The organism is Acetobacter lovaniensis, from assembly GCF_014207635.1.
GTDB lineage: Bacteria > Pseudomonadota > Alphaproteobacteria > Acetobacterales > Acetobacteraceae > Acetobacter > Acetobacter lovaniensis.
This window is the reverse complement of sequence record NZ_JACHIE010000006.1, coordinates 1-191,756: the sequence shown is the minus strand read 5'-3', so window position 1 is coordinate 191,756 and position 191,756 is coordinate 1. Positions and strand designations below refer to the sequence as shown.

191 protein-coding genes, 2 tRNA genes, 1 other RNA gene and 1 pseudogene are annotated in these 191,756 nt (G+C 60.1%); 81 read left to right on the top strand and 114 right to left on the bottom strand.

Translation table 11 applies throughout. The features are described from left to right. Nucleotides 1-172: 172 nt before the first annotated feature. From HNR55_RS08875 to HNR55_RS08865, 3 genes are read right to left on the bottom strand one after another with little or no spacing between them, the layout of a single operon-like run. Nucleotides 173-811 carry a hypothetical protein gene (locus tag HNR55_RS08875; RefSeq protein ID WP_166113336.1) on the bottom strand — a complete coding sequence of 213 codons (639 nt, stop codon included), beginning with the start codon at nt 809-811 and terminating at the stop codon, nt 173-175. A gap of 7 nt (nt 812-818) precedes the next feature. Next, nucleotides 819-995 carry a hypothetical protein gene (locus HNR55_RS08870; RefSeq protein ID WP_166113339.1) on the bottom strand — a complete coding sequence of 59 codons (177 nt, stop codon included), beginning with the start codon at nt 993-995 and terminating at the stop codon, nt 819-821. After that, a complete protein-coding gene (locus HNR55_RS08865; protein WP_166113342.1) occupies nt 992-1,243 on the bottom strand; it encodes a hypothetical protein in 252 nt (83 codons plus the stop codon). Before HNR55_RS08865 ends, HNR55_RS08870 begins: the two co-directional genes overlap by 4 nt. 88 nt (nt 1,244-1,331) lie before the next feature. On the opposite strand from HNR55_RS08865, the gene HNR55_RS08860 reads away from it, so the two are divergent. Next, on the top strand, nt 1,332-1,604 hold the full coding sequence (locus HNR55_RS08860) for a hypothetical protein (protein ID WP_166113345.1): 273 nt from the start codon (nt 1,332-1,334) through the stop codon (nt 1,602-1,604). Between the two features lie 96 nt (nt 1,605-1,700). On the opposite strand, the gene HNR55_RS08855 is transcribed toward HNR55_RS08860, so the two are convergent. After that, entirely contained in the window at nt 1,701-1,904 is a 204-nt protein-coding gene (locus tag HNR55_RS08855; protein WP_166113347.1) for a transcriptional regulator, read from the bottom strand. Between the two features lie 91 nt (nt 1,905-1,995). Here HNR55_RS08855 and HNR55_RS08850 point away from each other — a divergent pair, with 91 nt between their 5' ends. The 17 genes from HNR55_RS08850 to HNR55_RS16955 all read left to right on the top strand — a co-directional run bounded on the left by HNR55_RS08850 (nt 1,996) and on the right by HNR55_RS16955 (nt 9,906). Next, complete coding sequence (locus HNR55_RS08850) at nt 1,996-2,355, top strand: helix-turn-helix domain-containing protein (protein ID WP_166113350.1); 360 nt, start codon at nt 1,996-1,998, stop codon at nt 2,353-2,355. A gap of 154 nt (nt 2,356-2,509) precedes the next feature. Further along, nucleotides 2,510-2,842 carry a hypothetical protein gene (locus HNR55_RS16725; protein ID WP_206752450.1) on the top strand — a complete coding sequence of 111 codons (333 nt, stop codon included), beginning with the start codon at nt 2,510-2,512 and terminating at the stop codon, nt 2,840-2,842. After that, nucleotides 2,842-3,336, top strand: a complete 495-nt coding sequence (locus HNR55_RS08845) for an ImmA/IrrE family metallo-endopeptidase (protein ID WP_048854815.1) — start codon at nt 2,842-2,844, stop codon at nt 3,334-3,336. Before HNR55_RS16725 ends, HNR55_RS08845 begins: the two co-directional genes overlap by 1 nt. Before the next feature lie 128 nt (nt 3,337-3,464). Next, nucleotides 3,465-3,722, top strand: coding sequence for a hypothetical protein (locus tag HNR55_RS08840; protein ID WP_166113353.1), 258 nt, complete (start codon nt 3,465-3,467; stop codon nt 3,720-3,722). A 78-nt stretch (nt 3,723-3,800) separates the two neighbouring features. Further along, complete coding sequence (locus HNR55_RS08835) at nt 3,801-4,118, top strand: hypothetical protein (protein ID WP_166113356.1); 318 nt, start codon at nt 3,801-3,803, stop codon at nt 4,116-4,118. Continuing rightward, nucleotides 4,115-4,315, top strand: coding sequence for a hypothetical protein (locus HNR55_RS08830; RefSeq protein ID WP_166113361.1), 201 nt, complete (start codon nt 4,115-4,117; stop codon nt 4,313-4,315). Before HNR55_RS08835 ends, HNR55_RS08830 begins: the two co-directional genes overlap by 4 nt. After that, on the top strand, nt 4,312-4,773 hold the full coding sequence (locus HNR55_RS08825) for a siphovirus Gp157 family protein (protein ID WP_166113364.1): 462 nt from the start codon (nt 4,312-4,314) through the stop codon (nt 4,771-4,773). Before HNR55_RS08830 ends, HNR55_RS08825 begins: the two co-directional genes overlap by 4 nt. A gap of 3 nt (nt 4,774-4,776) precedes the next feature. After that, a complete protein-coding gene (locus tag HNR55_RS08820) occupies nt 4,777-5,610 on the top strand; it encodes a recombinase RecT (protein ID WP_166113367.1) in 834 nt (277 codons plus the stop codon). Next, nucleotides 5,607-5,993 carry a hypothetical protein gene (locus tag HNR55_RS08815; RefSeq protein WP_166113370.1) on the top strand — a complete coding sequence of 129 codons (387 nt, stop codon included), beginning with the start codon at nt 5,607-5,609 and terminating at the stop codon, nt 5,991-5,993. Before HNR55_RS08820 ends, HNR55_RS08815 begins: the two co-directional genes overlap by 4 nt. Then, a complete protein-coding gene (locus HNR55_RS08810; RefSeq protein WP_166113373.1) occupies nt 5,990-6,391 on the top strand; it encodes a hypothetical protein in 402 nt (133 codons plus the stop codon). Before HNR55_RS08815 ends, HNR55_RS08810 begins: the two co-directional genes overlap by 4 nt. Further along, entirely contained in the window at nt 6,388-6,876 is a 489-nt protein-coding gene (locus HNR55_RS08805; RefSeq protein ID WP_166113376.1) for a hypothetical protein, read from the top strand. Before HNR55_RS08810 ends, HNR55_RS08805 begins: the two co-directional genes overlap by 4 nt. Then, a complete protein-coding gene (locus HNR55_RS17280; RefSeq protein ID WP_373318144.1) occupies nt 6,855-7,064 on the top strand; it encodes a Lar family restriction alleviation protein in 210 nt (69 codons plus the stop codon). Before HNR55_RS08805 ends, HNR55_RS17280 begins: the two co-directional genes overlap by 22 nt. Continuing rightward, nucleotides 7,061-7,435 (top strand): hypothetical protein, encoded by a 375-nt coding sequence (locus HNR55_RS08795; RefSeq protein ID WP_166113382.1) that lies wholly within the window; start codon nt 7,061-7,063, stop codon nt 7,433-7,435. The genes HNR55_RS17280 and HNR55_RS08795 overlap by 4 nt, the downstream gene beginning before the upstream one ends. Then, nucleotides 7,432-7,992, top strand: coding sequence for a hypothetical protein (locus HNR55_RS08790; RefSeq protein ID WP_166113385.1), 561 nt, complete (start codon nt 7,432-7,434; stop codon nt 7,990-7,992). Before HNR55_RS08795 ends, HNR55_RS08790 begins: the two co-directional genes overlap by 4 nt. A gap of 262 nt (nt 7,993-8,254) precedes the next feature. After that, on the top strand, nt 8,255-8,665 hold the full coding sequence (locus tag HNR55_RS08785) for a DUF551 domain-containing protein (protein ID WP_166113388.1): 411 nt from the start codon (nt 8,255-8,257) through the stop codon (nt 8,663-8,665). Continuing rightward, nucleotides 8,658-8,888, top strand: coding sequence for a helix-turn-helix transcriptional regulator (locus HNR55_RS08780; protein WP_166113391.1), 231 nt, complete (start codon nt 8,658-8,660; stop codon nt 8,886-8,888). Before HNR55_RS08785 ends, HNR55_RS08780 begins: the two co-directional genes overlap by 8 nt. After that, nucleotides 8,869-9,906 (top strand): site-specific integrase, encoded by a 1,038-nt coding sequence (locus HNR55_RS16955; RefSeq protein WP_242005486.1) that lies wholly within the window; start codon nt 8,869-8,871, stop codon nt 9,904-9,906. The genes HNR55_RS08780 and HNR55_RS16955 overlap by 20 nt, the downstream gene beginning before the upstream one ends. 55 nt (nt 9,907-9,961) lie before the next feature. On the opposite strand, the gene HNR55_RS08770 is transcribed toward HNR55_RS16955, so the two are convergent. The 4 genes from HNR55_RS08770 to gyrA all read right to left on the bottom strand — a co-directional run bounded on the left by HNR55_RS08770 (nt 9,962) and on the right by gyrA (nt 14,105). Further along, nucleotides 9,962-10,037: transfer RNA gene (locus tag HNR55_RS08770), tRNA-Lys, on the bottom strand. Nucleotides 10,038-10,241: 204 nt separating this feature from the next. Then, nucleotides 10,242-10,733, bottom strand: a complete 492-nt coding sequence (locus HNR55_RS08765) for a peptidylprolyl isomerase (RefSeq protein WP_166113394.1) — start codon at nt 10,731-10,733, stop codon at nt 10,242-10,244. A 43-nt stretch (nt 10,734-10,776) separates the two neighbouring features. Beyond that, nucleotides 10,777-11,304 (bottom strand): pantetheine-phosphate adenylyltransferase, encoded by a 528-nt coding sequence (coaD, locus tag HNR55_RS08760; RefSeq protein ID WP_086647031.1) that lies wholly within the window; start codon nt 11,302-11,304, stop codon nt 10,777-10,779. Continuing rightward, nucleotides 11,301-14,105 (bottom strand): DNA gyrase subunit A, encoded by a 2,805-nt coding sequence (gene gyrA, locus HNR55_RS08755; protein WP_166113397.1) that lies wholly within the window; start codon nt 14,103-14,105, stop codon nt 11,301-11,303. Before gyrA ends, coaD begins: the two co-directional genes overlap by 4 nt. A 234-nt stretch (nt 14,106-14,339) precedes the next feature. Here gyrA and HNR55_RS08750 point away from each other — a divergent pair, with 234 nt between their 5' ends. Beyond that, complete coding sequence (locus HNR55_RS08750) at nt 14,340-14,537, top strand: YqaE/Pmp3 family membrane protein (protein WP_086647029.1); 198 nt, start codon at nt 14,340-14,342, stop codon at nt 14,535-14,537. Nucleotides 14,538-14,660: 123 nt separating this feature from the next. Here the strand turns inward: HNR55_RS08750 and HNR55_RS08745 are convergent, their stop codons facing one another. The 4 genes from HNR55_RS08745 to truB form a co-directional block, all read right to left on the bottom strand. Next, entirely contained in the window at nt 14,661-16,079 is a 1,419-nt protein-coding gene (locus HNR55_RS08745) for an NAD(P)H-dependent flavin oxidoreductase (RefSeq protein WP_166113400.1), read from the bottom strand. Nucleotides 16,080-16,160: 81 nt separating this feature from the next. After that, the gene (gene pnp, locus HNR55_RS08740) at nt 16,161-18,311 is read right to left on the bottom strand and encodes a polyribonucleotide nucleotidyltransferase (RefSeq protein ID WP_166113403.1); all 2,151 of its coding nucleotides are present in this window, start codon (nt 18,309-18,311) and stop codon (nt 16,161-16,163) included. Nucleotides 18,312-18,613: 302 nt separating this feature from the next. Next, nucleotides 18,614-18,883 carry a 30S ribosomal protein S15 gene (gene rpsO / locus HNR55_RS08735; protein ID WP_166113406.1) on the bottom strand — a complete coding sequence of 90 codons (270 nt, stop codon included), beginning with the start codon at nt 18,881-18,883 and terminating at the stop codon, nt 18,614-18,616. A 23-nt stretch (nt 18,884-18,906) separates the two neighbouring features. After that, nucleotides 18,907-19,821 carry a tRNA pseudouridine(55) synthase TruB gene (gene truB / locus HNR55_RS08730; protein WP_166113409.1) on the bottom strand — a complete coding sequence of 305 codons (915 nt, stop codon included), beginning with the start codon at nt 19,819-19,821 and terminating at the stop codon, nt 18,907-18,909. 289 nt (nt 19,822-20,110) lie between these two features. Between truB and HNR55_RS08725 the strand changes: the two genes are divergently transcribed. From HNR55_RS08725 to HNR55_RS08710, 4 genes are read left to right on the top strand one after another with little or no spacing between them, the layout of a single operon-like run. Further along, nucleotides 20,111-21,283, top strand: a complete 1,173-nt coding sequence (locus HNR55_RS08725) for an MlaE family ABC transporter permease (protein ID WP_166113412.1) — start codon at nt 20,111-20,113, stop codon at nt 21,281-21,283. A 3-nt stretch (nt 21,284-21,286) separates the two neighbouring features. Beyond that, nucleotides 21,287-22,081, top strand: a complete 795-nt coding sequence (locus HNR55_RS08720) for an ABC transporter ATP-binding protein (protein ID WP_166113415.1) — start codon at nt 21,287-21,289, stop codon at nt 22,079-22,081. Further along, on the top strand, nt 22,074-23,030 hold the full coding sequence (locus tag HNR55_RS08715) for an MlaD family protein (protein ID WP_166113417.1): 957 nt from the start codon (nt 22,074-22,076) through the stop codon (nt 23,028-23,030). Before HNR55_RS08720 ends, HNR55_RS08715 begins: the two co-directional genes overlap by 8 nt. Continuing rightward, nucleotides 23,027-23,623 (top strand): PqiC family protein, encoded by a 597-nt coding sequence (locus HNR55_RS08710; RefSeq protein WP_166113420.1) that lies wholly within the window; start codon nt 23,027-23,029, stop codon nt 23,621-23,623. Before HNR55_RS08715 ends, HNR55_RS08710 begins: the two co-directional genes overlap by 4 nt. 6 nt (nt 23,624-23,629) lie before the next feature. Here HNR55_RS08710 and HNR55_RS08705 read toward each other — a convergent pair whose 3' ends face one another. From HNR55_RS08705 to HNR55_RS08675, 7 genes are read right to left on the bottom strand one after another with little or no spacing between them, the layout of a single operon-like run. Then, on the bottom strand, nt 23,630-24,532 hold the full coding sequence (locus HNR55_RS08705; protein ID WP_166113423.1) for a hypothetical protein: 903 nt from the start codon (nt 24,530-24,532) through the stop codon (nt 23,630-23,632). Between the two features lie 59 nt (nt 24,533-24,591). After that, nucleotides 24,592-25,131 (bottom strand): dTDP-4-dehydrorhamnose 3,5-epimerase, encoded by a 540-nt coding sequence (rfbC, locus tag HNR55_RS08700; RefSeq protein WP_166113426.1) that lies wholly within the window; start codon nt 25,129-25,131, stop codon nt 24,592-24,594. After that, nucleotides 25,131-25,997, bottom strand: coding sequence for an NAD-dependent epimerase/dehydratase family protein (locus tag HNR55_RS08695; protein WP_166113429.1), 867 nt, complete (start codon nt 25,995-25,997; stop codon nt 25,131-25,133). The genes rfbC and HNR55_RS08695 overlap by 1 nt, the downstream gene beginning before the upstream one ends. Then, nucleotides 25,994-27,091: a CDP-glucose 4,6-dehydratase gene (gene rfbG / locus HNR55_RS08690; RefSeq protein ID WP_166113432.1), complete on the bottom strand. Its 1,098-nt coding sequence runs from the start codon at nt 27,089-27,091 to the stop codon at nt 25,994-25,996. The genes HNR55_RS08695 and rfbG overlap by 4 nt, the downstream gene beginning before the upstream one ends. Next, nucleotides 27,076-27,843 carry a glucose-1-phosphate cytidylyltransferase gene (gene rfbF / locus HNR55_RS08685; RefSeq protein ID WP_166113435.1) on the bottom strand — a complete coding sequence of 256 codons (768 nt, stop codon included), beginning with the start codon at nt 27,841-27,843 and terminating at the stop codon, nt 27,076-27,078. Before rfbF ends, rfbG begins: the two co-directional genes overlap by 16 nt. Beyond that, the gene (gene rfbH / locus HNR55_RS08680; protein ID WP_166113439.1) at nt 27,840-29,156 is read right to left on the bottom strand and encodes a lipopolysaccharide biosynthesis protein RfbH; all 1,317 of its coding nucleotides are present in this window, start codon (nt 29,154-29,156) and stop codon (nt 27,840-27,842) included. The genes rfbF and rfbH overlap by 4 nt, the downstream gene beginning before the upstream one ends. Nucleotides 29,157-29,203: 47 nt before the next feature. Further along, on the bottom strand, nt 29,204-30,988 hold the full coding sequence (locus HNR55_RS08675; protein WP_337250292.1) for a DUF707 domain-containing protein: 1,785 nt from the start codon (nt 30,986-30,988) through the stop codon (nt 29,204-29,206). A 199-nt stretch (nt 30,989-31,187) separates the two neighbouring features. Here HNR55_RS08675 and HNR55_RS08670 point away from each other — a divergent pair, with 199 nt between their 5' ends. From HNR55_RS08670 to HNR55_RS08655, 4 genes are all read left to right on the top strand, one after another. Next, complete coding sequence (locus tag HNR55_RS08670) at nt 31,188-31,700, top strand: flagellar basal body-associated FliL family protein (RefSeq protein ID WP_166113444.1); 513 nt, start codon at nt 31,188-31,190, stop codon at nt 31,698-31,700. 63 nt (nt 31,701-31,763) lie between these two features. Then, complete coding sequence (fliM, locus tag HNR55_RS08665) at nt 31,764-33,107, top strand: flagellar motor switch protein FliM (RefSeq protein WP_166113447.1); 1,344 nt, start codon at nt 31,764-31,766, stop codon at nt 33,105-33,107. Next, nucleotides 33,107-33,769: a DUF6468 domain-containing protein gene (locus HNR55_RS08660; RefSeq protein WP_166113450.1), complete on the top strand. Its 663-nt coding sequence runs from the start codon at nt 33,107-33,109 to the stop codon at nt 33,767-33,769. The genes fliM and HNR55_RS08660 overlap by 1 nt, the downstream gene beginning before the upstream one ends. A gap of 284 nt (nt 33,770-34,053) precedes the next feature. After that, entirely contained in the window at nt 34,054-35,001 is a 948-nt protein-coding gene (locus HNR55_RS08655) for a flagellin (protein WP_166113453.1), read from the top strand. 347 nt (nt 35,002-35,348) lie between these two features. Here HNR55_RS08655 and HNR55_RS08650 read toward each other — a convergent pair whose 3' ends face one another. From HNR55_RS08650 to HNR55_RS08640, 3 genes are all read right to left on the bottom strand, one after another. Continuing rightward, nucleotides 35,349-36,542, bottom strand: a complete 1,194-nt coding sequence (locus HNR55_RS08650; protein ID WP_166113456.1) for an ATP-grasp domain-containing protein — start codon at nt 36,540-36,542, stop codon at nt 35,349-35,351. Nucleotides 36,543-36,650: 108 nt separating this feature from the next. Then, nucleotides 36,651-37,058, bottom strand: coding sequence for a flagellar basal body rod protein FlgC (gene flgC, locus HNR55_RS08645; RefSeq protein WP_086647008.1), 408 nt, complete (start codon nt 37,056-37,058; stop codon nt 36,651-36,653). Between the two features lie 15 nt (nt 37,059-37,073). Continuing rightward, the gene (locus HNR55_RS08640) at nt 37,074-37,490 is read right to left on the bottom strand and encodes a flagellar basal body rod protein FlgB (protein WP_166113459.1); all 417 of its coding nucleotides are present in this window, start codon (nt 37,488-37,490) and stop codon (nt 37,074-37,076) included. Between the two features lie 223 nt (nt 37,491-37,713). Between HNR55_RS08640 and HNR55_RS08635 the strand changes: the two genes are divergently transcribed. Beyond that, entirely contained in the window at nt 37,714-38,517 is an 804-nt protein-coding gene (locus tag HNR55_RS08635; RefSeq protein ID WP_166113462.1) for an A24 family peptidase, read from the top strand. A 115-nt stretch (nt 38,518-38,632) separates the two neighbouring features. Here the strand turns inward: HNR55_RS08635 and HNR55_RS08630 are convergent, their stop codons facing one another. Both HNR55_RS08630 and HNR55_RS08625 read right to left on the bottom strand, forming a co-directional pair. After that, nucleotides 38,633-41,260: a tetratricopeptide repeat protein gene (locus HNR55_RS08630; RefSeq protein WP_184382652.1), complete on the bottom strand. Its 2,628-nt coding sequence runs from the start codon at nt 41,258-41,260 to the stop codon at nt 38,633-38,635. A 285-nt stretch (nt 41,261-41,545) separates the two neighbouring features. Next, complete coding sequence (locus tag HNR55_RS08625) at nt 41,546-41,794, bottom strand: hypothetical protein (protein WP_166113465.1); 249 nt, start codon at nt 41,792-41,794, stop codon at nt 41,546-41,548. Between the two features lie 278 nt (nt 41,795-42,072). Here HNR55_RS08625 and HNR55_RS08620 point away from each other — a divergent pair, with 278 nt between their 5' ends. From HNR55_RS08620 to HNR55_RS08595, 6 genes are all read left to right on the top strand, one after another. Then, nucleotides 42,073-42,870 (top strand): response regulator transcription factor, encoded by a 798-nt coding sequence (locus HNR55_RS08620; protein WP_166113467.1) that lies wholly within the window; start codon nt 42,073-42,075, stop codon nt 42,868-42,870. Nucleotides 42,871-43,004: 134 nt separating this feature from the next. Then, a complete protein-coding gene (locus HNR55_RS08615; RefSeq protein WP_166113470.1) occupies nt 43,005-43,343 on the top strand; it encodes a flagellar hook-basal body complex protein FliE in 339 nt (112 codons plus the stop codon). A 9-nt stretch (nt 43,344-43,352) separates the two neighbouring features. Next, nucleotides 43,353-43,628, top strand: coding sequence for a flagellar biosynthetic protein FliQ (locus tag HNR55_RS08610; RefSeq protein ID WP_166113473.1), 276 nt, complete (start codon nt 43,353-43,355; stop codon nt 43,626-43,628). Further along, nucleotides 43,615-44,466, top strand: a complete 852-nt coding sequence (locus HNR55_RS08605; protein WP_242005487.1) for a flagellar biosynthetic protein FliR — start codon at nt 43,615-43,617, stop codon at nt 44,464-44,466. Before HNR55_RS08610 ends, HNR55_RS08605 begins: the two co-directional genes overlap by 14 nt. Nucleotides 44,467-44,478: 12 nt before the next feature. Next, nucleotides 44,479-45,588, top strand: coding sequence for an EscU/YscU/HrcU family type III secretion system export apparatus switch protein (locus HNR55_RS08600; RefSeq protein WP_166113476.1), 1,110 nt, complete (start codon nt 44,479-44,481; stop codon nt 45,586-45,588). A 219-nt stretch (nt 45,589-45,807) separates the two neighbouring features. Next, a complete protein-coding gene (locus HNR55_RS08595) occupies nt 45,808-47,127 on the top strand; it encodes a flagellar hook protein FlgE (RefSeq protein ID WP_166113479.1) in 1,320 nt (439 codons plus the stop codon). 69 nt (nt 47,128-47,196) lie between these two features. On the opposite strand, the gene HNR55_RS08590 is transcribed toward HNR55_RS08595, so the two are convergent. From HNR55_RS08590 to HNR55_RS08540, 11 genes are all read right to left on the bottom strand, one after another. Then, the gene (locus HNR55_RS08590; RefSeq protein ID WP_264813658.1) at nt 47,197-48,675 is read right to left on the bottom strand and encodes a protoglobin domain-containing protein; all 1,479 of its coding nucleotides are present in this window, start codon (nt 48,673-48,675) and stop codon (nt 47,197-47,199) included. Nucleotides 48,676-48,752: 77 nt separating this feature from the next. Further along, nucleotides 48,753-49,148, bottom strand: a complete 396-nt coding sequence (locus HNR55_RS08585; RefSeq protein ID WP_166113485.1) for a flagellar biosynthesis regulator FlaF — start codon at nt 49,146-49,148, stop codon at nt 48,753-48,755. 307 nt (nt 49,149-49,455) lie between these two features. Then, the gene (locus tag HNR55_RS08580) at nt 49,456-50,964 is read right to left on the bottom strand and encodes a methyl-accepting chemotaxis protein (protein WP_166113488.1); all 1,509 of its coding nucleotides are present in this window, start codon (nt 50,962-50,964) and stop codon (nt 49,456-49,458) included. A gap of 260 nt (nt 50,965-51,224) precedes the next feature. Next, entirely contained in the window at nt 51,225-52,019 is a 795-nt protein-coding gene (locus HNR55_RS08575) for a flagellar hook assembly protein FlgD (RefSeq protein ID WP_166113491.1), read from the bottom strand. Between the two features lie 39 nt (nt 52,020-52,058). Beyond that, nucleotides 52,059-54,128: a flagellar hook-length control protein FliK gene (locus HNR55_RS08570; protein ID WP_166113494.1), complete on the bottom strand. Its 2,070-nt coding sequence runs from the start codon at nt 54,126-54,128 to the stop codon at nt 52,059-52,061. Nucleotides 54,129-54,176: 48 nt separating this feature from the next. Continuing rightward, the gene (gene motA / locus HNR55_RS08565; RefSeq protein WP_166113497.1) at nt 54,177-55,061 is read right to left on the bottom strand and encodes a flagellar motor stator protein MotA; all 885 of its coding nucleotides are present in this window, start codon (nt 55,059-55,061) and stop codon (nt 54,177-54,179) included. 81 nt (nt 55,062-55,142) lie between these two features. Further along, nucleotides 55,143-56,477: a flagellar motor protein MotB gene (locus HNR55_RS08560; protein ID WP_198911914.1), complete on the bottom strand. Its 1,335-nt coding sequence runs from the start codon at nt 56,475-56,477 to the stop codon at nt 55,143-55,145. A gap of 17 nt (nt 56,478-56,494) precedes the next feature. Continuing rightward, complete coding sequence (locus tag HNR55_RS08555; protein ID WP_166113500.1) at nt 56,495-57,259, bottom strand: hypothetical protein; 765 nt, start codon at nt 57,257-57,259, stop codon at nt 56,495-56,497. A gap of 196 nt (nt 57,260-57,455) precedes the next feature. Further along, nucleotides 57,456-57,881 carry a flagellar FliJ family protein gene (locus tag HNR55_RS08550; RefSeq protein WP_166113503.1) on the bottom strand — a complete coding sequence of 142 codons (426 nt, stop codon included), beginning with the start codon at nt 57,879-57,881 and terminating at the stop codon, nt 57,456-57,458. Nucleotides 57,882-57,891: 10 nt separating this feature from the next. Then, entirely contained in the window at nt 57,892-59,253 is a 1,362-nt protein-coding gene (gene fliI / locus HNR55_RS08545) for a flagellar protein export ATPase FliI (protein WP_166113800.1), read from the bottom strand. A gap of 130 nt (nt 59,254-59,383) precedes the next feature. Then, nucleotides 59,384-61,531, bottom strand: a complete 2,148-nt coding sequence (locus tag HNR55_RS08540; protein ID WP_184382650.1) for a DUF1217 domain-containing protein — start codon at nt 61,529-61,531, stop codon at nt 59,384-59,386. Between the two features lie 293 nt (nt 61,532-61,824). Between HNR55_RS08540 and HNR55_RS08535 the strand changes: the two genes are divergently transcribed. Then, a complete protein-coding gene (locus HNR55_RS08535) occupies nt 61,825-62,538 on the top strand; it encodes a glycosyl transferase (RefSeq protein WP_166113506.1) in 714 nt (237 codons plus the stop codon). 33 nt (nt 62,539-62,571) lie between these two features. Next, entirely contained in the window at nt 62,572-63,078 is a 507-nt protein-coding gene (locus tag HNR55_RS08530; RefSeq protein ID WP_184382648.1) for a hypothetical protein, read from the top strand. Between the two features lie 24 nt (nt 63,079-63,102). Here the strand turns inward: HNR55_RS08530 and HNR55_RS08525 are convergent, their stop codons facing one another. The 4 genes from HNR55_RS08525 to HNR55_RS08510 form a co-directional block, all read right to left on the bottom strand. Next, the gene (locus HNR55_RS08525) at nt 63,103-63,531 is read right to left on the bottom strand and encodes a hypothetical protein (protein ID WP_166113509.1); all 429 of its coding nucleotides are present in this window, start codon (nt 63,529-63,531) and stop codon (nt 63,103-63,105) included. Further along, complete coding sequence (locus HNR55_RS08520; protein ID WP_166113512.1) at nt 63,528-63,872, bottom strand: rod-binding protein; 345 nt, start codon at nt 63,870-63,872, stop codon at nt 63,528-63,530. The genes HNR55_RS08525 and HNR55_RS08520 overlap by 4 nt, the downstream gene beginning before the upstream one ends. Before the next feature lie 7 nt (nt 63,873-63,879). Beyond that, complete coding sequence (locus HNR55_RS08515) at nt 63,880-64,974, bottom strand: flagellar basal body P-ring protein FlgI (protein ID WP_242005500.1); 1,095 nt, start codon at nt 64,972-64,974, stop codon at nt 63,880-63,882. Between the two features lie 148 nt (nt 64,975-65,122). After that, a complete protein-coding gene (locus tag HNR55_RS08510; RefSeq protein ID WP_166113515.1) occupies nt 65,123-65,287 on the bottom strand; it encodes a hypothetical protein in 165 nt (54 codons plus the stop codon). Between the two features lie 295 nt (nt 65,288-65,582). Here HNR55_RS08510 and HNR55_RS08505 point away from each other — a divergent pair, with 295 nt between their 5' ends. Beyond that, a complete protein-coding gene (locus HNR55_RS08505; protein WP_242005488.1) occupies nt 65,583-66,473 on the top strand; it encodes a transglycosylase SLT domain-containing protein in 891 nt (296 codons plus the stop codon). A gap of 101 nt (nt 66,474-66,574) precedes the next feature. On the opposite strand, the gene HNR55_RS08500 is transcribed toward HNR55_RS08505, so the two are convergent. From HNR55_RS08500 to HNR55_RS08485, 4 genes are all read right to left on the bottom strand, one after another. Continuing rightward, nucleotides 66,575-68,023, bottom strand: coding sequence for a hypothetical protein (locus tag HNR55_RS08500; protein WP_166113521.1), 1,449 nt, complete (start codon nt 68,021-68,023; stop codon nt 66,575-66,577). Between the two features lie 16 nt (nt 68,024-68,039). Beyond that, the gene (locus tag HNR55_RS08495; protein WP_166113524.1) at nt 68,040-68,561 is read right to left on the bottom strand and encodes a hypothetical protein; all 522 of its coding nucleotides are present in this window, start codon (nt 68,559-68,561) and stop codon (nt 68,040-68,042) included. A 261-nt stretch (nt 68,562-68,822) separates the two neighbouring features. Further along, nucleotides 68,823-70,490, bottom strand: coding sequence for a tetratricopeptide repeat protein (locus HNR55_RS08490; RefSeq protein WP_253545368.1), 1,668 nt, complete (start codon nt 70,488-70,490; stop codon nt 68,823-68,825). Beyond that, nucleotides 70,463-72,037, bottom strand: coding sequence for a tetratricopeptide repeat protein (locus tag HNR55_RS08485; protein ID WP_242005490.1), 1,575 nt, complete (start codon nt 72,035-72,037; stop codon nt 70,463-70,465). The genes HNR55_RS08490 and HNR55_RS08485 overlap by 28 nt, the downstream gene beginning before the upstream one ends. Nucleotides 72,038-72,431: 394 nt before the next feature. On the opposite strand from HNR55_RS08485, the gene flhA reads away from it, so the two are divergent. The 3 genes from flhA (at nt 72,432) to HNR55_RS08470 (ending at nt 77,058) form a co-directional block, all read left to right on the top strand. Further along, nucleotides 72,432-74,504: a flagellar biosynthesis protein FlhA gene (gene flhA / locus HNR55_RS08480; RefSeq protein ID WP_166113814.1), complete on the top strand. Its 2,073-nt coding sequence runs from the start codon at nt 72,432-72,434 to the stop codon at nt 74,502-74,504. Nucleotides 74,505-74,539: 35 nt separating this feature from the next. After that, a complete protein-coding gene (locus HNR55_RS08475; protein ID WP_166113527.1) occupies nt 74,540-75,400 on the top strand; it encodes a P-loop NTPase family protein in 861 nt (286 codons plus the stop codon). A gap of 371 nt (nt 75,401-75,771) precedes the next feature. Next, nucleotides 75,772-77,058 carry an O-antigen ligase family protein gene (locus HNR55_RS08470; RefSeq protein WP_166113531.1) on the top strand — a complete coding sequence of 429 codons (1,287 nt, stop codon included), beginning with the start codon at nt 75,772-75,774 and terminating at the stop codon, nt 77,056-77,058. Nucleotides 77,059-77,124: 66 nt separating this feature from the next. Here the strand turns inward: HNR55_RS08470 and HNR55_RS08465 are convergent, their stop codons facing one another. The 18 genes from HNR55_RS08465 to HNR55_RS08380 all read right to left on the bottom strand — a co-directional run bounded on the left by HNR55_RS08465 (nt 77,125) and on the right by HNR55_RS08380 (nt 92,412). Then, nucleotides 77,125-77,511, bottom strand: a complete 387-nt coding sequence (locus HNR55_RS08465) for a hypothetical protein (protein WP_166113534.1) — start codon at nt 77,509-77,511, stop codon at nt 77,125-77,127. A 27-nt stretch (nt 77,512-77,538) separates the two neighbouring features. Beyond that, nucleotides 77,539-78,099, bottom strand: a complete 561-nt coding sequence (locus HNR55_RS08460) for a chemotaxis protein CheD (RefSeq protein ID WP_166113537.1) — start codon at nt 78,097-78,099, stop codon at nt 77,539-77,541. After that, nucleotides 78,096-78,485: a response regulator gene (locus HNR55_RS08455; RefSeq protein WP_025828767.1), complete on the bottom strand. Its 390-nt coding sequence runs from the start codon at nt 78,483-78,485 to the stop codon at nt 78,096-78,098. Before HNR55_RS08455 ends, HNR55_RS08460 begins: the two co-directional genes overlap by 4 nt. Nucleotides 78,486-78,576: 91 nt before the next feature. Beyond that, entirely contained in the window at nt 78,577-79,617 is a 1,041-nt protein-coding gene (locus HNR55_RS08450) for a protein-glutamate methylesterase/protein-glutamine glutaminase (protein WP_166113540.1), read from the bottom strand. A 3-nt stretch (nt 79,618-79,620) separates the two neighbouring features. Beyond that, the gene (locus tag HNR55_RS08445) at nt 79,621-80,409 is read right to left on the bottom strand and encodes a CheR family methyltransferase (protein WP_242005491.1); all 789 of its coding nucleotides are present in this window, start codon (nt 80,407-80,409) and stop codon (nt 79,621-79,623) included. A gap of 53 nt (nt 80,410-80,462) precedes the next feature. Next, a complete protein-coding gene (locus HNR55_RS08440; RefSeq protein WP_166113546.1) occupies nt 80,463-80,918 on the bottom strand; it encodes a chemotaxis protein CheW in 456 nt (151 codons plus the stop codon). Nucleotides 80,919-80,966: 48 nt separating this feature from the next. Then, on the bottom strand, nt 80,967-83,234 hold the full coding sequence (locus HNR55_RS08435) for a chemotaxis protein CheA (protein ID WP_242005492.1): 2,268 nt from the start codon (nt 83,232-83,234) through the stop codon (nt 80,967-80,969). Nucleotides 83,235-83,263: 29 nt separating this feature from the next. Further along, nucleotides 83,264-83,647, bottom strand: coding sequence for a response regulator (locus HNR55_RS08430; protein WP_166113552.1), 384 nt, complete (start codon nt 83,645-83,647; stop codon nt 83,264-83,266). An 8-nt stretch (nt 83,648-83,655) separates the two neighbouring features. Continuing rightward, nucleotides 83,656-83,913: an STAS domain-containing protein gene (locus HNR55_RS08425; RefSeq protein WP_253545374.1), complete on the bottom strand. Its 258-nt coding sequence runs from the start codon at nt 83,911-83,913 to the stop codon at nt 83,656-83,658. Nucleotides 83,914-83,990: 77 nt separating this feature from the next. Continuing rightward, nucleotides 83,991-85,541 (bottom strand): methyl-accepting chemotaxis protein, encoded by a 1,551-nt coding sequence (locus HNR55_RS08420; RefSeq protein WP_166113556.1) that lies wholly within the window; start codon nt 85,539-85,541, stop codon nt 83,991-83,993. Between the two features lie 542 nt (nt 85,542-86,083). Beyond that, nucleotides 86,084-86,776 (bottom strand): flagellar type III secretion system pore protein FliP, encoded by a 693-nt coding sequence (gene fliP / locus HNR55_RS08415; protein ID WP_166113817.1) that lies wholly within the window; start codon nt 86,774-86,776, stop codon nt 86,084-86,086. Nucleotides 86,777-86,875: 99 nt separating this feature from the next. After that, nucleotides 86,876-87,301, bottom strand: a complete 426-nt coding sequence (locus tag HNR55_RS16945; RefSeq protein ID WP_242005493.1) for a flagellar biosynthetic protein FliO — start codon at nt 87,299-87,301, stop codon at nt 86,876-86,878. A gap of 5 nt (nt 87,302-87,306) precedes the next feature. Beyond that, nucleotides 87,307-87,681: a flagellar motor switch protein FliN gene (gene fliN / locus HNR55_RS08405; protein WP_166113557.1), complete on the bottom strand. Its 375-nt coding sequence runs from the start codon at nt 87,679-87,681 to the stop codon at nt 87,307-87,309. A 16-nt stretch (nt 87,682-87,697) separates the two neighbouring features. Next, complete coding sequence (locus HNR55_RS08400; protein WP_166113559.1) at nt 87,698-88,456, bottom strand: FliH/SctL family protein; 759 nt, start codon at nt 88,454-88,456, stop codon at nt 87,698-87,700. Beyond that, entirely contained in the window at nt 88,456-89,520 is a 1,065-nt protein-coding gene (fliG, locus tag HNR55_RS08395; protein WP_166113571.1) for a flagellar motor switch protein FliG, read from the bottom strand. The genes HNR55_RS08400 and fliG overlap by 1 nt, the downstream gene beginning before the upstream one ends. A 3-nt stretch (nt 89,521-89,523) precedes the next feature. Next, entirely contained in the window at nt 89,524-91,176 is a 1,653-nt protein-coding gene (gene fliF, locus HNR55_RS08390; protein ID WP_166113573.1) for a flagellar basal-body MS-ring/collar protein FliF, read from the bottom strand. Nucleotides 91,177-91,434: 258 nt separating this feature from the next. Continuing rightward, on the bottom strand, nt 91,435-91,770 hold the full coding sequence (locus HNR55_RS08385) for a hypothetical protein (protein ID WP_166113575.1): 336 nt from the start codon (nt 91,768-91,770) through the stop codon (nt 91,435-91,437). 192 nt (nt 91,771-91,962) lie between these two features. After that, entirely contained in the window at nt 91,963-92,412 is a 450-nt protein-coding gene (locus tag HNR55_RS08380; protein ID WP_166113577.1) for a MotE family protein, read from the bottom strand. Here HNR55_RS08380 and HNR55_RS08375 point away from each other — a divergent pair, their 5' ends adjacent. Further along, a complete protein-coding gene (locus HNR55_RS08375) occupies nt 92,413-92,934 on the top strand; it encodes a hypothetical protein (protein ID WP_166113579.1) in 522 nt (173 codons plus the stop codon). A gap of 103 nt (nt 92,935-93,037) precedes the next feature. Here HNR55_RS08375 and HNR55_RS08370 read toward each other — a convergent pair whose 3' ends face one another. The 4 genes from HNR55_RS08370 to flgG form a co-directional block, all read right to left on the bottom strand. Next, nucleotides 93,038-93,703, bottom strand: coding sequence for a hypothetical protein (locus HNR55_RS08370; RefSeq protein WP_166113581.1), 666 nt, complete (start codon nt 93,701-93,703; stop codon nt 93,038-93,040). 251 nt (nt 93,704-93,954) lie between these two features. After that, nucleotides 93,955-94,659: a flagellar basal body L-ring protein FlgH gene (flgH, locus tag HNR55_RS08365; RefSeq protein ID WP_242005502.1), complete on the bottom strand. Its 705-nt coding sequence runs from the start codon at nt 94,657-94,659 to the stop codon at nt 93,955-93,957. Between the two features lie 75 nt (nt 94,660-94,734). Then, nucleotides 94,735-95,736, bottom strand: coding sequence for a flagellar basal body P-ring formation chaperone FlgA (flgA, locus tag HNR55_RS08360; protein WP_166113585.1), 1,002 nt, complete (start codon nt 95,734-95,736; stop codon nt 94,735-94,737). Between the two features lies 1 nt (nt 95,737). Beyond that, complete coding sequence (gene flgG / locus HNR55_RS08355; RefSeq protein WP_086646096.1) at nt 95,738-96,526, bottom strand: flagellar basal-body rod protein FlgG; 789 nt, start codon at nt 96,524-96,526, stop codon at nt 95,738-95,740. Between the two features lie 358 nt (nt 96,527-96,884). On the opposite strand from flgG, the gene flgF reads away from it, so the two are divergent. The 3 genes from flgF (at nt 96,885) to HNR55_RS08340 (ending at nt 100,507) form a co-directional block, all read left to right on the top strand. Then, on the top strand, nt 96,885-97,628 hold the full coding sequence (flgF, locus tag HNR55_RS08350; RefSeq protein WP_166113587.1) for a flagellar basal-body rod protein FlgF: 744 nt from the start codon (nt 96,885-96,887) through the stop codon (nt 97,626-97,628). Between the two features lie 141 nt (nt 97,629-97,769). Continuing rightward, nucleotides 97,770-99,365 (top strand): flagellar hook-associated protein FlgK, encoded by a 1,596-nt coding sequence (gene flgK, locus HNR55_RS08345; RefSeq protein WP_166113589.1) that lies wholly within the window; start codon nt 97,770-97,772, stop codon nt 99,363-99,365. Nucleotides 99,366-99,391: 26 nt separating this feature from the next. Beyond that, entirely contained in the window at nt 99,392-100,507 is a 1,116-nt protein-coding gene (locus HNR55_RS08340) for a flagellin (RefSeq protein WP_166113591.1), read from the top strand. A 60-nt stretch (nt 100,508-100,567) separates the two neighbouring features. On the opposite strand, the gene HNR55_RS08335 is transcribed toward HNR55_RS08340, so the two are convergent. After that, nucleotides 100,568-101,053 (bottom strand): hypothetical protein, encoded by a 486-nt coding sequence (locus HNR55_RS08335; protein ID WP_166113593.1) that lies wholly within the window; start codon nt 101,051-101,053, stop codon nt 100,568-100,570. Between HNR55_RS08335 and metH the strand changes: the two genes are divergently transcribed. The 4 genes from metH (at nt 101,052) to purF (ending at nt 107,060) form a co-directional block, all read left to right on the top strand. Then, nucleotides 101,052-104,558, top strand: a complete 3,507-nt coding sequence (gene metH / locus HNR55_RS08330; RefSeq protein ID WP_166113595.1) for a methionine synthase — start codon at nt 101,052-101,054, stop codon at nt 104,556-104,558. The genes HNR55_RS08335 and metH overlap by 2 nt on opposite strands. A 47-nt stretch (nt 104,559-104,605) precedes the next feature. Then, the gene (locus HNR55_RS08325; protein ID WP_242005494.1) at nt 104,606-104,935 is read left to right on the top strand and encodes a phosphoribosyl-ATP pyrophosphatase; all 330 of its coding nucleotides are present in this window, start codon (nt 104,606-104,608) and stop codon (nt 104,933-104,935) included. 66 nt (nt 104,936-105,001) lie between these two features. Next, nucleotides 105,002-105,526: a CvpA family protein gene (locus HNR55_RS08320; protein ID WP_166113596.1), complete on the top strand. Its 525-nt coding sequence runs from the start codon at nt 105,002-105,004 to the stop codon at nt 105,524-105,526. Nucleotides 105,527-105,572: 46 nt separating this feature from the next. Continuing rightward, entirely contained in the window at nt 105,573-107,060 is a 1,488-nt protein-coding gene (purF, locus tag HNR55_RS08315; protein WP_166113599.1) for an amidophosphoribosyltransferase, read from the top strand. Nucleotides 107,061-107,148: 88 nt separating this feature from the next. On the opposite strand, the gene HNR55_RS08310 is transcribed toward purF, so the two are convergent. From HNR55_RS08310 to HNR55_RS08290, 6 genes are all read right to left on the bottom strand, one after another. Beyond that, nucleotides 107,149-107,931 (bottom strand): acetoin reductase, encoded by a 783-nt coding sequence (locus HNR55_RS08310; protein WP_166113621.1) that lies wholly within the window; start codon nt 107,929-107,931, stop codon nt 107,149-107,151. A 136-nt stretch (nt 107,932-108,067) separates the two neighbouring features. After that, a complete protein-coding gene (locus tag HNR55_RS16940) occupies nt 108,068-108,196 on the bottom strand; it encodes a hypothetical protein (protein ID WP_260400876.1) in 129 nt (42 codons plus the stop codon). 12 nt (nt 108,197-108,208) lie between these two features. Then, nucleotides 108,209-108,787, bottom strand: a complete 579-nt coding sequence (locus tag HNR55_RS08305; RefSeq protein WP_166113624.1) for a PqiC family protein — start codon at nt 108,785-108,787, stop codon at nt 108,209-108,211. 4 nt (nt 108,788-108,791) lie between these two features. Further along, nucleotides 108,792-110,498 (bottom strand): PqiB family protein, encoded by a 1,707-nt coding sequence (locus HNR55_RS08300; protein ID WP_166113627.1) that lies wholly within the window; start codon nt 110,496-110,498, stop codon nt 108,792-108,794. Further along, complete coding sequence (locus HNR55_RS08295; protein ID WP_166113631.1) at nt 110,495-111,973, bottom strand: paraquat-inducible protein A; 1,479 nt, start codon at nt 111,971-111,973, stop codon at nt 110,495-110,497. Before HNR55_RS08295 ends, HNR55_RS08300 begins: the two co-directional genes overlap by 4 nt. Nucleotides 111,974-111,999: 26 nt before the next feature. Further along, entirely contained in the window at nt 112,000-112,194 is a 195-nt protein-coding gene (locus tag HNR55_RS08290) for a hypothetical protein (protein WP_184382643.1), read from the bottom strand. Between the two features lie 149 nt (nt 112,195-112,343). Here HNR55_RS08290 and HNR55_RS08285 point away from each other — a divergent pair. Then, nucleotides 112,344-112,419: transfer RNA gene (locus HNR55_RS08285), tRNA-Thr, on the top strand. 228 nt (nt 112,420-112,647) lie between these two features. Here HNR55_RS08285 and HNR55_RS08280 read toward each other — a convergent pair. The 11 genes from HNR55_RS08280 to HNR55_RS08230 all read right to left on the bottom strand — a co-directional run bounded on the left by HNR55_RS08280 (nt 112,648) and on the right by HNR55_RS08230 (nt 121,319). Continuing rightward, nucleotides 112,648-114,348, bottom strand: a complete 1,701-nt coding sequence (locus tag HNR55_RS08280; RefSeq protein ID WP_166113634.1) for an ArnT family glycosyltransferase — start codon at nt 114,346-114,348, stop codon at nt 112,648-112,650. Next, entirely contained in the window at nt 114,342-115,109 is a 768-nt protein-coding gene (locus tag HNR55_RS08275) for a glycosyltransferase (RefSeq protein ID WP_166113637.1), read from the bottom strand. Before HNR55_RS08275 ends, HNR55_RS08280 begins: the two co-directional genes overlap by 7 nt. Nucleotides 115,110-115,136: 27 nt before the next feature. After that, on the bottom strand, nt 115,137-115,631 hold the full coding sequence (gene atpF, locus HNR55_RS08270; RefSeq protein ID WP_373318106.1) for a F0F1 ATP synthase subunit B: 495 nt from the start codon (nt 115,629-115,631) through the stop codon (nt 115,137-115,139). A 34-nt stretch (nt 115,632-115,665) separates the two neighbouring features. Beyond that, nucleotides 115,666-116,268, bottom strand: a complete 603-nt coding sequence (locus HNR55_RS08265) for a F0F1 ATP synthase subunit B family protein (protein WP_166113643.1) — start codon at nt 116,266-116,268, stop codon at nt 115,666-115,668. 28 nt (nt 116,269-116,296) lie between these two features. Further along, nucleotides 116,297-116,521, bottom strand: coding sequence for an ATP synthase subunit C family protein (locus tag HNR55_RS08260; protein WP_025828682.1), 225 nt, complete (start codon nt 116,519-116,521; stop codon nt 116,297-116,299). A gap of 52 nt (nt 116,522-116,573) precedes the next feature. Further along, entirely contained in the window at nt 116,574-117,323 is a 750-nt protein-coding gene (locus HNR55_RS08255) for a F0F1 ATP synthase subunit A (protein WP_166113646.1), read from the bottom strand. A 50-nt stretch (nt 117,324-117,373) separates the two neighbouring features. Further along, the gene (locus HNR55_RS08250; RefSeq protein ID WP_166113649.1) at nt 117,374-117,679 is read right to left on the bottom strand and encodes an AtpZ/AtpI family protein; all 306 of its coding nucleotides are present in this window, start codon (nt 117,677-117,679) and stop codon (nt 117,374-117,376) included. Between the two features lie 119 nt (nt 117,680-117,798). Continuing rightward, a complete protein-coding gene (gene ftsY, locus HNR55_RS08245; RefSeq protein WP_166113652.1) occupies nt 117,799-118,728 on the bottom strand; it encodes a signal recognition particle-docking protein FtsY in 930 nt (309 codons plus the stop codon). Nucleotide 118,729: 1 nt separating this feature from the next. After that, nucleotides 118,730-119,977: a tRNA (N(6)-L-threonylcarbamoyladenosine(37)-C(2))-methylthiotransferase MtaB gene (gene mtaB / locus HNR55_RS08240; protein ID WP_166113655.1), complete on the bottom strand. Its 1,248-nt coding sequence runs from the start codon at nt 119,975-119,977 to the stop codon at nt 118,730-118,732. Continuing rightward, on the bottom strand, nt 119,974-120,789 hold the full coding sequence (gene dapF, locus HNR55_RS08235) for a diaminopimelate epimerase (protein ID WP_166113658.1): 816 nt from the start codon (nt 120,787-120,789) through the stop codon (nt 119,974-119,976). Before dapF ends, mtaB begins: the two co-directional genes overlap by 4 nt. A 128-nt stretch (nt 120,790-120,917) precedes the next feature. After that, the gene (locus HNR55_RS08230) at nt 120,918-121,319 is read right to left on the bottom strand and encodes a VOC family protein (RefSeq protein ID WP_166113661.1); all 402 of its coding nucleotides are present in this window, start codon (nt 121,317-121,319) and stop codon (nt 120,918-120,920) included. A gap of 219 nt (nt 121,320-121,538) precedes the next feature. Between HNR55_RS08230 and HNR55_RS08225 the strand changes: the two genes are divergently transcribed. Beyond that, the gene (locus HNR55_RS08225; protein WP_166113823.1) at nt 121,539-123,401 is read left to right on the top strand and encodes a hypothetical protein; all 1,863 of its coding nucleotides are present in this window, start codon (nt 121,539-121,541) and stop codon (nt 123,399-123,401) included. A 126-nt stretch (nt 123,402-123,527) separates the two neighbouring features. Beyond that, entirely contained in the window at nt 123,528-125,294 is a 1,767-nt protein-coding gene (locus tag HNR55_RS08220) for a DEAD/DEAH box helicase (protein ID WP_166113664.1), read from the top strand. 114 nt (nt 125,295-125,408) lie between these two features. Here the strand turns inward: HNR55_RS08220 and HNR55_RS08215 are convergent, their stop codons facing one another. Beyond that, entirely contained in the window at nt 125,409-125,939 is a 531-nt protein-coding gene (locus HNR55_RS08215) for a hypothetical protein (RefSeq protein WP_166113667.1), read from the bottom strand. Nucleotides 125,940-126,146: 207 nt separating this feature from the next. On the opposite strand from HNR55_RS08215, the gene HNR55_RS08210 reads away from it, so the two are divergent. After that, nucleotides 126,147-127,676 (top strand): S10 family peptidase, encoded by a 1,530-nt coding sequence (locus HNR55_RS08210; protein ID WP_260400881.1) that lies wholly within the window; start codon nt 126,147-126,149, stop codon nt 127,674-127,676. A gap of 195 nt (nt 127,677-127,871) precedes the next feature. Here the strand turns inward: HNR55_RS08210 and rpsI are convergent, their stop codons facing one another. Both rpsI and rplM read right to left on the bottom strand, forming a co-directional pair. Beyond that, a complete protein-coding gene (gene rpsI, locus HNR55_RS08205) occupies nt 127,872-128,360 on the bottom strand; it encodes a 30S ribosomal protein S9 (protein WP_086646120.1) in 489 nt (162 codons plus the stop codon). Between the two features lie 4 nt (nt 128,361-128,364). Further along, on the bottom strand, nt 128,365-128,841 hold the full coding sequence (gene rplM, locus HNR55_RS08200; protein WP_166113673.1) for a 50S ribosomal protein L13: 477 nt from the start codon (nt 128,839-128,841) through the stop codon (nt 128,365-128,367). Nucleotides 128,842-129,044: 203 nt separating this feature from the next. Between rplM and HNR55_RS08195 the strand changes: the two genes are divergently transcribed. Both HNR55_RS08195 and HNR55_RS08190 read left to right on the top strand, forming a co-directional pair. Then, on the top strand, nt 129,045-130,385 hold the full coding sequence (locus HNR55_RS08195; RefSeq protein ID WP_166113676.1) for a hypothetical protein: 1,341 nt from the start codon (nt 129,045-129,047) through the stop codon (nt 130,383-130,385). A 35-nt stretch (nt 130,386-130,420) separates the two neighbouring features. Continuing rightward, nucleotides 130,421-131,308, top strand: a complete 888-nt coding sequence (locus HNR55_RS08190) for an SDR family oxidoreductase (protein WP_166113679.1) — start codon at nt 130,421-130,423, stop codon at nt 131,306-131,308. A gap of 111 nt (nt 131,309-131,419) precedes the next feature. Here HNR55_RS08190 and phoU read toward each other — a convergent pair whose 3' ends face one another. From phoU to pstC, 4 genes are read right to left on the bottom strand one after another with little or no spacing between them, the layout of a single operon-like run. Beyond that, a complete protein-coding gene (gene phoU / locus HNR55_RS08185) occupies nt 131,420-132,136 on the bottom strand; it encodes a phosphate signaling complex protein PhoU (protein ID WP_166113682.1) in 717 nt (238 codons plus the stop codon). A gap of 31 nt (nt 132,137-132,167) precedes the next feature. Beyond that, entirely contained in the window at nt 132,168-132,968 is an 801-nt protein-coding gene (pstB, locus tag HNR55_RS08180) for a phosphate ABC transporter ATP-binding protein PstB (protein WP_166113826.1), read from the bottom strand. 29 nt (nt 132,969-132,997) lie between these two features. Next, nucleotides 132,998-133,873, bottom strand: a complete 876-nt coding sequence (gene pstA / locus HNR55_RS08175; RefSeq protein WP_166113685.1) for a phosphate ABC transporter permease PstA — start codon at nt 133,871-133,873, stop codon at nt 132,998-133,000. Nucleotides 133,874-133,875: 2 nt separating this feature from the next. Beyond that, complete coding sequence (gene pstC, locus HNR55_RS08170; protein WP_166113687.1) at nt 133,876-134,859, bottom strand: phosphate ABC transporter permease subunit PstC; 984 nt, start codon at nt 134,857-134,859, stop codon at nt 133,876-133,878. A 327-nt stretch (nt 134,860-135,186) separates the two neighbouring features. Here pstC and ilvD point away from each other — a divergent pair, with 327 nt between their 5' ends. Together ilvD and HNR55_RS08160 are read left to right on the top strand one after the other, a co-directional pair. Beyond that, nucleotides 135,187-137,055: a dihydroxy-acid dehydratase gene (gene ilvD, locus HNR55_RS08165; protein WP_166113690.1), complete on the top strand. Its 1,869-nt coding sequence runs from the start codon at nt 135,187-135,189 to the stop codon at nt 137,053-137,055. Between the two features lie 159 nt (nt 137,056-137,214). Next, the gene (locus HNR55_RS08160) at nt 137,215-138,468 is read left to right on the top strand and encodes a cation:proton antiporter (RefSeq protein WP_086646129.1); all 1,254 of its coding nucleotides are present in this window, start codon (nt 137,215-137,217) and stop codon (nt 138,466-138,468) included. 154 nt (nt 138,469-138,622) lie between these two features. On the opposite strand, the gene HNR55_RS08155 is transcribed toward HNR55_RS08160, so the two are convergent. The 4 genes from HNR55_RS08155 to HNR55_RS08140 all read right to left on the bottom strand — a co-directional run bounded on the left by HNR55_RS08155 (nt 138,623) and on the right by HNR55_RS08140 (nt 143,769). Continuing rightward, nucleotides 138,623-139,216, bottom strand: coding sequence for a hypothetical protein (locus tag HNR55_RS08155; protein WP_242005505.1), 594 nt, complete (start codon nt 139,214-139,216; stop codon nt 138,623-138,625). A gap of 611 nt (nt 139,217-139,827) precedes the next feature. After that, on the bottom strand, nt 139,828-140,865 hold the full coding sequence (locus tag HNR55_RS08150; protein WP_166113832.1) for an FUSC family protein: 1,038 nt from the start codon (nt 140,863-140,865) through the stop codon (nt 139,828-139,830). Nucleotides 140,866-140,903: 38 nt separating this feature from the next. Further along, entirely contained in the window at nt 140,904-142,433 is a 1,530-nt protein-coding gene (locus HNR55_RS08145) for a DegQ family serine endoprotease (RefSeq protein ID WP_166113693.1), read from the bottom strand. A gap of 88 nt (nt 142,434-142,521) precedes the next feature. Continuing rightward, the gene (locus HNR55_RS08140; protein ID WP_166113696.1) at nt 142,522-143,769 is read right to left on the bottom strand and encodes an OpgC family protein; all 1,248 of its coding nucleotides are present in this window, start codon (nt 143,767-143,769) and stop codon (nt 142,522-142,524) included. 189 nt (nt 143,770-143,958) lie between these two features. On the opposite strand from HNR55_RS08140, the gene HNR55_RS08135 reads away from it, so the two are divergent. Beyond that, nucleotides 143,959-145,101: an Mrp/NBP35 family ATP-binding protein gene (locus tag HNR55_RS08135; protein WP_373318102.1), complete on the top strand. Its 1,143-nt coding sequence runs from the start codon at nt 143,959-143,961 to the stop codon at nt 145,099-145,101. A gap of 46 nt (nt 145,102-145,147) precedes the next feature. On the opposite strand, the gene HNR55_RS16935 is transcribed toward HNR55_RS08135, so the two are convergent. From HNR55_RS16935 to thyX, 3 genes are all read right to left on the bottom strand, one after another. Next, a complete protein-coding gene (locus tag HNR55_RS16935; protein ID WP_260400875.1) occupies nt 145,148-145,273 on the bottom strand; it encodes a hypothetical protein in 126 nt (41 codons plus the stop codon). A 99-nt stretch (nt 145,274-145,372) separates the two neighbouring features. Beyond that, nucleotides 145,373-145,597, bottom strand: a complete 225-nt coding sequence (locus HNR55_RS08130) for a hypothetical protein (protein ID WP_166113838.1) — start codon at nt 145,595-145,597, stop codon at nt 145,373-145,375. A gap of 337 nt (nt 145,598-145,934) precedes the next feature. Continuing rightward, nucleotides 145,935-146,852, bottom strand: a complete 918-nt coding sequence (gene thyX / locus HNR55_RS08125; RefSeq protein WP_166113699.1) for an FAD-dependent thymidylate synthase — start codon at nt 146,850-146,852, stop codon at nt 145,935-145,937. 115 nt (nt 146,853-146,967) lie between these two features. On the opposite strand from thyX, the gene ssrA reads away from it, so the two are divergent. The 4 genes from ssrA to HNR55_RS08105 all read left to right on the top strand — a co-directional run bounded on the left by ssrA (nt 146,968) and on the right by HNR55_RS08105 (nt 150,208). Beyond that, nucleotides 146,968-147,294: a transfer-messenger RNA gene (gene ssrA, locus HNR55_RS08120) on the top strand. A 214-nt stretch (nt 147,295-147,508) separates the two neighbouring features. Then, nucleotides 147,509-148,042 carry an SspB family protein gene (locus tag HNR55_RS08115; protein ID WP_166113702.1) on the top strand — a complete coding sequence of 178 codons (534 nt, stop codon included), beginning with the start codon at nt 147,509-147,511 and terminating at the stop codon, nt 148,040-148,042. A gap of 49 nt (nt 148,043-148,091) precedes the next feature. Continuing rightward, the gene (locus HNR55_RS08110; RefSeq protein WP_166113841.1) at nt 148,092-149,747 is read left to right on the top strand and encodes a fumarate hydratase; all 1,656 of its coding nucleotides are present in this window, start codon (nt 148,092-148,094) and stop codon (nt 149,745-149,747) included. A 68-nt stretch (nt 149,748-149,815) separates the two neighbouring features. Next, on the top strand, nt 149,816-150,208 hold the full coding sequence (locus HNR55_RS08105) for a VOC family protein (protein ID WP_166113705.1): 393 nt from the start codon (nt 149,816-149,818) through the stop codon (nt 150,206-150,208). 82 nt (nt 150,209-150,290) lie between these two features. Here the strand turns inward: HNR55_RS08105 and HNR55_RS08100 are convergent, their stop codons facing one another. Then, nucleotides 150,291-151,775 carry a glucoamylase family protein gene (locus tag HNR55_RS08100; RefSeq protein ID WP_166113844.1) on the bottom strand — a complete coding sequence of 495 codons (1,485 nt, stop codon included), beginning with the start codon at nt 151,773-151,775 and terminating at the stop codon, nt 150,291-150,293. A 462-nt stretch (nt 151,776-152,237) separates the two neighbouring features. Between HNR55_RS08100 and HNR55_RS08095 the strand changes: the two genes are divergently transcribed. The 5 genes from HNR55_RS08095 to HNR55_RS08075 all read left to right on the top strand — a co-directional run bounded on the left by HNR55_RS08095 (nt 152,238) and on the right by HNR55_RS08075 (nt 157,942). Further along, complete coding sequence (locus HNR55_RS08095; protein WP_166113708.1) at nt 152,238-152,738, top strand: hypothetical protein; 501 nt, start codon at nt 152,238-152,240, stop codon at nt 152,736-152,738. A gap of 160 nt (nt 152,739-152,898) precedes the next feature. Next, nucleotides 152,899-154,065 carry a nucleotide sugar dehydrogenase gene (locus HNR55_RS08090; protein WP_166113711.1) on the top strand — a complete coding sequence of 389 codons (1,167 nt, stop codon included), beginning with the start codon at nt 152,899-152,901 and terminating at the stop codon, nt 154,063-154,065. Nucleotides 154,066-154,277: 212 nt separating this feature from the next. Continuing rightward, nucleotides 154,278-155,291, top strand: a complete 1,014-nt coding sequence (rfaD, locus tag HNR55_RS08085) for an ADP-glyceromanno-heptose 6-epimerase (protein WP_166113714.1) — start codon at nt 154,278-154,280, stop codon at nt 155,289-155,291. A gap of 37 nt (nt 155,292-155,328) precedes the next feature. Further along, nucleotides 155,329-156,783, top strand: a complete 1,455-nt coding sequence (rfaE1, locus tag HNR55_RS08080) for a D-glycero-beta-D-manno-heptose-7-phosphate kinase (protein ID WP_166113717.1) — start codon at nt 155,329-155,331, stop codon at nt 156,781-156,783. Next, nucleotides 156,776-157,942 (top strand): AGE family epimerase/isomerase, encoded by a 1,167-nt coding sequence (locus tag HNR55_RS08075; RefSeq protein ID WP_166113720.1) that lies wholly within the window; start codon nt 156,776-156,778, stop codon nt 157,940-157,942. Before rfaE1 ends, HNR55_RS08075 begins: the two co-directional genes overlap by 8 nt. A gap of 115 nt (nt 157,943-158,057) precedes the next feature. On the opposite strand, the gene HNR55_RS08070 is transcribed toward HNR55_RS08075, so the two are convergent. Together HNR55_RS08070 and alr are read right to left on the bottom strand one after the other, a co-directional pair. Continuing rightward, a complete protein-coding gene (locus HNR55_RS08070; protein ID WP_166113723.1) occupies nt 158,058-159,314 on the bottom strand; it encodes a D-amino acid dehydrogenase in 1,257 nt (418 codons plus the stop codon). Nucleotides 159,315-159,343: 29 nt separating this feature from the next. Beyond that, nucleotides 159,344-160,489, bottom strand: coding sequence for an alanine racemase (gene alr, locus HNR55_RS08065; protein ID WP_373318107.1), 1,146 nt, complete (start codon nt 160,487-160,489; stop codon nt 159,344-159,346). A 128-nt stretch (nt 160,490-160,617) separates the two neighbouring features. Here alr and HNR55_RS08060 point away from each other — a divergent pair, with 128 nt between their 5' ends. Further along, nucleotides 160,618-161,079, top strand: coding sequence for an Lrp/AsnC family transcriptional regulator (locus HNR55_RS08060; protein ID WP_086646187.1), 462 nt, complete (start codon nt 160,618-160,620; stop codon nt 161,077-161,079). A 108-nt stretch (nt 161,080-161,187) separates the two neighbouring features. On the opposite strand, the gene rbfA is transcribed toward HNR55_RS08060, so the two are convergent. From rbfA to rimP, 5 genes are read right to left on the bottom strand one after another with little or no spacing between them, the layout of a single operon-like run. Further along, nucleotides 161,188-161,655 carry a 30S ribosome-binding factor RbfA gene (gene rbfA / locus HNR55_RS08055; RefSeq protein ID WP_166113729.1) on the bottom strand — a complete coding sequence of 156 codons (468 nt, stop codon included), beginning with the start codon at nt 161,653-161,655 and terminating at the stop codon, nt 161,188-161,190. Further along, complete coding sequence (gene infB / locus HNR55_RS08050; RefSeq protein WP_166113732.1) at nt 161,652-164,339, bottom strand: translation initiation factor IF-2; 2,688 nt, start codon at nt 164,337-164,339, stop codon at nt 161,652-161,654. Before infB ends, rbfA begins: the two co-directional genes overlap by 4 nt. Then, nucleotides 164,336-164,986 carry an RNA-binding protein gene (locus HNR55_RS08045; RefSeq protein ID WP_166113735.1) on the bottom strand — a complete coding sequence of 217 codons (651 nt, stop codon included), beginning with the start codon at nt 164,984-164,986 and terminating at the stop codon, nt 164,336-164,338. The genes infB and HNR55_RS08045 overlap by 4 nt, the downstream gene beginning before the upstream one ends. A gap of 14 nt (nt 164,987-165,000) precedes the next feature. Beyond that, entirely contained in the window at nt 165,001-166,548 is a 1,548-nt protein-coding gene (gene nusA / locus HNR55_RS08040) for a transcription termination factor NusA (protein ID WP_166113738.1), read from the bottom strand. Between the two features lie 30 nt (nt 166,549-166,578). Next, a complete protein-coding gene (gene rimP, locus HNR55_RS08035) occupies nt 166,579-167,157 on the bottom strand; it encodes a ribosome maturation factor RimP (RefSeq protein WP_242005496.1) in 579 nt (192 codons plus the stop codon). A 262-nt stretch (nt 167,158-167,419) separates the two neighbouring features. On the opposite strand from rimP, the gene HNR55_RS08030 reads away from it, so the two are divergent. The 3 genes from HNR55_RS08030 to HNR55_RS08020 are packed head-to-tail and all read left to right on the top strand — an operon-like array spanning nt 167,420 to nt 170,300. Next, entirely contained in the window at nt 167,420-168,007 is a 588-nt protein-coding gene (locus HNR55_RS08030) for a hypothetical protein (RefSeq protein ID WP_166113744.1), read from the top strand. Next, complete coding sequence (locus HNR55_RS08025; RefSeq protein WP_166113747.1) at nt 168,004-169,278, top strand: AAA family ATPase; 1,275 nt, start codon at nt 168,004-168,006, stop codon at nt 169,276-169,278. Before HNR55_RS08030 ends, HNR55_RS08025 begins: the two co-directional genes overlap by 4 nt. Nucleotides 169,279-169,334: 56 nt before the next feature. Next, nucleotides 169,335-170,300 carry a hypothetical protein gene (locus tag HNR55_RS08020; RefSeq protein ID WP_166113750.1) on the top strand — a complete coding sequence of 322 codons (966 nt, stop codon included), beginning with the start codon at nt 169,335-169,337 and terminating at the stop codon, nt 170,298-170,300. 48 nt (nt 170,301-170,348) lie between these two features. Here the strand turns inward: HNR55_RS08020 and HNR55_RS08015 are convergent, their stop codons facing one another. The 4 genes from HNR55_RS08015 to acnA form a co-directional block, all read right to left on the bottom strand. Further along, entirely contained in the window at nt 170,349-171,266 is a 918-nt protein-coding gene (locus HNR55_RS08015) for a LysR family transcriptional regulator (RefSeq protein ID WP_166113753.1), read from the bottom strand. Nucleotides 171,267-171,515: 249 nt separating this feature from the next. Next, nucleotides 171,516-173,075, bottom strand: a complete 1,560-nt coding sequence (locus HNR55_RS08010) for an ABC transporter substrate-binding protein/permease (protein WP_166113847.1) — start codon at nt 173,073-173,075, stop codon at nt 171,516-171,518. Then, nucleotides 173,075-173,836, bottom strand: coding sequence for an amino acid ABC transporter ATP-binding protein (locus tag HNR55_RS08005; RefSeq protein WP_166113756.1), 762 nt, complete (start codon nt 173,834-173,836; stop codon nt 173,075-173,077). Before HNR55_RS08005 ends, HNR55_RS08010 begins: the two co-directional genes overlap by 1 nt. Before the next feature lie 64 nt (nt 173,837-173,900). Beyond that, on the bottom strand, nt 173,901-176,594 hold the full coding sequence (gene acnA, locus HNR55_RS08000; RefSeq protein ID WP_166113759.1) for an aconitate hydratase AcnA: 2,694 nt from the start codon (nt 176,592-176,594) through the stop codon (nt 173,901-173,903). A 169-nt stretch (nt 176,595-176,763) separates the two neighbouring features. Here acnA and ccmA point away from each other — a divergent pair, with 169 nt between their 5' ends. Next, nucleotides 176,764-177,534 (top strand): heme ABC exporter ATP-binding protein CcmA, encoded by a 771-nt coding sequence (gene ccmA, locus HNR55_RS07995; protein WP_456304251.1) that lies wholly within the window; start codon nt 176,764-176,766, stop codon nt 177,532-177,534. Beyond that, the gene (gene ccmB / locus HNR55_RS07990) at nt 177,531-178,199 is read left to right on the top strand and encodes a heme exporter protein CcmB (RefSeq protein ID WP_048854764.1); all 669 of its coding nucleotides are present in this window, start codon (nt 177,531-177,533) and stop codon (nt 178,197-178,199) included. Before ccmA ends, ccmB begins: the two co-directional genes overlap by 4 nt. Before the next feature lie 87 nt (nt 178,200-178,286). Here the strand turns inward: ccmB and HNR55_RS07985 are convergent, their stop codons facing one another. Beyond that, nucleotides 178,287-179,027 (bottom strand): YfdX family protein, encoded by a 741-nt coding sequence (locus tag HNR55_RS07985; protein WP_166113762.1) that lies wholly within the window; start codon nt 179,025-179,027, stop codon nt 178,287-178,289. Between the two features lie 218 nt (nt 179,028-179,245). Continuing rightward, the gene (locus HNR55_RS07980; protein WP_166113765.1) at nt 179,246-180,376 is read right to left on the bottom strand and encodes a type III PLP-dependent enzyme; all 1,131 of its coding nucleotides are present in this window, start codon (nt 180,374-180,376) and stop codon (nt 179,246-179,248) included. Between the two features lie 346 nt (nt 180,377-180,722). Here HNR55_RS07980 and HNR55_RS07975 point away from each other — a divergent pair, with 346 nt between their 5' ends. Then, nucleotides 180,723-181,871: a YihY/virulence factor BrkB family protein gene (locus tag HNR55_RS07975; protein WP_242005497.1), complete on the top strand. Its 1,149-nt coding sequence runs from the start codon at nt 180,723-180,725 to the stop codon at nt 181,869-181,871. Between the two features lie 65 nt (nt 181,872-181,936). Here the strand turns inward: HNR55_RS07975 and HNR55_RS07970 are convergent, their stop codons facing one another. After that, the gene (locus HNR55_RS07970) at nt 181,937-182,539 is read right to left on the bottom strand and encodes a septal ring lytic transglycosylase RlpA family protein (protein WP_166113768.1); all 603 of its coding nucleotides are present in this window, start codon (nt 182,537-182,539) and stop codon (nt 181,937-181,939) included. A gap of 244 nt (nt 182,540-182,783) precedes the next feature. Here HNR55_RS07970 and aroQ point away from each other — a divergent pair, with 244 nt between their 5' ends. Genes aroQ through accC form a run of 3 tightly spaced genes read left to right on the top strand, consistent with a single transcriptional unit; the run spans nt 182,784 to nt 185,040 of the window. Then, nucleotides 182,784-183,239, top strand: coding sequence for a type II 3-dehydroquinate dehydratase (aroQ, locus tag HNR55_RS07965; RefSeq protein WP_086646162.1), 456 nt, complete (start codon nt 182,784-182,786; stop codon nt 183,237-183,239). After that, the gene (locus HNR55_RS07960; RefSeq protein WP_166113771.1) at nt 183,236-183,697 is read left to right on the top strand and encodes an acetyl-CoA carboxylase biotin carboxyl carrier protein; all 462 of its coding nucleotides are present in this window, start codon (nt 183,236-183,238) and stop codon (nt 183,695-183,697) included. The genes aroQ and HNR55_RS07960 overlap by 4 nt, the downstream gene beginning before the upstream one ends. Further along, nucleotides 183,697-185,040 carry an acetyl-CoA carboxylase biotin carboxylase subunit gene (gene accC / locus HNR55_RS07955; RefSeq protein ID WP_166113774.1) on the top strand — a complete coding sequence of 448 codons (1,344 nt, stop codon included), beginning with the start codon at nt 183,697-183,699 and terminating at the stop codon, nt 185,038-185,040. Before HNR55_RS07960 ends, accC begins: the two co-directional genes overlap by 1 nt. Before the next feature lie 111 nt (nt 185,041-185,151). On the opposite strand, the gene HNR55_RS07950 is transcribed toward accC, so the two are convergent. Then, entirely contained in the window at nt 185,152-186,651 is a 1,500-nt protein-coding gene (locus tag HNR55_RS07950; protein ID WP_166113777.1) for a sugar porter family MFS transporter, read from the bottom strand. 435 nt (nt 186,652-187,086) lie between these two features. On the opposite strand from HNR55_RS07950, the gene thiC reads away from it, so the two are divergent. After that, nucleotides 187,087-188,949, top strand: coding sequence for a phosphomethylpyrimidine synthase ThiC (gene thiC / locus HNR55_RS07945; RefSeq protein WP_166113780.1), 1,863 nt, complete (start codon nt 187,087-187,089; stop codon nt 188,947-188,949). Nucleotides 188,950-189,032: 83 nt separating this feature from the next. Here the strand turns inward: thiC and HNR55_RS07940 are convergent, their stop codons facing one another. Beyond that, nucleotides 189,033-189,563: a hypothetical protein gene (locus HNR55_RS07940; protein ID WP_166113783.1), complete on the bottom strand. Its 531-nt coding sequence runs from the start codon at nt 189,561-189,563 to the stop codon at nt 189,033-189,035. A gap of 89 nt (nt 189,564-189,652) precedes the next feature. Between HNR55_RS07940 and HNR55_RS07935 the strand changes: the two genes are divergently transcribed. The 4 genes and pseudogenes from HNR55_RS07935 to HNR55_RS16720 form a co-directional block, all read left to right on the top strand. Continuing rightward, nucleotides 189,653-189,997 (top strand): cupredoxin domain-containing protein, encoded by a 345-nt coding sequence (locus HNR55_RS07935; RefSeq protein WP_166113785.1) that lies wholly within the window; start codon nt 189,653-189,655, stop codon nt 189,995-189,997. Nucleotides 189,998-190,000: 3 nt separating this feature from the next. After that, nucleotides 190,001-190,825, top strand: coding sequence for an FTR1 family iron permease (locus HNR55_RS07930; RefSeq protein ID WP_166113788.1), 825 nt, complete (start codon nt 190,001-190,003; stop codon nt 190,823-190,825). Nucleotides 190,826-190,879: 54 nt separating this feature from the next. Then, nucleotides 190,880-191,401 carry an iron transporter gene (locus HNR55_RS07925; protein WP_166113791.1) on the top strand — a complete coding sequence of 174 codons (522 nt, stop codon included), beginning with the start codon at nt 190,880-190,882 and terminating at the stop codon, nt 191,399-191,401. A gap of 150 nt (nt 191,402-191,551) precedes the next feature. Next, nucleotides 191,552-191,756, top strand: a pseudogene (locus HNR55_RS16720) (hypothetical protein); the annotation flags it as partial.

Sequence of the window (191,756 nt, the reverse complement as noted above, 5' to 3'; positions counted from 1 at the left end):
CCGCCGCCATGCACAATACTCCGTTCCTCTGGCAGTCTACTGTCAGAGCAGCGGAGCTTTGGTCGTTCCTGCACCCATACGCGACCATCCAGCAGAGGCGTGCCCTGCTGGAGGAAGTCGCGCAGAAATTGGGGATTGAGGATGCAGTTACGGGCATGGGTTCGTGCGGGGGTTAAAGCGCCAGAGGCTCGCGGTATTTTTCAAGGCCACGCCACATGGCATCCACGGCAATGGGATGGCCAACAGGAAGAGGATCCCTATTCAGATCGGAACGCTTTGGCTCCTGCTGGGCTACCTTCTGCGCGGCAGGCGCGCCGGAAGCTCCCAGCATCTTGGCGGAGGCATACCATTTCTTCACAACCCCAACCGTCACCCTCATCTCTGCCGCTATCTGCTCGTGGCTCATGCCCTTTTTGATCAGGCGCGCAACGCTTTTGATGCGCTCATTAAAAGATGCACGGCTTTTTGCGGCAGCCCCAAAGATACCTGCATTCTGGTTGGGTATGAGGCCCATTTCCCGAACGTATTGCCCAACAGTTGCAGGACTCAGACCAACAACCTCAGCAATTTTGATATTCGTAAGGCCCTGGGCGTGCTGGCCACGGATTGCCGCGAGCCTTTCCTTCCGCGTGCTGTTCTTGAGGGCGCCATGGCTGGAAAGCCCAGCCTTCTTGAGGATGTTGCAGGTTGTACTTTCAGAGGCACGGACCTCTTTGGCTATGTCTTTCGTCAGCATGCCCGTGGCATGCAGTGCGACAATCTTCTCGTTGCGCTCAGCAGCCCGCTGCTTGCACAGTTCTGATTTGCTCATTTCCATATCACTTCACCTTCATGCAGAGGATGATCACATCACCGTCACGGATTTCGATGCATTGGGGCTTGCCAAGCTGGCGCATGGCGTTGGGGGACAGACTGGGCGAACCAAAGGCGGTCCACTCGCGCGCACTGACCGGGCGGCAATAGGCTGCTTTGTATCCGGGTGGGATGGCGCTCATTTCGTAACGCCCTCCCCATCAAAGACCGGGGCCAGTGCAGCGATCATGCGCTTCACTGTCTCCGGCTTCCCTTTCACACCGGGCATATCGCGGAACATCCACGCGATAAGCTGCAGCATGCACCGGGCAGCCAGACCGCGAATAAGGAAGGCAAATTCCGGCTGGCTGCGGGATATGGACAGCTTGAAAGTGTGAGATGTAGCCGAGCTATCCAGCCACACCCATGCGTTGAAGGGTCCGATCCTCATGCCGCACCGCCATGCTGCGGACGCCGATTGACCAGCGCCCGCAGCAGCATCACCATGGCAATCGCCACAATCACCATGGAGATTCGATATGAATGAGACCGAACGAGCGATGCTTGATGCCGCCTACGCGAACTCAATCGCTGCAAAATACGTCTGGCAAAGTCTTCTGTCCCATCTGTCGAAAACAGACCGAACAGCCGAACTTGCGATCTTTGAGAGTCTGACCGAGGCAAAGGCCGCTCTTGAGAAGGAGTGCACTGCCAACTCGGATGACCTGCGCGCCTCCGCTCTTGCGATTGCCATTGCTCAGATGGACGAGGTTTTGGGCGCGATAGAAGCCAGACGGTCTCGGTATATTTAGGAGTGAATTTTTTTCGCTCTTCCTTTGTAAGGCACGAGTAATCCCATCCAAAACAGTCCCAAATCATTTGCCGGTGCGCCGCGCTCAGTTTTCTCCTCATGCCCGCGCCTCCTCGGTGGGGGTGCGTTTGAAGAAGTCGGGCCGGAGTTCTTCGCGGGGGATGCCAGTTGCGGCCTCAAGCTCAAGGACGCGCTCGTAGGGGACATCCTGCCAGCGCAGGACCGCACTGTGATGAATGCCGAGAAGACGGGCGACCTTTGATGGCCCTCCAGCCTTTTTGATGATTGCTTTTATGCTCATGCCGCAATGTGACATGACATCACAAATTTGGTCAAGGAAAAACGTGCCCTGACCTCACACATGAAACGTAGGAAAGTGCCACTATATCGAAATGGACAAAGCCTTTGCCGCGCGGATCAAACGGCTCCGCATTGATAGTGGCTTGAACCAGGTGGATATTCAGGCCGCCACTGGTATTGACCGCACGTATCTATCTCGGATGGAAAGCAAAGGTATTCCATCCGCATGGAATAAGATGTGCGCCTTGGCCGATCTATACGGTGTCTCTCTTGATTACCTTCGCCACGGCCAAACGGTTCCTTCTCTTGAAGGATCTGGCGAGGTCATCAAAGACGCCGACGAGCGCTCCCTCATCCGCATGTGGAGGGCCATGAACGATGCGGAGCGCGCCGCCTTGAGAGCCGTGGCCGAGCGGCTTGCTGACAGAGCTGACCCCACCAGTGCTGCGTAACCCCTCGCCCTCGACTCTATGAAGCTGTGCCATAGGGTGAGTATGTCAGAACAAAATGAGAACGACAAGTGAGTTGACTTAGCTTGGAAATACGATGAATTCACGTAGAGTTGAGACGAAGCGCGCAATAACTCGGCGCTGGTGCTCTCGCGCCATGTTCGCTGCAAATGTAATTCTATTTGGGGTTATAATTGTCTTCTTTTCTTACCATCGAGCGTCATTCGATGGCGATTGGAACGGACCTACTGTAGCGACAATGGCCTTAACGGCGGCCACTATAGTAATGGCTGCCGTAACGCTGATGGTTGGGATCATTGCCATATGGGGATACGCGACACTCCGCGAGCAGGCTGAAAATATAGCTAGGGAAACCGCACAGGACGCTGTAGACGAAATGAGGCGTCAGATAGCGTTGCTTTCCATAGGGACAGCGCCAAATGATGATAATGGTGAGACGGAAACGTTAGGGTATGGGGAGGATAGTTGATGTTGCCAAAAATCAATGTTGCGCTTGGCCTCACGCCCTTTGATATTGTGGATAAATTCAAGAACTCCGCACCGGTTGATCTTTTTGGAATGGCGCGCGCCCTTAAAATCGGCGTTGATCCTGATGCCACATTCAAAGACCCCAATACCTCCGGGTCAATTCGGCTGCTTCGGGATGGCTCTTACCTAATATCGATCAATAAGGATCACTCGCCAAATAGGAAGCGATTCACACTTGCCCACGAAATATCTCATTTTCTCCTTCATAGAGATATTATTGACCAGCGCGGGCTAGTTGATGATGCCATGTACCGTAGTGGAGCATCTAGGAACGAGGAGTATCAGGCCAACAGATTAGCAGCCGAACTTCTCATGCCAGAAGGGTTGGTGAGATCGTTCTGCAAAGCAGGGGTGACTAATCCATCTATAATTGCCAGAGTCTTTGGAGCCTCAGATGAGGCCGCCAGGATCAGATTGTCTCAATTGGGCTACTAAGCTACCGCGTCCCGGCCCAGCGCCGGGATATTTTTTATGCGGTAATGTGATTTCATCTCACAATTTTTATTGACGCAATATGTGATGTCATGTCACACATAACCCATCAACCACGAAGGTGATGGGCAATGAACCAAACCACTCCACAAAAACCAATAACCCAGCAATGGGACTACATCGCCACAAGCTGGGCGCTGGCTGCTCTGTATAACCCGTTCGTACAGCTCGCCATCGGCGCAGTGTTCTGGACTGCGATGATTGCGTACGTCTGTTTCGCCCAGAGCGCGCCAGCCGTGACGGCGGACCTGCTTAATGTCCTGTTCTGCGTTCTGAACGTGGGAGCGGATCTGATTGGTGTATCCCGGCTTCCTTACCTAACCCCCTGATGCCACCGCACTTCCCGGCTCGCGGGCCGGGTCTTGTGGCCGCATTGGCCGAATGTTTCCCACGAGGGAGTTTGGAAAATGTCTTACAAAAACGAGGCGTACGAGAAGGCACTTAACGAAGGCATGTTCAGCACTGAGGGGCTGACACCTTTTGTTGCCATCGAGGTGCAGAAATATGAAACGGCAATCGTAAACCTGCTGCGCGTAGCAGACGCGATGACTTTTCCGTTCTTCACTGACAACAGGTTTGCCGCTGTTGAGCTGGCTTTTGCTGAGGAAGCCATTGGCGACATGGTTTGCGCGGTGCGTGAGCTTCACGAAAAGAACCGTATGGAGCGTGGGGTTGTCGCACAAACGCGACATGATGCCATGCGTGGGCTGGAGGTGGCGGCGTGATGCTTACCGAACAGCAAAAAGAACATCTGGGGTGCGTTATCACGACAGCAATGATGTGCCTCAAAGAGCAGAACTTGAGCTGGGGCAGCGCAAACTATCTGCTGAGCCTTGGGCAAAAGCTGGACGCCAGCACACGCCCTCCACGCGTTCCGGCGTTTGATGCGGAGCTTATGAAGGCTCAGGAGGTGGTGGCGTGAGTGATCCCCTCCTCGCAGTCGCCAACCGTGTACACGCAGACGTTCTGCGCCCGGCTTTAGCAGCATGGAGCCAGTTCATCACTGCCATACGTGAACAGGGCGCGAATATTGATGCCTGCTATCTGGAACTTATCGGCGCGGCAGAGGAGCTGGAACGGAAGGGCAAGCAGGCCGCGCAACTCCTACGGCCCGAACTGGCCCAACGTATGTCAAGCGATGGCGTGACAGGTTTCCAGTCAGAAAACTGGAAGGCCAGCCTGCGCGATAAACCGCCAGAACCGTTCGTGACGGATGAAGCGGCATTGAAGGCAGCGTACCCGGAACTCTGGCAGCCCCAGCCTGACAAGTTTCAGACCAACGAAATGAAAAAACTCGCCCGGAAGAAGAGTATTCCCGGCGTTTCCCTAACCAATGGTGGCGCACCCGTTCTGGTTGTTAGCGCCCGCAAGGATGCTTGAATTATGAGTAATGCACTGACGGCCGCGGGTGCTTTTGCGATTGACGGCATGCAAGGGGCAATGAACCTGGCGAAAGCCATGGCATCCGCGAAGATGGTTCCGCAACACCTCCAAGGAAGTCCGGGAGATTGCCTTATGGTCATTGAGCAAGCGATGCGCTGGCAGATGTCGCCGTTTGCAGTTGCTCAAGCTACGGCAGTTGTGCGCGGGAAAATGTGCTTTGAAGGGAAGCTAGTAGCAGCGGCTATCCAGACAAGCGGCATCCTTGAAGGCCGCCTGCGATACGATTTTGCGGGTGACGGCAACGAGCGCAAAGTCATCTGTTCTGGACACATTCGGGGTGAGCCTAAAGAGCGCACGGTAGAAGTGACTCTTGAAAGCGCCAAGACCACCAACGAATGGTGGTCAAAAACGCCAGACCAAATGCTGACCTATCATGCTGCCCGGGTATGGGCCCGAAGACATGCGCCGGAAGTAATGCTGGGCGTTTACTCGCCTGACGAGTTTGATACCTCCCATCATGAGCGGGAGGCAATTGACATCACACCTGATGCGCACTCAATCCCGTCACCCCCATCACACCGCGAACTGACGGAAGAGGAGCGTCACGAGCGATATGTCACGCTATATGCAGGCCGTGCCGCCGCATGCATGGACACGGAATGTTGCAACGGTCTGTGGAAGGCATGGGATGAAAAGATAGACCAAGCACGCGAGATGGGAAAACCAATTCCCTCAAAAACCGTCGATGCTGTGCGCAACATCATCTCAGGACGCGCCGAGGTTTTTCGTGAAGCCGCCTATACCAATGCGCCTGTTGATGAGGTGCCAGCATGACCCAGAAAACGAAACTAGAAATCATCGGCCCGTACACGCCGGAGCATCCGGGGCCGTTTTGTAATCGGAAGAAGGCTCCCATTGAGATAGCGGTAAAGGTGGATCGGAATGGGAAAATTCTGGGTTACGAGGGCGATTCAAAAGACCTAACTAAATGGGAATCTAATGGGCAGTTTGACTCAACACGCATGAGTGACACGGAATACGACATCATGAACGCCCGCGAAGTCCCTGTGGCGCGGGAGTTTTGGGTTAATGAGTTTAGGAATGGCGGATGGGGGGGAATGTTTGAGACGGAAGAAGAGGCCGCCGAGTGGAAAGGTTCCTTTAATTTCATCCGCACAATCCACGTCCGCGAAGTCCTGCCGGGAGAGGGTGCATGAGCAACAAACCCACCGGCGTGTTCGTGCGGTTTCCGTTGAGTGAGGCGGCACGAGAACTCCTTGTTGATGCTGCTGCTTTTGGAAAGCCTGACGATAGCCATGATAAAGCTATTCTTGCCATCGGAACGCCTGTGACGGGTGGTGAGTTGGAGGTGGCAGCTTACGACAATTGCCGATCAGGGTATTTATCTCGCGCAAAGCCGTGCACGGAAAGCATAAAACTCGTCCGCCAGTCCGATGCGCAAGCCCAGATCGCGGCGCTTGAGGCTGAGGTTGTGCGGTTGCGTCATCACTTAGAGCGGATTGACCGCCTCATTATGGGGAATAGTGACCCCGTAATGATGTTTTGTGGAATCCATGCATCATGCACAAAAGCCCTGAAAGGCGGTGCGGCATGAGCGCAACCAGAACCCGCAAGGCATGGCGTGTTTCCATACGTGGATATGACGGCGAAAGCATTGAATATGCTGCCACGGCAGGAAAAGCTCGCTATGAAGCCTATCTGAGTGTTTCAGACTGTAATGATGCAGTGACGTTTGCTGACATCCGGGTGCTCCGCGAACATAGCGCAGATATTACTTTCCCACCCATCCCTACAGAGGCCACTAGCGTTTCCAAGATCGCCTTGGAGAAGCTGCTTCACGCATGTGGCGTGACGCGTGAACGGCCAGAAAAATGCGGTTATCGCTCCCACTTTTATTGCTCATCCAATAATCCGCAGATGCTTGAACTTGTCGAAGCTGGCCTGATGGAAAGCACCAAGAAAGGATGGGGAGAAGGCGACTGCTATTTTCATGCTACCCCGGTCGGCCAAACGGCGGCTTTCGCTATGTGTCCGCTTTACCGCGGTGATGACTTTGCATGGCCAGAGGTGGCGGCATGAGCGAGGAACTGAAAAGCTGCCCATTTTGTGGCGGGAAATCGCAAATCATTAAAGGGTATAGGGTAAGCATCAAGAGGCCGTTTTACCGTGCCTTTTGCGTATCGTGCCAATCACGGCAGTTCACGCGGCATAGAACTCGGAAGGCATCTACCGCTGCATGGAACTCCCGCGCAGGAGAGAAGGCGTGACCAATTCCACAAACTGGCCTAACCCTGAGCGGCCCGGTGTTCCGATGTTCCCTGAGCAGGATGGGTGGCATAGCCTGCGCACCTATTCTCTCGGTCTATTCTTTTGGGACTCTGCAAACAAATACTGGTGGGATAGCCAGAAACGGTTTTACAGAACGATTCCTGAAATTCTGAAAGATACTGTTGGAACCAAATACATCGGCCCCTGCCTCACCCCCACGCAAATAGACGAGGTGGTGGCGGGGGAGCGGGAGCGGTGCGTTCAAGAGGCGCTTCATATCGGAGAAAGCTGGGACGGCACTGAACTCTCTCCGAGCAATACGGCACGTCACATTGCTCAAGCTATCCGCAACCTAGGAGCCGCGCCATGAGGACGAGAAAGGAACAGATTGAGAAAATAATTGAAGCGATGAAGGATTACACGCTTTTGCACACATATGGAGATGATGGGTATGAATACCCTCTCATAGACGCATTAACCCCAGATGGGAGAACCGTCGATGTCGGGGAAAGCGAATGTGGTGAGTTAGCTGCTGAATTATATGATTCAGTCATTGCGCCCCACATCCTCGAAGCCGAACTCCGAGCAGAACAGCGCGTGCGGGCGGAGATTGCGCGGGAACTCAAAAATCCTGAGTGCGTGCATGTAAACATGCTGAGGGGAGAGATTGCGGCTCCATCGTGGAGCCAACTTCTGCATTTATTCCCAAAAGAATACAAGAATATCAGGCGGGATAGTGAGCGGTTGGATTGGTTAGAAAGCGGATGTTGTGATGTGCGCTTTCGATCAGAACCAATAGCAGATACCGGGGATGCAGACGTTTACTGCGACATCGTGCAGCATCATATGGCCAAACCCCGAGAGCGTGTCATCGGGAGTTCTGAAACAATCCGGGCCGCCATCGACGCAGCGCGGGAGGTGGGGTGATGGATGGTTGCACACATTGCAAAAACGGCTGGCTCAATCTTGGTGATACCGAGTGCGTTAATGGCGTCCTTATCGACATAGATGAGGCGCACGAAGGATGGCAGGAGGATGTTTGTTATCCTCCAAGCCCATGCCAAGCGTGTCCGTCATGCTCAGGAAACGCCTTTTATGGAGAGATTGAGTGCCCCGCATGCAATTCAACAGGCTGGAAGTCTGGGCGGGACGAAAGCCTTTCGAGGCTTAAGGAATGGAGGGATCAGAGATGACTGACCCAAGGATTGAGGCGGTCGCCCGGGCCATCTGCAAAGAGTTCATGAAAAACGGTAAAGCTTTGGGCGCAGCAAGGCTTTGCACGCAGGATGCCTTTTTTGACTTGGCGCATGTCTCCCTCGCAGCAGCAGACGCGGCAGCTTGGAGGCCGATTGCGAGCGCGCCGAAGGATGGAACGCTGATCCTTGTCACAGTAAAGCACATTGGCTGTGATGTGGTGTCGTTCTGGGGCACGGGCTGGCGAGAGACTACAAACGGCCTGATGCTGAGAGATGAACCTACCCACTGGCAATCCCTCCCCACTCCACCCAACGCAACACCGCAAGCTGCCCCCGACACAATAACCATCCCAGAGGTACGCAACGACCGGCCTATTCCGGGGAAGGATGTGACGGATGGGTGATATTGTTCCGCGCTGCCTGCCGATTTCATCGGCGGCCCAATACGTGGGCTTATCGGAAACGGCTTTTCGCAGCACCGTAGCCCCCTCTGTGCGCCCTGTTTATCTGACGCCTCGTAGGCCAGTATGGCTAAAAGACCAGCTTGATAAATGGATTGATGCCCGCGCCGGTCTTATCAACCAGACATCAGAAGATGATTTAATGGATGCGATCACCAACAATTAGAATCAAACACATCCAAGTCTACAAAGACCGGCATGGGAAGGAGAGGTGTTATTTGAGGGTGCCGGGAAAGAGGGCGATTGCCCTTCCCTCCCCAAGCTCTCATGATTTCGCACACTATTATATGGCAGCGATGCAATCTCTCAAAGATGAAGAACCAGAAAGAAAGTATGCAGAGCAATCTCTGTGCGATCTAATTGAGCGTTGGTATGGGTCAGCTCACTTCAAAAGCATAAAACCATCCACGCAAACAACATATAGGCGCATACTGGAGTATATGCGCGCCCAGCCGTATGCGCAGTTTCATGTGATGAAATTCAGGGCTGTCCATATAAGGCATATACTTGAGGCGCGCGCATCAACCCCAGCGCGTGCAAACCATATCCTGCGTATGTTTAGGATTGTCTTTTCTTACGCAATAGAGATCGGATGGCTTGAGAACGACCCCACGATAGGTGTGAAGCGCCTGAAAACTAAAGAGGAAGGGGTAGCAGCATGGACAGAGGAGCAAATAGAGCAATATGAGCGCAGGTGGCCTATTGGCACGAGGCAGAGGCTTGCCTTCGCACTTCTGCTCTATACCGGGCAGCGAAGAAGCGATGTTGTGGAGATGGGGGAGTTTTCCATCAAAGGTGGCGCAATAAGAATTACGCAGGCCAAAACAGGCGCGTACCTTGAGATACCCATGCATGCCCAACTCGTCGAGGCAATAAAATCTTTCCCCTGCCATGGGGCGACATTCCTGCAAACTGCATCTGGTAAGAAATGTTCGTCGAACGGGTTTTATAACCAGTTTGTCAAATGGTGCGCAGAAGCGGGGCTTCCATCTGGGTGCTCACCGCACGGCCTCCGAAAGGCCGCCGCGCGCCGACTTGCCGAGGCGGGATGCACAACTCACCAGATCGCATCAATAACGGGCCACTCCACACTTGCAGAGGTGGAGAGATATACCAAATCTGCCCAGCGCAAAAAGCTGGCGGAAGATGCTATGGCCACCCTACAGAGGAAGGGTATTGTATAACCTTACTTTCTAACCATTCAAAAAATGGCAGTTTTTAGCACTTTTTGGGAAGAAATGGTGAGCCGGGAGGGACTCGAACCCTCGACCATTCGATTAAAAGTCGAATGCTCTACCGGCTGAGCTACCGGCTCACACATGAAACCACGCGGGCGGTCAGAGACCGTGCGTGATGGGGCTGTTCCTAACCGGATTAACCCCCTGCGTCAAGCACACAAAGGCATTTTTCCGCCTCTTTGTGCCACATCAGACCTATCGCGGGCGCAATAAGCGGCCATGTCTCGCAAGGGTTCATACAAAAACGGCCCGCCGGGTCAGGGCGGGCCGTTTGCGTGGGATCAGGCTTCCGCCTTGTCCGCCGGGACCATTTTGGCAATCCGGTCGGGCTCGTTCACCACGCCGGATGAGCCGGAGCCACGTTTGATCTTGTCCACGTTCTCCATGCCTTCAACCACTTCACCCACAATGGTGTACTGGCCATCCAGATGGGGGGAGGGTTCGAACATGATAAAGAACTGGCTGTTCGCGCTGTTCGGGTCAGACGTGCGCGCCATGCCAATGGTGCCACGTTCAAACTTGGCCTTGTTGGTAAATTCGGCGGGCAGGTCCGGCAGGTCGGAACCGTGCATGCCAGTACCCGTGGGGTCACCACCCTGAGCCATAAAGCCTGGGATAACGCGGTGGAATGCCACGTTGTCATAAAAACCCTGTTCGGCCAGCGTGCGCAGGCGTTCGGCGGCCTTGGGGGCAAGATCGGGGCGCAGGCGGATAACCACGCGGCCTGCGGGCACATCCATGTAAATCAGGTCTTTTTTATCTTCTGTGGACATCAGAAACTCTCCTGTTAAGGTAACACCCGTCCAAATGCGCGGTTCAGCCCGTGCGTTCAGCCAGACGGGCCAGCAGGCGCGCCTGGGTATAGGGTGTTACAAACTCCGAAATATCGCCGTTGTAGCTGGCAATTTCCTTCACCATACGGGAGGAAATAAACTGCGTGCGCTCCGACGCCATAAGGAACACGGTTTCTATCCCGCTATCCAGCCGCCGGTTTACGCCCGTCATCTGCACTTCGTAATCAAAGTCGGACAGAACGCGCAGGCCACGGAAAATAAGCGTAGCCCCATTGGCCCGCACCGCCTCCACCAGAAGCGAATGGAAAGAGACAACCGTCATCTCCCCCCCTGTACGCGCCTTGATGGCGGGCAGGGCCTCGCTCACGCATTCGATCCGCTCTTCAAGCGGCATGAGCGGGCTTTTGCCGGGGTTGCGGGCAACTCCGATAATCAGCCGGTCCACCAGCCTGCTTGCCCGCTCGATCACGTCCAGATGGCCGACTGTTACCGGGTCAAACGTGCCAGCGTACAGCCCGACACGTTTGGGTGCGGCAGCAGGGCTGGTCATACCGTGGGACCGGCACCATCATCCGAGGTCTGCCGGGGAGCGGCATCTTCCGCCTCGCCTGCTTCGTCCTCACCATCATCCATGACAGGGAACACACTGGTAATGCGTTCCGCATCATTCAGGCGCAGCAGGGTCACCCCGCTGGCCTGACGGGCCATGATACGCACCTGATCAACCGGCACGCGGATCAGGCGGCCAGCATCGGTCACGAGCATGACATCCGTACCCGGCAGCACCGGCAGGGTGGCCGAAACCTCCGTCCCGCGCTTGTTGGCAGAGAAGGTCATGTTGGTAATGCCCTGCCCGCCACGCCCGCTTACGCGGTAATCATAGGCGGAGGAGCGGCGGCCAAACCCGCCATCGCTCACAATCAGCAGCACTTCTTCGGCCGCTTCAAGCTGGGCGAAGCGTTCGGGGGTCAGGGCTTCGGTGCCGGTTGCACCTTCATCCTCATCCCCATCCACCACGGATACGTCGGTATCATCCTCGGTGTCGGCTACGTTTTCGGCCCGGCGTTTGGCGTTGGCCATGCGCAGGTAGGCTGCGCGTTCTTCCACCGTGGCCTCAACATGGTTGAGCACGGCAAGGCTGATCACCCGGTCGCCCTCAGCCAGACGGATCCCGCGCACACCCGAGGACCCACGCCCGGCAAACACACGCACCGTGTCATCGGTAATCTGGAAGCGGATGCAGCGCGCCTTGCGGGTGGCAAGGAACACATCCTGCCCATCGCGGCAGGTGGCAACGCCGATCAGGCTATCGCCGTCATCGAGCTTCATGGCGATCATGCCCGAAACACGGATATTGCGGAAGTCGCTCAGCCGGTTACGGCGCACACCCCCGCTGGCGGTGGCAAAGACAAGGTGCAGGCTTTCCCACAGTTCCTCGTCCTGCGGCAGGGGCAGCACGGCGGTAATGGTGTCTGTTCCAAGATCAGGCAGCAGGTTAACCAGCGCGCGGCCCTTGGCGGCGGGGCCAGCCTCTGGCAGACGCCACACCTTCTGGCGGTACACCTTACCACCGGAGGAGAAGAACATGACCCACTGATGCGTGTGCGCGTTAAAGGAGCGCACCACAATATCATCCCCACGGGTCCCTGCCCCGGTGCGGCCACGGCCACCACGGTTTTGCGCGCGGAACACATCCAGCGGTGTGCGTTTGATAAAGCCTTCCCGCGTGATGGTCACAACCATCTGGCCTGGTTCGATCAGGCTTTCATCATCCTGATCCCCGTCATAATCGGTAATGTCGGTTACGCGCGGGGTTACCAGTTCGGCACGGGCGCGGGCCAGTTCCTCGCACAGCACTTCCATACGGCGGGGGCGGCTGCTGATAATTTCGAGCAGTTCGTTAATCCGCACCGCCACTTCGGACAGTTCGTTCTGGATCTTGTCGCGCTCAAGCCCGGTCAGGCGTTGCAGGCGCAGTTCCAGAATCCCGCGTGCCTGTGCTTCGGTCAGGCGGACCTTGCCATCCACCACCACGTTGCCTTCATCGTGGATCAGGGCCAGCAGGGGTTCCACATCCGCGGCATTCCACTGCGCTGCCATAAGCGATTCCCGCGCGGTAGCGGCATCTGGCGCTGCGCGGATAAGGGCAATAACGGCATCAATATTGGCAACCGCAATAACCAGCCCGACCAGAATATGGGCCCGGTCGCGCGCCTTGTTCAGGTCATGGCGCGAGCGGCGCAGAATCACTTCCTCGCGGAAGGCGATAAAGGCCTCCAGCACATCCTTCAGGCCCATCAGGCGGGGTTTGCCGCCATCAAGGGCCAGCATGTTCACGCCAAAGGAGGTCTGAAGCTGGGTAAAGCGGTAAAGCTGGTTCAGCACCACTTCGGGCGTGGCATCACGCTTGATTTCAATCACCACGCGCATACCCGAGCGGTCGGACTCGTCGCGGATATCGGCAATGCCTTCCACCTGCTTGGAGCGGACCAGATCGGCAATACGCTCCTGCAAGGTGGCCTTGTTGACCTGATAGGGGATCTCGCTCACCACAATGGCTTTGCGGTCCTTGCGGATTTCCTCAATATCGGCCTTGGCGCGGATGATGATGGAGCCGCGCCCCGTAGCATAGGCGCTGCGGATGCCAGAACGCCCCAGAATGGTGCCACCGGTGGGAAAATCCGGGCCGGGCACAATGTCCATCAGCTCTTCGAGCGTCATGTCCGGTCTGGCGATCAGGGCCAGTGTGGCATCCACCACTTCCCCCGGATTATGGGTGGGAATATTGGTGGCCATACCCACGGCAATGCCGGTTGCGCCATTGATCAGCAGGTTGGGGAAAGCGGCGGGCAGAACCGTGGGTTCGTTTTCGCTTTCATCGTAGTTGGGCTGAAAATCGACCGTATCGCGGTCAATGTCACCGAGCAGAAAAGTGGAGGAGCGGGCCAGACGCGCCTCGGTATAACGCATGGCGGCGGGGCTGTCCCCATCCACCGAGCCAAAGTTACCCTGCCCGTCGATCAGCTTGACGCGCATGGACCAGGACTGCGCCATACGCACCATGGCTTCGTAAATGGAGCTGTCGCCATGGGGGTGATATTTACCCATGACCTCACCCACTGCACGGGCGGACTTGCGGTAAGGCTTGTCGTGCGTAAAGCCGCTCTCGTGCATGGCGTAAAGAATACGCCGGTGCACGGGCTTGAGACCATCTCGCACATCAGGCAACGCACGGCTGACAATGACCGACATCGCATACGCAAGGTAGGAGGAGCGCATCTCCTCCTCAATGGTCACGGGCACAAGGTCTGAAGGCTGCGGTGATCCGGTCTGGTCAGAAATCTCGGTCAAGGTTCATCCGTTCTGTCATGCTGCGCGGCTGTCTGGGCTAGTGCCCGCACGCCCCGCCAAATCCACCTGAACACCGGTTGCCACGGTGCGGTGTATTTTCTAGCACCAAACCCCGCAAACTCCTAGCGCTGGCAGGGGTTTGGGCAGGCATAAAACCCACAGGGGGTGCTGATTATCTTGCCCCGAACGGCCAGCTATGCCCATCATGACCCATAACTTGGGAGTTTACGACTGATGCGCCTTATCCTTGCCCTGCTTGTGCCGTGGTTACAGTTTTTTACCATTGGCCGCCCCTTTGCGGGGATTACCTGCCTTGTGTTGCAGATTACGCTTATCGGCTGGATTCCGGCCACAATCTGGTCGGTTTACGCCCTGAGCCAGTACACAACGGACCAGAAGATTGCCCGCATGAGCCGCGCCTCCCGCAGCTAGAGCTGGCAGCGGGGCAACACCCCCTGCGCGCAACAAAAAAGGCGACCCCCGCAAGGCAGGGCCGCCTTTTTTGTACCCATGCCCAGTGCGGCCCCGTCTGGGCCTGCACCGGGCTGAGGCATGTTATTTACCGGTCATGATCCGCTCGACCAGTTGTTTGGTCGTGGGCACAAACCCGTTGGCGTAGAACGGGTCCGTGCCAAAGCGCCACGCATTGGTGCCGCCGAACATCAGGTTTTCATCCATCACCCTGTCCGCATCCGGGCCGGAGGCGTGGGCTGCGGCCTGAAGCGTTTTCTGGATGCAGAAGGAGCGCGGGTCCGCCCGGTGGCCGTTGCTGTAGCTGGGGCCACGCTGGCTCCAGTTGGAGAACTTGCACTCCGAAAGGCAGCCCATGCAGTCCGTCTGGTCCGCAACAATCATGCGCGCCCGGTCGGGGGTGACAAAAATGAGCGTGGAATCGGGGGTGCGCAGGGCTTCAACAAAGCCTTCGCTTTCCCACTGCTGCACGCGCGCCACGTCTTCGGGCTTAAGGAACACTTCGCGCTTGCGAGGGCCAACACCGTAAGGTGCTGTCAGTTCATCCGTCGCTTCGGTTGCAAACGGAACCTGATGTTCGGAGCGCTGGCGCAGTTCATGCAGGAAGCCGTTGTTCACAGCGGAGGAGTAGAACCCCGTGGGGGAGAAGCGGTTGAGGTAGACATCACCTTTTTTCAGGGTCAGCAACCGGCGCTTCCACGCCTCGGGGATCGGGCTTTCGGTGGTCAGCAGCGGGCGTGTGCCAAACTGGAAGGCGATCGGCCCCAGTTCTTCACTGTCAATCCAGTCCTGCCATTCTTCCAGCCACCAGACGCCACCGGCCATGATAATGGGGGTATTGTCCAGCCCAAAGCCGCGCATGGCCTGCCGCAGGGCCAGCACACGCGGGTAAGGGTCTTCCGGCGCAAAGGGGTTTTCGGTGTTGGACAGGCCGTTATGCCCGCCCGCACGCCACGGGTCTTCGTACACAACGCCGCCCAGCAGGTCGGATGCCTTGCTGTACGAACGCTTCCACAACGCATTAAAGGCCCGGGCGGAAGAAACGATAGGGTAGTAATACACCCCGAACTGAGCGGCAATGTCGGCCAGACGGTAGGGCATGCCCGCACCGCAGGTCAGGCCGTGGATCATACCCCTGGCCCCTTCGAGCACGCCGGTAATCACCCGTTCGGAGGCAGCCATTTCCCACAGGATATTGGCGTGAATGCGCCCCTTGCCACCAGAAACCTCGTGCGCAATGCGCGCCTGCGCAATGCCGCCACGAATGGCGTAGTCCACAAGCTCCTCATGCCGTTCCCGACGGGTGCGGCCATGGTAAATCTGCGGTACCGGGTGACCCTGCTCGTCATAGCTATCCGCATTGACGATGGAGATCGTACCCGCACCCCCCGCAGCCGCCCATGCCCCGGCCGATGCACCTGTGGAAACGGAAACGCCCTTACCGCCCTCTACCAGCGGCAGAACATCCGTCCCTCCCATGCGAAGCGTGTTAATCGCCTTCATGACTATCCTGTCGTTTCTCTAAGACACCTGTTCTGGTCCGCGACGTGGAGGGGAGCGGAACCCCTCCACAGAGGAAGCGCCTTATTCGGCATCCCGGCGCGGTGCGCGGGCAGGTTTTTCGCCCACGGTTTCCGTAATATCGGCACCCGTAGCCTGATCAACAACGCGCATGGACAGCTTGACCTTGCCGCGATCATCAAAACCAATGACCTTGACCTTAACGGCGTCGCCATCCTTGACCACATCGGAGGTACGGCCCACGCGACCCTGCGCCAGTTCGGAAATATGAACCAGCCCGTCACGCGCGCCAAGGAAGTTGACGAACGCGCCAAAGTCGGCGGTCTTGACGACCTTGCCATCGTAAATGCGGCCCAGTTCGGGCTCGGCCACAATACCGTTAATGCGTTCGAGCGCCTTTTTGGTCTGGTCTTCGGCGGTGGCGGCAATGGTGATTGTGCCATCGTCCCCGATATCGACCTTCGCACCCGAGTATTCCACGATTTCGCGGATAACCTTGCCACCTGAACCAATGACATCACGGATTTTTTCGCGCGGCACCTTCATGGTGGTGATGCGCGGCGCCGTGGTGGCGACAGCCGTGCGGTTTTCGGTCAGCGCCTTGCTCATTTCGCCCAGAATATGCAGGCGGCCATCGCGCGCCTGACCCAGAGCGATCTTCATGATTTCGGGCGTGATGGACGTGATCTTGATGTCCATCTGCAGCGCGGTCACGCCTTCTTCGGTCCCGGCGACCTTGAAGTCCATGTCACCCAGATGATCTTCATCACCCAGAATGTCGGACAGGACGGCAAACTTGTCGCCTTCCTTGATCAGACCCATGGCAATACCGGCCACAGGGCGCTTGAGGGGCACACCGGCATCCATAAGGGCCAGCGAGCTACCGCAAACGGTCGCCATGGAGGAGGAGCCATTGCTTTCCGTAATTTCGGAAACAACACGCACCGTGTAGGGGAATTCCTTGCGGTTGGGCATCAGCGGGTGCAGGGCGCGCCATGCCAGCTTGCCATGCCCGATTTCACGTCGGCCGGGGGAGCCTACGCGGCCGCACTCACCTACGGAGTAGGGAGGGAAGTTGTAATGCAGCAGGAAGTTGGTGCGGTATTCGCCTTCGAGCGCATCAATCACCTGTTCGTCCTGGCCAGTGCCCAGCGTGGTCACAACCAGAGCCTGCGTTTCACCACGGGTGAACAGGGCGGACCCATGCACGCGGGGCAGCACGCCCACTTCGGGCACAATCGGGCGCACGGTTACAAGATCACGCCCGTCAATACGCTTGCTGGTCTTGAGCACCGAGGTGCGGACCACATCGGCTTCAAGGTCCTTGATCATGGGCTTGGCGGCGGACACGTCCAGCTCGGCGGCTGTCAGTTTTTCCACAATGGCGTCACGCGCGGCCTTGAGCTTTTCGTAGCGGGTCTGCTTCTGCTTTTCCTTGTAAGCATCGGCGATCAGCTTGCGGCCCAGCTTGTCCACCTGCTTGCGCAGGGCGGCTTCTTCCTTGCTTTCGCTCGGCAGGTCCCATGGTTCCTTGGCGGCGTGTTCGGCCAGCGCAATAATGGCGTCCAGCACGGGCTGGAAGGCGGTGTGGCCAAAGGTCACGGCATCGAGCATCACGTCTTCGGACAGTTCGGATGCTTCGGATTCCACCATCAGCACGCCTTCGGCGGTCCCGGCCACGACCAGATCAAGGTCGGTTTCCTTGAGCTGTTCCAGCGTGGGGTTGAGGATGAACGCGCCATCGGCAAAGCCAACGCGGGCAGCGCCCACGGGGCCGAAGAAGGGAATGCCAGACAGGGTCAGGGCAGCCGAGCAGCCGATCAGGGCGGGAATGCTCGGGTCGTTTTCCATGTCGTGGGTCAGCACCGTGGCGATGACCTGCACCTCATTGCGGAACCCTTCGGGGAAGAGCGGGCGAATGGGGCGGTCGATCAGGCGGGAGACCAGAGTTTCGTTTTCGGAAGGACGGCCTTCACGCTTGAAGAACCCGCCGGGGATCTTGCCTGCTGCGTAGGCTTTTTCCTGATAGTTGACGGTCAGGGGGAAAAAGTCCTGTCCCGGCTTGACGTCACGCGCGCCAACAGCGGTACACAGGACCACGGTTTCACCATATGTGACCAGCACTGCACCGTCGGCCTGACGGGCAACCTTGCCGGTTTCGAGCACCAGCGGACGACCTGCCCACTCAATTTCTTTGCGGAAGTAGTTAAACATTCTGTCTTCTCATCTTCTGTTGACACAGTTTTTATTCAAAACCACGGCAAACAGCGGGACAGAACCGAATGGCGGACAGCGCCTCGGACGGCATGGAGACTGGCGGCAGCACCGCCCAGGCGCCATGTGGTCGGAAACGCCGTGGCCTTACCCGGAACATCAGAGCCCGCATGCCAAAGCCTGTGGCATACAACGGTATATGGGGGTTTGGCGGCCATATGACCAGCACAAAAACCCCCACAGACCCTCCGGCCTGCCCTCCGGCCCGGCAGGATGCCGGGCTGGCGGACAAAAACCGGAAATTAGCGGCGCAGACCCAGACGCGCGATCAGCGCTTCGTAGCGGCTCTGGCTCTTACCACGCAGGTAGTCCAGCAGACGGCGACGACGGCCAACCATGATCAGCAGACCACGGCGGGAATGGAAGTCCTTCGCGTGGGTCTTGAGGTGGTCGGTCAGGTTGTTGATGCGCTCGGTCAGGATTGCAACCTGCACTTCGGGCGAACCCGTATCGCCCTGGGCGGTCTGGTATTCGGCAATAACCTCGGTACGGCGTTCAGCGGTAATCGACATCACATGTCTCCATCAGAAAAATGTCATAGAATGCGTACTGGCTTAAGCTGCCCATCCTCCAGGCGGCCAAGGCCAAGCACACGCCCTGCGTCCATGACACGCACGGTCCCCGAGGCATCGGTCTGTGGGATACGTCCCATCAGATCCAGAAGGCTCAGAGCCCGCCCGTGGCGCAGAAGAACGGATTCCTCCTCAGTCAGGGCCAGCGCCGGGATGTCGGCCAGCGCGGTCTCGACCGGAAGAAGCAGTTCCGCAGAAGCATGCGCGTTGTCGTCGTTTGGCGCGAGTTTGTCCAGCATAATTGCATCGGCCTCGGTAAAAGGCCCCACGCGCAGGCGGCGCAGCACCGCAATATGGCCAACCGTGCCACATGCCAGCGCCACATCACGCGCCAGTGCGCGCATGTACACGCCCTTGCCGGATTCGACCTCGAACACCGCCGTATCCGCATCGGGGCGGGCGATCAGCTCAAAGCGGTCCACACGGGCGGGGCGGGGGGGCAGTTCTGGCGGGCGGCCATCACGCGCCATGTCATAGGCCCGCTCGCCCGCCACCTTGAGGGCGGAATACACCGGAGGAACCTGCATGATGTCGCCCGTAAGCGCAGGCAGCGCCGCGCGGAGCTGCTCATCCGTGGGGCGCACATCCGATGTGGCGGTCACTGCGCCATCGGCGTCATCACTATCGCGCGCGTCACCCATACGCAGGGTAAACTGGTAAACCTTGGTGCCGTCCATAACATAAGGCACGGTTTTGGTGGCCGTGCCAAAAGCCAGCGGCAGAAGCCCGGTCGCCAGCGGGTCCAGCGTGCCACCGTGGCCCACCTTCTGCGCATCGAACAGCCGTTTGGCCCGCCCCACCACCTGTGTGGAGGTCATGCCCGAGGGCTTGTCCACTATAAGCCAGCCGTTAAGTGGCCGCCCGCGTCTGCGTCGCATATCAACTCCCGTATGCGGGGGAGCGCGCGCCATGCTGGCCTGCGCAGCTCCCGGTTACCGCCCCGGACCCACCCGGCGCATACCAAGGGCTGCATCTAGCCGAGCGTGCGCCCCCCTGCAATGCGCCCATGCAATGCTGGGCTGACGAAAATGCCTAACCATGGAAATTATTAGCAAACTCAAGACCAAGACGGCGCACACCCTCCACACAGCGTACCCTGCGGGCCAGCTCTCACCATGTCGGGACTAGCCAGCACGGTATGGCGTGTCTTAAACGTTGTCACAAACAATGACCCAGCAAACAGATCCCTCCCCCCCCACCGCCCCGGCAGAACCTGCCGCGCGCCCTGCATGGTCCCTGCAGACCGGGCCGCATGGCCCCTGCCTGAGTGTGCGGGGCGCGTGGACTGTGCCCCATGGCGGGGTCATGCCCTTTACGGCGGCGGATATTCCGCCCCCCCCACCGGGCGCGACCAGCCTGAGCATGGATACGACAGGCATTACGGCGTGGGATTCGTCCTTCATTTCCTTTCTGTGGGAAGCCAAGCAGGCTGCGGCCAGTGCCGGGCTGGCGTTTGAGCAGGACGGCCTGCCCGCCCCCGCCCAGCGCCTGCTGGCCCTGCTGCCCCCCAACCCCGCGCCCCCCGCCCGCCACAACAGCCACAAGCAGAACCTGCTGGAAAAAACCGGCGACCTGACCCTTGGCACCCTGAACGAGACGGGGGTTGCCGCCTCCCTCGCGCTGGACACAACGCGTGGGGCCCTGCAGGCCCTGCACGGCAAAAGCCGCATGCGCACCAAGGACCTGATTACGGACCTGTGGAACGCAGGCCCCAATGCGCTGCTGATCGTAGGTGTGGTCAACTTCCTGATCGGGGCCATTCTGGCCTTTGTGGGGCTGGTGGAACTGCGCCGCTTTGCTGCTGAAATTTATGTCACCAACCTTGTGGGCATTGCCTGCGCGCGTGAGATTTCGGCCATCATGACCGCCATTATCATGGCCGGGCGCACGGGTGGGGCGTATGCGGCGCGCATTGCCACCATGCTGGGCAATGAGGAAATCGACGCCCTGCAGGTCTTTGGCATTCCCATTTCGAGCTATATCCTGCTCCCCGCCATTCTCTCCCTCTCGCTCATGATGCCCCTGCTCTACCTGTACGGCACGCTCATTGGCATTCTGGGCGGGTTTGTGGTGAGCATGAGCATGATGGATGTCTCCCCCGTGGGGTACTGGATTTCCACCGTGAACGGGGTCGAACTCAAGGAATTCGTGTTCGGGTTTATCAAGGCCTTTTTCTTTGGCAGCTTTATCGCCCTTGCCGCCTGCCGCGTGGGGCTCAAGGCGGGGCGCAGCGCTGCCGATGTCGGCATTGCCGCCACCCGCGCGGTGGTCATTGGCATTGTCGGCATTATCGCCATGGATGCGGTGTTCGCCGTTATGGCCAACGCGCTGGGAATCTGAGCAATGGCCGAGAGCGATACCCTTATTTCCGTGCGGGACGTGGAACTGTCCTTTGGCCCCAAGATCATCCAGCAGAACGTCTCGTTTGACCTCAGGCGCGGTTCCATTTTTGCAGTCATGGGGGGCTCGGGCTGCGGCAAGAGCACCCTGCTCAAAAGCATGATCGGGCTGCTCCGCCCCACCACCGGAAAGATTCTGGTCGGCGGGGAGGATTACTGGGCCCAGAACGAACACCGCCGGACCCAGATCAACCACCGCTTTGGCGTTCTGTTCCAGTCCGGCGCATTGTGGAGTTCCATGACCGTGGGCGAGAACGTAGCCCTGCCCATAGAAATGTTCAGCAGCCAGCCGCCCGACGTGGTGCGCAAACTGGTGGAACTCAAGCTTGGGCTTGTGGGCATGGAACAGGCGATAGACCTGTTCCCCTCCGAAATTTCGGGCGGGATGCGCAAACGCGCAGGCCTTGCGCGCGCCATAGCGCTGGACCCCGACATTCTGTTTTTTGATGAACCCTCCGCAGGGCTGGACCCCATTACCTCCGCCCGGCTGGATGACCTGATCCTGACCCTGCGCGACGGGCTGGGGGCGACCATTGTGATTGTCAGCCACGAACTGCCAAGCCTGTTCACCATTGCCGATGACGGCATTTTTCTGGACGCGGTCACCCACCAGCCCATAGCCCACGGCTCCCCGCGGGACCTGAGGGACCACAGCACCATTCCCGAAGTCATGGCCTTCATGAACCGCGCCTCCACCATTCCCCCGACAGATGAGACAAAGGCTGACCAGCATGTCTGAGAGCACAAACCGCAAAACCGTTATCGGGGCCTTCGTGCTGTTAGGCGGCTTTCTGGCCCTGTTCATCGTCATGGTCTTTGGGCATGTCAGCTTCTTCGCTCCCTCGCGCGAGGCGGTGGTGGTGTTCCAGAACTCCATTACCGGGCTGTCCGTTGGCGCGCCGGTCAACTTCCGCGGGGTCAAGGTCGGCACGGTCAAAAGCATTACCCTGCGCTTTGACCCGGCCGACCACAAAGCCTACATTCCCGTGGTGCTGACGCTGGAGCCAGACCAGATCCACGTGGTCAAGGACGTCCCCGGCGGGGACAAGGTGAGCATTCAGGAGCTGATCGGCATTGGCCTGCGTGCGGAGCTGAACCTGCTCAGCTTTGTAACCGGGCAATCCAACATCGAACTGGACTTTGACCGTTCGGTGCCCCCTGTGCTGCATCCGCGCGTCACCAGCCTGCCCGAGATTCCGGTCCGTATGTCAGCCGTGGAAAAACTGAAGGATTCGCTGGGCCAGATTCCCATAACGGAAATCAGCCACCATGCGGATGCCGCCCTGCTCTCCGTCACCCAGCTCAGCGACAGCCTGAACCGTGAACTACCGCCTCTTCTGTCCAGCGCCAGACAGGCCATCGAACTCTCGCATGAAATGCTGAAAACCACGACCGGGACCATAAAAGACCTGCAAACCAAGCTGGACGTGACCCTGGGCAAAGTGGACCAGTTGATGGAAACGGGAAACGCGCAGCTTAACACCCGTGGAGCGGACCTGCACGCCACGCTGGCCGCAGCCACCAAAACGCTGGATTCGTTGCAGGATATTCTCTCCCCCCGCTCAATCGACCGCGCCAATCTGGACGCGGCCCTGCGCGATATTGCCGCCTCTGCCGCCTTTTTGCGCGGCTTCTCGTCCGATATAGAACGCAACCCGCAACTCCTGCTGATGGGACGCCGCCCATGACCTCCGCGCCACGCCGCACCCTGCTTGCCGTTATGGCCTGCTGCCCGCTCCTGTCCCTTGCTGGCTGCGCCTCGCCTCCGCTGCGGCTGTACACGCTGGGCGTGCCATCGGACGCCAATATAGGCGAGCCGCACCTTTCCTCCCGCGCGGCCACCATTGCCATCAGCCGCGTGATCCTGCCTGATTATCTGGACTCACAGGACATCATTACCCGTCAGGGCGAGGAAATCCTGCGCAATGCGCGTGCGCGCTGGGCCACACGCCTGTCCCTTGGGGTCACGGACCTGCTGACCAACGTGCTGTCCAACAAACGCCCGTCCGAAATGATTACGGACCAGCCGCTGGCCGATGTCGCCACCATGCGTGTGCAGATTGATATTTCACGCTTTGATGTGGATACAAACGGCGTGGCCACGCTGGACGCCACATGGGTCGTACTGCCGCGCGACCCCAGCCTGCCGCTCATACGTGAGCGCACCCACCTTGTCGCAACAGGGGGTGTTGGCTCCGCAGCCGAAGTGGCCTCCCTTATGCGCGGGTTGGTGATCCAGCTGGCCGAGCGGGTAAACGCCACCATTCCCTTGGCGCGGTAAAGGAGCTTACTGCCCTGATAAGGTAGGCTCCTGTACACCGGGGAACTGACCCCCATTGGGTTCCACCCCGATGATGGATACAAACTCACGCACAAACTCGTCCCCCAGATGCGTGAGTGGAAAAGCGAGGGTGTGGGAGTGCAAAACCACCAGTTCTGGAAAATATTGGTAGTGTGAGTAGCGGTTTGCTGGCAATTTTTTGCCACCAAACGGTGCAAGCAGCAGGGATGCCGCCTGCTGCTCTGGCGTAGTCACACCTGACAGATTGCACGGAGGAGCCGGATCGTATCTGCTGGGCACGACTGGCCAGCTATCGATCATTCTCAAACATCCCTGTACTGCGCTCACATCCAGAGTCACCTCTGGGGCCAGACAATAAAAATCGCCCAGAAGACCAGACAGATGCTCACCAGCCCAGTGCCTTATCCTGTATTCAAAGCCACCGAACGTGTACATGTCACGCATATAAAGGATTTTTTCCTTTTTTTCTGCACTCCCAGACCAGACGAAGCCCAAAACTTCGTCAGGAATCCCCAGAAAATACACATCGGCCCCGATTAAAAGACGGTAAGCATTTTTATCGAGCAAATAAAAATCGGAAAGCATCCGTACGGTGCATATTCTATCAATTTCCGTTAAATTATTTAAAGACTTGGAAAACTCGACAGAATTATTCCAGAATTGCGGATGCATCGCATCCAGAGCCCACACCTCATATGAAAAACTGTATTTTTCAAGAAGCACTTCAAAGGATTTTTTGTAGCTCTGCGTTGTATATATAATCACTTTTAAATCTACATATGGCTGCAAAAACTTGTTCACAGTCATGAGAGAAATAACCAATTCAAAATATTTATTGCCACTAGCAATATCCGCATTGAAAAACGCAGAATATCGAACTACAAGCATATCCCGTATCCCAATTTCATTATGAAAATATCATCTGATCCAAACCAGATGACCGACCATCAAAATTCGCTATCAAAGTCCGCAAAGGCCTGAAACTCCTGATCCCGCTGTGACACCAGAGGAAACTGATCAGGCCAGTCTATGCCAGCACTATGCCATAAAATGCCATCATCATACTCCGGATTATAAAGAGAGCTGACTGCGTACAGCAATTCAGCCTGATCACTCAGAGTATAAAAACCATGCGCGCAACCAGAAGGAACAAAAACCTGCATGCGCTGCTCCCCGCTCAGGCGCAGGCAGCAATGGTGCCCATACGTCGGGGACTGACGCCGCAGGTCTAACACCACATCCAGCACCTCGCCTGACAGGCAGGTGACCAGCTTGTCGTGATCGTGAGGCGGTTTCTGAAAATGCAGGCCGCGCAGGACTCCTTTGTGCGAGGTTGTGACATACTGTTCCACAATCGGCCGGTTCATCCCCATCCGGGCAAAACAGTCCGCATGATACAGCTTTGTAAAGCTCCCCCGCTCATCCTTGCGCACAACGGGTAGAAGCATAAAAACGCCAGACAGGGCTGTTGGAATCTGATCAAACATTATGACAACAAACCTTTTATGCCATCATCAAGGTCTATCATGGGGGTCCAGCCCGGCAAAGGCACTCCCCCCTGCCAGGGCAACATGATTTCCCCTGCACGGTAAGGACGTCCACCCCACTCAATCATGAGTTTGCAGCGGGTTGCCTGCGCAACCTTCTGCGCCAGATTTTTCAGACTTATTAAATGACCAGAGGTAATACTGAACGTACCCGTCACGCCATTTTGCAACAAACGGGCCGCCTGTATGAAACCCTCACTCACATCATCCACATGGACCAGATCCAGACATTGTTCGCCAGGCGACATTTCCAGCTTCTGGCCAGACAAAGCTGCATTTATAAGAAGAGACAGCACTTTTCCACGCAAGTCAGACGGACCATAGGTGTCACACAGCGTCAGTGTTGTCGCCTGAAACTGGTAGGCCGTTTGATAAAAACGCAAAATCTGATCAAATGCCTGTTTTGTCGCCGCGTAAAAGGATGCTGCTTCGTTTGCCAAGGGGCCGACATGAACCCAGGTCGTGCTCGTATTGATGAACCTGCTGCACCCCGCCTCGCGCATGGCCTCCAAAACCAGAGATGGAAACTCAATATTGCTGCGTACCAACGCAGGGATGTCGTCCATAACATGCCGGGCCAGAAAATGTGTGGCCAGATGAAACACAATATCAGGGTTACTCTGTTTGAGCAAGTCACATAACGAACCAGAGTGGCCATTCCATACTCTTGGCGTCACAGCCGGATCAAGCCTACTGCAATCAGATGTTGGCCTAACCAGAGCATCAACCTCCCACCCCAGCGCAACAAGCTTGCGCTGCAGGTGGTGACCAACAAAACCTGTTCCACCTGTCAGGAGAATTTTCATGCCTGTTCTGGACCCGATATGTTGGCCCTGGCAAAAACAATCCGATCCTTACGCATGAACTGCACGGCGTCTTCGGTCGTAGTCGCAGCGCGCCAGGCGACTGTTGCGTTCAGGGCCTGCTCCAGCAAACCGGAGGGACGCCAACCAACGAGACGGGCAATCTGCGCAGAGTCCAGATGCAACAGGCCCGCTTCGTGGAGCATTACGGCTGGTGGCCGCACTTCCCACCGTGCGCCGTGTCCCCAAGCCTGTGCAAGCATTTTTACAATCTGCTCTACAGACACAATATCTTCCACACGGGGACCAACATTCCATGCCCTTGCATATAAAGCCCCCTCCTCCAGCATAGCCCGCACGATCATAAGATAGGCCGCAAGCGGCTCTGCCACATGTTGCCATGGCCGCTCGGCATGAGGCGAGCGTATGACCAGTGTCTCTCCTGCCGAAAAAGCCTTTATGGCATCAGGCAGCAACCGGTCTTCACTCCAGTCCCCCCCTCCGAACACATTACCCGCCCGGGCCGAGGCAACCAGTGGTCCATGAGGATAAGAGCTACGCCATGCATTTGTTACAATTTCCGTGCAGGCTTTACTGGCACTGTATGGGTCATGCCCACCAAGTGCATCATTCTCCCGGTAGCCATATGACCATTCACGATTGTCATAGCATTTGTCGGACGAGATAATGAGCACGGCCTTAACGGTTGTCTGCTGCCTTGCCGCCTCCAATATGTTCGCCGTCCCCATGACATTGGTAGAAAACGTTTCCAGGGGCTGCTGGTAAGAACGACGCACCAGAGGCTGTGCCGCCAGATGGATCACCACCTCTGGAGCAGAGGACGCCAGAGCAGACTGGACATCTCCCAGATTACGGATATCGCCAATGATATGACGACAAACCTTATCCAACTGCGCCAACCCGAACAAATTTGGCTGTGTTTCGGGCGCAAGGGCATAACCGGTTACCTGAGCCCCCAGATCGACCAGCCATTGCGTCAGCCAGCTCCCTTTGAAGCCCGTATGCCCGGTCACAAAAACCTTGCGTCCGGACCAGAACCGTTTGTCTACGGCAAAACGGCTTACCATATTTTCCATGGTGCCACCTGACGGTCCCACAAATCTTCCAGCAGGCGTTTGTCACGCAAGGTATCCATTGGCTGCCAGAAACCAGAGTGATGGAACGCCTCTAACTGACCATCTCTGGCAAGATGTTCCATGGGTCCCTTCTCCCACAGAACGTCATCTCCATCGATATAATCAAGAACAGAAGGATCAAGCACAAAAAAACCGCCGTTTATCAGATTTTTTGTATTGTCAGTTTTTTCAGAAAATCTTTTTACCGCGCTACCCTCAACTTCCATAAGACCAAAACGCCCGGGAGGCACAACGCAGGTAACCGTGGCCTTTTTTTTATTTTCTTTGTGAAAATCAATAGATTTTCGAATATCTACATTCCCCACACCATCACCGTAGGTCATGCAAAAAGGGCCATCCTGTAAAAAACGGCTGACCCGTTTGAGTCGCCCGCCCGTTTGGGTATTCAATCCCGTGTCCACCAGCGTAATGCGCCAAGGCTCGACATCCCCCTTTTGGTACTCGATTGTACCATTGGAGAGGTCAACCACCATATCGCTCAGATGCATGAAGTAATTGGCATAGAATTCCTTGATAAGGTGCCCTTTATATCCAAGACAGACCACAAAATCATTCAGGCCATAAGCACTGTATATCTTCATGATATGCCACAGGATCGGGCGCCCTCCGATCTGCACCATCGGCTTGGGAATACTATCGGTTTCTTCACTCAGGCGCGAACCAAACCCACCGGCAAGTATGACTGTTTTCATCGTAATTCCCTACGCGTCACGTCTAGCAAGGTCTCAACCATGTATGCGCGCTCCTGTGCCCCGATACCTGGCCACACACCAATCCAGAAGCTGTCCTTCATAATTTTATCCGTCCGCTCCAGAGAGCCGGAGACACGATAATCCACTCTTTGAAAAGCCGGTTGTCTGGTCAGATTACCTGCAAATAACAGGCGGGTTCCAACCTTGCGCTCTTCCAGCCCTTTTGTCACCGCACGGCGGTCCAGACTGACGCCATCACGTATGGTCAGCAAAAACCCGAACCAGCTTGGGTCCGAACCGGGTGTTGCCTCTGGCAGAATGTAATAATCCTCCAGACCGGCGGCCTTGATCATCTGTGTTAATGCGGCAAAGTTTTCCCGCCGTTTCTGCACAAAACCGTCAACCTTGCGCAACTGGCTGACACCCAGCGCAGCCTGCATGTCCGTCATTTTCATATTGTAGCCAATATGAGAGTAGATATACTTATGATCATACCCTGCTGGCAGTTCACCCATTTTCCAGTCGAACCGTTTATGGCAGCTATCGGACACACCGGGGGGACACCAGCAGTCACGCCCCCAGTCACGAAAAGATTCCACAAGAGTAGCCAAAGATTTACGACTGGTGAGAACCGCGCCACCTTCGCCCGTGGTAATATGGTGGGCCGGATAAAAAGAAAGCGTCGCCAGATCCCCCCATTGCCCCACACCTTTCCCGTTAAATGTGCTGCCCAGAGCATCACAGCAGTCTTCTACCAGATAAAGGTTATGCATGCGGCAGAAATCAGTCACCGCCTGCAAGTCAAACGGGTTGCCCAAGGTATGGGCCAGCATGATGGCACGGGTTTTGGGTGTGAGCGCCGCCTCCAGTAAAGACACGTCGATATTGGCCGTTGGCAGATCCACATCCACAAAAACCGGCACACAGCCATTTTGGACAATGGGTGTGACCGTAGTGGGGAAACCAGCCGCAACCGTAATCACCTCATCACCGGGCTGAATACGACGCTCCTGCAATTTCCATGACGTTAAAGATGAAAACGCCAGAAGATTTGCTGCCGACCCAGAAACAGTCAGTCTGGCATGTTTAATACCTGTTTTAAGAGCCAGCTCTTTTTCAAATTCATCACCATAACGCCCGGTCGTCAGCCACATATCCAGAGAGGCATCAACCAGAGACCTCAAATCGTCAGAATCCACGACCTTGCCGCTACACGGGATGAATGTTTCCCCCGGAACAAACGCCTTGGCCGGAGTGGAGTCATAATAAGCTGCGGCAGCATCCAGAACATCGTTGCGAGTATAAACAACCATCAAAACCTCACGCCAGAAAAAAGCTGGTTAAATCACGCATTCCCCACTCAACCGAGTGGGACAGCCCCATAATCCCGTAATTCTTTACCTGTACCGAACAGAGCTACGAGTTTTTGTTCATCCTGCGTCGGTGTCAGGCCCGCATAATCGCTCCCTACCGGACGAGTATGGTATGCAACCGCGCTATCAATGATGGCAATCCTGTTTCTGGGGTAACCCAGAATAGACGGCCAGACCCAATCCAGCCCCCAACCACTCCGGGAAAGACCAAAGCTGGGCAGGCACTCCCGCAGGGCTTCACGCGAGAACAGGGGGGTCATGACTTCCACAAACGATGTGTAGCGCAGCACATTCCCCATACGCTGCAAAGTCAGGTCATGGGAATATTGTGAGCGGGGCGTATTGGCTGGCAAGGCCGGTTGCGCCAACTCCAGCTTGTATTCCGCCATGATCGCAAAACACCGATTGATATCGGCACCGGTCATTGCCAAATCATCATCAGGCATCATCACATAATCATAATGCCAAAAAGCGCTATCTTCTCCCAGCAACGCAGCAATGGCAGGCCATTTACGCTCCTTGTTCTGCAAGATGGCATATTCGCAACCATCAAGTCTGGAAAACTCGCTTTCAGTTCCGTAATAACTGACGCATAGATCCCACGTCCTTTCCTCCGGGGCCAGACCCTCCAGCCACTGCGGGTGCAAGGAGGACGGACCAGCCCGCACAATAACCAGATTGCGCCTTTGCGGCATTTTACCGCACACCGATGGAAAAACAGGGAATGGAAGAGGAAAATCCATTATGGGCACAAGGGTTTCCCCTCCACCCTCACTTTTATACCCACCGGATTGAAGATAAAAACGCAACCAAGGTACGCCCTGCGCATCCTTAAAGAGCAGATCCCTGCCCTGCCTGTGCCATGAGCACCCGCTCAGCTTTTCCGGCAAGCCGCCAAGCCGCCCGTCTGGCAACAGACCGATACGGGGCACCATCACCTGCCCATCCCCGTTCATGCACCGCCATAAGGAGTGCGTCACCAGCGCATCTTCATCCAACGTTTTTTCTTCGGGAAAAAGCGGCACAACCTGCGGGTCACATGGCATGTCCCTGGTCTGCACGGTGCTGTTTTCCACATCATGCAACGAAACCACAACAGGTGGAAAGCAGACATAGGCGTTCATCTGCCCATAATAATCCGCCATCATGTCATCAATACCAGTATTGATTTTCTGATGACTTAACCCGGGATAAACAACAGACATAGGCCGGAGCGGCACAACCTGCTCAAGCAGCCGCTTTGCCCCACGGGGCGAAATGGAATAGCACATGGTGCCGTGGCACCGCAGGAGCGTTTCAAGCCGGGGAGCCACTCTGGCACGGCGGAACTCCGGAAGGTGGCTCAACACCAGATCATGGTACATCGTCCCGGTAAACGGGGTCACGCCGGGTATTAACTGGAATGTAACATAAGCGTCCGTATTGAACCCCCAGTGCACCAGTTCCCAGTCATCGGGCAGGTCCGCGAGCAGCTTTTCCTGTATCTCACGGAAATCTTCTCTCAGAATGGCGTCATCTTCTGCGATGGTCGCAGCTTCCTGACGCTGCACGACATCCGTCCACAACGACATGTGTGAAAGCGCGCAGCCAACAGCGCCGTCCGTATACAGCAGATCAGGTTGCATAACCCCCTGATTGATAAGCCATGCCCGGTCAACCTGCCTGCCATCCACGGCAATGCGCTGGGAAAAATACGTACATTCTGGATTATTCTGACGGAATATAGCCAAGCGTTCCGGGTCTCTGGCCAAATTAAGGACATGGTAACGCACGTTCTACCGCTCCAATCAGTTTATCCGATGATAACTATACCCCCCCATGGAGCTTGAATAGCCTAAGAGGCACATGAGGAAACGCCATTAGAACATACGCTATCACGAATATAGCCAACCACACACCATTGAGTAGGTGCGCGCCAGCCGTTAAACTGCTAACAGTGTGACTGATTAACCATTCCGGAGCCCACCAGACATGAGCGAGACTGTAACCGGCGCAAGAGAAGCAGATGCTGCCGCAGCAGTTCCCAGAGCAGACGCCCCCAAATCCAAGCGGAAACTGATGATGGCGGGCGCTGCCGGTCTTGTTCTTCTTATTGGCGGTGGAGTGTACTGGGAAAAGGACAAGATCTTTACCTCCAAGCTCAAGCAGAACGTGGGCAGCAAGGCCGAGGCCGCCATGCATCCGCCGGTTCTGGTGGGTATTCCGCCCATGGTCTCCAACCTCGACACATCCGGTGGTCATCCAGTTTACGTCAAGCTGACCGCCAAGGTGGAAGTCAGCGGTGTGCCCAACGAGGCCGCACTACAGGACCGGATTGCGGAAATTCAGGATGTGTTCCAGACCTACCTGCATGAAACACGCCCGCAGGATATTCGGGGGAACGGCATTTACAGGCTGCGCGAAGCCATTCTGCGCCGCCTGCGCGCGCAACTTGCCCCGGTACAGGTGACAAACCTGTATCTTGTTGAATTCCTTGTCCAGTAAAGCTCTCCGGCTTCTGACACCCGTTCAAACCGACACCTCTCAGGAACCGTAGCGACAAACCACATGCAGGATGTAGACGACACAGCATCAGGGCCCGGGAACCAGCCCGAAGCAGACGCCGCACCGGACGCCCCGCAGACGGAAGAGGCGCAGGACGGCGCACAGGAGCGCACTCCCGATGCCGCAGCCAGTACGGCCGGGCGAACGGACCCCGCGCAGGAGCAGGACACCGCAGACACAGCGGCCCCCCCGCAGGACGATGCTCCCGCCCATGATGCACAGGACGCCCACGCAGAACAGGGTGAACAGGGTGAGCACGAAGCCACCCCCGAGGAAGACCCGTTTGGCAGCCACCTGCTGGACCAGTCTGAAATCGACAACCTGCTCGGCCACACCTTTGGCGGGTTTGAAGAGCCGGAAGAAACCGGCATGGAGCGCGTTATCAAGGCCGGGTTCGTGGCCTATGAACGCCTGCCCATGCTGGAAATCGTTTTTGACCGGCTTGTACGCATCCTCTCGGCCACGTTACGTAACTTCACCAATGATAACGTCGAAATAACCATCGAAGGCATTCGCTCCCTGCGCTTTGGGGACTACATGGGGGCGGTTCCCTCCTCTTCCATGTTTGCCGTGTTCAAGGCCGTGCAGTGGGACAATTACGGTCTGGTCGTTGTGGATTCGGCCATGTCCTATTCCATTATCGACATTCTGATGGGTGGCCCGCGCGGGGTTGGGCATGCAGGGGTGGAAACACGCCCCCATACCGCCATTGAACGCGCGCTGATTGAAAAGCTGATCACCCTTACACTCAACGACCTGTCCATTGCGTTCAACCCGGTCTGCGACGTGGACCTTACGTTTGAGCGGCTGGAAGTCAGCTCCCGCTTTGCCGCCATTGCCCGCGCCTCCAACGCCGTGGTGCTGGCCAAACTCCATATTGATATGGAGGACCGCACCGGCAACATGGACCTGATTATCCCCTACGCGACGCTGGAACCGGTGCGCGACCAGTTGTCGCAGCAGTTCATGGGGGAAAAATTCGGCCGCGACTCCATCTGGGAAGACCATCTGTTTTCCGAAATTCTGGAAACCGATGCTCAGGTTTCCGCTGTGTTTGATGAAAAGATCGTGCCACTCTCCGAGGTGCTCAACCTCAAGATCGGCTCACTCATGACCTTCCCGCACAAGCAGGGCGCGCCCTTCCCCATTCGCCTGCAATGTGGGCAGACCCCGCTGTTTGATGGCCGTCTGGGCAAGCTGGGCAACAAGAACGCGGTCAAAATCGAACGCAGGCTGGTACCGCCTCAGGACCACCACCTGCCTCCTCCCCTTGGCGTGCTCCCACAGCCACCCCATCCACCCGCAGCAAACCCAACGCCGGTTCAGGCTGAAGGATCTCCTGAATAATGTTCACACAGATTCAGATGATCATTGAGATCACGCTCTCTGTCTTTCTGTTCCTTGGTATTATCTACAGTTTTTACCTTGGGCGGGTTCTGGGCAACCTCAAGCGCGACCGGACCAGCCTGCTGGAACTGGTGGACAAGCTCGAAAACAGCGTTAACCAGGCCGAAGAAGGCGTGGACAAGCTGCGCGTGGCGGGAGAGGTCAGTGGTCGCCCCCTGAGCCGCATGATCGAACAGGCCAAGATAACCGGTAACGAACTGGACGACATGGCCACCAAGGCCGATTCGGTCGCCGACCGGCTGGACTCGGTTCTCACTCAGGTGCCCTCGCAGGAGAAGCGGATGGAAAGCCTGATCGAACAGGCCGAAACCGCACGTCTGGCCATAGAAGAAACACTGGAAAAACTGCAACAGGCCAGCCAGACCGCCCAGCGGACCGCGCAGGACCTTGTGCAGTCCGCGCAGGAGAGTGCAACCGCTGCACAGGACGCCATCGCCAAGGCGGTGGCGCAGCAGTCATCCACCCGGCAGGACCGGCCAGCCCCCACCCAGTTTGCCGACACGCTGGACATGCCAATGCCTGCAACCCTGACCAAGGAGCGGCCTTACCTGCGCGCCCTTGGCAAAAATCCCACCACCCCACCCGAGCGCGAAAGTGCGTAACGGTTAAGCCACATCTTAACGGATCAGCCGGACAGACCGCCCGATTCCAGCCAGAGCCTCCTCCTGTCATGGGAGGGGGCTTTTTTAATGCCGCACAGAAAAATGGCGGATAACTGCCATTTTTTACCTTTCCCTGCTTTTTTCGGGCGGTGTTCTGGCCCGCTGGCGGCTTTTTTTACCCCCCTCTCAAAAAAAAATGATCGCGTTAACCTTCTCTTAGCCGTTCGAGGGTTTATTCAAGCTTGAACACGGGCACCATGCCCGCTCGAAATGGAGATCACAACGTGAGCCTTTCTATTAACACCAACACCTCTGCCATGGTTGCTCTGGAAACGCTGAACGCGACCCAGACCCAGCTGAGCGCCACCGAAAACGCAGTTTCCACCGGCAAGAAAGTTGCAAATGCTTCCGACAGCCCGGCTGCTTTCGGTATTGCCTCGCAGATGAACGGCAACATTGCCGGTCAGGGTGCCGTGAATGACGGCCTGTCCTTCGCTTCCACCGTTGTCAGCTCCACCAACAGCGCCGCCAACCAGATCCTTTCCGTTCTGGCAGAAGTTCAGGCTGCTGTGACCACCATGGGCAACAACCAGGGCAGCACCACGTCCCTCGCTCAGATCAACACCGAAATCACGGGTTACCTGAAGCAGATCGACACCATTGCAACCAACGCCACCACCAACGGCGTGAACCTGCTGGTCAGCTCCGCCAGCGCATCCACCTCTGGTTCCTTCAACGGCATCACCGCTGCCAGCGTTGTTTACGTAACCGGTCTGCAGGGCAGCACGGCAACCATCAACAACCTGTTCAACATCATCAGCAGCAGTGGCATCACCTCCACAAGCTCCGGCTCCCTGACCGAAGCTCTGGGCCTGTCCAGCTCGCTTGACGGCGACAGCCTGGCAAGCAACAACGCCTTCCTCACCACCACTGGCAGCTTTGCTAGCGGCGTCACCCTGACCTCGGCCATTGCCGCTGTTCAGAAAGCCATCACGGCGATGACCAACGTGACCTCTGAACTGGGTCAGAACACCAAGAACATCGCCAACATGACCACATTCGGTCAGACGGTTTCCGACAACCTGACGGCTGGTGTTGGCGCACTGACCGATGCTGACATGTCCGCAGAAAGCGCAAAGCTGACCTCCCTGCAGACCAAGCAGTCCCTGGCAATCAAGTCCCTCTCGATCGCCAACGGCCAGTCCCAGAACATCCTGTCCCTGTTCCAGTAGTAAGACGCAGGCTGAACACCTATCAGGTTCAGCCAACCTTACTGAGACAGTTGACGAAAAATGCCCTCGGCGAAAGCCGGGGGTATTTTTTTGCCCATATTGCAACGCTCCGGCCTTTGACCTGACCCGTAAGACACGCAGGCCAGTCTGGCCCTCCGGTATGTGGAAACACCTGCACCGTTGGCGACACAGGCCACTCTTCCCGATAAAAAACGCGCATGACCACCCTTCTGCCAGAGCAGACAGTGCACCACGCATGCAGAGACACTTGCTGGACTCACTGCTCAAGGCAGCAAAGCGGGCCGAAAGGGGACCCGGTTATGGGTCACACCTCTCCAGCCAACGCATCAGGGGGCTGCTTGCGCCGCCACCCTGTTGCGCAACATGGCATAAAATGCCGAAAAGATTTTGTGCATCTGGGGAATTTTGTAGGGAAAAACGGCCTGATCGTCGCAGGCATGAATGATCAGCGCGTTGGAGAGTTCAAACACCAGCAGTTTGCCATCTCTGGTTTCGGCACAGTCAAAGCCAAAATAGTCCAGCTTGACCGCATCATAAATACCGTTCAGGGCCGCAGCATGCCGCTGGCCAAACTCCTGATCAAAATGGAGCATGGCGTGGGCTTCTTCCCCACGGCGGGCGGCAAACTCCTTCATTTCCCTGTAGGGGTAGTGCACCATCCAGTGGGTGGAAATACCCATATGTGCCAGATAGGCTTTGCCCTCCACCATCACCACGCGATATTTGCGGTAAAGCTGGTCGTCCGATGCGTAATTGACGAAATTGGCGACAAAAAACAGCTCTGCCCCAACATCCGTCAGATAGGCGGCAAGGTCCTGCGGCTGGTCTATCCGGCGCAGGCCAATACCGCCATGCAGCCCAAGGGGGCGCACAATAAACGGGTAAGCCAGATTAAGGCCCAGAGAATCCAGCGTATCACGCCCGGTGCTTAACCGCTCCAGTGTGGCGCGTTCGACCCGGTATGTCTGTGCCATGTGCAAGCCCGGCACGGTGTGCAGCAGGTCAAACGCCGCAGAGCGGGAAAGCTGGGGAATATACTGAGGTCTGTTGAGCACCGGCACCGGGCTGTGTGCCAGCACCTGTGCCAGTTGCTCCAATACGGGGGTATGGGTGTCCCCCTCGCCGACCGCGACAAACACAAGGTCATGCGGGGGGAGTGTCTGCGGCCATGCCAGACCGGGGCCAACATACACCACATCCATATGAACGGGCGCATTTTCCAGAATACATTCTATGGGGGTGTTGGCGGTCAGGTCTCCGGGGGTTTTAACCACCAGCAGGCGCAGGGCGTCCCCACCTGCATGGGTGAGGGTGAAGACCTGCTGTACCCTGAGAGCTTCGGTCAAAAACGCCTCGGCCTGCTCTGGCTCAAAGGTTAACTGCATGACCAGCGCCAGATCGAGCAGCGTTTGCGCTGTTGGAGCCTGTGCGGCCTTCTGGAGCAGTTCAGTCCGGTAATGCGTAATATCCTGCCCCTGCAGGGACTGCCGCAGGAGCGGGGACAAACCAGAAGCGTTCATGTTTATACTCGACTACAGCCGGGGACAGAACCAATACAATGTGCCACAGGCCATAGACGTGCAAAGCACTGGAATAGACAAAACACTCAGATATTCTACTGACCGGCTTTATTTCATCAGATTGATGGTACGCGTCAGCATGGAGCGGGTGATCTGCATGGTGTTCAGATTCGCTTCGTACGAATGCTGGGCATCATGCGTATCCATAATCTCGACCATGGTGTTCACGTTCGGCACCTTCACGTACCCTTTGGCGTCTGCCGCGGGGTGAGAGGGGTCGTAGCGTGTTTCAAACGGCGTATGGTCCTGCCCGATGGACTTGACCTTAACGCTGGATGCGCCCGTGGCCTGATCCAGCGTGGTCTGGAAGGTAATGGTCTTGCGGCGGTAAGGGTCCGCACCGGGGGTGGAGCCGGTTGTATCCTTGTTGGCGAGGTTCTCGGCCGATACGCGCAGGCGTTCGGCCTGTGTGCGCATGCCATCGGCGGAAATGCCAATCGTGTTGGTAAAGTCCATCTGCTGCTTCCGTCCTTACGAACTGGTGCCCAGCGCGGTGGAGAACATGCCCATGTAACGGGTGTAAACCGTGGTGGCAAAGCGCTGCTGGTCGTTGGTATCGGCTATTTTGCCCAGCTCATCTTCCAGCCGGACCTCGTTCCCATCAATGGAGGCGGTGCCGCCCGCGGTTTTGCGCGCAAGGGCGGTATTACCCGGCCCGACCATATGCCCCGGCTCGGTCTGCACCATGGCCATGGTCATCTGGTTCTGCAACACGCCTGCAAAAGGCGTCACATCCTTGGAAACGTAACCCGGCGTATTGGCGTTGGCCACATTGCCTGCCAGAACGGACTGGCGCGACTCCAGCCATTGCAAGCGTCGCTCTGCCAATGAAAACAGGTCCGTCCCGCTATGGGTCAGCGCGGTCTGGGATGACAGTGCCTCCAGCATGAAAATGCCAGCTCCCTTGTGTTTGTGCGGTGCCGTAGGGGAGGCCAGACCTCCTCTGCTCACGGCAGTTCGTCTATAAATAGCGTTCCTTCCCCCCGATTGCCACAGATTTATTGGCCCCATCCCCTCCAGCGCCGCCCAATGCCCCATGACAGATGCCCGGCACAGCGTTATGGCATGATGCGGACAGCACAGACCACGCCTTTGCCAGAGCGAGCAGAGCATGCGCACACCCAGAATGACTGATGCAACCCTTCAGGTCGGGGCAACACTGGCCATGCTGGTCTGGAGCCTGCTGGCCCGTACCGTGCCCGCCGCTCTGGCCGGTATGTGCATTGCCCTGCTGTTCCCCCTTTCCGTGCGGGTTTGTGCCCTTGCGCTGCGCTGGCTGCCTGTGGCGGCAGGGGTGCGCCCCCCTATGGAGGCGCCGAACTCCCAACAGCAGCATGAACTGGTGGCAGGCTGCCTGCTGGCGGCGGCCTGCTCGCTCACCCTGCTGATCTACACCCCTCCCTCCATTGTTCTGGCGGACGGGGTAGCCCTCCACCTTGCCAACCTGCTGGTGCAGTTTGACCGGCGCGAAGGCTGGCTCCCCAACGCCATCCTCATGCCCATGCTGTTATGCGGGCTGCTGGCGGGGGCGGCACTTGGCCATGCGGGCAGCGCCATCGGGGGGGCCTGTGTCGGCTGGATGCTGGGGGGCGCGGGCCTGTTCGGCCTGTCCATGACCCGGCGGGGTAATTTTATGTCCGCTGCCGATCTACTCTTGCTAAGCGCATGCGGGGCATGGGTGGGACTGGGCGGGTTCTGGGCGTTTCTGTTCCTTTCGGGGATTGGGTTCTGGGCCATGCGCGGCCTGCGGCGCAACACGCACACCCCCATGGTGCAGGCGGCTGTCTGCTCCACCGCGCACCCTGTCTGGCGCTACCCTACGGCCTTGCCCTGCGCCGTTGGAATGCTGATGGTGTTTTTGCTGCGCAACAGCCCCGCCCTGCCCTACTGGGCGCAGTTCATGCTGGGCGGTTAGCACGCCGGAAGCAGACATCCCCCCTGCGGCAGCAAACCCGTGTTATCCGGTCAGGGGTCATACAGGTCGGGGCAACACTGGCCGGGTCCGCTCCAAGCGAATCCATTCTGGCTGGTCAGGGTTTGGCGGTGGCCGCAGCAGGCTTGGGTGTCGTAGCCTTACCGGGTTTTGGCCCACCGACCTGTGTGAGCAGGCGGAAGACGCGCCCGCTCTCACCATCCATGTTCCGGTCTCCCACCAGTTGACCCAGCCATGCCAGCGTCTGCGCATCCGATGCCTGAGAGGCATCAGAGGCCAGACGCAGGGCAAGTGTCTGCTGGGTAGCGCTCAGCGGACCCTGGGGCGGAATTTCCGCCTCGGCCATTTTGCGCACACTGGCTACGGCGGCGGGCCATTCCCCCCGGCTTTCATGAATACGGGCGGCCATATCCAGCGAATCGGAAAAACTATCGCCGTTCAGCAGGGCCAGAGCAGCAGTCTGGTCGCCTTTGGCCAGTGTAATGCGGGCCTGCAGGCGGCGGCGCGAAGCTTTCATGTCCTCCGGCAGGTCGGGGCTATCCGTGCGCTGGAGCACGTCGGTCGCGCTCGCAAGGTCCTTGAGCGCAATGTAGGACTCCGCCAGCCCCTGCCCCGCCAGTGCCTTGAGTTCGGGCGAATCCAGCATGGGCACGGCATCGGAGAACGCTTCCTGCGCCTCATCCGCCAGCCCAAGGCCCAGCAGCATCTTGCCGTAGGCCATCAGGATTTCGCCTTTTTTGGTGCCCGGTTGCAGGTCGGCCAGATGGGCGCGCAGCATGGCCGCACCGTGCAGGATGGAATCGCGGTCCGTATCCTTGACCACTTCGGAAGCCACGGCGGCAAGGGTCTGGAACAGCATGGGCGACAAAACAGGCTCGGACACCTGCTCGGGCGTGTCCTTGACCATATCCAGCGTGGCCAGTGCTTCGGGCCATTTGCGCGCACGCATGTAGGCATCGGCCTGCAACAGCCGCACGGTGGCCTCGCGCCCGGCAAGGCGGGCATCGGGCATTAGGCCATTAAACATTTCCGCTGCGGCAACCGGGGTCAGCTTGCCGTCGGACATGTCGAGCGAGATTTTCTGCTCCAGCGCCTTTTCCGCCACCACAGGGTCCCGATCGACCGAGAGCGCATTAAACGCATCATACGCCTGAGCGCGCCTGCCCGTACGCAGGTCGCGGAAGGCCGTAGCCAGCTTGTACGCGGAGCCTGCTGGCAGCCTGTCCAGCGCGCTCAGGTCTTCCGCCGTGCCGTAGCGGCCAATCTGCTCGGCTGCAAAGGGCAGCAGCACGCTGCGCACACTGGTCGGGTAATTATCCAGCCGGGTAAAATCCCGCGCCAGCAGGTGGGCGGCCTCGGCCTCGTGCCCGCCCTTGAAGGCAAGGTAGAGACCACGCCAGACCTGTGTTGCGCGCTGCTCGTTATCGGGCCAGGGGCCTTCAAGCAGGAACGCGCCATCCATATTGCCGCTCAGCAGTTCGGAGGCGGCAAGCAGAAAACTGACCTCCGGGCGCGCGGCCTCCTCGGGATCATCTTCCAGAGCGACGGTCAGGATTCCGCGGGCTTCCAGAAAAGCGCCAACGCCAAAGGCCGCACGGGCTTCCTCCAGCCGGGCGGCAAAGCGCTGGGCCGGGTCGGAATCCGCCGCGGCCAGCAGGGCTTTGTGCAGGCGGGCTTCGAGCTGCTCATCAGGCAGTTTTTGCAGACCCAGCCAGTCCAGATCGACCGTATTGGCGTACACGGCCACCTTGCTGTCGGGGATCTGGTTTTCACCCGATGTCAGCAACGCGCCATCGGGGGTTGCGCGCAGCCCCACATCAGGCGAATTCGCGGCCACGACCACGCCTTCGGTCGTGGGCCAGATGTCATACCCCTCCCCATGACGGAAGGAGAGAATCCCCCCGTCATCCGTGGTGGAGGTGCCCACAAACAGCTTCTGCCCGGAAGCGGGGTCCGTAATGCTGAGCACCCGGCCGGGCTTGCGCATGGGGTAGAGAATCCCCCCATCCGCCATAACCGGGTTGATCACGCGCCGGTCGCCATAAACATTGCCCGGCGGGGGCTTGTCCCCCAGCACCCAGCCTTCTGCCTGCTGGGACAAAAAGAACTCGCGCGTATCAGGCAGCTTGACCTGCAACAGGGTAGCACCCGGCAGGGTTGTCACGGTCAGGGTGGAAAAAACACCGTCCCCGCGCAAGGCGCTGGTATCCATGGGTTCGGCATTGTCCACCACAATCACAAAGCTGTCGCCACTGCGGAAGGCGGCCAGCCCCATGCGGGGGGACAGGGGAATGAGAACGCGACTGGTTGATGTGGCAGGCACATGAATGGGACCATTACCAGCTCCCGCGACACCGGAGCCGGAACCACCGGGCAGCCCTGCCTTTTGCCCCGGCTTACGGCCCTTGCCCGCTGTTTGCGGGGCAGAATCAGGCGGGGAGAGCGGCACGTCCAGCACTGTGGCTTTCCACGGTGCGGGCAGGCCCTTGAGCAGATCGGCATCCGCTGCGGTGCCGGGGTCGGCCGGAGCAGCCGTAGCACCTGCCGTGGCCGCCGCACCTGCTGCTGCGGCGGCGGCTGCCGCAGTGGCCGCGTTAAGCCCCTTGCCCTTGGGGGGCACAGCCTGAGGGATATGGGGCGCATGGGTACGCCGCGCCGCATCGGCCACGGTTGTCATGGCGGAGCAGGACAGAAGCAGGGCAAGGGGAAGAAGGCAGCGTCTCATGCAAACGGATCTGCTGAAATACACGTCTGGTTAATCCTGAACGAACAATGGCCCCGCCGCGAGGCGGGGCTCTTCTGTGCATATGACAGCAGGTGCAGGAGAACTGTAGCTGCCGACCTGCCAGCCAGAGCAGTCAACACGAACCTGTCAGTCATGCAGGACCAGAACGGACACTGCCGCTGCTGCGCACTCATCAATCCCCTGAAGCATCATGCGTTAAATCTGGAGAGCCTGTCCCGGCTGGTTGCCTGCTGGGGTCGGGACAGGCCCGAACCCAACGCGCGATCAGGCCAGAAGGTTGATAAAGCTGGCCGAGCCGGAATGTTTGTTATGCGTATTGCCCGAGGGCACAACCTGCCCCGTTGCGTCGAACTGCATGGAGGAGGAAGACCCGTCCTGACTGGTGGACGCAACCTTGAGCGCACTGGAGGCAATATGCTCGGGCTGGACCGAGCGATGGGCCCCCTGAGCCATGTTGGCCGTGGCCGTGCGCATGCTGGAGGCAAGATGGGCGGCAACCGTGGTATCTGCCATGTGTACGGAACCTCATTCAGGGCTTACGGGAAACACGAGAGCCGGTATGCCGCACCGCAGCGCCACATGCAAACCGGAAGAAAAAATCTTGCGCTCAGACTATGGGATGGTCTTGCCTTAGCCAAGGTGTTTTTTGGAGTCTGCCCTTGCACAACCCTCAATGCACCCCAAATACCCGACCAGCACCGTGCCCCGGCCTGCCAGACAGAGTTGATCCACCGCAGTTCCCTGCGGCATCAGGCACATGCATTCGACAGAACCGATAGACGGAAAAAAACATGCGCCTGTTGTGTATCGGAGACACCTCGACCCAGGGGGATATCCGTCCCTACCGAGGTCTGGCGGAAGCGGCGGTGGAGGGGGCGCTGTCCCTGACCATGTCCGGCCCGGAAGGGGTGGTGGAAACCCTGCGCCGCTCGCAGTACGATATTGCGGTTATCCAGCAGGCCCGGCCCGATACGCGCCTGCTGCGCCACATCCGCAACTCCCGCATTCCCACCCCGGTCATCATGATCGTGCGCACGTCCACCCCGCAGGAAGTAGCGGAAACCCTGTCCATTGGCGCGGATGACTGCGTGAGTGCCGCCATAGAACCGGTGGAGCTGCTTGCCCGCCTGCGCGCCATTGTGCGCCGCACCGGCGGGCATGACAGCCTGAGCCTGCATATCGGCCGCATGGTCGTGGACGTGGACTGCAGGCAGGTCCGGATAGATGACCGCCCCCTCCCCTTAACCCCGCGTGAGTATGACGTGGTGGAACTGCTGACCCTGCGCAAGACACAGGTGCTCAGCAAGGAAGCCCTGCTGGACAACCTGTATGCAGGTCAGGAGGAACCACACGCCAAGATCATTGATGTGATGGTCTGCAAGATCCGCAAGAAACTGCGCGATTTTGGTATTATCGACCCGTTTATAACCCAGTGGGGCATTGGCTACAGGCTGAACGAACAGGCGTTCATCCCCCTTGGCGCGCGCATGAACGCGCACAGCGCCACCCCTGCCTCGCGCGAGACAAGTCTGCCAGTGACACGCGGCATCAACGTGATTTCCCCCACCACCAAAATGGACGTGCTCTAATCCGCAAGGACCGGGCGGGCGGGCATAAAAGCCACTGGCCTTGCGGGGGCCAAATGGATTAGACTAGCCTTTATGTTCCAGACCACTCTCATGGCGGCAGGCGGCATGCCCCCTCCGCGCCAGACAGGGCCACTATGACCAGCGATCTCACCACACGCAGCCTCGACGCGCTCAACGCCTACGGACAGACCCAGAAGAGCATGCAGTCCGCAACGGACGGGCAGGGCACGGGTTCCACAGGGGGAGCCGATATTGTTTCCGGCTTTACGTCCGCGCTGGACAACGCACTCCACGGTGCCATCCAGACCGGCAAAACGGCAGAAACCCAGACTGCGGCCGGTCTGTCCGGTCAGGGCAACATGAGCGATATCGCCACCTCGGTCGAAGAAGCCAAACTGACCCTGCAAACCGTAACCACCGTGCGCGACCGTATGGTGCAGGCCTATCAGGACGTCATGAAAATGTCGATCTAAGACCGCCCCATGCATAATACGGTCGATATCCACGACATCCTGCGCCAGACACTGTTTGTGGCGGTCAAGCTGGGAGCCCCCTCCCTGCTGGCCTCGCTGGTGGCGGGTGTTCTGGTATCGCTCTTTCAGGCCATGACGCAGGTAAACGAAGCCACACTTTCCTTCGTGCCCAAGTTCGTGGCCGCCATGGCCGCCCTGCTGCTGACCGGCTCCTACATGGCCTCTACCCTGAACACCTATGCCCGCACCATTTTTGATCAGGTCATTATGGTTGGCGGGTCATGACCGGTTCCCACACCCCGTCGTGGGCATGACCGACTACCTGCTGTTCCCCGGCGGGTCCATTCAGGTGCTGGCCGCCATGTTCCTGCTGGTGCTGTGCCGGGTCAGCGCGCTGGTCATGGCCTCCCCCGGACTGGGGGAGAGCACATCCCCCATGATCGTCCGCGCAGGCATTGCGCTGTGCATTACCTTTGCCATCCTGCCCCTTGAGCAGAACGCGCTCAAGGATGTCTCGGGGCAGGCGCTGCATATGCCAGCCCGCGCCATTGCCATTATTGCGGGCGAACTGCTGTACGGTATTTTCATTGGCTGGCTGGCGCGGCTCGTCTCGCTCGCACTGGGCATTTCCATGCAGTTCGTGGCCATTTTTACCGGCCTTGCCAGCGTGCTCCAGCCCGACCCGGAACTGGGTGCCGGCAGCACCGCCATCAGCCATATGGCCTCTTTTCTGGTCCCGGTTATTTTTCTGTCCACGGGGTTGTATGCGCTGCCACTGACCGCCATTACCGGCTCCTATAGCGTGTTCCCTCCCGGCCATGTTCCCATGGTGGGGGATATGGCGCGCAGTGTTACGCAGGTTACGTCCCAGACCTTTATGCTGGCCTTCCAGCTTTCGGCCCCGTTTGTGCTGATCGGCACGCTGTGGCCTGCCATGCTGGGGGTGCTCAACCGGCTTATGCCGTCCATTCAGGTCTATTCCATGGCCATGCCCGCCCAGTTGCTGGGGGGTGTGCTGCTGCTGGCCATTCTTATTCAGGTCATGAGTGGTGTGTGGCAGGAACGGGCGGGCGACATGCTGCTGGGCCTGCCCGGCATTGGCGCCACCCCCGCGCACCCCTAGGAGCAAGCGCGCATGGCCGATGACAGTTCAGGCGAAAAGAGTCAGGCCCCAACCGGAAAACGGCTGGAAAACGCACGTGAGGAAGGCAATATTGCCCAATCGCGCGAGGTACAGCTCCTGATTGTTCTGAGCGGCTTCCTGATTGTTTTTACCACCAGCACCGGCCTGTCCGCCTACAGGTTTACCAGGCACATGTATGGGCTCATGGCCCATTTTGACAGTATTCCCTTCGACCGTGCCTCCCTCTACCGCGCATCCGTACAGGCATCGCTGGAAGGAGTCTGGCTGGCAGCCCCTCTGGTGGGTACGGCACTGCTGGTCACGCTGGCTTTTGGCGTGGTCCAGAGCGGATTCCTGTTCCGCCCGCAGGCCATCATGCCCGACATTACGCGCCTGTCCCCCGCCAAGGGGATCTCGCGGATATTCAGCAAGAACAATCTGGTGGAAACCGCCAAAAGCCTGATCAAGCTGGTGGTGTTTGGCTGCGTCCTGTTCGGGGTCGCCAAGGAGACCCTGCGCGTGGCTCCCGTTTCCGAGCGGTGGAGTGTGCGGCACCTAACGTCCGAACTTATCTCGTGGTTTGTGTACGCGACACTGGTGGTGCTGGTGGTGCAGGCCGTCATAGCCGTGCTCGATGATGTGTGGACACGCTGGAACCGGCTACAGAAACTGCGCATGAGCTTTCAGGAAATCAAAGACGAAACCAAGGAAATGGACGGGGACCCCAAGGTAAAGGCCCGCCAGCGACAGATGCGCATGCGCCGCCGCCGCCGTATGGTGCAGGCGGTCAGGGACGAAGCCACCGTGGTCATTACCAACCCGACCCACTACGCCGTGGCCCTGCAATACGAAAACGGGGTGCATACCGCGCCTAAAATTGTCGCCAAAGGCACGGATGAACTGGCCGCGCGTATGCGTGAGGCGGCAGAGGAGGCCCGCATTCCTATTGTCCCCAACCCGCCTTTGGCGCGCGCGCTGTACACCCTGCCGCTGGATTCGGAAATTCCGGCCGAATACTTCCAGCCCGTCGCCACCATTATTGCTTATGTCATGAAGCTCAAAACCCCCGGTGCGCGGGCTGTGACACCACCCCCGCAACAACCCCCACCCCCACGCCGCTAACAGCCGGAAAACGGCGGTTTACAGTTCTTTCACGCAGGAAAAACTTGCGTTTCGTGCCCTACATGCTACTCAGTTGGGTAACTCAGGCGCAGGTCGTGTGGTCAGGCGTGTTGTTGCCCCGGAACCTGCTAGCCATCAACCCAGTGGCTGAAGCGTGTGCCCAACCGGCACAGACAGCCAGCGTAAGATAACTGCGCATCCACAAGGCAGGGACGACACATGTCTATTTTCAACTCCCTTACCACGGCTGTCAGCGGGATTAACGCTCAGGCCACCGCGTTTACCAACCTCAGCAACAACATCGCCAACAGCCAGACGGTCGGCTACAAGGCCGACACCACCGCGTTTCAGGACTTTGTGGCTGGTGCGGGCTCCACGTCCGGGTCGTTTGCACAGGGTGTGGCCAACTCCGTGGCCGCCGTAACCGTGCAGCACGTCAACTCCCAGGGGACCGCGGCCTCCAGCACGGACGGACTGGCCATGTCCATTTCCGGCAACGGGCTGTTCAACGTTTCCAAAAAGACCGGGGCCGTCACTTCGGCTGGCGCTGACTTTGCGCCCGAACAGTACTACACCCGTAACGGTGAGTTCTATGAAGACAAGGACGGCTACCTGCAGAACACCAGCGGTTATTACCTTGATGGCTACATGGTGGACCCCACGACCGGCGCGCTGAACACATCCAGCGTAACCCAGATCAATGTCGCCAATGTAACGTTCCGGCCTACGCAGACCACAACGCTGACAGCAACAGGCACCCTGTCCTCCGTGACCGGGGCAACCCCGGTGACAACGAACACCACTGTTTATGATGGCACCTACAATCAGGCCAACCCCAAAGCCAATACCGGGGATGTCACGCTGACGTGGACCCAGTCCTCCGCTACCGAGTGGACCGTAGCAGCCACGTCCAGCACCTCGGGCATGTCCATCACACCCACAACGGCCTATACGGTGGACTTCAATACCGATGGTTCGCTGAAATCCGTGACCGACAGCTCCGGCAACAACGTGACCTCTACCCTGAACGGGGCCACCGCCAACCTGCCGATCTCCATCACCTACCCCGATGGCAACACGCAGAATGTGAAGGTCAACATCGGCACCATTGGTGGCACAAGCGGCATGTCCCTCAGTGTCACCTCCACAACCCCCAAAACCGTCAGTGACAGCGTGACCACCGGCACGTACCAGAGTGCGAGCATCGAAAGCGATGGTTCCGTCATGGCGACGTTCGACAACGGGGACACGCAGTTGATCGGCAAGGTGGCCCTCAGCAACTTTGCCAATGTCAACGGTCTGCTGGCGCAGGATGGGCAGGCTTACACGGCCACAGCCGCCTCGGGCAGCGCCCAGACCGGGCTGGTCGGCCAGAACGCAACAGGCTCCCTGACGGTTGGCTATGTGGAATCCTCCACCACCGACCTGACCAGCGACCTGTCCGCCCTGATCGTGGCGCAGGAAGCCTACACCGCCAACACCAAGATCGTGACCACGGCAGACCAGCTGCTTCAGGCCACCATCGCCATGAAGCAGTAAGCCGCTTTTTAAACCAAAGCGCTTCTGCACCGGCCTGCCACAAAGCAGGCCGGTTTTTTTTGTGCCCGCCTATTCGGCGGCTATCGGGTAATCAGCCGTATAATCCAGCCCGCAATCGGAGAGCACAAAATTGCTCACCAGTTCCACCATTCTGGCGGAACGCTGGCTCAGGTCCTGACAGTCAGCGGAGGCGAGTTCGCTCATGGCGGATGTTTTTTCCGTCAGATCACGCAGGGCGGCGGCCTCACGGTGTGTCCCTTTAACGCTCTGCTGCTGACCGCTCATTTCTTTGTTAATCCTGCTGATGGCGTTGTTCACCACCGCAATGCCCGCCCCTATATCTGACAGGTCCTCCACCATCTGGTTAACCGCATCTGCCCCGCTGCGGATCACCGCCTCGTTCTTTTGCGCACTGACCGCAATCTGGCGGGCGGCGTGGGATGTCTTCACCGACAGGTCCCGAATAGCCATGGCCACAACCGAAAACCCGCGCCCCATGGCCCCGGCCCGTGTGGCCTCCACATTGGCGTTAAGGGCCAGAAAATTGGTCTGGGCCGCAATGTTCTGAATAGCGCCAACCAGATCGGATATGGTTTTCCATGAGGCTTGAATATCCGCCATGGTGGCGCGCACATCGTTCATGTTGGTGCTGCCCCGTGCCGCAGCGTCCACACATTTGCGCGCGGCCTGCTCGGCGGCTACCGTCTGCCCCGAAACATCGTCCAGCGACGCTTCCAGCGTGGCCGTAGCATTGGTCAGGCGGTGGATGGAGCCAACCTGTGCCTCGTTCTGGCTGAGAATACGGGTATTGCTCTGGCTGATGGAGGAGGCCGCGTCCTCCACCTGCGTGGAAACCTCACGAATATCGGAGACCACTTCGTTCAGCCCGGTTTTAAGCCTGGCAAAGGCTGCCGCCAGCACGGGCGAGCGTTCGGCCACATCCCGCGCCAGTGTGGCACTCAGGTCGCCTTCGGCCACACGCTCAAGGGCCTGAGCAATCTGTTCCAGCGCCGAGCGCTCGGACGCGGCTTTCTGCCGTTCCTCCTCCAGCCGCGCAAGATAGATGGAAATGACCAGATCCATGTCCAGAAACGCGGCCTTGAGTATAGACCCGATCTGCTGACCCAGCTTTTCGCCCATTTCGGCCTCGGCCGCCGCACGGCCAAGGGAAAAACGCCGCCCGCCGCGCACCCCCCGCCGGATCAGACGGCGGCAGATGGCATCCAGCAGCACGGCGTAGCCATCAATATACCACCGTGGCTCCAGCCCGATGCGGGCATGGGCGTGGCCAATCCGGGTAACGTCACTAACGTAGTCCGGCCCGAACTTGCCCGATAGAATGGTTTCCCAGTGCGCCTGCTGCAAGGTGCGGGCCTTGGACGTAATGGCCTCGGTCGGGAAAAAACGGGCCAGTTCAGGCACATCCTGCACACGTTGATAAAATTCGGACAGACTCTCGTCCAGAATCTCGGCCATATCAGGGCGCATACCGGCCAGCGTTTCCCGCTCTCGCCGCTCTATGCCCATAAAAGACAGTCTGTCAGCTATTGAAGCAGGCTACCAGTGGCCAGCCCGCGCGTCCGAATTTTCCATAGTCGAGCCACCTTTTTTGGCCCCTCGACCGTTCAGAGCATGGTGCTGGTATCGAACTCCTGTCCGGAACCTGCGGATGCTTCCAAACCTTCCAGAACGGTTTCTGCAATCCCGATCAGGGGTGCGAGAGACAGATTGGTATCAAGTATGGCGCGGATGCCATAACGCTGCGCCTGAGAGGCAAGTCTTACAAACAGCTCCCTGTCCTCATAATTGGTAGCCCCTGCATCCAGCGAATTCGCCTTCATGATCATGGACCATAAACGCTGGTTCTTGGTCAGGGCCTTCAGCCGGACAGAAGGATCAGAACTGGCGGATGCCGTTTCCAACTCTTCAATCAGCAGCCTGAAGCAGGTCGCATCGGCCTGTCGGTCCGTCATGGAATACCCAGCCACATTCTGGTAGGCACGCATTGCGGGATGGATCATGATTGCACCATATTTTTAATCGGCTGTTTCCCGCCAGCAAGGGCAAAAATCAGCAATGTGTGTGTGTATCATTTATCCTACACCGGGCGTTAGAGCGTGACCAGAGCAACCTAACGGAACCTACAACCCCAAGTGTTGGCAGGAATTTATAAAAATTTTCTATATTTTTGCCGATTTCCTACCGGCTCGGACCTCCGCCTGCAACACGCCCGCGTGAGCGCATGATCCGGCACACAGCAAAAAGGCCGGGCACATATGCACCCGGCCTTTGCTTTACACACAGCCCCCTGCAAGGCAGGGCAACAGCCTAGAAGTCCGACCAGTCCCCGGCCCCGCTGCTTTCCAACTGGCGCGGAGCGGCAGGTTTGCCAGTGCCAAGGGCCGCAGGGCGACGGGGCGTGCTGGCCGGTTTGGCCAGTGCCGGACGTGCCGAACCACCACGAGGCCCGGCCAGCGCGGGACCAGCACCGGGCAGGGTGAAGTGGCCGACCACATCCACCAGATTAGCCGCCTCGCTCTTGAGGTTATGGGCAGCAGCCGCAGTCTGTTCCACCATGGCGGCGTTCTGCTGGGTTGTGGCGTCAATATGGGTCGCGGCGGTATTGACCTCGCCCAGACTGCCTACCTGCTCGCGGGCCACATTGGCGATATTGCCTACATGAGTGGTAATGGTTTCCACCTGCCCGGCCACCAGCCGGAGTTCCTTGTCCGTCTGTTCCACAAGGCGCACGCCTTCGGTCACCTGCCGGGTGGAAATCTCGATCAGGCTCCGGATATCGCGCGAGGAGGTGGAGGAACGCTGCGCCAGCGCCCGGATTTCGGTCGCAACCACGGCAAACCCGCGCCCGGCGTCACCCGCGCGGGCGGCTTCCACCCCGGCATTCAGGGCCAGCAGATTGGTCTGGAAGGCAATGTCATCAATAATACCAATAATGGCGGACATTTTGGCCGACGATGTTGCAATTTCCTGAATGGCGGACATGGCCGACAGCATGACCGTGGTAGAGCGCTGCACGGCGGCATGAGCACTCTGCGCCGCATCGCGCGCTTCCTGCGCGGCTTCGGCCTGATTATCCACACCGTTTTTAACACTGGTTATGGAGGCCGTCATCTGGCCCATGGCCGCTGCCTGCCGTTCGGTTCGCTGGGCAAAATCCTGCGAGGCTTCGGCAATTTCCATCGACCCGCCCTGAATAAGGGCAGAAGCCGCAGCCACATCAGCCATGGCTTCGGACAGGGAGGCCACGGCCTCGTTAAAATCGCGGCGCAGGGCGTCAAACTCTGGCGCAAAGGGAGATGTAAACTGGAAGGCCAGATTGCGATCCGCCAGTGTGCGCAGCCCTTTGCCCAGTTCCACGATCATGCCGTTCTGCTCAAGGGCCCGCTGCTGTGTCAGCTCACTCATGCGCTGTTGTTCATCGGCACTGTCCTGAGCAATCTTTTGCAGATCAAGCTGCCGGACCTGCGCAGTGCGGAAGGTCGTCAGCGCTCTGGCAAGACGCCCGGCGCAGTCTGACCAGTCAACATAGGGGATTTTTTCATCCAGCTTGCCTGCCGCAATACGCTCGGTCAGGGCTGTAATCGTCTCAAACGGCACGGCGGCGTGGCTGATCAGCATCCAGCGGGCCAGAAAAACCATAAGGGAACTGACGACAAACCCGCCCAGCCCCAGATAACGCTGCACAGACAGCGGCAGGTCCATTTCAGAACTGACAAGCTGCACCAGGATCTGCAAAAGCATGTAGGCCTGCAAACAGGCCATGACGATGGAAATTTTCCGTCTCAGGGGCGCTTTTTCGGTAAACCATGCCAACATATTTTTCCACCTCAATGCCAGTTACGGCATGAGGATAGCCGATTTCCCCCCAAGTTCGTCAATTTAACGTTAAGACATATGTTAAATTTAAAAAAACATTAGGTAGAAATCCGGTCTCGATGCGGCTCGGCCAGCCCCCGTACCGACCCAACCGATGTTGGTTTTACAAGGCATACGCCCCGATCCAACCCGCGCTGGTATCGGGGCAAAAAAAAGGGGCATGGCATCGCCACACCCCCATAGCACGGCCCCATCAGGCTTTATGACCCGGTTGAAGGTGTAGTCGTATTGCTGCCAGAAGAAGACGAAGAAGATGAGGAAGACTTGGACGTGTTGGACACGTTGATCAACTTGCTCATGGGGATTGTGGCCCCACCCATCTGCACCTGCATGTCGTTGGTGCCGGTCTGGATACCGGTAATGGTGCCCGTAACGGTAAAGGGCACATCGGACGTATTGCCCGCAGAATCCATGGTTTTGACCGCAACGCTGTATGCGCCGTCGGCCAGTTTGTTGCCCTTGTTGTCCGTGCCGTCCCATGTCCAAGTGTTGGTGCCGTTGCTGGCGGTAACCAGATCGTCCTTGACAATGGTGCCCGCCGAGTTGGACACGGCAATGGCCACGGTCTGCCCCGAGCTGCCATTGTAATTGAGTGTGGCCGAGCTGTTCTGCAACGGCAGGGTGGTGCTGCTTGCCGTAGCCTGCGACCCCACCAGCGCACTATCCGCACTCAGTTGCCCGCTCTCGTTCAGGGAGATGAGCGAGGAAAGCTTGGAGTTGGTCTCCACCTGCTGTTCCACCCCGGCAAACTGCACCAGTTCGCTGGTGAACGAGTCCGAGCTCATGGGGCTGCTGGGGTCCTGATGCTGGAGCTGCGTGGTCAGCAGGGTCAGGAATGTGGTGTAGTTATTGGCAAGGGAAGACAGCGCCGCCGTGCTTGACGCGGAAGACGTGGATGCGGATGACTGGCCGGACGTGGCCGCCGAACTTTTGGCCGTTGCTTCCGCTGCCGAGAGCAGGGTGTACTCGTTGGTTGTCAGTGATGTCGAGGACATGTGCCCGCTTCCTTCCTGTCTGCCTGTAACGCGCCCGGGTCAGGCGGTAATGTTAACCCCACGTCCATCATACGAGCGTGTGGCAGGAGAAGCCCCCCCATCCACCTGCGCCTGATCCGCCGCCAGCCCCTGTATGGCTGGCAGGACGCTGCCAGCCCACGCGTTCCCGCCAGAAGGCTGGTGGCCGCCCTGCCCGGCACTGGTATCCGCCCCGCCAAAAGCCCCGCCTGCCGTGCTGCCATTATCCTGCTGGCTGGCATTGTTGCCGGTGTCGCTCGCACTCACAACATCAATCTTGATCTGCCCTACGTTTACACCCGCCGCATCCAATGCTGCAACAAGCTCGTGCCGGGTGTTGGCCAGATGGTGCGCGGTTGCGGCATCCTCGCTTTGCAGGACAACGCCGGTCGTCACGCCATCACTCCCCTGCACGCGCACATGGACGGGGGTGGAATCGGCGGTCATGACCGTCATGGACACACCCGTATCCGCACCAGCGAGGGGGAACAGGCCCGTGGCCATGCCATCTTCCGCCGTGGAGGCGGGAAGGGCCGCGGCCTGAGGGGGGGCGGCCTGTGCGGTACGCCCACCATCCAGCGCCGAACCCAGCGTGGACGCAAAGCTGGAAGCCCCCTGTGCGGCCTCCTGCGCCAGCGTACTGGCCGAGGCCGCACCATCGGCCAGCACTGCCTGCCCTTCCGCCTCCGCGCCCGTACCGGGCTGGTCGGAAAAACCGGACTGGTTCTGGCCCGTGGCCTCCTGCACAGCACTCCCCAGCGCCATCATGGCCGTGGGGGCACTGGGCGCCAGACCACTGGTGGCGCCTGCTGTCAGGGAAAGCCCGGCAACCCCGTCCGGCACCTGTGCGCCCTGCGCGGTGCCGGTGGTCCGGGTTACGCTGACATTGCTGACCGCCGCGGCAACCTGCTGGAGCGTGAGCGCCACCTGCTGGGCCGTATCCGGAGTTGCATCCTGTGCGCTACCTGTCTGGGTGGTGGCAAGGGACGCGGCATTGACATGCGCCTCATGGCTCCCTGCGCCCATGACCCCGCCTGCGGCGGCACTGGCGGTAACGGTCTGGGCTAATGTGGTCTGCGCCACCGGCACAGCCTGCGCGCTGCCCAAAGCCGACAGGCTGGCAGACCCGACCCCTGTCATACGTGTGGTGGGCTGCGCCACGGCGGAGGCAAGCCCCAAGGGCAGAGCGCTCAGGGGCTGAACCCCCAGACCCGCAGTCAACGCAACAGAACCGCTCTGCCCGGCAACGGTGGACAGGCCCAGCGTCCCCAACGCATCTGCCGCAGCCTGAGCGCTCCCTTGCACCGTACTGGATGGAGGCAGCGCCCCTGTGACCGGCCCGGTACCGGGCTGTACAGCCGCCACCGGTGCGGAGGCAGCCTGCGCCCCCCCGCCCTGTGCCGCGTCAGCCGTATTGCCTGCCCCTGTGGCTGTGGCTGTGGAGGCATCAGCCCCGGCCTGCACCCCAGCCACACCCGGGGCGGCACCCGGCACCACGGCGGCACCCTGCATGGCCATTTGCAGCAGCATGTCCGCCATGTTCCAGACCGTTGTGCCCTGCCCGCCCTGCCCGGCATCCGCTGTGGCGGCACTGGTGGTATCCGCCCTGCTGTCCGCCTCAACCGTTGCATCATGAGCACTGCGGCTGCCGGACTGGCCTTTCTGAGTGTGGGCGGCCTGAGTCTGGGGGGGTGTCGCAGCCTTGCTGGTGCTGCCCTTGCCCGCCTTTGCACTGGCCGTGGCATGGGTATGGTGCCCATCCGCCACCGTATGCGCGCCGGACTGGGCGTCGGTGGCGCTGCTCTGGCTGGTGGTATCGTCTGTTGTGGCGTCGGTCTGGTCCGTGTCCGCCTGCTGTGTGCTGCTGGCGGCACTGGTGCTGCCGGACTGTGTGGTCGTCGCACGCGCCTGCGTGGTGGTGGCCGGGGCGGACATGCTTTTGAGCACCGCCGCAAAACCACTGGTCTGCCCGGACGCGCTGGAGGCAACCCCCATGGTGCTACGCGATGCAATGGCGGCCAGCAGGGAGGAAAGCGGTGCTTCCTGCGCGTTTTCGCTCAGGTTGGACCCACTTGTTGATTTGATACCCATTACTTGCTCCCTCCCGCCAGCGGACGCGCCGCCAATATTCCCCTACGCTCAGGCCGCTGCGGCCGCACCGGGGTTAGTGGCCTCGGACAAGGCAGAATCCAGCTCGGCAAAGGTTGGCATAAACGCATGCGGTATGTCCTTACGCCCGATTTCCGCGCAGATCTGTGGCGGGTTGCCTTGCAGATGCGCCACAAATACCGTGCGGATCAGGTCCTGGTACCGTGCGTCCTGCATGATCACATCGCGCATTCTAGACGAAAGTGGGGCCACAATGCCATAAGACAAAAGCACCCCGAGAAAAGTCCCGACCAGTGCGCCTGCGATCATCTCACCCAGAATGACCGGCGGCTTGCTGATGGAAGCCATGGTTTTGATAACCCCGAGCACGGCGGCCACAATGCCAAGAGCTGGCAGGGCGTCTGCAATGCTTTGCAGGCTTTCGGAAGTATGCAGCTCTTCGCTCAGGTTCTTTTTGAGTTCGCGCCCCATGACCTCATCAAGCTGGTAGGCGTCATCCATGTTCAGGCTGACCAGACGCAGATAGTCGCAGATCAACGCACGGGTTGGCACATCGTCCCGCACATTGGGGGAGAGTGCGAAAATGCTGCTATCGTTCGGGTTTTCAATATGTTCTTCAAGCGCCATGTTGCCCTTGGACTGCGCAAGCCGCATGAAGCGGAACAGCGTGACCAGCAGCTCCGTATAGGCCGCCTTGTTGTAGCGTGGCCCCTTAACGGTGCGGCGCAGATAGTGCGGGAACTCCTTGAGCACGTCCTTGGAATTGGACATGACAAAAATCCCCACCGCGGCCCCGAGAATGGTCAGCAGTTCGAACGGCATGGACATGATAAGGGGTGCCAGCGCCCCCCCGGATGCCACAAACGAACCAAATACGCAGAGCAGCGCAAAAATGAGCCCCCCGATGAACAGCATTTAACGGTCTCCACTTCCATCTACTTGCACCAGGCGGGCACATATTGCCTGCGGCACGGTCATCATCGTGTTACGGGCGGACTACTGCGGCGCGGGTGTCCACGTATCCTGCGAGGGCTGAAAAGGCTGGTCCACTGGCGGCTGGCCCTGCGCCGCACCGGGCCGTGTTACGCTACGCACCCGCACACCCCGATGCCGCCGCGTGGCGGCGGGAGCCGGGGCAGCGGGGACTGGTGCTGCGGGGGCCACGGACGGGGCCGCAGGAGCAGGAGCCTGCCCGCCTGCGGAAGGGGCTGGCGCATTCCCCGCCGGAGCGGCAGGCGGAGTAGCAGACTGGCCAGCCTGCCCGGCGGACGGCGGCACTGCGGGTGCGCCACCACCGGCGGTCAGGGGCACAATGGCCCCGCCATCAGCCCCCGGATTGACAAAGCGGCGGTGCAGGATAAGCACCACGCGCCGGTTGGCGGCGGAGGCAGGGTCTGCCGGTAACGCAAGGTCCCGATCCGCACGGCCTGATACGCTCAGAATATTGCGATCCGGGTAGCCTGCCTTGACCAGCACTTCCCGCGCGCCATCGGCCCGCAGGGCGGACAGGGTCCAGTTGGACATCCCCGCGCCATGTTTGGTGGCGCGATACTGATCCGCATCCGTATAGCCTACTATGGAAAGCTGCTCCGGCATGGGGGCCAGCCAGGCGCCAATCTGCTCCAGCATCTTGCGCCCGGCGGCATTGGGGGTGGCGGAGGCCGTGTCGAACATGGGGGTGTTGTTGGCGTCACGCAGTTCGATCCGGATATCATCCCGCCCGAAGGAGACGGACATGTTCCTTGCCGCCGCCTGCGTATCGGGGTTCTGCTCCACGGACTGTTCCAGCCCCTGCACCATGTTATCGATCCTGGACTGCTCGGCCGCAGCGGCCACAGGGTTGTCCACGCCAATGGTGCCAATGTTTCTGCCGCCCCCGCTTTCCGGCCCGCCGACGGGAATAATGGCGGGGGATGCGGGGGTCAGGTGCGCCTTGAGCCCACGGGTAATATTATCGGGCGACCCGCCATCTTCCGAGCGGCGGGGGGCATCTCTGGCGCCGGGCTGTTCACCACCGTCATCCACAGGGGCATCCCCGTCCTTGACCTTGCGCAAGGTGGTCCCTGCGGTCAGGGGAGAAGGCGATGTTTCGAGCATGCCGTTGGAGGAGCCAAGGCGGGTGTCTTTGTCCGCCATGGGGTTAAAGAACTGCGCAATACCCTTGCGCTGCTCCTCCGTTGTCGCATTCAGCAGCCACATGACCAGAAAGAAGGCCATCATGGCCGTCATGAAGTCGGCGTACGCAATTTTCCACGCGCCACCGTGGTGGCCATGTTCGCCGGAATCGGACACACGTTTGATAATAACGGGCCGTTTTTTGTTATCTGGCATGGGGTGCTATTGCGACCTTAGGCGCCCTTGTGGTGAACCATGCCAACACGGCAGCCCGGCTTGCCATGAAATGCGGCACGGCCTGCATGTGTCAGATTGATGGAAGTATCCAGCCAGACTTCTCCTCCGATTTCGCGCCAGCGGCGGCAGAAGGTAAAGTCCTCGCTCTGGTAGGTTCCGGTTTCGGGGTCGATGCTGCCATCAAACAGGGCATAGGCGGTGCTGCCTGTTTCGCCATTGGCGGCGTCTATGCGGGAATAGGCGGTCTCGGGATAGGCCTTGACCATGCGCTCAAGCGCGCCACGGCTGATGAGCATGAACCCCGTACCCGCGTAATGGGTTTTAACCATCGGGCCTTTTTCAATCTGCTGGTGCATGGCCTCGGTCTCGCCCACGTAGCGCAGGGATGCGGTCTCCTGCGGTTCGCCATGGAGCATGTTTTCCTGCGTGGTCTTGTCCCAGAAATACTGGCGGATCGGATAGGCCCCGGCCACCACGTCCTTGCCCGCGGCCAGCAGGCGGGCCGGAGCTTCAGCCGGAAAACCGATATCGGCATCAATGAACAGAAGATGTGTTGCGTCAGACAGGGTCAGGAATTTGTGCATCAGGGTATTGCGCGCACGGCTGATCATGGCGTCATCCCCCAGCAGGGACAGGGTCATGGGAACCTGAAGCACACCGGCGCAAGCAATGATGGATTCCATATACTCCTGCGTCACCATCCCGCCAAAGCACGGGGTCGCAATGAAAATCTTTGCGGGTTGCTGCTCTGTCTGTTGCATACGTTTTCCTAATCACTCACGAGGGTGGGGAGAAACGGGTCACATGGTACACGATCACTGTCAGCCCCCTATGATCTGTAAGCGATAGCGGGCGCACTCCGCTTTCTCAAGGATCAAACATAAGAAAAGAGCCATGCGCCATCGTTTTTTCATGGCTTTGACGTTTACAGCCGCCAAATAATACCCCTTGCCCGACCTACGGAAAAAACGGACGCGCACGTCGGGCCAGGTCGTCCAGCTCCGCCTGTTCGCGCCGGGCCAGCAGCACACGCGCTTCCTCCTCGCGCTTCTCCAGCAGGGTCTGCGCGGCCTTGAACGCGGCGTTGGCCTGTATCAGCTCCTCACGCACCCGCATGGAATCATTGCGCGTTCTGAGCACGACATGCTCGGCCCGCACCACGTTTTCCTGCGCTATGGGCAGCCAGAGGCGAAAGGATTCCCGCCCGGCATCGCCCTCGGCCTCATCCCGCTCCACTTCAATCTGGGTCAGCTGCCGCTCCAGCTCGGCCAGAGCCGCACTTTCGGCCGCCAGCGCACGGGCCATGCCTGCGCGGGCCTCGTCCACCTCCTGCTTGCGCACGCGGACCAGCGCGTGCAGGGAGCGGATTCGCGCACTACTCATGCAGGCTCAGCTACGATAACGCGCCCCGCAGGGCATCAAAACTTTCGGGCAGGGTCGCACGCTCGCCCTTGCGCTGCTTCAGCATTTCCTCCACCGCCGGGGCTACACGAATGGCTTCGTCCACACGCTGGTCGTTGCCGGGGCGGTATGCCCCCAGACGCACCATATCCTGCATCTCATCCCATGTGGACAGGCAGGAGCGGGCTTGCAGCACAAGCTGGTTTTCCTCCTCCGTCAGGCATCCCGGCACGGTGCGCGAGAGCGAACGCAGCACGTTAACCGCAGGGTAACGGCCAGATTCCGCAATACGGCGCTCCAGCACCACATGCCCGTCCAGAATACCGCGCACGGCATCGGCCACGGGTTCGTTCTGGTCATCCCCTTCCACCAGCACGGAGAACATGGCGGTCATCTGCCCTGCATGGCCGTGCTCGTCCATAAGCCCCGGACCTGCGCGTTCCAGCAGGCGGGGCAGTTCGGCAAAAACACTGGGCGGGTAGCCACGCGTGGCCGGTGGCTCGCCCGAGGACAGGCCAATTTCCCGCAGGGCCTGACAAAAGCGGGTCACGCTATCCATCAGCATCAGTACCGACTTGCCCTGATCGCGGAAGTGCTCGGCCACGGCCATGGCGGCATAGGCGGCCTCGCGCCGCATAAGGGGGGATGTGTCGGACGTGGCAACCACCACAACGGACTTGGCCAGCCCCTCCGGCCCCAGATCATCCTCCACAAACTCGCGCACTTCGCGCCCACGTTCCCCTACCAGCGCAATAACCGCCACATCGCACGCCGTATTCCGCGCGAGCATGCCCATAAGGGTGGATTTACCCACACCAGAGCCTGCAAACAGGCCAAGGCGCTGGCCCTCGCGGCAGGTGGTAAACAGGTTGAGCGCACGCACCCCAAGGTCTATGCGCGGGCCAAGGCGCGCACGCATGGCGGCCTCGGGCGGGGCGGCGTGGAGCCGCTGGGCCGTGCCCTCGGACGGCAGCGGGCCTTTGCCATCCATCGGGCGGCCCATGGGGTCCACCACCCGGCCCTGCCAGCCAGCATTGACCATGAGCGTACCCCCCGCCCTGCGGCGGCGCTGCTCCGGATCATACAGTAAAAAGGTTGCCCGGCAGCCCGAGCCAATACCCTCCAGCGAGCCAAAGGGCATGGCAATGGCAATATCCTGCGCAAAGGCCACAATTTCGGCCTGCGTCTGCCGCCCATCCAGCCCGTATATGGTCACGCGGTCGCCTACGCCGGTAAAATCCCGCAGCCCGCTCAGAGAGACAGAGAGCCCCGAAAGCCCGGTGACCCGCCCTTCCAGCAGCCCGACCGGCACATCATGCCGGGGGCTGGCAATGGCGCCACGCACCGCCTCCATCACACCGGAAAGAGCGGATACGGATGCCTCGACAGACGAGGGGGATTGCGGGTCCAGACTCACGTTACCAACCAAACAGATGCAGTGTTATACGGCCCTGCCCCAAAGGATAACGGGCAGACCAGCGCGCCTAGAACAGGCTGGAATAAAGGTCGCCCGAGGAATCATCCCCACCGAACAGGGAGAGGATGTCATCATCACTGCTCCCGCCGAACAGGTCGAGCATGGAAGCGGGGGTATCTGGCGTTTGCGGGTTGATCTGCAACATGGCCAGATACTGCTCCGCATACTGCTGGATCTGCTTGGGGGTGGACAGCTTGCTGAGATCCACCTTCTTGGACAGCAGGCGCACCTGCTGGTCGTAGTCCAGCGCGCCAAACTGGTCCGGGTCGTAGCCCGATACGGTTTCTGCCACCTTGAGCAGGGTCGGGTCCGACATGAGCTGCGCCAGAGAGGTGACGCTGCTCATGGTGCGGGTAAAGTACAGGGCATTCCCCACACCGTTATCGCTCAGCGCGCTGCTGCTTTCGTACTGCCGCATCTGGTAGCTTTCCACGATGCTCTGGATCTTGTCAGACGTGAACGGTGTTGCGCTGACGCTGCCCCCGTTAGCGCCCCATACCTTGAAGTCCGTTGCAAAGCTCTGCCACGTGCTATTGCCCGAAGCACTGGCCAGCGACGTGGAGGAACTGGGGTCCTGCGTGAGCAGGGAGTTCAGCAGCGTGGTCTCATTACTCGACGCATCAATCCCGAACGCGCCGGTAACCACACTCAGCACGGCGGTATTGCTCAGCAGGGCCGAGGCAGTGGTAATGGAGCCAGCCGCGTTTTCAAAATTCGTAAGACCCGACTGCACCAGCGTATTGGTGTTGCTCTGGAAGCTCGCACTCAGGGACGCCACAAAAGACGTGGACATGATAGCGCCCTGACCGTTGTTCTGCCCCCATGCCTTGAACGCCTGCGCAAAGGTCTGCCATGCCGTATTGCCCGATGTCTGGGCCAGCGATGTCGCGGAATCGGGGTCCTGCGTCAGCAGGGTCTTGACCACGGCCGGGTCGGCGGCAAGGGAGCCCAGACCATACGCCCCCAGAACAACCTGCAGGGCGCTGCTGTTGCCCAGCAGGCTGTTGACCGATGTAATGCCCGCCGCATCGCTTCGGAAGGACGCAATCGCGCTTGTGGTGCCGGTGTCGATGACATCCGCATATTTGGCGGCAATGGAACTGATGGTCGCAGCGGTAAACGGCGTGGACGCCGCCACACCATTGTTCTGCCCCATGCTCTGGAAGGTCGTGGCGAAGTCCTGCCATGCTGTGCTGCCCGAAGCCTGCGCCAGTGATGTGGAGGAGGTGGGGTCCTGCGTGAGCAGCGCGGTCAGGATCTTGCTGTTATCCGTGCTGGAATCCAGCCCGTAGGTGGACATGACCATGGAGAGCACGGTCTGGTTGTTCATCAGGTCGGAGGCGGAGGTCATGGTCGCGGCCTCGGCCTTGAAGGCATTGACATTGTTATTAACCGCCGAACCCACCGCAATGCTGTAGCCTTGGGTAATGGTGGTCATGGTCATGCTGGTAAACGGCGAGGCGCTGGCCGTGCCGCCGTTTTTGCCCATGTCCTGAAAGGCGTTGGCGAACAGTTGCCACGCCGCATTGCCCGATGTCTGCGCCAGAGAGGTGGAGGAGGACGGGTCCTGCGTGAGCAGCGCGGTCAGGACCGATGTATCCCCTTCCAGCGCATCCATGCCATAGGCGCTCAGCACAACATTGAGCACGGCCGTATTGGCCAGCAGGGCAGACGCGGTGGTAATGCCAGGGGCCGCATTATTGAACGCGGCGAGATCGCTCTGAAGCGACTGGGTCGTATCCGTCTGGTATTCGTTGACAATGGACGTAATGGTGGAAGAGGTCAGCGGGGAAGTCTGCACGCTCCCTCCGCCCTGTCCCCATGTCTTGAACGCATCGGCAAAGGCCAGCCATGTGGCGTTGCTCGATGATTTGGCCAGCGATGAGGAAGAAGTCGGGTCCTGCGTGAGCAGCTTCTGGACCAGCGCGGTAGCCGAAGCATACGAACCCATGCCATACGCGCCAAGCACCACGTTCAGCGCCGAGTAATTCTTCATCAGCCCGGAAACGGTGGTAATGGAGGCGGCGGCCTGTTCAAACCCGGCGGTAGCCTGCTTGGTGGTCACATCCGTTTTGGCGTAGGTAGAGGCAGCGGCATCTTCATTTTTCAGGGCCGTCAGATACTGGCTTACCGGCGAGATACCGCTAATGCTCATTAATCCAATCCTTTACGTACTGCACACCAATGCCGGACCCTGTCGTGCAAGACCCCAGAAAACATAGACCTGTGTCTATCATACGATTTTGTCCCCGACAAAGCCACAGGAATATGCCCCGCCGGGCCTGAAGCGCCTCTCAAGGCTTTCCATGCGCCTTACTCTGCCGTATCCTTGTGCGCACCGGATTATGGTCTCGTCGTGGCGGTTGTGTTGGACATGGTGGAGCCAGCTATCCATTGCGCCCCGTTAGTGATCGCATTTTTTGCTCTCGCCACCAGCAGGAATCTTCGATGTTCAAGTTTTTCATCAGCAGCGACGCTACTCCGGACCAGAGCGAACGCTTTGTGCGGCTGAACGCCCATGTCCCCGACCTTGTGCGCTCCGTGGGCGTGGACGAGCACACGCTGGACGCACAGGCCATGCGGCAGATGAACCTGATTTCCGCCGAATGCCTGTTCTCGCACGCAGCATTTGCGCAGGCCCTTTCCCACGTTGCCCTGTGGGGGAACGTGGCCCAGCACCAGACCGCCGCCCACGTGTTTGAAAGCAACGCCGTGCTGTGCGCCAATTTCGAGGCCGAAAGCACGCGCATTCTGACCAGCCTGCCGCAGGACTGGGACTTTGTTCTCTGGGGCAACACGCCCGGTTCCACGCTCCAGTTTGATGTTCTGCCCGAACTGGCCCTGTTCAACGGTGCGGTGCAGCCCCCTTACTCCGCCCGTGGCGCAGGCGCGCTGAGCGAAATGGAGGTAACTTCCCTCGCCTTCCCGCTTCTGGCGACCCAGAGCGTGTGCGGCTATGCCATTTCCCCCACAGGGGCCGCAAAAATGATCAAGGCGTGCCTGCCGCTGACAAGCACCACCGTCCCCGCCGCCAACCCCACGGATGGCAGCATGGCCGCACAGACGCTCCAGCAGTTGATGAGCCTGCATTACTCGACCATGAAGGCCTTTGTCTGCGTGCCTCCCCTGTGCATGACAGACGCAGCCGCGCCCGCCCTTTAACCTTATTAAAAAACACAGCACGGAACCCGCCAGATGCACACAGGCAGCTCCTTACCCGCCAAGGCCATCCCCCGCCCCGTACAATGGCTGGCGCAGGCGGCAACCGGGCTGCTCTGCACGGCACTCGCGGGCTGCACCCCCCCCGCCGCACCGTATCTGGAAAAAGGGAAAACCCTGTCCGAAGCCGGGTTTATTGCCCATCCGGCCGATACAACCGCGCGTTACGCCATGATGAACCTGCTGCCACCGGGGCAGTTGACCTACCGTCCCTCCCCCGATGGCCCGATCTACCTTTACGCGGACCCCCTAGGGTGTGGCTGCGTGTATATGGGCTCGGAGACCGCGTTCAGAACCCTGAACAACATGACCGCCGCAGAACTGCGGAGCAAAAAGAAGCAGCCCCCCTCCGTTGTGGATGAACTGGCCGCCATGACGGCGGAAAACCGCCGGGATACCTTTTTGTGGGACTGGAGCGCCTGGTACGCAGGGGCCGACCCCGCCGGAAACCAGCCCCGCAAGGTCATGGGCTCTTACTGGTAAGCTGGCGGCTCCCTCCAGAGGACGTTACACATCACTCCGCAGGGCCAGCGCCCCGGCGTGACTGTCCACCGTATAACCACCAGAAGCCCCATACCCTGTACGCTGCTCCTGTGCTGCGTCATCCAGCACAAGCTGGATCAGCGTGCCCTGAGCGGCAATAGCACTTTGCAGCAGGTCCTCATTGGCACGGACCAGCATGTTAAACTGTCTTGCCGCCGCCTCCAGCTCCGTGCTTACGCCAGCACTGCGCTGCTCGGCGGTCAGGGGACGGGTCTGTTCCAGTGGCAGCAGCTTACGCAGAGTTTCCAGCACTGTGCGCTTACGGGGCAGCAGTGTTTCCACATCCTGCCAGCGGCCTGTTTTCAGCAGGGCATTTTCCTGCTCCAGCAGGGCGCTTACGGCCCCGAACGCCTGTAACAGACGGCTTTGCAGATCCTGCGGCGTATCGGTCATGATTTACCTGCTTCCTGCTGGGCTTTTTCCTGCATGGCCAGCATCTGACGGTAAACACTGTCGGCCAGACCAATGCCACCATTATTGGCAATCTGCTTCCCCAGTTCCAGCACCTGCAACGACCGGAACTGGGCTTCCGCGGCACCGCCACCAAACAGGCCGTTGGCGGTATCCACCGTGTCAAACATCGGCTGGAGCATTTCGCCTATGGTCATGCCTTCGAACTCGACGGCGGCCTTGCGGGTTTTTTCCAGCGCTTCCGCCTTCAGCCCGGACTGGGTGGAGGCGGTGTTCTGTGCGCTGGCAATCTGGGCCGCGCTCACATTGGCTACCGTGCTCATGCTCTGCCTACCTTACTTCCAGATCGGCCTGAAGGGCGCCATCGGCCTTGATGGCCTGCAAAATACCAATCATGTCACGTGGGCCCATGCCCAGTGCGTTCATGCCCGCCACAAGGCTGGCCAGTGTTGGCCCTTCACGCAGGATACCCAGTCTGTGCGAGCTATCCGTGCTCACATTGGCCTGCGTCCGTGGCACAACGGCAGTCACACCATTGGAGAAAGGGGCTGGCTGGACCACCTCGGGCGTTTCGGTCACCTGAATGGTCAGGTTGCCCTGCGCAATGGCCACGGTGCTGATCCGTACGCTATCGCCCATGACAATGGTGCCGCTGGCCTCGTCCACCACAACCTTGGCCATGGTATCCGGCTCGATCTGGAGGTCACCAATACGGAACAGGGTCAGCGACGCATTACGCCCGGTCAGGTCCACGGTAATGGTGCGCGGGTCATCCACCCGCGCCATGCGCGCGCCAATGCTGCGATTGATAACCTCGGCTATACGGGTCGCGGTGGTAAAATTGGGGTTGTGGAGCGAGAGGTGAATGACCCCTGTCTCACCCAGCTTGACCGGCACTTCACGCTCGACCACCCCGCCATTGGCGATATGCCCGCTGGTAGGAATGTTGCGCGAGACAGATGCCGCCGCCCCCCCCGCCGTAAAGGCGTTGGTCACAAGCGAGCCCTGCGCCACGGCATAGACCTCGCCATCAGCCGCCTGCAGGGGGGTTACCAGCAGGGTGCCCCCGGTCAGGTCCTGTGCGTCACCCACGGCGGAAACGGTAACGTCGATCCGCCCGCCCCCGTGCGAGAACGGCGGCAGGGTGGCGGTCACCATAACGGCGGCCACGTCATGCGTCTGCAACTGGATTTCACGGTCACGGATGTTCACGCCAAGGCGGTTGAGCATGCTGATCAACGTCTCACGCGTGAAGATGATGTTGGTCAGACGGTCACCCGTGCCATGCAGGCCCACAACCAGCCCGTAGCCGACCAACTGGTTGTCGCGCACGCCTTCGTAATCCACAATATCCTTCACCCGCACCGTAACAGCGTGGGCGGGAGAGAGCGGGACAAGCAGGGAGAGCATGAAAAACGCGGCCATGACGGCCCTGCCCCACCGCAGCACGCCAGACTGGCCCACCATACGATTCAAGGAATGGGCCGCCCTGCCACCATGCTGGCCGATCGTGCTGGCCTGCCCGTTGCTCGCCTTGAGGCGGTTCCGCATATACCTGTTTACCCCTGATTGGTCAGCCCGGCACACTGTGCAGGCGTATCACGTCAACTTGTGCCATAAGAATAGGCGCGCGGGCCAGCACATTCAATGCCCATGTAACCCGCCACGGGCCATGCCCAAAAGCCTTTTTTGTCCGCCCCCGCTCCACACCATGCCAAAAAGCAACACGCCCGGCCATACAGGGAGCCCAAGACCACGCAAAATCATGGCGTTACCCGAGCCTCCAACAAACAGGGAGGCCAGAACTATTGGCGGGACAGAGCCGCATGGACAGGGCTGTTCCAGACCGTGAATCCTTGCATGATCCGTACCGCAGGACTACAGCCATGTGAAAAATCGGTCAGACAAGGCCAGTATTACTTGTGCATCATCCGGTAAAGTCTTTACATGACGACCAGAGAACCACAACCAGCCAAGGAGCCAAGGGCCCCGTCATGCGGATAATTCCCGACCCGAGCCCCGCCAGACCGCGCATGACGTCACCCTTCCCCCCCGTCCGGTTCATCCGCTGGCTCCTTGCTGTTGCAGCCCTGACAGGTGCTGCCCACATGGCCGCAGGCGTCCCTCAGGCCCATGCCCGCTCAGCCGAGGCCGGGCTGTGCACGGAGGCCATGGCGCAGGCTGAACGCAACCTGCATATTCCCGACGGATTTTTATCCGCCATGGGGCGGGTGGAGAGCGGAAAGGCCGAATCCGACGGAACGGTTTCCGCATGGCCATGGACAATCAACGCAGCAGGCATCGGCCACCACTATAACAGTCAGGCCGAGGCCATAGCGGCTGTGCAGAGCTTTCGCCAGCAGGGCATCATGTCCCTTGATGTGGGGTGCATGCAGGTCAACCTGCAACAGCACCCCGATGCCTTCGCCTCGCTCGATCAGGCGTTTGACCCGCTGCGCAACGCCATGTTCGCGGGTGGCTTTCTGCTCCAGATGTATGACAAGACGGGTAGCTGGCCACGGGCTGCGGCGGCCTACCATTCCCAGACCCCCGGCATAGGCACCCCCTACCAGTGGAAGGTGCTGGAGGCATGGGCCGTGCCGCAAGACGGGCGGGAAAGCCCGCAGCCTGCGCAAAAGTCACCCCTTATGCCGCAGGTGTTCCCACACCCGGTCATGCCCGTCACCCATCATGGCCCGATGATGGTGGCGGAAGCCAGCACCGGCACGGGACCGGATGGCATGCCTCAGATCTCGCACCCCAAGGTGTTCCACCCTTTTCAGGGCATGCGGAACTTTGTGGAACCCGGCCCCGTGGGGAACAGCCGGGGCGGTGGCATGCGCGGACGCTCCCTTGCCTCCTACCGGGCCGCCCCCGTGGCGCGGGCCAGCGCTCCGCGCATCCTCGCACAAGGCAGCGAATAAGCCGGAGCGCCACACAGACGAACCCGGATGGTGCTTCAACCCGGCCGATAACACGCGAGCGTTCTGGCGATCAGCCGCCAGAACCTACGCGCTCCCGCCGCTCAGATTTTTTTGTAGATATAAATACTGTAGCCAGAATACGCGGTTTGAGAAATCTGACTGTATCCGCTCATATCTATAGAATATATATTCCCCATATAGAGCATGCCGGATGGCACGATCCGTATTCTGTAAACGGCATCACCGGAACCGAACTTCTCTCTTTCCAGTTTTTCCCATGCCTGTGGGTTATCTGACTGATATGCGGGAATGAGTTTATTTTTCCCTTCATTTTCATAAGTAATGAATCTATTGAAATCGCACGATACAGAAATACTGCCCTGTAATTTCCCGGCAACATTTTGCACATTTTCATAAATCTCAAAGCTCTTCTGACGCAGCGTATTGTATGTCTGGTCGTCCTGCTCAATCCAGTAGGCCTGCTGCGGGACGTAGTACAAAAATGTCACCACGACCTGCACCGCTGCAGAACCGGCCAGAAGGCAGGTCAGAACTTTTTCCCGCATGGCACCGAGTGACTCATTTTTCTGACACGCAGAAATCAGACCTAATAAAACACTCAGGGAATAGCAAAAACCATGCCATGGATAGCCGGGAGAAAAATAGGAAATATAAATGTAAAACAATGAAAAATTAATACTATTCAGGACAAGACATAAATATCTTTTTGTAACAAGAGGAATAATGATAATAACGATAAAAAGGGAGAGGATGTTAATATTTGAAAAGGTGTATCCTAAAGAGTTTACATGATCCCAGATTTTGCCATCCCTCTCGAACAGGAAGGTCATAAAATCCGATTGCGCCGGATAGGCAGAAATACCCAGAACCGTTTTTTCAACAGAATAGAAGAATGAGTAATTCCCTAAAGCATATCCTAACGCGAATAGAAACACGGCGGTAAGCAGTCTGAGTGGGTTAAGCAGACTATTCAGGAAACGTGTTTTTAATTTCTCATCACAGACAAGGAATGAAAAAAGCCCGGACAGGATAAAAATATTATACGGCTTCCAGGACAGCATGAACCCACAGGCCATGCCAAAAAGATAAACAAGAGCGGACTTATCTGTCTCTGAAAAATATACCTTGAGCAGAATATAAATTACAATGGAAAAAGAAAACACAGTGAAGGGAAAGTCATAATATACTTTCCCGCTCAGGTAGTACCATATCCCGCAGGACGATATGAATATACAGACAAGTACGGAACGAATATTTGTCCCAATATATCTGAATGCCAGGAAGTTAACTGCGAAAAACCCAGATGCCATAAAGAGCATGCTTGCTATAATAAATGGGCTGGCTGGGTAATGTGCAATACGCGATGAGATTTTGACAAATAATGTTGAAAAACCGTCTTTACTAAAGTGTCCAAAATTATGCTGAAATCCGGAATACAAATCAAAATCCGGAACATAATAATGGAATCTATAAAATATACACAATAATAAAAAATACAGAACCGTTAAAATCGTTACATTTCTTTCCATATAATTCCACACAATATTATACCTTTGTTTTATCATAATTATCCATTGTCCCAGACAGCTTTCCAATAAGCTTCATGATACCAGAAAAAATAAATGCCTTTTTTGTCGGGACATACGTTCCTTCTGGCGTTTTTTCGAGGAATTTGGCCATCTGTGCATCAAGTATCCGCTTTTGAAAGACAGAATCTGCAAACTGTTTCTGAAAAACATTTTCCTGAATTGCGCCATTCTCTACGGCGTAAAACACCAGATGGTAGGAAATGGACCTGTCAATGAAAACCGGACCAAAAACCGAAAACGTAAACAGGACAAAAAAGCCGATCACGGCCACGAGAAAATTTTCAAATGACGATTTGATAAAGGAATATTTTTTGACAAAATAAAACATCCCGGCCGGGATCATGGCAGATAAAATAGTGGATACGAAAAAGATGCTCAATCCAAACAAATAACTTTCGCATCTCATTAATATTAAATAAGAAACCACTAACGCCGCACAATATACCATGAAAAAATAAATTGTTTTCTTAAATGGCATTCTAATTCCAATCAATATTTTGTATTGATAATAGTCATGGCCAGTAGCAGCAACATGCTATGTTGTCTAGCTCTTACAGTTTGACGTGTAAGAGAGGCAACGCGCAAAACACCTTCAACACGCGGGCTCCTTACAGGTTATTCTGCACGCATCCAGCACATGCATTCACAAGCGAACGCGTGCGGATAAAGACCGATTCGTTGCATGCCAGAGTGCCACACTCAAACGGCCTCACACAAAACCAAACCTGAGATTACCGGCCTAGTCCAGCGCGCCCTTGCCCGGCTGCCATGTAGCGACCCATGTGCGCAGGACTGCCCCCACCTGCTCCAGCACCGGGCCAAGCGTGCGCTCCTGCGCGCGAAAAATACGCATGGTGGGGTACCAGGGGGAGGTTTCCCCCGTATCTCCCCACCGCCAGCATCCATCCCACCGGCTGAGCAGCCACACGGGTTTGCCCAGTGCGCCCGCCAGATGCACGACCGATGTATCGACCGAAATCACAAGGTCCAGATTCTCAATCAGGGCGGCGGTGTCGGCCATGTCGTGCGCATGGTCCATGATGTCGCACACCGGCTGGCCGTGCCAGGCGGCAAGGTCCTCCCGGCGGGGGCCAAGCTGGAGATTGACCAGTGTGGCGTCCACCGGGGTAATGGCGGCCAGCATCTGCCCCGCTGTTGTGGAACGGCGCTGGTCGGTCAGCACATCCATGGCTTTTGTGCGCCGCCCTCCGGACCACACAAGGCCAATACGGGGCCGCCGCGCTGGCAGCAGTTCCGCCAGACGCGCACAATCGGCTGGCACGGCGCCCAGATAGGGCACCTGTGCGGGAATATCGGCCAGTGTTTCCAGCCCCATGACAAAGGGCAGGTCGGGAATGGGCAGAATGGCATCATACCCATCCTGCGGGGCAAAATCCTGTTCCGTCACCACCCGGACCTGCGGGAAGGCAAGGCTGAGCAGGCGGGCCAGCGTTGTGGGCACAACCAGCGTAACCCGCGCCCCCTGCGCCACAACCATGGGCAGGTAACGGATGAACTGGAGCGTATCGCCCAGCCCCTGCTCCTGATAGAAAATCAGGTTTCTGCCCTGCAGGGGGGCCCCTTTTTGCAAGCGCGGCAGGGACAGGTACCAACTGACCGTATCCTGCACCAGCCCCATGCGGGCAAAGTAATAGGGGGCACCTTCTTTAAACTGCCCGGTTTTGAACAAAGCCACCGCATACCCCATGCGGGTGCTGGCATTATGGGGGTCATTTTCCAGCGCTTTTCTGTACCAGCCCAGCGCTTCTTCCGATCGGTTCAGGCGTTGCAGCACACAGCCCATGTTGTTGAGCAACGCGGTCGTGACCGGTTTTTTATCCCTGAACCACGCATCCAGCACCATATACCCTTCCTGCGCGTAGCCCGCATCCAGCAGGGCCACCACCAGATGCTCGCATGCATCCTGATGCAGTTCGGGGTGCTGCTGCATGATCTCGGTAAAAATGCGCAGGCCAGCGGCAACGTCCCCTTTGGTGACCAGCGCCGTGGCTAAAAAAACCTTGAGCTGGGCCATATGGGGCAGCGCGGTCAGCACCTTGCCCAGAATGGCCACGATCATATCGTAGCGCATGGTGTAGGTGGCCAGCACATCGGCCGCGGCCAGCAGCAGGGGCAGGTTGTCCTGATGCGCGGCAATAACGTCCAGCACAAGACGTTCGCCCGCAACATACTGCTGCGCATCAAAGATCAGCGTTGCCAGACTTTTAAGCCCCTCAGGAGTGGGGTTCTGCAACAGAGCCTGTCTGGCCTCCCACAGCCTTTCCACGGTCATGCCTTTGGGCAACCTTATGGTGGGGGCTTGTGCTGGCTGGTCCATTGGCTGGTCCTCTGTTCTCTCCACGGGTGTCGCCAGTGCGTCTAGGGCGTGGGGTGGGTGGCGTGCCATGTGGCCACCCATGTCTGCAGGGCCTCACCCATCTGCCGCAGCACGGGAGCAAAGGAGCGCTCCTGCGGGCGGAAAATACGCATGGTGGGGTACCATGCCGTGGTTTCCCCACTATCCAGCCACCGCCAGCAGGCATCCCACCGGCTGAGCAGCCACACCGGCCTGCCCAGTGCGCCCGCCAGATGCAGGACAGACGTATCAACCGAAATCACAAGGTCCAGACTGGCTATGATCGCAGCGGTATCGGCCATGTCCGTTACGCTGTCCATCAGGTCACAGACCGGCTGGCCATGCCACTCCGCCATATCCTCCCGCGGGCTGCCAAGCTGGAGGCTGACCAGCGTTGCATCCACCGGGGTCAGGGCCCCTGCCATAACGGGCAGCGTGCTCGAACGGAGCTGGTTGGCCATGACATCCTGCGCGGATGTCCGCCTCTCCCCCGACCAGACCAGACCAATGCGCGGCCCGGCTGCTGGCAGCAGGGCGGCAAAGCGCGCCACGTCCTGCGGGTCCGCGCGCAGGTAGGGCATTGTGTCGGGAATATCCGCCACACTCTGCATCCGGGTCACATAGGGCAGGTTGGGAATGGGCAGGGCATAATCAAAGCTCTCATCCAGCCCGAACTGCACCGCGTCACGCACGGTCAGCTCCGGGTAGGACTGGCTGATCAGCCGCACAAGAGAGCCCCCCACAGCCACAGTCACCCGCGCGCCGCGCGCCACCAGAACCGGGGCAAAACGGATGAACTGGAGCGTATCGCCCAGCCCCTGCTCCTGAAACAGTACAACCGTTTTGCCCGCCACGTCATTATCAGGTTGCAGGCGGGGAAACTGACCGAACCATTTTGTAACCGATGTCAGCTTGTGGGACCGCTGCGCAAACAGTTCCCACCCTCTGGCATAATGGCCTGCCTTGAGCGTGGCAATGGCCGCACCAAGCTGGATGCCTTCATCATGCGGGGCCATATGCAGGGCCTGCTCGTACCACGGCAGGGCCTCCTCCGCACGGTTGAGGCAGCCCAGCGCACACCCCACCGCGTTATACAGCGCAGGTTGCCCCGGCTCCTGCTGCACGGCGAACAGGAGGATGTTCAACGCCTCTACCGGGTAGCCCATGCGCAGGAAAACCTGCGAAATCTGCACCGTGGCCACCACGCGCTGGCTGGGATAGAGCTTGATGATGTCCGAAAACAGCGCCGTGCCGCCCGCAAGGTCCCCGTTCACAATCAGGGCCTGCGCCAGCAGGATCTTGATGGCGGGGTTATCGGGCTCCAGCAGCATGGCCTTGCGCAACAGCGCCACGGCAATATCGTACCGGAAGACATGCGTACTCAGCACAAAGGCGGCAACCAGCAGATACGCCACGTTATCGGGCTCGCGCCGCACCATTTCCAGCGACAGCCTGACCGCTTCCCCCGCCAGTTCGGCCCGGCACAGCTCCTCGCAGAGCTGGCCGACACTCATGGGCGTGGGATTTTGCAAAACGGCGTCTTTGCGGGCCACCAGCTTTTGCATATGGGCTTTTTCAGGTTCCCAAGTCGCTTTCATGTCGCCTATCTGCATCCTGTGATCATGGTGGGTGATCTTACCATACCGCCCCGACTTAACCAGACCCAACCCGCTGCAATACCCATGGCGGACAGAGCCGCACGGCCAGAACCATTTTCTGGCCTTGAATGACACTTGGTGATAACTGTAATAACTGGGGCACAGGCATGGCCCTCTATGGCGTGGCCGGTCCAGATGCGCGGCAGGATGGACCAGCGTCACACAATCCGCCACGAGCCGTGCCGCCCGGTTACAAAAGGAAACGTGGTTCTTGGATACTGCCGATGGCAACTCGGTCAACAAAGCCGCCGCAGGAAAACTGGCGGACAGAACCGCAGCCGCACGCCTGAGGTTTACATCGGGCTCGCGCCTGCTGACCCACGCGGCAGGCACCCTGCGCAATGGCGGGTGGAAAGCCCTGCCCTGGCGCGCCGCCGTGCCGGGGACCGATATAGGGCTGGCAGTGGGCGTGGTGCTTCTGCTGTCCATCCTGATCCTGCCGCTGCCCACCTTTATTCTGGATATGGGGTTGTCCATCTCCATCACCTCCTCGGTGCTGGTGCTGATGGTGGCGCTGTTCCTTGAGCGCCCGCTGGATTTTACCTCCTTCCCCACGCTTCTGCTGCTCACCACCCTTTTGCGCCTCTCGCTGGAAATTGCGACCACGCGCCTGATCCTCAGCCATGGCAGCGAAGGCCCCTATGCCGCAGGCCATGTTGTGGCGGCCTTTGGCGGGTTCCTTATGGGTGGGGATGTGGTGATCGGGGGGATCATCTTCTGTATCCTGCTGGTCGTGAACTTCATGGTCATTACCAAAGGGTCCGGGCGTATTGCGGAAGTGGCGGCCCGCTTCTTCCTCGACTCCATTCCCGGCAAGCAGATGGCCATTGACGCGGACCTGGCCTCCGGCGCGATCAACGAGCGCTCCGCCCGCGCCAAGCGCAAGGAACTGGAAGAAGAAAGCGCGTTTTACGGCTCCATGGATGGTGCCGCCAAGTTTGTGCGCGGCGATGCCATCGCCAGCATCATCATCACCGCCATCAACATTGTGGGGGGGCTGACCATTGGCGTGCTCCGTCACGGCATGCCGCTGAGCGAAGCCGCAAGCACCTTTACCATGCTGACCGTGGGTGATGGCCTTGTCTCCCAGATTCCGGCCCTGCTGGTGTCCACCGCCGCCGGTATTGTGGTGACCAAAGGTGGCACGGATGGCACGGCGGACGTTATTCTGGCCCGCCAGCTCAGTGGCAACGCCAAACCGCTTGGTGTGGCCGCCGCCCTGTCCGTCCTGTTTGCCCTGATGCCCGGCCTGCCCGCCTTCCCCTTTCTGGCCATTGCGGTCGTGGCTGGCACGGGGGCCTGGCTGCGCAGCCGCGCCCCCGCCGCCGACAGTGATGGGGACGTCACCGAAATTGCTCCGCAGGCGACCACCACCCCCATTTCCGACATTCTCAAGCTCGACCTGCTCCGTCTTGAGCTGGGCTTTGGCCTGCTGCCCCTGACAGGGGGAGACACCCCCCAGCTTGCCGAGCAGATCAAGGCGCTGCGCCGCTCGGTTGCGACCGAGATGGGCTTTGTCACCCCGCCTGTGCGTATTCAGGACAACATCCACCTGCCCTCGGAAAAATACGTCATCAAGCTCAAGGAGATCGAGATCGCCTCGGGCGAGGTCCGGCCTCACAAGCTGCTGGCCATGACCCCCTCTGGTGGGGCACCCCCCGTGGCAGGCGAAAAAACGACAGAACCCGCCTTTGGCCTGCCCGCGGTATGGATAGACCCTGCGCAGAAAACCAAAGCCATGGCCATGAACTGCACCGTGGTGGACCCGGCCAGCGTGATTGTCACCCATCTGAGCGAGATGGTGCGCAGCAACCTGCCGGACCTGCTGACCTATGTGGCCACACAGGCCCTGCTGGACGACCTGCCGCGTGAGCAGCAGAAGCTGGTCAACGACCTTATTCCCTCGCAGGTGCCGCTGAGCACCGTGCAGCGCGTGTTGCAGGCCCTGCTGGCCGAGCGTGTTTCCATCCGTGACCTGCCCACCATTCTGGAAAGCATTCAGGAAGCGTGCGGCATGGGCCTGCGCGGTATTGGACCGCTGACCAACCATGTGCGCATGCGCCTGTCCCGTCAGATCTGCAACGCGCTGGTTGGGCCGGGGGGATATATTCCCATTGTAACCCTTTCCTCCAAATGGGAATCGGATTTTATGGCGCATATCACCGGCCCGGCGGAAGACCGCAAGCTGGCCATGCCGCCTTCCATGCTCAATGTTTTTGTGGGAAAACTGCGCGATACCTTTAACGCCCTTTCCACAAACGGCGAAATTCCGGTTATTGTTGTCGCCTCCCCTGTAAGAGATTCCATGCACGCCATTGTCGAACGTGTCCGTCCTTCCATTTCCGTTCTGTCACAAGCTGAGATATACCCACGTGCCCGGATCAAGACAGTTGCGACCATATCGTGACAGTCCGCCAGAAGACCGCAGCATGGGAGTAGAATATGCAGGATAGTCCCTCCGACACCGCAAGCCAGAAGGTTGCGGAGCGCCGTCAGGGAAACACGCGGAAGGAATCAGCCGTGCCGGAACAGGCCACGGATGACAGTACAGCCGCGACCAATGGCGTAGCCCTGCCGGTCAGCCACCTGAGGGTAGAGGACATTCTGCGCTGGCACTCCGTGCCGCAGCCGCTCATTCAGGCCCTTGCAGGCAAAACACTGGCCGACGGGCTGAGCAATATGCTCTCCTTTGGCACCCTGCCCGACGCCACGCAGACCCCCCTTGCCTTTGGCGGGGCTTCCGGGTCAGGCAAAACGCTGGTGCTGGCCAAGCTGGCCGCACGCTACGTTCTGGCCGAAGAACACAGGAACAGCCCCCCACCCCTGATTATTGCGTGCGACCATACGGCTGGCAGCTTTGCCAAGCTCTCGGCTCTGCTCCAGCCCTATAATATTCCCATCATTCAGGGGAACACGCCCGAAATTCTGGCCGATGCCGTGCACCACAAGGAGCCGGGGCAGCCTATTCTGGTCGATCTACCGGGTATTTGCGTCTATTCCCCAGTCAGCATGGGCAGAATGATGCAGATGGTCGAACGTATTGGTGCAACACTCAGTCTGGTCTTGCCCGCCGGGCTGGATGCCGAGGAATCGGCCGATATCGGCTATGCCTTTGCCCAGCAGGGCGCCACCACCATGGTTGCCAGCAAAATGGATCAGGCAGGTCGGGTGGGGGGCATTATTGCCGCTGCCGCCTGCGGCTTAACCCTGACCTATGGCAGTTGCTCCTCCAGCATTGTGGGTGGGCTGGTGCCTCTTAACGCCTCCGTTCTGGCAAACCGGCTGCTGACCCTGCCCTCCTGAACAGCCCGAACAGACCACAGGGCCAGACCACCGGAGCGCAAGCCAGCGCATATACCCAGCATGGTCTGCCCACCCCCTTTCCGCCCCTTATCCCCGCAGCCCTGCGGGGAAAACCATTGCCAGTGGCAACAGGTTTTTCATTCTCCTGCGCAGGAGCCCCCCTTGCGGCGCGGCCTCCGCGTGTCTTCTCCGCCATTGTGCACAATAAACCCCGCCAATACCTCACCAACAAAAACCCCGACCATTCCATTATCTTTCCAAAACCCCTCACCCGGAACACCCCTTACAGAGGAGCGTTCCTCACGGGTGCTTTAAGAATGGCTTTTGCGCAAAGAGTCTTTTAATATCAGGTTTGACTGGAGCGCCCCGATATGACCATGAAAACCTTTCTTATATCGTGCGATGTTCATTTAAAAAAAATCTCTCTGGCCCTCTGTGTTTTCCTGCCTTTTTTCCAATTACGTGGTCGCGCCATAGCGGATCTGAGTATCCTGTTTATTGCAATAAGCTTTTTACTATACTGCACTTTTGAAAAACATTACCGATGCCTCCTGCATGGGTGGTTCCCCTGCGCTCTGGGGCTTTGGGGCGTTATCGTTGTTTCCTCCATACTCAACGGGTCCACACATGCCGTTCTGGAAGCCATAGCGCTCCTGCGTTATTTTGTTTTTGTCAAAGCGCTGGAAGAATGGCTGCTGGATAGTGCGCAAAAGCAGCACCTGCTGGGTCTGAGCGTCACACTGGCCGGGGTGTGGATCATCTGCCAGTGCTGGGAGCAGTATCTGCTCGGAGTTAACCTGTGGGGCTATCCCCGCTGGCAGGATGGCGCCCTGACCGGCCCGTTTTTTCAACCCCGTGCCGGACCACCCCTCGCAATCATCATGTTCCCCGGACTGATGATCTACCCCATGCGCATGGTGCAGAAAAAGGAGCTGGCCCGGAAGCTGGCGGGGCTGGCCCTTATGTCTTTTCTACTGCTGACCATGGTCATGATCGGGCAGAGAATGCCCGCACTGCTGGTGTTTTTTGGATTTTTCCTGTGCGCCATGCTGGTCAAAACCACACGGGTTACGGTTCTGCTGGCCACACTGTCCGGTGTTGTGGCGCTGGGGCTCCTGCCGTTTATCTCCCCCCCGTCCTATAACAAGCTGATCCTGCGCTTTTTTGAGCAACTCGGGCATTTTTCGCAGTCCCCTTATGGCCAGCTTTATATGCGTGCGCTCAACATGGTGCACGCGCACCCCCTGCTTGGGCTGGGCTATAACGGTTTTCGCATCCATTGTGGCGAGACAGCCTATCTGTACGGTATTCCGCAGTTTACCAGCATGATTGCCGGGCAGGACATAGGAGCGGGGTGCACCATTCACCCGCACAACACCTATCTGGAAATCGCCACCACGGCGGGGCTGTCAGGACTGTTCCTGTTTGTATGGATGGTTCTGCTCTGGTTGAAAAAACTGCTTCAGGCCGCACTTGCGGGCCGGGACCTTATGCAAGCCATGCTTTTTATTACAGCGTGCATGCTGTTCTGGCCCCTTGCCTCGACCAGTTCCCTGTTTACGGAACGCACGGCAGGGTGGGTCTTTTTAATGGTCGGGTGGGGACTGGCGCGTGCCCGGCTTGCTGGCTCCGCACGCGCTCCGCAAACCGGAGCATGAACCATACAGCCCTGCATATGGCGTTGGGGAGACTGACACCAACACCGGGAGCGGAGAGGTCAGGCGTTAAAACAGGTCCACTACGCCAGAAGGTCTGACTGTCTCAGCCTGTATGCCATAGCGAAGCACCCGAATAACATGGGAAAGCTTAACGCCCTGACTCAGAGTGCCAACATCGAGCGGCTGTGTTTCGTCCTGCTCATAACAGACAACCAGATTTTTAAGCACGGTGGACACGGCTTCCACCATTTGCGTGGCGGAATCCAGCTTTTGCAGGATGTGTGCATCCGTATCACTCAACGATGCGGTGGCCATGTTTTCGCCGACCACGCGCTGCACACCCATAAAGTCCTGACAGGTTTCATCCAGAAGTTCCACCAGATGGTCCATAACATCGTGCAGGCTACATGCGCTTCCGGCTACACCATGGGGCAAAGGGGGCACCACATCCATGTTCTTCTTCCTCTTTGGCCCGGCTTTTTAGAACAGCTCGACCTCGGAACTGGCTTCCTTAGCCCATTTCCGCTCTGCTTCAGCCTCACGCCGGCTGTAGGCGACTTCCTGCTTGCCAATACCCAGCACGTCCTGCACCAGATTCTGCTGTGCACGGCCCGTTGTTGGCCAGAACCGAATACGCCGTGCCAATGTGCCGCCCAGACTCTGCGACACGCAGCGAATACCTTCATCCACCAGATAGTTGGTTACAAAACGAATATTTTCCTGCCCGATGCGGCCCAGACTGGGCACAACGGCCGCACCACCAAAAACCTTGCACACCAGACGGCTGCGCTGCGCCCCAGCCTTGAGCAGACCGTTGACCAGCATTTCCATGGAGTTCACGCCAAACCGCATGGCCATGCCGGTTTCACTCACACCGCCATCTGGCAGCAGAAAATGATTAATGCCACCGACATGCGCCAGCGGGTCAAACATGCAGACTGAAATGCAGGAGCCAAGCAGTGTTGCAAAAACAACTGACGGATCGCCAGAAATTTCTACTTCGCCCTGAATAACCGTTTTAACTACGGTGTGATCGCTCACTTGATCGGTCCGAACACCTTTTCCAGAACCTCACGTAGCTTGGCTACAGTGTAAGGTTTGGCAAGGAAGTTGTTAACACCAGCCTTGACCGCTTCCTGCACCAGATCCTTGCTGGCTTCACCGGTCAGGATAATAAATGCCACTTTCTGGATTTTCGGGTTGCTCCGCACCGCACGCAGCAGGGCCAGACCATCCATAACCGGCATGTTGAAGTCGGAAATCACCAGATGTGTGGGGTTCTGGTCCAGATATTCCAAAGCCTCCTTGCCATCCTTGCGCTGGGCTATGTTGGTAAAGCCGATTTCAGCCATACTGTTAGCCAGAACCTGACGGATAGAGGCCTGGTCATCTACGATCAGGGCCTTGATTTGTGAAGCGGCAGGCATTTGTCTCCCCCTTATTCCTAGTCTCAATTCCAGCCATCAAAGACCGGCAGCCGATAGACAGGACGGTTCAAAGCCGTCCTTTTTGTGACAGTTAGCGCGTGTGAATGGCCATGGCCGCAGAGCTGATCTGGCGCAGTGGCACAACCTGACAGGCCGCACCAATTTCCGCCGCAACCCGTGGCATTCCATAAACAACTGAGGACGTTTTGTCCTGCGCGATTGTATAGGCACCAGCCTGCCGCATGCTCAGCAGTCCTTCGGCGCCATCCCGCCCCATGCCGGTCAGGATGATTCCCAGCGCATTCCTCCCGGCATGTTTGGCGACAGACTTGAACAGCACATCCACCGAGGGGCAGTGCCCGCTGACCGGCGCACCGCTGATCAGCCGTGTCACGTATTTGCCGCCGCCATTATCGACCACAAGGTGCCGGTCCCCACCGGGGGCAATGCGGACCATGCCGGGTTGCAGCACCTCTCCCTCCCGCGCTTCGGCAATGGAGAGTGCCGACATGGACTGATTGAGCCGATTTGCAAAACTGGCGGTAAACAGCGGAGGCATATGCTGGCAGATAACAACCGGCGGGCTTTTTGGCGGAAACCCCGTAAGCACTTCTTCCAGCGCCTCCACCCCACCGGTGGACGAACCAATCGCCACAAGGTCCACCGAATTGCCCCACGTGGTCTGCACGTGACCCACCGGGGAAGGAGGCGTGCGCCGCTGAATGCGCGAGACCGGCTGCGAACGGGCCGCCAGCACAACCAGCCGCCCAAGGCCTGCAAACGCATCCTCCCCCGGAGCCACGTTGTGTTTGGGGTAGCAGTCAAACGCCCCCATCTGGAGCGCCGTAATGGCCGTATCCGCTCCCTTGGCTGTCAGGCTGGACACCATGACAACGGGGATGGGGCGCATCCGCATGATTTTTTCCAGAAACTGCAGGCCATTCATCCCCGGCATTTCCACGTCCAGGGTAATCACGTCCGGCTGGTCCTTGATAATCAGGTCACGCGCTTCCAGCGGATTTGCCGCCTCACCACAGACTTCAATATCAGGATTCTGCGCGAAGGAACGCTTGATCAGCGCACGGATCGTGCGTGAATCATCGACAATCAGAACTCTTACTGGCTGGGGCATCAATCAGCTTGCTTTCCGGTAAATGGTCGGGGCGACCTGCTCCAGACCGCACTGGCGGGGGTCGGCCACTTTTTCGGAGTGACCGACATACAGAAACCCCCCTTTTTCCAGCTTGTCGGCCAGACGCCCCCACAGGCGCTCACGCGTGGGTTCATCAAAATAAATCACGACGTTGCGGCAGAAAATAACCGCAAACTGTCCCCGCATCGGCCAGTCGGCATTCAGGTTCAGCACCTTGAAGACCGGAAGCGCGCGGATATCGCCAACAAAAGTCAGGTTCCCCTGATCGTCGGCCTGCATGAACTGGTTTTTCTGGGCATTGGAAATGCCATCCGTCTCACTGGCGACATAGGTCCCAGCGGCAGCCTGCGCCACCACTTTGGAGTTGATGTCGGTTGCCAGAATACGCATGTCATACGACGCCGCTTCGGGAAAAGCCGACAGAACAGACATGGCAATGCTCCACGGCTCCTGCCCTGTGGAACATGCGGCAGACCAGATGCGCCCGCGCCCGCCACTGCGCAGCTTGGCGGCAAGCGCTGGCATGACAGTCTGCTCCATATGCACAAAATGCGGTCGTTCGCGGAAAAAGCTGGTGACGTTGGTTGTCAGCGCACAGACCAGCTTTTCCATTTCCGCCCGGCCAGATGGGCTTTGCACATAGTTGAGATAGGCGTGAAAACTGCCCATCCCGTTTTCCCGCACGCGGCGGGACACGCGCGAATACACCAGCGTACTTTTGGAATCGGGAATAAAAATCCCCGCTTCCTGCTTGGCAATCCGCCGAACCATCTGAAAGTCGGCGTCTGTATATTCTGGATCGGCAGTGGAACTCACCTCCCCCATCAGGAAGTCATCCCACCCACCAGCTGGCCGACCACAACCTCAAGCCGGAGCACGCCAATCATGCGGTCCGCAATCATGACCAGACCGCTCAGGCTGCTGTCTTCCTCAGCCACGGCCTGAATGTCGGCCAGATTGACATCGGCCATGTCGATCACCCGGTCCACCAGCAGGCCACACACCGTACCATTGCGGGATTCCACAATCACCACCACGCGGCGCGGGTTATCGGGCAGCGGCTCCACGTTCAGATAGACCGCAAGGTCGATCACGGTCAGGATGATACCGCGCAGGTTGATCGCACCGCACACATAATGCGGGGCAAACGGCAGGGCTGTCGTTTTTTCAAAGCCACGAATTTCGCGCACGCTCAGGATAGGAATACAATATTCCTGCTCACCCACCGCAAACACGATCATCTTGACAAGTTTGGTGTCCGCCCCGGCTTCGTCCGTCATATCCATTTTCCTACTCAAATACAGATCGGCTGATGTGGTGTTGGGTTTTTATGCCGCAAGTCCTGTGCGAACATCCGATGGTCTTGTGTCAATCCGTCCCAGCGCGTTGGCAACCAGTGCGGGAACATCCAGAATGAGGGAAACGCTCCCATCCCCCAGAATGGTGGCAGCGGACACACCAGACATCTGCCGATAGTTTTTCTCGATGCTCTTGATCACCACCTGCGCCTGATCGCGGATATCCTCCACAATCAGGGCCGCACGCGCCCCGGACTCGTTTTCCACCACCAGAATGACGTCCTCCTCGGACGGACCACCCGCCTTGTACCCGTCAAGCCCCAGTTCGGACGCCAGCGGAATAAGCGGCATGCACGCCCCACGGATGGACACAACATTGGCGCCATCGGGCAGCATGTAAATGTCCTTGTGGTTGACCATCATGGTTTCCACCACGGAGGACACCGGAACAACCATGGTGGACCCGGCGGCCACGATCAGCATGCCATCCAGCACGGCCAGTGTCAGCGGCAGACTCAGACAGAAGGTGGTGCCCTGTCCTTCCACGCTGTTGATTGTCACACGCCCGCCAAGCCCCAGAATGGCCTGCTTGACCACGTCCATCCCCACCCCGCGGCCCGAAAGGTCGGACACGGTGGAAGCGGTGGAAAAGCCCGGAGCAAAGATCAGGTTGTTGACCTCATCATCCGTCAGCACCGCGTCGGGGGCAATAATGCCGCGCTTGACCGCAGTGGCCAGAACGCGCTCACGGTTGATCCCGCCCCCATCGTCCTTGATGGTGATGAGGATGCGGCCAGAACGGTGCCCGGCGGAAAGCAGGATCTGCCCGGTGGGGGGTTTGCCTGCGGCAATCCGGGTCTCGGCACTTTCAATCCCGTGGTCCACCGCGTTGCGCAGCATGTGGGTCAGCGGATCAGACAGTTTTTCAACCAGAGTGCGGTCCACTTCCGTGTCCTCACCCTCCAGCGTCAGCACCACGTCCTTGTTGGTCATGGAGCAGGCCTCGCGCACAACACGCTGCATGCGCTGGAACACGCTGCGCACCGGCTGGGCCCGCACGGCCATGACGGCGTCCTGAATGTCGCGCGTCAGGGTTTTCATGCTGGCAATGCGCTTGATCATTTCCTGCTGGCCACCGTCCTCCCGCTGGCCAATGGATTCCAGAGCGGCCTGTGCAATCACCAGTTCGCCCACAAGGTCCATCAGGTCGTCCACACGGTGGAGATCCACGCGGATGGTCGCCTGCTCAACCGGGCGGCGCGTGGCGGTATTGCCTGCGGCAATAGGGGCCGTGGCGGCAGGGGTTGGCGCAGGCGGCAGCTCCGCCATGATTTTTTCGGCAATGGACGTCGGAGTACGCGCATGGCTGGCAGCCACAGGAGCCTGTACAGGAGCGGCCTGAACTGCCGCCGGAACGGGCGCTTCCGGTTCCGCTTCCGGCTCGGCCAGGGCTGCCTGTGCCTCGGCCGGCTCTTCCTGGCTGCTGGAACCGGGGCTGGAGCCACCATCACGCGTGATGGTCACATCGCACACATCACTCACCCAGTCGAAGACCGTGTGCACGCTTTCCTCCGGCACGGCGGCGGGCAGGACCACGCGCCATGACAGGTAGGATTTTTCGGTTTCCAGACTTCCCAGCGCAGGCAGGGCTGCGGTTTCGCATGTGACCATGCTTGTGCCACCGTGGGCCACGGCCACATCGGACAGGCCAATCAGCAGGTTGCGCGCATCATCTCCCCGGTCATACATGGCGGCATGGGGGCTGAACGTCACGACAAGCGATGCCGCATCGGCCGGAGCGTCTTCCTCCACGCCGAAATCACCGAAGTCGAAATCGGCCATGACCGGTTCAAAATCCACCGGAACAGGCGCAAAATCGGCGGGAACGGTATCATCTTCCTTTGGCCCGGCACTGCCGCTGCCTTCACCAATAATGGCCTGAAGTTCGACGCGACTTTCCTCTATCCGGCCGGTATCAACCGTAGCACCCCCCTGTGCCTCGGCGACCAGATCGCTCAGAACATCCATGGCCTTGAGAAAGGTTTTGACGATCTCTGGCGTAGGGGCGACACGGCCGGAACGCAGACCATCGAGAGAACTTTCGAAGACATGCGCAAAGCGGACCAGATTTTCCAGACCGAACGATGCAGCCCCGCCCTTGACCGAATGCACGGCACGAAAAACGGCGTTGATTGTCTCCTTCCCGGACTCACCATCCGAGAGGGCAGACAGGCCACGCTCCAGTTCCTGAAGCTGCTCTTCACACTCCTGGAAAAAAACCAGAAGGATATCGTCCATGTCACCACTCATTCTGGTCTCTCTCTCCTTCAGGCGGTCACCCGGCGGATAGCCGCCACAAGGCTATCTGTGCTGAACGGCTTGACAATCCACCCTGTCGCGCCTGCTGCACGGGCACGGGCTTTTTTCTCGGGATCGCTTTCCGTTGTCAGAACGATCATTGGCAGATGTTTGTACTGATCCATCGCCCGGACCGCCTCGATAAACTCAAAGCCATCCATGCGGGGCATGTTGATATCTGTAATAATCGCATTGGGAGTGGGGTCGGCTTCCTGAAGCACTTCCAGCCCCTCTACGCCATCTCCACCCTGAATAACCTCGTACCCTGCTCCTTCCAGAGCCTTGCGGAGCATACCCTGCATGGTGCGCGAATCATCAACTGTCAGGACACGAATGCCCAATTTTTCCACCATAGTCCTCATCACTCCTTCAATGACGCTAGCGGTTCGGTCAGATACGCACTTACGCCAAAAAGGCCGTATGCTTCCACGACTGGCTCCGATGGCGCCACAAGGGGGCATCTGCTGGCGAGGAGAACCTGCAAACACAGTCCTCCTAGGTACGTCACGCCGGAGGCGTCCAGAGCAACCTGCCCGCCTCCGGTATTTTTAACAGCCTGTTCGATCTCACTCTTCAGGGCAAACGCCGCCGAACTGTCCAGACGTTCAGGTAAGGTCACACTAACCAACGGTCCGCTCCCTTGTCAGCCGCGCAGGCAGGGGTCAACCGACCCCTGACATACTGGAATAATGACCATTAAAATTCTTCCCAGCCCGCATCGGAAGAGGTGGTGGGCATGGACAGCGCAGACGAGGCCGGGGCCGCCGGGGGAGGCGTGACCGGTGCTGGAGCTGGCGGCGCCACACGGGCCGGAGCAGACGGTTTGGGCCGGGGGGGAGAAGAACGCGGGGCCACAAGTGCGGGACGGGACGCCTGACTTGCACGCCCCCCGGCCGTATCCATTTTAAAGCGGCTGAGTGTCGCTGCCAGCGTCCGGGTTTCGGCGGTCAGGTTATGGCTGGCTGCCGTGGTTTCTTCCACCATGGCGGCGTTCTGCTGCGTAACCTGATCCATACCGCCAATAGAGGCCGTAACTTCAGACAGGCGCTGGGCCTGATCCTGCGTGGAGGAGGAAATTTCCTCAACCCGGGTCGCAATGTTCTGGGTGCTGCCAGCAAAATCGTTCAGGTAACGCCCGGTCTGCTGCACCAGGTCCACACCCTTGCTCACCTGCTCGGCCGCCACGGAAATCAGGCGTTTGATCTCGCTGGCAGATGTTGCGGACTGTTCGGCCAGCGAGCGCACTTCCTGCGCAACCACGGCAAACCCGCGCCCGGCCTCGCCCGCACGGGCAGCTTCCACCCCGGCGTTCAGGGCCAGCACGTTGGTCTGGAAGGCAATGCCGTCAATGACCGAAATAATTTCGCCAATCGCATCGGAAGAGCTTTTGATCCCGTCCATGGCGGCGGTGGTTTCGGTCATGATCTTTGTTGCGGCCTTGACCTTTTCCAGCGCTTTCTGGCTTTCGGCATTGGCGTCGGCGCAGGCTTTGGCGTTGCTCTGCACACCTTCGGTAATGGTCCGCACGGAGGAAGCCGCCTGCCCGAGATTGGCGGCCTGCTTTTCCGTCCGCTTGGCCAGATCGTCCGAGGCGGTGGAAATTTCTGCCGCACCGGTGGAGATCAGGTCCGAATTGGAGGCAACAGCGCTCAGCGCTTCGTTCAGGCGGGAGGCGGAATGGTTGAACGCATCACGCAGGGGGGCGAATTCGCCATCAAAGATCGGGTCTTCAATCCGTGCGCGCAGGTCACCCTGCGCCATGTCGGCCAGAGCCTGCCCCAGACGCTCGATAACCAGATGGGTATGCTTGTCGCGCTCCTGACTGCCGGTCAGCGCGCCCTGAATTTCGGACGCCATTTTTTCCTGCCGCTGGCGGGCAGTGGCCTGCTCTTCCACCATGCGGGAGAAACGCGCCATAATCCGGGCAAGGCGGCCAACGCAGTCTTTGTTCTTGAGGAAGGGAATATTGCTGTGGGCGACGCCGTTGCCGAGTTCTTCACCCATCGTGGCCAGTTTTTCAACCGGTTCGGTAATCAGGCTCGTGAACCACCGCCAGATCTGCCAGACAACCAACTGACCGAAAACAAGGGCCGCCATGTTGATGATATACGTGTAATGGACTGGCGCATGCCAGAAAAAGCCAACCGTCTCTACAATGATCTGGAACATGAAATATGCTTCCAGACACAGCATAACGACACGAATCTTCTCGCGGAACGGAGCGTCCTTGTTCAGCCATTGCAGCATATCAGTGCAACTTCCCTTATATTATTGGGGCGCCTTGCGAGACAGACCCCGACCTTTTTTTCCTTCACATGGAAAAAATGCCAGCCTGCCCTGACCTTAATGGCCCCCATGCCTATTTACAAAAACCAGAAAACGCCCGTGGACGTCCCCTGTGAGACATAAAGCAGATAACCTGTCCCTATCCAGACACACGGACCAGACACATAAACGCCTTCATACCGCGTTCATGGCTGGATGTCTTTACAGAAGATCGTCCGATCTTCAGACAATAGGCTTTGTGCTCCCGTCAGATAAAATTCTTACAAAACAATACCGCAGGTAGCCACCGCCCCGGCTCCGCCCTGTGACCAGGAGGAATTGATGGCTGCCCTGCGTGAAATGATAGCTTTTTCGTGACAATGAGCAAGCCTGTAACCGCATGGCGATTTCTAAAAACCTTGCAATATTACAGGCTCAAACGCTCCATTTGCGACCGTTTATTATTACGGCGCCATGAAACCGGCAGTCTCACCCCCATTCAGGGTACAGTCCCCCGCCCGGACTCAGCCGCCAAAACTGCGGACAAGCCCCCCCGCCACCATCTGCCAGCCATCGACCAGCACAAAGAAAATCAGCTTGAATGGCAGGGATATGGTTGCAGGGGGCAACATCATCATCCCAAGGCTCATCAGCACACTGGATGTGACAATATCAATAACCAGAAACGGCAGATAAAGCAGAAACCCCATCTCGAACCCGCGGCTGAGTTCGCCCACCATAAAAGCGGGCATCAGCACGCGCCATGGCGTATCCGCCACGTTTGCGGTGGGAGTTACGTTGGCCAGACGCTCAAACGTAGCCAGATCGGCCGAACGGACATGGGAGAGCATGAACGTGCGAAAAGGCTCCGCTGCCGCCTTCAGCCCTTCCATTTCCTCCACCTGCCCGTCCACCATGGGGGCAATCCCCTGATCCCATGACTGCTGGAACGTGGGTTGCATGACAAAAAAGGTCAGGAACAGGGCAAGCCCGATCAGCACCATGTTGGGCGGTGTACCCTGCGAGCCAATAGCCCCGCGCAGCAGAGAGAGCACAACAATAATACGGGTAAAAGCCGTAACCATCACCAGCAGGCTGGGCGCGAGTGAAAGCACGGTCAGCAGCGCGGTCAACTGGATAATGCGGCTGGTTGTACCCGGGTCTCCCCCTTTGCCCAGGTCCAGAGCTATGGACTGGGCATGGGCCACAACCGGCATGCCAGCCAGCACGCCCACCGCCAGAGTACACAGCGCAAGGCTCGCAAACCACACGCCACGTCTTGTAAAGGCCGGAACTGTCAAGGCTTGGGGCTCCGCTTATGCATCAGATGGGGGGACCGGGCCGGGCGCTGGCTGCCCGCCGGGCAAAGTGGCAACAGGTGCCAGTACCGGGGGCTGGCCTGCGGGGACTGGCATAACGGCACCACCATCCTCTACCCAGCCCATGAACACATCGTTACCGCCGCCAGTCAGGACCAGCCCTTTTTTCTGCCCGTAACGAATGACGCTTACCCGCCTGCGTTGGTCTACGGCCACACTTTCCACAACCGCCAGATTGGGCGTCTGCCGCCCTTTAAGCAGATACGGCTCCATGAACTTGAGCCCGTAACGGGCCAGAAAAATCAGCCCGATAACAAGTGCGAACGCCACAATGCAGGTCAAAACCGGCACAACAAACGCCCCAGCACCCAACCCGGCAGCGGGCTGGGCAACGTTTGCGGCGACTGTACCGGGCGCGGGCAAGGGTTTTAACCGTTGGTCGCGGAGGAGGACAGGATTTCCGTCATGGTCACACCGATATGGTTGTCATCCACCACCACCACTTCACCTCGGGCGATCAGTCGGTTGTTGGCGTAAATATCCACGGCTTCCCCCAGCTTGCGGTCCAGCTCGACCACAGCCCCACGCCCAAGACGCAGCAACTGGTTGACTGGCATGGTGGCCGTGCCAATAACCGCCGTGATCTTGACCGGGATATCGTAAACGGCTTCTTTCTGCACGTCGTCCGCATCCTTGCCATCAGGAGCGGGGGCGGCTCCGGGAGCAGCCGTTGCGGAGGCATCCGGCGCTTGCGCGCTGGTGGCGAAATCCTCAAGCCCGATATCGGTGTTGTCTGTTGTCATGGTTGTCTCCGCCTGCTTATGCCTGTCCAGTGTTGTGCTGCATGCGCTCGCGCGCAAGAGCCGTTACACTGGCAACTATTTTTTCAGCCATGTTTTTGCGCCACTGCACTGGATCAATGACAATGGTATTGGCCGCCGTGGAAATCCGTATGATACCCGGTGCAAGATCAGACAGGGCTTCGACCTGCACACCGCTGTCAGTCTGCAAGGCCGCCTGCAGGCGCTGTATGTCGGCCGAACTGCACTGCACGGTCACATCACCCTCGCACTCACGGGCGAAGCTGGCGGCATCGGCCAGCAGGTCGCGCTGCATGCCCTGCAACACCGTGCCATCCAGTGCTGTCAGGCTCCGCACGATATCCACCACTGTCGCCACAAAAACCTGCGACGCCTTGGCCAGCGCCTGATCCCGCCGGGCATTTTCCGCCTTGAAGGCATTGGTCAGCTCAGCCAGACATCCGGTGTAAAAGGCCTGTAGCTCCGCGTCCTTGTCGGCTGCACCCGCAGCGTAACCCTCATCACGCGCCTGCTGCTGCATGGCCGCCAGATCGTCACGCGTTATGCTGAGCAGGTTAGGGTCGGGCGGGGGTGGCTCAGAGGACGTGTCATCCTCATCCGGGTCCGTCTGCGAGGCGGGATCCACCTCCGGGAGACTGAAATCCTCCAGATCCATCATCCGTGGATACGTGTGCGCAGGCATACACGCCCCCTCGCTGGAGGACGCGCCATCCGCCATGCGGCGCACACCAGACCGGAAGAGTACCCGTTCCAGCATTACGGAATGATCTCGTCGTTGCCGCCGTTTTCGGTCAGGTCGATTTCACCCGCATTGGCCATGTTTTTGATAATGGTCACAATATCGACCTGCGCGGCATCAGCATCCTTCACGCGCACAGGGCCAAGGGCGGAAATTTCTTCGAGCAGAATGCTGCCTGCACGCTTGGACATGCACTGCAGGAACATCTTGCGCACAGTTTCGGACGCGCCTTTGAGGGCGAGGGGCAGTTTTTCGCGGTCCACCTGCGCCACAATGCGCATAAGGGCATCGTGCGGCAGGCGCTTGATATCTTCGAAGGTGAACATGAGCGCTTTCACCTTTTCCATATCGGCGTGGTTGCGCTTGTCCATGGACGCCATGAGGCGCGTTTCGGTCTTGCGGTCGAAGTTGTTGAACACTTCGGCCAGCAGTTCGTAACTGTCGCGCTTGGACGAACGCCCAAGGGAGGAAATAAACTCGGACCGCAAGGTGGCCTCCACGCTGTCCAGCACCTCGCGCTGCACCGTTTCCATGTGCAGCACACGCATCATCACTTCGGTTGCGTAGTCCTCTGGCAGCAGGGTCAGCACACGGGCGGCGTGGGCGGGCTGCAGGCGGCTGAGAATAACGGCGGCGGTCTGCGGGTATTCGTTGCGCAGGTAGTTGGCCAGAACCATTTCCTGCACATTGCCCAGCTTGTCCCACATGGTGCGCCCGGCCGGACCACGGATTTCTTCCATGATCTTGTCGACCTGCTCGCCCGACAGCGCCTTGCGCAGCAGTTCCTCGGTGGTTTCGTACGTGCCGACCAGCCCTTCGGCCGATTCGAAGTTCTTGGAGAACTGCGCGCACACTCCCTCCACCACGGAAGCGCTGATCAGCCCCAGCCCGGCCATGGCGACCGATACGTCGCGGACCTCATCTTCCTGCAACTGCTTGAGCACCTTGACCGCGCGCTCACGCCCGGCAGCAAGCAGAAGAATGGCGACACGCTGCTTGCCGGTCAGGTGTCTGGTCTCATCATGCACAACGGAAGAAGACGTTTCCGGCTGCCGTGCATCAGAGGCTGCGGTCTCGGACATGGCCTAGGCTCCCTTCTTCGGATCCGGGGCGGCCAGCCAGCTCCGGATAATCAGTATGGTTTCATCAAGGTTGTTTTCGAAGCGGTTGGCCACCTTATCCAGTGCTTCCTGCCGCAGTTTGCCCTGAACGCCATCCAGATCGACCTCATGACCCCCTTCTCCCACAGGCAGGCCGCTGCTGGCATGGAGCATCTGGCCATTGGCGCCCATGACAATGGAGCCATCCTCCACACCCTCGAGCAGTTTTTCCTGCCCGGGCACTTCCTTGGAAATAAGGGTAACCAGCCCGGTGCGGCGCAGCATGGGGCGCAGGCCAATAAACAGCGCACCCAGCACCAGCAGGATGGGAATAACCCACTCCGCCACGTAAATGAGCATTTCGCGGCTGAAGTAGTCTACGCTCCCACCAGCAAAATCAAACCCGCCATCGGGCATGAACCGCATGGACACAACGCGCACTTCGTCCCCACGGGCCTTGTCAAAGCCTACGGCGGTCTGGGCAAGGGTGGTGATCCGCTCCATCTCGGAGTCGTCCAGCGGGGTCCAGACTTCCTTGCCGTTCTTGTCCTTGGTCATGGTGCCATCAACCAGCACCGCCATGCTCACCCGCGCAATGCGGGGGCGCGACTGGTTAACAACGCGCACACGCTTGCCAATTTCGTAGTTATTGGTCTCTTCCTCGCGGTCGCTGCTCGAGCCGCTCTTGTTGTCCTGATTGGCGTTGGCATTGGGCAGGTTGTTGCCAACCGTGGTGCTGGGGCTGGATTCGGTATTGGTGCTCTTGTCCGAACTTGTCTGCTGCGACCGCAACACCTGCTGGTTGGGATCGAAGCTTTCCTCCGTTTCATGCACTTCCTCGGTGGACATGGTCACCGCAGCACGGGCGCGCACATGGCCTGCACCCAGTGTGGGCACCAGCATGTCCTCCACCGCCTGGGCAAGGCGCTGTTCTTCCGCATGACGGATTTTTTCCATCTGCGTTTCCTGCCCGGCCAGACTATCGGGGTCACCCGGCTTGACCAGCACATCGCCGCGCGTATCCACAATGGAAATATTCTGCGGGCGCAGGCCCGGCACAGCAGCGGCGACAAGGTTCTGGATAGCCTGAATACCATCGGGCGCCATACGGCTCGCACGGCCAATATCCAGCACCACACTGGCCTGCGAGGGATTGGTCTCGGTCGAGAACAGGTCCCTGTGCGGCAGAACCAGATGCACACGCACATTCCGCACCCCATGCAGCAGGCGGATGGAACGTTCCAGTTCACCTTCCATGGCGCGGGTTTCGTTGATCGACTGTTCGAACTGGGTGCTGGTCAGGGTGCCGCTCTTGTCAAACAGCTCATACCCGACCGCGCCACCGCTGGGCAGGCCATCCTTGGCCAGCAGCAGGCGCGCACTGGCAACCTTGTCCTTGGCCACAAAAATGCGGGTGCCGTCCTGACTGGTGGTAAAGGAGATATGGGCCTTGGCGAGATCATCGGCCATTTCGGCCGCCTCTGTCAGGTCCAGATCACCGTACAGCAGGGCACTGGCCCCCGCTCCGGCGTAAAAAGAAAAATAGGCCAGAGCCCCCAGCAGGGCAGCACCCGCCAAACCCAGTGCGATCTGCTGCGTGCGGCCCAGAGCCCTGAGGCTTGTAAGAAAGTTTTTCATACGGGAATGGCTACGCTGTCACGATGGAAAAATGGGGAATCACACAACTCTCCAGACGTTTCAGCATCCAAACACTCCGCGCTCCGCCAAACCATGGCCTTGCCATCGCCCTGTCATACCCGTCAAGGTAAACCGGCTTCTGTATCGCCATAAACACATCATAAGCACGTTGTGCCACAGTAAAAGAACAGTCTTGCAACACCAGACCCACTCCAGTTTGTATTGTAACCCGGTCCGGCGCACCAAACGAACCCCGTTTTATGGATAATACGCGTTTGTCGGCGGCACTTTTTTAATCGGCATATTCAGGCGCCGTGCGTTCTGGTCCTGCGTCAGCCCTGTCGGGCCTTCCGCCACCTCACGCGCCACATTGGGCATCAGGTCCGGGCGGGCCCAGCAGTCCACACCATTCCAGCTTTGTGTGCAGTAGGGCTGTGGCGCGGGCGGGCGCTCGGGGGGGGCGCACCAGTCCTCCCCTTCCTGAATATAACCGGCGTTACACTCACGCCCCGTTATCTTGCTGGCAATATGGTCGGGTGAACACCCCGCAACCGCCAGAATCAGGGCCACCATCATTCCGCGCCTGATCATCATGCCTTTTTGTTCCCGTCCTTCAAGCCCACACGCACACCCTTACGACCGGCATGGCCTATCCTGATGCCTGATGCCGCCAGACCCGGCATACGGGCCTATGGCTACCAGATGAACATGCTATTTTAAGCCATTTCCCATGTAAATGCGAGACAAGAGGCACCCCTGCGCCAAAAAACCCGGAGAAGCCAGCGGTTACTGGGAAGAGGACTGCGCCCCACTGCCCGCGCGAGCCCCCGCGGCCGGGGTAGCGCTTACGCTGGGTTTGGCCCACCATGTTGCCGTGCCCACGGTCTGGGCAAGCCGGTCGCCGCCTTCCCCCCCGTCCGTGGACGCCCGGAAGCTCCGGACCCCGGCCATGAACTGGGAAATCAGGTTAACACGCTCGGGCGACATGTTACCCATGATGGCCGACACCTTGCGGGTGTTCATTTTGCTGGCCACGGCAATAAGCACATGAATGTCCATGATGTTGAAGACCGCCGCTGCCTCCTTGGGGGGCATGTCCTCGTAAATCTTGACCAGCCGGTCCGTCTCGGCGTCCATCACCTCACGGTGGGCGGCCTGCTTCTGCTCCAGCGTGGCCATGGAGGCATCCAGCGTGTTCATTTTCTGGTCCAGCACGGCGCGGGCTGCATTCAGCACATGCTTCTGCTGGTCAAGCTGCTGCTGCTCACCCTCGATGGTGGACTGACGGGCCAGAATATCCTTGACCAGATCGGCCTCGGCCTTGCTGACTTCGGGGTCCGGGTCGGGGCCAAGGCCAGCCGCGCCGGTTTTGACCTGTGCGCAGGAAATACCCTTGGCACAGTCATCCGCCGCAACAGAAACCTTTTTTTGCTCTTGCCCGCGGTATCACCCACATCGGGGGACATTTCCGCCGCCTCGTTGGCGTCCAGCACGGAAACCCAGCCCTCCAGCGCGTCCTTGTCGCTTTTGGTCTTGCTGCTGGAATCGTTGACAGAAGGCATGTTCTCGGCCGCTGCCGCCTGCGCGACAGAAACCAGAGGCTGCGCAGCCGTGTCCGTACTCTTGTCCTTCATGTGTCCGGCGATGGTGTGGATATTCATCGCCAGAAGAAGAGTCATCAGGCTTGATGAAATATGCACAAGTTTCCCGAACGACAAACGGGGTATCAGCATCACAACCTACGACATCTCTTCATAAAAACACTCCGGCGGTCGGGCATGTGGCAGAACCGGCCCCATAAAGGGGAGTGCAGCCAGCCACACACCCCAGCCACAGGCCTGACCCCAGACCAGACACAGACTTACGGCTGCGTATCGGACATGCCCATCAGGGAGGCGTGGCCATCTTCCGTTTCCGCCGTGGAACGCATGACCTGATCCATATCGCCCCAGACTGAACCGTTATCCGCGCCCGAAGAGGTGGACTTGGAGGATTCCGTCGTAGCAGACTTGGAGGACGTCGCCACAACCGGAGCAGGCTTGACCTCGACCTTGACAGCCTTGACAGGTGTGGGCGCACTGGTCGAAGCGGCAAAGCTTGCAGGGGAGACCGCAGGCGTTACGGGCGCTACCGGCGCAACAGGAGCCGCGGCAAGGGCTGCCGTGGTGATCTTGAAGTCACCGGTCAGTTCCGCACCCTGCTGGATGCTGCACCCGCTCACGCCTTCAAGGAACAGCGTGCAGTTCTGGATTTTGGCGGTGCCGGTTGCAAAAAAGCGCTTGGCGCGGACAACCACGTTTTCCGCCGTGCCACGAATGACCACTTCCTCGGCCACCAGTTCGCCCGAGACCATGCCGCTTTCCAGAACGTCCACAATCGGGGCCTGCAGATGCGCGCTGCGTACCGTACCACCAATGGCGATGGGGGCGTCGGTTTCACACTTCAGGCTGGCTACATTCAGCCCCTGTACGAGTATGGTCTGGGTAGGCTCGGCCAGGGTGCCGAATGCGTTGTCACCGTTATTCATGCTTATCTCCCGTGGTGTTACCTGCCGATGATGCCAACATGGCCATCCCTGCACACTCCAGCTACCGCCAGCGTCCTTCTGGCCGCAGCACGCCGCCCCGGCATTGATGGCCATGCAACACACAGAAAACAGGCATTGCACAGCTTGTTGAATGGGGTAAATTGAACCGTTATGTCAAGTTATGCGTTGGGGAATGCCCCACCTTTTTGGAACCGTCATCGCAGCGCAACATAAACCCGGCATCCGCCCGCCTAGAACGGCAGGACATTGTCCAGAATCTGCTGGCCGTAACGCGGAGTCTGCTGCTTGGTCAGCTGCCCACGTCCACCGTAGGAAATGCGCGCCTCCGCAATACGGTCATGGGTTACGGTATTGTCTTCCAGAATATCCTGCGGGCGGACAACACCACTCACCATAAGCTGGCGCAACTCCCCGTTAATACGCACTTCCTGACGGGCCACCACCACAAAGTTACCGTTTGGCAGCACCTGCGTAATGGTGCCAGCCAGCGTGAGTGTAACCGCTTCTGTCCGGCGGATGGTGCCGGTACCGGCATTAGCGCTTGCGCTGCTCGTGTTCAGCGCATCAGACTGGGTCAGATGCGACAGCCCCTTGCCCTGAAAGCCGAACAGGCTGGGAATCCCGAAATCCTCCGACCCGCTGGACGAGGCTGAAGTATTATCCACCAGATTCGCGTTATCCGCGATCTCGACCTTGATGGTCAGCAGATCCCCCACCTGAGAGGCGCGCTGGTCTTTGAAGAAGGCGCGGCTCCCCGGCCGCCACAGGCTCCCCACCTCGGTTGGCGGTGGCTGAAGGGGGGGCATGGGCATGGTGACAGGCCGGTAATCGGGCGTTTGCGTGGGGTCCGATGTACGGGTCATGCGCGGGGGGTGCCCCAGTTCGCTCGTATCCGCCAGCCCGGAACAGGAGGCAAGGCCCAGCAATCCGACCATAATGGCGCCAGACAGACGGTGTTGGGTCAATAAGTCTCTCCAAGTCATTCAGCTACCACCGGGGCATATGCCGCCCTACCCACCGGAGCGGGAGGACGAACTGAGGCGACGCAGGGCGTTCCCATCCGATGGCACGGCGCCCGATGTGGTGTCCACCTCCATTTCGGACCCGTTGATGACCCGCCCCGTCAGAATCATTTTGCTGGCAAGGTTGAGCGCATGCACATACTGGCCCACACCCCCATCCTCCAGCGCCCGGCCCGTGGCCGACAACCGCAGGCCCGGCGCGGTGTAGGTGAGCATGATAGGGTCACCCTTGTGCATGACAACCGTCCGCCGCAGGTCCCGCTCCAGCACGGGTTCGTCCACCATGACACTGTGCACAAGGGTCATGCCCGCCACGTCCACATCCCCCGTATAGGCCTTGGCGCCACTCCGCCCCGTGTAGGAGTCGTCCACCCGCACGTCCGCAGCGGCGAGCACCGTTCCGGCCGAGAGCGCATGCGTGTAAACCAGCACGCGCTGCGCTGCATGGACCACTCCGGTCAGCAGAAACGAATCCTGCGTAATATCGCCCAGCGGGTGAGAGCGGTACACCGTGGCGGAAAAACGGCCACTCTTCTGGTCCCAGTCCAGATCGGACATCACAACGGGTTTGGGGTCATCCGCGGCAACGGTCATGGGGTGAAAATCCCCCAGTTCAACCGTGACCGGGCCTTCGCCCAGATCAGGCAGGTTCTGCTTGACCATATGGATAAAAAAATCGCGGTCCAGCACGCGGCCAGCGCGGGTAATGGTGGTCTGCGCCGTTGCGGACTGGTCCATCCAGTCCACCCCGTACTGGTCGGCAATGGCCAGAAGCTGCCGCCCACCGACAACAAAACTGCTGCCCGGCAGGGGGGCGGGCCCAAGAACCCGGTCCTGCCCGGGTTCGAGGTCCATGAACAGGTCCGACAGCCGCACCGTATCCGATGTAACCGTGGTTGCCGTGCGCAGGGTTGCGGCAAGGCAGGCTGCGGGCGGCAGAACCGCCAAAACCGCAGCCAGCAGCGGCAGTATGGCTGCCCGCAGGGACATGTTATTTCAGATTCGTAAGTGTCTGAAGCATTTCATCAGAAGCGGTGATGACCTTACTGTTCATTTCATACGCACGCTGCGCAGTAATGAGGTCGGTAATTTCGGTCACGACGTTCACGGCCGATTCTTCCACAAAGCCCTGCCGGATATCCCCAAAGCCCGTGCTCTGCGGTGTGCCCGTAATGGGGTCGCCCGAAGAGGTGGTGGAGGTAAACAGGTTCTGCCCCATGGCGGCCAGACCGTTTTCGTTCTGGAAGGTGACGAGCTGGATCTGCCCGGCAACCTGCGCCGTGGTCTGCCCGGACAGGGTGTACTGCACCTGCCCGCTCTGATCGACGGTAATGTTTTCAGCGTTGTTTGGCAGAGAAATATCGGGGCTGAGCGGATAACCGTCTGCCGTTACGATCGTCCCGTCGTTGGAGAGGGAGAACGTGCCGTCGCGCGTATAGGCGTATTCGCCCGATGGCAGGGTGACGCGGAAGTAGCCGCGCCCTTCAATGGCCATATCCAGCGCATTGCCGGTCTGTTCCAGAGTGCCCTGCTCGTTAATGCGGTAAATACCCGCGGTACGCACACCCAGACCGACCTGCGCGCCGGATGGCACAAGGTCACCCGTATCCGAGCTCATGGTCCCCGCGCGGCGCAGATCCTGATAGATAAGATCCTGAAACTCCGCCCGACGCCGCTTGTAGCCCGTGGTCGTCATATTGGCGATGTTGTGGGAAATTGTCTCGACGTTCGTCGTCTGGGCCTGCATGCCCGTACCGGCGATATCAAGGGAACGCATCATAGGATGACAAGCCTCCGGGTGTACCTTGCGCCATGCTCGCCCCAGCAACAGTACGATGATGGGAGCATGGGCGGGAACTTACATGGCCATACGCACAGCCTGTAGCTGCCACACCATGTATTGCCTGCAAGAGGTAAGACGACCGCATGACCATTGCAAGAGGTTTTGTCTGGCCATTTCCTTACCACTTATACATCCAGCCACGTTATTGTTGTATATGCCACACATCCACTGTTGCTGTATTGTGGTCAAACCAATAGATTTCTGGCACACAAACCCATACTATACCCCATGATTCGGGGCCTGCCGTGCGTAACCAGCCCCAGACCACCCAGATCACCCGCCGGAGTTAGAAGCCATGGACAACACGAGCTACATCGCCTTGTCCCGCATCAATGCGCTGACACATGACCTTGACGTGACGTCCAACAATCTGGCCAATGCCAATACAACGGGCTTCAAGGCTTCCCGCGAGCTGTTTTCGGATTACGTCGTCAAACAGAAGGACATTCACGGCACACCGGGTGCGCGCACGGAAGCCTACACACAGGACCGCGCCACCTATCAGAACCACGGGCAGGGCCAGTTGCGCCAGACCGGCAACCCCACCGATTTTGCCATCAACGGGGAAGGTTTTTTTGCCGTGCAGACCACGCAGGGCGTGCGGCTGACGCGCAATGGCCAGTTCCAGCGCCGCTCCGATGGCACCATTGTGGATATTAACGGCAACCCGATCCTCAACCGTTTCCAGCGCCCCATCGTTATCCCACGCGAGGACGATGTCCTGTCCGTCTCCTCCGATGGCACGATTTCCACGCAGAACGGCGCAATCGGCACTCTGGACCTGATGACGGTGGACAACATGAACACCCTCCAGCCCGAGGGCAACTATCTGCTCAAGCCCACCACCCCCACGCGGGCTCTGCCCCGCAAGGAAATACGGCAGGGCATGCTGGAAAGCAGCAACGTCAACGCCATTACGGAAACCACCCGCATGGTGGAAATCCAGCGTGATTACGACCTGAACTTCCAGCTCGTGCAGACCGAATCCACCCGCCGGACCAACGCGATCGACAAGATCACGCAGGATTCCAGCAGCTAGGGAGCAACCGGGCAGGCTGTTTTGCGTCGCGCGTTAACCTTCTGAAAACCATTGCGCCGTAAGACTCCTTTATATGCCGCCAAATGGCTGCTATGCGTGACCGGATTTTAAAAACGCCGTGATGGACGGACGGGGAACACAATGGACCTAGGATCAGCTCTATCAATCGCCTCCAGCGGGCTGAACGGGATTGAATACCAGTACTCCGTTGTTGCCCAGAACGTCGCCAACTCCTCCACCACCGGCTACGCTGCCGAATCGGCCAGTGTGACCTCGGCTGTTGCAGGCAATCAGGGCACGGGCGTGCGCATTGGCAAAACGGTGGTCAATGTCAGCCCCTTCCTGCAATCCTCGCTGTACACGCAGAACGCCAAGGTCTCGGCCCTGACGTCTTCCTCCAATTCGCTGGCAGCGGTTGCATCCGTTCAGGGGTCCACCTCCGCCACATCGGGGCAGACCCAGACCCTGTCGGATGAACTGGGCAATGTGCAGAGCGCCCTGACCTCCCTGACCTCCACCCCGCTGGACAGTTCGGCGCAGACGGCCGTCATTACGGCCGCCACATCCCTGACCGATACGATCCACACGCTGGCGTCCACTTACACCCAGCAGCGGCAGACGGCGGAAAACACCATTGTTTCCACCGTGTCCACCATCAACCAGAATCTCACCCAGATCGGCCAGCTTTCCAAGCAGATCATGGGGTTGCAGGCTGTGGGAGCCGACACGTCCAGTCTGGAAAACAGCCGCCTTGAGGTGATGAGCGACCTCTCCTCCGAACTGGGGGTAAAGTTCACCGAAACATCCAAGGGCGACATGATCGTCACGACCGAGGATGGCACCCAGTTGCCAACCCGTCCGGACCAGATCGGCCTGAACAACAACACCCAGACCCTGCCCAGCAATACGTGGCCGCTCTCCGCGACAAATGGTGGCACGGCCAACACCACCATTACCGATTCCATGTATTACAAGCCGGGTGATCCGGCTAATTCCGCCATTGCGGGCATTACGGTCGCGGATGGGACAACCAACACATCCACAACGGATATCACCTCCCACCTGACCAGTGGCACGCTGGGTGCGAACATTACCCTGCGCGACACGACCTACCCCACCATGCAGGCGCAGCTTGATTCGTTCTCCGCAACGCTGATCAACCGCTTCAACAACGCGGGTATGCCCCTGTTCACCAACGGCACGGATGTGGATAGCTCTGGCGCACCCCAGACCCCCACCCCGCAGTCCTACAACCCGACCCAGACAACGCCTAACGGGATTGTCAGCCTGTCCTCCGCGATCAGCGTGAGCAACAGCTACGCCACCACACCATCCCAGCTTGCCCCGAATGGGAGCATCAGCGGCATTACGCAGGTGCTGAGCACCACGTTCGGCACCTCCAGCGCTGATGTGGACGGCACACTTTCCGCCCCCACCACAGGGCTGGGACCAAGCGGGACACTCCAGACCGGGTATAGCGGCACACAGGGGCTGGTCGCACTTGCCACCTCCCTGACCTCCGCCCAGGGCGCGGTTATTGGCACGGCCGGCACCAACCTGACTTACGCAACCGCCGTGCAGACCACCATTAACGCCAAGGTGACCAACGTGTCGGGCGTAAACGTGAACAACGAAATGGCCAAGATCGTGGCGTTGCAGAATGCCTATACGGCCAATGCCAAGATCATTTCCTCCGTCCAGACCATGTTCAGCGCTCTTCTGAACGCCATCAACTAAGCCTTGAGAATGGGAGATACTTTACCATGAGCACTTCTATCGGGCAGTATGGCGCGAGCGCTGCAAACCTTGTTCTTTCCGCCGCCGTTCAGGAACTCACCAACGCCCAGACCACTCTGGCGTGGCAGACCTCCAGCAAAGGCATTACGGCGGAAACCTTTGCCGGTCTGGGCTCGTCGCGCACCAATGTCTTTGAACTGACGCCCAAGATCACGCAGGTCAATGCGTGGCAGAGCAACATTACCAGTGCCCAGAACAGCCTGACCGTTACGGCCAGCGCCCTCAAGCAGATTGTCTCGCTCGCCCAGAGCATGGCCACAAACCTGCTGAGCATTGGCGGGTCCAGTTCCACCTCCGCCGTGAACACGGTCGCGACCGAGGCCTCGAGCAGCCTTGGCCAGCTTGCAACCGTCCTGAACACCTCCAATGGCACGGGCTATGTCTTTGCCGGGCAGTCCTCGACCGAAGCACCGGTTGCGAACCCGTCCAGCGTGACCAGCGGTACCACCAGCACTCAGATTGCAGATACGCTCAACTCTCTGACATCGGGGGCGAGCATGGTCTCCGTCCTGCAACAGGCTACCGTGCTGATGAACGGGGATAGCTCCATTTTTTCGAGCACCATTTCCAGCCCGACCAGCGCTGCGGATTCCCTCGCACTGGCCAACAGCCAGCAGACCAGCACGATCACGGGGGACAGCACGGCAAGCCACTACGGGATTGTGGCCACACAGGGCAATCCGGCAGACGCGAACACCACCTCTACCAGTTCCCCTATCTCCACCGGCTCCCCCATCAAGGACCTGATGCGGGATATGATGCTGGTTTCGGGCATGCAGGGTATGTCTTCCACCAGCCCTGGTTATTCCGACATGATCACCCAGCTCCACACCTCGCTGGTCAACACGACCAACCAGCTAATCAGCATGGAAACAGCCGTGGGGGCACAGCAGAACGCCCTGAGCGCGCGTTCCACCCTGCTGACCAATACGGCAACAGCGCTGCAAACCCAGCTCGACAACGCCCGTACAACCGATATTGGCATGGTGGCCATCCAGTCCGCCAACGTGCAGACAAGCCTGAAGGCATCGTTCATGCTAATCGCGAATATGAAAGATATGTCGCTGGCCAACTACCTCTAAGCCACCGGCGTAACCTCAACACTCCCCCAAACAGCCTGATGCGCATCGTCAGGCTGTTTTTTATGCCTGCAGCACGTAAAAAGCAGACAGGAAAACCGAGGCTTTAAGCTGGGTCTTATACACCTCCACCAGTTGGGGGGCGCACACCACCACCATAACCTCAAGCGGCTCCCCCACGCCGCGCACCCGGCTTTGCGCCTGCGCCAGCAGGAACTGGTCCAGCCCACCCCGCCCCACACAGCACAGGCAATGCCCGCCATGGGTTGTGCCCCCTTCGGGCCCGGACCATTCCAGCACACACCGCCACCCCTGAGTTTGCGCAGGTTCAGGGGCTATACCGGCAAACACCACCCCCCCTTTGCCCCGCCATGCCTGCCCTTGTGGAGCATCCTCCAGCACAAAAAGCGGCATGCGCCCGCCGCGCATGTGCGGTGGAGCACGCATGGCGGTGGACAGGGTAGCCTCTGTCTGGAATAAGGATGTGGCTTTGGCCCGTTCCTGCGGCTGAGGCGTACCCTCCCCACTATTCCGGTCTTGTGCTGTCATGTCTTCTCGTCTGCCGCTTCTTGATGCCCTGCGTGAACAGGTTCTGCTCTGTGATGGAGGGATGGGGTCCCGCATCCAGATGCTCGACCTTGATGTGCAACGTGATTACTGGGGACAGGAAAACTGCACCGAAGTCCTGACCCTGTCACGCCCTGAACTGATCCGCGAAATCCACCGTGGGTATTTTGAGGCCGGGGCCGACATGGTGGAGACCAACACGTTTGGTGCCTCCCCTATTACACTGGGCGAGTTCGGGCTGACAGACCGCACGCGTGAGATTAACCGCGCCTCCGCCATTCTGGCGCGTGAGGCAGCGGACAGCTTTGCCGATGGCCGCCACCGTTACGTGCTTGGCTCCATGGGTCCGGGCACCAAGCTGCCCTCCCTTGGCAATATTGATTACGACACCCTGGAAGCCGCCCTTGCCGAACAGACCCGTGGCCTGATTGAAGGCGGGGTCGATGCGGTGCTGATTGAAACCTGTCAGGACACGCTCCAGATCAAGGCGGCCGTCAATGGCGTCAAGATTGCGCGGGCCGAAGCGGGCGTCACACTCCCCATTTTTGTGCAGGTTACGGTAGAAACCACAGGCACCTTGCTGGTTGGGCCAGACATTGCCGCCGCCGCCACGGTCATTAACGCGCTGGATGTGGACCTGATCGGCCTGAACTGCGCCACCGGCCCGCAGGAAATGGCCGAACATGTGCGCTGGCTGGCCGAAAACTGGCCCCGTCTGGTTTCCGTCCTGCCCAATGCGGGCCTGCCCGAACTGGTGGACGGCAAAACACACTACCCGCTCAGCCCCGAAGACATGGCCACATGGGTCGAGCGCTTTGTGCACGAAGACGGCATTAACATGACCGGAGGGTGCTGTGGCACCTCCACCCCACACATTGCCGCACTGGACGCCATGCTGCGCCGCCGGGCGGAAGCCACGGGCCGACACCGCCCGGCCCCTGTTGCCCGTACGGCTGTGTGGGTGCCCTCCGTTGCCAGCCTGTACTCGCAGGTGCCCCTGCGGCAGGAAAACGCCTATTTTTCCATCGGCGAGCGCTGCAACGCCAACGGTTCCAAAAAATGGCGCGAACTCCAGGAAGCGCATGACTGGGATGGCTGCGTAACCGTAGGCCGCGAACAGCTGCGCGAAGGCTCCAACGCGCTGGATGTCTGCACCGCCTTTGTCGGCCGCAACGAACGCGAGGAAATGGATGAGGTAATCAAGCGCTTCACCTCCTCGGTCAACGCGCCACTGGTCATTGACTCGACCGAAACCCCGGTGATCGAGGCAGCCCTCAAGCTGCATGGTGGCAAGCCGATCATCAACTCCATCAACTTCGAAGATGGGGAAGGCCCGGCCGCCGACCGCATGGCGCTGGCGCGCAAGTTTGGTGCCGCCGTTGTCGCCCTGACCATTGATGAAGTGGGCATGGCCCGCAAACCCGAGGACAAGCTGCGCATTGCCAGCCGTCTGGTGGAGTTTGCCTGCAACAAATACGGCCTGCCCCAGTCCGATCTGATGATCGACCCGCTCACCTTTACCATCGCCACCGGGGCGGAGGACGACCGCAAGCTCGGCCAGTGGACGCTGGAGGGTATTCGCATGATCCGCGAGGCCTTCCCCGATATCCAGATCGTGCTGGGCCTGTCCAACATCTCCTTCGGGCTCAACCCTGCGGCCCGCGCGGTGCTGAACTCGGTTTACCTTGATCTTGCGGTCAAGGCGGGCATGACGGCGGCGATTGTGCATGTCTCCAAAATCCGCCCGCTGCACCTGATCGCCCCGGAGGAAGTCAAGGTTGCCGAAGACCTGATCTTTGACCGCCGGACCGAGGACTACGACCCCCTGCAGGCCCTGCTGGCCATGTTCGCGGACCGCAAGGCCTCCGAAGCCGTGAAGCGCAAGCAGGCCGAAACCGCCGAAGAACGCCTGAAGGACCGCATTGTGGATGGCGACCGCAAGGGGCTGGAAGCCGACCTTGCCGAAGCCATGCAGACCATGGCCCCGCTGGACATCATCAACACCGTGCTGCTCGATGGCATGAAGGTGGTGGGCGAACTGTTTGGCGCGGGTAAAATGCAGCTCCCCTTCGTGCTTCAGTCCGCTGAAACCATGAAGGCCGCCGTGGCATGGCTTGAACCGCACATGGAACGTGCCGAAGGCCAGCAGCGAGGCACCATTGTTCTGGCCACCGTCAAAGGCGATGTGCACGACATTGGCAAAAACCTTGTGGACATCATCCTGACCAACAACGGCTACCGTGTGGTCAACCTTGGCATCAAGGTGCCTGTGGCCGACATGATCGACGCCGCCCGCAAGGAAAAAGCGGACGCCATTGGCATGTCCGGCCTGCTGGTAAAGTCCACCGTGATCATGCGCGAGAATCTGGAAGAAATCGCCCGCGCGGGGCTGGATACCCCCGTGCTGCTCGGCGGGGCGGCCCTGACCCGCAACTACGTGGAAGAGGACTGCGTGGCCGCTTACGGCACCACCGGCCGCGTAGCCTATGCGCGCGATGCGTTTGATGGCCTGACCCTGATGGACCAGATCGCCCAGAGCGGGTTTGACGGGTATCTGGCCGCCATTCAGAAACGGCGTGAGGGCAAGGCCACCCGCAAAAACGCCCGCTCGCCAGAAGTGGCGGAAACACGCGGCTACGGCCCCGTGGACAAGGCCGAGGTTGCCACCCGCCGTGCACGCCTGACCGCGGATGAACCCCGCCTGACACCCCCCTTCTGGGGTGCCAAGGTACTGCAGGCCACCCCCGAGGCCGTTCTGCCTTTCCTGAACGAGCGCGCCCTTTACCAGTTCCAGTGGGGTTTCCGTAAACAGGGGCGTTCTCTGGACGAGTTTCTGGTCTGGGCACGGCAGGAGCTGCGCCCCATTCTGCAACGCATGCTCAAGCTGGCAGCGGATGAGCAGATTCTCAAACCACAGGCCTGCTACGGCTACTGGAAAGCCGCGGGCGACGGGAACGACCTTGTTCTGTTTGAACCCGATGGCACAACCGAGGCCGCCCGCTTTGCCCTGCCCCGCCAGCCCCGCGCGGATGGGGAGTGCATTGCCGACTTTGTGCGTGACATAAACGACCCCGAGCGTGATGTGGTGGGCCTGCAGGTTGTAACCGTAGGGCAGAAAGCCTCCGACATTGCCCGCGACTGGTTTGAGGAAAACCGCTACCAGGACTACCTCTACCTGCACGGCCTTTCGGTGGAGATGGCGGAAGCCATGGCCGAATACACGCACAAGCGTATCCGCGCCGAACTGGGCTTTGCCGCCGAAGACCCGCGGAACATGGAGGACCTGCTCCAGCAGGGCTATCGTGGCTCGCGCTATTCGTTCGGCTACCCGGCCTGCCCCCGGCTGGAGGAGCAGAGCAGCATCCTTAACCTGCTTGATGCAGAGCGTATTGGCGTCTCCCTGACCGATGGGGACCAGCTCCACCCCGAGCAGTCCACCTCCGCTCTGGTGGTGCTGAATAAACACGCCAAATATTTCACGATCTGATCCGCCGGGCATTGACCAGTCGGGATGGTGCAGCGCATCATCCCGCAATGGTCTATTCCCGTCCGCATCTGCCGCCTCCGCTTACTCAGGAACGCAAGGACCTGTATATGCAGGTGGGGCTGCACGCGACCGGATGCACAACTGCCTTTATTGCGGCCAGACGCGCAGACCTTGTGCGCGAGAGTGCTCTGTTCCTGAAAACCCTGAGCCATATGTGGATGCAGGACGGGGTGGAGGAGGCCGATGTCTGGACCGAACTCCTGCGCCGGGTGGAAGTGTCCGAACTGCTGCACAAGCTCAACCAGCCCCCCCACCGTAAAAAGAAAAACGGCAGCCCCAGCAGGCCATGGCGCGTTACCACAAGCAAGCTGCCATAGGCGGCGCGGGCTTTATGTGTTTTTCCCTCTTTCCCCCACCCTACAGGGGGCTGTAAACCTGCGCTCATGGCAGCCATAGATGCACTCTCCCTGATCATTGTGGCCCTTTCCATCCTGCATGGGATGTGGCGGGGGTTTACGCAGCTTGCACTGGGCCTGCTTAGCTGGGCCGTGGCATTTGTGCTGGCTTTTCGCTTCCATGCTGTGCCCACGCCCTGGCTGGGGCGCTTCATTCACTCCCCCATAGGGCTGCAACTGGCCAGCTTTACGCTGGTGCTGCTGCTTTTTCTTATTGCCGGTTATCTGCTGGCGGCTACCATTGTGCGTCTGGTACGCGCAACCCCGCTGGACGGGCTGGACCGCACGCTGGGCGGGCTGTTCGGGCTTGCGCGGGGTATGTGTGTGATTGTGCTGCTGTTCATGGCCGGGCAATGGCTTTTGCAGCCCGAGGACATGGAAGCCATAGAAGCTAACGGACGGCTGACCCCTTATATTCGCGCCGCCACAACCTATATCCACCCTTATCTGACTGAATTTGACGCAAAGGGGGTTGCGCCAAAGCGTTCAACAGGTCATGACGCCAGCTTGTAATCCCCATACGGCCAGTACCAGCCATTTGCGGAGGCCCTGCGCGCTTATGCACTCCCATTCCACGCCGTCCGTTTCCCTCCCCGATCCTGTCCGTGCGGACGAGGATCACCTACAGGAGGAATGTGCCGTCTTTGGCATATGGAACGCCAAGGACGCAGCAACCCTGACAACCCTTGGACTGCACGCCCTCCAGCACCGTGGGCAGGAAGCAGCGGGCATTGTCTCCTTTGATCCGGCGCATCACCGCTTCAATTCCCACCGTGGGCTCGGCCTTGTGGGCGATGTGTTCAGTGATTCGCGCGTCATGGCCACACTGACTGGCACACGCGCCATTGGCCATAACCGTTACGCCACAACAGGGGCTACCCTGCTGCGCAACGTGCAGCCCCTGTTTGCCGAGTTCGCCTTTGGCGGTCTGGCGGTGGCCCATAACGGCAACCTGACCAACGCTGACACGCTGCGCCGCGAACTGATCCGCCGTGGCTGCCTGTTCCAGTCCACCACGGATACGGAAGTGTTCGTACACCTGATTGCCATCTCGCTTTACGCCACGGTGGAAGACAGGCTGATTGACGCGCTCAAGCGGGTTACTGGTGCATACTCCCTTGTTGTTCTTTCGCAGGATGCGCTGATCGGCGTGCGTGACCCCATGGGTGTGCGTCCGCTGGTGCTGGGCAGGCTGCCGGGCGAAGGCGACAAGGACGGCGCATGGGTTCTGGCATCCGAAACCTGCGGGCTGGATATTATTGGCGCGGAATTCGTGCGCGATGTGGAACCGGGCGAACTGGTTATCATCACTGACGAGGGTGTCCGCTCCCTGCGCCCGTTCGGGGACACGCAACCCCATTTCTGCGTGTTTGAATACATCTACTTTGCCCGCCCGGATTCCGTGCTTGAAGGCCTGCCGGTCTATAACGTGCGCAAGGAAATCGGGCGTGAACTGGCGCAGGAAAGCGGGGTCGAGGCCGATGTGGTCGTGCCCGTACCCGACTCCGGCGTGCCCTCCGCCATTGGCTATGCGGAGGCCAGCGGCATTCCGTTCGAGCTGGGCATCATCCGCAACCACTATGTGGGCCGCACCTTTATTGAGCCCACCGACCATATCCGGCATCTGGGCGTTAAAATGAAGCACTCGCCCAACCGCCCGATTCTGGACGGCAAGCGTGTTGTGCTGGTGGACGACTCCATTGTGCGTGGCACCACATCCCGCAAGATCGTGGACATGGTGCGTGCGGCCGGGGCGCGGGAAGTGCATATGCGCATTTCCTCCCCCCCCACCAAGCATTCCTGCTTCTACGGGATCGACACGCCAGAACGCAGCAAGCTGCTGGCAGCCCAGAACGACCTGCAGAAAATGGCTGAACTGATTGGTGTGGACAGTCTGGCCTTTATCTCGCTCGACGGGCTGTACCGCGCCATGGGGCATGAAAGCCGCAAGGCCAGTCGCTCCACCTATTGCGACGCCTGCTTTACCGGCGAATACCCCATTGCGCTGGTTGACCACGATGCGGAATACGGCCCGGACTCAGCCTGAGCCACGGCCTGCCGCCCTGTTATGAAAAACCCCGCCAGAGACCCACTCTGGCGGGGTTTTTGTCAGGCGGTGCGCGCAGGCCGTGCCCCTAGCGGTACACCATACCCCCATCAATCAGGATCGACTGGCCGGTAACGTAATCGGAATCAGGGCCAGCAAACCAGGACACAAGTGCCGCCACATCATCGGGTGTTTCGGCCCGGCCAAGGGCTATGCCGTCCACGAACTTCCTGTACGTCTCACCCACGGGGGCGCCGGTCAGTCTGGCGAATTCCCTGTCGATTTCCACCCACATATCCGTCCCCACCACACCGGGGCAGTAGGCGTTTACGTTAATGCCGTGACAGGCATATTCCTTGGCGGCAGCCTGCGTAAGCCCGCGCACCGCAAACTTGGTGGAGGAGTACACGCCCAGCATGGCGTAGCCTTCGTGCCCGGCAATGGAACAGGCGTTAATGATTTTGCCGCGGCTTTTACGTGCAATAAACTTGGCCGCGGCTAGCTGGATACCCCACAGCGTACCTTCCACGTTAATGCGGTAAATGCGCTGGACTTCCTCGGGTGTTACATCCGCCAGCGGCTTGATCTGGGCAATGCCTGCGTTGTTGACCATAATATCAAAGCTGCCCAGCGTGGCCTCGGCATGGTCAATCGCGGCCGCCACCTGCGCGCGGTCGCCAATATCGGCAATAAAGCTGGTGGCCTTGCGGCCCAGTGCCTCGATTTCCTGAACCACTCCTGCCAGATGATCCTCGCGGATGTCCACCAGAGCTATGTCCGCACCGTCCCTGGCCAGCCGCAGGGCTATGCCACGGCCAATGCCTTGCCCGCCGCCGGTAACCAGCGCCACTTTTCCTGTAATATCCGCCATGAGAACCTCTCGCATGTGATGGGAAACGAGGCGAGCGTAGTGCAATAACAGGAAAAAGCCATTACCAAAAAAACAGCCCCCGCACGGCACATGCGGGGGCTGGCGCAAAACACCACGACAGAGGCCGGAGTGCCCCTTATCTGCGATGCCCCTGCGCGGAGGAGGACGGAGCTGACCGGGCTGCATCCTGCGCCGCGGCGGCGGCCGTGGCATTGGGGGCATCGGGCGGGAGCAGGCGGATCTGCCCGGCCGCCACATCCGCCAACTGGCCCAGAAGCTAGCTGAGGCCCTGCACCATGCTCATGGTGCTGCCACCGGCAGGGCCACTCAGGCTGATACGCTGGAGCGTGCCCTGCCCGTAAGGTGCCCCCGCCGCCGCAGGCTGGACCGAGAGCATGGCATCCAGCTCCACATGACCAGACGGCCCGGTGGAAAAGCGGCTGACCGAAAGCTCCACATAAACCTGCGGGTCGGCGGCGGCGGCATCGTTTTCCACAAACACGCCCGTACCGGGCAGGCGCTGGGCCAGATCCCCCGCCAGTGCGTGGCCGATCTGGCTGGCAAGGGAATCGCTCCATGCATCGGTGCTGGAAACGCTCAGCTTATAACCACTATCGGCCGTAACAATCCGGTCACGGTCCAGGCCGGAGGCAATGCTGGGCAGGCGCACCTCCACAAAGCGCGGGCCACCGGCCTGTGCCTGCCCCGGCACAACCGCCAGCGTGTAAAGCGAGGCCCCACTGCTGGCGCAGCCTGCAAGGGTAAACGCCATAAGCCCCAGCGAGGCCCCGCCGACCAGAACGTTGCGGCGGCAAAGACCAGCCCCAGCCAGTCCGTAAGGTTTAACGCGAGCCATGATCTTATCGTCCCGATATGAGCGCAGAGGGGTGGTTGGTCAGGAAGTCAGACAAAAAGCGCAGGGAGCGCGCGGTTTGTCCAAGCTGGATAACCATGGCCTGAAGGCTGCGCTTGAAGTCGCTGTCGCCCCCGTAGCTGGCCAGCAGGCGGTTGGCGTTGTGGAGCATCTGGTCCAGTTGCTCGGCCATGGCGGGCAGGCGCTGGCTGAGAGGTGCCAGACCTTTTTGCAGGTCCTGCGTCAAAGCCTGAAAATGCTGCATGGACACACGCAGGCTGGCCAGAGACTGTTTGACATCCGGGCTGCTCAGCGTTTCGTCCGCATGGGCGAGCAGGTTGTTGGCGTTGGTGCCAATCTGCTCGAACGGCATGGCCGCCAGACGGTCGGTTACGGTGGAAAGCGATTCCATGATCCCGCTCATACCCCCCGGCTGACCGGGGATAACAAGCGTTGTGCCTTCCATGCTGGTGGTGGCCTTGCCCGCGTTCTTGACAAAGTTGAGCGAGATCAGCCCTTCCCCCGTCAGCAGGCTTGCGCTGTCGGTGGAGGCCCGCAGGCCGTTCGCCACCAGTGTCCGCAGCATGTCCGTGACCTCCTCGTGCGAGAGTTCCTTGGAGGTCATCACCCGTTCGGGCTGGATTTCCATGCCAATACGCACGCGCGGGTGGCCGGGGGTGGAGGTCATGTCCAGTTTAACACTGGTCACGTTGCCCACCTGAATCCCAAACATGCTGACCACAGCCCCCGGAGCCAGCCCCTTGACGGAGGAGGTCAGGTACGTGGCAACGGGAACACGCTCATGGTACCCGGCGTTCTGGGCATCTTCCTCGCTCTCATAGAGCTTGAACACGGTGTTGGCCGCAGCCATGGGCAGGTCACGCTGGAGTTTACCCTCCTCCAGCGGGGGCAGGCCAAAAGCCACCCCACCGGAGAACAGCGCCTGAAGGGACTGCAACTGCACCTTGAGCCCACCAGCCCCAAAGCCCACCTTAACGCCCGAGACGTTCCAGAACCGTGTGCTCCCATTGAGGTAATGGTCGTAGGGTTCCTTGACAAAAATCTGGATCAGCACCGGCCCGCGCCCACCGGGCGGCATGGTGTAACCCAGCACTTCCCCCACATCCACATCGCGGAAAAAGACAGGGGCCCCCTGACCGATCGACCCAATATTGTTGGCCACCAGCGTATAGGTCTGGCCCGGCTGGTCCGAGCGCATGCCCGGTGGGGCTTCAAGCCCTTCAAACTGGTCCCTGCGCTGGCCGGAATTATGGCCGTTTTCATCCAGTCCGGGGTCAAAGGCGATGTACGCGCCAGACATCAGCGTTTCCAGCCCGGTAATGCTGGCCCCGTTAATGCGGGGGCGCACAACCCAGAACCGTGCCTTGTCGGTCAGCATGTCATTGGTGCCCTTGTTCATGCGGATGAGCACACGAACATGGCGCAGGTCGGGGGTGAGGGAGATGTTCTGCACCGTTCCCAGCACCACGGACTTGTTCTTGACCTGTGTCTGCCCACTGGTCAGGCCATCGGCGGTATCAAAGATAACAGAGATTTCCGGTCCGTTATCCACAAAGCTGCGCCAGACCAGAAAGCCCGCAATCAGCACCGAAATAATGGGAATAACCCAGATAATGGAAAACCGGATCCTGCGCACCAGCGCATCCTGAGTGTCACTTTCACCATGTCTTGGAGAATTGTGCCTGTCGTTCACGCCCTGTCCGGCTCCATATCATTCAAATACGCGGCAGTTTTATGCGGCGCGGGGGTGGGGGTCACCCGCCCGGCAAGGCCGCAATCGGAGGATGTCTCATTGTCGCCCACCACGTCCCACATAACGCGGGGGTCAAACACATGCACCGCAAAAATGGTCAGCACCACCACCGCGGCAAAGCAGACCATGCCCCCATTGGCGGTAATGCTGGCCATGCTGTTAAAGCGGACCATGGCCACCAGAATGGAAACCATGAACACGTCAATCATGGACCACCGGCCAATAATATCGATCACCCGGTAAAGTCTGGTCCGCGCCACCAGCCAGCGCTCCGAGCGCCGCCATGTGGTAAAGAGCATGAACAGCAGACCAAAAATCTTGAGCACGGGCACGGTTACACTCGCAAACAGCACCAGCAGCGAGAGCGGGATCATCCCGTCCTGCCACAGCTCCACCGCCCCGGCTATAATGGTATGCCCCGTGCCCCCACCCAGCCGGATCACGGTCATGACCGGGTAGATATTGGCAGGCAGGTAAAACACCACGGCAGAAATAAGCAGAGCGAGTGCGCGCACGCGGCCATTGAGCTTGCGGCGGCGCACCACATGCCCACAGCGCGGGCAAAAGCCCAGAGCCCCGGTTGTGGGCATGGCCTCCTCAAACGCCAGCACGACCCCGCAGGACAGGCACGACGCCATGTGCGAAGGCGGCGGCAGGGGAGTGTGGCGCGTCACGTTCTCGCAGGTCAGGCGGATGCGCCTGTTATCCATGCGGCGCAGGCTGTGGTCTGTCTGCCTGCGTTCCCAGATCAGCTCCGTATCCAGCGTGGCATCGGTCGCGGACATGGTCAGCATCAGGCCCGAGACCAGAAACACCGCCGCCCCGATCTGCACATAAGCCAGATCGGACAGTTTGGTATAGGCCACGAACACGCCCAGAATATACACCTCCACCATGGACCACGGGCGCAGGCGTTCGTACCATTTGAGCAGATGCGGCACCCAGAAAGGCAGCTTTGGCTGCAACGCCCCCACCAGAATGGCCAGCATCATGCCAATAACCAGACCGGGCACAATAATGGTGGCAATGGCCACCAGTACGCCCACTTCCCCCCAGCCCTCATGCAGCAGTTCAATCGGGCCGGTCAGGATATTCACCGTGCGCTGGCGACCATACAGGTCCAGCATCATCAGGGTTGAGGCCAGCATGGCAAGGTAAAGCGCGGCCGAGCTGATGCAAAAGGCCAGTGGCGTCGCTATGGGAGAGGTATGGTTCCGCCGGTCCAGCAACTGGTTGCACCGGCAGCAGCGTGCCTGTGTGCCGGGGTTAAGCTCTGGCAGAATCTGGTAATGCCCGCAGCACGGACACTCCACCGCCCCGCGCAAAAGCCGGACGTGCCGTTCCTCATCAACCGGTACATCCCGGCCGGGGAACAGAGCCTCCCGCAGCAGGGCCATGACTTGCGTTGCGTTCATTACTCCTGTTCTTAATACCAACCGCTTCACCTGTAACTGAAAAAACCGTATGGCACCCCTGCCATACAGACCTGCGCCCAGCGCTTCTGTGCCCGGCCACCCCGGCCCCCGCCCCCGATACCGGGACCGGGACCGGGACCGGGACCAATACCGGGGCCGATACCGCCATACGGCTGCCCCTGCACATCCGCACCCGAGCGGTTTGGCGGCTCTTCCGGCATGCCCCCCTACAGGCCCGGCACCTTTGGCAAAGAAGAAGAAAAAACCGGACCGCTCCGGAATATGGGGGAAAAAAGCCCCCTTCACTGCCGTAATGGATGTTGCATGCTCTGAATGATCATGATAGTCAGCCTACCGCACACACTGCTGTGCCCGCTTAGCTCAGTTGGTAGAGCACATCATTCGTAATGATGGGGCCGATGGTTCGAATCCGTCAGCGGGCACCACTTTTCCCCTAAATTGTCATCAGTTTTGCTGCATGCCGCCAGCACGCCACGGCTTTGCACAGTCATGCCCGTATGACCGGGAGCACCAGACTGCCCCAACCTGTGTACGCTCCGCGACGCCGCCCCCAAAAAACGCCAAAGACCAAAGGCTGAAGGGAGCGCAGCACCCTGCCCCGCAGAAGATGCGCCAGACTGGCTCTGTGGCCAGCCTCATAGTCACATACAGAGTTAGTGGGCTTTATCCGCCACCGGCGCGTCCAGCGTGTAAAAGCTGATCGCCATGGCGTGGCCGTTGGAATAGTTCAGCCCCGCGACCGTGCCACGGCTGAACGCCTTTGGCGCATCCGCCCCCAGTGCCTCCATAAACGCCTTGCGCTCACGCACATCCACAAGGGCTGCGGTGCAGGCCGGGTGGTCGCGCATGGCCTGCGCGGCCTGTGCGGGGCTCCCCAGCACCACCTTGCCCCCAATCAGGAACACCAGACTGGGCTCGGTAAAGGAAACGGAATAAACCTGTGTCTGTGCGCAGGGCTGATGCGCCTGCACCAGCGCCACCAGACGGGGTGCCAGCCAGATGCTGCGCAACTGCGGCACCACAACCGTAAACAGCCCCACATATAAAAGGGCTGCCGCAACACAGCTGCTCAACGCTGCATAACACAGTTCCGCCCGCCAGATCTGCCACACCGCCAGCCCAACCAGCGGCAGAACGCCACCCGCCAGCACAAGGGCGGGAACACTAAGCTGGCGCTCCAGCGTCCACAGTAAAAATGGCCCCGCGGCAGCCAGCGCGCAGCCTGCAAAACCCCACAAGACGGCATAGACCCCAAGCAGCAGGTGGCCCCAGCGGGTCCGCGGGCCGTTCCGCCACACCACACCACTCTGCGCCAGCAGGCCCGCACTCAGTATGGCAATGGCGGGGTATGTGGGCAGCACGTAATGGGGCAGCTTGGTTGCTATGCTTTCAAACACTACCCAGTGCGGCACAATCCAGCACAGCAGGTAACGCACCGGCAGAGTACGCCGCTCCCGCCATGCCTGCGGCAGCACACTGGCGGCAAAGTAGGAGCCGGGCCAGAATGCGATCAGGAATACAAGCAGGTGATAGCCCGGCGGCAGGCCGTGCGCCTCCTGCCCGGAAGCCACCTTGCCCAGAAAATTCCCCCCCACCGCGCGCCGGAAGAACTCGCCGTGGCTGACCACCCCAATGGCCACGCACCACGGCAGCACCACGGCAGCCGCCACAAGCCAGCCCCATGCCGGGCGCAGCCTGCGCCACAGGTCCAGATGACGCTCCACCCAGCCCATGGCCAGCGGTGTTGCTAGGGAGGGAATCAGCACAACCGGGCCTTTAAGCATAAGCCCGCAGCCCACAGCGCCCCAGAACAGCAGCGCCGTGCCAGCAGGTGTGGCACGCGCTGCCTCCCTGTCTGCCAGTGCCCGTACCAGCGCGTACTGGGCTACCAGCACGCTGAGCAGCAGGCACGAATCAATCGTGCCCATACGGCTTTCCGCCGCCACCAGCACCGAGGCCATCAGCAGGACCGCAGCCCCGACCCCGACCATGGCCCCGAACAGGCTGGCCCCCATGATGGCGGTCAGCACCACCGCTCCGGTCATGGCCAGCAGGGAAGGAATACGGTACGGCCACACCGTGCGGGCATAATCCATGCCCACAGCCTTAACAGCCATGGATTCCAGCCAGTAAATACCGGCGGGCTGAAGGTAGCGCGGCTTGTCCTGAAAGCGCACATCTATGTAGTTGTGCGTCTCCAGCATCTGGGCCGATGCTTCCATGTAGCGTGGTTCATCCCGGTCAAACGGGGGGATTGTCATGCGGCCGGGCAGAAACAGCACAAAAGCCGCCAGACCGATCAGCACCAGCACACGCCACGGCAGGGTACGGGCCCCGCGTGCAGGCCCTAGCATTCATCAACCGTTCTGGGCAGCCGGGTGCGGTTACGCAGCCACATAACACCCAGCAGGTCCCGCACACCCACTACAGCACGGTTGAAATTGGTATATTTGGACTGCCCATGCAGCCGCGGCCGATGCGAAACCGGATGGCACACCAGAGGCACCCCATAGGATGCAAAAAAGGCGGGCATAAACCGGTGCAGGCCTTCAAACTGTGGCAGGCGCAAAAAATCGGCGCGCTGAAAAATCTTGATCGGGGCACCCGTATCCGGGCAGTGGTCCTGTAGCAGCCTCTGGCGCAGGCCATTGGCAAAGCGTGTGGCAAAGCGGCGGGACCAGCCATCCTTCCGTCTGGCGCGCACCCCGACCACAAGCGGGGGCGTACCCTGTGCGGCCCGGGCCAGAGCCACCAGTGCTACCAGCTCACGCGGGTCGTCCTGCCCGTCCCCATCAATCGTGGCAATCCACGCGCCTTTTGCCGCGGTAATGCCCGTACGCAACCCGGCGGACTTACCACAGCACCGATCGTGCGAGAGAATACGCAGGTTGGGCAGGCACTCCTGCCGAAGCTGGCGCAGCACGGCCACCGTGTTGTCGCGGCTGCCGTCGTTTACAAACACGACTTCCGATGGGGGGAGGCTCTTGCAGGCTTCGGCCAGTTCGCGGCAGACCTGTGGCAGGTTATCCTGCTCGTCCAGAACAGCAATAACGATGCTCAGCACGGGCTGAACATCGCTTGCCTGCGACACAGAGGTTTGCACCGTTTGTGTCATACATATGCACCCTGAAGGGAGATGGGCTTAAGCTGCCTGACGGGAAAACGCGGCGGGCAGGTCTGCCAGTGCCTGATCAACCAGTGCAGAGGCTTTCTGCTCATCAATGGTCTGGGGGATAATGCTGTGCGCAGCATTGACCGCCACATCAATGGCGAGCTGGCGCACTTCCTTTACGGCGGCGCGCTCAACGGCGGCAATCCGGTCACGCGCCATCTGCTCGTGGCGGCGCACGGCGGCCTCGGCTTCTGCACGGGCCTGCTTGGCCATTTCGTCCGCCTTGATGCGGGACTGCTCGATAAAGGATTTGGCTTCCGCCAGAGCCTGTTCACGCTCGCGCGTTGCATCTTCGAGCATCTGCTCGGCTTCGCGGCGCAGGCGGGCTGCCTCGTCCAGTTCCTCGCGGATCAGGTTGGCGCGGTTGTCCAGAATGGACGCAATAGGCGTCCACAGTTTTTTACCGGCCAGCACAAAGAACAGAACAAACGAAACAGCGACCCAGAAACCCGCTACATGAAAAATGTCAGTCATGACCAAAATTCCCCTGAGTACGGATTCAGATAATGCTGCGATGCGCGGAGGCGCTCTCAACACTCTGGGCAACAAGCTGGGCGTCTGGCGCAACACCTGTCAGCCGCTGCACCAGCGCCTGTGTGGTATCGGCCGCAATTTCTTTAAGCGCGCTCAAGGCCCGCGCTTTTTCTGCCGCAACATTCTTTTCGGCATCCGCAATTTCGGAAGCCAGACGTGCGTTGATTTCCTGCATCTGCTGCTCTGCCGCACGATGCTCTTCGTCCAGAACCTTCTGAAGATGCGCCTGGGCTTCTGCCATGGCATCTTTGCGGGCCTGCTGGAGTTCGGCTACGGCTTTGTCAGCATCCTGTTTAGCGGACCGGGCGACTTCAAGATCACCTGTAATACGCTGGCTACGGTCATGCAGAACGCGGGCGACACCCGGCAGCATGGCCTTGCTGAGAACAAGATAGAAGATGAAGAAAATAATTGCCCCCCACATGACCTGGCCGGTCACGAGTGGGTTGGCAAAGTCAAGCTGAGGCATTCCCGTGGCGTATGCACCAGGTGCCGAAACGGCCAGCAAAGAAACGCCGCAAACCGTTGCAAGCAGTCCGGCACGAACTGTCTTCGTAATCACACCCACAGGAATGTCTCCTCTTGTTTTCCCGATCTCAGACGAAGAGGATCAGGAATGCGATCAGCAGCGCGAACAGGGCGATAGCTTCTGTCAGTGCGAAGCCGAGCATGCCCAGACCGAACACGTGCGGGCGAGCCGCCGGGTTACGGGCAATGCTGCTGACCAGCGTTGAGAAGATGTTGCCGAGGCCGATACCAACGCCGGCGAGGGCGATAACGGCGATACCTGCACCGATTTCCCGGGCTGCAGCGATGTCCATATCAGTCACTTCCTTGTTTCAAGACAGTTTCAAACGAAACGGGCAAAGCAGCTCAGTGAGCCACGGCCTCCCGCAGGTAGATGCACGTCAGGATGGCAAACACATAGGCCTGCAATACCCCGACAAGCAACTCAAGAGCCATAAGCGCCACGTTAATGGCGATGGGCCCGATCGCAAACACGTCACCCACCACGCCAAAACCGGCGAGCATGATCACGAAGCTTGCGAAAATATCGAACATGACGTGCCCGGCAACCATGTTGGCGAACAGTCGGATGGACAGGCTGACCGGGCGGGAGAGGAACGAGAGAATCTCGATCGGGATCAGCAGGGGCGCCAGAAAGGGGCTGGCGCCGTCCGGCATGAAGTGGGCGAAAAACCGCAGGCCCTGCACCTTGAGCGACACGACAACCGTCAGCAGGAACACCATGAACGCCATGGCGAAGGTGACGGCAATATGGCTGGTAAAGGTGAAGGAGAACGGCAGAAGGCCGATGTAGTTCCCCGCCAGAATGAAGAAGAACAGGGTGAAGATGAACGGGAAGAAGGCTGCACCTTCCGGCCCGATCGTATCCACGGCCATGTTATGAATGAACTCGTAGCAGACCTCGGCTGCGGCCTGAAGCCGACCGGGAACAACTGCTGCGGGGCGCATGCCAAAATACAGGAACGCAAGAACAAGGCAGACTGCCGCCATCATGTACAGCGGAGACTGGCTGAAGCGCAGGGCCTCGCCCAGCCCGCCAAGAACGGGGTGGAGCTCAAACTGTTCAAGTACGTTAATGCTGGAACCGCCCGCCACAACCGCTCTCCTAGACCTTGCCCCGAATCGAACATCCGGGCTTCAGCTTCTTACTTTACGTCCATCGTCCTGACCAGACGCCAAACATTCAGCATTCCGGCGCTACCGCCCAAAAGTGCGAAGATGACAAGAAACAGCGCCCGGGTATGGAGCCAGTGATCCAGCCCCCACCCTATGGCAACCCCCACAACCAGCCCCGCGAGCATTTCTGTCCCGGCTCTGAACGCCAATGCAGCAAGGGACCTGTCGGCCTCCATGTTTGCATCAACCTGAGGTTTTTCCTCCTTGACCAGACCGTAGCGGCGCTCAGCCGACTGCAATCTGGCGTTGAAGGAATCGTCTTTTTCCTTACTCATACCTCGCACCTCCCAAGGGGTGCAGGCGCTTGCTAACGGGGCAGCCATATCCTGTCAAGAAACCTTAGCGGGCTTGCTGTCCAAAATATTGCACCGTAGCATTTGCGCCACCCCGCTGATTACTCCATTCCGGGCAGGCCAACCAGCCCGCGCGCGTAGTCCATGGCGGAAAAAGGCCGCAGATCCTCTACCTGTTCGCCCACGCCAACGGCATGCACAGGCAGGCCGAACCCATCGGCCAGCGCGACCACAATACCACCACGGGCCGAGCCATCCAGCTTGGTCACGACCAGCCCGCTCACGTTCACAAGTTCGCGAAAAACCCGTACCTGCTCCACCGCGTTCTGCCCCGTTGTGGCATCCAGCACCAGCAGGACCGAATGGGGAGCGCTTTCATCAAACTTGCGCATGACGCGAATAATTTTTGCCAGCTCTTCCATCAGCGCCGACTTGTTGTGCAGCCGCCCCGCCGTATCCACGAACACAAGGTCCGCCCCTTCGGCCTTGCCACGCTTGAGCGCTTCGTATGCAAGGCCTGCGGCATCAGCTCCCGGGGGACCGGCAATAACCGGGCAGCCCGTGCGCTCGCCCCAGATCTGGAGCTGCTCTACGGCTGCGGCACGGAATGTATCGCCCGCCACCATCATGACCTTGCTGCCCTGAGCGGAAAAAAAGCGGGCCATTTTGCCAATGGTGGTTGTTTTGCCCACGCCATTGACCCCCACAACCAGCACCACATGCGGTTTGTGGGCGGGGTCGGGGGCAAACGGTACGGCTACCGGCTCCAGAATCCGGGCAATTTCTTCGGCCAGAGCCAGCCGGATTTCCTCATCCGTGACTTCGGCGCCAAAGCGGCTGGACCGAAAAGTCTCAATCACCTTTTCCGCAACACCGGGGCCAAGGTCTGCGGTAATGAGCAGTTCCTCCAGTTCCTCCAGCGCCTCGTCATCCAGTTTGCGGCGGGTAAAAATACCCGTAAGCCCGCCACCCAGCTTCTGGGTGGAGCGGGACAGCCCCTCCTTGAGACGAGAGAAAAAACCAAGCGCCATTCTAGATCCTTTCCGCCACCAGTCCGCCCTCTTCCACCGCGATGGGCAGAAGGGAGAGAATATCCCCGACCGAGGCTTCGGCCCCGCTCAGGCGGACGGGTGCAAACTGCTCGCTATGTCCTGTTGTGGGGGTTTCCATCAGCACACGCTGGGGCTGGCCCAGCAGGCTTGCATAGTACCGCGCCGCAGATGCGGCCCCCACCGCCCGCAGGGCGGCTGCACGCGCCTTGCGCTGGGGCACGGGCACCGCACGCATGCGCGCGGCCGGAGTACCCTCACGCTCGCTGTAGGGGAACACATGCAGGTAAGGCAGCGCCATCTCTGCCACAAAGGCGCGCGTCTGCTCGAACAGGGCGTCATCCTCGGTGGGGAACCCGGCAATGAGGTCGGCACCAATACCAATATCGGGCCGCAGGCTTCTGGCGCGCGCCACAACATGGGCGGCATCTTCCACCAGATGGCGGCGCTTCATGCGTTTGAGAATAAGGTCCGCCCCGGCCTGTAGGGAAAGATGCAGATACGGCATGAACCGGGGCTCGGCCTCCAGCAGTTGCCAGATGTCCTCATCAATTTCCACCGGATCAACCGAGGACAGGCGCAGCCGCTCCAGCTCGGGCACCAGCCGCAGCACACGGCGGCACAACTGCCCCAGCACGGGCTTGCCCGGCAGGTCCGCGCCCCATGAGGTCATATCCACCCCGGTCAGCACCACCTCGCGGTAGCCAGCCCCCACCAGTGCGCGCACCTGCTCCACCACGGCCCCAACCGGCACGGAGCGCGAAGGCCCGCGCCCGAAGGGAATAATGCAGAAGGTGCAGCGGTGGTCGCACCCCTGCTGAACCTGCACAAACGCACGGGTGCGGCCTGCAAACTCGGTGACCAGATGAGCGGCCGTTTCCCTTGCCGCCATAATGTCGGACACGGCTACAGGCTCGGCCAGTGCCGCGGGGGACCAGCTTTCGGCCTTCAGTTTTTCCTCATTCCCCAGCACGCGGGTTACGCCGGGCAGGATGGACCAGTTTTCGGGGTGAATCTGGGCGGCGCAGCCGGTCACGACAATGCGGGCATCAGGGTTTTCACGATGCGCACGGCGGATGGCCTGCCTTGCCTGCCGCTCCGCCTCCCCCGTAACCGCGCAGGTGTTGACAATGATCACATTGCCCAGCCCCTGCGCGTGGTCCCGCATGACCTCGCTCTCCCACGTGTTCAGGCGGCAGCCGAAGGTCAGGATTTCTGGCCGGGTGGTCATGATGGATAGGCGGCCAGATCGACCGTCCCTTCAAAAGCTGTGGTGGCGGAGCCGGTCATGAGCACATGGCCCGTCTGCTCGGACCAGACAATGTGCAGGGTGCCGCCATCCAGCTCCACCGTGCAGGTCCGTGCGGCAAGGCCACGCCGCACGGCATTGACCACGGCGGCACATGCGCCAGACCCGCAGGCCTCGGTCACGCCTGCACCCCGTTCATGCACCTTCAGGCGCATATGGTGCGGCCCGTCCATGCGGGCAAAGCCGATATTGGCGCGTTCGGGAAAAATGGGGTCGTGCTCAAGCGCATCCCCCTGCGCCACCATACCAAAATCGGAGACAAAAAACGTAGCGTGCGGGTTGCCCATGGAAGCCGCCGCCGGATCACCCGGCAAGGGCAGGTGCAGTGTATCCACCGCCATGGCCAGTGGCACATCCTGCCAGTGGGTGCGTGGAGCGCCCATGTCCACCGTAATCAGCCCGTCGGGGGTTCTGCTGGTAGGCAGCACGCCTGCGCGGGTTTGCAGCACAGGTGTTGCATTACCGCTACAGCGCCACACAAGATCGGCCACACAGCGCGAGGCATTGCCGCAGGCCCCTGCCTCCGACCCGTCGGGGTTGAAAAAGCGCACAAGCACATCTGCCCCATCCGCCGTGGGCGCGCGCAGGGTTACAAGCTGGTCGCAGCCAATACCCCGGCGGCGGTGCGCCAGAGCTGCAATGCGGCCGGGGGTCAGGGGCAGGTCGCCCGTCCGCTCGTCGAGGATGACAAAATCATTCCCCAGACCGTGCATTTTGTAAAAAGAGGTCAGCATTGCGCGCCTTATATGCCAATTCAGACCGGGATGCCATGCCCCACCCGCACGGTTGAGCGCTGCACTGGCCTGCAAGGCATAGCATGGCGCGGCCCCTGCTGTCCCGGCCCGTATGCGCCGGGTGGGAGTTAGATAAAGCGGCCCGGCGCGCCGCGCTGGAGCACCTCGATCCTGTAGCCATCCGGGTCGGTCAGGAAAAAGAACTGCCCGACGACCGTGCTCTCGTGCTGCATGGTTTTAACTGGCGTAACCGGGTGCCCCGCAGACTGCATGCGTGCGTGCTCGGCCACCACATCCGCCACCGAAACCGCCAGATGCCCATAGCCTTCCCCCAGAGCATAAGGCTCCGTGCGGCCGTGGTTGATGGTGAGTTCAAGCTCAAAACTCTGCTCGTCATTGGCCAGATAGACCAGAGTGAAGCTGTCAAACTCAAAACGGCCAACCGGAGCAAGGCCCAGCGTATCAGTATAGAACGCAACGGATTTCCGTTCATCCAGCACACGCAGCATGCTGTGGATCATTCTGGCCATAAAGACTTCCTTTTTTCCAATGCCCTGTTTTTTTAAACTCTACTGCATCTTTTTTAACGACAGCCGCGTTTGTTCTGAAATTATTTTTTAAGCATGTCTCTCTTTACTAAGGGGGTGCTAAAATGGTTCTGATCTAATCAGGTTCCCGCATAACACCTGTCAGAAAATGAAGAGAGCATGCGCATCTTGAAGTCCCTGCACGCCTCTTGGGCGCACTGTATGAAAGCCAGCCTGTGTATGGGCACAGTCCTGGCCTCCGGCCCACTGCTGCTGTGCCTTGGCGCACCGGCCATGGCTGCGGGAGACGAAGCCTCGCTGGATGCGCTGGAACAGCAGATTGCGCGCATCCAGTCCGAACAGAAGGCTCTGCAAAAAGCTCTGGTGAGCGTGCAGAAACAGATTGCCGCCCACCGCTCTGTCGCCCATGCGGGGGGTGCTGCGGCCCATCACGGCCTTGCCGCCCACCAGCTTGCCAGTCTGGATGCCGCCGACCATGAGGCAGGCATTGCCGTACACTCCGCCGATCATGAGGAAGAAGCCGGGGTCCACCACCTTGTGGGCGGGCGCTTCCATACCGGCGGGCCAGATGCCCAGCCTGTGTTCGGGGGCGCGGATGACACGCCAACCGTGGAATCCGTCGTTGGCCACCGCGCGGAAGACGTGATCTCCCGCCTGGCGGAAAACGGTGTAGGGCCCCACTCGCGTGAAACGGCGGGCGCACAGGCGGCAGGCGCGCTGGGTGACCACGGCGTGTTCCACCTTGGCCCCGTTACCCTGATCCTTGGTGGGTTTCTTGATGCCTCGGCCGTGGAGAGCAACCGCCACACAGCCAGCGGTACCTTCAACTTCTGGCAGGCCACACCCTTCAGGAACGAACCGCGCTACCATACCGACAACTTCGAGGGCAGCGCGCGTTACAGCCGCCTCTCGCTCATGGCGCGCGGGAATATTGACAGTTACTCCACCATTTCGGGCGTGTTCGAAATGGATTTTGGCGCAGGCGCCGATACCACCGATGCCTATGAGAGCAACAGCTACGCGTTCCGCATGCGTCAGGCCTATCTTGCGTATGATAACAGCAAGGAGAACTTCCACTTCCTTGCCGGGCAGGCGTGGAGCATGCTTACCCCCGGCCGCGTAGGGATTATCCCCCGACAGGAAAGCCTGCCTGAAACCATAGAATCCTCCATGCTGGCAGGGCAGACATGGGCGCGTCAGCTCCAGTTCCGCTTTGTAAAGGACTTCCTGAACCACCGCCTGTGGACCGGCCTTTCGATTGAGAACTCGGCAACGCTGTACAGCACCGGCTCCTTCAGCAATGGCACATCGGACGGGCAGGTGATCATACCCGGAGGACAGACCGTTACCGTGGGCTCCAGCGGCGTGGGCCTGACCAACGATGCCCTGTTCCCCAACGAAATCGCACCCGACGTGATTGGCAAGATCGCCTGGGACCCGCACTGGGGCCATTACGAAGTGGAGGGTATTCTCCACTTCCCGCATGACCGCGTTTCCACCCTTGGATCGGGCCAGAACCATACGGCCGTGGGCGGTGGCGGCGGTGGGTCCATGATCCTGCCAGTTATTCCGCACAAGGTGGAAGTCCGGCTGGCGGGGCTGGCAGGCTACGGCATTGGCCGTTACGGCTCGGTACTGCTGCCAGACGCCACACTCAAGGCCAATGGTGCGCCCTCTCCCCTGTTCTCCCTACAGGGCACGGCGGGAATTATCGCCCACCCCAACCCCCTCATTGACGTGTATGGCTATTTTGGCTACCAACAGGCCGGTCGCAGCTACTTCTCGGAAGGTGGTCAAGCCTACGGTTACGGCAACCCTGCCTATAACAACACGGGGTGCTATACCGAGCTGAGTGGTAACTGTGCGGCTGGCAGTAACATCCATAGTGTTATGGAAGCCACAATCGGAGCGTGGTATCGTTTCTTTAAAGGCCGTTATGGTACGGTGGAAGCTGGTGTGCAGCTTGCCTATTCGCGCATTCATGCGTGGGACGGCAACGGTGGCGCGCCAGACACCAGCCTGAGCGAACTCTTTATGGATTTCCGTTACCTACCCTTCCAGTAAGGATGTCTTTTACAGGTTGCCGGGGCACTGCGGGTCAGCAGTATATCCCCCCGGCATAAGAGAGAGGTCTTTCCGGACAGGACGCTTTATTCCCTCTCTCCTACCTGTTTGTCTGGACCTCTTTATATGCCTTTCCAAAATGCTCCCGCCCCGCTCGCTCAGGCTCTGGCCGCGCGCGGGTTTGAAGCCCCGACCTCTGTTCAGGCCGCCATTCTGGCGGATGACGCCAAAGGCCGCGACCTTCTGGTTTCCGCCCGCACGGGTTCGGGCAAGACGGTTGCCTTTGGCCTTTCCCTTGCGGATACGCTCCTTAACGGCGCGGAGCGCTGTGGCCCTGCTGGCGCACCAATGGCGCTGGTCATTGCCCCCACGCGTGAACTCGCTCTTCAGGTCCGCAGCGAGCTGGAATGGCTCTATGCCAAGACCGGCGCACGGATCGTGTCCTGCGTAGGGGGGATGGAACCCCGTACGGAAGCCCGCCACCTGTCCGCTGGCTGCCACATTGTTGTGGGCACGCCCGGCCGCCTGTGCGACCACCTCAAGCGTGGTAACCTCGACCTGTCGCACCTCAAGGCCGCCGTGCTGGACGAAGCGGACGAAATGCTCGACCTCGGCTTCCGCGACGAGCTGGAAACCCTGCTGGACGCAACCCCCAAGGACCGCCGCACCCTGCTGTTCTCCGCCACCATTGCGCGTGAGATCGCAGGCCTTGCCAAGCGCTACCAGCATGATGCGCTGCGCGTGGATACGGTAGGCACCAACACCGCCCATACAGACATTACCTACCGGGGCATTCTGGTGGATCAAGGCGACATGGCCCGCGCGGTGGTGAACGTGCTGCGTCTGGTCGACTCGCCCTCCGCCATTGTGTTCTGCCACACGCGTGAGGCCGTACGCCAACTCCAGCACATTCTGACCGAGCGCGGTTTTGCCTCTGTCGCCATTTCAGGCGATCTGGGACAGAACGAGCGCACCCGCGCCATTGAAAGCCTGCGCCACGGGCAGGCCCGCGTCTGCGTGGCGACCGACGTGGCCGCGCGTGGCATTGATATTCCAGACCTCGGGCTGGTTATCCATGCCAGCCTGCCGTCCAACCCGGCCACATTGCTGCACCGCTCGGGCCGTACGGGCCGTGCGGGCAAAAAGGGCACCTGTGTGCTGCTGGTTCCGCCCGCACGCCGCCGTCTGGCCGAACGCCTGCTCCAGGCCGCCAAGGTGACGGCGGAATGGAGTGGCGCCCCCACCCCGCAGGCCATTGCCGAGGCCGATGCCGAACGCCTTCTGGGCGCGCACTTCCTCTCGCTCCCCCCTTCGGAGAACGAGAACATTCAGGCCCTCACCGCCCGTCTGGTGGCCGAGCATACGCCTGAGCAGCTTGCCACCGCCCTTGTGGGCCTGTGGCGCAAAAGCCTGCCCGAACCCGCCCAGCTCCGCGTGATTACGCCAGACGCCACCCGCACCCGTGGCCCGCGGGACGAAAACGCCCCCCCGCGTGAGCCACGTGAACGCGCACCCGACATGAACGGGAGCTGGTTCCGCCTTTCCGTCGGCCGGGCAGACCGGGCAGACCCCAAATGGCTGGTGCCTGTTCTGTGCCGTCTGGGCGGCATTAAAAAGCAGGATATTGGCGCAATCCGCATTGTAAACGACCATACGCTGGTCGAAATCGCACAGGACAAGGCCGAGCGCTTTGCCGCCTGCGCCGCCGCTGCCGATGCGGATGAAATGACCGTGGAACCCGCAGAAGCCCCCCGCAAAGGCCCACCCGGCGCGGGTGGCGGTGGTCGCCCCCCGTTTGGCGAACGCCGTGGCCCACCAAAAGGCCGCGCCAATTTTGACCGCAAAGGCCCACCGGCTGGCAAAAGCGGTCCGTCCTCGCGCAAGCGCAAGTAAGCTGCACACACCCCCTTTCCTGCTGGAGAGGGGGGCTACTCAAAAAGGCTGCCCCCGGTAAGGGAGCAGCCTTTTTTGTGGCCTTAAGCGCTCTGGCCCGTGGCCAGCCTGCCCTTACAGGGAGGGGAGAGACGGCAGGGCGGTTGCGTTGTTCACATCCGACTTCAGCTGATCTTTTTTGCTCTTCCATGCGTTTTTGGCGCCGTCAGACGCGTTGTTCAGACGGTCCTTCACATTTTTTTCCGCATTGGTCACGTTATTGGTGGCATTGGTCAGCTTGTCACGCTGGGCCAGAATTTTCTGCCGTTCGGTCGTGCTGGCGCTGTTCCAGCGGTCTTTAACGGTTTTTTCCGCGTTGTTCAGTTTTTCCGTGGCGTTCGCGCCCTTGCTGGTCAGCGCGCCGCCCTTGGCCAGCAGTTTTTCACGCTCGGCTTCGGTTGCGCTGTTCCAGCGCTGCTTGGCCTGATCGCGCACGCCGGACGTAAACTGGCTACCTGCGTTTTTGGCGGACTCCACCTGATTGTTCACGCCCTGCTGGACACAGCCACTCAGGGACAGACACGGATCGGCATACGCAACAGACGCCGTGCCCGCAAAGGCAAACAGAGGCAGGCCAAGAAGCGCAATTTTCCGGAGAGAGAGCATAAATATTCCTTTCCTGTGTTCCACACCCTCACAGTGCGAACATCGGTTATGTGTAAGACATGAGATTGGGGCAAAAAATAGTCCAGCCCACCCTTGCAGGAACACGTTTGCACAAGCAGCATGGCTCCCGAGCAAAAGCCTGCAAAGGAAGATACAGTCGTGACCACACGCCCAGCACCTTACAACCCTACCCGCGCCCGCGCTGGCCTGTGGCCCGGTCTGCCCCTCTGCCTTGCCCTCTGCCTGTCCACCACATCCGCACTGGCGGCCACAGCCCCCGCTCCCACCCGGACGACGGAGGCAAGCCAGCCCGCCCAGCCTCCCAGTGACACAGACACATTCCATGACGCCGCCGCCATGCTGCCCAGGGATTCGGTCACCCACCATAACGGCACTTTTGGTGGGCAGAAAATGACCTACACCGCAACAGCAGGCACGCTGACCCTGCGTGACGATACTGGCAAACCCACAGCACGCATGTTCTATACCGCCTACACGCGCGATGGGGCGGACCCTGCGCACAGGCCGGTCGTGTATTTTTTTAACGGTGGCCCCGGCGCGGGTACCGCTTACCTGCACCTTGGGGCGGCTGGCCCGGTCACGCTTGATTTTCCCACAGGCAACCCCGCCGATGGGGCCAATGCACAGATCAGGCCCAACCCCGAAAGCTGGCTGAGTGCTGCTGATCTGGTTTTTCTGGACGCACCGGGCACGGGCTGGTCGGTCCCGACCGACCCCAAACAGGCGGACAAGCAGTTCTATGGCGTCAAACAGGATGCCAGAACCTTTGCCAAGGCCATTCAGCTCTGGGCCAACGCCAACAAGCGCCTGACCTCCCCCCGCTACCTTGCGGGAGAAAGCTATGGTGGCCTGCGCGCCATAGAGGTGGCCAACGCGCTGGCCGAAGACCAGAACATTCTGCTCAACGGCATGATCATGATCTCCCCCGCACTGGACATGACCCTGCTGGATACGGAAAACGACATTCTGGCCGAAGCCTTTGTGCTGCCCTCGCTTGAGGCCGCCAATCTGGCCCTCCAGCACAAGCTGACCCCCGAGAACATCTCCCAGCATCTGGACACGGCATACCGGTACGCCATGGGGCCATATCTGGGCACACTGGCAGGCACACCCCCAACGGGTGATGATGCGGAGGATTTTTACGAGGCCGTCGCCAACCATACCGGCATTGAACAGGACATTATTGCCAAACAACGCGGCATGCCCCGGCCAGAGGCGCACGACATACGCAGCCGCGATGGCCGCCTGTACTCGCTGTATGACGCGACACTCTCCATTGCCGACCCCTTCCCCGAAGGGGTGGATAACGGAGAAAGCCCCGACCCCATGCTGGACGGGTTTGGCCACGCCTATGGCAGCGCCTTTGAGCATTACGCCACCGCCGAACTGCGCTACCAGACAGAGCTAAGCTACAACCTGCTCAACAACGCCATAAGTCAGGCATGGGACTACCGCGACACAAACGCCCCCATTGTACGCCCCATTCCCACCCTGCGCCGCCTGCTGGCCCTTAACCCCACCCTGCGGGTGTTCATTGCCAATGGCGCGTATGATCTGGTGTGCCCCTATGCTTCCTCCCGCTGGGTGGCGGAGCATATTCCTGTCGGCCGCAGCCGCATTGGCCTGCATGTCTACCCCGGTGGGCATATGCTCTACACCCGCCCGGACAGCCGTGCCGCCCTTGCGCGCGATGTCCGCACCTTTCTGGCTCCCTGAACCAGCGGGCACGTAACACCCTACCCATCAAACATAGGGGGCCGGGCACGCGCCCCGGCCCTTCCAGCCCCAAGGCGGCAACGTCTGGCCCACGTAGCGGGCACAACCACCCCCCAGGCCCCAAACGCAAAACGGGCGGGGGGACCAAAATCCCCCCGCCCGTCTGTCGAACGAAAAACCGAAGTCCGGACCGGATCAGCGCTTGCTGAACTGGAAGGAACGACGGGCTTTTGCGCGACCGTACTTTTTACGTTCAACCTGACGCGAATCGCGGGTCAGGAAGCCAGCAGCCTTGAGGATGCTGCGCAGTTCGGGTTCGTAGTGGGTCAGCGCACGGCTGATCCCGTGACGAACCGCACCAGCCTGACCGGACAGACCGCCACCGGTTACGGTGCAGACCACGTCAAACTGGTTGTAACGGTCGGATACGAGGAAGGGCTGGGTGAGCAGCATGCGCAGCACGGGGCGTGCGAAATACTGAACAACCGGACGGCCGTTAACGGTGACTTCACCTTTACCCGGCTTGATCCATACGCGGGCCACGGCATCCTTACGGCGGCCAGTGGCGTAGGAGCGGCCCTGTGCGTCACGCTTTGCTTCGTAAACCGGAGCGGAATCGGCCAGAACCGGTGCAACGGTCTTCAGATCGGCCAGCGTGCCTGTGCGTTCCTGAGTTTCAGACATTGTCTCAGCCCTTCTGAGCGTTAACGACGTTTTTGCGGTTCAGCGCCGCAACGTCAAGCACCTGGGGGGTCTGACCACCGTGGGGGTGTTCAGCGCCAGCATACACATGCAGGTTGCGCATCTGCTCACGCTGGAGCGGACCACGCGTGATCATGCGTTCAACTGCCTTTTCGACCAGATGGCCGGGGTGCTTGCCGTTCAGGCGCTGCGCCACAGTGCGGGTCTTGATACCGCCAGCATAGCCGGTGTGGTAATGAAAGAGCTTCTGGTCCGCCTTGTTGCCGGTCAGCGCCACTTTTTCGGCGTTGATGACGACAACATGGTCACCGCAGTCAACATGCGGTGTGAACTGAGGCTTGTGCTTGCCGCGCAGGCGCGTGGCGATGATGACGGCGAGACGACCCAGAGCGAGACCTTCGGCATCGATCAGGATCCAGTTCTTCGTCACCTCCGCGGGCTTCAGCGAGAGGGTGGTCTTCATGACACTGATTCCATATGAGAACAGTTACGTATTGATGGCGCGTTATGATGGGTGGCGCACGGGCAGTCAAGAGGTATTGCAGTTAATGACCGTATTTTCAGGCGGTTTTCTCTAGGTAACATGTTACCGTTGCACCGCTTGCCCCCCACCCCCGCATGCACTAAAGCTGAAGGCTGTGGTGAAAACAGCAGGATTTCCAACGCGTGAAGAAGAACGTTCTTGTCACGGTCTCCAGTATTGCCATTCTTGGCGGGATCGCATGGTTTGGCGCCCACCACGCAGAACGTGTGATGGTTGATAAAGGGATCGAACGGTTCAAACAGGCGCTGGGGCCGGATGTCTCCTTCACCTACACGCGGGCAAAGCCGGGCCTTCTGGGCCGCAGTGTGCGGTTTAACGGCCTTGTTTTCCGTCAGGGGTCGGAGACCATAACCGCCGATGAGGCGGAACTGACCAAACCCGACACGCAGGATTCCGACGTAACCCGGATTCACCACCTGAGCTTCCGCAACTTCCAGCTCGCAGACACCGCAGGCAGCCTGCACCTGAAAACCATGGAAATGGACGATCTGGCCCTGCCCACCAAGGCCGAGGACCCCACCGCCCCCGACATGCAGACCCTGAGCATCGGCCACGTGCAGGCAACCGGTCTGCACGGCTTTGTCAGCGCCCTGCAATCCGACCTGTCGGCAGAGAGCGCCAGCATGGACAATTTCGGCGCGGACGAACCCTCACACCTGCAGGCCCGCAATGTGCAGCTTTCCACCGATGCCGCTCCGCCGCGCCATATAAAGGCCGAGTCCATGAGCGTGGATGGCGTTGCCCTTGCCGACCTGTACAAAACCCTGACCACGGGCGCACCCTACACCGCCCACGCCAATACGCGCGATATCAGCATTGACCAGCTGAGCATGGATGGCACGACCGCGCTCCTGCGGGCAAAGCGCGTGCTGTCCCACGCAACCCATACCGAGATCACGGAACAGGAAGTCTCCAGCATACAGGGGCTGGAACTCTGGCCGGACGTGCCCAACATGGGCTGGATGCCCTCACTCGGGTATGACCATTTTGTGGGCGATGTCGTGCTCAATGACACGTACACACCCAAAACCGGCGCCCTGCATCTGGAAACACTCAGCATCGATTCCGCCAATATGGGGCGGCTGCATATTCACGGTGAACTCGGGCAGGCGACATCCGCCTCCATGCTGGTTGACAGTAATGCGGACATGCAGGTGATCACCCTCACGCTCGACTACATAGACCACGGGCTGGTCCCCAAAGCACTCGGGGCCATTGCCGCGGCCCGCGACCTGCCGCCGCAGGGTCTGCTGGCCTATGTGCAGGCCCAGTCGGCCACGGCGCAGAATCCCGCCTTCGCCAGCTTCTTCCACTGGCTGGCCAACCCCGGCAAACAGACCCTGAGCGTTACCTTGAAGCCGGAACAGCCCATGCCGATCATGCAGGTCGCCGCCTCGCTGGGTGGGCTTGCCTCCATGCCCGAACTGGCACAGAAAATCGGGCTGTCCGTTCAGGCGCACTAACACCGCGTAACCCGAGCAGCCCGCAGGCACACATCATGCGCTCCCCCCAGCCTCCCCCGCACCCCGTGCATGTTATTGGCGCATCCGGCCGGTCGGGGCAGGCCGTGTGTCAGGCACTGGCCCTGCGGGGTACGCCCGTTGTGCCCGTTATCCGCAATCCCGCCCGTGCTACCGGCCTGCCTGCCCCCCGCATTGCGGACCTGAGCGGCCCAACCGGCCCACTGCGCGCCGCACTGGCTGATGCAACGCATATTATCTGCACAGCCCATGCCCGCCATATTCCCGCACTTCTGGCTACAGCCCCCGCCACGGCCCGGCTGGTGTGCCTTGGCAGCACACGCAAGTTCACCCGCTGGCCGGATGCACACGGCAAGGGCGTGCTGCTGGGGGAGCAGGCCCTGCTGGCCTCTGGCCATTCAGGCGTAATCCTGCACCCCACCATGATTTACGGCGCACAGGGCGAAAACACCGTGCAGCGGCTGGCCGCCGTGCTGCGCCTGCTCCCGTTTACGCCCCTGCCCGGTGGGGGGCGCGCTCTGGTGCAGCCCATCTGGCAGGGGGATGTCACCGCCTGCATTCTGGCCGCCCTGAACAGGGCATGGGATGGCCCGCACAGTCTGGTGATTGCGGGGGCGGATGCCGTGCCCTACCGCCAGTTTGCCGCCATGGTGGCCGCAGCCGCAGGGCTTGCGCCACGCCCGACCATACCCGTACCCGCGGGCCTGCTGATGGCCCTTGCCCGGCTGAGTGCCTGTGTGCCCGGCCTGCCCCGCATTGGCCCGGACGAAATCCGCCGCCTGCTGGAAAACAAGAATTTTGATATTACCCCCATGCAGGCCACGCTGGGGGTACGGCCCGTTGGACTGGCCGAAGGGCTGCATCATACGTTTTTTGCGCTGGGGCCAAAAACCCCGCAGGTCTGAAACCCACGCGCTGGTGCCAACAAAAACGGGCACCCTGACCTTTTAAAGCCAGAATGCCCGATCCTGCAGCAAACCCTGCAATATTAGTGCCCACCCCTGCCGGGGGCTGGCTTATTCAGGCTGTTCAACATCGGTACGGGCCGCACCGCCGCGTGGGCGAACGGATGGCAGCATTTCCCCCGTGACCGCATAGTACACACGCTCGGCAATATTGGTGGCGTGGTCCCCGATCCGCTCAAGGTTTTTGGCGACAAACAGCAGATGGATGCACGGCCCGATCTTGCGGGGGTCTTCCATCATGTAGGTCACCAGTTCGCGGAACATGGTGGTGTACAGTTCGTCCACCGCCGTATCGGCCTTCCACACTTCCTGCGCGCGCTCGGCATCGTTCTCGACCATGGATTCCACGGCCATGTGCAGGTTTTCCTGCACCAGACGCGCCATGGCCCGCAGAGCGCTGAAGGAAACAGCCCCATCCAGCACTTCCACCTTGCCCGCACGACGCGCAATGGAGGAGGCATAATCCCCGATCCGCTCAAGGTCGCCGCTCATCTTGAGCACAGCCACAATAACGCGCAGGTCCACCGCCATGGGCGCACGCAGGGCCAGAATGCGAATGGCCAGCATTTCGGCCTCGCGCTCCAGTGCGTCCACTTCGGGGTCCAGTTCCGGGGGTTCCAGAGCGGCTTCCTCATTCTGGTTCACCACGGCGGCGATGGCCTGAGCGGTCTGCCGCTCCACCAGACCACCCATGCGCGCCACAATGCCACGCAGCCGGTCCAGCTCCTGATCGTAGCGGGTAATGGTATGTGCGGGTTCGTTGCCCATAACGCTTTCCTCCGTGCCCTGTGCTCGGCGTTTAGCCGAAGCGGCCTGTAATGTAGTCCTGCGTCTGCTGTTCACGCGGGGTGGTGAACATACGGGCGGTGCTGTCCACTTCGATCAGGCGCCCCATATAGAAAAACGCCACCTGATCCGCACAGCGGGCAGCCTGCTGCATGTTGTGCGTGACAATGGCAATGGTGAACTCGGTTTTAAGCTCGTCGAGCAGCTCCTCGATCCGGGCGGTGGAAACCGGGTCCAGCGCGCTGGTTGGCTCGTCGAGCAAGATCACTTCGGGGCGTACGGCAATGGTGCGGGCAATGCACAGGCGCTGCTGCTGCCCGCCGGACAGGGCCGTGGCCGAAGCGCTCAGCCGGTCCTGTACCTCGGACCACAGAGCCACGCGGCGCAGGGCGTCTTCTACCCGTCCGTCCATTTCGGAGCGGGAGACACGCTCATGCAGGCGGATGCCAAAGGCAATGTTGTCGTAGATGGACATGGGAAAGGGCGTGGGCTTCTGGAACACCATGCCAATGCGCGAACGCAGAACGTTCAGGTCCACCCCCGAATTGAGGATGTTCTGCTTATCAAAGATCACCTCACCCGTGGCGCGCTGGCCGGGGTACAGGTCGTACATCCGGTTGAGCACACGCAGCAGAGTGGATTTGCCACAGCCTGAAGGGCCGATCATGCCCGTAACACTACGCTCGGGAAAATCGAGAGAAATGTCATGCAACGCGTGGGACGTGCCGTAATAGAAGTTCAGCCCCCGAACCTGCATGGCTACAGGGGATTGTACGTCCCTGCTGGCGGCGGTGCTGTCCAGCGGTTGGGTCATGCCTGTCGCTTTTACGGGAACCTCTATGCTCATGACCGTCCTCCGCGGGTTCCGACCCGCACTACAATATTGATAATCAGCACACCCAGTGTCACCAGCAGCGCGCCGGTCCATGCCTGCTGCATCCAGTCCTGATAAGCGGAACCGGCATACTGGTAGATGGCCACGGGCAGGCTGGCCATGGGGCGTCCGAGGTCAAGCGACCATTCGGAATTGCCCAGCGAGGTAAACAGAAGGGGAGCTGTCTCCCCCGCAACACGGGCGATGGACAGCAGCACGCCGGTCATAATACCCGCACGCACGGCCCGCACACAGATAAACAGGATAACCCGCCATTTGGGCGCGCCCAGCGCAATGCCTGCCTCGCGCATGGCAACAGGCACCAGGCGCAGCATGTCCTCGGTCGTGCGGACCACAATGGGCATGGCCAGAATGGCCAGCGCCACAGCGCCCGAAAAACCGGAGAAATGCCCGAACGGGACAACCAGCATCATGTAAATGAACAGGCCGATCAGGATGGAAGGGGCAGAGAGCAGCATGTCCGACACAAAGCGCACAATGCGCGCCATGCGGCTGCCAGCCCCATATTCAGCCAGATAGATGCCTGTCATCAGCCCTGCTGGCGCACCGATCAGAATCGCCAGCCCGGTCTGGATAAGGCTGCCCATAATGGCGTTGGCCAGCCCGCCGGGCTGCCCCGGTGCCGCCATGGACAGGGTGAACAGATGCACGTTCAGGCCCGCCAGACCATTCTTGAGCAGGGTCCACAGAATGGAGCCGAGCATGAACACCACAATCAGCATGCCCAGCCAGCTCAGGCCCGTGGCAAGCCTGTCGCACATATGGCGCCGCCAGAGCAGCGAGGCGGAGCGGTCCGCCCGCATGAGGGTATTGTTCGCCTTCATCCTCAACGTCCTGCTGCCTGTTCGCCACGGGCCAGCAGCCAGCGGGAGAACCAGAGTGTTACAAAGGAGATGGCCATAAGAATGGCCCCCAGCGCCATGAGGGAAGCCAGCTTGAGGCTCCCTGCCGGGCTTTCAGGGAATTCAAGGGCGATCAGCGAGGCAATGGTGTTGGCCGGTGCAAACAGCGACCAGCCAATGTGGTTGCTGTCCCCGATCACAAAGGTCACGGCCATGGTCTCACCCATTGCGCGGCCCATGCCCAGCACAATGCCGCCCACAACCCCCTGACGCGACCAGGGCAGCACCACATGACGCATGACCTCCCACCGGGTAGCACCCAGCCCGTACCCGCTCTCACGCAAAACAGCGGGCATGGACAGGAACACATCACGCATGACGGCGGTAATGGACGGGGTAATCATGACCGCCAGAATAAGTGCTGCCGTAAACAGGCCCGTGCCAAACGGCGCACCCGCCACAAGGGCGGACAGGCCGGGCACATGGCCAAAAAGCTGGCGGGCAGCGGGCTGCACGTAATGCGCCACCACCGGCACCACCACAAAAAAGCCCCACATGCCAAAGATAATGGACGGCACGGCCGCCAGAAGCTGCACGGCCATGCCAATAACCGAGGCGGCGGCGGGTGGCGCAAGGGCGGTCAGCCAGAACGCGGTGCCAAAGGCCAGCGGTACGGCCACAAGAAGTGCCAGCGCACTGCTGATAACGGTGCCAAAAACCGGGGCGGCGGCCCCGAAATGCTGCGTGACCGGGTTCCACACCGCGGACACCAGAAAGCCCGGACCAAAGGTTGCAAACGCCTTCCAGCCACCCGTTACCATAACGGCAATAATGGCGCCCAGAACAACCAGCACGCCAACACCTGTTGCCGTAGCCAGAAGCCTGAAGGCGGGATCACCCTTCTGCCCTCCCTGATGGGAAGGGGCCTGTTTCATCGCTGGCAGGGACTGCCGTGCGGGAATTTCCATCTGCTCTCCGTTCCGAACTATCAGCCGGATGGGGCGAGAAATACTGAACGCTGTGCACTCCTGCAACACGGAGACCCCATGAAAGTCCCTATAATCCGGGTTTTGTCACAAAACTGTAGTGTTATCAGGGACATTGGTGGACAGCGGACCGGCACCTCGCACATTCAGCCCCCGGAAACCGGGTACCTGCCCGGCCATTTCTGCATAATCCGGCCCTGACAGCCAGCACAATGTGGCGTAATGTGTCCAAGCCCATGCCGGTGGACCCACCGCGCATACCCCACGACCCGATGCTTTACCCAGCACCATAGCAGAAGAGACCCCATAATGGCCGGCTACCGATCACGCACCACCACCCACGGGCGCAACATGGCGGGTGCCCGCAGCCTGTGGCGCGCAACCGGTGTCAAGGACTCCGATTTTGGCAAACCCATTATTGCCGTCGCCAACTCCTTTACCCAGTTCGTACCCGGCCATGTGCACCTCAAGGATATGGGGCAGCTTGTGTGCGAGGCCATTGCCGAAGCCGGTGGCATTGGCCGCGAGTTCAACACCATTGCGGTGGATGACGGCATTGCCATGGGCCACGGCGGCATGCTGTACAGCCTGCCCTCGCGCGAGCTGATTGCCGATGCCGTGGAATACATGGTCAACGCCCATTGCGCGGACGCCATTGTGTGCATCAGCAACTGCGACAAGATCACGCCGGGCATGCTCATGGCCTCCATGCGGCTGAACATTCCGGTCATTTTTGTATCCGGCGGCCCCATGGAAGCCGGGCGCGTGACACTGGATGACATTGAACAGCGCGCAGACCTTGTGACCTCCATGGTCGCAGCCGCAAGCCCGGGCGTGAGCGAGGCCGACTCCCTTGCCATCGAACGCTCCGCCTGCCCCACCTGCGGCTCGTGCTCGGGCATGTTCACCGCCAATTCCATGAACTGCCTGACCGAAGCCCTTGGCCTGTCCCTGCCCGGCAACGGCAGCCTTGTGGCCACCCACGCCGCACGCCGCAACCTGTTTGTGGAGGCCGGACGCCGCATTGTGGACCTTGCCCGCCGCTACTACGAGCAGGACGATACCTCCGTGCTGCCGCGCAACATTGCCACCATGGCCGCGTTTGAGAACGCCATGTCGGTCGATATTGCCATGGGTGGGTCCACCAACACGGTGCTGCACCTGCTGGCCGCAGCGCATGAAGGCGAAGTGCCCTTTACCATGAAGGACATTGACCGCCTCTCCCGCAAGGTGCCGCATCTGTGCAAGGTCTCCCCCTCCCGCTCGGATGTGCACATGGAAGACGTGCACCGTGCTGGCGGTATTCCCGCCATTATGGGCGAGCTGGACCGGCTGGGCCTGCTGCACCGTGATATCAACATGGTCCACGCCGCCAACCTGCCCGAAGCACTGGACAAATGGGACATCCGCGCCCCCGGAGCCGAAAGCCGGACAGCAGCACGGGAGTTCTTTAGCGCAGCACCCGGCGGGGTACGCACCACGGTCGCGTTCTCGCAGTCCAGCACTTACAAAACGCTGGATACGGATCAGGCCAACGGGGCCATCCGCGATGGCGCGCATGCCTATAATCAGGATGGCGGGCTGTGCGTGCTCTACGGCAATCTGGCCGAAGACGGCGCGATTGTTAAAACCGCAGGTGTTGCCGCAGGGCTGGAAACATTCTCCGGCCCGGCCCGGATTTTTGAAAGTCAGGATGACGCGGTTGCCGCCATTCTGGGCAACAAAATCAACCCCGGCGATGTGGTGCTGATCCGCTACGAAGGCCCCAAGGGCGGCCCCGGCATGCAGGAAATGCTGTACCCGACCAGCTACCTTAAATCCAAGGGGCTGGCCGAAAAATGCGCGCTCATTACCGATGGTCGCTTTTCGGGCGGGAGTTCGGGCCTGTCCATTGGCCATATCTCCCCCGAAGCGGGTGAAGGTGGCGTTATCGGGCTGGTAGAGGAAGGCGATACGATCGAGATCGACATTCCCAACCGCCGCCTGTCCGTGGCTGTGGCGGACAGCGTTCTGTCCGACCGCCGCGCACGGATGGACGATCTGGGCGATCAGGCCTGGCAGCCCAGGCGTGAGCGCGTGGTCTCCAACGCGCTCAAGGCCTATGCAGCCCTGACCACCAGTGCGGCCCGTGGCGCGGTGCGTGACGTAAGCCAGCTGACCCGCCGTACCCCGCGCTAACACGCGGCCCGGCAGCACACCGCAAAAAACCCCCGCAGGGCAGCGCCTTGCGGGGGTTTTTTGTGCCCCCTCCCCCAAAAGCCACAAACGGCACAACCAAGCAGGGTACCCTCCGGTTTTGCTTGACGGCACGCGCCTGAGCCGCCAGCGATAAGGGCCATGCACACCCTTGATCTTCTTGCCCTGCTGCTGTGCCTTTCTGCCGGGTTCAGTATTCTCAACCACCACACGCTGCGCATGCCTGTCACCATTGGTGTTCTGGTGTTTTCGCTGCTGGCGTCCCTGCTGGTCATGGTGCTTAACCCGCTGTTTCCCGCCTATGACCTTCAGGCATTTCCGCGCAGGGTGCTCGGCGCGGTCAACCTGCCTGATGCCTTGCTCAATGGCGCGCTCTCGTTCCTCCTTTTTGCTGGAGCCATGCAGGTTGACCTTGGGCAACTGCAAAAGCACCTGCTCTCGGTCACAGCCCTGTCCGTTGCCGGGACTATTCTGGCGGTAGGATTCATGGCGGGGGCAACATGGGGTGGGCTTAGTCTGGCAGGCCACCCCGTGCCCTTTATCTGGTGTGTTGTGCTGGGTGCCATTCTGGCCCCCACGGACCCGGTTTCCGTTGTGGGGATGCTGAAAAGGCTGGGCCTGCCTGCCCCCCTACAGGCTATTTTTGCGGGGGAAAGCCTGTTTAATGATGGCGTGGGTGTCGTGATTTCTGGCGTGGCCATCGGGCTGGCAACAGGGCAGAGCCCCACCATTACCCTGCCCGACCTGCTTGTGCGGTTCTGCCACGAGGCCATAGGGGGTGGGCTGCTGGGACTGGCCACAGGCTGGGCCGCGCTGTTTGTGCTCCGGGGGCAAAGAGACCCGCATATTGACCTGCTGACATCTCTGGCGCTGGCCACAGGCACCTTTAGCCTTGCCAGCCAGTTTGGCATGTCAGGCGCCATTGCGGTTGTGGTGGCCGGGCTATGCCTAGGCACACGCTACAGCCGCGCCATCCTCCACACGGAGGCCCGCACGAACCTTGATACAACATGGACAGTGATTGACGAGGTTCTGAACGTGTTCCTGTTCCTGCTGATCGGGCTTGAACTGCTGGACATAACCCCGCGCCTGTTCACGTTTGTGCTCACTCTGGCGGTTATCCCGCTCTCCATTGCCGTGCGAGCCGCGAGTGTGCTGGTCAGCACATTGCCAGTGCATCTACGGCAATGGGACAGGGGGCGTGTTCCGGCCCTGCTCACATGGGGTGGGCTGCGGGGCGGTATTTCGGTCTCGCTGGCACTCGGCCTGCCTGCGGGGGACATGCGCGACCTGCTCTTGCCCGTCTGTTACGGCGTGGTGGTTTTTACCATTATCGTGCAGGGGCTGACCATGGAGCGGGTTGCCCGCGCACTCTACCCCAACGCTCCGGGCTAACGCGCAAAGCCTGTGCGGGAAACCCCCCGCACACTCTGCACCATACCGGCCATGCGTATGCCCGGCGGGGGAACAAAAAACCCCGTGCAGGGGTTAAAACCCGGCACGGGGGAAAGCACCTTTAAAAAAAACGTACCTGTCTGCTACGCAGCGTTTACTGCGCGGGAGCAGGTGCAACCACATCCCCCGCCGGAGCGGCAAGCTGGGGAGTGGCCGGAGTTGGCTGCGGCACGGTCTTGTTGGTCACGATATAGGTAATGGATTCGGCGCGGGTAATATCTACCACATCACCAATCTTGAGGGTTTTCAGGAAGTCCTGCATCGCCTTGGTGCGCAGCACCGCCACATGCAGGGAATCATCCCCCTCCGTGGTGAAGGAAATGGTGCTGGAGGGCAGATCAATGGTCTTGATCAGGGCACGCTCGCGGTTAAAAGCCGCAATAATGCCGCGTGGATGACCATGCACAAAACCCCGCGCCGTGGTGAGCGTGGATTCGGGCAGCGGGCTGCCCGGAGCAGCAAGCTGCGCGCCCAGTGTTTCCACGAACTGGATCTTCAGTTCATCACCTTCATGCAGGTGCGGTACGTCTTTTACGGCAGCGCCGTATTCAATGGTCAGCAGGTGGCCATTGCCTTCACGCAGCAGCAGTTCGCGTGCTTCGCGGTCAACGCTTTCCACAATGGCGGTGGTCTGCTGGCTCTTGAGCAGAACAGAGGCCTGCGCATGGGCCGCCGTTGGCATGGCCATTGTGGCCAGACCCGCAAAACCGAGTGCGCAGACTGCAACAGACGCCGCAGCCTTGGAGGAAAAGCGGGAAACAAGAGGATGCAACACTCTCAATCCTTTCCGTCAGAAGCCTGAAGCAGACAGCGCCAGGCCAGATATGTTACTGGCAGTGATACAACGCCTACACCATAACACAAGCCAAAGCGTTGCGTTGCGCGTTTGCATCGCCCCTGTGGCAGACCCGCCACCATAAAAGAAAAAACCCGTCTGGTCGGACCAGACGGGTTTTTGCCGTGTATCGGGCGTTCAGGAACAGGCCCGACGCGGGTTTAGCCGCAGCACTTCTTTTTACGGATGAAATAAACAACCACTGCAATCAGGCCCAGAGCCAGAATACCACGTGCACAGGGGGATTTGGGGCATTTTGCCATGTCTTGAGCTTCCTCAATATGGAGTTCCACCCAACATGGGTCGGGCGTTTCAGTTCCGTTGTAGCCTAATTGGCGGGCCACGTCATGCCATCTGGCGCACATAACCACCGCCTGACCTCATGCCTGCCGCGCAAAATACTTATGGGCGTCAAAGCGTACGACAGACCACGGTGGCGTGTGCCGGTAAACGTCACAATCTGGTTATGGCGCGGTACGGTTCCTGTCATCCTCCCCCAGAAGCTGGATAAGCTGGCGCAGGTCCGTAAGCAGAATATCCACCACAAAGCGTATGATCGGATCTGCCGTTTCATTCTCCATTGGCAGGGCGGCCATGACCTCGGCGGCAACGCGGCATTCATCCCCCGTGCGGGTGACGGCCTCGCTCTCACAACGCTGGATGATCCACTGGAAACCACGCAGCATGCCCGCGCGTACACTGGCCGCATGCTCCAGTTCCTTTGCCGTAGCACTCTGGGGCAGAATCAGCATGGCGCGGGCCACCACCAGCGCATCCATCTGCAACTGCCGTATCCGCGCAGGCAGGCGGGCCAGCATGGGGTCGCGCTCATCCAGCGGCCGCCAGTGTTCGCGCCGGGCCTCTTCCAGCGCGGCCTGCACCTTGCGCAGGGAGGCCGCACATTCGTCATTCATGTCCTGAATGACCGACCATTCCACATGTCCCGTGCGGGCCTTCTGCAACATGGCCACAATCTGGCGCACCGTAAGGGCGGCGTTGCGGAACGCATCGCGCCGGGCCTGTTCGTGCAGCACCACATACGTGACCAGCGTACCCGCTCCAACCCCGATCAGAATAGCCAGCACGCGCTCGATCGGGCGCAGGTAGGGATCGTTATCGGAGGGAAACAGTATGGCCACCATAAGCGTGACCACGCCCATGCGGGCTTCCGGCTTCCACGATACCAGAATGGCCAGCGGCACAAACGCAAGGGTAAACGCCCCCCACAGCGGCCAGTGCGCAAACATGAGCAGCGTAATGGGCACAATACTGACCGTAGCCCCGATAAGCGTGCCCACAAGCTGGTCACGCCCCTTGGAGATTGTGTCCGTAATGCTGTTCTGGGTCACAATGACCGAGGTAATGAGCGCCCATGCCGGTTCCTGCAGGTTGGTCAGCCAGGCGACAGACCCCGCCACCCCCACGGCACTGATCAGGCGTACAGTCTGGCAGACGGTGGCGTTGCTCAGCCACCGCGCCAGCCATGGGCAATACCGGACCATATCCAGCACGGGCGCGCGCCTGCCCGTTAAAAGTGCGATCAGGGCGCGTCCTCCGCGCTCAGGGGGAAGGGAATCCAGCGCAGGCCATCCGCATCATGCACCAGAAGCAGGACCGAACGCTTTTTGGCTTTGCGCGCGGCCTCGATCCGCTGTTTGAGGGCTGCTGGTGTTCCCACCTCGGCCTGCTGGACCTCGGTAATCACATCCCCTTCCTTCAGGCCCCGGTCCGCGGCCGTGCCATCGGGTTTGACACTGGTTACCAGCACACCTTTCAGCCCGGAAGGCAGATTGTATTTCTGCCGCCCGGCCGCATCCAGCGGGCCAACGGTAAAGCCAAAATCCGCAAAGTTGACGGAAGCCGCGGATTTGGGGGCCTCAGCGGGCTTGGCCGGAGCTTCATCCGGGGTTTCGGGCAGGGCGCCAATGGTCACGGGCACGTCCATCATCTTGCCATGCCGCCACAGGCCCAGCCTAGCCTGTGTCCCCACCGGCAACTGGGCGGACAGGCGCGGCAGGGCCTTGCCCTCGATCGGCTGGCCGTTCAGGCTCTGGATCACATCGCCCGTTTTAAGCCCCGCCTTGTCGGCGGGGCCACCTTTTTCCACCCCGGCCACCAGCGCGCCGGTGGGTGTGCTCAGGCCCAGCCCGTCGGCTATGTCCTGCGTGACGTTCTGGATACGCACGCCAAGCCACCCGCGCGAGACCCGGCCGGTCTTGCGCAACTGCTCCACCACGCCGCGCGCCTCGTTGGAGGGAATGGAAAAGCCAATACCCACCGACCCGCCAGAGGGGGAATAAATGGCGGTGTTCACCCCAATGACGTTGCCATCCATATCAAACAGCGGGCCACCGGAATTGCCTTTGTTGATGGGCGCATCGGTCTGGATGAAGTCATCATACGGGCCTTGGTCAATATTGCGCCCGCGTGAGGAGATAATGCCCGCCGTAACCGTGCCGGACAGGCCAAACGGGTTGCCAATGGCCAGAACCCAGTCCCCCACCCGGTGGTGTTCGCTATCCCCGAAGCTGACAAACGGCAGCGGCTTTTTGCTGTCCACCTTGAGCAGGGCAAGGTCCGTGCGGTCATCATGCCCCACGGCGTGGGCGCTGAGCACCGTATTGTCCTGCAAGGTTACCGTTATGCGGTCTGCTTTGCGGATCACATGGTTATTGGTCACGATGTAGCCGCTCGGGTCGATGATGAAGCCCGAACCCAGCGCCTGCATCCGCCTTGGCGGAGCGTTGGGGTCTGTCTGGCGGTTCATGAAGTCATGGAAAAACTTCTCGAACGGGGAGCCCTGCGGGAAGTTGGGCATCTGGGGGAGCTGGTCGTCCTCGTCATCCTCCTCCGCATCCGCTTCGCGCACGGTCTGGGTGGTGGACACATTGACCACGGCAGGCAGCAGCCGGGCCGCGAGGTCGGCAAAACTGTCAGGCGCATGGCCTCCGGCAGCCACAACCGCAGGCACGGGAGCCTCCGCCGCATGCAGCGGGGCAGACACCCCAAGGCCCGCCACCAGCAGGGTGGAGAGGGAAACGGAGCAGAACAGACGGACGGACACACGCATGGACAACACAACTTTCTGCCGGGACAGGACAATTCTCGAACACTGGAGAGTAAGGTTATTCATGGCGTGCCAAAACGGCAAGCATAGCCTACCCCTGTGTCGCGCTGGGGGCCGCAACGGGTGCAGCCGGAGCCACCGGCCGGCCAGCCCGCGCCCGTGCGCGCCGCCGGTCCAGCCATGAGGCAAGGCTGATCAGAATAGCCAGCCCCACAACGTTTACCGCAACCTGCAGGGCCCAGCCCTCCCCAAAGGTGCTGAAGATCAGCCGCGCATACAGGTCCAGTATGGTGCCAACCACAAACACCTCAAGCGAACTGCGGCCAACACGGGCCAGTTCCTGCCCCACCCACGATTCGGCCGCCCACTGCCGCGCAGGCTCGGAGGACTGGACAAGGTAGAAAATGGCAACCACATCCAGCAGCCGCAAAGGCGAGAGCCAGCTTTTGGCCGGGGCCAGCGTGTCTCCGAACGGGCGCAGGTCCGGCAGACCCCACAAGGCCCACGGAAACGCCTGAATGGCCGAGAACAGCAGATACACCCAGCACAGCGCCACAAGGGCTGGCACACGTTTGAGGTCGCGGCCGCGCTGATCGGTCTGGGCGGAAGCGGTCAGCCCGAGCGCGAACAGGAACTGCCACGCCAGCGGGTTGAAGTACCAGCCATCGGGGTCCAGCCAGTTGGGAAAATTCAGCCCCGGGTCCATGTTCACCAGCATCCACAAGGCCCCCGAAAGCAGCAGGGCCAACGAACGGTGAACCCGCATGAGCAGGTAAAAAACGGGGAACCCGGCCAGCAGCACAAGGTAAAGCGGCATGATGTTGAGGTTGCTGGGCAGGGCGTCAAACATCATCACCCGCCAGACCCAGCCCAGACCATGCGCCAGTTCCGGCTCCAGATAATCGACCGAAACAGGGGTAAAATGCCGCCAGCTCCGAACCGTAAACACATACGTCATGACCATAATGGTCTGGCCGATGTAGAGCTGCACACAGCGTTTGAACAGGCGTTGCAGGGTGGGCACCACCCCGTATTTGGTAAAGCCCCGCCCATAGGCCAGCCACGACGCATAGCCCGCCAGCAGCACAAACACCTCCGCCGCATCAGCAAAGCCGACGTTGCGCATGGTAAAGCGGTTGAGCAGGTTCTGGGGAATATGGTCTATGAACATCATCAGCAGGGCAGCACCACGCAGGGCGTCAACCCTGTGGTCGCGGCGGCTGCGCGCGGGAGCCGCCACCGGTGCCGCTGGGGTGGCACCCCCGTCCGGCCCTTGCGTGTACGCACCCGTGGCGGGTGCTGCCCGTCCCGCGCCAGCCTTGTCCGTGTGTGCCTGCATCTTACCCTTTCGGCACCGCCCTGCCTCGCCCGTTGGTTAGTCCCCCGGCTGTCCCTCTACCCATACCATCCTGTATGTGCCAGAAAAAAGGCGTTATAATTAAGGATCGCCCCAAAGGCGCACCTCTTCTGTGCCGTATTCTCCCCCCGACTGCGGCATTGTAACCCCCACGGCATAGGATCAAGACCCTTGGCGCAGACCGCTCCTTTTTCTTCTGACACGCTGATGGACCTTCTCAGAACCATCAGAACGCCACAGACCGGGCTTTCCCTTGCCAGCGCCGGGCGACTGGAAAGCTGCACTGTGGATGATACCGGACGCCTGACCCTGACGCTGACCGTCCCGCGCGAGCAGGCTCCCGAACTGTCCGGCCTGTGTGATGAAGCCGCCCAAAAGCTGCAAACCCTGCCCAACGTTACCAGCGCCACCCTTATCCTGACCGCGCACCGCCCCGCAGGCGCACCGGAGCCGAATACCGGCCCACAGCGCAGCACACCGGCCGCAGCCCAGCCTGCTGCCGGTGGGCACCGCCCGCTTGGCGGCCCCGCAGCGCCCGACGCCCCCGTGCTGCCCGGTGTTAAAACCATTATTGCCGTGGCCTCGGGCAAGGGCGGGGTGGGCAAGTCCACCACCGCAGTCAACCTTGCCGTAGGGCTGGGCATGGAAGGGCTGAAAACCGGCCTGCTGGATGCCGATATTCATGGCCCCTCCCTGCACCGCATGCTGGGCACAACGGGCAAGCCCGAAGTGGTGGAAGGCCGCCTGCAACCCGTGCAGGCATGGGGTATCCGTGCTGTCTCCCTTGGCATGCTGGTGGACGAAAAAGCCGCCATGATCTGGCGTGGCCCCATGGTTATGGGCGCGATCAACCAGTTGCTGACCGATGTGGACTGGGGCGATCTGGATGTCATGGTGGTGGACCTGCCGCCGGGCACGGGGGACGCCCATCTCTCGCTCACCCAGAAGGTACCGCTGAGTGGGGCTGTTATTGTCTCCACCCCGCAGGACATCGCCCTGATCGACGCCCGCCGGGGCGTGACCATGTTTGAAAAGCTCAAGGTGCCGGTGCTGGGGCTGGTGGAGAACATGTCCTACTTCTGCTGCCCCAACTGCGGGCATAATACAGAACTGTTCGGCCATGGCGGCGCACGACACGAAGCCGAAGCCATGGGGGTTCCCTTCTTGGGGGAAGTGCCGCTGCTGGCCGATATCCGCTCCAGCGCGGATAGTGGCGTACCGCTGGTTATTGGCGCACCCCAGAGCGAGGGCGGCAAGGCATGGCGCGCCATTGCCCACACCGTGGCCACGGCCATACAGACCCTGCAGGCCTAAAACCACACCCTGCACCTTGCGGGCCACAATCCCCACCCGCAAGGCATCAGCCCCGCAGGACGGCCGGAAAACCTCCGGCACGGGCCACGGAGCCACACCTTACGCCAAAGGCCAGCACGGCAGGCGCACACCACGCCCCTCCCCCGGCCAGCCGCTTAACGGGCCTTTCCATAGCAGCCCAGATGTCTAGCCCGATGTGTCTGGCCCGATGTATCTGGGCAGGTGTGTCTGGGCAGGTGTGTCTGGTCCAATGCCAGCCCCGGTATTGGACCTAGCGTTTGGGCTGGGACGTTTTGGCCTTGGCCCGTGGTGCCGGTGTGTCCTTGAAATAGGCACGGCAGGCGGGGCTGAGCTTGTCTTTTTTACGCTCCATGCAGGCTGTAATTTTCTGTTCATTGGGAATGGCAAGAGCGCACAGGCGCAGGGCGTCGCCCTTGCAGGCTTTGGTCTGCTGTTCACGCGCCGTATCAGCCCTCGCTGGCAGGCCCGCTGCCATCAATGTGAACGCACAGGCAAAGGCGGACAGGGCAAGGCGGGCAGAACGCCGGTTGGGACAAGACATGAATGCTCCTTATAATTCCCCAGAAATCCTACGGTCCTGCCGTCCCCCGGAACCGGGCCCGCGGGTAGGGCGAGCATGGCAGGCGGCAGGACGCACGGCAATACAAACCGGAGCGCCCGCCCTGTTTATGCCGGTCGCTGCAGCGTTTGACAGGACAGGCGTCAAGTCCGCCCAGATTTAACGCAGATGTCTTGATAAAAAATGAGCGCCGGAGGGGCAGGCCCCACGGCGCTCGCATACCAGGAGGTTGGGCAGCAGTGCGCCCCCCTGCTCAGGGTGTGGGGGCTTGCAGGGTGGCCATCATTTCATCCCACTCACGGCGGCTCAGGCCCGAACCAGCCTGTTCCACAACCTCGCCCGCCAGCATGCGGCGGACAACCGCCATCATGGAGGCCGAGAACGTCACCGCCCCGCGCCGGTATTCCTCAAACGCGGCAGCGGTGGTGGGCACCCATGCGTGCAGGATTTTCAGCATGGCTTCGGCATACACGCGAATTTCGTACTGTGCGTGGGGGTCAATGCGCAGGGCGAGAAAGTGCATGAGGTTATGCAGGTCGATCTTCCAGTACCACTGCGTGTAGGTGTTCAGCGTCAGGTTGATGCGCCCCAGTTCACGCGCAAGGCCGTAGCCGTTTTCCCCGTCCAGCATGCGCTCGTAGTCACGGTAGGTGCGCATGGCGTCTTCACGCAGGATGTCCAGCACCTCGGCGGCGGCTTCGGGGGCCAGAATCTCGCCCCGACCCTGACGGTTGACTTCGCTCTGGGCGGCCATGTGGGCGGGGTCGGGCAGATAGAACTCGCTATCCAGAATGGAATAACGGGCCGAATACTCGTTCACGCTCGCCATACGGTGGCGAATCCACTGCCGCGCCACAAAAATGGGCAGTTTGACGTGAAATTTGATCTCGCACATTTCAAACGGGGAGGAATGGCGGTGCCGCATCAGATAGCGGATCAGCCCGGCATCTTCCGATACCTTGCGTGTGCCCCGGCCGTAGGAAACACGGGCCGCCTGCACAATGGCCGCATCATCGCCCATATAGTCGATCACGCGCAGAAAGCCGTGATCGAGCACTTCCTGCGGGGCGTACAGCATGGCTTCAAGCGCTGCCACGGTCGGGCGGCGGGTGGAGAATGTTTCCTGCCCGTGGGCCGCAATTTCGGCACGTTGTGCTTCGGTCAGTGACATGCGCAGGATCTCCACCATGCTAGAAAAAAACAGACAGCGCACACGGTAGACCCGCGTGTATGCGCGCGGTTGTAGCAGGCATACCCCCACACGGGAAAGCCAGAAACACCAGCAGGCGCTTGCATTTTGGAAGCCAAGTTCCTATGTGTGGGGTGCCGGAAGATTTCTTGCGGCTATGGCAATAAACGGGATGTGGCATAGGCGTAGTGGACCCGGGGGCGGTACCCGGCGTCTCCACCATAAATCCGGATCGCAAGACCCGGACAGATGGGGACGAAACAGGCTCGACACGCGCAGTAAAGACATCTTTTTTGCCCGGCATTGTACCACCGTTATCGGGCTAATTTTACAAGTGCCAATGATAACACTGAGGTGCTCGCTGTTGCTGCATAAGCAATAAGCGCGGTTCGGGAGGGCACCGGGCAACAGAAGCCCTCCCACTTCATGCCATTTTCCCCCATTTTCCCCCATTATGCTCCATTATGCCCCAGGGGCATGGCGCGTCTGTGCCATGGCAGACCGCCCGGTCCGTGCCCTGTGGCATGGCCGCAGACGACCCTTGGCGCTTGCACTGGCCGCACCTTTCGCGCATGGCTGACGCTAGAGTGATATGTATGGCCAGCCGCCTCCAACCGGCTGGAGCAAGGAGACCAAGCATGGCTGATGACCACAACAATACTCCGGGAAATGACGGCTCCCTCCCCCCCAGCCTGCTGCCCTACGACCAGTGGCTGGAAGAGGCTTACAGGGACGTGATGCTCAAAGCGCTCGAACATGTGAGCCGCGAGGGGCTTGCAGGCGAGCACCATTTCTATCTGACTTTCCGCACGGACCTGTCTGGCGTGCAAATTCCCGACCGGCTCCGTGCCCAGTACCCGCACGAGATGACCATTGTGCTCCAACACCAGTTCTGGGACCTCAACGTGGACCGCGATGCCGGGATTGTGTCCGTTGGTCTGTCCTTTGGGGGTGTTGGGTCCATTCTGGTCATTCCCGTCCGGGCGATTACCGGGTTTGCGGACCCCTCCATCCACTTCAACCTGCATTTTGAGGTGATGGAAGACGAGGAGCCCGCACCCACAGACCATATGCCGGCCGATGCCGGAGAACATGCGGAAGCACAGGGCGACTCCTCCTCTCAGGTTGTCAGCCTTGACGCCTTCCGCCGCAAGGGACCATCACCAGCCTGAACCCCCGGTGCGCGGGGGTCAGGCCGACGGAGAGAGTAGAGACACGACCATGACCAGCCAGCCCCCCCGCCCCCCACTGCCAGAATTTACCTATTCCCCCCTGTTCCCTCTGGGGGAGGACACAACAGAATACCGCAAGGTGGATATTGCAGGCGGTGTCAGCACATCGCATTGCGGTGGCAAAACCGTTCTGCACGTTACCTCCGAGGCGCTGACCGAGCTGACAGCCCGCGCCTTCCACGAGGTTGCGCATTTCCTGCGCCCCTCGCACCTGCAGAAACTCGCCAGTATCCTCAAGGACCCCGAAGCCTCGGACAATGACCGCTTTGTAGCGCTTGACCTGCTCAAGAACGCCTGCATTGCCGCGGGCGGTATTCTGCCCATGTGCCAGGACACCGGGACCGCTATCGTATTTGGCAAAAAAGGCCAGCGCGTCTGGGTGGAAGGAAACGAGGAAATCGCCTTTTCCCGCGGTGTGTACGAAACCTACACCCGCACCAGCCTGCGCTATTCGCAGATGGCCCCGCTGACCATGTTCGAAGAAAAGAACACCGGCACCAACCTGCCCGTACAGTGCGACATCTTCGCCAGCCCCGCTGGTGTGCATGACGAGCAGATGGACCTGATGTTTGTGGCCAAGGGTGGTGGCTCGGCCAACAAGACCTTTCTGTTTCAGGAAACACGCGCCCTGCTGGGGTCCGAGCAGCAGTTGCTGGACTGGCTGGACACAAAGGTGCGCACGCTGGGCACCTCCGCCTGCCCACCCTACCACCTTGCCATTGTCATTGGCGGCATGTCCGCCGAGCAGACGCTCAAGACCGTAAAACTGGCCTCCACCCACTGGTATGACGCCCTGCCCACCAAGGGCGACATGACGGGCCATGCCTTCCGTGATCTGGAGATGGAGCAGAAGGTGCTGGAGCTTACCCGCAAGCTGGGCATTGGCGCGCAGTTTGGCGGCAAGTATTTCTGCCACGACGTGCGCGTGGTGCGCCTGCCCCGGCATGGGGCCTCGCTCCCCGTGGGGATTGGTGTGTCCTGCTCCGCCGACCGGCAGATCAAGGCGCGGGTCACGGCGGAAGGGTTCTTTCTGGAACAGCTTGAACACGACCCCGCGCGCTTCCTGCCCGAAACCACGGACGAACACCTTGAGGGCGAAGCCGTGCGCATTGACCTCAACCGCCCGATGGATGAAATCCGCAAGACCCTCTCGCAATACCCGGTCAAGACCCGGCTGGCCCTGACTGGCACCGTGGTTGTTGCGCGTGATATTGCGCATGCCAAGTTCCGTGAGCGGCTCCAGCGCGGCGAGGGCCTGCCCCAGTACCTGAAAGACCACCCCGTTTACTACGCAGGCCCGGCCAAAACGCCTGTGGGCATGCCCACAGGCTCCTTTGGCCCCACAACGGCCGGGCGCATGGATTCGTACGTGGCCGAATTGCAGGCCAATGGCGGTTCCTACGTTATGCTGGCCAAGGGCAACCGCTCCAAGGCCGTGCGGGATGCATGCCAGCAATACGGCGGCTTCTACCTTGGCTCCGTTGGTGGCCCCGCCGCCCGGCTGGCCAAGGACTGCATCCGCAAGGTAGAGGTGCTGGAATACCCCGAACTGGGCATGGAAGCGGTATGGAAGATCGAGGTCGAGGATTTTCCCGCGTTTATTGTTATTGATGATAAAGGCAACGACTTCTACGCTGAACTGTAACCCCCCACCGGGGCTGCCCCGCCGCCACACCATGGCGGGGCAGACAGAAGAGGAGCTGTGTGGTTTTCATGCGCTTTACAGTCGATCGTCTGGATCATGTTGTCCTGACCGTGCGCGACGTCGAAATTTCCGCATCATGGTACCAGCGTGTGCTGGGCATGGAGCGGGAAGAATACGGACGCAACAACCGCACCGCCCTGCGCTTTGGCGGGCAGAAGCTTAACCTCCGCCCGCACGACGCCACAGGCTGGGACACGGCAACCCACGCCCTGCCCGGTGGTAATGACCTGTGCTTTATTACCGCCATTACCAGTGACGATGTGGTGGAACATCTGAAGAACTGCGGCATCACCATTGTGGATGGCCCCATTGCCCGCCTTGGCGCCATTGGCCCCATTACCTCGGTTTACTGCCACGATCCGGATGAAAACCTGATCGAGATCGCATCCTATCAGGGCTGACGGCACAGAGGCCGGGAGAAAAGCTTCACTTTTCTCTCCCGGTTCCACTGGCGACCCTACTGGTATGGAGACTCTTTAAAAGTCACCCCGCATGGGTCTGCTGCTGCGCCTGCTGCTGCCTGAGCCGCACGGCGTCATCATGGTCCACAATGCTGTGGCGGGTGGCCAGCCAGCCCCCCCTGAAGCCCGCACGCAGCAGGCCACGGCAGATGATGGGATTATCCTTCATGGTGTTCCACACCATGCCATCCCGCCAGTTTTCCACCATCAGCAGAATGGGCCCCTGATCGATGCCAAGATAGGTATCATCCGCCCAGTAGGCCTGTTTGCCATCGTGGTAGCTGGGGTTGAAGGCATCCACAAAGCCGTAGGTGCTGTAAATGCGGTCCCCGTATTTGTCGCGCATGGTGCGCAGGGCGGGAATGGCCAGCTCCGGCGCAAACGCCACGGACCCGCCAGCCGCTGTCGGGGCCAGTGTGCCGTCATCGAGCGTATAGTCACGCCCTACCCCACGGGCGGTATAGGCCATGAACTTGCGCGGCTGGCCGTTTTCCACCTTTGTGGTTTCCGCCGGGCCGTCACTTGCTGTCAGACCCCAGATGTTTGGCCCGTAATCCTGCCATTTACCGGGGTTTTGCGTGGCATAACCCTGCTGGGCGTACACGGCGCGGCGGCTGTTTTCAAAATAATCAATCCCGGCCGAACGGCTCCAGTCATCCTTGATGCCCCGGAAGTCGATCCATGCATGGGTGTACTGGTGGCCAAACAGGGGCGCAAAGTTGAGGAAGGTCTGGCCATAGGATTCGCCCCAACGGCTCTTGTTGGTGGAAATCCATGCCTGCCATGAGGACGGGTCAAGCTGATGCGTGGTGGAGCCAAGGCCCAACACATACAGCATCATGCCCTCATTATACCCTTCCCAGTAATTGGGTAAAAAACCGCGCTCGGGCGACCAGCCCATGCTCAGCCGGTTATCCGGGCGCAGCATCCAGCGCCAGTCCACGCGGTTGAACAGCTTGGCGGCAAGGTCGCGTATTTCAGCCTCGGCGTCGGTGTCATGGGTGTAGTAACTGGTCGTAAACAGCACCCCCTGCATGAGCAGGGCCGTATCTATGCTCGACAGTTCAATATCCGGGTTAAGGCGCAGCCCGTTCTCACGCTTGAGAAAATGGTAGAAAAAGCCATGGAAGCCCGCGGCTTTGTCCGGGCTGTCGTTCTGGGGGAGCTTCCACAGGTAGCGCAGGGTTGTCAGGGTCCGGTCCACGGCCTGCTGGCGGTTGATGTAGCCTCGGTCCGCACCAATGCCGTAGGCGGTCAGCGCAAAGCCAATGGACGCAACACTGGACTGGGTCTGGTCCGATGGATAGCGGTCGGGCGCCAGCCCGGTTGCGGGGTCTGCCGAATCCCAGAACCACAGGAAAGTCCGGTGCTCCAGATCCGCCAGAAAAGCCCTGTCCGTCTGGTCAGGGTGGAAGGGGCTGGGGGCTGGCCGCGCCACGATGGAGGATGTCGCCGCCGCCTGCGCGCCACTCCCTGCGGCAAGGCCGGTCAATGCGCTACAAAGCATGAGCAAGGACAGACAGACCCGACCGTTCCTCTGGCGTTGCCCCTGTGCGGGCAGGCTGGTTTTTGTCTTGCCATGTGCAAAAAAGCGCCTCAGTACCATAAGCCTTGCATTCCTCATCTGTTCACACCAGCGCCACTGCCGCAGCGGGCTGTTTTCTGTTCGGGCCGGTGCGCCGCACCCGGACGGGCGTTGAATATAGGGGCCATGCCCCGCCCCCCGCCAGAGCGGGGCGGGGGGTGGCACCCCGAAATCTGCCGAATTTCAGAAAATATTCACGTTTTCTGTGTGCCCCAAAGGAGGCATGCCCGGCCACCGCCCATACAGCATGCCTGCCCAGCCCTGACCGCCCCACAAACATGCGGAACAACAGTGTGCGCAGCACTACCTGTTAAGGATATAACGATATAAGGGGGTACGTAATCATTCCCGCTTCATCATTCCCGCTCCGCATCCGATGCCGCCATGACAGACATGACATACCATTACAATATATTCCGATTTGTTTATGAACTTCTGGATGTTCTGGTGTCCCGGCTGGAATATGGCCTGCGTGGCCTTGCCACCAGCCATGTCCTTGTTCCCCCGCCCGCGCAAAGCTACTCGTTCCTGATCATGACCACGGAAGAAAAAGAGGGAAGAACCTTTTACAAACCCGCCTATTACCTGTTTGCCAAAACCCGCGAACATCTGAGCGGATATTTTGCTCAGGGGAAAAACCACCTTTTCCTGCAAAATACCCGGCACTGCCTGCTGATCACCTTTGCGGATTCCACCCTGATTGTAGGGCGTGAAGAGACAATAGCCGACTACCACCCCCACTCGTTTGAAGCCCTGCTGGCCCTTAAGGCCCATATGCGCACCATCAGACTGGGCCGGTACCCGCATGAGTATCTGGTTATTTCCAAAAAAACCGTCATACCTCCACGCCCGGCAACATTCCGCCTGCGCGTGCAGGCTCACTAGGGCGGGCCTGCCCCCCCACGTCCGTGCCCCTCTCCGGTGCATGCCGCTGCGCCGTGCCCTGCAAAACAGCGTGACGGATTTTGGCCGCTCATGTATTGCAACGCCCTGACGCACCGGGACAATATGCCCCGATCACGCAGGGTGTGGGGGAAAGAACACCATGAAAATTGCAGTTGTCGGTCTTGGGTATGTTGGCCTGTCCAACGCCATTCTGCTGGCCCAGCACCATGACGTAATGGCCGTGGATGTGGATGCCGGGCGGGTCCACAAGGTGAATAACCGGGTCTCCCCCATTATTGATACCGAGATCGAGGACTACCTGCACAACAGGCCACTCAGCCTGAGTGCCACAACAGACCTGACCGCAGCCTGCCAAGATGCCAGCTTTGTCATCATTGCCACCCCGACCAATTATGATGCGCAGGAAAACTACTTTGACACATCCTCCGTAACGGATGTGATTGCCCGTGTCAGCGCGCTCAACCCCGAGGCGACCATTGTGATCAAATCCACCATTCCGGTCGGGTTTGTGGACCAGGTCCGCGCGGAGCTGAACACCGGGCAGGTCATTTTTTCCCCCGAGTTCCTGCGCGAAGGCCGCGCACTGTATGACAACCTCTACCCGTCGCGCATTATTGTGGGGGAACGCAGCGCCCGGGCCGAACGCTTTGCCGCCCTTATGCTTGAAGGGGCGATCAAAAAAGACGTGCCCCTGCTGTTTACCGAAGCCACAGAGGCCGAAGCCATAAAGCTGTTTGCCAACACCTACCTTGCCATGCGCGTGGCCTTTTTTAACGAACTGGACAGCTACGCACTGGCCCGTGGGCTGGACACCCGCCAGATTATTGAGGGTGTCTGCCTCGACCCGCGCATAGGCCAGCATTACAACAACCCCTCCTTTGGCTATGGCGGCTACTGCCTGCCCAAAGACACCAAACAGCTTCTGGCCAACTACATGCAGGTCCCCCAGAACCTGATCCGCGCCATTGTGGACGCCAACCGCACCCGCAAGGATTTTCTGGCCGACCAGATTCTGGCCATGCAGCCCAAGGTGGTCGGCATTTACCGGCTGGCCATGAAAACGGCATCCGATAACTTCCGGCAAAGCTCCATTCAGGGGATCATGAAGCGGCTCAAGGCCAAGGGGATCGAGATTGTGGTCTATGAGCCCGCCATGGCGGAAGAACAGTTCTTTGGCTCGCGCGTGCTGCGCAATCTGGATGAGTTCAAGGCTGTGTCGTCCATTATTGTCAGCAACCGCCACCACCCCGAACTGGCTGATGTAAAGGACCGCGTGTTCACCCGCGACCTGTTCGGCAGCGACTGACCACCACCCGAGCACACCCCGGCACCCCCGCCGCGAGTAGGGGCGGCGGGGTTGTATTTGCCTGTTCATGCCTGTGCAATTAGTATCGGCTGCGGCTGGAAGCACCATGGGCGCGTCCGCTGTTTTGAACCACCGTGCAAAGACACAGAACCCAGAGCTGGCGCCTATGACCGTAACCGTTCCTCCCCCCGAGCACATGGTGCCGTGCTGATATGGCCAGACGTCTTATTGTCACCGGGGGTGCCGGGTTTATTGGCAGCAACATCATCCATGCCCTCAACCAGCGCGGGCTGACGGACATTATTGCCGTGGACAACCTGACCAACGGCGACAAGGCGCTTAATCTGGCCGACCTTGCGATCAGCGACTACGTGGACAAGGACACGTTCTACGACGCCCTGAGTGCTGGCCATTACGGGCCAATAGACACGATTTTTCATGAAGGGGCCTGCTCCTCCACCACCGAGCGCAATGGCCGCTACGTGATGGCCAGCAATTACGAACCCAGCAAAAAACTGCTGGCCTACTGCCAGAACACGGGCACCCGCCTGCTCTACGCCTCCAGTGCGGCCACCTATGGCGCGTCCACCACCTTTACCGAAGCCCCCGCCAACGAAAAACCGCTCAACGTCTATGGCTATTCCAAACTGCTGTTTGATCAGGTGGTCAGGCGCGCCCTGCCCGGGCTGAGCACGCAGGTTGCGGGTTTCCGTTACTTTAACGTGTATGGCCCGCGCGAGCAGCACAAGGGCGGCATGGCCTCCGTGGCGTTCCACAACTTCAACCAGTTCATGGCCGAAGGGCGCGTCCGCCTGTTTGGGGAATACGGACCGTACCAGCCGGGCGAGCAGATGCGCGATTTTATTGCGGTCAAGGATCTGGTGGCCACCAAGCTCTGGTTCTTTGACAACCCCGGGCATAGCGGCGTGTTCAACCTGGGCACAGGCAAGGCACAGCCGTTTAATGATGTTGCCACAACAGTCGTGAACACCGTGCGCGCCGCGCGCAGCCTGCCCCCGCTGGACCGGGCCGAAATGGTGCGCACCGGCCTACTGGAGTATGTTCCCTTCCCCGACACGCTGCGTGGTCGCTACCAGTGCTACACACAGGCGGACATGCGCGCCCTGCGCGCCACCGGGTGCACCGTAGCACTGGACAATGTGGCCGATGGTGTGGCCGACTATGTGCACCACCTGCTGCGCACCCGGCCAGACCACACACCATGACCGCCATACCCCCCGCCCCCCGCGAGCATGAGCATCCATGATTGAAAATTTTGAATTCGGACGGCTTGTTGTTATCGGCGACCTGCTGCTGGACCAGTATGTTTTTGGCGCGGTGGAGCGGATCTCGCCCGAGGCCCCCGTGCCGGTACTGCGCAAGGCCCGCCAGAGTGCCGTACCCGGCGGGGCCGCCAATGTGGCCGTCAATGCCGCGGCACTGGGCTGTAGGGTCAGCCTGATTGGCGTTGTCGGGCAGGATGAAAACGCCCAGACCCTGCGCAACGCCCTTGCCGCATGGCCCGGCATAGACGTGCACGGCCTTGTGGCTGAACCGGGCTGGGCGACCATTTCCAAAATGCGGGTTGTCAGCGGGCACCAGCAGATCGTGCGCATTGATGATGAAACCATTATCGACTTTTCCCCCGCCACCCGGAACAGCCTGATCGCGCACTGCATTGCCGCACTGGATGAGGCAGACGTGCTGATCTGCTCGGATTACGCCAAGGGTGTTCTGTCCGAGCCGGTGCTACAGGCCGTTATCGGGCATGCACGGGCCAAAAATATTCCCGTTATTGTGGACCCCAAGCGCAAGACCTTTGCCGCATACCGTGGCGCCAGCCTGATAACCCCCAACCGGGCAGAAATGGCCGTGGCCACCGGCCTGCCCCTGCACACGAACGCAGAGGTGGAACACGCGGCTCAGGCGGCCTCCGCCCAGTTCGGGGGCGATGTGCTGATCACCCGCTCCGAAGAGGGCATGACCCTGTGGCAGCGTAACGGACATATCCGCCATCAGGTCGCCCGCAAGTCCGAGGTGTATGATGTCTCGGGGGCCGGGGATGCGGTGGTCGCCACCATTGGCAGCGTGCTCTCCGCCGGGCAGGACCTGGATACCGCCATTGTCATTGCCACGGTGGCGGCCTCCATTGCCGTCAGCAAGCTGGGCACCGCCGCCGTTACCCGCGCCGAGCTGGCCGAGGAGCTCAAGGAAGACAACCCCGATACGGGGCTGATCGCCACATGGCCACAGGCCTGCGCGGTCATGCGCCGGTGGCACCAGCACGGGGCCAGCGTTGTGTTCACCAATGGCTGTTTTGACCTGCTGCATCCGGGGCATGTCTCCCTCCTTCATGCTGCGGCACAACTGGGGGACAAGCTGGTGGTGGCCATTAACAGCGATGCCTCCGTCCGCAGGCTCAAGGGCCCAACCCGCCCCGTGCAGGACGAAATGGCGCGCGCCACGGTGATCCGCGCCCTGCGCGACGTGGACATGGTGGTCATTTTTGAAGAAGACACCCCACTGGAGCTGATTACCGCCCTCCAGCCCGATGTGCTGGTTAAAGGGGCGGATTACACAGAGGATACCGTAGTCGGGGCCGATGTGGTCAAGGCCGCCGGGGGGCGGGTGGAACTGGTCTCGCTGGTCGCGGGCTGTTCAACCAGCAATCTGGTCCGGAAAATGAACGCACCGCACGCCAAACCTTCCAATGTCTGAGCATACGGCGCAGCCCGGCACACCGCCATGGGCCGCATGGCTGGCCCTTAAGGCGCTCCCCTTATGGAGCAGCGCAGGCTACGACCCCACCCGCCACCTGTACCACGAGCGGCTGGCGTTTGATGCCACCCCACTGCCCCTGCCGCATCTGCGCCTTATGGTGCAGGCCCGCCAGATTGCCACCTTCTGCCAAGCCCGGCTGGATGGTGTTTTTAACGCGGCAGACAACGCCCTGCACGCTCTGGCCACAGTGCAGGCCCGCTACTGGCAGACCGATGGCCAGCCGGGCTGGGTGTTTGCCATCGGGCCAGATGGCCGCCCTTCCAGCACCGTGCGCGACCTGTATGCCCACGCCTTTATCCTGTTTGCCTACGCATGGGCCTACCGCCTGAGCGGGGAGCCCGCACTGCTTGCGGTTGCGCAAAAAACCGTGCTGGAGGTGGAAAGCATTTTCCATGCTCCCCACGGCGGCTTTGCCGATGCCGTGCCCGCACCAGATGCCACCCGCCGCCAGAACCCGCACATGCACCTGCTGGAAGCGTATCTCGCACTTTTTGAGGCCACGGCGGACCAGTTTTACCTCGACCGCGCGCAATCTCTGGTCACTCTGGCGCACGAGCGCTTTATCAGCCCGCGTTCGGGTCTGTTGCTGGAATTTTTTGGCCCCGACTGGACACCCAGCCACGCATACGGCCAGAACCCGGTGGAACCGGGGCACCTGTTTGAGTGGGCATGGCTGCTTGGCGCCTATACGCGCCTCAACCCCACCGATAAGGCCGTACCAGCACTGCGCCATGTGGCCGAACATCTTTACCAGTCCGGCAGGCGGCATGGTGTGACCCACCGGCTTGTGCGGGACGGCATGATGGATGACGGCACGCTCACCCAGACCGGCACCCGCATCTGGCCCCAGACCGAGCTGCTCCGCCTGCTGGCATGCAGGCAGGCAGAAGGAGGCAGCACTGCGGAAGACAGCCGACTGCAAACCGACCTGACCCGCTTATTTTTTGCAGATTTTGCCCCCGCACACCTGCACGGCGGCTGGATCGACCGCATGGGGCCAGACGGCACACCAGCGGTGGACCACATGCCAGCAAGCTCGCTCTACCATATTTATGGTGCGGCAAAAGCTCACCTGCCCCCACCCGAACACACCTGAACACTCAAGCAGCAACCCGACCGGGCATGGGAAGAGGGCAAAAACACCCGGCCCTTAAGCCTGTGCCGCAAGGGCCACTACAGGCTCAGGCTCAGGCTCAGGCTCAGGCTCAGGCTCAGGGCCGGTAGCGGAACAGGTTCAGGTCCTCATAGGCAATATCTGGCTTGCGGTTGGACATAATATCCGCCAGCACGCGGGCAGACCCGCAGGCCATGGTCCAGCCCAGCGTGCCATGGCCCGTATTGGTGTACAGGTTATCCAGCCCCGTGCGGCCGATAATGGGGGTGCCATCCGGTGTCATGGGGCGCAGGCCGGTCCAGAACTGGGCTGCGGGTACGTTGCAGCAGTCGGGGAACAGGTCTGTTACCGAATGTTCCAGCGTGGCCCGCCGTGGCGCACGCAGGCGGGTGCTAAAGCCCGCCAGTTCCGCGGTGCCGCCAATGCGCACACGGTCGCCCAGACGGGTAATGCCGATTTTGAAGGTTTCATCCATAATGGTGGAAACCGGGGCGCGCGCCGCATCGGTAATATCCGCCGTAAGGGAATAGCCCTTGACCGGGTAAATCGGCAGGTCCAGCCCCAGAGGCCGCACAAGAGCAGGGGAAAAACTGCCAAGTGCCAGCACATAGCTCTCAGCATTCAGCACCCCGCGTGATGTTTCCACCCCGCTGACCCGCCCGCTCTCACTCCGGATTGCGCGGATATCGGTGTTGTACAGGAAGGTCACACCCGCGGCTGCGGCCATTTCCGCCAGACGCTGGGAGAACATGAAGGCATCGCCCGTCTCGTCCCCCGGCAGGCGCAGGCCACCCACGATTTTGCCAGCCGAAGGCGCAAGACCCGGCTCGGCCTGTACGCACTGGGCGGTATTCAGTTCTTCAAACGGTACGTTGTACTGCCTGAGCACGGCAATATCCTGCGCAATGCCGTCCATCTGCTTTTGGGTGCGAAAGACCTGCAAGGTGCCCTGCTGGCGGTCATCATAGGTAATGCCGGTTTCGCGCCGCAGGTCGCACATGACATCGCGGCTGTATTCAGCCAGACGCACCATGCGGCCCTTGTTGCGGTCATAGGCGGGGGTGTTGCAGTTTTCGAGCATCTGCACCAGCCACTTCCACAGATGCGGGTCGGGCATGGGCCAGAACACAAAGGGGCTGTACTTCATGAACAGCCATTTGGCCGCCTTGAGCGGAATACCCGGCCCCGCCCAAGGGGAGGAATAACCGGGGGACACCTGCCCCGCATTGGCAAAGCTGGTTTCCAGCCCGGCACCGGGCTGGCGGTCCACAACCGTGACCTCATGCCCTGCCTGCGCCAGATACCAGGCGGTTGTGACACCCACAACACCACTACCCAGAACAAGAACCTTCATGATCTCACTCTTTCCCTGCTGCTCTGCCCTCAGGCAGTCCGTGTATAATTGCGATGATAGCGATGCCCGAGCGATGTCAGGACTTCGTAGCCGATCGTTCCTTCAGCGCGGGCCACGTCGTCCACGCCGTATGTTTCGTTCAGCAGTTCCACCATGCCATCGGCCTCAAGCTGGCCCGGCGGAATGGCGGAAACATCCACGGTCATGGAATCCATGGAAATACGGCCCAGTATGGGCAGGGGCTGCCCCCCGAACCACACAAGGCCGTTGGCACGGGCGCGCACAAAACCATCCGCATAGCCTACGCCAATGGTCGCCACACGGCATGGGCCTTCAGCCCGCCATGTCAGCCCGTAACCGACCCGGTCCCCTTTGCTGAGGGTACGGGTCTGCAATACATGCGCCTTCAGCCCCACAACCGGGCGCAGGGGGTTTGGCTCGCCCGGCTGGGGGGCCACGCCATAGAGTGCGGCACCGGGACGCACGAGGCCAAAATGGTAATCCGGTCCCAGAAATACCCCGGAGGATGCGGCAAGGCTGAGCGGGGCAGAAACCGGCAACCGGGCGGCATAGGCCACAAGACGGGCCGCCTGCTCCGCGTTGGCAGGGTTTGCCCGCTCATCCGCACAGGCCAGATGGCTCATGACCAGTTGCACATCCAACCCGTCCAGCACGGCGGGGTTGGCGGCAATATCCGCCACATCCTGCGCGGACAGGCCAAAGCGGGACATGCCCGTATCCAGTTGCAGCACAACACCCACGCGCCGCTGCTGCGCCTGCGCCACCGCACGGACCCAGCCAATCTGCTCCACACTGTTCAGCACCGGGCGCAGCCCATGCGCCAGACAGGCCTCCACCGCATCGGGCCGGGGGCCGTGCAGCACGGTAATACCCACCTGTTCCCCAACATGCGGGCGCAGGGCCAGCCCCTCGTCCACATGGGCAACAAAAAACTGCGTGGCCCCGGCCTGCGCCAGCGCGGGGGCAACCTGTGCCGCTCCCAGCCCATAGGCATCAGCCTTGACCACAGCCGCGCACACCGCGTTGGACACACGGGCCCGAAGCAGGCGGTAATTATGGGCTACCGCATCCAGATTAACGCTCAGCACCGCTCCGGCGCGTTGTGCGGGCCAGCCAGCGTGCAAGGGGGTGGGAGCTTGGGTCACGACATCTATCCGTTCTGTTACGGTATCAGAATTTTACCCCACTCTTTATGGCATATCCTGCCATTGTGGTGCATGATTGGGGCGTTCGCTTTTTATTTTTGCATAATATTGCGCCAAAAGGCCACTAAAGACAGATCATGCCAGACCGCATTAACGAGGCCATTCTCCGCCACCTGCGCCATGATGGCCGCCTGAGCAACGCCGAACTGGCCGAGCGTATAGGGCTTTCCCCCTCGGCCTGCCTGCGGCGTGTGAAAATGCTGGAAAAAGAAGGGGTTATACGCGGGTATCAGGCCATTATCGCCCGCCGCAATGCCCCCCCTGTGGCCACGGTGATTGTGCAGATCACCCTAGAACGCCAGACAGAGGAATGCCTCCGCCGCTTTGAAAGTCGTATCCGCGAATGTCCCGACGTAAAGGAATGCTACCTGATGACGGGAGACGCCGACTACCTGCTCCGGGTGGAAGCGCGCGACATGCAGGATTACGAGCGCATCCATAAGGAGGAATTATCCCGCATGCCCGGTGTTGTGCGCATTCAAAGCAATTTTGCCATCCGCCCTGTTGTTCAGCAGGAAAAAGCACAGACGGGCGGATAAGGTTCAGGTTCAGGTTCAGGCTCAGGTGCAGGTTCAAAAAAACCTACCAGAGTTTCCCCCGGCAGGTTTTTAAAAAGCTCTTTGCCATGACAGGCTGCCAGCCAGACCTTAGTCTTCATCCGGCTGGTCGTTGCCTGCTTTGCCAAGGTCACGCTGGACTTCTGGCAGGCGCAGGAGCGAATCCACATGCATGGCTGTATCCAGCGCCGTATCGGGCTGGAAGTGCAGTTCGGGCACCGTGCGTATGCTCAGCTTGTGAGCAAGCTGGGTGCGCAGCCACGGAGCCACCCGCTTAAGCCCCGGCAGAAGGGCCGCAACATCGCTGCGCCCCAGCCGTGTGACAAAAACAGTGGCATGTTTGAAGTCTGGCGCAAGCCGGACTTCGGTCACGGTAATGGCAACATCGGACAGGTCCGGGTCGCGGAAGGTGGTGCGCGCAAACAGCTCAGCCAGAACGCGCCGCACTTCTTCGCCTACCCGCAACTGCCGCTGCGATGGGCCTCCAGATGAGGAAAAACCGGCAAGATAGTCTGCCGGTCCCCCTGTTTTACTGCCTGATCCGTGGCGACGACTCATGCTGGAATTAACTCGCTTTCAAAGCATTCCACCACATCGCCTTCGCGCAGATCGTTGTAGCCTGCAAAGGAAAGACCACATTCGTAACCCTTGGTCACTTCCTTCTGGTCGTCCTTGAAGCGCTTGAGCTGGCTCAGATCCCCTTCATGGATCACCACGCCATCACGCAGCAGACGCACGCCACAGCCACGTTTGACAACGCCATCGGTCACGAAGCAACCGGCCACCTTGCCAACCTTGCTGATTTCGAAAACCTTGCGGATTTCGGCGTAGCCAAGGAACTTTTCACGATGCTTGGGCGCCATCTTGCCCCGTACGAGCAGTTCCACGTCGTCCGCCACCTGATAGATGATGGAGTAGTAGTGGATGTCCACCCCTTCACGCTGGGCCAGCAGCCGCGCCTGAGAGGTTGCACGCACGTTAAAGGCAATAATGACCGCATCCGACGCCTTGGCAAGCTGCACATCACTTTCCGTGATCTGACCAACCGAGGCGTTGAGAACGCGCACACCCACTTCTTCGTTAGCCAGCTTGAGCACCGTGGTTTGCAGTGCTTCGGCCGAACCCTGCACGTCCGCCTTGATCAGGACGGAGACTTCCTTCTGCACACCGGCCTGAATACGGGCCAGCATCTGGTCAAGCGTGCCGCGGGCCGCAACCTGCCCGGCCACCTGATGTTCCTTCAGCTTGCGCTGGCGGAACTCGGAAATCTCACGGGCACGGTTTTCGTTTTCCACGACCACAAACGGCGCACCAGCAGCGGGAACCCCGGACAGGCCGAGAATTTCCACCGGCATGGACGGACCAGCCACTTCCACCTGACGACCGCGGTCATCAACCAGAGCGCGCACACGGCCCCATTCTGAACCGGCAACCACAATGTCACCCTTGCGCAGCGTACCCTTCTGCACCAGCACGGACGCCACGGAACCGCGACCACGGTCCAGACGGCTTTCAATCACGGCACCTTCGGCTGCACGGTCGGGGTTGGCCTGAAGTTCCAGAATTTCCGCCTGAAGCAGAATGCCTTCTTCCAGCTTGTCCAGCCCTGTGCGCTGGCGTGCGGACACTTCAATGTCCATCACGTCACCACCCATGGATTCGACCACGATCTCGTGCTGCAGCAGGTCCTGACGTACACGGTCAGGCTTGGCGCCGGGCTTGTCCATCTTGTTGATGGCAATGATCATGGGCACATTGGCAGCCTTGGCGTGCTTGATGGCCTCGATCGTCTGCGGCATCACGCCGTCATCGGCGGCAACCACCAGCACCACCACGTCCGTAATGGACGCGCCACGGGCACGCATGGCCGTAAAGGCCTCATGTCCGGGTGTGTCAAGGAAGGTGATCTTGGCACCGGATTCCAGTGTAACCTGATAAGCACCGATATGCTGGGTAATGCCACCGGCTTCACCCGCTGCCACGTCCGTTGTGCGCAGGGCGTCCAGCAGGGAGGTCTTGCCGTGATCGACATGCCCCATGATGGTCACCACAGGCGGACGGGCCAGCATATCTTCGGTCGTGTCTTCCACGCCCTCAATACCCAGTTCCACATCCGCTTCGGAAACGCGACGTACGCGGTGGCCGAATTCTTCCACCACCAGTTCCGCCGTATCGGCATCAATGCTCTGGGTTACGGTGGCCATAACACCCATTTTCATGAGCGCCTTGATCACTTCACCCTGACGGGCGGCCATACGGTTGGCCAGTTCCTGCACCGTAATCGTTTCGGGCAGGATCACGTCACGCACGACCTTGACCTGGTCGGAACGCAGGCGTTCCAGTTCGGCCTGACGGCGTTCACGCTCACGCTGGCGGCGTACGGATGCGAGCGAGCGGGTTTTGTCGTCATCCCCCTCAATCGCGGCCTGCACGTCAATCCGGCCTGCGCGGCGGCCACCGCCGGTCTCACCCTTGCGGCCGCTGCTGTTCTTGCGGGGCGGCACGGCCTTGTTACGGGCTGGGCCACGGCGCTGTTCTTCCTCGCCTTCCGTACCACGACCGCTGCGCAGGCGCAGGGTCTGGGCGGCAGTGACGTCCTTTTCCGCCGCGGGAGCCGCAGCGGTAGCAGCAGCAGGCGTGCGTGCAGGAGCAGCAGGCTTGAGCGGCTTGGCAGGCATGATCGCACGTTCAGCCAGCGGGCGCAGACGCCCCGCAGGAGGTGCGAGTGTAACTTCACCGGGGATTGGCACGGCAGACACGACAGGTGCCTTGACCTCGATCGGCTTGATCGCGTCAATGCGGGCCTTGCGCTCGGCATCGGTCGCTGCGGCTTCTTCAGCGGCGCGCTCTTCAGCCAGACGTCTGTCTTCCTCTTCCTTCCGGCGCGCTTCCTCGGCGGCGGAAAGAATACGAATCTTCTCGGCTTCGCGCCGCTCGGCATCACGCCGTTCGGCGTCTTCCGCCTCTTGCTTCTGTTCCTGAAGCACGCGCTGGCGCATGGCCAGTTCGGCTGCGGTCAGGGTACGGCCGCCACCTGCACGGGAACCGCCGGAGCGCCCACCAGCGCCAGCCGGGGACGGACCACGTTTTTTACGCACTTCCACCTGCACGACCTTTGAACGGCCATGACTGAAACTTTGCCGCACGGACCCGGCATCAACCGTCCGTCCGACCTCCGGACGCCCTGCCGGCCGAAGGGACAAACGCCCCTTACCCTGATCCTGATCCTTGCCTTCGCTCATTGACCCGCCTGTTCACACCCATCCGCCGGAAAGGTCCGGCAGACCCGGGGATCGCCAACGGCCACCCCCGCAAAACGTCTGTTTTCACAACAAAGACGCGTAGCCAGCCCGCCGGCCGCCAGCGCCACATTCACAACACGTTCACGCCCGAAAACCTTAGCCAGTTCTTCAGACGACAACGCATCCACGACAGGAATATCCCGCCCGCCTGAAATCAGGCGGTCCAGTTCTTCCCTGCTTCCGTCCGATGCGTGAACGATAACAGCAGCACGACGCTGCATAACCCATTCGCGCACCTTAACGAAGCCACTAATGGCCTGACCAGCGCGGCGCGCAAGCCCAACCACTTCTACCATCCGCCGGTGCAGACCCACTTCCACCTGAGAGAGAAGATCTTCCGGCACCTTGACCTGCATCCGCGCGGAGCGTGCGAACACGCCGCGTTTGCTGGCCTGTTCTATCACATCCCGGCGGGCACTCAACCATATTCCCCGTCCCGGCAGACGCGCGTCCAAATCAGGGACGACTATGGATGAGGGTGAGATAACAAACCGCACCATCTGAGCCGGAATGCCTTCCTCCCGCGTGACTGCGCACCTGCGGAGGCTGCCCTTCTCTTCTGCTGCTGGCAAGAAATCACCACCCACCCTGTATCAAGGCCTCAGACGCCTGCCCCGCCTTCTGGCGTGGAGGAAGGGGTTGCACCCTCTTCACCCTCAAACCAGTGCGCACGCGCTGCCATGATGATCTCATTGGCGGCGTCTTCTTCTATGGCATCCGACCCCAGAATTTCGACCAGCTCATCGCCAGCCAGGTCACCGAGGTCGTCCAGAGTTTTTACACCCTTTTCGCCCAGAGTCACAAGCATCTGGTTGGTGAACACACCCATATTTGCGATATCGTCAGTAACACCAAGCTCCTGACGGCGCTCATCCAGCTTTTCTTCCTGCCGGACAAGATGGCCTTCGGCGCGCTGGACCAGTTCCTGCACCACCGAGTCGTCAAAGCCTTCAATGCCCACCAGTTCATCGGGGTCGGCAAAAGCCAGTTCCTCGATGCTATGGTAGCCTTCGGTCACCAGCAGGCCAGCAATCACGTCATCCACGTCCAGTGCTTCGACAAACTGGCCGCTGCGGCGACGGAACTCTTCCTGACGGCGTTCGGATTCTTCCGCTTCGGTCAGGATATCAATGTCCCAACGGGTCAGCTGGCTGGCCAGACGCACGTTCTGCCCGCGCCGACCAATGGCAAGGGAGAGCTGGTCATCCGGCACCACAACTTCAACACGCCCGGCTTCCTCGTCCATCACCACCTTGCTGACTTCAGCCGGAGCCAGAGCGTTGACCACAAAGGTCGCGGCCTGCGGGCTCCAGGGGATAATGTCGATTTTTTCGCCCTGCAGTTCGGCCACAACAGCCTGCACGCGCGAGCCGCGCATACCAACGCAGGCCCCGACCGGGTCAATGGAGGCATCGCGCGAGATCACGGCCATTTTGGCGCGGGAGCCGGGGTCACGGGCCACGGCCTTGATTTCGATGATCCCGTCGTAAATTTCAGGGACTTCCTGCGCAAACAGCTTGGCCAGAAAGGCCGGATGCGTGCGGGACAGGAAAACCTGCGGGCCGCGCGGCTCATCACGCACATCATAGATGTAGGCGCGCACGCGGTCGGAGTTACGGAACGTCTCACGCGGGATCAGCTCATCGCGGCGCAGCAGCGCCTCGGCGGAACCGATTTCAACCAGCAGGTTGCCGTATTCGGTCCGTTTGACGGTGCCGTTGACGATCTCGCCCACGCGGTCCTTGAACTCATTGTACTGGCGTTTGCGTTCGTATTCACGCACGCGCTGCACAATAACCTGCTTGGCGGTCTGGGCCGCAATACGCCCGAAATCAATCGGGGGCAGCGGGTCGATCAGATATTCGCCAACCTGAATTTCGGGGCGAAACTTGCGGGCGATGGAGAGAGAGATCTGTGCATCCTCATTCTCCACCTGATCCACAACTTCCGTCCAGCGGGAGAGGCGAACCTCGCCCGAACGGCGGTCGATTGTGGCGCGAATGTCCTTTTCGTGCCCGTATTTGGCGCGGCCAGCCTTCTGGATGGCCTGCTCCATGGCCTCCAGAACCTCTTCACGGTCAATGCCCTTTTCGCGTGAAACAGCGTCTGCCACCAGCAGCAGTTCAGGACGGGAAACGGAGGTATCCATGTTCTCAGCTCTCCAAAACAGGCAGCTTTATCAATGTACCCTGGAAGCAGGCGGCTCTTTTGTGCCATCCTGCTCCACACCTGCATCCGTTGCAGGCTGTACCATACGGGCGCTGTCTTCAATCAGCGCATCGGTCAGCACCAGTCGCGCCTTGCGGATTTCGGCCAGTGGCAGAGCCACTTCCGTGCCGTCATCCAGGCGCATACGGGCCACTGTTCCATCAGACCCCAGAGAAATACCGGCAAAACGACGCCGCCCTTCAATGGGGACCAGAACTTCCGCCTTGGCCTGATGCCCTGCAAAGCGGGTCCAGTCCTTGGCACGTGTGAGCGGGCGGTCAATTCCGGCGGAGGACACTTCCAGCGTCCATGCCCCCGGAATGGGGTCTTCCACGTCCAGCACAGCGCCTACCGCGTGGCTGATCCGCTCACAATCCTCAACATTGATCAACATTCCGTCCGCCCGGTCGGCCATGATCTGCACCGTAGGGCGCTCACGTCCAAGCACTGCCACGCGCACGATCTCGTACCCCATTTCCTCTACGGCAGGGGCAATCAGTGCGAGCAGGCGGCCCTCAAGGCCGGAATGGGCAGAAATATCTTTGTCCAAAGCAAAAAAGGCGGCCCTTCTAAGGCCACCCCCCGAAACGTCATTCAAATTGAGAAGGATGATGCTTTGTCTAGTCCACAAAGGCACAGACTGCAAGGGCAGAAACCACCTCCCCCCTGTTTGTGCACGGCTGACCATAAAAAATAAATTATCGCAGGACCAGTTTTGCGCATTGCGCCAACCCACAGACGTGCTTTTATTGCTTTGGCTGCGACATATCTGCAACGCTCCACTACCAAGGCTAAGGAGGCTGACCGTTATCATGCAGAACAAGCCGGACCCGGCATGGCAGCCTCAGCCCCAGACGGCTGAAAAATCCCCCAATCTGCGGCTCGGGCTTATTGGCATGGCGGCCTGCGTACTTATGGCGGGGGCAGGGCTGCATTTTTATGGCGCAGGCAAAAACACCTCCGGCCCGGCTCTGGGTGCCGAGTCCGCCACTGGCAACGACTCCCAGCGCATGGGGTTGCCCCTTAATGTGATTGCCCCGCAGAATGCGGCGCAGGCACTGGCGGGCTCCAGCTTTTCCGCCCAGCAGCAGGCGGATATTCTGGCCGCTGTCAAACGGCGGGATGTGCGGCTGGTGGCCATGCCGGTCTATGATGCCACCGGGGCTGGCGGCATGATTACCCTTGTCTGCGGCCCATGGCAGCAGAGTGTGGGGCTTACGGCCAGACCCACAACGGTTATCCTGCCCATAAGCATGAGCGGGCATGTGGACATTATCCCCACAGCCCCGCCCGGCCCGGCGGGGATCGGCAGTGGCGCCATAACGGTTTTTGGCCCCATGCCCCTGCCCGTTCTTTATAAACAGGGGGATACCCTTGCACTTACGGTGATCGCGCAATGAAGGGTCTGCTCCCCGCACTAAACCGGCTGATGCCGCTGATGATGGTGATTTTTCTGGTGCTCGCCAGCATCCAGATCGCGCTCAGCCTGCATCTTTCCCTGCATTCCGTGGCCCATGTGCTGCAATGGTGTGCATCTGCCTGGCCTGTTCTGGCGGCATCCGGCCTTGTGCTGAGTGTTGCGGGACTGCTGTTTGAAACTCGGGCCGAACATCTGGCCCGCAAAGGGCTACTACGCCGACGGGGGTTCATCATGGACGTTCTTGCCAGACTGACCAATCGCGCCGAACTGGAAGAAATGCTTGCGCGTGAAAAGCGCGAAACCACCATAGACGCCGAGGAACTGGCCGCAAACCTGCGTGCCCGCGTGATCGGGCAGGATCAGGTGTGCGAGGATATTGCCGTCCAGCTCCGCCGCCGTCTGGCGCTACAGGTGCGTGGCAAGCCGGTTGGCATCTTTTTGCTCGCCGGGCCTCCGGGCACGGGCAAAACCTATCTGGCCAAACAGATGGCCCGCCAGCTCGAACGCCCCCTGCTGCATTTTGACATGACGCAGATGAGCAGCCCCCACGCCGCCACCCAGCTTTTTGGTTCGCCCAAGGGCTATGTCGGCTCGGACACCTACGGCAAGCTGACCGGCGGGCTGAAGGAAAAGCCCGACGCCGTGGTGCTGCTGGACGAAATTGAAAAAGCCCACCCCGATGTGTTCAAGAAGTTCCTGACCGCATGGAACGACGGCCACATTACCGAGGCCTCCACCGGGCAGCAGATTTCCACCGTGCGGGCCATTTTTGTGCTGACCTCCAACATTGCCACCGATGCCCTGACCGAAATTGCCGACCGCCTGCATGATGACCCCGACCGCATGCGTGCCGAATCGGTCGAGGCCCTGCGTCAGGCTGGCTTTGCCCCCGAAGTGCTGAACCGTCTGGACCGTATTTTTGTCTTCCGCGCCCTGCGTGGGCTGGATATTGCCCGTGTTGGCGCGCTGGAAATTGAAGCCATGATCGAAGGCTACGGCCTGAAGGTGGAAACCAGCGGGATTGACGCCTCCCTGCTGGTCGATGTCATGCGCCGCCAGAGCCGCATGGGGGATGCGGCCTCCGCGCGTGATCTGGTCCGCTCCATTGAGGACATGATCAGCGAGTCCCTTATTATTGCCCGCCAGCAGGGGGCCACCATGGTCCGGCTGGTCAAGGAGGACGATGGCACGGTTGTCGCCAAAGTGGCCGACAACCGTGATGACGGGCTACATGCCCGCCTGACCCCCTAACCCGCCACCCCGGCCAAGCCGCTCCCTGACGCCGCCCACACAACCAAGGCTACCGCATGACCGCTTTTACCCGCCTGTGGCACCGTGCCCCGTTATGGCGCGCAGCACTGATAACCGCAGGCGTATGCGGCACACTGTCCGTTCTGTTCCCCGCACCGTGGCTAACCTCCAGCGTGCCGGGCTATGGCGCGCTCAGCAGCAGGATTCGGCACATGCTCCCCTCCTCCCTCGGCGGCACCGAGGCGAGTGATGCGCTGCACCCTGATGAGGACCAGCGCACGGTTTCCATCCCCCCCATGGATGCGCAGTTTGAAGGCTCGGTTGTTTTTGCCGGGCGGCAGCTTCCCCTGCCTGCGGGCAAATGGCACCCGGTTGTGAACTTTCAGGACGATGTGGCCCACGGGGAAGTACTGACGACACTTTATGTCCGCTCCGCTCAGGGCATTGTCACCGGGCTGATCATTGCGCAGGCCACCACCCAGTCCCTTCCCCTTGCCGCCATGACCATGATTCAGGCGCAATGCCACAGTTCCTTCAACTTCATGAACGAGGCAGCCCCGCAGGACGGCAACCGGAGCATATGCTGGATGACCACCCCCATACGGGTGGTGAACAACCTGTTCCTGACTTCCAACGAACCCCTGCAGGCACTCCTGAGTGACCAGATGTACATTCCCCCCGCCGTACAGCGCCTGACCATCATGGGCTTTGACCTGCCCCCTATTCTGGTCGATGCAGGCTGGAATCTGGTGGAAAAAAGCAAATCCGGCACGGGCGTGGATTTTATGAGCGTGCATACGCTGCTCAGCCCGGCCGGAGCCGGGACCCGCCGTGTGCCCGGCGAGCCGGAGAACTGGTCCCGCGCGGGCATGACCGACTCGGCTGCGGTCACGGATTTTGTGCAACGCACCAATGGCTGGCTACGCGGCTGGGTGCCCACGCTCCAGCGTGGGTTTGAAAACAAGCTGACGCCGAACGCTCCCCCCCCGGCGGAAGCCATGGACCCGGCCTTTCACGGCTAGGTCGGGCAGGCCATGACTACAGACCATGGCCTGCCCCATTTTGTCCCTTTACAGAACGGGGGATAAGGCCCCGCCATCGCGCAGCAGGTCGGCTGAAACCTCGACCAGAAAATCCATAACCGTGCGGGTCCGCAGTGGCAGGGTACGCGGGCCGGTATGCACGACGTAAAAAGGCAGGCCGGGAATGTTCCAGTCCGCAAACAGGCGGACCAAACGCCCATTGGCCACCGCATCCCGCACCTGAAAAGCGGGGAGCAGACCAACACCAATGCCCGCTTCCACCGCATACATCACGGCTTCGCTGCTATTGGCGCGAAACACGGCGGTAGGGACAATCACGCTTTCCTCCCCATCCCGCTCAAAATTCCAGTCCAGACGGCTGGAACCGTAATTATAGACAACGCCGGGGTATTCGGTGAGCGCGCGGGGGTGCTCGGGCATGTTGTGGCGTTGCAGGCAGGCGGGAGACGCCACCAGCCACTTGTGCACCAGCCCCAGTTTGCGCGCGATGAGCGTGCCTTCGGCAATTTCGCCCACGCGTACGGCCAGGTCCAGCCCTTCTTCCACCAGGTCTCCAAACGAGTCGCGCATGACCACTTCCACCGACAGGTCGGGGTGGCGGTCCAGCAGTTCGCCCATCCTGCGGGTCAGGCACAGGCCAAAGGCGGTGGTCACGCCCAGCCGCACAAGACCGGAAACCGAAGCACGCCTGCGGCCCAGAACGGTTTCTGCCGTTTCCAGTATTTCCAGCACTTCATAGGCATGGGGGAGCAGGCTGCGACCATCCTCGGTCATGGTCAGGCTGCGGGTGGTACGCGCAAACAGCGTGGTGCCGTAATGCGCCTCCAGCAAGGCAATATGGCGCGAAATTGTTGGCTGGCTGACCCCCGTCTCGCGCGAGACGGCGGAAAATGAGCCTGTAGCGGCAACACGCACAAAACTGTGAAGTGCGGAAAGAAGATCCATGGAGGTCGGCACCGTTTCCTGTGTAGGCGGCTAGCCCTCTCCAGTGCTGCCGACAACAACAGGCAAGACAGTTCCGAGTATGCCGAAAACATGGCCACAAACCATCCCGCCCTGTAACCAGCATGCTGTGTCAGGCTACGAGCTTATCACTGTCCTTATTGCCGCAAGGTCAGGTTTGATACAACATGGACTGAACAAGAAGCGGCCATGCCCATAACGCATTCACGTCATGAGCACGACCGCAACCCCTTACCCCTGACGGTGGCGGGTATGCGGCATGGCAAGGCGTTTTTCCGCCAGACGCGCCAGACGCACAAAGGGCAGACCCAGCAGCAGGTAGGCGGCACCGACCATCAGCCCCGTGCCAAAATAGTCAAAATAGGCAGAGGACAGGCGGATATAGGTCTGTGTCAGTTCTGTCAGGGTGATCACACTGACCAGAGACGAATCCTTGAGCAGGGAAATAAAGTCGTTGGTCATGACCGGCATGACCAGCCTGAACGCCTGCGGCACCAGCACATAACGCAGGGCCTGCGGGTGGGTCATGTTCAGGGCAAGGGCTGCTTCCATCTGCCCATGGGCCACGGATTGCAGACCGGCCCGGTAGTTTTCCGCCTCATACGCCGCGTAGTTCAGCCCAAGGCTGACCACACCAGCCACAAAGGGAGACATGCTGATGCCAAATTCAGGCAGGCCATAAAAAATGAACAGCACCTGTATAAGCAGCGGCGTGCCACGCACGAGTTCCACATAGGTTGTGGCAAACCATGCCAGCGGGCGCGGACCATACAGGCGCAGCAGCGCAAGCCCGAGCCCCAGTGCAACCGCAACAACCATGGCGCAGAGAGAGACCAGCAGGGTCAGCCCTGCCGCCTTGACGAGTTGAGGCACAAAACCGGCATAACGCTCAAGCTTGACGCGCAACCCGCCCTTGCCCTGCAACTCGGCCACATAGTTGTTCCATGCCGCAGGGGTTACGTTGGGCTGGGTGTGGTCGTTGGTGAGCTGCGCCATTTCTGGCGTCCACAGGTCCCAGCGCACCAGAATATGGTGCAGGCTGCCATCCTGCTGCATGGCCAGTAGTGCTGCGTTCACCCGCTCGCGCAGTTCCGTGTTCTTGCCCTTGGCAAAGGCAATACCGTACTGCACCCGGCCGATGGGCTCGCCCACAATATGCAGGGCGGGGTTGGTGTCCCCATAATATTTGGCAATGGGGCCGTCGATCAGGATGGCATCCGTGCGCCCATTGACCAGATCCATGAAGGCATCTGTTTCTTCGTCATAGGTGCTCAGGGATATTTTGGTGTTGTTGGTCAGCATACGCTCGGCCTGCGTATCCTTGATCGTACCAACCTTATGCCCTTCAAGGTCCGCCAGTGTGGTGAACTGCCTGCCCTTGCGGCGCACCACCAGCCGTTCGGAGGTCACGTAATAGGGGATGCTGAAGTCAATGCCTTCAGCGTGTTCATCGGTCATCTCGATCCCGCAGATGACCATGTCGTACAGGCCACGTTGCAGGCCGGGAATAAGCCCGTCCCAGTCGTTGTTGATGAAGTCCAGCGGCGCGCCCATATGGCGGCTGAGTTCCTGCATCAGGTCATATTCAAAGCCCGTCAGCTTGCTCTGGTCTTTGAGGTCATGGAACGTGTAGGGCACATCGGCCGAGGAATCGGCGGCCCAGTGGAACGGCCTGCTCTGCGCATGGGCGGCCGGGGCTGCGCCGGGGGCGGCTGCCAGCACCAGCAGCGCTGCAAACAGGCTAGACAGGACACCCAGCAGGCGGCGAGGGCGGGGCTGTGCGGTCTTCATCACAGGACGGTCCTCATAAAGCGGCGGGTCTGTTCATGTTCGGGGTTCACGCACAGGACTTCTGGCGGACCGGCCTCAATCACATGCCCGCCGTCCATGTACACCACCGTATCGGACGCGACTTCGGCAAAGCGCATGTCATGGGTCACGATAATCTGGGTCATGCCCTCATCATCGAGTGTGCGCATGACGTTAAGCACCTCCTCGGCCACAATGGGGTCCAGAGCGGAGGTGGGTTCGTCGTACAGCATGATCTCGGGCCGCATGGCCAGAGCGCGGGCAATGGCCGCACGCTGCTGCTGACCGCCAGAGAGCGAAACAGGGTAACGCTGCGCCACCTTGTCCAGCCCCACTTTTTCCAGCAGGGCCATGGCCTCTTCCCGGTCGGCTTCGGCATTACCGCCTTTGACTACACGGGGAGCCAGCATCACATTATCCAGCACGCTCAGGTGCGGAAACAGATTAAAACTCTGGAACACCATGCCCACATGGGTCCGCAGCCGATGGGCCATATGCTCATCCGCGCTACGCCACGGGCCGCCATTGCGCGCAATGGTCACCCCCATGGCCGTTACCGTGCCACGGTCGGGTATTTCCAGAAAATTGAGACACCGCAGAAAGGTGGATTTGCCGCAACCCGAAGGACCGATGATGGACACCAGCTCCCCCTTGCGAACCTGCATGGATACGCCACACAGGACTTCCCCTTCGCCAAAGTCCTTGTGCAACCGTTCCGCACTCAGAACCACGGGGTCATTCATAGAAAAAGCCGACCCGGTTTGCACCGGGCCGGCATTAAGACGTTCACCTTGAACGGATAGGTTCTCAGGCAGCTTTCGTCATCCCTCGCAAGACGTACTGAAGGATGCCACCATGCCTATAATACTCTACCTCGTCCAGAGTATCGACCCGGCAAAGCAGCGGTACTTCCTGCTTGGAACCGTCATTTCTTGTAATTGTCATAATCACGTCCATACGGGGCGTGAGTTTGTCAATTCCGGAAATGCTGATCACTTCATCCCCCTTCAGACCCAGGGTCTGGCGGGTTGTGCCTTCCTTGAACAGCAGGGGCAGAACGCCCATGCCCACAAGGTTGGAACGGTGGATACGTTCAAAGCTTTCCGCGATCACGGCCTTGACGCCCAGCAGCAGGGTGCCTTTGGCAGCCCAGTCGCGCGAGGAGCCCATGCCGTATTCCTTGCCACCGAACACAACCAGCGGCACGCCCGCTTCCTTGTATTCCATGGCCACGTCGTAAATCGCGCCTTCCTTGCCGTCGGGGTAGTGCTTGGAATAGCCCCCTTCGGTGCCCGGCACCATTTCGTTCTTGATACGGATGTTGGCGAACGTGCCGCGCACCATCACCCGGTCATTCCCGCGACGGGACCCGTAGGAGTTGAAGTCCTTGGGTTCCACACCGTGTTCGATCAGGTAGCGGCCAGCAGGGCTGTCCTTTTTGATGGAACCAGCGGGGGAGATATGGTCGGTGGTGATGTTATCACCCAGCAGGGCCAGAATACGCGCACCGCTGATGTTGCCCGGAGCCGTGGGCTCAACCGCCATGTTCTTGAAGTACGGGGGGTCCTGCACGTAGGTGGACTTGGGGTCCCACTTGTAGGTTTCGGACCCGGTGGCAACCTTGAGGCCCTGCCATTCCTTGGTGCCCTTGCCCACGTTGGCGTAGCGTTTGATGAACTCTTCGCGCGTGATGGACGAGGCGATCAGGTCAGCGATTTCCTTGTTGGAAGGCCAGATGTCCTTCAGGTACACCGGCTTGCCATCCTTGGAAGTCCCAAGCTGGGCTGTGGTAATATCCTGCCGCATGGTGCCCAGCAGCGAGTAGGCAACCACCAGCGGCGGGCTGGCAAGATAGTTGGCGCGCACGTTGGGGGAAATACGCCCCTCAAAGTTACGGTTGCCGGACAGGACGGAAACAGCAACCAGATTGTTGTTTTCAATCGCGTCCACAATGTTGCCGGGCAGCGGGCCGGAGTTGCCGATGCAGGTGGTGCAGCCGTAACCAACCGTGTTGAAGCCCATGGAGTCCAGGTCTGCGGTCAGGTTGGAGCGGTTGAGGTAGTCGGTCACAACCTGCGAGCCGGGTGCGAGCGAGGTCTTGACCCACGGCTTGGGGGTCAGGCCCAGAGCGCGTGCCTTGCGGGCCACCAGACCAGCAGCAATCAGCACCGCCGGGTTGGAGGTGTTGGTGCACGAGGTAATGGCCGCAATGACCACATCGCCACTGCCCAGCTCGTAATTGGTGCCAGCGACCGGAACCTTCTTGTTGGCTTCGGCTGCGGGAACACCAAGGGAGGAGGTCAGTTCTTTTTCAAACGCGGCGGTGGCGTTCTTCAGTTCCACGCGGTCCTGCGGACGCTTGGGGCCAGCCAGAGACGGCACAACCGTGCTCAGGTCCAGTTCCAGCACATCCGTAAACACGGGTTCGGGCGTTTTTTCGGTGCGGAACATATCCTGCGCCTGCAGGTATTCCTTGACCAGTTTAATGCGGTGTTCGTCACGGCCGGTCTGGCGCAGGAAGTCCAGCGTCAGTTCGTCCACGGGGAAGAAGCCGCAGGTTGCGCCGTATTCGGGGGCCATGTTGGCAATGGTGGCACGGTCGGCAACGGGCAGGTGGTCCAGAGCCGGGCCAAAGAATTCCACAAACTTGCCAACAACGCCCTTTTTACGGAGCATCTGGGTTACGGTCAGCACCAGATCGGTGGCCGTAGCCCCTTCAGGCAGCTTGCCAACCAGCTTGAAGCCGATCACATCGGGGATAAGCATGGCAATGGGCTGGCCCAGCATGGCGGCTTCGGCTTCGATCCCGCCAACACCCCAGCCCAGAACGCCCAGACCATTGATCATGGTCGTGTGGCTGTCCGTGCCGTAAAGCGAATCGGGGTACACGTAATCCTTGCCACCCACGTTGGCGGTCCATGCCACCTGCGCGATGTATTCAAGGTTCACCTGATGGCAGATGCCCGTATCGGGCGGCACCACGGAGAAGTTCTCAAACGCTTCCTGGCCCCAGCGCAGGAAGGCATAGCGTTCCGCGTTGCGCTCGAACTCAAGGGTGATGTTTTCCTGCAGGGCTTCATCGGTCCCGGCAAAGTCCACCATCACGGAGTGGTCGATCACAAGGTCGACCGGCACCAGCGGGTTGACCTTCTGCGGGTCGCCCTTGAGGTTGACAATCCCGTCGCGCATGGCTGCAAGGTCCACAACACCGGGAACCCCCGTGAAGTCCTGCATGAGAATGCGCGAAGGCTTGAAGGGCACTTCCTTGGAGCTGCTGCCCTTGGGCAGCCAGCCAGCAATGGATTTGGCGTCTTCCACGCTGTAGGAGCGCGCATCTTCGAACCGAAGGATGTTCTCCAGCAGAACCTTGAGCGAAACCGGCAGGCGGCTTACGTCGCCAATGGTTTTTGCCGCTTCGGGAATGGAAAAATAGTGGTAGGTCTTGCCGTCAACCTCAAGGGTGCGGCCTGTTTTGAGTGAGTCGTGGCCAACCGATTTCATCGTCGCTTTCTCCCCGATCACAGCCGATGGCTGGTGATGCGTTCAGGACACCGTTGTGTTCCGTATTGTTCCGCACGGCGTTGCGTGCGTGTCCGCTCTTCGGACAACCGGCTTGATATCCCGTTGGGGCTAGAACATACCGGCACTAATAAAAGGCACAAGCGGGAGAGTGACCACGACCGCGCGAGCACTCCCGCTTTATTGTGTTATTACGGTAACAAAAAGGAGAAGTCCCATCTCCGTGAGCCAGTCTGAACCCCGTGCCAGCGCTCCATCTGGCCCCCCCACCCCCACCGGCACGGTGCTGGAGGCGGACTCCCTGTGCGTGTTTCGCGGGGACCGTCTGGTGCTCGACGGCGTAAGCCTGACCCTGCATGCGGGGGACGCCATGCTGCTGACCGGCCCCAACGGCGCGGGCAAATCCACCCTGCTGCGTGTGCTGGCCGGGCTGCGCAAACCGGATTCGGGGCAACTGACATGGAATGGCCAGTCCATTTTTGATGACCGCGCCGCCCATGCGGAGCGCGTGGCCTATATTGGCCATCAGGACGCGCTAAAACCCGGCCTGAGCGTGAGCGAAAACCTGCACCTGTTCACCCGCCCCGGCGCAGACCTGAGCGATGCACTGGAGGCCATGGACCTGCGCGCACTGGCCGACCTGCCTGCCCGCCTGCTTTCTGCCGGGCAGAAGCGCCGCACCGCCCTTGCCCGCGTTCTGCTCGCACAGGCACCGCTCTGGCTGCTGGACGAGCCGAGTCTGGGGCTGGATTCGGCCGCCATAACCCTGCTGGGCCGCGCCATGGCGGCCCACCGTGCGCGCGGCGGAATCCTGATCGCCACAACCCATGTTCCCCTGCCGCTGGACAACACCTGCGCGCTGGACCTGCCCGGTGCTACCGACCCCCGCCCCTTTGGCACGTTTGAGGGAGACTACGCATGAACCGGCTGTTCTGGGGCATTGTCATGCGGGACCTGCGGCTGGCCCTGCGCCACGGGGCGGACACGCTGGGGGCCGTGCTGTTTTTTGTAGTGACGGCAACACTGTTCCCACTGGCTCTTGGCCCATCGCCCGAGCTTTTGCGCCATATGGCACCGGGCATTATCTGGGTATGCGCCCTGCTGGCTGCCCTTTTGCCGCTGGACCGCCTGTTTGGCGCGGAGCTGGAAGATGGCTCTCTGGACCAGTTGCTCCTGCTTGGCCTGCCGCCCGCACTGGTGGCACTGGCCAAAATAACCGCCCACTGGCTGACAACCGGCGTACCGCTGCTGCTGGCCGCGGTTCCGCTTGCGGTCATGCTGGGGCTGCCCTCCTCCGCCCTGCCGGTGCTGCTGGGGGGGCTGTTTTTGGGGTCTGTCGTGCTCTCGCTTATCGGGGGGATGGGCGCATCCATTGTGCTGGGTGCGCGGCGGGGTGGCGTGCTGCTCCCCCTGCTGACCCTGCCTCTGGCTACACCCGCCCTTATTTTTGGCGCGGCTGCCATAGACGCGGCCTCCAACGGCCTGCCCTGGCAGCCAGACCTTGAACTGCTGGGGGCATTTGTCGCAGGCACGCTCCCGCTCTGCCCCCTCGCCGCTGGGGCCGGATTACGCGCAGCAGCGGAGTAAGCCACACTATAAAAAAAGAGGGGCGACCATTGTGTGGCCTCCCCCCTTTTTTTGAACCCGTCCGGCAAAGCGGACTGGCCTGTCTGCTTATTTTGCCGGAGCAGCCGCCGGGGCTGCCGGGGCCGGTGCGGCCTTGGCGTTTGTTGCCGGGTTGGACACGGCCTGAATATCCACCGAGGCATAACGCACGGCTTCCTGCGCATCACGCAGGGCTTCGCTGGCCTTGTAGGGGTCTTTGCCAATCAGCTTGGCGGCACGGGCCACGTCCTGCGTCACCTGCTCCAGCGGCACGGCGGCAATCACATAATCCGCATCCACGCTGGTCACGCGCAGCACTTCAGCCGCACGGGCGGGGTTGCCGGATTTGAGGTGCCGGTTGGCAGCGGCCACAACGGCGGTTTTTTCCGGTGTTTCTTCTGTATTGGCGTTCAGGACCAGTTCCCCATCAATGGGGAGCCATGCCACCTGCTGCGTTGTGGGCGCAGCGGAACGGGGGCGGGACTGGCCGGTTTTGCTCGGCATCAGTTCGGCGGCGGCCTTCTGGAAGGCGGTATTGTCCGAGCGGGCCGTGGTCAGTGCCTGCTGGGCATTGGCGATAAGCGCCTTGGCCCCGGCCAGATCACCATCAAAAATGGCGCTCCGTGCGAGGGTCAGATATTCGAACGCCATGCTGCCATCATCGGAAAGACGGCTGAAGTCCTGCGTGGCGGCGGACTGTGCGATCGTGCTGGACGCTGCGGCACCAGACTGCGCCTGCTGTGCATACAAAGGTGTTGCAACAGTTGTTGCCACCAGAACCGTACCCAGCAGCATACCCATTCGTGTCATGATAACTCCCTTTATCCAGACCCCTGATCATGAGCCTGTATCCGGGACAATGTTGAAGCGCATCGGAGCATCTGCAAAGGGCTGCACGCACAATACAGGGCTGCCTTTACGGTGAGGGTGAGGCCGGGCAGAAAAGAAAAACCCTTCCTCCACCGGGCCAGCACAGCCCGGCGGAGGAAGGGAAAAACCACTAGCAGAGCACCCCGTAAGGCGTGTGCTCAGATGTAATACTCGCTCAGGGGCGCAAAGCCGTTGAAGCGGGTCGAGCAGTAGGTGGAAACGTAAGCCCCCGTCCCCAGCAGGTCGATCTGTTCGCCCGAGCGCAGGTCCAGCGGCAGGTCGTAATGGCTTTTTTCGTACAGGATATCCGCCCCGTCGCAGGTTGGGCCCGCCAGCGCCACCGGCCCCGTGGGGGAGCCATCACGCGCGGTGCGAATGGCGTAGCGGATGGATTCGCCCTCCGTTTCCGCCAGACCACCAAAACGCCCGATGTCCAGATACACCCAGCGTGGCCCGTCCTGCCGACCGCGTGCGCTCACCAGCACGACCTCGGTATGCACAACGCCTGCCTCGCCCACAATGAAGCGGCCCGGCTCGACCAGCATTTCGGGCAGCGCATTGCCAAAATGCTCGGTCATGGCGCGGCAGATCGCCCCGGCAAAATGGTCGATCTCGGGCACATCCTCGCGGTAACGGATGGGGAAGCCCCCACCGAGGTTGATCATGCGCAGGTCCAGCCCGGCATCGCTCAGGTCCGTAAACAGGCTGGCTACGCGGGCAATCGCGGCTTCGTAAGCCTCGGCCGAAAGCTGCTGCGACCCGACATGGAAGGACAGACCATACGGGTCCAGCCCCAGCGCGCGGGCCTCAAGCATCAGATCCCGTGCAGATTCGACCGTGGTGCCAAACTTGCGTGAGAGCGGCCATTCCGCATCATAATTGTCCACCAGCAGGCGGCAGTACACGCGGCTGCCCGGTGCGTGCTGGGCAATTTTTTCCAGCTCTTCGCGGCAGTCGAACACGAACATGCGCACGCCAGCCCTGTAGGCTGCCTGAATGGCCGACACTTTTTTAACCGTGTTGCCAAAGGAGATATCCTCAGGGTGCGCCCCTGCCTCAAGACAGAGGGAGACTTCCTCCCAGGATGCGGCGTCAAAGCAGGAGCCAAGCCCGACCAGACGGGTCAGGATCGGCATGGCCGGGTTGGCCTTGACGGCATAGTAAATGCGCGCGAGCGGCAGGGCCTTGCCCAGCGCGCGATAACGGGCTTCCACCTGGTCAACATCGACGACAAGGCAGGGCGTTGCCGGTGTTTGTTCGGCAAGAAAACGGGTGATTTTGGGATTCATGTCCCCACTCCCCCAGTATCAGGCTCCCCCGCCTGCACAGCGGAGAAGGACGTTGCGAAACGGTCTAACGGACCAGCGAAAGGCAGACCTGCAAAGAGGCCCGGATTAGCCAGAACGCTTGACGTCGTTGCGTAACCTCAGAGGGCCAGTGGCACGTGCGTTGCTGCGTAGGGGCGTGCATATGCGGCCAAACCGACACAAGCGCAAGTAAAAAATCCAGACAAAACAAAAAAACTTGGCATACCCCCCCAACCCCCGATAAGACTTGGAAACATTACGGTTGCTTCACGCTTTTCTCCTGCTTTTTCACGCAAAATCTTTAGTGCGCCCCATTGTGAAGTAAACCTTGCCAGACTCCACAACCGGCCCCCCGCTGGCCGAATCCATGGTGCGCACGTGGAGCGCCCGATACCGCAATCGGGCCAGACCACAGATCAAGGATTTTTCTGGATTCATGCAGGCTCTCTGGCAGTCGGACCGTTCCCCGCTCCCCCGTCGTACCGGGCACGATACACCCACTCAGGTCGCCAGGCTGCGCTTTGCAAGCCCCTGGGTCATGAGCCGCGGGGACTGGCGGACCATTCTCTCCAACACGGTCAAGAACCTTGTGTTCGGGCCAACAACTCTGGTGGCTGCGGGGTGCGCGTTCTATACCACCCTCTCGATGTTCCCCGCCATTAGCGCCATGATCTCCATTTACGGGCTGGTGTTCGACGTGCAGACCGTAGCCCCGCAGATGGATATCCTGCGCAACCTGCTGCCCCCCAGCGCCTTCAACCTGCTCTATGACCGGGTGCAGACACTGGTGGCCGAGCCGCCGTCCTCCCTGACCGTCAACCTGATCATCTCGCTCTCGGTTGCGCTGTGGTCGGCATCGGCTGCCACGCGTTCCATCCTGTCTGCCCTGAATATCGCCTACAACACGCGCGAGAACCGGAATTTTCTGGTCTTTCAGGCTACCGCCTTCGCCATGACCCTGTCTGGCATTCTGGGCGCTGTGCTCACGCTGGCCCTGCTGGTGGCCATGCCGCTGTTTTTAGCGCTGCCCGCCATCCTGCATATTCCCACCCCGCCCGGCTCCATTGAGTTCCTGGCGCGATGGAGCGGGCCGGTGGTCATGTTTACGTTTGAAACACTGGCCCTGTCGGCCCTGTACCGTTTTGGCCCGGACCGCAAGCGGCGTACGCAATGGCGCTGGGTGCTGCCCGGCGCGCTGATCTCCACCATTACGTGGATCATAGCCTCGCTCGGATTCTCATACTACGTGGCGCATCTGGCCAGCTACAACGCGACCTACGGACCACTGGGCGCGTTTATCGCCATCATGATGTGGTTTTTTGTCACCGCATGGGTGGTGCTGATGGGTGCGGAACTGAATGCCCAGATGGAGGGGTATGCTCTGGGGCTTATCCACCCGCCCGAAACCGATTCCATGCTGGCCAGCAAGCCTGCGACACCAACGGACTGCCCTCAGGCACCACGCGCGGACCTGTAAACAGGCTGAGCACCCGCCCCGATGGAGCCGTGACGCACTTTGGTTATTTACGGGGAGGCAATGACTTACGGGTGGCCAAAGCGCTTGCGCTGGAGGTGCAGCGGGCGACCATGCTTGCCAGACTGTTGTTTGGGCGGTGCGCTCAAGGTGGGAGACGTGCCTGCCTCAGGTGCTGCGGCCACCTCTTCGGGCGTTGCAGCCTGCACACTAACATGGGCAACACCCGTGTTCAGCATGCCAATCCGGGCGGCGGCGGCCTGTGACAGATCAATAATCCGCCCCTGACTGTAAGGCCCGCGGTCATTCACCGTGACCACCACGGAGCGGCCGGTCTCTTCCGATGTCACAAGCAGTTTGCTGCCAAGAGGAGCTGTAGGGTGGGCGGCGGTCAGGCGGTTCCTGTCAAACTTTATGCCTGAGGATGTGCGCCGCAGGTGCTGGCGTGCACCATACCAGCTTGCCATCCCTTTCTGGGAAACCTTGTGGCCAGTGGCGGGGTCAGCATTGGTCACATCCTGCGCATCACGCGCGGCAAGGGCTTTTTGCACGGACTCGGCCCATGCAGTGCCACTCGACGCCTCCGCCGTGGCCGCATGGGCCGAAGGGAGCGCGAACAAAGAGGTTGTGACAAATACACTTCCAAGAAGTGCCCGGCGCAGGGCTGACATCCGCCTGTTAACTCCGTTTCCGTAATAGACCATTCCTTAATGGGCGCTTTAACCGCCCAAAGGCAACCTTTTTCGACCACCACATGGGGTAGCCCACCCTGTATTGCCCGCCCACATGGCAAAAATATGACGCACCAGCCCCCTCACATTCAAGGTAAAATGCGGGGTCGGGGGGTATGGAGCCACTTTTCGTGCCGCTTTCTCTTGAGATACGCAGGCGCATCGTGCTACGGCCCCGTCTGTCATGGAAAGACCTCTCATTGCTGTGCTGAACGGCCCCAACCTGAACATGCTCGGCCAGCGCCAGCCCGAAGTCTACGGGCGGGCGACGCTGGACGACGTGGAACAGCTGTGCCTGCAGACCGCCGAGAAGCTGGGGCTGGCCATAGACTTCCGCCAGACCAATATTGAAGGCGAGCTGATCTCCTGGGTGCAGGAGTGCCGCAGGCGGGCCAAAGGCATTATTATCAATCCCGCAGGATATACCCATACATCCATCGCCCTGCTGGATGCACTGCTGGCTACGGACCTGCCGGTAATTGAGGTCCATATCTCCAACATTCACCGCCGCGAGCCATTCCGCCACCACTCCTACGTTTCGCGCGCCGCCAGCGGCGTTATCTGCGGGCTGGGCGTTGGCGGGTATTCTCTGGCCTTGCAGGCAATGACTGATCTTATTCTGGATGAGGATGACCAATGAGCGGACTGCTCGTGGACGCGGATGCCATTCGGGCTCTGGCCGAAATTCTGACTGAAACCGGACTGACCGAAATTGAGGTGTCTGAAAAAGACCGCCGCATTCGCGTGGCCCGTGCCCCCGCAACCGTGCAGGCAGCAGCCCCCGCGCCGGTGGCCCCTGTAGCCCCCGTGGCCGCAGCCCCCGCAGCAGGGGAAAGTGCCGCTCCGGCTGACTTCTCCCGCCATCCCGGTGCGGTGTCCAGCCCCATGGTGGGCGTGGCCTACCTGACGCCCGACCCGTCCTCCCCCCCGTTTGTGAGCGAAGGGCAGATCGTGACCGCAGGGCAGACCCTGATGCTGATTGAAGCGATGAAGACCTTCAACCAGATCAAGGCTCCCAGGGGTGGCACGCTCAAGGCCATTCTGGTTGCTTCGGGCGACCCGGTCGAATTTGGCCAGCCACTCGCCATTATCGAGTAATGTTCTCCAAGATCCTTATCGCCAACCGTGGCGAGATCGCCCTGCGTATCCTGCGCGCCTGCCGGGAACTCGGGATCAAAACCGTGGCGGTCCACTCCACCGCTGATGCCGATGCCATGCATGTGCGTCTGGCGGATGAGGCTGTGTGCATTGGCCCCGCCTCCTCGCGCGATTCGTACCTGAATGTGGCGGCCATCCTGTCCGCTGCGACCATAACCGGGGCGGAAGCCATTCACCCCGGCTACGGCTTCCTGTCCGAAAACGCGGATTTTGCCGAAACGGTGGAAGCCCACGGTCTGGTCTTCATTGGCCCCACGGCGGAGCATATCCGCATGATGGGCGATAAGATTACCGCCAAGACCACCATGCTCGCCCTTGGCGTGCCACTGGTCCCCGGCTCGGACGGGGAACTGGCCAACCTTGAGGAAGCATACGAAGTAGCCAGCCGCGTTGGCTACCCCGTGCTGATCAAGGCCGCCGCCGGTGGTGGTGGACGCGGCATGAAGGTCGCCCACTCCGCCGATGAACTGTCCGATGCATGGAGCATGGCCCGCACCGAAGCGCGCGCAGCGTTTGGCAACGATGCGGTGTACATGGAAAAATACATGGACCGCCCGCGCCATATCGAGCTGCAGATTCTGGGCGACAATTACGGAAACGTGGTCCATTTTGGCGAGCGTGACTGCTCGCTCCAGCGCCGCCACCAGAAGGTGCTGGAAGAAGCGGGCTCCCCCGCCATTTCCACCGAACAGCGCGACACCATTGGCCGCACGGCAACCGAAGCGCTCTCGCGCATGGGCTACCGTAACGCGGGCACGCTGGAGTTCCTGTACCAGGACGGACAGTTCTGCTTTATTGAAATGAACACCCGCCTCCAGGTCGAACACCCCATTACCGAAATGGTGTGCGATGTGGACCTGGTGCGCGAGCAGATCCGCCTGGCAGCAGGTGAAAAGCTTGGTTACACGCAGGCGGATGTCACATTCTCCGGCCATGCCATTGAATGCCGCATTAACGCCGAAGACCCCGCCACCTTTGCCCCCTGCCCCGGCACCGTGGCGGTGTACCACCCTCCCGGTGGTCTGGGTGTGCGGGTGGATAGCGCACTCTATACCGGCTACCGTGTGCCCCCGTACTACGACAGCATGATTGCCAAGCTGATCGTCCATGCCCCCACGCGCGCGCTGGCCATTGCCCGCATGCAGCGCGCACTGGACGAGTTTGTGGTGGAAGGGATTAAAACCGTCATTCCACTCCACCGCGCCATTCTGGAAGACCCTGCTTTCCAGAGCGGGGAGTACACCATTCACTGGCTGGAACAGTTTATGGCGCGCACGCACTAAGCCACCATACCCTGCACAGCTTATGCAAAAAGGCCGGTCCATACTCTGGACCGGCCTTTTCTGTAAGGCTCCCACCGGCACATGGCGGCGGGGGACAAGGTTATCGCACTTTCAGGCCGGGCGGCTGGCCTGCTGGATGGGGGCGAGAGCAGCGTCCTCCTCCTCCTCATACTGGGGAATGGCGTAGTTGTTCCGGGCCCGGGGCACAAACTCACCATCACGCAGGGCCATCTCAATATCTTCCAGCGTGGCCCCACTGGTTTCGGGCACGCAGAAGTAGACAAAAACAACCGATGCCAGATTAACCCCGGCGTAAATCCACATTGTTCCGCCAAGAGAAACCAGTTGGACCAGCGAGAGCGCTGTTGCCGTCACCAGCAGATCGGCCCCCCACAGCACGGCGGCATGCAGGCTGGTGGCAACCGCGCGCATGGGCAGGGGAAACAGTTCCGCCCCCAGCAGCCAGCCCACAACCTGAATACCGCCAGAATTGAACACCATGAACAGCAGCAGGAATACAACGATCATCCAGCTCCCGACACTGCCCTTATCGGGGTGCAGGGCAAACATGACGCCAAGCCCGATCAGGCTGAGCACGGACCCCGGCCCCATGATCAGCACCAGACGGCGGCGGCCAATACGGTCCACGAACAGACAGCCCAGCAGGGTCATGACCAGATAGACCATGGCAACGCCAAGGCTGGTCAGCAGAGCGGATGAACTGTTGAACCCGGCATCCGAAAGGAAGGTCGGGGTATAGTAGATCATCATCTCCAGACCACCGGCCTGCGTAAAGAACGCAATACCCAGAGCCGCCACCAGTGCTGGACGCACCCAGGGCAGGCGCAGGCCTTTCCAGCCCCGTTCATCCTCATCCATGCCCAGCACGTTCTTGCGGATTTCGCTGATCTCACGCTGGATGACCTTGCGCGATGTGCGCACGCGCCCAAGCTGTTTGACGGCAGAAACCATGCCCTCGTTCTCGGCCACCCAGCGGGGGCTTTTGGGCAGGAAGAACATGCTCACGAACACCACGGCCGCGGGAATGGCGGCAATGGCGATCATCGGCCGCCAGCCCCATGCATCCCGCATGGTAAAGCCCACAAGATTGGCCATGAAAATGCCAATGCCGATAGCCACGTTGAACAGCGTTACCAGATTACCGCGCTTAGCCGCGGGGGCGAGTTCCGAAATATAGGTCGGCACCACCTGCGTGGACCCGCCTACCGCAAAGCCAAGGAACACACGGTCGATCACCAGCATGGTCACGCTTGAGGCATAGGCGCAGGCAATGGCCCCCAGTACGAACACCGCCGTAACCAGCATGACCGAAATCCGGCGACCGTACCGCTCGGAAAACCAGGAAACCCCAACAGCCCCAATGACCGCCCCGACCAGAATGGCCGAGGTTACCATTTCTTCCTGTACGGAGGTTAAGTGGAAGTCCTTGGCAATAAGAAGGAGTGCGCCGGAAATAATACCCGTGTCGTATCCGTAAAGACCGCCGCATATGGCAGACACAAATGCCGCTATCCACAAGACGTAATGAGCACGCGGGGATATTTCGAGATTTTTTACCGCATCAAGCGTTTTATTTCTTTCTGTCTGCATGACACAATCATGACATACTCGAAAAAACTTGCATATCTTACTAATTTCTATTTATCGTGGTATGTGGGATAGTGCATGCCATTAACCAGACACATGGCAAAAGCCGTGTTTATGCCCCGCATTGGGTCACATATTGGTGTAAATGCTTGACACAGGCACACCTCTGGCTATCTGCTTGCACATAACCAAGGGGGGTTCCGGGCCAAGGAACTGAGAGGCCACTTTTTGCACTGCGTCCATCGCAGGGCACCGTGGCGACCCTGCCGCCAGCAACATAAGGTTCTGGCGGGGAACCTGATCCGGCTCATACCGGCGGAGGGACTGGTGCCTGTTAAGGAACAAACGCCCCGCCAGTCTGCGCGTGGCGTTGCCAGCAGTGGTCGCACTCCTTATCGTACGGGCCTGTCCTCCTCGCGCCTGAGGAGACTTTGAAGCATGTCTGCCACCACCACACAGCCCACACAGGGCGGCAACCCCAAACCAGCCAACACGGCGGCCCCAGCCCCCGGGCAGGTCACCACTGGCCCCATCCGCGGGTCACGCAAGGTATATTCCAGCCCCGATGGGCACCCCGACATCCGCGTGCCGTTCCGTGAAATCGCACTCGATCCGGCAGCCAACGAGCCGCCCCTGCGGGTGTACGATACGTCCGGCCCCTACACGGACCACACCGCCAGAATTGATGTGCGCACGGGCCTGCCCAAGCTGCGCAGCGCATGGCTTGCCAGACGTAGCCTGACCGCCACAACCCCGCGCAGCATCCGCCCGGAAGACAACGGCGGGGCCGAGGGCAGCTATCTGGTCCAGCCCTGCCCGGCCCCGCACACGGTGCTCAAGGGTGCAGAGGGCAAACCCGTTACCCAGTATGAATTCGCCAGAGCCGGGATCATTACCGAGGAAATGATCTATGTGGCACACCGCGAAAATCTGGGCCGCCAGAAAGCGCTGGACGAAGCGGCCGCACAACTCAGGGACGGCAACTCCTTTAACGCCGCCCTGCCCGAGTTTGTGACCCCTGAATTCGTGCGGGAAGAAATTGCACGCGGGCGCGCCATTATTCCGGCCAACATCAACCACCCCGAGCTTGAACCGGTCGTGATCGGGCGCAACTTTCTGGTCAAGGTCAACGCCAATATCGGCAATTCGGCCATTACCTCCTCTGCGGCAGATGAAGTGGAAAAACTGGTCTGGTCCATCCGCTGGGGTGCCGATACGGTCATGGACCTGTCCACGGGCCGCAACATCCACAACATCCGCGACTGGATCCTGCGTAACGCCCCCACCCCCATTGGTACGGTGCCGCTGTATCAGGCGCTGGAAAAAGTGGGCGGGGATGTCAGCAAACTGAACTGGGAGGTCTTCCGCGATACGCTGATCGAGCAGGCCGAACAAGGCGTGGACTATTTTACCATTCATGCCGGTGTGCGCCTGCAACACGTGCCGCTGACCGCCAACCGCGTCACGGGCATTGTCTCGCGCGGCGGGTCCATTATGGCGAGCTGGTGCCTGAACGGCCACCGCGAAAGCTTTCTGTACGAACATTTTGAAGACATCTGCGACATCATGCGTGCGTATGACGTGTCCTTCTCGCTCGGTGATGGCCTGCGCCCGGGCAGCATTGCCGATGCCAACGACGCCGCACAGTTTGCCGAGCTGGAAACACTGGGCGAGCTGACCAAGATTGCATGGGCCAAAGGCTGTCAGGTCATGATCGAAGGGCCGGGCCATGTGCCCATGCACAAGATCAAGGAGAACATGGACAAGCAGTTGCGCGAATGTGACGAGGCCCCATTCTACACGCTTGGTCCGTTAACAACCGACATTGCCCCCGGTTACGACCACATTACCTCGGCCATTGGGGCTGCCATGATCGGCTGGTTCGGCACATCCATGCTCTGTTATGTCACCCCCAAGGAACATCTGGGCCTGCCCGACCGGAACGATGTCAAAACCGGGGTGATCACCTACCGCATTGCCGCCCATGCGGCCGATCTGGCCAAGGGGCACCCGGGGGCCAAGCTGCGTGATGACGCCCTGAGCCGCGCACGCTTTTCCTTCCGCTGGGAGGACCAGTTCAACCTCTCGCTCGACCCCGATACGGCCTGCGCGTACCATGACGAAACCATGCCGCGTGATGCGCACAAGACGGCGCATTTCTGCTCCATGTGTGGCCCCAAGTTCTGCTCCATGCGGATCAGCCAGGACCTGAAGGAAGATGCCGCACGCCTTGCGGGCATTGAACAGAAGAATGAGGAATTCCGGCAGGCGGGCGGCAAGGTGTATGTTGCCGCCGAATAAGGCATACCGGCGTATAACTGCCTGAACACCTATAAATATGGAGAATGGGTTTGCCTGTTCTCCATATTTTTTGACACATTCCGTTAAAAATAATGCCGCAGAAACACTTTTGGCACGCCTTCTGAATTCAGGCACGAGAACACGATAACCGCCACCCAGACCAGACAGGCGGAAAAGCAAAACACCTTGCACCACAAGGAAACTTTTTCGTCCCGCCCCTTCATGATCGGCCAGTACAGGGCCTTGTGACCGTACCATTCCAGCAGCCCCGACAAAACCAGCGCCAGCAGCTTGGGCGTGATGTAGGCGCGTGCGCCAATATGCACCGGATCGTAAAAAAACAGGGCGAAACCGGTGATCATGGCTATGGCATAGCTAATATGCAACGGGCGCAGCATAAAGCGCGAAAGCCTGACCAGCGCATCCCTGTCCATCTGCTGGACAACAGCGAGCGCGAACAGCAGTTCCATGCCAAAAAACCCGCCCATGCTCAGAATATGCAGCATTCTGACCAGATAATGCACCGGCTGGAACCAGAAATGGAATGTCCGGCTATCGAGCGCCATAAGCAGGTCGGTTGGCAGACGCATAAAAGCCAGAGGATGATTTGACATGAGCTTACAATTCACCGATCGGTATAAACATTGACTTTAATAATGATTCTCACTAACCCAAACAGTCAAGACATGCGGAGAATCAGAAAATGAAACGGCTTTTTGCGGCCTTCCCCCTTTTAACCGGGATGTATCTTTTTCCTCCCGTACAGGCTCAGGCGCAAACCGTTTTTCATCTTACACTCAAAGATCACCATTTTGAACCTGATCATCTGAGTGTGCCTGCTGGTGAACGGTTTATCATTGAACTGGAAAATCAGGACAGCACGACAGACGAGCTTGAGAGCTATGACATGAAATTTGAAAAAATTATTGTCCCCGGATCAAAAATTCGCGTGCACGCAGGCCCTCTACACCCCGGACATTATACTTTCTTTGATGACTATCACCCCGATCAGGCCAAGGGAACAGTCACCGCAGAAGCAAAGCCGTAAACCATGCTTGGCAGTCTGATCATTGTTTTCCGTGAAGTTATAGAAGCCGGGCTGGTTGTTGGCATTGTTCTTGCGGCAACGCGGGGCATTGCCGGACGTGGCTGGTGGGTAGCGGGCGGTGTGGCCGCAGGTGTGGCGGGTGCTGCCATTGCGGCGGCCTTTGCCGGTGCGCTCTCCACGGCATTTTCAGGCAATGGACAGGATATTTTTTCCGCCGCCATTCTGTGTCTGGCCGTGCTCATGCTCTCATGGCACGTCATCTGGATGGCCCGGCACGGGCGCGAACTCGCACAGCAAATGCAGCAGATGGGTGCTGCCGTCTCCTCCGGCAGCCGCTCCCTTGGAGCCATGGCAACCGTGGTGGCCGTAGCCGTGCTGCGTGAGGGAATGGAAGTCGTGCTGTTCCTGTATGGTATTGCCGTATCCACCCATGTTGGCGCGTTTTCCCTGCTCAGCGGTGGTCTGCTGGGTGTTCTGGGGGGGGCCGCCCTGTCTTACGCCCTGTATCGCGGGCTGATCATTATTCCCCTGCGGCATCTTTTTGCCGTTACCAATATTCTGGTCTCCCTTCTGGCAGCTGGCATGGCCTCTCAGGCCGCGGCCCTGCTCGCATCGGATGACCTGATTCCGGCACTGGGTTACGACATCTGGGATACATCCTGGCTGTTGTCCGATGGCAGCCTTGCTGGCCGCACGGCCAAAGCCCTTGCCGGTTACACCGACAGGCCAACAGGGGTCCAGATTCTGGTCTGGGGCCTGACCCTTGTATGCCTGCTGGCGACAGAACGCTTTGTGCGCACCCGCCCACACCCCTCCCCCTCACCATAAAACCCCACTTCCTCAACCTTGTGCCTGAGGCACCTCTGATCATAGAGACCTGAAATGAAGCGTTGCATCAAAGTCTTTTCCGTTCTGACCGCCCTTTCCGCCGCCTATGCCGCTCCCGCCATGGCGCGTGAATACCCCATTGGTGGCCCCGTGCAGGCCCACGATATGGAAATTGCCGCCAACTACCTGATCGGGGTGGAAATGGCCCCCATGCCCAAGGACATGGCCATGGGCCCGGACACCATCCATCTGGAAACCGATGTCCATGCAACTGCCGATAACCCCTGGGGTTTTCCCGATGGTGCATGGATCCCCTACATCGGCGTGGATTACACCCTGACCAAAAAGGGCTCCAACTGGAAAAATGAAGGCATTCTGCACGCCATGACTGCAAAAGATGGTGCGCATTACGCCAACAATGTCAAAATGGATGGTCCGGGCACCTATACGGTTGTGTTCCGCTACAGCTCGCCCGAAACCAACGGCTTCCTGCACCACACAGACAAGGAAACCGGCACCCCGGGTTTTTGGGCACCGTTTACCGAAAGCTTTACGTTTAACTACCCCCAGAAATAATTTTTTCTGATTTTTTTTGAAAAGGGCAGGGATTGTATCAAATCCCTGCCCTTTTTTTATATTGCGCTGTTGTCATTAAAACATATTTGACTTATTCCCCATTCCCATATTAATGACTTTGAGAATTATTCGCATATAGGATGCAACCCGATGTCAATCTCCTGTCTGGCGCCACGCAGTACACCACCTGGTAACAGGCATAAAAACAGGGCGTTTTCAAAAACTGTTTTTGTATCTCTCACCTTATCCCTACTCTCCAGCACAGCGGCATTTGCGCAGAATGCGGAGACGCAGCTGGAGCAGGACCGCAGGCGCATGGGCAATTCCGGCCCTCTGGTCTCCGAGGTGGACCCGG

What these genes read in the sequence shown, in the direction of transcription:
- HNR55_RS08875 (WP_166113336.1), bottom strand. Translation starts at nt 811, where the DNA reads ATGAGCAAATCAGAACTGTGCAAGCAGCGGGCTGCTGAGCGCAACGAG.
- HNR55_RS08870 (WP_166113339.1), bottom strand. Translation starts at nt 995, where the DNA reads ATGAGCGCCATCCCACCCGGATACAAAGCAGCCTATTGCCGCCCGGTC.
- HNR55_RS08865 (WP_166113342.1), bottom strand. Translation starts at nt 1,243, where the DNA reads ATGAGGATCGGACCCTTCAACGCATGGGTGTGGCTGGATAGCTCGGCT.
- HNR55_RS08860 (WP_166113345.1), top strand. Translation starts at nt 1,332, where the DNA reads ATGAATGAGACCGAACGAGCGATGCTTGATGCCGCCTACGCGAACTCA.
- HNR55_RS08855 (WP_166113347.1), bottom strand. Translation starts at nt 1,904, where the DNA reads ATGAGCATAAAAGCAATCATCAAAAAGGCTGGAGGGCCATCAAAGGTC.
- HNR55_RS08850 (WP_166113350.1), top strand. Translation starts at nt 1,996, where the DNA reads ATGGACAAAGCCTTTGCCGCGCGGATCAAACGGCTCCGCATTGATAGT.
- HNR55_RS16725 (WP_206752450.1), top strand. Translation starts at nt 2,510, where the DNA reads ATGTTCGCTGCAAATGTAATTCTATTTGGGGTTATAATTGTCTTCTTT.
- HNR55_RS08845 (WP_048854815.1), top strand. Translation starts at nt 2,842, where the DNA reads ATGTTGCCAAAAATCAATGTTGCGCTTGGCCTCACGCCCTTTGATATT.
- HNR55_RS08840 (WP_166113353.1), top strand. Translation starts at nt 3,465, where the DNA reads ATGAACCAAACCACTCCACAAAAACCAATAACCCAGCAATGGGACTAC.
- HNR55_RS08835 (WP_166113356.1), top strand. Translation starts at nt 3,801, where the DNA reads ATGTCTTACAAAAACGAGGCGTACGAGAAGGCACTTAACGAAGGCATG.
- HNR55_RS08820 (WP_166113367.1), top strand. Translation starts at nt 4,777, where the DNA reads ATGAGTAATGCACTGACGGCCGCGGGTGCTTTTGCGATTGACGGCATG.
- HNR55_RS08815 (WP_166113370.1), top strand. Translation starts at nt 5,607, where the DNA reads ATGACCCAGAAAACGAAACTAGAAATCATCGGCCCGTACACGCCGGAG.
- HNR55_RS08810 (WP_166113373.1), top strand. Translation starts at nt 5,990, where the DNA reads ATGAGCAACAAACCCACCGGCGTGTTCGTGCGGTTTCCGTTGAGTGAG.
- HNR55_RS08805 (WP_166113376.1), top strand. Translation starts at nt 6,388, where the DNA reads ATGAGCGCAACCAGAACCCGCAAGGCATGGCGTGTTTCCATACGTGGA.
- HNR55_RS17280 (WP_373318144.1), top strand. Translation starts at nt 6,855, where the DNA reads ATGGCCAGAGGTGGCGGCATGAGCGAGGAACTGAAAAGCTGCCCATTT.
- HNR55_RS08790 (WP_166113385.1), top strand. Translation starts at nt 7,432, where the DNA reads ATGAGGACGAGAAAGGAACAGATTGAGAAAATAATTGAAGCGATGAAG.
- HNR55_RS08785 (WP_166113388.1), top strand. Translation starts at nt 8,255, where the DNA reads ATGACTGACCCAAGGATTGAGGCGGTCGCCCGGGCCATCTGCAAAGAG.
- HNR55_RS08780 (WP_166113391.1), top strand. Translation starts at nt 8,658, where the DNA reads ATGGGTGATATTGTTCCGCGCTGCCTGCCGATTTCATCGGCGGCCCAA.
- HNR55_RS16955 (WP_242005486.1), top strand. Translation starts at nt 8,869, where the DNA reads ATGCGATCACCAACAATTAGAATCAAACACATCCAAGTCTACAAAGAC.
- HNR55_RS08765 (WP_166113394.1), bottom strand. Translation starts at nt 10,733, where the DNA reads ATGTCCACAGAAGATAAAAAAGACCTGATTTACATGGATGTGCCCGCA.
- coaD (WP_086647031.1), bottom strand. Translation starts at nt 11,304, where the DNA reads ATGACCAGCCCTGCTGCCGCACCCAAACGTGTCGGGCTGTACGCTGGC.
- HNR55_RS08750 (WP_086647029.1), top strand. Translation starts at nt 14,340, where the DNA reads ATGCGCCTTATCCTTGCCCTGCTTGTGCCGTGGTTACAGTTTTTTACC.
- HNR55_RS08745 (WP_166113400.1), bottom strand. Translation starts at nt 16,079, where the DNA reads ATGAAGGCGATTAACACGCTTCGCATGGGAGGGACGGATGTTCTGCCG.
- pnp (WP_166113403.1), bottom strand. Translation starts at nt 18,311, where the DNA reads ATGTTTAACTACTTCCGCAAAGAAATTGAGTGGGCAGGTCGTCCGCTG.
- rpsO (WP_166113406.1), bottom strand. Translation starts at nt 18,883, where the DNA reads ATGTCGATTACCGCTGAACGCCGTACCGAGGTTATTGCCGAATACCAG.
- truB (WP_166113409.1), bottom strand. Translation starts at nt 19,821, where the DNA reads ATGCGACGCAGACGCGGGCGGCCACTTAACGGCTGGCTTATAGTGGAC.
- HNR55_RS08725 (WP_166113412.1), top strand. Translation starts at nt 20,111, where the DNA reads ATGACCCAGCAAACAGATCCCTCCCCCCCCACCGCCCCGGCAGAACCT.
- HNR55_RS08720 (WP_166113415.1), top strand. Translation starts at nt 21,287, where the DNA reads ATGGCCGAGAGCGATACCCTTATTTCCGTGCGGGACGTGGAACTGTCC.
- HNR55_RS08715 (WP_166113417.1), top strand. Translation starts at nt 22,074, where the DNA reads ATGTCTGAGAGCACAAACCGCAAAACCGTTATCGGGGCCTTCGTGCTG.
- HNR55_RS08710 (WP_166113420.1), top strand. Translation starts at nt 23,027, where the DNA reads ATGACCTCCGCGCCACGCCGCACCCTGCTTGCCGTTATGGCCTGCTGC.
- HNR55_RS08705 (WP_166113423.1), bottom strand. Translation starts at nt 24,532, where the DNA reads ATGCTTGTAGTTCGATATTCTGCGTTTTTCAATGCGGATATTGCTAGT.
- rfbC (WP_166113426.1), bottom strand. Translation starts at nt 25,131, where the DNA reads ATGTTTGATCAGATTCCAACAGCCCTGTCTGGCGTTTTTATGCTTCTA.
- HNR55_RS08695 (WP_166113429.1), bottom strand. Translation starts at nt 25,997, where the DNA reads ATGAAAATTCTCCTGACAGGTGGAACAGGTTTTGTTGGTCACCACCTG.
- rfbG (WP_166113432.1), bottom strand. Translation starts at nt 27,091, where the DNA reads ATGGAAAATATGGTAAGCCGTTTTGCCGTAGACAAACGGTTCTGGTCC.
- rfbF (WP_166113435.1), bottom strand. Translation starts at nt 27,843, where the DNA reads ATGAAAACAGTCATACTTGCCGGTGGGTTTGGTTCGCGCCTGAGTGAA.
- rfbH (WP_166113439.1), bottom strand. Translation starts at nt 29,156, where the DNA reads ATGGTTGTTTATACTCGCAACGATGTTCTGGATGCTGCCGCAGCTTAT.
- HNR55_RS08670 (WP_166113444.1), top strand. Translation starts at nt 31,188, where the DNA reads ATGAGCGAGACTGTAACCGGCGCAAGAGAAGCAGATGCTGCCGCAGCA.
- fliM (WP_166113447.1), top strand. Translation starts at nt 31,764, where the DNA reads ATGCAGGATGTAGACGACACAGCATCAGGGCCCGGGAACCAGCCCGAA.
- HNR55_RS08660 (WP_166113450.1), top strand. Translation starts at nt 33,107, where the DNA reads ATGTTCACACAGATTCAGATGATCATTGAGATCACGCTCTCTGTCTTT.
- HNR55_RS08650 (WP_166113456.1), bottom strand. Translation starts at nt 36,542, where the DNA reads ATGAACGCTTCTGGTTTGTCCCCGCTCCTGCGGCAGTCCCTGCAGGGG.
- flgC (WP_086647008.1), bottom strand. Translation starts at nt 37,058, where the DNA reads ATGGACTTTACCAACACGATTGGCATTTCCGCCGATGGCATGCGCACA.
- HNR55_RS08640 (WP_166113459.1), bottom strand. Translation starts at nt 37,490, where the DNA reads ATGCTGGAGGCACTGTCATCCCAGACCGCGCTGACCCATAGCGGGACG.
- HNR55_RS08635 (WP_166113462.1), top strand. Translation starts at nt 37,714, where the DNA reads ATGCGCACACCCAGAATGACTGATGCAACCCTTCAGGTCGGGGCAACA.
- HNR55_RS08630 (WP_184382652.1), bottom strand. Translation starts at nt 41,260, where the DNA reads ATGAGACGCTGCCTTCTTCCCCTTGCCCTGCTTCTGTCCTGCTCCGCC.
- HNR55_RS08625 (WP_166113465.1), bottom strand. Translation starts at nt 41,794, where the DNA reads ATGGCAGATACCACGGTTGCCGCCCATCTTGCCTCCAGCATGCGCACG.
- HNR55_RS08620 (WP_166113467.1), top strand. Translation starts at nt 42,073, where the DNA reads ATGCGCCTGTTGTGTATCGGAGACACCTCGACCCAGGGGGATATCCGT.
- HNR55_RS08615 (WP_166113470.1), top strand. Translation starts at nt 43,005, where the DNA reads ATGACCAGCGATCTCACCACACGCAGCCTCGACGCGCTCAACGCCTAC.
- HNR55_RS08610 (WP_166113473.1), top strand. Translation starts at nt 43,353, where the DNA reads ATGCATAATACGGTCGATATCCACGACATCCTGCGCCAGACACTGTTT.
- HNR55_RS08600 (WP_166113476.1), top strand. Translation starts at nt 44,479, where the DNA reads ATGGCCGATGACAGTTCAGGCGAAAAGAGTCAGGCCCCAACCGGAAAA.
- HNR55_RS08595 (WP_166113479.1), top strand. Translation starts at nt 45,808, where the DNA reads ATGTCTATTTTCAACTCCCTTACCACGGCTGTCAGCGGGATTAACGCT.
- HNR55_RS08585 (WP_166113485.1), bottom strand. Translation starts at nt 49,148, where the DNA reads ATGATCCATCCCGCAATGCGTGCCTACCAGAATGTGGCTGGGTATTCC.
- HNR55_RS08580 (WP_166113488.1), bottom strand. Translation starts at nt 50,964, where the DNA reads ATGTTGGCATGGTTTACCGAAAAAGCGCCCCTGAGACGGAAAATTTCC.
- HNR55_RS08575 (WP_166113491.1), bottom strand. Translation starts at nt 52,019, where the DNA reads ATGTCCTCGACATCACTGACAACCAACGAGTACACCCTGCTCTCGGCA.
- HNR55_RS08570 (WP_166113494.1), bottom strand. Translation starts at nt 54,128, where the DNA reads ATGGGTATCAAATCAACAAGTGGGTCCAACCTGAGCGAAAACGCGCAG.
- motA (WP_166113497.1), bottom strand. Translation starts at nt 55,061, where the DNA reads ATGCTGTTCATCGGGGGGCTCATTTTTGCGCTGCTCTGCGTATTTGGT.
- HNR55_RS08560 (WP_198911914.1), bottom strand. Translation starts at nt 56,477, where the DNA reads ATGCCAGATAACAAAAAACGGCCCGTTATTATCAAACGTGTGTCCGAT.
- HNR55_RS08555 (WP_166113500.1), bottom strand. Translation starts at nt 57,259, where the DNA reads ATGCAACAGACAGAGCAGCAACCCGCAAAGATTTTCATTGCGACCCCG.
- HNR55_RS08550 (WP_166113503.1), bottom strand. Translation starts at nt 57,881, where the DNA reads ATGAGTAGTGCGCGAATCCGCTCCCTGCACGCGCTGGTCCGCGTGCGC.
- fliI (WP_166113800.1), bottom strand. Translation starts at nt 59,253, where the DNA reads ATGGAGGCGGTGCGTGGCGCCATTGCCAGCCCCCGGCATGATGTGCCG.
- HNR55_RS08540 (WP_184382650.1), bottom strand. Translation starts at nt 61,531, where the DNA reads ATGAGCATTAGCGGTATCTCGCCGGTAAGCCAGTATCTGACGGCCCTG.
- HNR55_RS08535 (WP_166113506.1), top strand. Translation starts at nt 61,825, where the DNA reads ATGTTCAAGTTTTTCATCAGCAGCGACGCTACTCCGGACCAGAGCGAA.
- HNR55_RS08530 (WP_184382648.1), top strand. Translation starts at nt 62,572, where the DNA reads ATGCACACAGGCAGCTCCTTACCCGCCAAGGCCATCCCCCGCCCCGTA.
- HNR55_RS08525 (WP_166113509.1), bottom strand. Translation starts at nt 63,531, where the DNA reads ATGACCGATACGCCGCAGGATCTGCAAAGCCGTCTGTTACAGGCGTTC.
- HNR55_RS08520 (WP_166113512.1), bottom strand. Translation starts at nt 63,872, where the DNA reads ATGAGCACGGTAGCCAATGTGAGCGCGGCCCAGATTGCCAGCGCACAG.
- HNR55_RS08515 (WP_242005500.1), bottom strand. Translation starts at nt 64,974, where the DNA reads ATGGCCGCGTTTTTCATGCTCTCCCTGCTTGTCCCGCTCTCTCCCGCC.
- HNR55_RS08510 (WP_166113515.1), bottom strand. Translation starts at nt 65,287, where the DNA reads ATGGCCGGGCGTGTTGCTTTTTGGCATGGTGTGGAGCGGGGGCGGACA.
- HNR55_RS08505 (WP_242005488.1), top strand. Translation starts at nt 65,583, where the DNA reads ATGACGTCACCCTTCCCCCCCGTCCGGTTCATCCGCTGGCTCCTTGCT.
- HNR55_RS08500 (WP_166113521.1), bottom strand. Translation starts at nt 68,023, where the DNA reads ATGGAAAGAAATGTAACGATTTTAACGGTTCTGTATTTTTTATTATTG.
- HNR55_RS08495 (WP_166113524.1), bottom strand. Translation starts at nt 68,561, where the DNA reads ATGCCATTTAAGAAAACAATTTATTTTTTCATGGTATATTGTGCGGCG.
- HNR55_RS08490 (WP_253545368.1), bottom strand. Translation starts at nt 70,490, where the DNA reads ATGGCACGCCACCCACCCCACGCCCTAGACGCACTGGCGACACCCGTG.
- HNR55_RS08485 (WP_242005490.1), bottom strand. Translation starts at nt 72,037, where the DNA reads ATGAAAGCGACTTGGGAACCTGAAAAAGCCCATATGCAAAAGCTGGTG.
- HNR55_RS08475 (WP_166113527.1), top strand. Translation starts at nt 74,540, where the DNA reads ATGCAGGATAGTCCCTCCGACACCGCAAGCCAGAAGGTTGCGGAGCGC.
- HNR55_RS08470 (WP_166113531.1), top strand. Translation starts at nt 75,772, where the DNA reads ATGACCATGAAAACCTTTCTTATATCGTGCGATGTTCATTTAAAAAAA.
- HNR55_RS08465 (WP_166113534.1), bottom strand. Translation starts at nt 77,511, where the DNA reads ATGGATGTGGTGCCCCCTTTGCCCCATGGTGTAGCCGGAAGCGCATGT.
- HNR55_RS08455 (WP_025828767.1), bottom strand. Translation starts at nt 78,485, where the DNA reads ATGCCTGCCGCTTCACAAATCAAGGCCCTGATCGTAGATGACCAGGCC.
- HNR55_RS08450 (WP_166113540.1), bottom strand. Translation starts at nt 79,617, where the DNA reads ATGCCCCAGCCAGTAAGAGTTCTGATTGTCGATGATTCACGCACGATC.
- HNR55_RS08445 (WP_242005491.1), bottom strand. Translation starts at nt 80,409, where the DNA reads ATGGTTCGGCGGATTGCCAAGCAGGAAGCGGGGATTTTTATTCCCGAT.
- HNR55_RS08440 (WP_166113546.1), bottom strand. Translation starts at nt 80,918, where the DNA reads ATGACGGACGAAGCCGGGGCGGACACCAAACTTGTCAAGATGATCGTG.
- HNR55_RS08435 (WP_242005492.1), bottom strand. Translation starts at nt 83,234, where the DNA reads ATGGACGATATCCTTCTGGTTTTTTTCCAGGAGTGTGAAGAGCAGCTT.
- HNR55_RS08430 (WP_166113552.1), bottom strand. Translation starts at nt 83,647, where the DNA reads ATGGTGGAAAAATTGGGCATTCGTGTCCTGACAGTTGATGATTCGCGC.
- HNR55_RS08420 (WP_166113556.1), bottom strand. Translation starts at nt 85,541, where the DNA reads ATGCTGCAATGGCTGAACAAGGACGCTCCGTTCCGCGAGAAGATTCGT.
- fliP (WP_166113817.1), bottom strand. Translation starts at nt 86,776, where the DNA reads ATGCCGGTTGTGGCCCATGCCCAGTCCATAGCTCTGGACCTGGGCAAA.
- fliN (WP_166113557.1), bottom strand. Translation starts at nt 87,681, where the DNA reads ATGACAACAGACAACACCGATATCGGGCTTGAGGATTTCGCCACCAGC.
- HNR55_RS08400 (WP_166113559.1), bottom strand. Translation starts at nt 88,456, where the DNA reads ATGCTGGAACGGGTACTCTTCCGGTCTGGTGTGCGCCGCATGGCGGAT.
- fliG (WP_166113571.1), bottom strand. Translation starts at nt 89,520, where the DNA reads ATGTCCGAGACCGCAGCCTCTGATGCACGGCAGCCGGAAACGTCTTCT.
- fliF (WP_166113573.1), bottom strand. Translation starts at nt 91,176, where the DNA reads ATGAAAAACTTTCTTACAAGCCTCAGGGCTCTGGGCCGCACGCAGCAG.
- HNR55_RS08385 (WP_166113575.1), bottom strand. Translation starts at nt 91,770, where the DNA reads ATGATGATCAGGCGCGGAATGATGGTGGCCCTGATTCTGGCGGTTGCG.
- HNR55_RS08375 (WP_166113579.1), top strand. Translation starts at nt 92,413, where the DNA reads ATGCTTCTGCTGGTCAAGCTGCTGCTGCTCACCCTCGATGGTGGACTG.
- HNR55_RS08370 (WP_166113581.1), bottom strand. Translation starts at nt 93,703, where the DNA reads ATGAATAACGGTGACAACGCATTCGGCACCCTGGCCGAGCCTACCCAG.
- flgH (WP_242005502.1), bottom strand. Translation starts at nt 94,659, where the DNA reads ATGGTCGGATTGCTGGGCCTTGCCTCCTGTTCCGGGCTGGCGGATACG.
- flgA (WP_166113585.1), bottom strand. Translation starts at nt 95,736, where the DNA reads ATGTCCCTGCGGGCAGCCATACTGCCGCTGCTGGCTGCGGTTTTGGCG.
- flgG (WP_086646096.1), bottom strand. Translation starts at nt 96,526, where the DNA reads ATGATGCGTTCCCTTGATATCGCCGGTACGGGCATGCAGGCCCAGACG.
- flgF (WP_166113587.1), top strand. Translation starts at nt 96,885, where the DNA reads ATGGACAACACGAGCTACATCGCCTTGTCCCGCATCAATGCGCTGACA.
- flgK (WP_166113589.1), top strand. Translation starts at nt 97,770, where the DNA reads ATGGACCTAGGATCAGCTCTATCAATCGCCTCCAGCGGGCTGAACGGG.
- HNR55_RS08340 (WP_166113591.1), top strand. Translation starts at nt 99,392, where the DNA reads ATGAGCACTTCTATCGGGCAGTATGGCGCGAGCGCTGCAAACCTTGTT.
- metH (WP_166113595.1), top strand. Translation starts at nt 101,052, where the DNA reads ATGTCTTCTCGTCTGCCGCTTCTTGATGCCCTGCGTGAACAGGTTCTG.
- HNR55_RS08335 (WP_166113593.1), bottom strand. Translation starts at nt 101,053, where the DNA reads ATGACAGCACAAGACCGGAATAGTGGGGAGGGTACGCCTCAGCCGCAG.
- HNR55_RS08325 (WP_242005494.1), top strand. Translation starts at nt 104,606, where the DNA reads ATGGTCTATTCCCGTCCGCATCTGCCGCCTCCGCTTACTCAGGAACGC.
- HNR55_RS08320 (WP_166113596.1), top strand. Translation starts at nt 105,002, where the DNA reads ATGGCAGCCATAGATGCACTCTCCCTGATCATTGTGGCCCTTTCCATC.
- purF (WP_166113599.1), top strand. Translation starts at nt 105,573, where the DNA reads ATGCACTCCCATTCCACGCCGTCCGTTTCCCTCCCCGATCCTGTCCGT.
- HNR55_RS08310 (WP_166113621.1), bottom strand. Translation starts at nt 107,931, where the DNA reads ATGGCGGATATTACAGGAAAAGTGGCGCTGGTTACCGGCGGCGGGCAA.
- HNR55_RS08305 (WP_166113624.1), bottom strand. Translation starts at nt 108,787, where the DNA reads ATGGCTCGCGTTAAACCTTACGGACTGGCTGGGGCTGGTCTTTGCCGC.
- HNR55_RS08295 (WP_166113631.1), bottom strand. Translation starts at nt 111,973, where the DNA reads ATGAACGCAACGCAAGTCATGGCCCTGCTGCGGGAGGCTCTGTTCCCC.
- HNR55_RS08290 (WP_184382643.1), bottom strand. Translation starts at nt 112,194, where the DNA reads ATGCCGGAAGAGCCGCCAAACCGCTCGGGTGCGGATGTGCAGGGGCAG.
- HNR55_RS08280 (WP_166113634.1), bottom strand. Translation starts at nt 114,348, where the DNA reads ATGCTAGGGCCTGCACGCGGGGCCCGTACCCTGCCGTGGCGTGTGCTG.
- HNR55_RS08275 (WP_166113637.1), bottom strand. Translation starts at nt 115,109, where the DNA reads ATGACACAAACGGTGCAAACCTCTGTGTCGCAGGCAAGCGATGTTCAG.
- HNR55_RS08260 (WP_025828682.1), bottom strand. Translation starts at nt 116,521, where the DNA reads ATGGACATCGCTGCAGCCCGGGAAATCGGTGCAGGTATCGCCGTTATC.
- HNR55_RS08250 (WP_166113649.1), bottom strand. Translation starts at nt 117,679, where the DNA reads ATGAGTAAGGAAAAAGACGATTCCTTCAACGCCAGATTGCAGTCGGCT.
- ftsY (WP_166113652.1), bottom strand. Translation starts at nt 118,728, where the DNA reads ATGGCGCTTGGTTTTTTCTCTCGTCTCAAGGAGGGGCTGTCCCGCTCC.
- mtaB (WP_166113655.1), bottom strand. Translation starts at nt 119,977, where the DNA reads ATGACCACCCGGCCAGAAATCCTGACCTTCGGCTGCCGCCTGAACACG.
- dapF (WP_166113658.1), bottom strand. Translation starts at nt 120,789, where the DNA reads ATGCTGACCTCTTTTTACAAAATGCACGGTCTGGGGAATGATTTTGTC.
- HNR55_RS08230 (WP_166113661.1), bottom strand. Translation starts at nt 121,319, where the DNA reads ATGGCCAGAATGATCCACAGCATGCTGCGTGTGCTGGATGAACGGAAA.
- HNR55_RS08225 (WP_166113823.1), top strand. Translation starts at nt 121,539, where the DNA reads ATGAAAGCCAGCCTGTGTATGGGCACAGTCCTGGCCTCCGGCCCACTG.
- HNR55_RS08220 (WP_166113664.1), top strand. Translation starts at nt 123,528, where the DNA reads ATGCCTTTCCAAAATGCTCCCGCCCCGCTCGCTCAGGCTCTGGCCGCG.
- HNR55_RS08215 (WP_166113667.1), bottom strand. Translation starts at nt 125,939, where the DNA reads ATGCTCTCTCTCCGGAAAATTGCGCTTCTTGGCCTGCCTCTGTTTGCC.
- rpsI (WP_086646120.1), bottom strand. Translation starts at nt 128,360, where the DNA reads ATGTCTGAAACTCAGGAACGCACAGGCACGCTGGCCGATCTGAAGACC.
- rplM (WP_166113673.1), bottom strand. Translation starts at nt 128,841, where the DNA reads ATGAAGACCACCCTCTCGCTGAAGCCCGCGGAGGTGACGAAGAACTGG.
- HNR55_RS08190 (WP_166113679.1), top strand. Translation starts at nt 130,421, where the DNA reads ATGCGCTCCCCCCAGCCTCCCCCGCACCCCGTGCATGTTATTGGCGCA.
- phoU (WP_166113682.1), bottom strand. Translation starts at nt 132,136, where the DNA reads ATGGGCAACGAACCCGCACATACCATTACCCGCTACGATCAGGAGCTG.
- pstB (WP_166113826.1), bottom strand. Translation starts at nt 132,968, where the DNA reads ATGACCCAACCGCTGGACAGCACCGCCGCCAGCAGGGACGTACAATCC.
- pstA (WP_166113685.1), bottom strand. Translation starts at nt 133,873, where the DNA reads ATGAAGGCGAACAATACCCTCATGCGGGCGGACCGCTCCGCCTCGCTG.
- pstC (WP_166113687.1), bottom strand. Translation starts at nt 134,859, where the DNA reads ATGGAAATTCCCGCACGGCAGTCCCTGCCAGCGATGAAACAGGCCCCT.
- ilvD (WP_166113690.1), top strand. Translation starts at nt 135,187, where the DNA reads ATGGCCGGCTACCGATCACGCACCACCACCCACGGGCGCAACATGGCG.
- HNR55_RS08160 (WP_086646129.1), top strand. Translation starts at nt 137,215, where the DNA reads ATGCACACCCTTGATCTTCTTGCCCTGCTGCTGTGCCTTTCTGCCGGG.
- HNR55_RS08155 (WP_242005505.1), bottom strand. Translation starts at nt 139,216, where the DNA reads ATGGCCATGCCAACGGCGGCCCATGCGCAGGCCTCTGTTCTGCTCAAG.
- HNR55_RS08150 (WP_166113832.1), bottom strand. Translation starts at nt 140,865, where the DNA reads ATGGTCCGGTATTGCCCATGGCTGGCGCGGTGGCTGAGCAACGCCACC.
- HNR55_RS08145 (WP_166113693.1), bottom strand. Translation starts at nt 142,433, where the DNA reads ATGCGTGTGTCCGTCCGTCTGTTCTGCTCCGTTTCCCTCTCCACCCTG.
- HNR55_RS08140 (WP_166113696.1), bottom strand. Translation starts at nt 143,769, where the DNA reads ATGCAGGCACACACGGACAAGGCTGGCGCGGGACGGGCAGCACCCGCC.
- HNR55_RS16935 (WP_260400875.1), bottom strand. Translation starts at nt 145,273, where the DNA reads ATGGAAAGGCCCGTTAAGCGGCTGGCCGGGGGAGGGGCGTGGTGTGCG.
- HNR55_RS08130 (WP_166113838.1), bottom strand. Translation starts at nt 145,597, where the DNA reads ATGGCAGCGGGCCTGCCAGCGAGGGCTGATACGGCGCGTGAACAGCAG.
- thyX (WP_166113699.1), bottom strand. Translation starts at nt 146,852, where the DNA reads ATGTCACTGACCGAAGCACAACGTGCCGAAATTGCGGCCCACGGGCAG.
- HNR55_RS08115 (WP_166113702.1), top strand. Translation starts at nt 147,509, where the DNA reads ATGGCTGATGACCACAACAATACTCCGGGAAATGACGGCTCCCTCCCC.
- HNR55_RS08110 (WP_166113841.1), top strand. Translation starts at nt 148,092, where the DNA reads ATGACCAGCCAGCCCCCCCGCCCCCCACTGCCAGAATTTACCTATTCC.
- HNR55_RS08105 (WP_166113705.1), top strand. Translation starts at nt 149,816, where the DNA reads ATGCGCTTTACAGTCGATCGTCTGGATCATGTTGTCCTGACCGTGCGC.
- HNR55_RS08100 (WP_166113844.1), bottom strand. Translation starts at nt 151,775, where the DNA reads ATGCTTTGTAGCGCATTGACCGGCCTTGCCGCAGGGAGTGGCGCGCAG.
- HNR55_RS08095 (WP_166113708.1), top strand. Translation starts at nt 152,238, where the DNA reads ATGACAGACATGACATACCATTACAATATATTCCGATTTGTTTATGAA.
- HNR55_RS08090 (WP_166113711.1), top strand. Translation starts at nt 152,899, where the DNA reads ATGAAAATTGCAGTTGTCGGTCTTGGGTATGTTGGCCTGTCCAACGCC.
- rfaD (WP_166113714.1), top strand. Translation starts at nt 154,278, where the DNA reads ATGGCCAGACGTCTTATTGTCACCGGGGGTGCCGGGTTTATTGGCAGC.
- rfaE1 (WP_166113717.1), top strand. Translation starts at nt 155,329, where the DNA reads ATGATTGAAAATTTTGAATTCGGACGGCTTGTTGTTATCGGCGACCTG.
- HNR55_RS08075 (WP_166113720.1), top strand. Translation starts at nt 156,776, where the DNA reads ATGTCTGAGCATACGGCGCAGCCCGGCACACCGCCATGGGCCGCATGG.
- HNR55_RS08070 (WP_166113723.1), bottom strand. Translation starts at nt 159,314, where the DNA reads ATGAAGGTTCTTGTTCTGGGTAGTGGTGTTGTGGGTGTCACAACCGCC.
- HNR55_RS08060 (WP_086646187.1), top strand. Translation starts at nt 160,618, where the DNA reads ATGCCAGACCGCATTAACGAGGCCATTCTCCGCCACCTGCGCCATGAT.
- rbfA (WP_166113729.1), bottom strand. Translation starts at nt 161,655, where the DNA reads ATGAGTCGTCGCCACGGATCAGGCAGTAAAACAGGGGGACCGGCAGAC.
- infB (WP_166113732.1), bottom strand. Translation starts at nt 164,339, where the DNA reads ATGAGCGAAGGCAAGGATCAGGATCAGGGTAAGGGGCGTTTGTCCCTT.
- nusA (WP_166113738.1), bottom strand. Translation starts at nt 166,548, where the DNA reads ATGGATACCTCCGTTTCCCGTCCTGAACTGCTGCTGGTGGCAGACGCT.
- HNR55_RS08030 (WP_166113744.1), top strand. Translation starts at nt 167,420, where the DNA reads ATGCAGAACAAGCCGGACCCGGCATGGCAGCCTCAGCCCCAGACGGCT.
- HNR55_RS08025 (WP_166113747.1), top strand. Translation starts at nt 168,004, where the DNA reads ATGAAGGGTCTGCTCCCCGCACTAAACCGGCTGATGCCGCTGATGATG.
- HNR55_RS08020 (WP_166113750.1), top strand. Translation starts at nt 169,335, where the DNA reads ATGACCGCTTTTACCCGCCTGTGGCACCGTGCCCCGTTATGGCGCGCA.
- HNR55_RS08015 (WP_166113753.1), bottom strand. Translation starts at nt 171,266, where the DNA reads ATGGATCTTCTTTCCGCACTTCACAGTTTTGTGCGTGTTGCCGCTACA.
- HNR55_RS08010 (WP_166113847.1), bottom strand. Translation starts at nt 173,075, where the DNA reads ATGAAGACCGCACAGCCCCGCCCTCGCCGCCTGCTGGGTGTCCTGTCT.
- HNR55_RS08005 (WP_166113756.1), bottom strand. Translation starts at nt 173,836, where the DNA reads ATGAATGACCCCGTGGTTCTGAGTGCGGAACGGTTGCACAAGGACTTT.
- acnA (WP_166113759.1), bottom strand. Translation starts at nt 176,594, where the DNA reads ATGAAATCGGTTGGCCACGACTCACTCAAAACAGGCCGCACCCTTGAG.
- ccmB (WP_048854764.1), top strand. Translation starts at nt 177,531, where the DNA reads ATGAACCGGCTGTTCTGGGGCATTGTCATGCGGGACCTGCGGCTGGCC.
- HNR55_RS07985 (WP_166113762.1), bottom strand. Translation starts at nt 179,027, where the DNA reads ATGACACGAATGGGTATGCTGCTGGGTACGGTTCTGGTGGCAACAACT.
- HNR55_RS07980 (WP_166113765.1), bottom strand. Translation starts at nt 180,376, where the DNA reads ATGAATCCCAAAATCACCCGTTTTCTTGCCGAACAAACACCGGCAACG.
- HNR55_RS07970 (WP_166113768.1), bottom strand. Translation starts at nt 182,539, where the DNA reads ATGTCAGCCCTGCGCCGGGCACTTCTTGGAAGTGTATTTGTCACAACC.
- aroQ (WP_086646162.1), top strand. Translation starts at nt 182,784, where the DNA reads ATGGAAAGACCTCTCATTGCTGTGCTGAACGGCCCCAACCTGAACATG.
- HNR55_RS07960 (WP_166113771.1), top strand. Translation starts at nt 183,236, where the DNA reads ATGAGCGGACTGCTCGTGGACGCGGATGCCATTCGGGCTCTGGCCGAA.
- accC (WP_166113774.1), top strand. Translation starts at nt 183,697, where the DNA reads ATGTTCTCCAAGATCCTTATCGCCAACCGTGGCGAGATCGCCCTGCGT.
- HNR55_RS07950 (WP_166113777.1), bottom strand. Translation starts at nt 186,651, where the DNA reads ATGCAGACAGAAAGAAATAAAACGCTTGATGCGGTAAAAAATCTCGAA.
- thiC (WP_166113780.1), top strand. Translation starts at nt 187,087, where the DNA reads ATGTCTGCCACCACCACACAGCCCACACAGGGCGGCAACCCCAAACCA.
- HNR55_RS07940 (WP_166113783.1), bottom strand. Translation starts at nt 189,563, where the DNA reads ATGTCAAATCATCCTCTGGCTTTTATGCGTCTGCCAACCGACCTGCTT.
- HNR55_RS07935 (WP_166113785.1), top strand. Translation starts at nt 189,653, where the DNA reads ATGAAACGGCTTTTTGCGGCCTTCCCCCTTTTAACCGGGATGTATCTT.
- HNR55_RS07930 (WP_166113788.1), top strand. Translation starts at nt 190,001, where the DNA reads ATGCTTGGCAGTCTGATCATTGTTTTCCGTGAAGTTATAGAAGCCGGG.
- HNR55_RS07925 (WP_166113791.1), top strand. Translation starts at nt 190,880, where the DNA reads ATGAAGCGTTGCATCAAAGTCTTTTCCGTTCTGACCGCCCTTTCCGCC.